198 protein-coding genes and 2 tRNA genes (1 of these 200 cut by a window edge) are annotated in these 230,686 nt (G+C 45.0%); 100 read left to right on the forward strand and 100 right to left on the reverse strand.

The window, feature by feature from the left end; genetic code table 11:
• The 8 genes from VL525_RS12915 to VL525_RS12950 all read right to left on the reverse strand — a co-directional run.
• Nucleotides 1-363: zinc ribbon domain-containing protein (locus VL525_RS12915; protein ID WP_414684762.1), on the reverse strand; the 363-nt coding region annotated here is incomplete at its 3' end.
• Complete coding sequence (locus VL525_RS12920) at nt 363-1,460, reverse strand: Nif3-like dinuclear metal center hexameric protein (protein WP_325387191.1); 1,098 nt, start codon at nt 1,458-1,460, stop codon at nt 363-365. The genes VL525_RS12915 and VL525_RS12920, both read right to left, overlap by 1 nt.
• 32 nt (nt 1,461-1,492) lie before the next feature.
• Complete coding sequence (locus VL525_RS12925) at nt 1,493-2,920, reverse strand: alpha-L-fucosidase (RefSeq protein WP_325387193.1); 1,428 nt, start codon at nt 2,918-2,920, stop codon at nt 1,493-1,495.
• Between the two features lie 32 nt (nt 2,921-2,952).
• The gene (locus tag VL525_RS12930) at nt 2,953-3,906 is read right to left on the reverse strand and encodes a nitrilase family protein (protein ID WP_325387195.1); all 954 of its coding nucleotides are present in this window, start codon (nt 3,904-3,906) and stop codon (nt 2,953-2,955) included.
• Between the two features lie 86 nt (nt 3,907-3,992).
• Entirely contained in the window at nt 3,993-4,796 is an 804-nt protein-coding gene (locus VL525_RS12935) for a helix-turn-helix domain-containing protein (protein WP_325387197.1), read from the reverse strand.
• A 155-nt stretch (nt 4,797-4,951) separates the two neighbouring features.
• Complete coding sequence (locus VL525_RS12940; protein ID WP_325387199.1) at nt 4,952-5,317, reverse strand: TM2 domain-containing protein; 366 nt, start codon at nt 5,315-5,317, stop codon at nt 4,952-4,954.
• Nucleotides 5,318-5,432: 115 nt separating this feature from the next.
• Entirely contained in the window at nt 5,433-5,738 is a 306-nt protein-coding gene (locus tag VL525_RS12945; protein ID WP_325387201.1) for a DUF2752 domain-containing protein, read from the reverse strand.
• Nucleotides 5,731-6,141 (reverse strand): DUF4199 domain-containing protein, encoded by a 411-nt coding sequence (locus VL525_RS12950; RefSeq protein WP_325387203.1) that lies wholly within the window; start codon nt 6,139-6,141, stop codon nt 5,731-5,733. The genes VL525_RS12945 and VL525_RS12950 overlap by 8 nt, the downstream gene beginning before the upstream one ends.
• Before the next feature lie 217 nt (nt 6,142-6,358).
• Here VL525_RS12950 and mfd point away from each other — a divergent pair, with 217 nt between their 5' ends.
• Entirely contained in the window at nt 6,359-9,712 is a 3,354-nt protein-coding gene (mfd, locus tag VL525_RS12955) for a transcription-repair coupling factor (RefSeq protein WP_325387205.1), read from the forward strand.
• 99 nt (nt 9,713-9,811) lie between these two features.
• On the opposite strand, the gene VL525_RS12960 is transcribed toward mfd, so the two are convergent.
• From VL525_RS12960 to VL525_RS12970, 3 genes are all read right to left on the reverse strand, one after another.
• Nucleotides 9,812-12,058 (reverse strand): hypothetical protein, encoded by a 2,247-nt coding sequence (locus tag VL525_RS12960; protein ID WP_325387207.1) that lies wholly within the window; start codon nt 12,056-12,058, stop codon nt 9,812-9,814.
• Nucleotides 12,059-12,452: 394 nt separating this feature from the next.
• Nucleotides 12,453-13,589 (reverse strand): glycerate kinase, encoded by a 1,137-nt coding sequence (locus VL525_RS12965; RefSeq protein WP_325387209.1) that lies wholly within the window; start codon nt 13,587-13,589, stop codon nt 12,453-12,455.
• Nucleotide 13,590: 1 nt separating this feature from the next.
• Nucleotides 13,591-14,952, reverse strand: coding sequence for a GntP family permease (locus VL525_RS12970; protein WP_325387211.1), 1,362 nt, complete (start codon nt 14,950-14,952; stop codon nt 13,591-13,593).
• Between the two features lie 122 nt (nt 14,953-15,074).
• Between VL525_RS12970 and VL525_RS12975 the strand changes: the two genes are divergently transcribed.
• Nucleotides 15,075-16,169, forward strand: a complete 1,095-nt coding sequence (locus tag VL525_RS12975) for a transglutaminase domain-containing protein (RefSeq protein ID WP_325387213.1) — start codon at nt 15,075-15,077, stop codon at nt 16,167-16,169.
• Nucleotides 16,170-16,244: 75 nt separating this feature from the next.
• Here VL525_RS12975 and hpt read toward each other — a convergent pair whose 3' ends face one another.
• The gene (gene hpt / locus VL525_RS12980) at nt 16,245-16,784 is read right to left on the reverse strand and encodes a hypoxanthine phosphoribosyltransferase (RefSeq protein ID WP_325387215.1); all 540 of its coding nucleotides are present in this window, start codon (nt 16,782-16,784) and stop codon (nt 16,245-16,247) included.
• A 161-nt stretch (nt 16,785-16,945) separates the two neighbouring features.
• On the opposite strand from hpt, the gene VL525_RS12985 reads away from it, so the two are divergent.
• From VL525_RS12985 to def, 3 genes are all read left to right on the forward strand, one after another.
• Nucleotides 16,946-17,884 carry a sugar phosphate isomerase/epimerase family protein gene (locus VL525_RS12985; RefSeq protein ID WP_325387217.1) on the forward strand — a complete coding sequence of 313 codons (939 nt, stop codon included), beginning with the start codon at nt 16,946-16,948 and terminating at the stop codon, nt 17,882-17,884.
• Between the two features lie 74 nt (nt 17,885-17,958).
• Entirely contained in the window at nt 17,959-19,185 is a 1,227-nt protein-coding gene (locus VL525_RS12990) for a pitrilysin family protein (protein WP_325387639.1), read from the forward strand.
• 17 nt (nt 19,186-19,202) lie between these two features.
• Nucleotides 19,203-19,775, forward strand: coding sequence for a peptide deformylase (gene def, locus VL525_RS12995; RefSeq protein WP_325387219.1), 573 nt, complete (start codon nt 19,203-19,205; stop codon nt 19,773-19,775).
• A gap of 51 nt (nt 19,776-19,826) precedes the next feature.
• Here def and VL525_RS13000 read toward each other — a convergent pair whose 3' ends face one another.
• The 3 genes from VL525_RS13000 to VL525_RS13010 form a co-directional block, all read right to left on the reverse strand.
• Entirely contained in the window at nt 19,827-20,465 is a 639-nt protein-coding gene (locus VL525_RS13000; protein WP_325387221.1) for a hypothetical protein, read from the reverse strand.
• A gap of 113 nt (nt 20,466-20,578) precedes the next feature.
• The gene (locus VL525_RS13005; protein ID WP_325387223.1) at nt 20,579-20,857 is read right to left on the reverse strand and encodes a NifU family protein; all 279 of its coding nucleotides are present in this window, start codon (nt 20,855-20,857) and stop codon (nt 20,579-20,581) included.
• Between the two features lie 26 nt (nt 20,858-20,883).
• Nucleotides 20,884-21,969 (reverse strand): Mrp/NBP35 family ATP-binding protein, encoded by a 1,086-nt coding sequence (locus VL525_RS13010; protein WP_325387225.1) that lies wholly within the window; start codon nt 21,967-21,969, stop codon nt 20,884-20,886.
• A 194-nt stretch (nt 21,970-22,163) separates the two neighbouring features.
• Here VL525_RS13010 and VL525_RS13015 point away from each other — a divergent pair, with 194 nt between their 5' ends.
• Nucleotides 22,164-24,332 carry a transglycosylase domain-containing protein gene (locus tag VL525_RS13015; protein WP_325387228.1) on the forward strand — a complete coding sequence of 723 codons (2,169 nt, stop codon included), beginning with the start codon at nt 22,164-22,166 and terminating at the stop codon, nt 24,330-24,332.
• 100 nt (nt 24,333-24,432) lie between these two features.
• On the opposite strand, the gene VL525_RS13020 is transcribed toward VL525_RS13015, so the two are convergent.
• Together VL525_RS13020 and pulA are read right to left on the reverse strand one after the other, a co-directional pair.
• Nucleotides 24,433-25,437 carry a LacI family DNA-binding transcriptional regulator gene (locus VL525_RS13020; protein WP_325387230.1) on the reverse strand — a complete coding sequence of 335 codons (1,005 nt, stop codon included), beginning with the start codon at nt 25,435-25,437 and terminating at the stop codon, nt 24,433-24,435.
• 74 nt (nt 25,438-25,511) lie between these two features.
• Entirely contained in the window at nt 25,512-27,509 is a 1,998-nt protein-coding gene (gene pulA / locus VL525_RS13025; protein WP_325387232.1) for a type I pullulanase, read from the reverse strand.
• Nucleotides 27,510-27,625: 116 nt separating this feature from the next.
• Between pulA and VL525_RS13030 the strand changes: the two genes are divergently transcribed.
• From VL525_RS13030 to VL525_RS13040, 3 genes are read left to right on the forward strand one after another with little or no spacing between them, the layout of a single operon-like run.
• Nucleotides 27,626-28,969, forward strand: coding sequence for a zinc dependent phospholipase C family protein (locus VL525_RS13030; protein ID WP_325387235.1), 1,344 nt, complete (start codon nt 27,626-27,628; stop codon nt 28,967-28,969).
• Nucleotides 28,970-29,019: 50 nt separating this feature from the next.
• On the forward strand, nt 29,020-30,045 hold the full coding sequence (locus VL525_RS13035) for a glycoside hydrolase family 113 (protein WP_325387237.1): 1,026 nt from the start codon (nt 29,020-29,022) through the stop codon (nt 30,043-30,045).
• Between the two features lie 21 nt (nt 30,046-30,066).
• Complete coding sequence (locus VL525_RS13040; protein WP_325387239.1) at nt 30,067-30,954, forward strand: hypothetical protein; 888 nt, start codon at nt 30,067-30,069, stop codon at nt 30,952-30,954.
• Between the two features lie 3 nt (nt 30,955-30,957).
• On the opposite strand, the gene VL525_RS13045 is transcribed toward VL525_RS13040, so the two are convergent.
• The 3 genes from VL525_RS13045 to VL525_RS13055 all read right to left on the reverse strand — a co-directional run bounded on the left by VL525_RS13045 (nt 30,958) and on the right by VL525_RS13055 (nt 35,324).
• Nucleotides 30,958-32,391: a CotH kinase family protein gene (locus tag VL525_RS13045; protein ID WP_325387241.1), complete on the reverse strand. Its 1,434-nt coding sequence runs from the start codon at nt 32,389-32,391 to the stop codon at nt 30,958-30,960.
• A gap of 211 nt (nt 32,392-32,602) precedes the next feature.
• The gene (locus tag VL525_RS13050; protein WP_325387243.1) at nt 32,603-34,351 is read right to left on the reverse strand and encodes an ATP-binding response regulator; all 1,749 of its coding nucleotides are present in this window, start codon (nt 34,349-34,351) and stop codon (nt 32,603-32,605) included.
• 160 nt (nt 34,352-34,511) lie between these two features.
• Nucleotides 34,512-35,324: a class I SAM-dependent methyltransferase gene (locus VL525_RS13055; protein ID WP_325387245.1), complete on the reverse strand. Its 813-nt coding sequence runs from the start codon at nt 35,322-35,324 to the stop codon at nt 34,512-34,514.
• Nucleotides 35,325-35,931: 607 nt separating this feature from the next.
• On the opposite strand from VL525_RS13055, the gene VL525_RS13060 reads away from it, so the two are divergent.
• The 3 genes from VL525_RS13060 (at nt 35,932) to VL525_RS13070 (ending at nt 37,140) form a co-directional block, all read left to right on the forward strand.
• Entirely contained in the window at nt 35,932-36,390 is a 459-nt protein-coding gene (locus tag VL525_RS13060) for a hypothetical protein (RefSeq protein WP_325387248.1), read from the forward strand.
• Between the two features lie 3 nt (nt 36,391-36,393).
• Nucleotides 36,394-36,633, forward strand: coding sequence for a hypothetical protein (locus tag VL525_RS13065; protein WP_325387250.1), 240 nt, complete (start codon nt 36,394-36,396; stop codon nt 36,631-36,633).
• A gap of 96 nt (nt 36,634-36,729) precedes the next feature.
• Nucleotides 36,730-37,140 carry a hypothetical protein gene (locus VL525_RS13070; RefSeq protein WP_325387252.1) on the forward strand — a complete coding sequence of 137 codons (411 nt, stop codon included), beginning with the start codon at nt 36,730-36,732 and terminating at the stop codon, nt 37,138-37,140.
• A gap of 6 nt (nt 37,141-37,146) precedes the next feature.
• On the opposite strand, the gene VL525_RS13075 is transcribed toward VL525_RS13070, so the two are convergent.
• Together VL525_RS13075 and VL525_RS13080 are read right to left on the reverse strand one after the other, a co-directional pair.
• Nucleotides 37,147-37,854, reverse strand: coding sequence for a DNA alkylation repair protein (locus VL525_RS13075; RefSeq protein ID WP_325387254.1), 708 nt, complete (start codon nt 37,852-37,854; stop codon nt 37,147-37,149).
• A gap of 53 nt (nt 37,855-37,907) precedes the next feature.
• A complete protein-coding gene (locus tag VL525_RS13080) occupies nt 37,908-38,618 on the reverse strand; it encodes a Crp/Fnr family transcriptional regulator (protein WP_325387256.1) in 711 nt (236 codons plus the stop codon).
• A 95-nt stretch (nt 38,619-38,713) separates the two neighbouring features.
• On the opposite strand from VL525_RS13080, the gene VL525_RS13085 reads away from it, so the two are divergent.
• The gene (locus tag VL525_RS13085) at nt 38,714-39,379 is read left to right on the forward strand and encodes a class I SAM-dependent methyltransferase (RefSeq protein WP_325387258.1); all 666 of its coding nucleotides are present in this window, start codon (nt 38,714-38,716) and stop codon (nt 39,377-39,379) included.
• 7 nt (nt 39,380-39,386) lie between these two features.
• Entirely contained in the window at nt 39,387-41,045 is a 1,659-nt protein-coding gene (locus tag VL525_RS13090) for a SulP family inorganic anion transporter (RefSeq protein ID WP_325387261.1), read from the forward strand.
• A gap of 70 nt (nt 41,046-41,115) precedes the next feature.
• On the opposite strand, the gene VL525_RS13095 is transcribed toward VL525_RS13090, so the two are convergent.
• From VL525_RS13095 to VL525_RS13115, 5 genes are all read right to left on the reverse strand, one after another.
• Nucleotides 41,116-41,547, reverse strand: coding sequence for a thioredoxin family protein (locus tag VL525_RS13095; protein ID WP_325387263.1), 432 nt, complete (start codon nt 41,545-41,547; stop codon nt 41,116-41,118).
• Nucleotides 41,548-41,577: 30 nt separating this feature from the next.
• Complete coding sequence (locus tag VL525_RS13100) at nt 41,578-42,870, reverse strand: DUF3570 domain-containing protein (protein WP_325387267.1); 1,293 nt, start codon at nt 42,868-42,870, stop codon at nt 41,578-41,580.
• A 28-nt stretch (nt 42,871-42,898) separates the two neighbouring features.
• A complete protein-coding gene (locus VL525_RS13105; RefSeq protein ID WP_325387271.1) occupies nt 42,899-43,120 on the reverse strand; it encodes a DUF4266 domain-containing protein in 222 nt (73 codons plus the stop codon).
• Nucleotides 43,121-43,132: 12 nt separating this feature from the next.
• Entirely contained in the window at nt 43,133-44,065 is a 933-nt protein-coding gene (locus tag VL525_RS13110) for an FAD:protein FMN transferase (RefSeq protein ID WP_325387274.1), read from the reverse strand.
• A gap of 474 nt (nt 44,066-44,539) precedes the next feature.
• Nucleotides 44,540-44,613 (reverse strand) — tRNA-Pro (locus VL525_RS13115).
• Nucleotides 44,614-44,986: 373 nt separating this feature from the next.
• Between VL525_RS13115 and VL525_RS13120 the strand changes: the two genes are divergently transcribed.
• On the forward strand, nt 44,987-45,361 hold the full coding sequence (locus VL525_RS13120) for a hypothetical protein (RefSeq protein WP_325387277.1): 375 nt from the start codon (nt 44,987-44,989) through the stop codon (nt 45,359-45,361).
• A gap of 2 nt (nt 45,362-45,363) precedes the next feature.
• Here VL525_RS13120 and VL525_RS13125 read toward each other — a convergent pair whose 3' ends face one another.
• Together VL525_RS13125 and VL525_RS13130 are read right to left on the reverse strand one after the other, a co-directional pair.
• Entirely contained in the window at nt 45,364-46,623 is a 1,260-nt protein-coding gene (locus tag VL525_RS13125) for an MFS transporter (RefSeq protein WP_325387279.1), read from the reverse strand.
• A gap of 40 nt (nt 46,624-46,663) precedes the next feature.
• Nucleotides 46,664-47,101 carry a MarR family winged helix-turn-helix transcriptional regulator gene (locus VL525_RS13130; protein ID WP_325387282.1) on the reverse strand — a complete coding sequence of 146 codons (438 nt, stop codon included), beginning with the start codon at nt 47,099-47,101 and terminating at the stop codon, nt 46,664-46,666.
• Nucleotides 47,102-47,245: 144 nt separating this feature from the next.
• On the opposite strand from VL525_RS13130, the gene VL525_RS13135 reads away from it, so the two are divergent.
• The 4 genes from VL525_RS13135 (at nt 47,246) to VL525_RS13150 (ending at nt 52,017) form a co-directional block, all read left to right on the forward strand.
• Complete coding sequence (locus VL525_RS13135) at nt 47,246-50,572, forward strand: DUF4175 family protein (protein WP_325387284.1); 3,327 nt, start codon at nt 47,246-47,248, stop codon at nt 50,570-50,572.
• A gap of 1 nt (nt 50,573) precedes the next feature.
• The gene (locus VL525_RS13140) at nt 50,574-50,996 is read left to right on the forward strand and encodes an ATP-binding protein (RefSeq protein ID WP_147030255.1); all 423 of its coding nucleotides are present in this window, start codon (nt 50,574-50,576) and stop codon (nt 50,994-50,996) included.
• Nucleotides 50,996-51,424, forward strand: a complete 429-nt coding sequence (gene ybeY / locus VL525_RS13145; protein ID WP_325387288.1) for an rRNA maturation RNase YbeY — start codon at nt 50,996-50,998, stop codon at nt 51,422-51,424. Before VL525_RS13140 ends, ybeY begins: the two co-directional genes overlap by 1 nt.
• An 83-nt stretch (nt 51,425-51,507) precedes the next feature.
• Nucleotides 51,508-52,017: a glutathione peroxidase gene (locus VL525_RS13150; protein ID WP_325387290.1), complete on the forward strand. Its 510-nt coding sequence runs from the start codon at nt 51,508-51,510 to the stop codon at nt 52,015-52,017.
• A 67-nt stretch (nt 52,018-52,084) separates the two neighbouring features.
• Here VL525_RS13150 and VL525_RS13155 read toward each other — a convergent pair whose 3' ends face one another.
• The 4 genes from VL525_RS13155 to VL525_RS13170 all read right to left on the reverse strand — a co-directional run bounded on the left by VL525_RS13155 (nt 52,085) and on the right by VL525_RS13170 (nt 55,242).
• Nucleotides 52,085-52,879, reverse strand: a complete 795-nt coding sequence (locus VL525_RS13155; RefSeq protein ID WP_325387292.1) for an MlaD family protein — start codon at nt 52,877-52,879, stop codon at nt 52,085-52,087.
• A gap of 9 nt (nt 52,880-52,888) precedes the next feature.
• On the reverse strand, nt 52,889-53,668 hold the full coding sequence (locus VL525_RS13160; RefSeq protein ID WP_325387294.1) for an ABC transporter ATP-binding protein: 780 nt from the start codon (nt 53,666-53,668) through the stop codon (nt 52,889-52,891).
• 1 nt (nt 53,669) lies between these two features.
• Complete coding sequence (locus VL525_RS13165; protein WP_325387296.1) at nt 53,670-54,446, reverse strand: ABC transporter permease; 777 nt, start codon at nt 54,444-54,446, stop codon at nt 53,670-53,672.
• 85 nt (nt 54,447-54,531) lie between these two features.
• On the reverse strand, nt 54,532-55,242 hold the full coding sequence (locus VL525_RS13170) for a pirin family protein (protein WP_325387298.1): 711 nt from the start codon (nt 55,240-55,242) through the stop codon (nt 54,532-54,534).
• A gap of 100 nt (nt 55,243-55,342) precedes the next feature.
• Between VL525_RS13170 and VL525_RS13175 the strand changes: the two genes are divergently transcribed.
• From VL525_RS13175 to VL525_RS13195, 5 genes are all read left to right on the forward strand, one after another.
• Nucleotides 55,343-55,999: an NAD(P)H-binding protein gene (locus VL525_RS13175; protein ID WP_325387300.1), complete on the forward strand. Its 657-nt coding sequence runs from the start codon at nt 55,343-55,345 to the stop codon at nt 55,997-55,999.
• Nucleotides 55,996-57,867 (forward strand): ABC-F family ATP-binding cassette domain-containing protein, encoded by a 1,872-nt coding sequence (locus VL525_RS13180; protein ID WP_325387302.1) that lies wholly within the window; start codon nt 55,996-55,998, stop codon nt 57,865-57,867. The genes VL525_RS13175 and VL525_RS13180 overlap by 4 nt, the downstream gene beginning before the upstream one ends.
• A gap of 2 nt (nt 57,868-57,869) precedes the next feature.
• Nucleotides 57,870-58,118, forward strand: a complete 249-nt coding sequence (locus VL525_RS13185; protein ID WP_325387304.1) for a CBU_0592 family membrane protein — start codon at nt 57,870-57,872, stop codon at nt 58,116-58,118.
• A gap of 38 nt (nt 58,119-58,156) precedes the next feature.
• The gene (gene mnmG, locus VL525_RS13190) at nt 58,157-60,019 is read left to right on the forward strand and encodes a tRNA uridine-5-carboxymethylaminomethyl(34) synthesis enzyme MnmG (RefSeq protein ID WP_325387306.1); all 1,863 of its coding nucleotides are present in this window, start codon (nt 58,157-58,159) and stop codon (nt 60,017-60,019) included.
• A gap of 111 nt (nt 60,020-60,130) precedes the next feature.
• On the forward strand, nt 60,131-61,774 hold the full coding sequence (locus VL525_RS13195; protein ID WP_325387308.1) for an Ig-like domain-containing protein: 1,644 nt from the start codon (nt 60,131-60,133) through the stop codon (nt 61,772-61,774).
• On the opposite strand, the gene VL525_RS13200 is transcribed toward VL525_RS13195, so the two are convergent.
• The gene (locus VL525_RS13200; RefSeq protein ID WP_325387310.1) at nt 61,761-62,276 is read right to left on the reverse strand and encodes a gamma carbonic anhydrase family protein; all 516 of its coding nucleotides are present in this window, start codon (nt 62,274-62,276) and stop codon (nt 61,761-61,763) included. The genes VL525_RS13195 and VL525_RS13200 overlap by 14 nt on opposite strands.
• Nucleotides 62,277-62,342: 66 nt before the next feature.
• Here VL525_RS13200 and VL525_RS13205 point away from each other — a divergent pair.
• Nucleotides 62,343-62,415, forward strand: a tRNA-Gly gene (locus VL525_RS13205).
• Between the two features lie 5 nt (nt 62,416-62,420).
• Here VL525_RS13205 and VL525_RS13210 read toward each other — a convergent pair.
• Complete coding sequence (locus VL525_RS13210; protein ID WP_325387312.1) at nt 62,421-62,924, reverse strand: hypothetical protein; 504 nt, start codon at nt 62,922-62,924, stop codon at nt 62,421-62,423.
• Nucleotides 62,925-62,929: 5 nt separating this feature from the next.
• A complete protein-coding gene (gene nadB / locus VL525_RS13215) occupies nt 62,930-64,522 on the reverse strand; it encodes an L-aspartate oxidase (RefSeq protein WP_325387314.1) in 1,593 nt (530 codons plus the stop codon).
• A 408-nt stretch (nt 64,523-64,930) separates the two neighbouring features.
• On the opposite strand from nadB, the gene nadA reads away from it, so the two are divergent.
• A complete protein-coding gene (nadA, locus tag VL525_RS13220; protein WP_325387316.1) occupies nt 64,931-65,923 on the forward strand; it encodes a quinolinate synthase NadA in 993 nt (330 codons plus the stop codon).
• Between the two features lie 41 nt (nt 65,924-65,964).
• Here the strand turns inward: nadA and VL525_RS13225 are convergent, their stop codons facing one another.
• Nucleotides 65,965-67,386 (reverse strand): DNA/RNA non-specific endonuclease, encoded by a 1,422-nt coding sequence (locus tag VL525_RS13225; protein ID WP_325387318.1) that lies wholly within the window; start codon nt 67,384-67,386, stop codon nt 65,965-65,967.
• Nucleotides 67,387-67,583: 197 nt separating this feature from the next.
• Between VL525_RS13225 and thiL the strand changes: the two genes are divergently transcribed.
• Both thiL and VL525_RS13235 read left to right on the forward strand, forming a co-directional pair.
• The gene (thiL, locus tag VL525_RS13230) at nt 67,584-68,630 is read left to right on the forward strand and encodes a thiamine-phosphate kinase (protein ID WP_325387320.1); all 1,047 of its coding nucleotides are present in this window, start codon (nt 67,584-67,586) and stop codon (nt 68,628-68,630) included.
• A gap of 28 nt (nt 68,631-68,658) precedes the next feature.
• Nucleotides 68,659-69,513 (forward strand): hypothetical protein, encoded by an 855-nt coding sequence (locus VL525_RS13235; RefSeq protein ID WP_325387322.1) that lies wholly within the window; start codon nt 68,659-68,661, stop codon nt 69,511-69,513.
• 6 nt (nt 69,514-69,519) lie between these two features.
• On the opposite strand, the gene rmuC is transcribed toward VL525_RS13235, so the two are convergent.
• From rmuC to VL525_RS13255, 4 genes are all read right to left on the reverse strand, one after another.
• The gene (gene rmuC, locus VL525_RS13240) at nt 69,520-70,896 is read right to left on the reverse strand and encodes a DNA recombination protein RmuC (RefSeq protein ID WP_325387324.1); all 1,377 of its coding nucleotides are present in this window, start codon (nt 70,894-70,896) and stop codon (nt 69,520-69,522) included.
• A 112-nt stretch (nt 70,897-71,008) separates the two neighbouring features.
• Nucleotides 71,009-71,506 carry a gliding motility lipoprotein GldH gene (locus VL525_RS13245; protein WP_325387326.1) on the reverse strand — a complete coding sequence of 166 codons (498 nt, stop codon included), beginning with the start codon at nt 71,504-71,506 and terminating at the stop codon, nt 71,009-71,011.
• On the reverse strand, nt 71,475-72,806 hold the full coding sequence (locus VL525_RS13250) for a regulatory iron-sulfur-containing complex subunit RicT (protein WP_325387328.1): 1,332 nt from the start codon (nt 72,804-72,806) through the stop codon (nt 71,475-71,477). The genes VL525_RS13245 and VL525_RS13250 overlap by 32 nt, the downstream gene beginning before the upstream one ends.
• Before the next feature lie 3 nt (nt 72,807-72,809).
• Nucleotides 72,810-73,955, reverse strand: a complete 1,146-nt coding sequence (locus VL525_RS13255; RefSeq protein ID WP_325387330.1) for a hypothetical protein — start codon at nt 73,953-73,955, stop codon at nt 72,810-72,812.
• 121 nt (nt 73,956-74,076) lie between these two features.
• Between VL525_RS13255 and ruvX the strand changes: the two genes are divergently transcribed.
• The 5 genes from ruvX to VL525_RS13280 all read left to right on the forward strand — a co-directional run bounded on the left by ruvX (nt 74,077) and on the right by VL525_RS13280 (nt 77,442).
• A complete protein-coding gene (gene ruvX / locus VL525_RS13260; protein WP_325387333.1) occupies nt 74,077-74,487 on the forward strand; it encodes a Holliday junction resolvase RuvX in 411 nt (136 codons plus the stop codon).
• Nucleotides 74,488-74,510: 23 nt separating this feature from the next.
• Entirely contained in the window at nt 74,511-75,149 is a 639-nt protein-coding gene (locus VL525_RS13265) for an O-methyltransferase (protein WP_325387335.1), read from the forward strand.
• Nucleotides 75,150-75,152: 3 nt separating this feature from the next.
• Nucleotides 75,153-75,680, forward strand: coding sequence for a glucosaminidase domain-containing protein (locus VL525_RS13270; protein WP_325387339.1), 528 nt, complete (start codon nt 75,153-75,155; stop codon nt 75,678-75,680).
• A 62-nt stretch (nt 75,681-75,742) separates the two neighbouring features.
• On the forward strand, nt 75,743-76,609 hold the full coding sequence (locus VL525_RS13275) for a glucosaminidase domain-containing protein (protein ID WP_325387341.1): 867 nt from the start codon (nt 75,743-75,745) through the stop codon (nt 76,607-76,609).
• 23 nt (nt 76,610-76,632) lie between these two features.
• Complete coding sequence (locus tag VL525_RS13280; RefSeq protein ID WP_325387343.1) at nt 76,633-77,442, forward strand: hypothetical protein; 810 nt, start codon at nt 76,633-76,635, stop codon at nt 77,440-77,442.
• Here VL525_RS13280 and VL525_RS13285 read toward each other — a convergent pair.
• Entirely contained in the window at nt 77,420-79,630 is a 2,211-nt protein-coding gene (locus VL525_RS13285) for a carbohydrate binding family 9 domain-containing protein (protein ID WP_325387345.1), read from the reverse strand. The genes VL525_RS13280 and VL525_RS13285 overlap by 23 nt on opposite strands.
• 115 nt (nt 79,631-79,745) lie before the next feature.
• On the opposite strand from VL525_RS13285, the gene VL525_RS13290 reads away from it, so the two are divergent.
• From VL525_RS13290 to VL525_RS13310, 5 genes are all read left to right on the forward strand, one after another.
• Nucleotides 79,746-80,750 carry a DUF3078 domain-containing protein gene (locus VL525_RS13290; protein ID WP_325387347.1) on the forward strand — a complete coding sequence of 335 codons (1,005 nt, stop codon included), beginning with the start codon at nt 79,746-79,748 and terminating at the stop codon, nt 80,748-80,750.
• Nucleotides 80,751-80,897: 147 nt separating this feature from the next.
• Nucleotides 80,898-82,223, forward strand: coding sequence for a signal recognition particle protein (gene ffh / locus VL525_RS13295; protein ID WP_325387349.1), 1,326 nt, complete (start codon nt 80,898-80,900; stop codon nt 82,221-82,223).
• Between the two features lie 84 nt (nt 82,224-82,307).
• A complete protein-coding gene (locus VL525_RS13300; RefSeq protein WP_325387352.1) occupies nt 82,308-83,894 on the forward strand; it encodes a M1 family metallopeptidase in 1,587 nt (528 codons plus the stop codon).
• A gap of 181 nt (nt 83,895-84,075) precedes the next feature.
• Complete coding sequence (locus VL525_RS13305) at nt 84,076-84,459, forward strand: hypothetical protein (RefSeq protein ID WP_325387354.1); 384 nt, start codon at nt 84,076-84,078, stop codon at nt 84,457-84,459.
• A gap of 59 nt (nt 84,460-84,518) precedes the next feature.
• On the forward strand, nt 84,519-86,057 hold the full coding sequence (locus VL525_RS13310; RefSeq protein ID WP_325387356.1) for a YifB family Mg chelatase-like AAA ATPase: 1,539 nt from the start codon (nt 84,519-84,521) through the stop codon (nt 86,055-86,057).
• Nucleotides 86,058-86,267: 210 nt separating this feature from the next.
• Here the strand turns inward: VL525_RS13310 and VL525_RS13315 are convergent, their stop codons facing one another.
• Nucleotides 86,268-88,169 carry a PAS domain-containing sensor histidine kinase gene (locus VL525_RS13315; protein WP_325387358.1) on the reverse strand — a complete coding sequence of 634 codons (1,902 nt, stop codon included), beginning with the start codon at nt 88,167-88,169 and terminating at the stop codon, nt 86,268-86,270.
• Between the two features lie 245 nt (nt 88,170-88,414).
• On the opposite strand from VL525_RS13315, the gene VL525_RS13320 reads away from it, so the two are divergent.
• Nucleotides 88,415-88,792 carry a response regulator gene (locus VL525_RS13320; RefSeq protein WP_325387360.1) on the forward strand — a complete coding sequence of 126 codons (378 nt, stop codon included), beginning with the start codon at nt 88,415-88,417 and terminating at the stop codon, nt 88,790-88,792.
• Nucleotides 88,793-88,846: 54 nt separating this feature from the next.
• On the opposite strand, the gene VL525_RS13325 is transcribed toward VL525_RS13320, so the two are convergent.
• Together VL525_RS13325 and VL525_RS13330 are read right to left on the reverse strand one after the other, a co-directional pair.
• Nucleotides 88,847-91,765 (reverse strand): outer membrane beta-barrel protein, encoded by a 2,919-nt coding sequence (locus VL525_RS13325; protein ID WP_325387362.1) that lies wholly within the window; start codon nt 91,763-91,765, stop codon nt 88,847-88,849.
• Nucleotides 91,766-91,930: 165 nt separating this feature from the next.
• Nucleotides 91,931-92,851, reverse strand: a complete 921-nt coding sequence (locus tag VL525_RS13330) for a hypothetical protein (protein ID WP_325387364.1) — start codon at nt 92,849-92,851, stop codon at nt 91,931-91,933.
• Nucleotides 92,852-93,070: 219 nt separating this feature from the next.
• Between VL525_RS13330 and VL525_RS13335 the strand changes: the two genes are divergently transcribed.
• Nucleotides 93,071-93,334, forward strand: a complete 264-nt coding sequence (locus VL525_RS13335) for a hypothetical protein (protein WP_325387366.1) — start codon at nt 93,071-93,073, stop codon at nt 93,332-93,334.
• A 68-nt stretch (nt 93,335-93,402) separates the two neighbouring features.
• Here the strand turns inward: VL525_RS13335 and VL525_RS13340 are convergent, their stop codons facing one another.
• The gene (locus VL525_RS13340; protein WP_325387368.1) at nt 93,403-94,653 is read right to left on the reverse strand and encodes an aspartyl protease family protein; all 1,251 of its coding nucleotides are present in this window, start codon (nt 94,651-94,653) and stop codon (nt 93,403-93,405) included.
• Between the two features lie 85 nt (nt 94,654-94,738).
• Here VL525_RS13340 and VL525_RS13345 point away from each other — a divergent pair, with 85 nt between their 5' ends.
• Nucleotides 94,739-96,034: a D-alanyl-D-alanine carboxypeptidase/D-alanyl-D-alanine-endopeptidase gene (locus tag VL525_RS13345; RefSeq protein WP_325387370.1), complete on the forward strand. Its 1,296-nt coding sequence runs from the start codon at nt 94,739-94,741 to the stop codon at nt 96,032-96,034.
• Here the strand turns inward: VL525_RS13345 and VL525_RS13350 are convergent, their stop codons facing one another.
• From VL525_RS13350 to VL525_RS13370, 5 genes are all read right to left on the reverse strand, one after another.
• Nucleotides 96,035-97,030: a YihY/virulence factor BrkB family protein gene (locus tag VL525_RS13350; RefSeq protein WP_325387373.1), complete on the reverse strand. Its 996-nt coding sequence runs from the start codon at nt 97,028-97,030 to the stop codon at nt 96,035-96,037.
• 317 nt (nt 97,031-97,347) lie between these two features.
• Nucleotides 97,348-98,898 (reverse strand): DHA2 family efflux MFS transporter permease subunit, encoded by a 1,551-nt coding sequence (locus VL525_RS13355; RefSeq protein ID WP_325387376.1) that lies wholly within the window; start codon nt 98,896-98,898, stop codon nt 97,348-97,350.
• 5 nt (nt 98,899-98,903) lie between these two features.
• The gene (locus VL525_RS13360) at nt 98,904-99,956 is read right to left on the reverse strand and encodes an HlyD family secretion protein (RefSeq protein WP_325387378.1); all 1,053 of its coding nucleotides are present in this window, start codon (nt 99,954-99,956) and stop codon (nt 98,904-98,906) included.
• A gap of 13 nt (nt 99,957-99,969) precedes the next feature.
• Nucleotides 99,970-101,292, reverse strand: coding sequence for a TolC family protein (locus tag VL525_RS13365; protein WP_325387380.1), 1,323 nt, complete (start codon nt 101,290-101,292; stop codon nt 99,970-99,972).
• A 28-nt stretch (nt 101,293-101,320) separates the two neighbouring features.
• Complete coding sequence (locus VL525_RS13370; protein ID WP_325387384.1) at nt 101,321-101,971, reverse strand: TetR/AcrR family transcriptional regulator; 651 nt, start codon at nt 101,969-101,971, stop codon at nt 101,321-101,323.
• A 198-nt stretch (nt 101,972-102,169) separates the two neighbouring features.
• Here VL525_RS13370 and VL525_RS13375 point away from each other — a divergent pair, with 198 nt between their 5' ends.
• The 3 genes from VL525_RS13375 to VL525_RS13385 all read left to right on the forward strand — a co-directional run bounded on the left by VL525_RS13375 (nt 102,170) and on the right by VL525_RS13385 (nt 106,817).
• Complete coding sequence (locus VL525_RS13375) at nt 102,170-104,635, forward strand: PIG-L family deacetylase (protein WP_325387386.1); 2,466 nt, start codon at nt 102,170-102,172, stop codon at nt 104,633-104,635.
• An 84-nt stretch (nt 104,636-104,719) separates the two neighbouring features.
• Entirely contained in the window at nt 104,720-104,914 is a 195-nt protein-coding gene (locus VL525_RS13380; RefSeq protein ID WP_325387388.1) for a hypothetical protein, read from the forward strand.
• Between the two features lie 193 nt (nt 104,915-105,107).
• Complete coding sequence (locus VL525_RS13385; RefSeq protein WP_325387391.1) at nt 105,108-106,817, forward strand: sodium:solute symporter; 1,710 nt, start codon at nt 105,108-105,110, stop codon at nt 106,815-106,817.
• A gap of 5 nt (nt 106,818-106,822) precedes the next feature.
• On the opposite strand, the gene VL525_RS13390 is transcribed toward VL525_RS13385, so the two are convergent.
• Together VL525_RS13390 and VL525_RS13395 are read right to left on the reverse strand one after the other, a co-directional pair.
• The gene (locus VL525_RS13390; RefSeq protein WP_325387393.1) at nt 106,823-108,133 is read right to left on the reverse strand and encodes an MGH1-like glycoside hydrolase domain-containing protein; all 1,311 of its coding nucleotides are present in this window, start codon (nt 108,131-108,133) and stop codon (nt 106,823-106,825) included.
• Between the two features lies 1 nt (nt 108,134).
• The gene (locus tag VL525_RS13395) at nt 108,135-108,980 is read right to left on the reverse strand and encodes a DUF2911 domain-containing protein (RefSeq protein WP_325387395.1); all 846 of its coding nucleotides are present in this window, start codon (nt 108,978-108,980) and stop codon (nt 108,135-108,137) included.
• Between the two features lie 88 nt (nt 108,981-109,068).
• On the opposite strand from VL525_RS13395, the gene VL525_RS13400 reads away from it, so the two are divergent.
• Nucleotides 109,069-109,452, forward strand: a complete 384-nt coding sequence (locus VL525_RS13400) for an HYC_CC_PP family protein (RefSeq protein ID WP_325387397.1) — start codon at nt 109,069-109,071, stop codon at nt 109,450-109,452.
• Between the two features lie 83 nt (nt 109,453-109,535).
• Nucleotides 109,536-110,897 (forward strand): hypothetical protein, encoded by a 1,362-nt coding sequence (locus VL525_RS13405; RefSeq protein WP_325387400.1) that lies wholly within the window; start codon nt 109,536-109,538, stop codon nt 110,895-110,897.
• Between the two features lie 105 nt (nt 110,898-111,002).
• On the opposite strand, the gene VL525_RS13410 is transcribed toward VL525_RS13405, so the two are convergent.
• Nucleotides 111,003-112,568, reverse strand: coding sequence for a trypsin-like peptidase domain-containing protein (locus tag VL525_RS13410; protein WP_325387402.1), 1,566 nt, complete (start codon nt 112,566-112,568; stop codon nt 111,003-111,005).
• A 200-nt stretch (nt 112,569-112,768) separates the two neighbouring features.
• Between VL525_RS13410 and dapF the strand changes: the two genes are divergently transcribed.
• The 3 genes from dapF (at nt 112,769) to VL525_RS13425 (ending at nt 117,164) form a co-directional block, all read left to right on the forward strand.
• A complete protein-coding gene (gene dapF, locus VL525_RS13415) occupies nt 112,769-113,554 on the forward strand; it encodes a diaminopimelate epimerase (protein WP_325387404.1) in 786 nt (261 codons plus the stop codon).
• Nucleotides 113,555-113,629: 75 nt separating this feature from the next.
• Nucleotides 113,630-114,148 carry an O-acetyl-ADP-ribose deacetylase gene (locus VL525_RS13420; protein ID WP_325387406.1) on the forward strand — a complete coding sequence of 173 codons (519 nt, stop codon included), beginning with the start codon at nt 113,630-113,632 and terminating at the stop codon, nt 114,146-114,148.
• A 121-nt stretch (nt 114,149-114,269) separates the two neighbouring features.
• Complete coding sequence (locus VL525_RS13425) at nt 114,270-117,164, forward strand: DEAD/DEAH box helicase (protein WP_325387408.1); 2,895 nt, start codon at nt 114,270-114,272, stop codon at nt 117,162-117,164.
• A gap of 21 nt (nt 117,165-117,185) precedes the next feature.
• On the opposite strand, the gene VL525_RS13430 is transcribed toward VL525_RS13425, so the two are convergent.
• A complete protein-coding gene (locus VL525_RS13430; RefSeq protein WP_325387410.1) occupies nt 117,186-117,842 on the reverse strand; it encodes a hypothetical protein in 657 nt (218 codons plus the stop codon).
• 126 nt (nt 117,843-117,968) lie between these two features.
• Here VL525_RS13430 and VL525_RS13435 point away from each other — a divergent pair, with 126 nt between their 5' ends.
• The 7 genes from VL525_RS13435 to VL525_RS13465 all read left to right on the forward strand — a co-directional run bounded on the left by VL525_RS13435 (nt 117,969) and on the right by VL525_RS13465 (nt 125,617).
• Complete coding sequence (locus tag VL525_RS13435) at nt 117,969-118,814, forward strand: dienelactone hydrolase family protein (RefSeq protein WP_325387412.1); 846 nt, start codon at nt 117,969-117,971, stop codon at nt 118,812-118,814.
• A gap of 227 nt (nt 118,815-119,041) precedes the next feature.
• Complete coding sequence (locus VL525_RS13440) at nt 119,042-120,013, forward strand: hypothetical protein (protein ID WP_325387414.1); 972 nt, start codon at nt 119,042-119,044, stop codon at nt 120,011-120,013.
• Nucleotides 119,997-121,127, forward strand: a complete 1,131-nt coding sequence (locus tag VL525_RS13445) for a glycosyltransferase family 2 protein (RefSeq protein WP_325387416.1) — start codon at nt 119,997-119,999, stop codon at nt 121,125-121,127. The genes VL525_RS13440 and VL525_RS13445 overlap by 17 nt, the downstream gene beginning before the upstream one ends.
• Before the next feature lie 88 nt (nt 121,128-121,215).
• Nucleotides 121,216-122,427, forward strand: coding sequence for an ABC transporter permease (locus tag VL525_RS13450; protein ID WP_325387418.1), 1,212 nt, complete (start codon nt 121,216-121,218; stop codon nt 122,425-122,427).
• An 18-nt stretch (nt 122,428-122,445) separates the two neighbouring features.
• Nucleotides 122,446-123,705 carry a PP2C family protein-serine/threonine phosphatase gene (locus VL525_RS13455; protein WP_325387420.1) on the forward strand — a complete coding sequence of 420 codons (1,260 nt, stop codon included), beginning with the start codon at nt 122,446-122,448 and terminating at the stop codon, nt 123,703-123,705.
• Nucleotides 123,706-123,765: 60 nt separating this feature from the next.
• Complete coding sequence (locus VL525_RS13460; RefSeq protein ID WP_325387422.1) at nt 123,766-124,362, forward strand: ribonuclease HII; 597 nt, start codon at nt 123,766-123,768, stop codon at nt 124,360-124,362.
• Between the two features lie 58 nt (nt 124,363-124,420).
• Entirely contained in the window at nt 124,421-125,617 is a 1,197-nt protein-coding gene (locus VL525_RS13465) for a glycosyltransferase family 4 protein (protein WP_325387424.1), read from the forward strand.
• A 239-nt stretch (nt 125,618-125,856) separates the two neighbouring features.
• On the opposite strand, the gene VL525_RS13470 is transcribed toward VL525_RS13465, so the two are convergent.
• The gene (locus tag VL525_RS13470; RefSeq protein WP_325387426.1) at nt 125,857-126,051 is read right to left on the reverse strand and encodes a hypothetical protein; all 195 of its coding nucleotides are present in this window, start codon (nt 126,049-126,051) and stop codon (nt 125,857-125,859) included.
• A gap of 184 nt (nt 126,052-126,235) precedes the next feature.
• Here VL525_RS13470 and VL525_RS13475 point away from each other — a divergent pair, with 184 nt between their 5' ends.
• The 3 genes from VL525_RS13475 to VL525_RS13485 all read left to right on the forward strand — a co-directional run bounded on the left by VL525_RS13475 (nt 126,236) and on the right by VL525_RS13485 (nt 129,123).
• Nucleotides 126,236-127,159 (forward strand): glycoside hydrolase family 16 protein, encoded by a 924-nt coding sequence (locus VL525_RS13475; RefSeq protein ID WP_325387428.1) that lies wholly within the window; start codon nt 126,236-126,238, stop codon nt 127,157-127,159.
• Nucleotides 127,160-127,260: 101 nt separating this feature from the next.
• A complete protein-coding gene (gene gcvT / locus VL525_RS13480; protein WP_325387430.1) occupies nt 127,261-128,340 on the forward strand; it encodes a glycine cleavage system aminomethyltransferase GcvT in 1,080 nt (359 codons plus the stop codon).
• Between the two features lie 66 nt (nt 128,341-128,406).
• Nucleotides 128,407-129,123, forward strand: a complete 717-nt coding sequence (locus tag VL525_RS13485; RefSeq protein ID WP_325387432.1) for a 2-phosphosulfolactate phosphatase — start codon at nt 128,407-128,409, stop codon at nt 129,121-129,123.
• Here VL525_RS13485 and VL525_RS13490 read toward each other — a convergent pair whose 3' ends face one another.
• Nucleotides 129,124-129,450, reverse strand: a complete 327-nt coding sequence (locus tag VL525_RS13490) for a nucleotide pyrophosphohydrolase (RefSeq protein WP_325387434.1) — start codon at nt 129,448-129,450, stop codon at nt 129,124-129,126.
• 4 nt (nt 129,451-129,454) lie between these two features.
• The gene (dtd, locus tag VL525_RS13495; protein ID WP_325387435.1) at nt 129,455-129,913 is read right to left on the reverse strand and encodes a D-aminoacyl-tRNA deacylase; all 459 of its coding nucleotides are present in this window, start codon (nt 129,911-129,913) and stop codon (nt 129,455-129,457) included.
• Nucleotides 129,914-130,049: 136 nt separating this feature from the next.
• Between dtd and VL525_RS13500 the strand changes: the two genes are divergently transcribed.
• Complete coding sequence (locus tag VL525_RS13500; RefSeq protein WP_325387437.1) at nt 130,050-131,099, forward strand: hypothetical protein; 1,050 nt, start codon at nt 130,050-130,052, stop codon at nt 131,097-131,099.
• 3 nt (nt 131,100-131,102) lie between these two features.
• On the opposite strand, the gene rsgA is transcribed toward VL525_RS13500, so the two are convergent.
• Entirely contained in the window at nt 131,103-132,023 is a 921-nt protein-coding gene (gene rsgA, locus VL525_RS13505) for a ribosome small subunit-dependent GTPase A (RefSeq protein WP_325387439.1), read from the reverse strand.
• 311 nt (nt 132,024-132,334) lie between these two features.
• Between rsgA and thrA the strand changes: the two genes are divergently transcribed.
• The 5 genes from thrA to VL525_RS13530 all read left to right on the forward strand — a co-directional run bounded on the left by thrA (nt 132,335) and on the right by VL525_RS13530 (nt 139,708).
• Nucleotides 132,335-134,785 carry a bifunctional aspartate kinase/homoserine dehydrogenase I gene (gene thrA / locus VL525_RS13510; RefSeq protein ID WP_325387441.1) on the forward strand — a complete coding sequence of 817 codons (2,451 nt, stop codon included), beginning with the start codon at nt 132,335-132,337 and terminating at the stop codon, nt 134,783-134,785.
• A 77-nt stretch (nt 134,786-134,862) separates the two neighbouring features.
• Nucleotides 134,863-135,798, forward strand: a complete 936-nt coding sequence (locus VL525_RS13515; RefSeq protein WP_325387443.1) for a homoserine kinase — start codon at nt 134,863-134,865, stop codon at nt 135,796-135,798.
• A gap of 126 nt (nt 135,799-135,924) precedes the next feature.
• Entirely contained in the window at nt 135,925-137,235 is a 1,311-nt protein-coding gene (gene thrC, locus VL525_RS13520) for a threonine synthase (RefSeq protein ID WP_325387445.1), read from the forward strand.
• 125 nt (nt 137,236-137,360) lie between these two features.
• On the forward strand, nt 137,361-139,094 hold the full coding sequence (locus VL525_RS13525) for a S41 family peptidase (protein WP_325387448.1): 1,734 nt from the start codon (nt 137,361-137,363) through the stop codon (nt 139,092-139,094).
• A gap of 113 nt (nt 139,095-139,207) precedes the next feature.
• Nucleotides 139,208-139,708 (forward strand): hypothetical protein, encoded by a 501-nt coding sequence (locus VL525_RS13530; RefSeq protein WP_325387450.1) that lies wholly within the window; start codon nt 139,208-139,210, stop codon nt 139,706-139,708.
• Nucleotides 139,709-139,750: 42 nt separating this feature from the next.
• Here the strand turns inward: VL525_RS13530 and VL525_RS13535 are convergent, their stop codons facing one another.
• The 8 genes from VL525_RS13535 to VL525_RS13570 form a co-directional block, all read right to left on the reverse strand.
• Nucleotides 139,751-140,524: a GDSL-type esterase/lipase family protein gene (locus VL525_RS13535; RefSeq protein WP_325387452.1), complete on the reverse strand. Its 774-nt coding sequence runs from the start codon at nt 140,522-140,524 to the stop codon at nt 139,751-139,753.
• 3 nt (nt 140,525-140,527) lie between these two features.
• Complete coding sequence (locus VL525_RS13540) at nt 140,528-142,642, reverse strand: prolyl oligopeptidase family serine peptidase (RefSeq protein WP_325387454.1); 2,115 nt, start codon at nt 142,640-142,642, stop codon at nt 140,528-140,530.
• Nucleotides 142,643-142,712: 70 nt separating this feature from the next.
• Nucleotides 142,713-144,329 (reverse strand): ATP-dependent DNA ligase, encoded by a 1,617-nt coding sequence (locus VL525_RS13545; protein WP_325387458.1) that lies wholly within the window; start codon nt 144,327-144,329, stop codon nt 142,713-142,715.
• Nucleotides 144,326-145,414, reverse strand: a complete 1,089-nt coding sequence (locus VL525_RS13550) for a ligase-associated DNA damage response exonuclease (protein WP_325387460.1) — start codon at nt 145,412-145,414, stop codon at nt 144,326-144,328. The genes VL525_RS13545 and VL525_RS13550 overlap by 4 nt, the downstream gene beginning before the upstream one ends.
• Before the next feature lie 87 nt (nt 145,415-145,501).
• A complete protein-coding gene (locus tag VL525_RS13555; RefSeq protein ID WP_325387462.1) occupies nt 145,502-147,652 on the reverse strand; it encodes a carboxy terminal-processing peptidase in 2,151 nt (716 codons plus the stop codon).
• 173 nt (nt 147,653-147,825) lie between these two features.
• Nucleotides 147,826-148,443: a hypothetical protein gene (locus VL525_RS13560; protein ID WP_325387464.1), complete on the reverse strand. Its 618-nt coding sequence runs from the start codon at nt 148,441-148,443 to the stop codon at nt 147,826-147,828.
• Nucleotides 148,444-148,641: 198 nt separating this feature from the next.
• Nucleotides 148,642-149,484: an isoaspartyl peptidase/L-asparaginase gene (locus VL525_RS13565; RefSeq protein ID WP_325387466.1), complete on the reverse strand. Its 843-nt coding sequence runs from the start codon at nt 149,482-149,484 to the stop codon at nt 148,642-148,644.
• A gap of 102 nt (nt 149,485-149,586) precedes the next feature.
• Nucleotides 149,587-150,495: a cyanophycinase gene (locus VL525_RS13570; protein WP_325387468.1), complete on the reverse strand. Its 909-nt coding sequence runs from the start codon at nt 150,493-150,495 to the stop codon at nt 149,587-149,589.
• A 200-nt stretch (nt 150,496-150,695) separates the two neighbouring features.
• Between VL525_RS13570 and cphA the strand changes: the two genes are divergently transcribed.
• Nucleotides 150,696-153,323 (forward strand): cyanophycin synthetase, encoded by a 2,628-nt coding sequence (gene cphA / locus VL525_RS13575; RefSeq protein ID WP_325387470.1) that lies wholly within the window; start codon nt 150,696-150,698, stop codon nt 153,321-153,323.
• Nucleotides 153,324-153,449: 126 nt separating this feature from the next.
• On the opposite strand, the gene VL525_RS13580 is transcribed toward cphA, so the two are convergent.
• Complete coding sequence (locus tag VL525_RS13580) at nt 153,450-154,094, reverse strand: DNA-3-methyladenine glycosylase 2 family protein (protein WP_325387472.1); 645 nt, start codon at nt 154,092-154,094, stop codon at nt 153,450-153,452.
• Nucleotides 154,095-154,160: 66 nt separating this feature from the next.
• On the opposite strand from VL525_RS13580, the gene VL525_RS13585 reads away from it, so the two are divergent.
• Together VL525_RS13585 and VL525_RS13590 are read left to right on the forward strand one after the other, a co-directional pair.
• Entirely contained in the window at nt 154,161-155,441 is a 1,281-nt protein-coding gene (locus VL525_RS13585) for a replication-associated recombination protein A (protein ID WP_325387474.1), read from the forward strand.
• A gap of 105 nt (nt 155,442-155,546) precedes the next feature.
• The gene (locus VL525_RS13590) at nt 155,547-156,041 is read left to right on the forward strand and encodes a GNAT family N-acetyltransferase (RefSeq protein WP_325387476.1); all 495 of its coding nucleotides are present in this window, start codon (nt 155,547-155,549) and stop codon (nt 156,039-156,041) included.
• A 17-nt stretch (nt 156,042-156,058) separates the two neighbouring features.
• Here the strand turns inward: VL525_RS13590 and VL525_RS13595 are convergent, their stop codons facing one another.
• The 4 genes from VL525_RS13595 to VL525_RS13610 all read right to left on the reverse strand — a co-directional run bounded on the left by VL525_RS13595 (nt 156,059) and on the right by VL525_RS13610 (nt 161,029).
• Entirely contained in the window at nt 156,059-156,502 is a 444-nt protein-coding gene (locus VL525_RS13595) for a hypothetical protein (protein WP_325387478.1), read from the reverse strand.
• A gap of 95 nt (nt 156,503-156,597) precedes the next feature.
• Nucleotides 156,598-157,899: a M20/M25/M40 family metallo-hydrolase gene (locus tag VL525_RS13600; RefSeq protein WP_325387481.1), complete on the reverse strand. Its 1,302-nt coding sequence runs from the start codon at nt 157,897-157,899 to the stop codon at nt 156,598-156,600.
• The gene (locus tag VL525_RS13605; RefSeq protein WP_325387482.1) at nt 157,899-159,773 is read right to left on the reverse strand and encodes a M61 family metallopeptidase; all 1,875 of its coding nucleotides are present in this window, start codon (nt 159,771-159,773) and stop codon (nt 157,899-157,901) included. Before VL525_RS13605 ends, VL525_RS13600 begins: the two co-directional genes overlap by 1 nt.
• A 137-nt stretch (nt 159,774-159,910) precedes the next feature.
• Nucleotides 159,911-161,029 (reverse strand): DUF4407 domain-containing protein, encoded by a 1,119-nt coding sequence (locus VL525_RS13610; RefSeq protein ID WP_325387483.1) that lies wholly within the window; start codon nt 161,027-161,029, stop codon nt 159,911-159,913.
• Nucleotides 161,030-161,327: 298 nt separating this feature from the next.
• Between VL525_RS13610 and VL525_RS13615 the strand changes: the two genes are divergently transcribed.
• The 4 genes from VL525_RS13615 to VL525_RS13630 are packed head-to-tail and all read left to right on the forward strand — an operon-like array spanning nt 161,328 to nt 163,115.
• The gene (locus VL525_RS13615) at nt 161,328-161,645 is read left to right on the forward strand and encodes a rhodanese-like domain-containing protein (protein WP_325387484.1); all 318 of its coding nucleotides are present in this window, start codon (nt 161,328-161,330) and stop codon (nt 161,643-161,645) included.
• Between the two features lie 3 nt (nt 161,646-161,648).
• Nucleotides 161,649-161,837: a DUF6358 family protein gene (locus VL525_RS13620; RefSeq protein ID WP_325387486.1), complete on the forward strand. Its 189-nt coding sequence runs from the start codon at nt 161,649-161,651 to the stop codon at nt 161,835-161,837.
• A gap of 10 nt (nt 161,838-161,847) precedes the next feature.
• A complete protein-coding gene (locus VL525_RS13625; RefSeq protein WP_325387488.1) occupies nt 161,848-162,753 on the forward strand; it encodes a prohibitin family protein in 906 nt (301 codons plus the stop codon).
• 38 nt (nt 162,754-162,791) lie between these two features.
• A complete protein-coding gene (locus VL525_RS13630) occupies nt 162,792-163,115 on the forward strand; it encodes a hypothetical protein (protein ID WP_325387490.1) in 324 nt (107 codons plus the stop codon).
• A 17-nt stretch (nt 163,116-163,132) separates the two neighbouring features.
• On the opposite strand, the gene VL525_RS13635 is transcribed toward VL525_RS13630, so the two are convergent.
• Entirely contained in the window at nt 163,133-164,140 is a 1,008-nt protein-coding gene (locus VL525_RS13635) for a dipeptide epimerase (protein ID WP_325387492.1), read from the reverse strand.
• Nucleotides 164,141-164,291: 151 nt separating this feature from the next.
• On the opposite strand from VL525_RS13635, the gene pafA reads away from it, so the two are divergent.
• From pafA to tsaA, 5 genes are all read left to right on the forward strand, one after another.
• Nucleotides 164,292-165,998, forward strand: coding sequence for an alkaline phosphatase PafA (gene pafA / locus VL525_RS13640; RefSeq protein WP_325387494.1), 1,707 nt, complete (start codon nt 164,292-164,294; stop codon nt 165,996-165,998).
• A 141-nt stretch (nt 165,999-166,139) separates the two neighbouring features.
• Nucleotides 166,140-166,763: a thiamine phosphate synthase gene (locus tag VL525_RS13645; protein WP_325387496.1), complete on the forward strand. Its 624-nt coding sequence runs from the start codon at nt 166,140-166,142 to the stop codon at nt 166,761-166,763.
• Nucleotides 166,764-166,851: 88 nt separating this feature from the next.
• Nucleotides 166,852-167,421, forward strand: a complete 570-nt coding sequence (locus VL525_RS13650) for a thiamine diphosphokinase (protein ID WP_325387498.1) — start codon at nt 166,852-166,854, stop codon at nt 167,419-167,421.
• Between the two features lie 271 nt (nt 167,422-167,692).
• The gene (locus VL525_RS13655) at nt 167,693-168,847 is read left to right on the forward strand and encodes a DUF6515 family protein (RefSeq protein WP_325387500.1); all 1,155 of its coding nucleotides are present in this window, start codon (nt 167,693-167,695) and stop codon (nt 168,845-168,847) included.
• Between the two features lie 116 nt (nt 168,848-168,963).
• Nucleotides 168,964-169,374, forward strand: coding sequence for a tRNA (N6-threonylcarbamoyladenosine(37)-N6)-methyltransferase TrmO (tsaA, locus tag VL525_RS13660; protein ID WP_325387502.1), 411 nt, complete (start codon nt 168,964-168,966; stop codon nt 169,372-169,374).
• A 224-nt stretch (nt 169,375-169,598) separates the two neighbouring features.
• Here tsaA and VL525_RS13665 read toward each other — a convergent pair whose 3' ends face one another.
• The gene (locus tag VL525_RS13665) at nt 169,599-170,435 is read right to left on the reverse strand and encodes a DUF1080 domain-containing protein (protein ID WP_325387504.1); all 837 of its coding nucleotides are present in this window, start codon (nt 170,433-170,435) and stop codon (nt 169,599-169,601) included.
• Nucleotides 170,436-170,618: 183 nt separating this feature from the next.
• On the opposite strand from VL525_RS13665, the gene VL525_RS13670 reads away from it, so the two are divergent.
• Both VL525_RS13670 and VL525_RS13675 read left to right on the forward strand, forming a co-directional pair.
• Nucleotides 170,619-171,437 carry an SDR family NAD(P)-dependent oxidoreductase gene (locus tag VL525_RS13670; protein WP_325387506.1) on the forward strand — a complete coding sequence of 273 codons (819 nt, stop codon included), beginning with the start codon at nt 170,619-170,621 and terminating at the stop codon, nt 171,435-171,437.
• A 79-nt stretch (nt 171,438-171,516) separates the two neighbouring features.
• Nucleotides 171,517-172,407, forward strand: coding sequence for an AraC family transcriptional regulator (locus VL525_RS13675; RefSeq protein ID WP_325387508.1), 891 nt, complete (start codon nt 171,517-171,519; stop codon nt 172,405-172,407).
• A 393-nt stretch (nt 172,408-172,800) separates the two neighbouring features.
• Here VL525_RS13675 and VL525_RS13680 read toward each other — a convergent pair whose 3' ends face one another.
• Nucleotides 172,801-173,424, reverse strand: a complete 624-nt coding sequence (locus tag VL525_RS13680) for a response regulator transcription factor (protein ID WP_325387510.1) — start codon at nt 173,422-173,424, stop codon at nt 172,801-172,803.
• Nucleotides 173,425-173,577: 153 nt separating this feature from the next.
• Nucleotides 173,578-174,417, reverse strand: a complete 840-nt coding sequence (locus VL525_RS13685; RefSeq protein WP_325387512.1) for a universal stress protein — start codon at nt 174,415-174,417, stop codon at nt 173,578-173,580.
• 232 nt (nt 174,418-174,649) lie between these two features.
• Between VL525_RS13685 and VL525_RS13690 the strand changes: the two genes are divergently transcribed.
• Complete coding sequence (locus VL525_RS13690) at nt 174,650-175,333, forward strand: GNAT family N-acetyltransferase (protein ID WP_325387514.1); 684 nt, start codon at nt 174,650-174,652, stop codon at nt 175,331-175,333.
• A gap of 21 nt (nt 175,334-175,354) precedes the next feature.
• On the opposite strand, the gene VL525_RS13695 is transcribed toward VL525_RS13690, so the two are convergent.
• Together VL525_RS13695 and xth are read right to left on the reverse strand one after the other, a co-directional pair.
• Nucleotides 175,355-175,999, reverse strand: coding sequence for a hypothetical protein (locus tag VL525_RS13695; protein ID WP_325387517.1), 645 nt, complete (start codon nt 175,997-175,999; stop codon nt 175,355-175,357).
• A gap of 119 nt (nt 176,000-176,118) precedes the next feature.
• Complete coding sequence (gene xth, locus VL525_RS13700) at nt 176,119-176,892, reverse strand: exodeoxyribonuclease III (protein WP_325387519.1); 774 nt, start codon at nt 176,890-176,892, stop codon at nt 176,119-176,121.
• A 100-nt stretch (nt 176,893-176,992) separates the two neighbouring features.
• Here xth and VL525_RS13705 point away from each other — a divergent pair, with 100 nt between their 5' ends.
• The 3 genes from VL525_RS13705 (at nt 176,993) to VL525_RS13715 (ending at nt 180,471) form a co-directional block, all read left to right on the forward strand.
• On the forward strand, nt 176,993-178,780 hold the full coding sequence (locus tag VL525_RS13705) for a glycoside hydrolase family 2 protein (protein WP_325387521.1): 1,788 nt from the start codon (nt 176,993-176,995) through the stop codon (nt 178,778-178,780).
• A 267-nt stretch (nt 178,781-179,047) separates the two neighbouring features.
• Nucleotides 179,048-179,647, forward strand: a complete 600-nt coding sequence (locus VL525_RS13710) for a hypothetical protein (protein WP_325387523.1) — start codon at nt 179,048-179,050, stop codon at nt 179,645-179,647.
• A 197-nt stretch (nt 179,648-179,844) separates the two neighbouring features.
• Nucleotides 179,845-180,471, forward strand: coding sequence for a hypothetical protein (locus tag VL525_RS13715; RefSeq protein WP_325387525.1), 627 nt, complete (start codon nt 179,845-179,847; stop codon nt 180,469-180,471).
• Nucleotides 180,472-180,491: 20 nt separating this feature from the next.
• Here VL525_RS13715 and VL525_RS13720 read toward each other — a convergent pair whose 3' ends face one another.
• Complete coding sequence (locus VL525_RS13720; RefSeq protein WP_325387527.1) at nt 180,492-181,016, reverse strand: DinB family protein; 525 nt, start codon at nt 181,014-181,016, stop codon at nt 180,492-180,494.
• A gap of 191 nt (nt 181,017-181,207) precedes the next feature.
• On the opposite strand from VL525_RS13720, the gene VL525_RS13725 reads away from it, so the two are divergent.
• From VL525_RS13725 to VL525_RS13735, 3 genes are all read left to right on the forward strand, one after another.
• Entirely contained in the window at nt 181,208-182,833 is a 1,626-nt protein-coding gene (locus tag VL525_RS13725) for a DUF5597 domain-containing protein (protein WP_325387529.1), read from the forward strand.
• Between the two features lie 197 nt (nt 182,834-183,030).
• Nucleotides 183,031-183,588: a right-handed parallel beta-helix repeat-containing protein gene (locus tag VL525_RS13730; protein WP_325387531.1), complete on the forward strand. Its 558-nt coding sequence runs from the start codon at nt 183,031-183,033 to the stop codon at nt 183,586-183,588.
• A gap of 195 nt (nt 183,589-183,783) precedes the next feature.
• Nucleotides 183,784-185,097, forward strand: a complete 1,314-nt coding sequence (locus VL525_RS13735; protein ID WP_325387533.1) for a BamA/TamA family outer membrane protein — start codon at nt 183,784-183,786, stop codon at nt 185,095-185,097.
• Nucleotides 185,098-185,110: 13 nt separating this feature from the next.
• On the opposite strand, the gene VL525_RS13740 is transcribed toward VL525_RS13735, so the two are convergent.
• Nucleotides 185,111-186,373, reverse strand: coding sequence for a PQQ-dependent sugar dehydrogenase (locus VL525_RS13740; RefSeq protein ID WP_325387535.1), 1,263 nt, complete (start codon nt 186,371-186,373; stop codon nt 185,111-185,113).
• A gap of 197 nt (nt 186,374-186,570) precedes the next feature.
• On the opposite strand from VL525_RS13740, the gene VL525_RS13745 reads away from it, so the two are divergent.
• The gene (locus tag VL525_RS13745) at nt 186,571-186,987 is read left to right on the forward strand and encodes a TIGR03067 domain-containing protein (protein WP_325387537.1); all 417 of its coding nucleotides are present in this window, start codon (nt 186,571-186,573) and stop codon (nt 186,985-186,987) included.
• A gap of 2 nt (nt 186,988-186,989) precedes the next feature.
• On the opposite strand, the gene VL525_RS13750 is transcribed toward VL525_RS13745, so the two are convergent.
• Nucleotides 186,990-187,433: a DUF1569 domain-containing protein gene (locus VL525_RS13750; RefSeq protein WP_325387540.1), complete on the reverse strand. Its 444-nt coding sequence runs from the start codon at nt 187,431-187,433 to the stop codon at nt 186,990-186,992.
• 158 nt (nt 187,434-187,591) lie between these two features.
• Here VL525_RS13750 and VL525_RS13755 point away from each other — a divergent pair, with 158 nt between their 5' ends.
• On the forward strand, nt 187,592-189,097 hold the full coding sequence (locus VL525_RS13755) for a lipase maturation factor family protein (RefSeq protein WP_325387544.1): 1,506 nt from the start codon (nt 187,592-187,594) through the stop codon (nt 189,095-189,097).
• A gap of 260 nt (nt 189,098-189,357) precedes the next feature.
• On the opposite strand, the gene VL525_RS13760 is transcribed toward VL525_RS13755, so the two are convergent.
• The gene (locus tag VL525_RS13760; protein WP_325387547.1) at nt 189,358-190,479 is read right to left on the reverse strand and encodes a YncE family protein; all 1,122 of its coding nucleotides are present in this window, start codon (nt 190,477-190,479) and stop codon (nt 189,358-189,360) included.
• A gap of 345 nt (nt 190,480-190,824) precedes the next feature.
• Between VL525_RS13760 and VL525_RS13765 the strand changes: the two genes are divergently transcribed.
• Nucleotides 190,825-191,433: a GIN domain-containing protein gene (locus tag VL525_RS13765; RefSeq protein ID WP_325387549.1), complete on the forward strand. Its 609-nt coding sequence runs from the start codon at nt 190,825-190,827 to the stop codon at nt 191,431-191,433.
• 326 nt (nt 191,434-191,759) lie between these two features.
• Here the strand turns inward: VL525_RS13765 and VL525_RS13770 are convergent, their stop codons facing one another.
• From VL525_RS13770 to VL525_RS13780, 3 genes are all read right to left on the reverse strand, one after another.
• Nucleotides 191,760-192,209 carry a pyridoxamine 5'-phosphate oxidase family protein gene (locus VL525_RS13770; RefSeq protein WP_325387551.1) on the reverse strand — a complete coding sequence of 150 codons (450 nt, stop codon included), beginning with the start codon at nt 192,207-192,209 and terminating at the stop codon, nt 191,760-191,762.
• Nucleotides 192,210-192,372: 163 nt separating this feature from the next.
• Nucleotides 192,373-192,747 carry a hypothetical protein gene (locus tag VL525_RS13775; RefSeq protein ID WP_325387553.1) on the reverse strand — a complete coding sequence of 125 codons (375 nt, stop codon included), beginning with the start codon at nt 192,745-192,747 and terminating at the stop codon, nt 192,373-192,375.
• Between the two features lie 50 nt (nt 192,748-192,797).
• Entirely contained in the window at nt 192,798-194,744 is a 1,947-nt protein-coding gene (locus VL525_RS13780) for a glycoside hydrolase family 3 protein (RefSeq protein WP_325387555.1), read from the reverse strand.
• A 157-nt stretch (nt 194,745-194,901) separates the two neighbouring features.
• Here VL525_RS13780 and VL525_RS13785 point away from each other — a divergent pair, with 157 nt between their 5' ends.
• Nucleotides 194,902-195,678, forward strand: a complete 777-nt coding sequence (locus VL525_RS13785; RefSeq protein WP_325387557.1) for an NUDIX hydrolase — start codon at nt 194,902-194,904, stop codon at nt 195,676-195,678.
• 22 nt (nt 195,679-195,700) lie between these two features.
• Here the strand turns inward: VL525_RS13785 and VL525_RS13790 are convergent, their stop codons facing one another.
• A complete protein-coding gene (locus tag VL525_RS13790; protein ID WP_325387559.1) occupies nt 195,701-196,069 on the reverse strand; it encodes a response regulator in 369 nt (122 codons plus the stop codon).
• Nucleotides 196,070-196,444: 375 nt separating this feature from the next.
• Between VL525_RS13790 and VL525_RS13795 the strand changes: the two genes are divergently transcribed.
• Complete coding sequence (locus VL525_RS13795) at nt 196,445-198,400, forward strand: sensor histidine kinase (RefSeq protein WP_325387561.1); 1,956 nt, start codon at nt 196,445-196,447, stop codon at nt 198,398-198,400.
• Between the two features lie 8 nt (nt 198,401-198,408).
• On the opposite strand, the gene VL525_RS13800 is transcribed toward VL525_RS13795, so the two are convergent.
• Nucleotides 198,409-199,053, reverse strand: a complete 645-nt coding sequence (locus VL525_RS13800; protein WP_325387563.1) for an START domain-containing protein — start codon at nt 199,051-199,053, stop codon at nt 198,409-198,411.
• Between the two features lie 206 nt (nt 199,054-199,259).
• On the opposite strand from VL525_RS13800, the gene VL525_RS13805 reads away from it, so the two are divergent.
• The 4 genes from VL525_RS13805 to VL525_RS13820 are packed head-to-tail and all read left to right on the forward strand — an operon-like array spanning nt 199,260 to nt 203,640.
• Nucleotides 199,260-200,387 (forward strand): histidine decarboxylase, encoded by a 1,128-nt coding sequence (locus VL525_RS13805; protein WP_325387565.1) that lies wholly within the window; start codon nt 199,260-199,262, stop codon nt 200,385-200,387.
• A 60-nt stretch (nt 200,388-200,447) separates the two neighbouring features.
• A complete protein-coding gene (locus VL525_RS13810; protein WP_325387567.1) occupies nt 200,448-201,908 on the forward strand; it encodes a sodium:solute symporter in 1,461 nt (486 codons plus the stop codon).
• Nucleotides 201,898-202,380 (forward strand): N-acetyltransferase, encoded by a 483-nt coding sequence (locus VL525_RS13815; RefSeq protein WP_325387569.1) that lies wholly within the window; start codon nt 201,898-201,900, stop codon nt 202,378-202,380. Before VL525_RS13810 ends, VL525_RS13815 begins: the two co-directional genes overlap by 11 nt.
• Nucleotides 202,381-202,383: 3 nt before the next feature.
• Complete coding sequence (locus tag VL525_RS13820) at nt 202,384-203,640, forward strand: serine hydrolase domain-containing protein (protein ID WP_325387571.1); 1,257 nt, start codon at nt 202,384-202,386, stop codon at nt 203,638-203,640.
• Nucleotides 203,641-203,650: 10 nt separating this feature from the next.
• On the opposite strand, the gene VL525_RS13825 is transcribed toward VL525_RS13820, so the two are convergent.
• Entirely contained in the window at nt 203,651-204,916 is a 1,266-nt protein-coding gene (locus VL525_RS13825) for an NAD(P)/FAD-dependent oxidoreductase (protein WP_325387573.1), read from the reverse strand.
• Between the two features lie 187 nt (nt 204,917-205,103).
• On the opposite strand from VL525_RS13825, the gene VL525_RS13830 reads away from it, so the two are divergent.
• A complete protein-coding gene (locus VL525_RS13830; protein ID WP_325387575.1) occupies nt 205,104-205,874 on the forward strand; it encodes a M90 family metallopeptidase in 771 nt (256 codons plus the stop codon).
• A 21-nt stretch (nt 205,875-205,895) separates the two neighbouring features.
• Here the strand turns inward: VL525_RS13830 and VL525_RS13835 are convergent, their stop codons facing one another.
• Both VL525_RS13835 and VL525_RS13840 read right to left on the reverse strand, forming a co-directional pair.
• Nucleotides 205,896-207,218 (reverse strand): DUF389 domain-containing protein, encoded by a 1,323-nt coding sequence (locus tag VL525_RS13835; RefSeq protein ID WP_325387577.1) that lies wholly within the window; start codon nt 207,216-207,218, stop codon nt 205,896-205,898.
• Between the two features lie 107 nt (nt 207,219-207,325).
• Complete coding sequence (locus VL525_RS13840; protein ID WP_325387579.1) at nt 207,326-208,618, reverse strand: MFS transporter; 1,293 nt, start codon at nt 208,616-208,618, stop codon at nt 207,326-207,328.
• 166 nt (nt 208,619-208,784) lie between these two features.
• On the opposite strand from VL525_RS13840, the gene VL525_RS13845 reads away from it, so the two are divergent.
• Complete coding sequence (locus VL525_RS13845) at nt 208,785-209,906, forward strand: acyltransferase (RefSeq protein WP_325387581.1); 1,122 nt, start codon at nt 208,785-208,787, stop codon at nt 209,904-209,906.
• A 29-nt stretch (nt 209,907-209,935) separates the two neighbouring features.
• On the opposite strand, the gene VL525_RS13850 is transcribed toward VL525_RS13845, so the two are convergent.
• The 9 genes from VL525_RS13850 to VL525_RS13885 form a co-directional block, all read right to left on the reverse strand.
• Nucleotides 209,936-211,648, reverse strand: coding sequence for a HAMP domain-containing sensor histidine kinase (locus tag VL525_RS13850; protein ID WP_325387583.1), 1,713 nt, complete (start codon nt 211,646-211,648; stop codon nt 209,936-209,938).
• Complete coding sequence (locus tag VL525_RS13855; protein ID WP_325387585.1) at nt 211,645-212,775, reverse strand: sensor protein KdpD; 1,131 nt, start codon at nt 212,773-212,775, stop codon at nt 211,645-211,647. The genes VL525_RS13850 and VL525_RS13855 overlap by 4 nt, the downstream gene beginning before the upstream one ends.
• A gap of 136 nt (nt 212,776-212,911) precedes the next feature.
• Nucleotides 212,912-213,973 carry a porin gene (locus VL525_RS13860; RefSeq protein ID WP_325387587.1) on the reverse strand — a complete coding sequence of 354 codons (1,062 nt, stop codon included), beginning with the start codon at nt 213,971-213,973 and terminating at the stop codon, nt 212,912-212,914.
• A gap of 19 nt (nt 213,974-213,992) precedes the next feature.
• Nucleotides 213,993-214,562 carry a K(+)-transporting ATPase subunit C gene (locus tag VL525_RS13865; protein ID WP_325387589.1) on the reverse strand — a complete coding sequence of 190 codons (570 nt, stop codon included), beginning with the start codon at nt 214,560-214,562 and terminating at the stop codon, nt 213,993-213,995.
• Between the two features lie 19 nt (nt 214,563-214,581).
• Nucleotides 214,582-216,612: a potassium-transporting ATPase subunit KdpB gene (gene kdpB, locus VL525_RS13870; protein WP_325387592.1), complete on the reverse strand. Its 2,031-nt coding sequence runs from the start codon at nt 216,610-216,612 to the stop codon at nt 214,582-214,584.
• Nucleotides 216,613-216,666: 54 nt separating this feature from the next.
• Nucleotides 216,667-218,367, reverse strand: a complete 1,701-nt coding sequence (gene kdpA, locus VL525_RS13875; RefSeq protein ID WP_325387594.1) for a potassium-transporting ATPase subunit KdpA — start codon at nt 218,365-218,367, stop codon at nt 216,667-216,669.
• Between the two features lie 12 nt (nt 218,368-218,379).
• Nucleotides 218,380-218,457 carry a K(+)-transporting ATPase subunit F gene (gene kdpF, locus VL525_RS22835; protein ID WP_374726384.1) on the reverse strand — a complete coding sequence of 26 codons (78 nt, stop codon included), beginning with the start codon at nt 218,455-218,457 and terminating at the stop codon, nt 218,380-218,382.
• 265 nt (nt 218,458-218,722) lie between these two features.
• Nucleotides 218,723-220,069, reverse strand: a complete 1,347-nt coding sequence (locus VL525_RS13880) for a sigma-54 dependent transcriptional regulator (protein ID WP_325387597.1) — start codon at nt 220,067-220,069, stop codon at nt 218,723-218,725.
• A gap of 207 nt (nt 220,070-220,276) precedes the next feature.
• Entirely contained in the window at nt 220,277-223,933 is a 3,657-nt protein-coding gene (locus VL525_RS13885) for an ABC transporter permease (protein WP_325387600.1), read from the reverse strand.
• Between the two features lie 745 nt (nt 223,934-224,678).
• On the opposite strand from VL525_RS13885, the gene VL525_RS13890 reads away from it, so the two are divergent.
• The 3 genes from VL525_RS13890 to VL525_RS13900 all read left to right on the forward strand — a co-directional run bounded on the left by VL525_RS13890 (nt 224,679) and on the right by VL525_RS13900 (nt 230,585).
• The gene (locus VL525_RS13890; protein ID WP_325387603.1) at nt 224,679-225,944 is read left to right on the forward strand and encodes a hypothetical protein; all 1,266 of its coding nucleotides are present in this window, start codon (nt 224,679-224,681) and stop codon (nt 225,942-225,944) included.
• A 676-nt stretch (nt 225,945-226,620) separates the two neighbouring features.
• Complete coding sequence (locus VL525_RS13895; RefSeq protein ID WP_325387606.1) at nt 226,621-227,424, forward strand: hypothetical protein; 804 nt, start codon at nt 226,621-226,623, stop codon at nt 227,422-227,424.
• Nucleotides 227,421-230,585 (forward strand): DEAD/DEAH box helicase, encoded by a 3,165-nt coding sequence (locus VL525_RS13900; RefSeq protein ID WP_325387608.1) that lies wholly within the window; start codon nt 227,421-227,423, stop codon nt 230,583-230,585. Before VL525_RS13895 ends, VL525_RS13900 begins: the two co-directional genes overlap by 4 nt.
• Nucleotides 230,586-230,609: 24 nt before the next feature.
• On the opposite strand, the gene VL525_RS13905 is transcribed toward VL525_RS13900, so the two are convergent.
• Nucleotides 230,610-230,686 carry the 3' end of an RNA-directed DNA polymerase gene (locus VL525_RS13905; protein ID WP_325387610.1) on the reverse strand. 1,549 nt of this gene lie beyond the right edge of the window, so only the last 77 of its 1,626 coding nucleotides appear in the window; its start codon lies off the right edge, out of view; the stop codon is at nt 230,610-230,612.

The following is a 230,686-nucleotide window of genomic DNA, read 5'->3' on the forward strand; positions in this document are numbered from 1 at the left end:
CTCGAAACCGAACTCGCGGATTTTCTTTTCGCTTACCTGTATGTCAAGGCCCTGTATTTCAATCTCTTTCGAAATCGCGTCATACTCGCGGTTGTTTTTAACCTCGTTAAGCTGACCTTCGTATTTTTTTATGTTTGCCTGCGCTTCTTTGATGATGTTTTTGCGGGTTACAATATCATCTTCCAAATCATCCAGTTCATTCTTTATTTTCTGGATGCGGGTTTCAAGGCCTTCAACATCGTCCTCCAGGTCGGCAACTTCCATCGGAAGTTCACCTCTTACCTGGCGAATCTTATCAATCTTGGTGTGAATGGTTTGTAGTTCGTATAAAGCCTTCAGCTTCTGTTCTACGGTTTGTTCCATTAAATAAAATATTTGACGGGGTTTGTATTAATCTCTGTTAAACGGACGGCAAAGTTAGCAAATTTTTTCTGAATAATATCATACAATAATTGAACCGTAAATTGCTCACTCTCAAAATGTCCGATATCGGCTATAACCAGCTTTCCCTCGGCGTCAAAAAACTCGTGATACTTATAATCAGCGGTCACAAAAAAGTCGGCCCCTGCCGATATGGCATGCTTTAGCAGGAAGCTTCCGGCGCCACCACACACCGCAACGCGCTTCACAGGTTTGCCGGTTAACGCCGTATGCCTGATGACCTTTGCATCCATACTTTGCTTGATAACGAACAGGAACTCCTCGCCGCTCATTTCTTCCTCCAGCTCGCCTATCATGCCCGAACCGACCTGCTGATGCTGGTTGGTTAAATTATAGAGATCGTAAGCTACCTCTTCGTAAGGGTGCGCCAGGAACAGCGCCATTAGCAGCTTGCTTTCCATAGCAGCGGGATAAACGGTTTCTATTCTTATTTCATTTTCATAGTGCCTTTTACCGGGTTCACCAACATAAGGGTTGGTATCCTCGCCGCCTTTAAACGTTCCCGTACCTTCAGCATTAAAGCTGCATTCGCTGTAATCGCCAATATTACCCGCCCCTGCATGGAAGAGCGCATTCCTAACCTGTTCGGCTTTTGCCTCAGGTACGTAAGTCACCAGCTTTTTCAGCAAACCGCTTTTGGGCGACAGGATGCGGCAGTTTTTAAGCTCCAGCATCTCGCATATCCTGGCATTCACCCCGTCTGTCACATTATCCAGGTTGGTGTGAATAGCGTAAATAGCAATGTTGTTTTTGATCGCCTTTTCAACCACCCGTTCTACATAAGTTTTACCGTTGAACCGCTTCAATCCCCGGAAAACAATAGGATGGTGCGAAATGATAACCTCGCATTGTTTTTCAATAGCTTCGTCAACAACGGCCTCGGTACAATCCAGCGATAACAACGCCTGGTGCACTTCTTTATCCGGGTGACCAACAATGAGGCCCGAGTTATCGTAATCCTCCTGGTAATTCAACGGGGCCAGGCTTTCAAGGTAGGCCGTCAGCAGCGATAGTTTCATAATGCTAAATTACTAATATCAGCATTCGCTTTTCAATAGCTTATTTTAAATGCCGCCGCATATTGCAGCCCGCTGTTGCTTTGAAGCGATTGCGGTATCGTCACCGAAATATCGCCGCCTTCCTGTTTCCACTTCAGCTTATGTTTGACACCAAGCAGGCTCACACTCTTCACTTTTTTATCATTCCCGGTAGCAATTTTAACAACAGGCTCTAACGCTACATCATTATTTTTTGCAAGTAAAAAGGCATATTCGTTACTTCCGCCATTGGTTTGCGTAAAGAATATATCACCTGCGGAATATGGTGCAACGGCCTTAGACGAATAGATTCCTTCGCCGTTGATCTTTATCCATTTGCCAATATCGGCCAGGCGCTTGTATGCCTCGGGGTCCCAATCACCATCCGGGCCGGGACCAATATTCATCAGCAAGTTTCCGCCACGCGATACGATCTTGATGAGCAATTGAACTATCTGCTGCGACGATTTATAATGGTCACCAGGCACATAGCTCCATGAGTTACCCATCGTCATACAAGTTTCCCAGGGATGACTTAGCGGTTCTGCAGGCACCTGCTGCTCAGGTGTTGTATAATTTTCATAAGGACCTGCTACAGTGCGGTCGACAACGATCAGGCCGGGTTGTTTTGCTCTTGCCATAGCCGCTATCTTTGGCATATCAATATCCTGGTCGTATTTAATGCCTTGTTGCCATTCTACACTTTTGTCCACTGTTTTCAGCGGCCTAACCCAACCGCCGTCCAGCCACAGGATGTCCATTTTGCCGTAGCCGGTCATCAATTCCTGTATTTGGTTGTAGGTGTAATCTTTAAACTGCTGCCACCTTGCAGGGTATTTAGCCGGATCATAATTCACGTTCCTGTCCTTCGGCGGAAAATACGGCCACCAGTAGTAAGGGCTATGCCAGTCGGGCTTGGAAAAATAGGCCCCGGTCATAAAATTCTCTTTACGGAAAGCATTAAATATCTCCAGCGCAACGTTGCTTTTCGGGTTGGCCGAGAACGGTGTTTTTGCCGAGGTTACTTTATAATCCGTCTCTTTGGTATCGAACATGCAAAAACCGTCATGATGCTTAGTGGTAAACACAACATATTTCATACCGGCATCCTTAGCCGCCTTTACCCATTTATCAGGGTCGAAATGAGTTGGGTTGAAGGTAGTTTGCAGGTTCTCATATGCCTTTACATAAGTATTGTAATCAGCGCTGTACGGTCCCCGGCGCTGCGTCCATCCTTCGTCTTCAGGGCAAATGCTCCAGCTTTCAACCACACCCCATTCACTATAGGGGCCCCAATGCATAAACAGGCCGAATTTCAGGTCCTGCCATTGCGCCAGCTTGTGCTGAACAGCAGTGTCGGTCGGGGCCACATAGCCATCCTTTTGTGCATCGGCGATATTAAAAAACAGGATGATCAGCAAAAAAGTGAATACGTTTCTCATGAGAACGAATCTATGCAAACATTTACAAAATATTACTTCTTCTCTTTCAGCCACACTACTTTTTGTTCCGACTTATGTGACTTAGCGATAATTTCCCCATATAGTTCCGGCTTTCTCGCTTTAATGTACCGGTAGCCGCCGGCCTGGGTCAGTTTTTCGGGGGTGACTGTAGCGATCACGATCTCATCGTCAAAACTGCGGCATTCGGCTATAATATCGCCAAACGGATCAATGATCATTGAACATCCGGCCTTCAATTGATCGGCATCCATCCCGATAGGGTTCGAGAACACGGCGTATATGGCATTATCATAAGCACGGGCCGGCAGCCATTTCATCAACCAGGCCCGGGCCTTTAATCCGTCAAATTCCTGGCGTAAACTCGTTGGGTCAGCTTCGCGGTTTTCCCACAACTTGGGGTCAACAAATCCGGCTCCCGGCCGTGTCGAGGGTGTACACATGGTTACATGGGGCATGAAAACGATATCGGCTCCAAGCAATTTTACTGCCCTTACATTTTCGATGACGTTATTATCATAGCACGTCAGGATACTGCACTTCCAGCCACGCAGCTCGAAGATGGTATATTCACTACCTGGGTTGATATGATCATTTATAAACGGATGGAGTTTGCGGTGTTTTGCTACCAGGCCATTCTTATCTACGCAAACCTGTGGCTTGTATATCTTTCCGTCCGTATCTATTTCAAATAGTCCGGCTAAGATGATAATATCATACTTCCGCGCAATTTCAATGAGTCTTTGTACGCTCGGTCCGTTTGGTACATACTCCGCCTCATCCAGCATTTGCTGTTCCGAAAGCGGCATCGCATAGGTATAGCCGGTAATGGAACATTCGTGAAAAGCTATTACATCCGCCCCCTGTGCGGCAGCTTTGGATGCCAGTTTTTCAATCACAGAAAGGTTGTAGGCTTTGTCGCCACCTTTATTTTCGAACTGGGCAGTCGCTATTTTTAGATTTTTCATTTTCGTTTTTCTTTCAAAAGTAGCAGCGAGGGAAATGCCCGGATTGTACATTTCCGACAAAACTGTATAAAGATAGGGATCGGAACTTATTTAACGATTACCAGGTTTACCGCCAGGGCATCGGCTGCAGAAAGGTATTGCGTGGGCGTTAAGCCGGTGAACTGCTTAAAATTATGGATGAGGTGGGGCTGATCATAATAGCCTGACTCGAGGCTGGCCATAGTAAGCGATTCTTCTTTATTTGCAGAACGGATAAACGACAGAAAATGATGCAGGCGGACGATTTGCAGGTATTTGAGGGGCGAGGTTCCGATCACCTTATGAAAACTGCGCTCCAGTTGCCGCTCGGATTGGCCCGTCATGCCTTTCAGTTCACTTACGGTCAACTGACCCCTGGCCTGGATAATGGTTTTGATAACCGCTCCAAGCTGATTTGTTGTTTTTTGATTGTTTTTAAGCAAAGCAGAAAAACAGTTTTCGATAGCCGATATTGACCCGGTGTAGGATGTTGCCGATCGCAAAGCGTCTGTTAACGAAGAAATGCGAAGACCGAATATTAACCAGGCATCAATGATCTGAGCCTTGGTTTCGTCGGCAGGTATGCCCGACAGGCTGAAAAACCCGTATGGCTGAAAAACAATGATCAGCATTTCAGTGCCCGCGTCGCAGGTAATATCCTGGTAACGACCTAATTGACCATAAACAAAGGCGTCAGGTAAAATCCCGCCGCTGGTGCTGTCTTTCTTTTGAATTCTAAGCTGTCCGCGAAGCGTAAAGACCATCCCGGTGTTACCGTCAGAAAATATCCGCAGGGCCCGGCTGTAATTACTTTTTAAAAACAGGTAATGTTTGATACAAAAAGACCACGCTTGCGACGGAGGAAGCTGCATTGCTTTACAATTACACAAATATAGCACTAATCGACTTTATAGTGCCGTCCTAACCGACTATCTGATGCTGCCGCCATTAGAAATAATAATACCTGGCACTAACAGGACTTGCCTATTAATACCAGACATTTGATAACCCCGGTTTGGGTTAATCTTTAATTTGTCATTTTGGCCATCTGGAAGCTTTCGTAAACCATTTTCTGGTTGTATTCCAGCGTAAGCGATTTATTATTTACCAGGTCTACTATCGTTCCGATCAGGCAAAAGCCGCCTGTCATTAAATAAAGGATGCCCATTACCACCTGGCCCAGCACAAAACGCTGTACACCCGCAATGGCAAAAAAGCCGATGATAGTGAAGATCAATATATCCTGGGAGTTTTTTCTTTTGCCGGTATAAGACATATAGAAAAACTTTTGCTGGTTTTCGGTCAATTGCGACAAAGCCTGCTGTATATATCCCAATTCCTCGGGTGTAACGCCGGGGAGAGCCATGTAGGGATTATTTTGATACATATCCATGATGATTAGTTTTAAAGTTGATGTAAAACTAAGATAGAATTAAATTCCTGCCAATACAAAACTGGCAAGACCTATTTTAGGTTCGGTGAGCAACGGGAATATGACGGTAAAAATTCTAAAAGGCTGACAATGCGTTCTTATTGAAAACCTTTAACCGGACCAGCTGATAAATGCGATATAGAATTATACCGAGCGCTGGTATCCCAAGCCAGTGCGCGTGCCACGAATTGGCTATGTTACCATGAAACAGCCACGAAATAGAATGTCCTAAACCGCAGCCGGGGCACCAGGTAAAGCCCACCGCTTTAAAGGGGCACAAGCTGAAATGCGCCGGCCCTGCCGGATCAGCAAATGCGAGCGCCGCTATTGCCGCTATCCAGAATATTAATTCAAAATACCTGTGGAAAAGCTTTTTAATCAACTTTTTTGCTTTTGGTCATCACCAGCAACGATACAGCCAGCGACGATAACACCCCAATAAGCAGTGCAGCGAAAATACGACCTGAGAAGTCCTTCCAGTTAACATCTCCGAAATCAATATAATTGATATAGATGATACCGATGAAAACCACAAAAATACCTGACACGATCAATATTTTAAAACTGTGTACCAGCCCCTCAAGGAAGTTCATTTGTCCGCCCAATTCTTTATAGCAATATACTTTTACGCCATAGTATAACCCGATTATAGGTATTAGCACAGAAACAAATTCGATAGGATTTACAGTGTCGTTGCTAAAACTCAGGCCCATAGCGCGCATAATAAAAAGCCAGACACCACTCAATAGTCCAATAATTACTCCGGGTACGATCGCATTTTTCATAATTAATTGCTTTAGATATCTGCCGCAGCTGGTAAAACAAACGGCGATGATTTTAGGTGACTAAACGGTTGTATAAATATACGTGATTATTTAAAGTAAATTACAATACACATAAAAGTGAATTTCGGGGCGCTTTGTTTTTAACAACTACCTGTCTTTGTCGCTAAAGGTTGCCGGATAACTGGCAAAGAACCTTTTTTGTTATATTTGCCGCGGTTTGAATATCCGTGATATCTTAGAGCGTTATAAGGCTGATGAACGGGTAACCGCTTTAGCGCAGGCGCTGAATGCCGGTAAAGATCCCAGGGTTCAGTTACGTGGTTTGGTCGGGTCGGGCGATGCCGCGGTGGCGGTAGCTTTGTATTTTTTGCAGCACCAGCACATGATATTCGTTCTTCCCGACAGGGAAGAAGCCTCTTATTTCCAGGCCGATCTGGAAAACCTGACAGGCAAAGAAGTGCTGATATTCCCTTCATCCTACCGTAAAGCTTTTGAATTTACCCAGCCCGACAGCAGCAATGTATTGGCCCGCGCCGAGGTTTTGAACGAGCTGAACCACTCTTCCGAATTTGGTAAACTGATCGTTACTTATCCGGAGGCTTTGGCCGAAAAGGTGATCGATCGCGCTTCGCTTGAAAAAAATACGCTTGAAATTTCCGTCAATAATAAGCTGAGTATCGACTTTATCAACGAGTTCCTGGTTGATTATGACTTTGAACGTGTTGAATTTGTGTACGAACCCGGGCAGTTTTCTATCCGGGGCGGCATAGTCGATATTTTCTCTTTTTCCCATGATCTGCCCTACCGTGTAGAGTTTTTTGGCGATCTGATTGAATCCATCCGGACATTCGAGATAGAAAGCCAGCTTTCGGTAGAACAGGTAAAAAGCATTACGATAGTCCCTAACGTCCAATCGAAATTCCTGACGGAGAATAATATCTCTTTATTGGAATATGTCGAACCCGGTACCCAGCTTTGGATTAAGGATGTCCAGTTTACGCTGGATATCATCAAAAGCGGTTACAAAAAGGCTGTTGAGTTATGGAAAGCCTTATCGGCCGATGAAAAGCAAAAAAACCCCGATTGGATAGACCCTAAATTCGGCTTTACCGAGGAGAAGCTGATCGCCGACCAGCTGCACGATTTCCCGGTGGTCGAATTCGGTAAGCAGTTTTTTTACCAGAACAGCAAAAGCGTCGATTTTGATATGCGGCCGCAGCCATCGTTCAATAAGGACTTTACGCTGCTGATCCATAATTTCAAAAACAACGAAGCCGATAAGATCGAAAACTTTATTGTTACCGATTCTGCACGCCAGGTGGAACGCCTTTACGCTATACTGGACGACCTGGACAAAACCGTAAAGTTTACGCCGATCAGCATAGCGCTGCGCGAAGGCTTTGTCGACCGTGAGCAAAAGATCGCCTGCTACACAGATCACCAGATATTTGATCGCTACTACAAATACAAACTTCGCAAAGGCTACCAGCGTTCGCAGGCTATTACCCTGAAAGAGCTACGGGAACTTAAACCCGGCGATTATGTCACTCACATAGACCATGGCATTGGCAAATATGCCGGGCTGGAAAAAGTGGAAGTGAACGGCAAAATGCAGGAGATGATTCGCCTGATCTATGCGGACAACGACCTGCTGTATGTGAACATTAACTCGCTTAACCGCATATCCAAGTACAGCGGTAAAGAGGGCACTGTTCCCAGAATGAACAAACTCGGAACTGATACCTGGGAACGCCTCAAGAAAACCACAAAAAAAAAAGTTAAGGACATAGCCCGCGACCTGATCAAGCTTTACGCGCTGCGAAAGGCTAAGGAGGGTAATGCTTTCAGTCCGGATAGTTATTTACAAACCGAACTGGAAGCTTCCTTTATTTACGAGGACACCCCCGACCAGGAAAAAGCTACTGCTGACTTTAAACGTGATATGGAATCGCCGCACCCAATGGACCGCCTCATTTGCGGTGACGTGGGCTTTGGTAAAACCGAAGTTGCTGTACGGGCTGCCTTTAAAGCGGTAGCCGATAGCAAGCAGGTAGCTATTTTAGTGCCGACAACCATTTTGGCGGCGCAGCATTATAAAACATTTTCTGATCGCCTCAAAGGATTCCCCTGCAATATTGATTATGTGAACCGGTTTAAATCGAGCAAGCAGATCAAGGATACGCTGGAAAAATTGAAGGACGGCAAAGTTGATATCATCATCGGCACACACCGCCTGGTAAGCAAAGATGTCAAGTTTAAAGATCTCGGCCTGATGATCATTGACGAGGAGCAGAAATTTGGTGTAACTACCAAGGAGAAGCTCAAAGCCATGCGCGCCAATGTGGATACACTGACGCTCACAGCTACGCCTATCCCGCGTACATTGCACTTTTCGCTGATGGGCGCCCGCGACCTTTCCATCATATCAACCCCGCCGCCTAACCGCCAGCCGGTAGTTACAGAGTTGCATGTGTTTAACGACACGCTGATCAAAGAGTCCATCGAGCACGAGATCGACCGCAATGGCCAGGTGTTCTTTATCCATAACCGCGTTGCCGACCTGATGCAGCTTGGTGCGCTTATTCATAAACTGGTACCGAAAGCGCGTGTCGGTATTGCCCACGGGCAACTGGAGGGTGACGATTTGGAGGATGTGATGCTCAAATTCGTGAATAACGAATACGACGTGCTGGTAGCCACTACCATTATCGAAGCCGGTTTGGATATACCCAACGCCAATACCATCATTATCAATCATGCCCACATGTTCGGCCTTAGCGACCTGCACCAGATGCGCGGCCGCGTGGGACGCAGCAATAAAAAGGCTTACTGTTACCTGCTTAGTCCGCCATTATCAACCCTCACTTCAGAGGCCCGCAAGCGCCTGAGTGCCATCGAGGAATTCTCCGACCTGGGTAGCGGTTTCAACGTTGCCATGCGCGATTTGGATATTCGCGGCAGCGGTAATTTGCTGGGCGCCGAACAAAGCGGCTTTATAGCCGAGATCGGTTTTGAAATGTACCACAAGATACTGGACGAAGCCATACAGGAGCTGAAGGACGATGAATTCAAAGGCTTGTTCAAGGACGACAAACCACGCCCTTATATTTCCTTCACCCAGATAGATACCGATATGGAACTGCTTATCCCTGATGAGTATGTAACCAATATCGGCGAACGCTATAATTTGTATACCGAGCTCTCCAAACTGGAGAACGAAACCGAGCTGCAAGCTTTCGAGCAGCAGCTTCACGACCGCTTCGGGCCGATACCTCCACAAGTACGGGACATGCTGAACACCATGCGCCTGCAATGGCTGGGCAGGGCTATCGGGTTTGAAAAGATATCCCTGAAAAAGAACGTACTGCGTGGATATTTTATCGCCAGCCAGCAGTCGCCTTATTTCGAAACAGCCATGTTCAGGCAGGTGCTGTCATTTGTTCAATCTAACCCACGCCGAACCAATTTGAAAGAGGTTAAAAGCACCTTGCGCATCAGTATCGAAAATGTTAACTCCATTGATGATGCAGTGGAGCTTTTAAGCGACATTGCCGAACCGGTTGGGGTATAAATTATCACGGGGTTATTAATATCAGCCGGTTAAAAAATTCCGCATATAAAAAATCTCCGCCCCTATGGTCACACAGGAACGGAGGTTGAAATTTAAATTTCAAGAATTAGGAGCAATAGCTATTGCCGCTACATAATTGGCATCAAAGCCAAGCAGGGTGGTATTGCCATTGGTTTGCGTGCCTGTAACATATAAGTTTTCCGAGAACGCGGCCATAGTACAGGTGCCCAGCATATCCCTCACCGGGATGGATTTATGATACTGGTCCATGTGCGACACCGGATGCACCGGGTTAGGTGGAAGCGGTGGTGCCGGCACGGGTATATCCACCAGGCTGATATCGTAGACATTATCACCTGTTGTCACCATCGCAGGCGGTATAACATTATTCGCGTTTGCCGATGCACCGGATGAGCCTGCAAACGCAAGCGCACCACTGTTGCCCTTGTAAACGCTGAAGCTGTAAACGGCGAAATTATGCGGGTGCCCTGCCTCGAAGAACAGGTCGACGTTATCGTTGTTCTTATCATCATAATAACCTGTACCGCATTCCGTATCTGTGCTATTCCCGTCAACCAGGGCGTCAGCAATTCCACCGTAGCAATAGTCATTGTCAACCCGCATCAGGAACTTGAACCCAATAGTTTTGCCGGCGATATTTTTGATCACGTAATTTTCGGCAAGGCCATCCGCATCTATCGTAGTCAGGCCCGGCGGAACCGGGGCTGGGTCGGTTCCCAAGCGGTCAACTTTAAATGGATTGGCATTAAGCGGCACCACGTTGCCGTTGTTATCCAGTAGCTCCAGGGTAAATTCATACAGGCCGGGGTTCCAGGCGTTCGTATTAATATTCACTGATGCTGTGTCTGCATTCCAGAACGCGCCAGCCACGCCCGAATCTACGGCCGCATCCAGGTGTGGCACCTTGTACATTACCCTATTGGATGAATCAAGGAATGGCCCCAGCGTAACACTGCCCGGCAGGTTTTCCCAGTCGGTAGGCGTTACCTGTATCCAGTGATTGTAGCTTTTGGCCAGATCGCCGCCTATAATGTGCCTCGTATCCGGTACATTAGTAAGGTAGGCATCCTTACGCTGCTGGTAACTCCACCGGTAGTAGGTAACCCCCATAGCATTCAGGCCATCGCCAAACTGCACGACAAATGGGAAGCTTTTTGCAAACGGGCTGATATTGCCATACCCGCCATAAGCGGTTAACCCAACGGCGTTGGCCAGGTGGCCACTTGGCGTTGCGGATTGCTGAATATGCCTGATACTTGTTCCGTAGTTTACATTTTCTATCCATACGTGATCGTCATCAATGCTGTCGCCGTGGCAGGTACAAGGCAAAATATCCGGGTTGGTTACCGAAATATTGATATCTGTTCCGCAGGCATAGTTCCAGTAAGTATTGCACGATATCCAAGGCCGGTAAACCGTTACCCAACAGCCGTTGATCAAAACTTCAACCCATACATATACATTGGGGTGGTTGTTGAGGAAATAGAGCATGTTGTAGTCAAAGCGGCCATTGCAGTCGGTAGTAACCGTTGCAATTTCTTCGCATTCGTAAAACCATGGCCAAAACCACGGCCACCAGCACAGATAAGGGTGATAGAGGCCGAAATTATTTACGATAGAAGCGCGGAACGACTCAAGGGAACCTGTCAGCACCGAATTCTGTACATGAGACGGGAGCTCCGGCCGGGTCGGCAGTTCAGCTGCCAGTGCCCGCGCCTGTGCCAGGGGTGCAGCAGCAGTTGCAAGCCTGCCCAGGTTAATGGTGCGTTCGGGGCCCGGGTCGGGAATAGGGATTGGCAGTTTGATGACCGCTTGCAGCCTGTGCCGCAAATCGTTCAAAACGGCATCCGGTATGCGGTTAATAATAAACCAGATACGTTCCACATCGCAAATGTGGACCTTGGCGTCGCAGATCGGCAATACCTCGGGTACTCCGTTCACATTGAACGTTTTGGTAACGATGCCCGTAATGTTGCACCAGCCAAACGGCAGTGGGAACGGAAAAGGGGGGAAGAAGGGTATCTGGGAAATATTATTGGGCGGCAGCCTGAACGATGGTTGCCAGGCGCCCATATTGATCAGCTTCTTTTCGGTGATCGTTATATCTTTCACGTCCGCCGGCAGTTCGGGCGCTATGTACACTTTGGCGTTTGCCTTAATATTCTGCGAACTTGTTTTCAGCTTAACCTCGCCGCCTTTCAGCGATACGGATTCAATCACTGCTCCCTCGGTGTCAACAAGGTAAAGTCTTAAATTTTCAGCTGTTTTTTCCGAACCCCTGGGTACTCTGATAATTACGGGGCTCTTGTCTTCTCTCTTGGCCATAACAAATTGATTTAATTTTTCGCCTACTCTGTTAACCCTTTTCGGCAACCTGGTCGCTTACTCTTTTTAAAGGATTTTCTGCTTTTTCCTTTAGTACTAAAAGTGACAGGTTTATCATGATGTAAAATTTCGGATATAAATCAGCTTTATGGGAGTGGCTTTTACGCGTATTGCTGCGTAATATTACGGGACAGTATTGGGTGTATTAACGTGCTCAATTTCAGTAGATTGATAGATGTTTAGCCATCTAATTGCTGCAATTTAAATCCACTATAGGAGCAGAAAAAAGAGCACCGACCCGGCCGGCTTCCGGCAATAAGAATTGTTCAGGCGGCTTTCCATGGAATAGGAAAAACTGATCAAGATTAGATGATTTGAAGCATGGACTTAAGATTTATTTGACTTTTGCAGCAATCGAGACTCCGACCGATCTTGCAGTCTTTATAAGGTTTGCCTGCGTATTTTTCATTGCTGCCGCGATGTCGGCGCCATCTTCATTGATGCATATCAACTCGTCAAAATATCTCCTCAATTCAGCATCCTCTGCATCTGGTATTTTACCAGCCAGCCCTATCACGGGTATATTTATGGCTTTCGCCTTTACCGCCACACCATAAGGCCCTTTGCCCTGCAGCGTCTGCCGGTCGATACTACCTTCACCGGTAATTAACAGGTCGCTATGCTTTAAAGCTTCATCAAATCCTGTCAGCTCTAAAAAATACTCAATGCCGTTCACCAGCTTTGCGTTGAGCCAGGTATGCAAGCCGGCTGTTGCACCGCCCGCCGCGCCGCCATGTTTTATAGCAGTCATGTCGATCCCGGTTTGTGTTTTCGAAATTGCGGCAAAATTCGCCAGGAAGGTATCCAGTAATTTTACGTCCCTTGCCGATGCCCCTTTCTGTGGACCAAATACCGCAGCCGCTCCCTGTGGCCCCAACAGTTTATTATCCACGTCGCATAAAATCACTACCTCGCAATTAAACACCCGTTTATCAAGATTTGAAACATCGATTTGAGCCATCTTCGACAACTCCTTTGGAATAGCTTTTAATTCATTTCCTACTGCATCCAAAAACCGGATGCCCAGCGCACCCAATATTCCGCAGCCGCCATCCACGGTAGCCGAGCCGCCCATAGCGATAATTATTCTTTTCACACCTTTATCCATGGCCGCCTTGATCAGCTTTCCGGTACCGTATGATGATGCCACCATCGGGTTAAGTTCTTCCTTCTTCAATAACCTTAACCCCGAAGCGTCGGCCATCTCTATCACCGCGGTCTTTCCGTTATCAATCAGTCCAAAACCGGAATCTACTTTCCGGCCAAGCGGGTCGTTTACAACTTGTTTTATCGTTTCGCCCTTGCACCTTTCAGTGATAAGGCTACCCGTCCCGTCGCCGCCATCCGCTATCGGGAAGCATTCGGTGGTGCAATTCAGCCGGCTTTGATTTAATCCTTCCTTAATGGCCAAAGCCACCTGAAAGGCATCAAGGCTATTCTTGAAAGCGTTCGGTGCTATAAGGATATGCATTTTACAATATCTTGGACAACAAATAAACCACCGCCAGGGTAGTCAGTCCCATCAACAAGCTCGCAACGGAATATACCCGCAACATGGTTTTCATTCCTAAACCCGAAAATCTGGCGATCACCCAAAAGTAGGCGTCATTAGCATGCGATATCATCATCGAACCTGCACCCATAGCCAATACACAAAGCAGTCGCCCGGTTTCCGTGTCCAAACCCAAAGCGGGTAATAGCGGCAGCACCAGCGATGATGCCGTGATAATAGCGACAGTAGATGAGCCTTGTGCCGTTTTCAAAACCGAGGTAAGCAGGAACGGGAAGAAGATGCCCATACTGCCCAGCGCCACCGACTGCCCAAAATGTTCGCCTATCTTCGTCGCAGCCAGTATAGCGCCAAACGCTCCGCCCATGCCAATGATCATCAATATACCTCCCGCTTTTTCGACTGAATTATGCAGTAAGGTGTTAAGTTCAGCCTTTGTCCATCGTCGTTTGCAATTAAACGCCAGCAGCACGCCCACCAGCAGGGCTATCGACGGATCGCCCAAAGCATTCACCACACTTAACCATCCGCTTGTTTTATCGCCCGTTGTCAAAAACGACTTCAGGGCTATGAGTATGATCGGCACAAAAACCGGCAGGCACGCTTTCATCAAGGACGGCGATATACCCGCGCCGGCTGTATCATCCATTTCATCATCTGAAACCTCAACTGATCCTTTTCCGGCGTATCCGGCCCACAAATTACCGACCACCATAGCAGGCAAGGCCACTAAAGCTCCAACCAATATGAGCCGCCCGAAATCAATCCCGATCGCAGTCGCCGCAGCCGAAGCTCCCGGGTGAGGCGGCACCAGGCAGTGGATGGCATACAGCCCCGTAGCCAACGAAACCGACATGGTGGCCACCGAAATGCCGGTCCGTTTAGCCATCGATTTGTTCAGCCCGCTCAATACAATATAACCCGAATCACAAAATATAGGCAGCCCGACTACAAAGCCGGTAATGCTCATGGCCAACGGCGCCAGGCGGTTACCGAGCAACTTTAACAGCGCCGATGCCATTACCGTAGTGCTTCCGGTATATTCCAGCAATACACCAAGTGTCGTACCCAGTGCTATAATTAATCCCAGTGACTTCATGACGTTGCCAAAGCCGGTCTTCATAACATCCACCGTCTGCGTAAGCGGGAATTCAATACCAGTACCTACCAGCAGGCAGGCCGCAAGCAAAGCAAAAAATGCCGGAACCCTGAATCTGGTCGTTAGCAAGACAATAACTGCTACACCGGCAGCCAGCAGGAAAAGCAAATAGGGCAACGAATGGGTCATCAGGTTGGCGGCGCAAGCCGTTTTGGTCAGATGCAAAATACGAAACGCTAATTAAAATTTCCGGCTTCGACCTAAAATGATGCAAACATCCTGATTGCATTACGCTTAACTTTTTTATATATTTATATAACCAATGTACCCCCCTAACCCTGGTTACGATGAGAAGCAAGGCACTCATACTGATCCTTTTCGCTGTTATTCAAACCTCTTTTGTATACGCATACCCTATCACGGATACGACCGATAAAAAACTGTATGACCGCGCCCGTAAAACCCCGGCTGACATCTCTGTCGATCTTGAAAAACTGGTAGATTACCTTAAACAGCCTGCTTCCAGTCAGCGCGAAATCGTGAAGGCTTTTTCTTACTGGATCATGCTGAATATCAGTTACGATATTTCCGGGTTTTTGCAGGACGTTTACAACACCGATGGCATAAATGGTACGCTCCGGACAAAAAAAGGCGTTTGCCAGGATTATTCTGAGCTTTTTAAGGCCATGTGCGATGTGGCTGGTATCAAATGTTATGTTATTAAGGGTTATGCCAAGGCTTTCAATTACCGGCCGGGCGAAGCTTTTAGCAAAGCCAACCATGCCTGGAACATTGTATGGCTCGATAGCCAGTATCATTTGATGGACCTTACCTGGAGCAGCGGCTACATACGCTACGAGACTGACGGCTGGCACTACTATATGCAGCCCGATACTTCACAGGTATTCGTTTCGCCTGAGGCTTTTGTCGAAAAACATTTGCCTTCCGATCCGCAATGGCAGTTACTTACGCATCCCATTCCGATGAATGCCTTTACACGCACCGACAGCTACAGCGCAATGCTGCACGATACCCTTAAATACTATAATTATGCCGATAGTATCGCCCGGTTTGAAAAACTTGATAAGGATGCGCAGGAACTGAAAGAAGCTGACAACGCCTATAGCTTTTACCCTGCATTAGGCGATTACGCTTACCACTATTACAATCTTGCGGTCACCTGCTCCAATGCCGCCATCGACCAGTACAACGCTGCGGTTACTTCTTACAATAAATCGATAGAAGATTCCGGCGCACCTGTTGCCTCCGGCGATTATAATAAAACCGTCGTATCTACTGCTCTCACTAACTACCAGAAAGCCATTAAGCTATTGAGCCGGATAAGCAGTTATTCCGACAACCAGATAAGCCCATCTGCCCTGCTTGGCAAATGTATGATGGGCCTCGAAGCAACCACCGAGTTAATGAAAACGTTGAGGTGAATCCTGGTTGATCAAGTTGGATCGCGTTAATTGGTTGATTTGGTTAGCGATTGGAGAATAAAAACCCCAGGATACTTAATTAACCTTCCGATAGATCCCCATCAAACCGCGTCCCTGTTCCTTATAATCCAGTCCGTAGCCCACCACAAATTCATTTTTGATCTCGAAACCTACATATTTCAGTTCTTCGATTGATATTTCTATTGCCTCGGGTTTAAGCAGAAGGGTACAGACAGTAATGGAAGCCGGTTCGCGCACTTTTAGTTTGTCGATTAAGTAATTCAGCGTGTTGCCGGTATCAACAATATCCTCCACCAGAATAATATCACGGCCCTTTACATCGATGGTCAGGTCGAAATCATCTCGTATCTGGCGGGTACTTTTTGTGCCCCCAAAATAAGAGGCCAGTTTGGTAAACGTTACCTCAACCGGGATCTCGAGATTCTTCACTATATCCGCCACAAACAAAAAACTGCCGGTCAAAATCCCTGCCACTACCGGGTTCCGCCCCTTAAAGTCTGCGCTGATCTCATGGGCCAGTTCTTTTATGCGGGTTTCCAACTGCCCGTACGGGATCAGCAATTCAAAATTTAGGTCGGCAACTGCGGTTTTCATCCGGTAAATGTATATATTCTGAACAATTAACAATATTAGAACTACATTAAAACGATAAATTTCAGTTGTGGTCGAATACCTCTCACTGCGCCTGGCGAGACGCCTCCGCCGGCAAACAGGCAGAAGTAGTAAAATCGCAGGCTTTTCTTACATTTAACATCATGTCCAAACCTACCATTGATCGCCGCACGGCTTTACAGTTTATTGGTCTGGCAGCAGGGGCCTCCGTTGTGCCTGCCGCCAATGCTTCATCTTTTACAACTAATCCGGCGCCGTTCATCTTTAGTTTAAATATGTCCAGCATCAGGGGGCAACATTTAGGCTTTTTGAAGGAACTGGAAATAGCGTCAAAAGCTGGTTTCCGCCACGTCGAAATATGGATAGACAGCCTACGCGAATATTTGGACCAGGGCGGAAACCTGAAGGAGGCAAAAGATCGTCTCGAAATACTTGGCCTTACGGTTGAAAATTGCATCGCTTTTGCCGAATGGGCGGTGGACGATGATACCAGACGGCAAAAGGGTTTGGAACAGATGAAAAAGGAAATGGACATGGTGGCGCATCTTGGTTGCAAGCGCATGGCAGCCACCGGCAAGGGCTTGCCCCAAAACCCGTCAACCAGCCTGGATGCGATTGCCGAACGTTACCACACAGTTTTGGATCTGGGCGACAAAACAGGCCTGATACCCATACTCGAACTGTGGGGCTTCCAGAAAAAGCTGGACAAGGTGAGCGAGGTAACGTATATCGCGATGGAAAGCGGGCGCAAAAAGGCCAATATATTATTAGATATCTTTCACCTGTACCGCGGGCAAACACCGCTGGATACACTATCACTGCTTAACCCCACGCACGTGGATATTCTGCATATGAACGATTATCCGGCAACCCTCGGCGCTAACGTCATCACTGATGCCGACCGTATCTACCCCGGCGATGGCGTAGCGCCTATCAAACGTATCCTCAAAATTCTGAAACGACACGACCGGCCGTTGATCCTTTCTGCTGAATTGTTTAATGCCACCTATTACAAACAGGATGCTTTGATGGTGGCGAAGACTTGCCTGGAGAAGATGAAGAAGGTGGTGGTAGATGTGTGAACAGCACAACCACACTTCCGGACTTCCCGGCCCCGGACTTTCGGACTTAAAATGTATCTTTGCTCCTCATGATAATTGACTACCAGGTCCATACCTTAGCCAACGGTATCAGGATTTTACATAAACCGTTCCCGTCTGCCATTACCCACTGCTGTTTTGTGGTGAACGCCGGCTCGCGCGATGAGCCGGAAGGCAAAGAGGGCCTGGCGCATTTTATCGAGCATCTTTTATTTAAGGAGACCGGGCGGCGCAGTACTAACCAGATTCTTAACCGGCTGGAACTCGTCGGTGCCGACCTGAATGCTTATACCACAAAGGAGTACACCTGCGTACACGCCTCGCTGTTAAGGCAGCACCTGGAGCGCACGGTCGACCTTTTTGAGGACATCCTGTTCCATTCCACCTTTCCACAAGAGGAACTGGAAAAGGAGCGTGGGGTGATCCTCGACGAGATAGCTTCCTACCTCGACCAGCCGGAAGAGGCCATACAGGATGACTTTGAAGAATTGCTTTTTAAGGATCATTCGCTTGGTAAAAACATATTGGGTACACCCGGATCGGTGAATGCGCTGAACCAGGCTGACATTCGCCGGTTTATGGCAGATAACTACAACACGTCCGAGATGGTTTTCGCTGTCATAGGCGATCACGACTTTAGAAAACTGGTGAAGCTTTGCGAAAAATATTTTGGTGCCATTCCTGCAAACCATAACCAAAAACATCGCGAAAGTCCGCGCGCGCATAAAGGCGAAAAGGTAAATTTTGCACGTCCCATAAGCCAAACCCATTGCATCATCGGCAATCGTGCCTATCCTGCGGCACATCATCATAAAACAGGTTTGCTGTTACTAAATAACCTTCTCGGCGGCATAGGCATGAGCAACCGCCTGAACCTGGAGATCCGTGAAAAATACGGCATTGCTTACACTATTGAATCAAATTATACACCGCTGTCCGACACCGGCATTTTCTCCATCTATTTCGGCACTGATGCCGAAAAGGCGGCAAAAGCGGATAAGCTGGTCCATAAAGAATTAAAAAAGCTGCGCGATCAAAAGCTCGGCACGCTGCAGTTACACCAGGCGAAACAAAAGTTCATCGGACAAATTGCATTGGCCGAAGAGAACCGTATCGGTCTCATTATTTCTATGGCCAAAAGCCTGCTCGACTTTGGTTACGTGGACACGCTCGAGCAAATATTCACCAAAATAGAGGTCGTTACATCGGACCAGGTGCTGGAAATAAGCAACGAAATTTTTGATAATAGGCTGACCACACTGGTCTTTGAGCCTAAGCAATAAAGCTGTATTTTTGCATAATGAAGATGCCCATCATTGCCTATGGCGACCCGGTATTAAGAAAAAAAGCGACTGCCATTGAGCCAGCCGAATATCCGCATATTCAGGGCCTGGTAAATGACATGTTTGAGACCATGTATGGAGCGCGAGGCGTTGGCCTGGCTGCCCCCCAGGTGGGTTTGTCCATGCGTCTTTTTATTGTAGATGCTACACCATTTGGCGACGATGAGCCGGAACTGAATGATTTCAAAAAGGCTTTCATTAATGCCCAAATATTGGAAGAAACCGGCGAGGAATGGGGTTTCAATGAGGGCTGTCTTAGTATTCCGGATATCCGCGAGGACGTATACCGTAAACCTGTTATCCGTATATCCTATTACGACGAAAACTGGAAGCACCACGAAGAAACCTTTAAAGGTATGGCTGCCCGTATCATCCAGCATGAATACGATCATATCGAAGGCAAGCTTTTTACCGACAAATTAAGCCCTTTGCGCAAACGCCTCATCGAGAAGAAGCTCAACGATATTTCGAGAGGTATGGTTGATGTGGATTACAAAATGAAATTCCCTGCCGCTAAAAAAGGACGTTGATTTGAGTATGAAGTTTTAAGTCCAGAGTTTAGACTTCCGACTCAAGGCTACTTAATTGCCGCTGTTCTGCCGGCTCTTATCGCCGGCTGCTATCTGGTTGATAAGCGTACCCCAGGCTATCGGGCTCAACAGCGGGTTCACGGTCGAATGCGAATTCACGATATTATTATGTTCCTGCTGGGCATAACCGGCCTGCATTTCGCCACCATCACGTGGAAGCGTATTTCCTGAGGCTGCTATGGTAATATGTGATATGTTCTTGCGCGCTATTTCAAGGTCGTCATCGGCCAGCTTCATATTCAGGAAATCCTTCTTAAACTCATCGGTAGTTGCCCAGGGGAATACCCTAAATGTAGGCAAATTCACTATTTGAGGCTTGATATTTACCTGCGTGGTATAACTTTTAGCAGGTAAATTGGCAGGGATGACCACTGTGGTAGCTGCAAAGCCTATACTGGTAAAAACAAGGGTATCCTGCTCATGAGCGACAAACGAAAAATAGCCGTTGTAGCTGGATACGAATGTTTGATTGTTAAAAGATTTATTGGTGATAGTTACGTAAGGCACTATCGACCTGGCACTATCGGCATTATGCACAACACCACTAAACTGCACCAAAGGCTTTTCCTTCTGCTGGGCCACGGCGCCTACAGAAACTAACAGGAACAATATGCCGATAAGGTACTTCATTTACAGTCGATCTTTTTTTTATTTATACCTGTCTGCCTTGAAATGGTTTCAATTTACCTAACAAAAATAATTTATTGCCGCAAATAGCCACGTAATTTAACAATACTTAACAATTATCGCAAATTTGCCGGGAGCACTGCATTTGGGTCGTCGATGTCGGTCAGGTTTATTGCTTCGACGCCTGTTATTTCCGGAACAGCCTTTTTTATGGCTTCTTCAATACCCGCCTTCAGCGTCATGATGCTCATCGGGCAATTACCACAAGCACCCAGATATTTTAATTTCACCACATTTTCGGGGGTTATTTCCTCCACCGAAACATTCCCGCCATCAGTCTCCAAATACGGTCTGATCGTATCCAGGGCTGCCTCTACCTGCTCTATTAAACTCATTTTTACTAATTTATAGAGTAAAATTACTAATTATTCACTAATTTCTTATTATTTGCTTCTGCATTGGCAATAGCCACCTGCTGAGCCACGCGCTTGGCCATATCCAAAAAAGCCTTACTCATCGGGTTGGCTTCATCAAGTATCACCGGCATGCCAGCGTCACCGGATTCGCTGATGCTCTTCACCAGTGGTATCTCACCTAAAAAGGGCACGTCCAATTGCGAAGCGAGCTTTTGCCCACCGCCCTGTCCGAAAATATAATACCGGTTATCTGGCAATTCAGCAGGCGTAAAATAGCTCATATTCTCTACTATACCCAGCAGCGGCACATTAATTGCACTCATCATAAACATACCAATGCCTTTTTTCGCGTCCGCCAAGGCGACATTTTGCGGTGTGGTTACAATAACCGCCCCTGTAACCGGGAAAGTTTGTGACACAGTGATGTGAATATCCCCTGTGCCCGGCGGCAGGTCTACTACCAGGTAATCCAGCTCGCCCCAGTCGGCATCGTTAAATAATTGTTTTACCGCGGTCGAAACCATAGGTCCGCGCCATGGCACAGGCTGGTTGGGGTCGGTAAAAAATCCTATCGACAACAATTTTATGCCATATTTCTCTATTGGCTCAATGCGCGTCTTGCCTTCCAGCTGGCTGGCTTTCGGCCGGGCGCCTTCCAGTCCGAACATGATCGGCAGTGATGGCCCGTAAATATCCGCGTCAATCAGGCCAACTTTAGCACCGGTGTGCGCCAGGCCCAAAGCCAGGTTCACCGCTACTGTGGATTTACCCACACCACCTTTCCCCGATGCCACCGCGATGATATTTTTCACTCCCGGAACACCTGTATTCTTTTGGGTGGTAACACGCGAGGTCATGTTGATGCTTACCTCTACCTCCTTGCTGATAAAATAGCTGATGGCATTGCGGCAGGCATTTTCGATCATCGCTTTCAACGGGCAGGCCGGTGTGGTCAGGATAACGGAAAAGCTTAGTTTATTGCCGTCAATCCTGATGTCCTGGATCATGTTAAGCGTCACCAGGTCCTTCTTCAGGTCTGGCTCTTCCACATTTCCCAGCGCTTGCAATACTTGTTCGGTGGTTATTGTCATGGTAGCTACAAAAGTACTAAATCGATGGGGACTGAAGTGTCAGCGTAATGATAAAATGAATATACCGCCCGATAGTGCTTTTTTGACCATATCTATTTTATATTAGGATTAAGTATTATCTGCCGATAAACATTTTACCCACCCCCGCGTTTGTATCGGATAAGATTTAATTTAGCTTTGGATAAAATTACCTGATGAAACGCCCTCTGCCAAAATATATCCGGGTTACCGGCATCATACTTATTGTTCTGATCGTTCTCTTCTCCGTTGGCGGCTATATTGCCTACTCCAAGCGCGAAGCCATCCTGCGAAAAGAGATCGCCAGCGCACAGGCCAAAGCAAAAAAAGATTATAACCTCGACGTTAAGATCGGTTCAGCGCGTTTCACGGGACTCGCCACAGTTTCTTTCTCGGATATTACCATTGTGCCTGATCAGCGCGACAGCTTGCTTAGTATCAAAAGATTCGACGTCAGTGTAAGGCTGATGCCATTGATATTTGGCAAGGTAAAGCTATCGGATGTGGTGCTGGATGATGGGCACCTAAACCTAACCAGCATTAAGGGTGTTAAAAATTTTGACTTCCTGTTCCGCAAGAAAAGAGATACAACCGTTAAAACGAAGATCGATCTGTCCGTTGTTGCTAACAACCTGATGAACCAGGTACTGTATAAGATCCCAGATAACCTCGACCTGAAAGACTTTCTTATTACCTTTAAAGATGACAGCGCCGCTGTAAAAATGCTTGCCCAAACAGCGCAGATCAAAAACGGCAAATTGAGTTCCACCATTAAAGTTGACGATACCGCAACCTGGCATTTCGCCGGCAAAATGCACCCATCTGATAAGGACATTGATATAAGCCTTTACGCCGATGGCAAAAAGGTTGAGCTTCCGGTTATCGAAAAACGGTTTCATCTTAAGGTCAATTTTGACACTGTTACTACCCGCCTGCAAAAGGTTGAGAATACCGACGGCATTACAAAAATATATGGTTACTGGGCCGTTAGGAATTTAGTAGTGAATCACAAAGCTCTGTCGTCAAGCGACATCGTGGTGCCGGATGGTTCGATAGATGCCAATTTATTCATCGGGAAAAATTATATTTCGCTGGACAGCACTTCGCTCATCCATCTTAAAAAGATCACCATCAAGCCCTATTTAAAATACCAGCTTAACCCGGTTAAGATATTTACGGCAAAAATAAATACCGATTGGCTCAATGCTCAGGATGTGTTCGATGCTTCACCCGGAGGCCTGTTTGAATCGCTGGAAGGTATCGAAGTAGTGGGGAAATTAAAATATCATCTTCACCTGTTCCTCGACACCTCCAACCCCGACCAGGTGCAATTTGAATCGGCGTTGGATAAACAGGGTTTCCATATTACAAAATACGGCAAAACCGATTTGAGCAAGTTGAACAGAGTATTTACGTATGTTCCGTACGAAAAAGGAAAGCCTATGCCGGCCCGGGTTATAGGGCTACAAAACCCTGATTTTACGCCATTGAGCCAAATATCGCCGAATGTACGCTACGCTTGTATGACTTCTGAGGACCCGTCATTTTACACCAACAAAGGGTTTGTAATAGAATCAATAAGGCGTTCTATCGCTACCGACTTTAAGAAAAAGAAGTTCACCCGCGGCGGCAGTACTATTTCGATGCAGCTGATCAAAAACACCTTTTTAAGCCGGGAGAAAACTCTTGCAAGGAAGATAGAAGAGATATTGATCGTCTGGCTTATTGAGAACGATAACATTATGAGTAAGGACCGCATGTTGGAGGTTTATTTTAATGTGGCAGAATGGGGCCGGAACGTTTATGGTATCGGCGAGGCGTCGCGCTATTATTTTGGTAAATCTCCTTCGGAGTTAACCCTGGGTGAAGGCATTTATTTGGCCAGTATATTGCCGCACCCCAAAACAGGTTTATATTCGTTTCTGCCCGATGGCAGCTTGAGGCCAAGCCTGCAGGGTTATTATAACCTGATAGGCAAACTAATGGCGAGCCACGGATGGACAGCAGCGGACAGCACGGGTTATGGGTACGCCGATGTGCGTTTAAAAGAAAGCCTTCGGCAGGAAATTGCGCCTGTACCTACCGCAGTTGCCGATAGCCTGATGCAGCAAAGCAACGATGACGACGATACCCCGATCGCCCTTGGTTTACAGGAACAACCCCAGCCCGAGAAAAAGCCAAATTTCTTTCAGCGTCTATTCGGGAAAAAGGACACAACCAAAAAGGATGAATTGGAAGTAGATACCGCCGGCAAAACCAAAAAACAGATCAGGCAGGAAAAGCGTGCCCTGAAAAAATTAGAACGGGAGCGCCGCAAAGAACTTCATGACAAGGGACTGATGTAGTGCTTAGGTAGTGTATGCATTAATAGCTAAATGGTGAGGGTTAAGCTGAAGCCATACCCATCAAAAAAATCATGATAAATTGGGGTAACTGTACGCCGCTTTATGCCCCAGAGGACTTCCGGACAAAAAGTTTCGACTTCATTACATGTGTTTTCTTAAAAACATGTTGCCCCTTCTTATCAAGCTCATCGAATAGAAGAGTCGCGGCCTTGATGCCCATTTCATAAGCAGGTTGTGTAACAGTTGAAAGGCCTAGCAACGGAGCGATCTGCAGGCTCGAAAAACTGACTACTTTCAGGTCTTTCGGTATCGATATATTCATATCGTGGCATACGTAATAGGTGGCAACCGCCAAACGTTCAACTGAGCTGAAAATGCCATCAGGCTTTAGGTCTTCCAATGCGTTTTTGATGATCGAATAATTGATCTTCTCGTCCTGGCTGCAGTCTATCACCAACTCATCGTTAAACGCTATCCCATGTTTTTCCAGTGCGTCCACATACCCCTGCATACGCACTTTACCGATAGATATGCTTTTGTTTACTACCAGGTAGGCTATTCGTTTACAACCGGTACTTATCAGGTGTTCTGTGGCTTCAAAACTGCTTTCGTAGTCGTTTGTGGTAACTTTAGACACATCGATATCTTCGTAAACACGGTCGAAAAATACCACAGGAATGTTCTTTTTAGCGAGGGTTTTAAGGTAATTGTGATCATTGGCCTCGCCCGATACCGACATGATGATACCATCGACTTTCCCGTTATTCAGATAGTTCACAAAGGACACTTCTTTTTCAAACACATCATCGGTGCGGTACAATAATATGTAAAAACCCTTTTTGCGGGCAACCTCTTCAATTCCATTTATGGCCTGGGCAAAAAAGTCGTTAGCTATTTCGGGTACTATAACAGCCAGGGTCCGGGTTTTCTTATCCCGCAGGTTAGCCGCATAATGGTTTGGAAGGAAGTTATGTTCTTTAGCAAAAGCGAGTATCCGCTCCCGGGTATCCTTGTTAATATCAGTGCTTCCGCTAAAGGCCCTGGAAATGGTGGACGTGGACAAATTAAGTTTCTTGGCCAGCACCTTTATATTGATGTTATCCATTATTGCAGCTAAATTACTCTCTCCAAATGTAACAAAAGTATGTATTGAACCTAATTAATTTAGGCTCAATCTGTTTACAGTTCATAAAGTAAGCAGGCGCTTGTCGCCGGGACTGTTACCTGCCCGCCGCCAATCGCCTTCATGCTCTTCTCGTTTATGGTTTTTCCGTCTATAACAAGCCGCCAGCGACCTTCGGGTATGTTGATCTGCCTGTCTGATAAGCTACCGTTAAATATTACTAAAATATTTTTCCAGGTATCCCCGTTTGCATTGTCGCTGATTTGATAAGCGATCATATTCCGATCTCCTGTTTCCATAAATTTCAGGTGTTCCCTTATCATTTTTGCCAATGGCATCCTGAAAGCCGGGTGATGTTTTCTGAGAGCTATCAGCGCCTTATAATAATTGAACACATCCTTGTATTTCGATTTCCTGCCCCAATCAAGTTCATTAATATCGTCGGGGCTGTTGTAGGAGTTGGCTATGCCCTTCTTGGTCCGCAGCATTTCGGCGCCTGCATGCATAAACGCAATTCCTTGCGATGTAAAAACGATAGTATTGGCAAGTTTGTCCATCTTGATCAGGTCAGCCTCCGAAGCATCCGGGTTGGATATTTTTAGCCGGTCCCAAAGCGTATTGTCATCATGGCACGATACATAATTGATGGTTTGATACGGCTCGGCCGCCCAAGGCGCCTTAGAATAATTAACTTTGCTGTAATCTACCTGCGGGTGCTGTACCGACCCCACTATGCCAAACTTTACACTTTCGGCGGCATCCAGCGCACCGCTGACAAAACCTTTTGATTTTACGTCACTCCAGCCACCTTTGATGCCGTCACGAATATCATCGCTGAAAACGGCTATCTTATCCAGTTTATAAGCATTTTTTTTAACCGCGCGAAGGTCTTCCGGCAAAGGGCTGTTGCCCGCCGTCCAGCCTTCACCATAAATAAATATGGTAGGGTCTATTTTATGCAGCGCCCCGCTGATATCATTCATCGTTTCAATATCGTGCACGCCCATCAGGTCGAAACGAAAACCATCTAAATGATACTCCGTCGCCCAGTAAACTACCGATTCGACCATGTATTTGCGCATCATTGCCTTTTCGGACGCAGTCTCGTTACCGCAAGCCGTTGCATTGGAATAGGCGCCCTTTTCAGTATGCCGGTAAAAATAGCCCGGCACAAACTGGTTAAAATTCGATGCTGTATCGCTGGTATGGTTATAAACCACGTCCAGTATCACACGAAGGCCGTTGGCATGTAATGTTTGCACCATCTTTTTGAACTCGCGTATGCGTACGTTCCCGTCGTAAGCATCTGTCGAATAGCTCCCCTCCGGAACATTGTAATTCAGCGGGTCATAACCCCAATTATACCGGTTTGCTTCGGGCTTAGTCTCATCCACCGAATTATAGTCGAACGAAGGCAGCAAGTGTATGTGTGTTACCCCAAGCGACTTGATATGATCCAGCCCGGTTTGCAGCCCATCAGGCGATTTGGTTTTCGTTTCGGCCAATCCCAAAAACTTGCCCTTGTGCTGTATGCCCGAATTAGGATCCATCGACAGGTCCCGCACATGCAGTTCATAGATCATAATATCGGTAAAGTTTTTTTGCTCCGGCTTTTTGTCCAGCGCCCAGCCTTTGGGATTGGTCGATGCCAGGTCTGCAACCATGCCGCGTTGTCCGTTCACGCCGATAGCTTTGGCATAAATATCCGGGCGTTCTTTTAGCCAACGGCCATGTATATTGGCCTGGAAGGTGTAATACTGATTCTTCAGATTTTCTTTTACCGTAGTTTCCCAAATCCCGTCTTTAGCTTTGCCCAAATTTATGGTCCGTAAAGGTTTGCCTCCATCGCCCGCGGCATACAACCTTAATTTCACAGCCGCAGCGGTTGGCGCCCATAACTTAAAAACTGTTTGCTCCGCCGACCAGCTTACGCCTAGATCGTTCCCGTTATAAATCGGATAATCATCGGTCAATGTGGTTCGGGCCTGGGATTTAGATGAGGTCGGCAAAACAGTAATCATAAAAAACGCAAATATTACCTGCGGGTATTTCATAGCTAAATAATTTTATCACGTTTTAAATGTAATCAATTGTAAAATGTTATCGATATTCAAAACAATTTTGGGATTTACACATTTATACATTCCAGTCCGCCTGTAAACTAAATTTAATGAAGTTCTCAAAATCCCGCAAGTACCTAATACTTGTTATCTTCATTAGTGTCCTGTTCCCCGCTACCTCAAAAGCGTATTCGGTTTTTGCGCATTTGGCAATTATTGATGCGAGTTGGAAACCGGCTTTGGTGCCATTGATTAAAGAAAAGTATCCAAACGCGACCGAAGAGGATCTTCGCGTTGCCCATTCTTATGCGTATGGGGGAAGCCTCATGCCCGATCTTGGGTACTTCCCTTTCGGCAGTGTATATTTTACCAATCTTGCGCACTATGTCCGCACCGGCGATTTTATAACAAATCTTATCAGTCAATCTAAAAATATCGACGAATATGCCTTTGCTCTGGGGGCGCTTTCTCACTATTTAACTGACGAATATGGGCATTCGCTTGCCACCAATGTCGCCGAACCCATCGTTTATCCAACCATAGGAAAAAAGTTTGGTAAACTTGTTACATACGAGCAGGCTCCTATTTATCATAGCCGTATGGAGTTTGGCTTTGACGTTCTGCAAATGGCACGCGGCAATTATGCTTCGCAGGAATATCACGATTTTATTGGCTTTAACGTTTCCAAGCCTTTACTACAACGTGCGTTTCTAATTACTTACGGACTGGATATTGACGATGTATTCAACGGGAAACTGGATTTAACCATAGCAACGTTTCGATGGTCCGTGCGAAGTTTATTACCTGGTCTGACACGCACTGCCTGGTCTATAAAAAAAGACGAAATTATGAAAGCAAACCCTGCTATGAACAGCCGGAAGTTTCATGCAAGAATAAAAAGGAAAGAATATTTCCACGATTATGGACGCGAGCGTGAGCGGCCCAATCTACGGACAAGGATCACTGCTTTTATAATCAAAATACTACCCAAAGTTGGTCCTTTGAAAGCCCTGAAGTTTACAACACCGGGGCCCCAAGGAGAAAAGTTATTTATAAAAAGCTTTGATACCGTATTGGTCTGTTATCGGCATGACTTGCAAAAGCTACAGCAGAACGAAGGGCTTGACCTGCAGGATATAAATTTCGACACGGGGATGCCAACTAAGCCCGGGGAGTATGCTATAGCCGATCAAACTTATAGCGAAATACTCATTCAACTACAGGACAAGAAATTCCAAAAGCTAACCATTCCATTGCGCGAAAATATACTTTCGTACTATAACAAGCCCGATACGACGACCAAGTCAAACGAACATAAAGAGTACAAGATAGACTGGCAGAAAACTTATCTCGCTCTTCAGCAAATAAAAACCGCTAAAACAATGCCCGTTGATAGTTTAAAATTTCCGGCTGATACATCCGGCGCGAAAATTGTAGCAGGTACTGTTAAATAATATTTAAAACTCTTCAGAGTTTTATAGGATTAAGGAGGTAGGGGATTTTTATGCTACGTGGGATAAATTATGATATAGGTACTTTTTACAGGAAAGACGAACTAAGCCGGCCCGATTTTGATGAATCAGTTATAAAAAAAGAATTAGAGATCATCAAAAATGAACTGTATTGCGATGCTGTTAAGATCACCGGACACGACACTTACCGGCTATCAAAGGCGTCCGAATTTGCCCTGCAATTGGGGCTACAGGTTTGGCTGACACCTTCTCATATCGATGCAACGCCAGCCGATGCGGCACAACACCTGGTAGAATGTGCCATTGCGGCCGAAAACCTCCGGCTTATATATGGCAATATCATTTTCGTGAGTGGATTTGAATATTCTATATTTCTTAAAGGTTTTATGAAGGGTGAAAGTATTTATGAAAGGCTGGAAAAAATGTTCAGCCCTGTGGGGCTCGTATTTAACCTTTTGGGTTTGAGAGCGGGCATCTACCGTAAATTAAACATTTACCTGAGAGAAACTACGCAGCAGATCAGAACGTATTTTAAAGGCCAGGTAACCTACGCGTCGGGTACGTGGGAAAAGATCAATTGGGACTTGTTCGATCTTATCGGGCTCGATCATTACCGCGCCGCTTATAACCGGGCTTTCTACAATAAACAATTAGAGGCTTACTATAAATTCAACAAACCCGTCGTAGTGATGGAATTTGGCTGCTGTGCCTATATGGGTGCCGAAGATAAGGGTCCGATGGGGTGGGCGGTAACCGAAATGGTGGGTGAAAGGCGTATTGTAAAGGATGGCGTGGTACGGGACGAAAGCGTACAAGCCAATTACATTACTCAAACGCTTGATCAGCTTAAGCAGGAAAATGTTCATGCAGCTTTTGTTTTCACTTTTATTAACCCTATGTATAAGCATGATACAAACCCGCGGTTTGATCTCGACCTGGCAAGTTTTGGCATAGTAAAGCCTGTTGATGAACCCGAAGAAGGTTATAAGAGCTTAAAATGGCAACCGAAGGAGGCTTTTGATAGTCTCGCATTGTACTACCGGCAAATGAAACCGTAATTTCGTTGGTATATTTATCGCATGAAATCTTTCGCTTGTTACCTGCTTACTTTTGTTTTTATCTTAACCTGCACCAATATCTTTGCCCAGCAAAATAAAGATGCCGTTATTTTTCATATTACGTCCGCGCATACCTCTTTTCCGGATACCGGCCGGGCAAGCGGTCATTTGTATGACAAGGTGCTTTATACTGCTGCCGAACACTACAATGACAGCACAATACTTATCATTACACCTAAAAACCTTGACGCTAAAAAGTCGGTGGACCTGGTGTTCTGGTTTCATGGCTGGCACAACAATGTTGACACCGCTGCAATACATTACCGGTTGATCCGTCAATTCCTTGCTTCTGGCTTAAATGCAGTACTGGTTTTGGCCGAGACCGCTAAAAATTCACCCGATAGCTACGGTGGAAAACTGGAATATAACGGGATGTTTAAATTGCTCGTTACTGATGTTATGACAGGTTTATGGTCGAAGCACCTGATCGGGAAAACTACACTTCCGGGACATATTTTGCTGGCCGGCCACAGTGGCGCTTACCGGGTTATGGCGCGCATCATTCAAAATGGGCAAATGTCAATTGACGAGGCCATTTTGTTCGACGCTCTTTACGCAGAAACGGACAAATATATAACATGGATAAAGGCAGATGACGCGCACCGTTTCATCAATATTTATACGGATCACGGCGGCACAGACGGCGAGACAAAAGACATGATGAAATTGCTCGATACCGCGAAGCTTGCTTACATCAGTACAGAGGAAAGCCTGGTGACGCCAAAAATGCTGCAGCAAAACAGGCTGGTTTTTATTCACAGCCTTCACGAGCATGACAAGATCATTACCGATCCGGATAATTTTCTTCTGTTCCTGCTGAACGAACCTTTCTTGAAGAGAACCCGTTAGTTTTTACCAGGTACTTATCTGTTGGTCCATCCAGCTTATCCGTTGCGAAAGCCAGTCGCGCGTGTATTTTACCTCATTCAGATATGATCCGGTAACGACGGGATTTGGCCATACATAAATATGCAGAATATCCCAGCGCTGAAAATTATAGCCTTGCGAAAGATCAAGTTGTTTAGCTGTCTGATCGATGAAAGTCAATATGCCGGGCAACTTTTGCCCTTTCAAGTCATTCCACTTCGCTTTAACCTTCGCCTTAAATGCAGGGTCCTGGAAAAGCCTTTGAAACCATGGCGAATTCATGATCCACCACCCGGTAGGATACTGGCAATCGCTGTAGTCGGTATTGCCGGCAGCAAGGTCGAAATCCCAGAGTGGCCCCATGCCTAATTTCCCGTTCCGGTCCTTGTAATAATAAATGCTGCTGTAATCCTTGGCGTCATTGTCTTTCATGATCTCTTTTACCAAATACCAGTCTATAAACGAATCTACATTGATGTACTTAGCATAACCTTCGACAGGGTCGGCAAAATTTGCTGCAAAAATTGCATCTTCTGTATTCTGAATATACTGTTTGATATAGTTAAACTGATCGGTGGTGGTGGCGTCTGGCGTGTTCAGGTTAATGGGCAAACCATGTGTTGTGTAAAAGTAATTTACCTCGCTCAGCCGTTGGTCGACTTCAAGCAGATAGCCACCTGTAACCGCATCTCCGGTATTATCTGTAGATTTTATGTCTGTGATGTTTATCCGGTTTGGGTCGACCTCCACTTGTTGCGTCATATAATAATTGCCTATGTATTCTCCATTCATTACCACCTCCACAAACCGGCCCGAAGGGGTGAAATCCGCCCCGAATTGCTTGCCCATTTCAAAGGCTATTGCATTCCGCATCAGGGTTTTATCGGCATAGTTGGCAAGCAACACCCAATTTTTTGCAGCGGGGAAACCCAGCATCCCGGTTTTCTTGTTGAATTTCAGCCGGTAAGGCTTTTTCGGCATATCCCAAGTAGAATTGCCCCGGCCTTTTATTTGCAGATCGATACTGGTCACGTCCTGTGAATACGGCGAATCGTTCACATCGACAACAAGGTTTCCGGTAACATAGTTATCTTTCGAAACAACGGGGGAAGCAGTCGTAACGTAAAAAATAGGCAGGCCCGAATAACGGGTGACATTAACCGTATAATTTTTTGTAGTCCCGTTAGCCCTGGTTAACGTGTAGGTTACGGGCTTTTTAAAATCATTTACCGTAACCCCGCTTTCTTGTACCACACCATTTACTTTAAGCGTACTGCCATCGGCGATAATAAAGGTTGGCGTCAGTATTTTGGTTGTGTCCTGCAGCGAGGAAAGCACACCGTTCAGCGTATCGCCCTGCAATTTACAAATGACGTATTCGTGTATTTTTCCCTGGTTATTTACCTGTTCAAAGGTCATATAAATATCAACCGGCGGTTCTGTTGTATCAGCTGGCTTCTTGTCCTTTTTACAGCCTGCGATAGCTAAGAATACAACAAAAAGTATTAAAAGTGCCTTGAGTACATTACTACAGGCGGAGAGCAAAAAAGACTTGATAAATAAGTTCACTTTCAAATATTGGTTAGCAAAAAGACAACTAATATAATAGTTATTTGGCTATTGTAAAGTGTCAAATTACCGAAACATGAGATTGGGGCAAATGCCTGCGTATATCAGAAAGCAGTTGCTGAGGCTGAAAGGGCTTTAACATCACATCGGAGAAGCCGGTCGACACAAGGTCTTTCATCATGTTCTGATCAACCAGCGAGGCAGTAAAAGCGATGACCGGGATATGGGGATAAATTCTCTTTATCTGAAAAATGGCTTCAAAACCACTCATTACCGGCATTTCCAAATCCATAAGGATCAGGTCGAAAGAACTGTCTTTCCCGAGTTCATCCAGAGCTTCCTGACCATTGTATGCAGGCACTACTTCTGCTTTGTAGCCGGTAAGTATTTTTTTTGCCACCATCATATTCAGCTGGTTATCTTCGGCCAGCAGTACACGAACACCCTCGAGGTTATTTTCGTCAATTGCCTTTTCTTGCAGAAATTTCTTTCCCGTCCCGGCAAGGTCGAATTTTACATCAAAACTAAACTTACTGCCTTTTCCCTCGGTACTTACAACCTTTAATTCGCTATCCATCAATTGCAGCAAACGTGCACAGATAGTGAGGCCCAGGCCGGTTCCCGTTACTTTTTTGGTGTCCTCGTGATATATCTGGCCAAAACTTTCAAAAATCTTTTTCTGGTCGCTGCGTGCTATGCCCAGGCCGGTATCGGCAACGGTAAAACTTGCCTCTATTCCCTTGTTCGTTTTATTTTTTAAAACTGCGGCCAGCGTTACGTGTCCCGCATCGGTGAATTTCAGGGCATTCGATAACAAATTATTAAATATCTGTATCAGGCGTACATCATCTGCCATTACCGACACCTCCAGCCGAGGGTCAATCTCCGTAACCAGCTTCAGCCCTTTTTCCTGGAAAAGCGCATTAAATGGCATTCCAACATTATTCAATAATTGGCGCAGGTTCAACTCACTGGGATGTATCTCCAGTTTATTGGCTTCAATTTTATTAAAATCGAGGATATTATTTACCTGATGAAGCATGTGGTCCGAGCAATATTTTAGTATCTGGAAATATTCTTCCTGTCGTTCCGGGTCTTTTTCCTGCTTTAGCAAATTCACAACGCCGATAATTCCATTCAATGGCGTACGCAACTCGTGCCCCATAGTGGCTAAAAACCGCGTGCGCGCCTCAATTACCCTGTTGCTCTGATCGACCAGTTCATTGATATATTTCTTTTCGAAGAAAAGGTATGCTACCGCGAAAACGATGGTTGAAGCAATGGCTGTTATCCTGTTCACAAACGATATCCTGCGAACCTGGAATGCCGTTATCTCTTCAAACGGGTGGACATTCCGGCCAATGGCAACACAAATAATAAATGAGAGTACGATAATTGAAATGTAAGTTACCGACTCCCGGTATTGTGTTTGCTTAAGATCGACGATGATGGGCACAGCAACTAGTATAGGGAAAAAATAAAGATAATCCTCCGTTTGCAACCCCTCAACGAAGGTATTCGCTATCAGCAGACCACAAACTATCGAGATCACAAAAATGGTGAGATTGCCAATATGCCCGTTATATTTCATCAACATCACCAGCAGTATAGCGAAGCAAAATGACGCCACCACAATTGATGAGGCGTATAACCCGAGGTACGAACTGTAAACTGAAAGACCTACGCCCGCTAATAGTGCGGCTATACCAAGCTGATAGGTCCTCTTCGAAACATCTTTGATGTCAAAAAGAGGGTTAGGATGCCTGTCTTCTTCCTTAAGGCGGTGATATTTATCGGTAATCGTTCTCATTACCGGAAAAAAAGACGTGCGGCGCTCATGCTTAATCACTTAAACTCAACCTTTAAACGATAGAAAAGTTTTAAAAGTTCAGGTATGCTCAAGGCGCAAATAAACGAATTGAGTTATTATTTTTAATACGCGGGCAGCAAAATTATATTGCAGGCCAAATTTACTTTGTTCCGGTGGTTAGAAAGGCCGAAAGCTTCATCTGCACTTCGCCTTCACCGAAATGCCTGGCAAATTCAGCTTCTGTCTTTTTAGCGAGCGGTGCCAGCAGCGCCGGGTCTTTGGCTGCTATTTCTCCGCCAAGTCTGTGCTTAACAAAAAAAGATTCTACCAGATTTGATACGGTAGATCTACCTGAATTAAGTGCGACATTTTCCGCTTTGACGTCTCTGAAACCTGCACCTGTTAAAAATCCCCGCAGTTGATCCGGATCGTACATCGAAAAAGGTGTGAAAAAACGCACGGTATCTTCCCCGTCAAAATTCGGTACTATCATATCATTTATTAAAATTTTGAATAAGGGTATGTTCAATGTATCATCCCAGGTGAAATACATAAACTTGCCTCCTGGCTTAAGCACCCGGTATACCTCAGCAAATCCCCTGGGCTTATCCGGCAGGAACATCATACCAAACTGGCACACCACAAGGTCGAACGTATTATCCGGGAACGACAGATCCTGTGCATCTTCCACCCTGAAGTCGATGTCGTTGTTATTCAATTCGCGTTTGGCAATAGCCAGCATATCCACACTCAAATCGGATGCTACAAGTTTGGCGTAAGGCGCCAAAGCCTTTCGGATATGGCGTGTTACCCTGCCTGTGCCGCAAGCTATTTCCAGCGCCGAACTTACATTGCCAGCGTCGATCCGGGAAGCTAAATAGCGCCCGTAGGGCTCAAAAATTATCGGTCCCATGTAATAGTCATAATTTTCGGCGTCCTGGCCGGTAAATTTGAAAGCCCTGTTGATCTCCATATTCAGGTGGGTTTACATGGTAAAGATAAATTCCGGTCGAACACATCGGAACGTTGCGTCATATTTTAATAGATTTGTGTTAAATGTTTGACAATCCATTAACAGAGAGTTAAAAAAATGACGAAAAAGTTCTTTTTTAAATTTGTTTTTCCGATTTTTATAGTCATACATCGATGACAGCCCGGGATAAAAAATCACTTTTAAGAAGCTGGTGTGTGCTCCTGCTTGTGGGAGTATACTTTTCAGTAGCTACTACACATTTGTTTTTTGTTCCGAACCTTCATGCGCGCGCGCACCACCACAACCCAAATTCTATATTTAAAAGAAAATCTGAAAATTATGCCGCAGTAGGTTTAACGGATAAATACACCATCAACAATAAAAAGTCATTTAAAGAAATCAAAAAGGTTTGCAAGAGTTCTTTTGCACCACCGGTATTTAAAAAGTACAAACTGCGCCTGTATTCTCTAGTCAATCCATACGTCATCCGGCACCTGCCCGATCAGCGGTATTGCTATCTATCCAATTGCATAATCAGAGTTTGATGGTCGTTCATTCCGCTTGGAAAAGCGTACAGTAATGAAAAATATCATCAAAAAAACCAATTATGCACTCTTTACAATTGTTGTCGCAGAATCTGCGGCGTATAAGTAAATTATATTCAAGGCTTTTGTCCTGCGAGATACCGGTATTTGAATCAGATGCCTGCTTCGCGGCTATTCTTATCCTTTCGGCCCAAAAAGCACCGATAACACAGAATAAGCTGGCTGAACTGCTCAAAGTAGATAAATCCCGGATAGTTCACCTACTGCTAACTCTCAATAAAGCACAGCTTGTCGATATCGCCATAAACCCCGACGACAGGAGACAACACTACGTTTCGCTGTCAGCCTCCGGCAGAGAAATGGCGCCCCTTATCTTACAGAAAGTGATGCATATCGATCAACTTTCTAAAAATGGGATCTCCACCCACGACCTTTCCTTGTTTTACGAAGTAACTCAAAAGATCGAGCAAAATCTCGCGGCTTGTATCAATAAAAAAATCTGTCGAAAGTTTAACCCCTAATGTATGACCCTGCAAAATTCAACGTTAAAAGAAACAACAATTATCGCCCTGCTTCAGGATATAAAGGAAAAAAATTTTTTAGGCGCCCCTGCCGAAAATATTGATATAGCGGCGGCGATTACATTTGTTACCGATAAGGAACTGGTAACAAGGACCGAATATGGTAATTTCGAACTGTCAAATAAAGGCCTCGACCTGCTGTTCGGTGTGATAACCTGGGAAAGTCTCTACAGCAATAATTAAACGGCTTTTATTGGTATATTTGTTTATCATGTGGATGGCTTTTTGTTCCTGGAAGGCCATCCTTCATTTTAAATTTTTAATAAATTTTTTGCCCGTTTGAAAAAACACTTGTTTGTTTTAGGACTGATTTTGATCTTTTTTAACGCAAGATCACTCGCGGGACCTTACATTAAAATCTCCGACACCACGTTAAAAACCCTTCCGGATGGTTATTACTATGGCAATGTGGATTATTTCAATTATGCCAGTTCGCTGAGCGCCACTTACAGCGATCAGAAATTAAAAGTAAGGGAGGGCATTGTGAGAGTAATATACCTCGGCGACGGTGGCGTTATTCACGACGGCATCAACAATGAAGGTTATTTGTATACCGGCGGCAAACTGAAAGTGAGTAAAAATAAACGTACCGGCAAGCTGGAATACACCGCACAGGTTTCCATCTCTAACGGCGCCAATATCTACTCCTATAAGATCACCATTACGAAGGAAGCGGCCGACGATCAGTAAATTTACTTAGCACTTAACCGTCTTTTTCTTTTTACCCAAATTACCCTTATCCCTGGCTTTTTGTATGTAAGTTATTGCATCGGGTACTTTGCATGCTGTATCGCCTTTGTCAACTATTACATCGCCGATTCGTTTTGCTGCCGCGACAGCATCTACCGTCAAAGGCAATACATAGATGCCCACACACATCACAAAGCCATTCATGGCTGACCGTACCCGATTAAGCGAGGTATGAATAGTTTTTTCAACCCTGTTCAAAAGTGCTTTTATCCCTGCTATGTCAAGCTCACTATCCGGTTTCAGCGCCATCAGGTTACTTAAGGTCGACCAGCCGGCTACCGCAATATGTTCGATATTCGAGTCTATCCATTCCAAACCCAGTTCATAACCATATTTTCCTTCGGCTGCAACCCACGGAACAGTATATTCATTTACATTATTGGATAAGGCTTTTTCTATCCAATGCTTCATATCCGCTTTGGTCATTTGAGCATCATCGGCTATCAGTCCGGCAAGGTATTGGGCATCAGCATTACCCGTATCAAACAGGTCCTTAGCTAATTGGTAATCACGCTTAACGCGTTTTTGTATGGTTTTCAAAAATTCTACTTTCACCCCGAAAAAGGGTTCCCTAACACCGTGCTTAATCAGTATTTTCTTGATGCCGTCATTGCCGTTCGCCTGCAATTCGGCCATAATCTCGCTGACGGTCATAATGGTTCCCCGTAATTGTTCACTAAAAATAATGAGAAAAACTGTAAATTATTTTAATGATAATTAGACTTTTTGATAAGGGAGGTTATATCACTGATATGAATTTTTCTCCCGGTCGTTTGCAATATTCCCTCGGCTTTAAAATCCTTCAGCAACCTAATAACATTTTCTTCGGCAATACCGGCCATATTGGCCAGGTCAGCCCGGGATATATCCAAAGCAGGTTCCTGTCCGCTAATGGCGTTCATATCCTTATATTTTTCACGCAGTACGATCAATGCAATAGCCAGACGTTCGGTTGCCGTTCGCTGCGCAAATACTGATATGCTATTGGCCATCACGGTAAATTCGTGACTCAATGCTTTTAGCAGGCGGTGTGCAAAGGGGGCTGAGCGCTGGAGTATTTCAACAAAATCTTCTTTAGGGATAAAACATAATAAGCTTGTCTCCAGGGCGGCGGCCGAATCCGGGTACCGCTCTTCGGCCAGCACTGCATGATAGCCAATCAATTCTCCCTGGTTAGCCACATAAATAATTTGCTCCCTGCCACCTTTATCGGTTTTGTATTTTTTTACTTTGCCGCTTTTTATAATAAAAATACCGGAAGGAACAGCCCCTTCCCTGAATATAATATCCCCTTTATTGCAGAGCTGTTCGCTTTGATGCATAGTCAGGTCGAGGTGGTCAGCTTCGGAAAGCACACTTAGCACAGACTGTGTAGTAAAGTTCCATCTATCAATCGGGAATCTTCCTGATAAGCTCATTTACAAAAGTACACATTTATAAAACCTGATAAATATCAGCTTTCGGGCTGATGTATTACCATAACGTTATTTCTATTCTGCCCCTAATTTTGAAAATGGTTAACTCTCATCCATTCTCCCATTTTCCCCCTGAGCCGGACGAGGATCATGCACGAGAGAAATCGTTCAGGATTATCAACAAAGACAACGCCGCATTTTTTAAAAATGATGCGGCTTTTGACTGGATGTATCCCGAACACCTGCAACTATTGTCACTTAAACAATGGACTCGCTTGGCAGTGGCCCGAAAAGCCGCCAGGTTTCTTGCGCGGCCCGGTGCCCGGGTATTGGATATAGGCAGTGGCATCGGCAAATTCTGCCTCGCTGCAGCACATCTTTATCCCGGAACAAATTTTTTCGGCGTTGAGCAAAGGGGCGAACTGGTGCACTTTGCCGAAGAGGCCGGAAAGTACCTGCAATTGAGTAATGTCCATTTTACGCAGGCTAACATCACCCAGATCAATTTTCGTGAGTTTGATCATTTTTATTTTTATAATTCATTTTATGAAAACCTTGATCCCGATAGTTGTATAGACGATACTATTGCAACTTCAAGCAGTCTGTATTTTTATTATACGCTCTACCTTCTTCAGGCCTTCGACGATCTGCCTGCGGGCACCCGGCTGGTTACATTCCATACGCTTGGAGAAGAAATACCTTCGTCCTATAGATTAGTAAAGACCTCGTGGGATATGTTATTAAAAATGTGGATCAAACAATAGAAAGACCATGACCCTGTTCAGACCCAAGATAATCGATACTCTCAGGAATTACTCCAGGCAACAGTTTTATAAAGATGCTATTGCCGGTGTTATCGTTGGTATCGTGGCTATTCCATTGGCAATTGCTTTTGCAATAGCATCGGGGGTTACGCCCGAAAAGGGGTTTTTTACAGCTATCGTTGCGGGTTTTATTATCTCGGTGCTCGGGGGCAGCCGCGTTCAGATAGGCGGCCCCACCGGGGCCTTTATTGTGGTAGTATATGGCATAGTGCAGCAATTTGGGATAAGCGGTCTCATTATAGCCACTTTTATGGCGGGCCTGCTTCTTATTGTTATGGGGTTTGCGCGTTTAGGCAGCGCTATCAAGTTTATCCCATACCCTTTAATTGTCGGTTTTACTTCTGGTATTGCAGTCATTATCTTTTCCTCACAGGTAAAAGATCTGTTCGGGTTAAAAATGGGCAGTGTACCGGCCGATTTTATCAGCAAATGGATCGCATACGGTCATCATTTTTCAACAGTAAACCTATATGCGATAGGCATCGGTATTTTTACCTGCATTACCATACTATTATGGCCACGGGTGACCGGGAAAGTGCCAGGTTCGCTCATCGCCATTTTAATTACTACGTTGGCTGTAAGCCTGTTCCACCTTCCTGTCGAAACCATCGGCAGCCGCTTTGGCTCTATCCCTTCCACTTTGCCGCGGCCTGTATTACCGGGGATAAGCCTTGCCACGATACAACACCTTATTCGACCCGCATTTACTATAGCCTTGCTCGGTAGTATTGAGTCGCTGCTGTCTGCCGTCGTGGCAGATAGTATGATCGGGGGCAACCACCGTTCAAATACCGAATTGATAGCCCAGGGAATCGCAAATATCTGTTCATCTGTTTTCGGCGGCATTCCCGCCACCGGTGCCATTGCCCGCACAGCAACCAATATTAAAAACGGCGCCCGTACACCAGTAGCCGGAATAATACACGCGCTTACTTTATTGTTTATCATGATGTTCTTTGGGAAATGGGCCGCACTTATCCCAATGCCGGCGCTTGCCGGAATATTAATGGTAGTAGCATGGAACATGAGCGAGGTTGACAGCTTCGGGTATGTGCTTAAGGGGCCCAAAAGCGATATAACCATTTTATTGACCACGTTTACCTTAACAATATTTATTGACCTGACCGTGGCTATCGAGATCGGTATGATCCTGGCTGCCTTTCTTTTCCTGCGTAAAATGGTGCAGTCGACATCGGTACTGCAAGCTGGCGATCAGAATGATGACATGCCTGAACAGGACGCTTCCTATAATTTGCCCCTGCAAGTTGCGGTTTTCGAGATCAACGGTCCACTGTTTTTTGGTGCCGCCTGGAAATTTAAGGAAGCAATAAGGCTAACCGAAAAAAACAAACCCTTCTTAATTATCCGGATGCGAAATGTACCTATTATCGATAGTACAGGTATTCGCGTATTAACCGACATTAACGAAGAAATGTCAAAAAAGGGCGGCAAGCTAATACTCGCCGAAGTAAATTATCAGCAAGTTATCAATGAGTTACAAAAAACACGACTACTTTTCAAAATAGGGAAAGCTAACGTGACCACCACGTTCGACCAGGCCATGACAAGGGCCGACACACTCATTCGGCAATTAAAAACGGAATAAGGTTAACAAGGGCACATAAAAAAGCCACCTTTAATAGGTGGCCCGTACTTCTATAAAAACAGGTGATTCGCTACTGATCCGATTGGATACCGCTGATATCCGATACAAATTGGTCGGGCGTTTCGTTTGGAAAACCATCCCACGTTCTAAGCACCTTCCCGTGCTCATCAACCAGTAATGTGTATGGGAATTTCCCGTCGCTATTGTACTTGTCTGCCAAAGCCTCGTTACGCTTTACCTGGTCCTTTGGAAGCTGGTTTTTCTTTTGCCTGGGGAAATCAGCGCGTACCAGCACCAGGTGGTTCGATGCATAATTTACAAACGTTGCCGACTCAAGTATTTCCGACCGCAACCGGATACATGGGCCGCACCAATCCGACCCTGAAAAATTGATCAGGATCAATTTATGTTCGCGGTTCGCTTCTGTTTTGGCAGCATCAAAATCGCCTATCCAGTTTGCCCCTGGCAAAAACATCATAAAAAATATGGTTAACACTTTCATATCGTTTTCTTTTTATTGTAGAACCATTATTTATTTAAAACTGAGACTTAATGACACTACATCTGATACCAGGTTGGTATTCTGCGAGTAATGCCCGTAACGCAACTCAAGGTCGTGCAGGTTTTGCCACCCGAAGACGCCTTTAGGTGGGGCAACCCTGAGACCAACCCCGAAAAAGTTGCTAGTAAACCTGGCGTATTCGTAGTTGCTGGTATAGTACTCATCTGTTTGATCGTGAACCCCGTACGGTGCAAAATATTTTGCCGCCGATTGGTTGTAATACCTGTAAAACGGTGATACCGATAAAAATGGCGTGATCTTGACCGGCACTTCGGCATAAGCCGTGTTCGATCGTATTCCCCAGCTGTCCAGGTAGTACCGGTAGTAAGTTCGGACAATGATGTTATCACCAACAAAATAATTCAGCCTAAAACCAACCGGTAACTTAAACCTCGTCGACGGCAGCCTTTCAATAGTATCTTTTCCGGTATTAAAATAAACCCGGTGAAAAGGAAGGCTGAGGTACCCGTTTTGAGTCACTCCATCGACCAGGAACATGATCTGCATTCTTGAATTGATGATTTGCGAATAGCTGAGGGATGCCGTGAACGTATTCCTCGGGCTCGTGGGTATTTTTGGTCTATCGCCGTGGCCGCCACTGGTGCTTGCGTTGGTCACTATCACGTCTTCGGTAGTTGTCGACGTGGGTATAAACTCCGAAGGATATATTAACGTCACATGGTCAAAATATGCCTGTATCTTCGCGCCAAACTCGCCCATTCTGTCCGTAGTCTTTTGCGAAAAATGCAGATCGGCCCCTAACGATTTATAATTGTATTCGCCCGAATAATAAGCGCCTAAACCGAAGCTGCTGCCTTTCTTTATGTTCTCCTTTGTCCAGTCAATTGATGGGTAAACCCGGCTTCCGCCCTGTTTGGATGCGCCACTAAGGTTTACATAGGCTGACGAGGCTGACGTGTGGTGATCGATGCCGAGGCCAAGCGTTATTGAATTTGTTAATACTTTCGGGTCGCCCCAAAGTAATTTCAAATCGATGCCGTTCGATATGTCCGTGACATGTTCTGTACCGATACCTCCTGTAACTGCGGAGTGGTTCCCATTTTGCAGATAATAACTTGATACGAGGTTGACCTCGTCCACGTGCAACGCCTGCGGATTATAAGCGCTTCCCGAAGGCTGTTCCACCGGTGTATATAAACTTGGCGCCTTGGTCCTGCTTAACGTGTCCTGTATGGTTTGGGCATGAACGTTCAGCCGGCATACCAATGCAAATCCTAAAACGGATAAATATACTTTCCTCATGATCTTTTACTTTTTTCTGTGAGGAATATTAATTGCACCCGCATCCGCCGCCTGTTTTACCAGCATTGGCTCCTGAAGCCGCCTCGCGGTACGATTGAAAGTTTAATTCGTTTTTTTCAACCTTCCGGTTGCTCAATGCCATTTCCGAATCATTGATCCTGTTCTTTTGGTATTCTTTCAAATGAACGCAGGATGATGCGCTTATTACAATTAAAAGGCATCCCGTTAGTCTTGCTATTTTAGTTATCATATTTAAGGGGTATTATTTCACATTAATGTTCTTCGACGTATACATTCGGTCATTATCATCAATAATCACCGCTTCTATATCCTTTATCTGGTTTATCAGATGCAAACCCGTTTCTATTCCCATTATCATCACCGGTGTCGCCATAGCATCCGCTATTTCGGCGTTAGTTGTAATAATAGTTACACTCTTTATACCCGTGACAGGGAGGCCCGTGCGCGGGTTAATGGTATGCGAATATTTCTTGCCGCCTATCATCACAAACTTTTCGTAATTGCCCGATGTTGCTACCGCAAGGCCAGTAATGGACATATATGAAAAAACACCTTCCGGTAAGTCGGGGTTGGCTATCCCTACTGTCCATTGTTTGCCATTTGGCTGAAGACCCCAGGCCGTCAGGTCGCCGGAAGCATTCACAACTCCACTTTCTACACCCTGTTCACGCATTATTTGTTTGGCCCTTTCCGCTGCATAACCTTTGCCTATTCCCCCAAAACCAATCCGCATTTCCTTTTCACGCAAAAAAACGGTGCTTTTTTCTGCATCCAATATCACATTGCGATAGTTGATCAGCCTTACCATATTTTTCGCTGTTTCCCTGTCCGGGAGGGCGGTCATATTCTGGTCGAAGTTCCAGAGCCGTTTATCTATGGAACCATATGTAATATCGAACGCACCCTGGGTTATTTCCGAAATTCGTATCGAGCGCCGGATAAGATCGAATGTTTCGCCGCTCACCTTAACGGGCATAATACCCGCATTATTGTTAACCTGGTTTGTTTCACTGTCATCGCTGAAAGTGGTCAGCAACCGTTCTATCCTTTGTATCTCGGCGATGCCTGCGTCAATTTTTTTGTTGGCCCACCCCTCATTATCCGATACCACCGTTAACTCGAAACGGTTGCCCATCAATTTGCATGTTCTTTTAAATGCAGCGTTTCTGGCCATATATTCTTAGTAGGTAAATGGACAAATCCTTACAGCCGTCCATCCAGTAACAGCAATATTACGTTCAGATTCTGTAGTTTAAATGAAAAATACTTTTTTGAGTGTTAAAACATTTAATTTAACATTAATTAACAATTGATGGCATTTGCCGACAGCCCCTTTCGAGCGAAAAAGCCCCCGGCTTTTGGTAGAAGGCTTTCGATGATTTCCGCTAAATTTATACCTGGGTCGGAAATACAGTGACCGCGAAACGGCATTGTATTGCGCCAAAGTAGTGCAGATCGATATCGAACGTACCTTTCAATAGCCTTTCATAGTATTTGAGGGTTTATGGGAACATCCAGGCATGAAAATCACGTCAATTCAGGAATACATCGAACGTAATGCTGCAGGGTAACCGTGCCGACAGGGCTTAATTAATAAATAAGGAAAAAAAAGCCTTATGAAAAAATTCATAAGGCCTCCGACAATAAGTCGGGATGAGAAGATTCGAACTTCCGACCTCCAGCACCCCATGCTGGCGCGATACCGGGCTACGCTACATCCCGAAAACAGGGGTTACAAATATACTTTTTACCTGTGAAATTTATAACTGGCTAAAATCTTTTTATTCATCCGAATATTTTGGCGGGAGTAAATTAATTTATTATTAAGCATTATTTTATCTGCATTGTAAGTAACTGAAAACAAACAATATAATTTTTTAAATAAATAAAACTCTTTTATAATTTAATAGTTAAATACTTATTAACAAAAGAGCATAACCATTTGTATGTTAAGTATATTTAGATCAGATTTGCATTATAGTTAGTGGGATATAATATTCTGATAGCTAACTGTTATAAATACTTTATTTAAAGTACTTTGATTTCATGGGCGGTTGATTGAGACATTAACCACAAACAAATTAACTACAGTCACATGAAAAAGATTTTCATCATAGCGCTGTTATTTTTAGCATTCAGGGCATCGGCCCAAAATATCATCCCCGGGCAGGAGGCGTCAAAATATGTAGGGCAAAAGGTGTCGGCTTACGGATATGTATATAAGATTGAGCGGGAACCTAAGTCGAAAACCTGGGTCATTACCTTTGGCAGCAAGTACCTTTCAAAGGGCGTTGTTCTAAAATTGAGTGATGAATCCAAATTACAACCGGCCAGTACATTTCAGGATGTGAACGGTCATTTCATCTCAGTAACCGGCAAAGTGGTAAAAGAAAAAGGTAAAGTATTTATCAATGGCGACGATCCGGCTACCATGGTATCAGTCAAACAGCAATCGCTGGCGGTCAACTGATACTAAGCTATTTGCATGTTCTGTTCTTCCGCAACGTCAATATCCTGTTGTTTCCTTAATTTTTCCCTGCGCAAAAATCTGAAATGCAATACGCCTATTAATAAAGCTATAATGCCCTCTGCCAACATTGTATCAGGCGTCCCGATCCATTTTGATACCGACCCGATCAGCAACCCGCCCAGCGGCTGCATCCCAAAAAAGGCCATCGCATAATAGCTGATCACACGGCCGCGCATGTGGGGTTCTACAGTAGTTTGAATTAGTGTATTGCTTACCGTTATCTGCGACATCATGCCAAATCCGGCTACTGTTGCAAACACCAGCGCCAGCGGGTAATTTCCTTCATGTGAGAAAAGGATAAGCCCGGCTCCAAATACAAGCGTATTAATAGCCAGTATTTTCTTCAGGTTGCTCCCTGCCTTAAGCGACGCAAGGAATATAGCCCCGCCAAAGGCACCTAACCCAATCACGCTGTCAAGAACGCCAAAAGTAGATGCCGTCCCTTTAAAAATATCTTTGGCATATACCGGCAGCAATGTACTGTAAGGCAAAACAAATAGGCTGATAAGGCCAAGCATCAGGATAATGAATGCAATTGATGGGGTCTTTTTAAGGTATTCGAATCCATCCTTTAATTCTCCGATGACATTTTTGGCATGAACGGTGCCCATATATTTTGGTAACCGCATCATTAATAAAGAGCCTATCACCGCCAGGAAACTCAAAGCATTCAGCAGGAAGCAAGTACCATCACCCATGGTTTCTAAAACAAACCCGGCGATCGCCGGGCCGATGAGCCGCGACAAATTGACCATTGATGAGTTGAGTGCCAATGCATTGGGCAGATCCTTTTTGTCGTCTATCATTTCAAATACCAGCGCTTGCCTTGCCGGCACATCGAAAGCATTAATGATACCGAGCAGAACACTCAAAGCCAGTATTTCCCAAACTGCGTAGTGTCCCAGCAGAATGAGTACCGCCAGTATGGTTGCCTGCACCATCGATGCTATCTGCGTACCCAAAAGTACTTTGAAACGGTCGTACCTGTCGGACACCACCCCACCCATCAGCGAAAATAAAAATGACGGGAACTGGCTTGCAAAAAGCGTGAGCCCAAGCATAAATGTTGAGTGAGTAAGCGAATAGATGACCCAGCTTACCGCTGTTTTTTGCATCCATGTGCCTATCAGCGAAACGGATTGCCCGGTTATGTAAAGCCGGTAATTACGGCTTTTAAAAGCGTTGAAGGTTGTTATTTTCATTGAGTAAATTTCACACCGAACGGTCTGCAAACCGTTCTATTTAATCCATATCCACTAATTTTTTAAGAGGCCCCAACGCCCGGTGCAACCACTCCTGTTCTTCATCTGTACAGCTTTCCTTTATCGCTTTGGCAAGCCACTCGTCGCGTTCGTTACGCATTTGGGTAAGCATTTTTTCACCTTCAGATGTCAGTGAAATCAGTACTTTACGCTTGTCTGTTTCTGACCCCTTACGGCTGACGTATCCAAGCTCAAACAAATGACCCAATATTTGCGACATGCTTTGGTTGGTAATTTTCTCCATCGATGCCAGTTCGCTTGGGAGCAGTTGCTTATATTCCTGCAGCAGCGCCATACTTGAGCGCTCCGTCAACGAAAGTTGTTGGCCGGTTACCGATTCTTTACGTAATTTCTTTACCAACCGGGTAAGTAAATTGCGCAGGGAGGTAGCAAGCTGGGGTTCCTGGTTTGAAGCCATATTAAAAATTAGTTAGTTAAACTAATAAGTTTACCTTACAAAGGTACGACCATTCCTGTCTTTTAAGGCTATATAATTCTCATTTAAATGTTATAATTTTGATCATCCTTATCCGTTTAATGACGGATTGGGTACCTGATAACTATGCGGACACCGGAAAACTACGAGTTGTTGATAGGGAAGATTAATACTTTCATCCGCAAGTATTACCTCAACAATTTATTACGGGGCCTGATATTCCTGGGTGCGGGTCTGTTTTCGGCTTATGTCATTATAACCGTAAGTGAATATTACGGTGACTTTAACACCACTTTCCGGACATTCCTTTTCTATTTCTTTATCATGCTTAATCTGGGTTTGATCGCGTGGCTGATCATCCCGTCGTTAATGGCATGGCTCAGATTGGGCAAAACTATTACGCACGACCAGGCCGCCGAGATCATCGGAAAACATTTTACAGATGTTAGCGACAGGCTGCTGAATACCCTTCAACTTAAAAAACTTGCTGATAACAGCCCAGAAAGCCAGGCCTTGATCGAAGCCAGTATCGATCAGAAAATAGAAACACTTAAACCGGTACGTTTTCCATCAGCCGTCAATATCCGCGAGAATACAAAATATTTAAAATGGATCATCTTTCCCGTCGCAACTATTTGTGTCATCGCCCTGGCGGCACCATCAATACTCACGGAAAGCACAAAAAAACTGATACGCCATAACGAATACTTCGAACCGGTAGCGCCTTTCAAGTTTGTATTGCTTAATAATTCTCTTTCTGCGATACAGGGACAGGACCTGAAAATTGATCTGAAAATTGACGGCGATAAACTGCCTGCCGATGTCTATATTGAAACGGGCAGTAACACATTTAAGCTTGACAAGGAAAATATCACCCGGTTTCACTACCAGTTTAGCAACCTTCAAAAAAACACCTCGTTCCGGTTCATCGGGAATGGGTTTCAGTCAAAAGCCTACGAAGTAAAGGTGAGCTTAAAGCCATCGCTGCTTCATTTCGATGTGGCTTTTACTTACCCCTCATATCTTCATAAGAAAAACGAGACCATCTCTAATGCCGGCGATCTTACTGTCCCGGCCGGAACCGTTGTAAAATGGCAATTGCACACGCAAAATGCCGATGGGATTCTCTTTAGTATCAACGAAAAAACCATGGCGGCGAATCCCGGGGGCGCAGATGTTTTTGAACATACCGAACGGATTTTAAAGAATTCCATATACAAATTGAACCCCGTTAGCAATGCTGTAGCCCGCGGCGATTCTGCAACTTACCGTATCAATGCCATACCGGATGAGCTGCCCGCGATCACCGTCAACGAAAAAAATGACTCGGTAAGCAGCAAGGCTATATATTTTAATGGTAAGATACAGGATGATCATGGATTTAGTTCGCTCACTTTTAATTATAGGGTAGGCATCCCGGGAAATAAGAGTGGAGAAAAGATGATATCAAAACCAGTAAAAGCGGATCTGGACCAATCTCAATCCGATTTTTTTTATTACTGGAACCTAAAGGAATTTGGAGCCAAACCCGGCGACCATATTTCGTACTATTTTGAAGTTGCTGATAACGATGGCGTTAAAGGGCCAAAAAAAGTACGCTCCCCGGAGCGAACATTGAACGTTCCTGATCAGAAGCAAGTTAACGATCAGCTTGACAAAGGCACACAAGTAGTAAAGGAAAAAATGGAGTCTGCTATCAAACTTGCCGGCCAGATAGAGCATGATTCACAAAAGCTCAATCAAATGCTGCTGAATAAGAATACGCTCTCTTTTGATGAGAAAAAACAAATAGACGATTTGCTGGAAAAAAAGAAAGAGCTGGATGACCTTGTGAAAGACATACAGGCCGAAAACAAAAAAAATGCTTATGAGCGTAAGGAAAATCAGCAACAAACCAAAGAGCTTGAAGAAAAGCAAAAACAGATAGAGAACCTGTTCAACAATGTACTCGATCAGAAAACACGCGACCTGCTTCAAAAACTGCAGGAGTTAATGAACGAAGAGCAAAAAGACGGAACCCGAGATCAGCTTTCTAAAATGCAAATGGACAATAAATCTCTGCGGAAAGAGCTTGACCGTATATTGGAATTGTACAAAAAACTGGAATTTGACCAAAAATTAGACCAGAGCGTTAATCAACTAAATCAGCTTGCGGAAAAGCAGCAAAAATTAGCGGACCAGGCAAAACAGAGCGACGCCAGTCAGCAGGAATTGCAGCAGCAACAGGAAAAACTGAAGCAGGATTTCCAGGATGTAAAGAAATCATTGGACGATCTGCAAAAACAGGATGAGGCTTCGGGAAAGAAAAATGAGTTTGAAAATCCAAAAGATGACGAGCAAAAAATCGACCAGCAAATGCAGCAGAGTTCTGAAAGTTTACAGAAGAACGACAAACAGAGCGCATCGCAACACCAGCAGGAAGCTTCTAAACAAATGCAGCAGTTAGCCAGTAAATTGCAGCAAAAAAATGAAGAACAGGAGGATAGTCAGAACAATGTTGACGCTCAGCAATTACGCGAATTATTGAAAAATCTCGTTAACAGCTCATTCGACCAGGAAAAGGTGATGGAGACATTAAAAAACACATCTCCTTCCGATCCAAATTATAGTATATTAGCACAAAAACAAAAAGATATAAAAGATAATTTAAAAACAGCAGAAGATAGTTTATATTCGTTGAGCAAAAGGGTTCCGCAAATACAATCAACTGTCAACCAGGAGATAGCGGGCATCAATGAACATATTGATAAGGCGCTGGATAATTTGAGCGATCGCCGTACACCGGAGGCCGGTCGAAACCAGCAATATGCCATGACATCGATGAATAACCTGGCGCTGATGCTGAACGAGGCACTGGAGCAGTTGCAGAACTCGATGAAAAACTCCAAAGGCGGTGGTGGAAAATCGAAACAGCCCTCGTTGTCGCAGCTTAACAAAATGCAGCAGCAATTGAACCAGAATATGCAAAAGATGCGCGATCAATTGCAAAAACAGGGTAATATGTCGCAAAGTCAGCGAAGCGGCATGAGCCAGCAGTTAGCGAGAATGGCCCGCGAGCAGCAAATAATAAGAGAGGCGCTTGATAAGATCAATCAGGAAGAGAATAAAGATGGTACAGGTCGTTTAGGCAATTTGGACAAAATTTCAAAAGAAATGGAACAAACTGAAAACGATATCGTAAACAGGAGAATAACTGATGATCTGCTAAAGAGGCAACAACAGATCCAAACCAGGCTACTTGAAGCTGAGAAAGCTGAACGGCAACAAGAGCAGGACCAGCAGCGCGAAAGCAATGCCGGAAAAGATCTGCCTCCGGGATACATAAAAGCGTTACAGGATTATCAGAAACTTAATGAAAAACAAACCGAACAAGTTAAGACTGTATCTCCGGCACTTAATTTGTATTATAAACAAAAAATAAAATCTTACTTTGATCAACTTAATGCCCATTAGTATGCAAGAAGCGAACGTTCAGACCAGTGAACTTTATACTTTACAGCTTCCGTCAAAACCGGAGAGCATAACGTTGCTGGAAAACCTTATTGAGCAAATTGCTGACAAGCATAACGTTAGTGAAGATACGTTCGCTAATATGATGACTTGTCTTAACGAGATCGCTATAAATGCTATTGTACACGGCAACAAACTGGACGAAAGCAAAAAAGTGATCGTCAACGCCGAAGTAGATCCGAAACGCGTGATATGGACGATCACCGACGAAGGACCAGGCTTTGACTACGAGCATTTACCCGACCCTACCGCCGTTGAAAATCTTGAAAACTTGACAGGCAGGGGCGTTTTTATCGTAAAACAGCTCGCCGACCAGTGCGTATTCAACTCGACCGGAAATGAAGTGGAACTTCATTTTAAAATATAATGCCCTCTGTAAATTTTTTTGAAGAAGACATCCGTTTCGATCTAAAAAACAAACTCAAGGTAAAGCAGTGGGTTAAGGCCACTATAGCTGCCGAAGGTTATAAATTACAGGAGCTTAATTATATTTTCTGCTCAGATAGCTATTTGCTGACTATCAATCAGCAATACCTGGATCACGATACTTACACAGATATTATCACGTTTGACAATTCGGAAAAGCCCGGAATGATCGAAGGTGATATTTTTATTTCTATTGATCGCATACGCGAGAACGCAGAACAATTTGCCACCGGCGAAGCAAATGAACTCCATCGCGTAATTATTCACGGCGCACTTCACCTCCTTGGTTATACCGACAAAACGGCAGTTGCCAAAAAAACCATGACCGGCAAGGAAGACCAATATTTGGGTATGAGAAATTTTACATAAGTACGACGTGCGGCGTTTGATAAAAACCAGAATATTAGCCCTAACTTTACGTCATATCACGCTGAAACCAAATTTCTTAGATCATGAAAATATTAGCATTCGTATTTGCTTTGTTATTTGTCGCGCCATCTTCCGTCTACGATTTTAAATTGAAGAACATTGATGGCGAATCGTTCTCCCTGGCTAAATACAAAGGCAAAAAAGTATTGATCGTAAACACAGCATCCAAATGCGGCTTTACTCCACAATATGCCGAGTTGCAAAAGCTGGCCGATCAATACAAAGACAAAGTGGTAGTAGTAGGCTTTCCTGCGAATAATTTTGGGCAGCAGGAGCCTGGTACAGCTGTCGAGATCAAATCGTTCTGCCAGAAAAACTATGGCGTTACTTTCCCGCTTAGCCAAAAGATAAGTGTTAAAGGCGATGATATCGACCCATTATTTAAATATCTGACAGAGGCCCCAAATCCTGATTTTACAGGCGAGATCAAGTGGAATTTTGAGAAGTTCCTGATAGATGAAAATGGCAAGCTGGTACACCGTTTTCGTTCACAGGTTACCCCGCTTTCGCCTGAATTGACAAAATATCTCTAACACCGGGACAAGATTAGTTATAAGAAGACCAGCTGGAATTCAGCTGGTCTTCTGTTTTTTACAAGAATTAATTTCCTGCCTTTTTAATCGAGTCCTGCTGAGCGGCCTTTGCTCTTTTTATCGAGTCCTTTTTAACTTTTTTGATCGAATCCTGCCGGGCCTTTTCCTGTTTCTTTTTCTTATCCTTAAAAAATCCCCGTAGCAAGAAGTTATGCTGGGCAGCCTTCAGGTCCTCATTCAACGTACCCGAAGTTTTATGAACTGTCGCAATAGTGCTTTGAGCCTGCTTTATAGTGCCTTCAAGGTTCTTGGCCATTTTATCATTATTCAGCAGCCTGCCGATGCTTCCCTTGCCATTATCAACTTTGTCTACAATACTGGCAAGACTCGCGATCAGGTTGCCTGCATCATCGGCAATCCCGGTTACTTTTTTTATGATCTTATCTACATCAACCGGATTAATGGCCGCCAATTCGTCACCATTTTTTACCATGTCATTTGTTTCGGCTCCACCGGGTGATATAACAACCAATTTATCACCCATCAGCCCATCGCTGCCAATACTTAGTTTCGCGTCTTTTTTAATAAATTTCCTTACACTCTCATTAAGCGATAACATCACTTTTACAGTTGTATCATTTACAATTCCGATATCTTCAACCACGCCAACATTGATACCGGCAAAACGTGCATTATTACCAACCTGCAAGCCGCTTACGTTCTTAAACATGCCATGAACATGGAAGGTACTCGAAAATAATCCTCTCTTATTCCCGATAAGGAATATGGCAGCTACCAGCACTGCAATGCCAGCCAGTGCAAATACTCCTATCTTTATTTTTTGTCCCGAAGTGGTTCTCATAACTTATTTTTAAAAAAATGACCTGATAAACTCGTCCTTTGATTTTCTCAATTCATCAAACGAACCTTCAGCTATATATTCACCTTCATTCATGATTACTACCCGGTCGGCAGTTATGCTTGCGCATTCCATATCGTGGGTGATGATGATAGAAGTAGTTTTATATTTCTTTTGCATGTCAAGTATTAAATGACTGATCTCACGCGAGGTGATAGGGTCGAGCCCCGTAGTTGGCTCGTCATAAAGCATGATCTCGGGCTGAACAATCAGTGTTCGCGCCAATCCCGCGCGCTTGCGCATTCCTCCCGAAAGATCCGAGGGCATCTTGTCTATTGCGTCTGCAAGGCCCACACTTTCCAGCACTTCTTCAACTTTCTGGTCTATTTCAGCGCGGTCTCTCAACCTTAATACTCTCGTTAATGGAAACTCCATATTCTCACGCACAGTCATTGAATCGTATAGGGCCGCGCCCTGGAAAAGAAAACCGATCTTAGTTCTCAGCTCTTTTAATTCCTTTTCATTCATTTCGGATACATCCTCGCCAAAAACAGTGAGCGTACCTTCATCCTGTACCAACTTTCCGACAATACATTGGATGGTGACAGACTTGCCCTCGCCCGATTTACCCAAAACCACTACATTTTCGCCGCGCTTAACATCAAGGTTGATATTTTTCAGTACTTCATGGTCGCCGAACGATTTCTTAAGGCCTTCAATATGGATAACTACCTCGCCCTTCTTGCTGGTTGGCTCTGTTTTAGGATCGATGTTTTTTTTGACTTGTGCCATATCAATGATAAATAAGGATGTTACTTATCTGAACCACAATAGCGTCTACAACGAATATCCAAAGTGATGAAGCTACCACAGCCGAATTAGCAGATAAGCCTACGCTTTCGGTGCCTTTGTTGGAGTTGTAGCCTTTGTAACACCCGATAAACCCGATGATAAAACCGAAGAATATGGTTTTGATAAAGGCAGGGAGGAGATCGGAAAAGTCTATTGAAGCAATGCACTTATTAAAATAGAGCTGCAGGCTTACATGCCCTGAGATATTAATTGCCAGGAAGCCGCCTGTAAGGCCAAGCACGTCGCCGAGCAACGTTAACAGCGGCACCATCAGGGTGGTGGCTAATATACGGGTAACCACCAGGTATTGCATGGGGTTGGCACCGGATATATCCATGGCGTCTATCTGTTCTGTCACCTTCATACTACCCAATTCAGCACCTATGCCTGATGCTATTTTACCGGCGCAGATGATAGCTGTGATTACCGGACCTATCTCGCGTATAATAGAAACTGCCAATGTACGGGGCAGCATACTTTCGGCTCCAAAATCAACAAGGGTTGGCCTTAGCTGTAACGCTAAAACCAACCCCATTATAAACGCGGTAGTACCTACCAGCGTGAACGATTTGTAACCTATTTCGTAGCATTGCCGAACAAACTCCGACCATTCAAAGCCGCCCCTGAACATATTCCTGAAGAACCCTTTCAGGAATATCACCTGTTCGCCGCTATCTTCGAGCCATTTCTTCCACGTCGGTAATGCCTGGTCTGCCATTGGTTATGATATAATGCCTGTTATAAACAATTAAAAATCAAATTGTTTTAAGCCCAATAACATTGCACCGGCAAGCAGCGTGTTTTTATCTCATCGGAACTTCTATGATTAGCAGGCGGGACTGCGATTTGGTTTCAATGGTAAAGGAACTTGTATCATAAACACCAATTGCGTCCCTTTTGTTTAAAACACTACCGTCAACATCCGATTCGCCCTCAACTTGCAATACATAAGCGCCGTTCCCGGGAACCTTAATATCATATTGTACCTTCTTACCTGCTTCAAAATCACCGAATGAAATAGCTGCATCCTGGTTAATAAATAGCGTATCGGCATCCTTATCGCCTGATACTACGGTAGTCAATTCGTTAAGTTTCATGGCATCGGTAAAACTCTTCTGGTCGTACCTTGGCTTGATATCCCTGTTCTTGGGAAATATCCAGGTTTGAAACAATTTAGCCTCTTCCGTCTTTGAAGGGTTATACTCCGAGTGCATAATGCCGGTCCCCGCCGACATCACCTGGACCTCTCCAGCTTTTATCTGGCCCACATTACCCATGCTGTCCTTATGTTCCAGCGTTCCGGAAAGCATTACGGTGATAATTTCCATGTTATCGTGTGGGTGCATACCAAAACCCATCCCTCCCGCAACAGTATCGTCGTTTAAGACCCTCAGCATACCAAAATGCACCTTTTCAGGGTTGTACCATGGACCAAAGCTGAATGAAAAATCAGATTGCAACCATCCTAAGTCGCTGTGTCCCCGCTCGTTGGCAGGGTAAAATATCTTAGTCATTTTAAGATCTCCTTGTTTATGTGAGTAATTATATGTTTAAACACACAATTCTCATTCCATTATTTCATTATGCTTATTTTTGTCCAAAATTAGAATAAACATGCCAAATAAAGTGGTTATAGTTGGAGCAAGCGGACTAATTGGCAGTTATTTATTAGACATACTACTGGAACGACTTGAGTATGATGAAGCACTGGCACTTGTTCGTAAGGAATTGCCAATACAACATAGGAAATTAGTCCAATTGGTGGTGGATTTTGATCGGCTGGAAGACTATTCATCATCTATCAACGGCCAAGCGGTATTCTCGTGCTTAGGAACTACGCGAAGCAAAGTTCCGGACCTGGAAGCTTATCGAAAAATTGATCATGACTACCCTTTGCGGTTGGCAGAGATAGCTAAACGGAACAATATAAAGCAATTTCATTTAGTATCTTCAATCGGCGCAAATCCCGGGTCAGGCAATTTTTATACCAGACTGAAAGGTGAAATCGAAGAAGACATTAAGCGAGTTGGCCTGAAATGTCTACAAATTTATCAGCCTTGCGTGCTTACCGGCAACCGGAAGGAATCAAGGCCGATGGAACGTTTTATCATTGGGGTGATGAAACTGGTAGATCCGCTATTACTTGGCAGTCTGAAAAAATACAGGAGCATTCCAGCACAAACGGTCGCACAAGCCATGTTTAATGAATCATTAAAGAAGGAAGAAGGTATATTTGTGCACCCTTCTGACGAAATAAAATTATTAGCGTGAGTACTTATATATCTGCCGAAAGCCTTGGTCATTCATTTCACGACCATTGGCTATTTAAAAATATTACTGTTGGTATAAACCGCGGACAGCGAGTTGCGCTGGTTGGTATCAATGGTGCGGGGAAATCTACTTTCTTAAAATTATTAGCCGGTCAATTTTTACCTGCTGAAGGTAAAGTGGTTCAGGCGCGCGATCTCCGGCTCGGTTACCTGGAACAAGATCCTTCTTTTGAAAAAGGTCATACCATAAGCGATTATATTTTTCATTCGGACAACAAGCAACAGCAATTGATCCGTAAATATGAGGAATTGCTTGAAAATGAACCTGATAACGCCAAAGCCATTGATAAGATAACCGAAGAGATAAGTAATAGCGACGCCTGGGATTATGAATACAAAATCAAAACTATTTTAGGGAGATTGGATATTCATCACCTTAATCAAAGTATCAGCACCCTTTCGGGCGGGCAGAAAAAGCGACTTGCCTTAGCCCGGCTATTGATAGAGGAGCCTGATGTTTACCTGCTGGATGAGCCGACCAACCATTTGGACATTGATACGATAGAGTGGCTGGAAAAATTGATGACTGAAGGCAATAAAACTTTATTGATGGTAACCCACGACCGTTATTTCCTGGATAATGTATGTAACGAGATATTAGAGATAGATAACGGCAAGGTATTCCCCTATCATGGTAATTATGGCTATTACCTGGAAAAGAAGGCTGAAAGGGACGCTACACTGGATGCGCAGTTTCAAAAGAACTCTAACCTGCTTCGTAAAGAGCTGGAATGGATGCGCAGGCAGCCACAGGCCCGCGGCACGAAATCAAAAGGGCGCATAAACGCTTTTTACGAGCTGGAAGAAAAGACTAAAAATAACGGTCCGAAAGAAAAGGTTGAATTAAGCGTGAAAACATCCCGGCAGGGTAATAAAATAATGGAGCTGCACCATCTGAATAAAGGTTTTAACGGGACTACTTTTATTAGCGACTTTAATTATGTTTTCAAAAAGGGCGACCGGATAGGCCTTGCGGGCAAGAACGGCAGCGGTAAATCGACCTTGTTAAACCTGATCAATGGTATAATTATTCCCGACAAGGGCGAGGTTGAAAAAGGTGAAACAACGGTAATGGGCTACTTCCATCAATCGGGCATAGTATTCAAAGAAGATGACCGGGTAATAGATGTGGTAAAAAATGTGGCAGAGTTTATTACTATGGCCGATGGCAAAACCATTTCAGCCTCTGCCCTGCTTACGTTGTTCCTGTTCCCGCCCAAAAAACAATACGGCTTTATTGCTAACCTAAGCGGTGGCGAAAAGAAACGCTTGCAATTACTGCAGATATTAATGAAGAATCCCAACTTCCTGATATTGGATGAGCCAACCAATGACCTTGATATTGATACCTTAAATGTATTGGAGGAGTTTTTAATAAACTATACAGGCGTATTGATGCTTGTTTCGCACGACCGTTACTTGTTAGATAAGCTAACCGATCAGCTTTTTATTATGGAAGGAAACGGTTCGGTACGGATTTTTAATGGCAATTATTCGTCTTATCGTTACGAACAGGAACAGGAAAAACAGCAAGCCAAAAGCAACCAGGCAGCAGCTAAGCAAGAGCCCAGGCCTGCGCAACCCAAGAAAAGCAAGCTGGCTTTTAAAGAACAACTGGAGTTGCAAACCCTGGATAAAGAAATAGCACAGATTGAGAACGAAATAAAAAAGTTGACCGAGCAGTTAAACTCCGGGCTTGCGGATCATAATCAATTAAGCGACCTGGCAAGGCAAATCGAGGAGTTGACAAATAGCCTGGATGAAAAAAGCCGTCGATGGATGGAGTTAACAGAACTCAACGAATTATAAGCATGAAAACATCAGATATTATAGCCTCCATAGGCGTTATCATTTTATTGATCGCGTTTTTTCTTAATCTGAATAAGAAGCTTTCGGCAGATAGCAAGGCCTATATCCTGATGAACTTTTTAGGCGCTGGCATCTGCTGCTACGCATCTTATATAGTACGGTTCTACCCTTTTGTTATACTAGAAGGCATTTGGAGCATTGTAGCGCTGATATCATTATTTAAAGTTTCACGTGGAACATCACGCGATTGATTTAACTTTGTACGTTCCACGTGGAACATGGAGGAAGAATGTTTAAGAAATATGATGTTATAGTTGTTGGTGCGGGACACGCCGGATGCGAGGCAGCTGCGGCTGCCGCTAACCTGGGTTCATCTGTTTTGCTTATAACTATGAATATGGGTACTATCGCCCAGATGAGCTGCAATCCTGCCATGGGCGGAGTGGCCAAGGGTCAGATTGTACGTGAGATTGACGCTATGGGCGGCTATTCGGGTATTATTTCGGATAAAACAACTATCCAGTTTCGCATGCTGAACCTGTCGAAAGGCCCTGCTATGTGGAGCCCGCGCGCGCAGAATGACCGGATGCGCTTTGCCGAAGAATGGCGCCTGGCTTTGGAACAAACGCCGAATGTCGATTTCTGGCAGGATATGGTTAGCTCTATTATAGTAAAGGGCAATGCTGTAAACGGGGTACGGACATCGCTGGGCATTGAGATAGAATGCGACGCCGTAGTACTTACGAATGGAACTTTCCTCAATGGATTAATTCATATTGGTGAAAAACGTTTCGGTGGGGGTCGTACGGCTGAGAAAGCCGCCACTGGCCTGACCGAACAATTGGTTGAATTAGGCTTTGAAGCTGGTCGTATGAAGACGGGCACGCCGCCAAGGGTAGATGGCCGCAGCCTTAATTATAGTGTAATGGAAGAGCAATGGGGCGATGAAAATCCTGGCCGTTTTTCCTTTACAGATGTGGAACGCCCGACGGAAAAACGCTGTTGCTGGATAACTTATACCAACCCTAAAGTACACGAAACATTAAAAGAAGGTTTTGAAAAATCACCCATGTTTACCGGGCGTATCAAGGGTCTTGGTCCGCGTTACTGCCCTTCTATTGAAGATAAGATCAATCGCTTCGCCGAGCGTGAGCGTCACCAGATATTTGTCGAGCCTGAGGGCTTCAATACCGTTGAGATATATGTAAACGGCTTTTCTACTTCACTTCCGGAAGACGTTCAATATCGTGCCTTAATTCAAATACCCGGCTTCGAAAATGCAAAAATATTCAGACCCGGGTATGCAATCGAATATGATTACTTTCCACCCACCCAGCTTAACCTAACGTTGGAAACCAAACTCGTGAACAACTTATTCTTCGCCGGGCAGATCAATGGAACCACCGGTTACGAGGAAGCTGCGTCGCAAGGGTTTATTGCAGGCATAAATGCCCATCAAAAAGTCCATGACAAACACGAGCTTATTATGAAGCGCTCGGAATCATACATCGGTGTACTTATAGACGACCTGGTAACGAAAGGAACAGAGGAACCTTACCGCATGTTCACCTCAAGGGCTGAACACCGCTTACTGCTTCGACAGGACAACGCGGACATCAGGCTGACTCCAATTGGTTATGATTTGGGTCTGATCAACGACGAGCGGATGGATAAGGTAACCAGGAAAATTCAGGACTCGGACAAGATCGTCGCCTTTACCAAACAGGTATCGGTAGAAGCTGCTTCTGTTAATTCATTACTTGAAGGACTCGGCACCACCTCACTTTCTCAAAATATAAAGATGTTTAATTTGATCAGCCGCCCCCAGGTTTCACTAGCTGATCTTAGAAAGGCTGACACTTCCCTCGATGCACTCCTGAAAAACTTTGACCAGGAAACTATTGAGCAGGCTGAAATAAAAATCAAATACGAGAGTTATTTTGAGAAGGAAATGGATATCGTAGAAAAGATGCGGAAAATGGAAGACAAGGAGATCAACCCTGAGTTCAATTATCAGTCACTGGTGTCTTTGTCAAAAGAAGCCCGCGAAAAACTGATGAAGATAAAACCAAGGACCTTAGGACAGGCTTCGCGGATTTCGGGCGTTTCGCCATCCGATATCTCTGTTTTGATGGTGCACATTTCACGATAAATCACAATAATCTGATTATCAATAAATTATAAATTTTGTTTTAAACGCATTATTTTTAATTCCGAATGATAATCTTCATAAAAAGATAAAAATCATTTATAGCGGCTAAAAATGGGGTTAAATAAAAAGTCATATTTTTCTACACAAAATCTCGCGTTTCTCGTCGTCCTTTTGCTGATTTTTGGCTGCGCCAGCATCCAGAAGCCGGCGGGCGGACCAAAAGACCGTACGCCGCCGAAATTGCTCAAGGCAACACCGCCAAATATGACCAGGAATTTTAAGGAGAAACAAATACGTCTCGACTTCGACGAATATTTCAATCTTAAGAATCCATTCCAGGAAATTATCATAAGCCCTACGCAGGAAAAGCCCCCAACGTTTAAGGTCAGCAAAAAATCGATCGTTGTCGACTTTAAAGATACGCTTGAAAAAAACACCACTTATGTTATCAACTTTGGAAAGGCCATTGCTGACGTAAATGAAAATAACGTCCTCGAGAATTTCACTTACGTTTTTTCCACCGGTCCCCATATCGACTCGCTAAGTATTTCGGGTGACGTGAAAAACTCACTAACCGGCGAAAAAGTAAAGGACGCAACAGTAATGCTTTTCCCGGTTAAACAAGACACGCTTTTCGGCAAAAAGAAACCTTCGATTTTCGCTACAACCGACACTTCCGGAAATTTCTCGCTCAATAACCTTCATGCCGAAGACTACCATATTTATGCTTTGAAAGAAGATAATCCAAACAAAGTATATGACAATGAAAAAGAGCTTGTCGGTTTTCTGAAGGCCTCTATCCATTTAAATAAAGATACATCAAACATCCATCTCAGCTTATTTAAACAGGACCCCGAAAAGCTGAGAGTTGTCGACCGTCGTTTTGACCTTGATGGCAAGCTTTTTTTTACATTTAACAAGCCTGTCGAAAACCCGTCGGTCAAAGTTATTGACCCCGCCGCGCTTAATAGCCAAAAGATCGTAGACATCAACCCTACCCGTGACACTATAGGCATTTACATGCGTTCGATGGATTTTGATTCGATCAAGGTCGCGATGATCCAAAACAACAAACCTTTTGACACTGTTACTCTGCGTAAGGCCCGCAAAGAAAGTTACGAGCGGATCATTAAGTTGCAATATAACATCAGTCCGGACAGGAAGCTCCAGCCTAACACCGACCTAGTAGTTACCTCCAGTACCCCCTTACAGAACTTTGACCAGTCACTGATTGCCTTAAGTGAGGACTCTGTCAGGATCTCCAATCTCAAAATAACGCGCGATACCGCCAACACGCATAAATTATTTATCAAATACCCCTGGAAGCAAAACAGCCAGTATCAGCTGGTGTTTAACGATGACGCTTTAACCGATATTTACGGTGATAAAAGCAAAAAACTTGCAACGCTATTCCAGCCCGATAAAACCGAAAATTATGGGCAGCTGGCTGTTAAAGTAAGCATACCAGATACATCAAAGGCTTATGTGGTTGAATTGTTGAATTCGGAAAAGAAGGTGGTACACTCCGATCCTGTTACCAACAAAACTACCCTCAATTATAAAAACTACCGCATTGGTAAATATTATATCCGGGTTGTATATGACACCAACAAAAACGGGAAATGGGACAGCGGCAACGTGAAACAAAGGCAATACCCCGAAAACATCTGGCAGTACAGCAAGGAAATTGTGCTCCGTTCGAACTGGGATGCCGAAGAAACACTGGATATACCCAAAGAGCCTATTGTTCCTTAAACCAGCTGGAATACATAATGTAATTATGTGGCAATTGCCTCAGCATATCCTTTTGCTCCTGGCTTAATGGCTTTACCTTTCTTGCAGGTGTGCCTGCATAAAGGTAGCCGGATTCGCAAATGGTGTTCTCCAGCACTACAGAGCCAGCCCCGATGATCACGAACTCTTCCACAACGGCATGGTCCATCACAATAGCCCCCATGCCTATTAATACATGATCTTTCAGGGTGCAGCCATGCACCAATGCATTATGGCCGATAGAAACGTTACTGCCAATCCCGGTGGCAGCTTTAAGGTAAGTGCAATGGATCACAGCCCCATCTTGTACATTGGTGTTGTCGCCAATGCGGATATAGTTCACATCGCCACGGATAACTGCATTGAACCAAACCGAGCAGTTGTTACCTATTGCTACGTCACCCACAATAGTTGCATTTTCAGCAATAAAACAGTCGTCGCCCCAAACCGGGCTTTTATCCTTTACAGGCAGTATAACGGGCATATTTGAATTATTGAATTATCAGTTTACTGTATTATTGATTGAATTTATTATGTTTGGCCTACAAAAGCGGAAATAGCTCAGTTGGTAGAGCATCAGTTTCCCAAACTGAAGGCCGCGGGTTCGAATCCCGTTTTCCGCTCCTATTTACACCCACCACCCGATCTCAAATTTTATCTTTGGCCGCTCCTTGTTATAAAGATTAAGAGCGACTTTTACCGCTTTTATGCGCCATTCCAGCGCTATTTCGCCAGGTTCCATGTCCTCATCTTGCCTGGATTTGCCTAAAATGGCATCCAAATGGTCTCGAATTGTTTTAAATTGACCTTCAGCATCCATTTCTTCACTTAAAAATTCGACGGACTCTAAGGATTTCGTATCTCCATGTTGCTTATGATTCCAGCAAACTGTTTTTAAAGGCAATTTTAAACCATTTAATATAGTTCGCTCTCCCCACTGATAAATAGTACGGTCAGCCCTGAATTCCTTCTTAACATATAACTTATCTGCCTCAATATCAACGCCCCACTTCAGAAAAATACCTTCCTCTTCAAATAAAATACCATCGGCCAGGGCATTTGCACCATTTGACGGCACTGTTACTACTCCCGGATCTTCCTTTTTCCTTTTAAAAATTGATAATAGTCCCATAAATATTAAAACACTGTATCATGCTCCGGCTCTGCATGTACTTTATAATCAGTCGTGTAATGTAATCCCCTACTCTCCTTCCTGAGCATGGCCGATTTTACCACAATATAAGATACCTGCAGCAAATTGCGCAGCTCGCATAGTTTTACCGACAGTTTAGTTCTTTTGTAAAACTCTTCTGTTTCCTCATACAATAAATGCAGCCTGCGCATCGCCCGGTCGAGCCTGAAATCAGAACGCACTATACCTACATAATCGCTCATCACTTTTTGCATCTCGCGAACGTTATGTGTAACCAGGATATCCTCGTTGGACAACTGCACACCCTGTTCGTTCCAATCGGGTATATTCTCCGGGATAATATTTTTCTCAAAGTTTTTAACGGCATCTTCATAAATGCGGTGGGCAAATACCAAAGCTTCAAGTAACGAATTGGACGCCAACCGATTAGCGCCGTGCAGGCCTGTTGAAGAGCATTCGCCGCAGGCATAGAGCCTGGTAATGGACGATCGTCCTGAATGATCCACCAGAATACCGCCGCACATATAATGACAGGCCGGTGCCACCGGTATCATATCTTTGGTCATATCGATACCTATCTCCAGGCATTTGGCGTAGATGTTAGGGAAATGTGCAAGAATATCCTTTTTGGCCCGGTGTCTTATATCCAGGTATACATAATCTTCGCCCGATCTCTTAATTTCGTTATCTATTGCCCTGGCCACAATATCCCTGGGTGCTAATGATTTACGCTCGTCGTACTCCTGCATAAATTCTTCGCCATTGGTACGTTTTAATATCCCCCCAAACCCGCGAACTGCCTCAGATATAAGGAATGAAGGATATTCTCCGGGATTATATAAAGCTGTAGGATGGAACTGGATAAATTCCATATTTCTCACCTTGCCTTTCGCCCGGTAAACCATAGCTACTCCGTCACCGGTTGCAATGGTAGGATTGGTGGTTATGGAATAAATATGCCCGGCTCCCCCTGATGCCATTACGGTCACATTCGATAATATCTTTTCCACGTGTCCATTCACCGTATTAAGCACGTAAACGCCATAGCAATTAATATCAGGTGTCGACTTATCTACAAATTGCCCTAAATGGTGCTGGGTTATCAAGTCAACAGCGAAGTAGTGTGTTAATATGGTAATGTTCGGATTCAGATGTATCTGATCGAGCAGTGCTCTTTCTATTTCCCAGCCTGTAATATCCTTATAATGCAACACCCTGAACTCGGAGTGACCGCCTTCTTTTGCCAGGTCGTATATGCCCTCGTTTGTCTTGTCAAAATTGGTTCCATAGTCAATAATTTCGCGAATACGCGCGGGACCTTCTTTTATCACAATCTCCACCGTTTTCTTATCGCACAGGTCATCGCCCGCTACCAGGGTGTCTTCTATATGTTTCTCAAACGAATCTTCTTTTTTATCAACAACTACTGCAACCCCGCCCTGGGCATACTTAGTGTTCGACTCATCTTCATTCGATTTTGTAACTATCAGTACCTTACCGTGCTTTGCCGCTTTGAGCGCGAAACTTAACCCGGCTATCCCCGACCCTATTACCAGGAAATCACAAGTTCTAGTCATTTTTCAAGTATATGTGTGTAAAAGTACGGCTTATGTTAGAAAGAGCTTTAAAAGGTGTTAATTTTGTGTAAGTAAAAAATCAATAAATAATAAAACGGTTGAAAACTTACTTTCAGATGGATTTACCCACTATTTTATGAGCGATTTTTGCGTCCGTTTTCGGGCATAATTAACATTTTTAACACGCTGAAACTATTAACAAATAAGGTTTTAAAAGTATTTTTATATAATTACATAAGTCTTTAAATCAATAAAATAGAATTTAAAAATCTATTAAAATTTGTTGAAAAGATTTTATAAACAACTTTTGACCGGGTTTGTATCACTAATTTTAAACAGAGTTAACACACCAATAACAATAGTTCTTTTTTATATATATAAAGTATTGTTATTAATTGAATTGTTGAAATGAATACCTTAGATGAACTCAATGTAAAAGGTTTTGTGGACGAATACATCGACCCGACACTTGATCTTTTTGAAGAGATTGAACGATTAAAAAAGGAAAAGAATGCGGTTATTTTGGCTCATTATTACCAGGAACCCGATATACAGGATATTGCTGATTATATTGGCGACAGCCTGGGTTTATCGCAACAAGCAGCTAAAACTGATGCCGATGTTATTGTATTTGCCGGGGTCCATTTTATGGCCGAAACAGCTAAAATATTATCGCCGCAAAAAAAAGTCCTTTTACCCGACTTAAAAGCTGGCTGCTCGTTAGCCGACAGTTGTCCGCCACATTTGTTCAGAAAATTTAAGGAGAATTATCCCGATCACCTGGTTATTACTTATGTGAACTGCACGGCGGAATTGAAGGCATTGAGCGATATCGTTTGTACATCCAGCAATGCAGTGCAAATTGTGGAGAGCCTGCCTAAAGATCAAAAGATCATTTTCGGGCCGGATAAAAATCTAGGCGCGTATGTTGCAAAAAAAACCGGCAGGGATTTGGTGCTATGGAACGGAGCCTGCATGGTTCACGAGATATTTTCAAGAGAAAAAATAACCAAATTAAAGGAGCGTTATCCGAACGCCAAATTATTAGCACACCCTGAATGCGAGGATGTGATTCTTAAATTGGCTGATTATATTGGTTCGACAACCGGGTTATTGAAATATGCTACTAAAAGTCCCGAAAGGGAGTTTATTGTAGCCACTGAGTCGGGTATCATTCACCAGATGCAAAAGGATAACCCTGATAAAATATTCATCCCGGCGCCGCCAAATAATAGTTGCGCCTGCAACGATTGCCCCCACATGAAAAGGAATACACTGGAAAAACTTTACCTGTGTATAAAAAATGAAATGCCGGAAGTTACAGTTCCGGAGCATATTATTGAAAGAGCAGTAAAACCTATCGAAAGGATGCTGGATATATCGGCCAGGTTAGGCTTATAAAAGTGTACACCGATCCTTATACCCGGGATCGGTGTAAAAAATTAATTTCCAGGATCTTTTTTAACCTCAATAACATCCTGCACACCTTGCGGCAATGCTGATAATAAATTGTAGCCTGTTGCAGTTTCTATATCCCGTACAGTAACTATATATTTTGTCCAGTCGGAATTTATGGAGTTGATATTGGGAGTATTTACTGCGATAACCCTGGTGCTGCTGGTGATGCGGTTGATATCATTATTACCGGCAGGCAGTATAACAGCTACTTTCCAGATATTAGCCGGAACGGTTACATGTCCGCTGTTGATGGTTGTGGCGCTGCCGTTAGCACCCGTTCCTCCTGTGCCGTAACTTCCCATTATAATATAAACCTCGTTTCCCGAAACCACTTGTTCCCGCAAATAATTTTCCAGGTTTGCCCAAGTCTGTTGGTTATTCTGGGGAGCCTGCGGCACCATATTGGTCATTAAAAATGTCGCCGAATTAGCACCGGTCGAACTTGTCCTGTCGGCCGAAGGACAATTATGCCCCCTGTCAAAACCCGAACCGGAATAACTATTACTTTGTACTTCGTACCAACCCGTCGGCAAGCCATTAAAGCCGGCAAAATTATCGAGCCTGCCAGTGGCCTGGGTTATATTAGTTGCATCCAAATGCCAGCTAACCCAATTAGGCGTGCCACGCGTGCTGCTGTACGATTCTGTATAATACTTTTGGTCCAGCAAGTAATTATCTATAAAAACGATACTGCTTTGGGCATCTGAGGGGTTTCCGAGCAGCAGGTCGCTATTATCGCCGGTTGTGGGTGGCGCATCCGGACCAGCAGTTATACCACGGTCGTTAGTAGGTTGCGTTGTTCCTGTAGTATCGGAACCACCTGTATCAGGAGGGCCCACGGTAATGCCGGGGTCGCCGGCGCCTTTAAAAATTATATCATCAATATTTATCCTTGTTGTCCCGCTTTTTTGTATTCTGAAACGGACTTTAGCTGAAGTAGTAACCTGGAAAGAGTCAACGGCCAGGGTGGTCGAAGTTTCGTTAATATCGGTTCCCAACTGGGTGAATGTTGATCCTCCGTCCGTTGACATCAGTAATTGCCAGGTCGAATTGGCGTCCGAGCCATATTTTGCGTGTTTAATGCTGATCTGTTTCAGAGAGTCAATGTCAAAATCCATGGTCAAACTGCCATCGCGCACCCGTACCGATTTATTCCCGTCTTTAGCATCGCCAGCAAGGTTACCCAACAAAGCGTCGTTAAAATCCCATTCACCCGTTGTAAGATTAACTTTGGCGTCAGCATAGGCTGTTTTAGTGCCTGTTTCAAAATCTTCGGTAATGGTATACTTAGCCGGTTGTTTGGGGGTGTCCGGCTGTTTAGGTGGGCTAGTTGGATTATCATTTTTTTTACAACCTGCAATAATAAACAGTAGGCATACGGAAAAGAGGAATATTCTTTGTTTCATGGGCATATTAATTTTTGGCTAAATTGACCATTGCTCATTAACCGCATGTTAATTTTTTAAACTATATCATAATTGTTACGAATATATTTAAGAACGGCAAGTGAATTAGCTTTTCGTATTTTTGTATCCGGATTATGACGGTGGCCGGTTAAAAAAATCGGCGCAATCAAACAGAAATCGGTATAATCATAATTACTATGTTCGAAAACAGCGAAAAAACCAATATAGAATCATTAGGCGAATTTGGGTTGATAGACCACCTGACCAAACAGATAGACTTAAAACAAAAAAGTTCGGTAAAGGGCGTTGGAGATGATGCCGCTGTGATAGATTTTGCCGGGAAAAAAGCTTTGGTGTCTACCGATATGCTGTTGGAAGGTATCCATTTTGACCTGGCCTATACACCGCTTAAACATTTAGGTTATAAGGCCATACAAGTAAACCTGAGCGATATTTATGCTATGAACGGTATTGCTACACAAGTGACCGTTTCGTTGGGTATATCCAGCAAATTTCCGCTTGAAGCCGTTGAAGAATTATACGAAGGTATTTACCTGGCCTGTGAAAAATATAAAGTGGACCTGGTAGGCGGCGATACCACATCGTCAAAACAGGGGTTGGTTATAAGTGTGACTGCGCTGGGCCATGCGGACGAAAAGAATATTGTTTACAGAAATGGCGCTGAGGAAGGCGACCTGATATGTGTTTCGGGCGACCTGGGTGGGGCATATACAGGGCTTCAGTTACTGGAACGCGAGAAGATGGTTTATCTTGAAAACCCCAACATCCAACCCGACCTGGAAGGTAAAGATTATATAGTCGAGCGTCAATTAAAGCCTGAGGCGCGCATGGATATAGTGGAATTATTGAGAGACATTAATGTAAAGCCAACCGCTATGATAGACGTCTCGGATGGCCTGGCTTCTGAAGTACTGCACATCTGCAGCCAGAGTAATAAGGGCTGTAATCTGTACGAGGAAAAGATACCTATCGACCCGATGACTTATGAAACGGCACGCGAGTTTAACCTCGACCCTACAGTTTGCGCATTGAGCGGCGGCGAGGACTACGAATTGCTGTTCACTATAAAGCAAGCTGATTACGACAAGATGAAAAATCTTGCTGATATAAGTTTTATCGGGTATATTACAGAAGCATCCGCGGGGCGCAACCTGGTTACAAAAAGCGGCACGGTTCATGAACTGAAAGCACAGGGATGGAACGCGTTTAAAATAAGTAAGTAAAAGATAACCTTATTATAATCTTAAAACCATGAAAAAGATATGCTTGCTGGCATTTCTGTCTGTGCCTTTTATTCAGCTGAAGGCTCAGGATGCCGTTGTTTTTAAATTACGATACCTGCCAAATCATGTTTATAACATGTCGGTTATGATGGGTATGAAAATAAGTGCAAATGTCAGCGGTGATCAGAGCTTTATTGATAAGTTAAATTCTGAAGGTATTACACAGCCTGTTAAGGCCAACTTTCAGATAGGCATGACCGACAAGATGGCAACAGGACCCGCAGGTACTGATAAAATGATGCCATTAACAGCAGATTTTCGTTTGGACTCGATATTCGCGGATATTGGCGGAAAACAGCCGCCAATACCTCCAAATATTGCGGGAAAAAATATAAAAATGTTTGGCCGGGCCAGCCAGGAGAATTTATCAGTTTTGATCGATTCAGTGGCGGGGAAGAAGACCAGTGATTCGAGCCAAATGAAAATGAGGCAAATGATGGGCCTGGTTCAAAAACAAATAAAATTCCCAGAAAAGGCGCTGAAGCCGGGTGATTCATTTACCCAAAGTACACCGATGAATATTCCTATCACCAGGGATAACAGCATAAAAATTGATGCCGCGATAACCTATAAATTAGTTAGTATTTCGGATGGAAAAGCTTATTTCGACCTGATACCCAACCTGGATATCAATTTAAATTTACCTAAAGCGACGGTAAATATAACAGGCAGCGGTTCTGGTAAGTTGGTTTACAGCATCAAGGATGATTTTCCTTTATCCAGGGATGTTAATTTTAAAATGGTTGTAAAAGTAACTTCGGAAAAAGTGAATGTTGACGGAACTGCCGATATCGTCATGTCGTCGCACACCGAGATCAACTGATTAAAACTATTCTTCTTCAATAAACTTCTGGTCGATCTGTTTGGTCGCTTTGGCGCCAAGCTTGCGCAGTACCTCCACCCGACCCACCAGGTTGCCGCTACCGGTTGACAGCTTGCCGAACGCTTCGTTGTAAGCGTCTCTCGAGCGATCAAGATTGTCGCCAATTTTTTTAAGATCGGCTATAAAGCCGACAAATTTATCATATAGAGCACCGGCTTTGGTGGCAATATCGATAGCATTTTTTGTTTGTTGTTCCTGCTTCCATATCGACGCAACGGTCTTCAACGTGGCTAATAGCGTTGATGGGGTAACCATCACAACCTTTTTGTTCCAGGCAAACTCAAACAGCTCCAGATCGCGCTGGATAGCGATCACAAATGAGGATTCGATAGGTACAAACAACAACACAAAATCAGGCGAATTGATCCCATACAGATCCTGGTAGTTTTTCCCGCCCAGGCCGTTAATGTGACCCTTAATGGACAGGATGTGCTGTTTGACATAACTTTCCCGTTCTTCTTCGGTATCACAGTTCACCAGCCTCTCGTACGCCAAAAGCGACACCTTTGAGTCGATAACAATATGTTTATTATCGGGCAGGTTGATGATCACATCGGGTTGAAAACGGTTACCGTCCTCGTCAACAAGATTGAGTCCCTTACCTTGCTTGGTATAGCTTTCGCCTTCGATAAGGCCAGATGCTTCCAGTATACGATCGAGTATTACCTCGCCCCAGTTTCCCTGTTTTTTGGTATCGGCTTTTAATGCCTTGGTCAGGTTGTTGGCTTCCTCGCTGATCTGTTTATTTAGCTCCATCAGTTTCGTTATCTCGCCCTTAAGCACATTGCGCTCGTCCGACTCGGCTTTATAAACCTTCTCCACTTTTTCCTCAAAAAGTTTTATGTTTTCTTTCAAGGGATTAAGCAAAACATCAAGATTATTTTTGTTGGTCTCAGCAAATTTTTGGGACTTTTCTTCCAGCAACTTATTGGCAATGTTTTCAAATTCGCGTTGAAAATTCTGCCTGATCTGTTCAACTTCTGCTTTTTGCTCCTGGATCTTTTCCTGCTGGGCTTTATAATAGGAACGGGCACTTTCAAGCGATTGGTTGGCCTGGTCAAGTTTAGATCTTTCAGTTGTTAATTCATTTATAAGCCGGTCCTTTTCCTCTTTCATCAAACTGATGATGCTTTCCTTTTCAGAAACAAGCCCATTAACGCGGCCTTGCTGGGTTGCTACATCCACTTTTAACTGGTCGTTCTCTGTTTTTAATTTTATCAGCTCATCTTCCGATATACCCTCAACCCCCCTGGGCTTTTTCAGGAAAAAGAAAACAGCAATAAGCAGTATAATAATGGAAACGATCAGGAAAGCCACACTCATTTTGATAAAAATATTAGCAAAACGAAGGTATGAAATTTAGCAGATTGATGGTAAAAATTTTGACCCGGTCGGCGTTTTTTCTTTCGGAAAGCGGTTTTACAGACAGCCAGTATTATTTGCCTGCTTTTTCAACACGCAATCCTATATCGCTAACCTCGTGCAAGGGGTTGTCGCGCATATTTTGTTCTATCTCGAAATGATAAGTACCCTTTGCCGGAAATTTGAAGTTAGTAATAACAGGTACCTGGTAACTATAAAGATTCCCGGAGCCTGTACCTAACCACCGGCCGTCAGGTTCGGCCAGTTTAAGTTCAAAACGGGTAAGTGAGTTTAATCCAGGCCCGGTCCGTTTTAAAAGGATGAAAATATTTGAATAACGGTAATCGCCGGTAACTCGCAGGTTAATCAGGATATTGTAGGGAATGGAAGGGTCGTCGATCTTCACATCATTTTTTATCCTGTTGGCATATGACCAGTTGCGGTTTTCTATAGATGTATTCCGATCGGTAATTGCATTAGGGTCGGTACAGCCCGTTATTAATAATGCGATTATTACAGGCAGCGCCAGTAAAAACTTTTTACGAGCCGCTTTCATTACCTTTATTATCATTACGGTTTTGCTTGTTTTTATTGGGCCTGAACCTTCGTTTATTCCGGTTGTTGCCTCCGCTTTGTACGGCTTGCCCTTCGGCTTGCTCGTTGGGCTGACGAACTTGTACTTGTTTGGGTTGCTGTTCCCTTACAGTATTGCCTTGCGGCTGTTGCTGTGGTTTGTTCCCTTGGTTTTTGTTGCGGTTTTTGTTTTTCTTTTTGTTGCGGTTGCGCTCATCCAAACGGGTAAGGCTGTCCTGGCCGACAACATTCTCATAATCCAATACTTTAACAGGTTTAGCTTCCTGCTCTTTTATCTCGCCCAGGTCTGGCGGAAAAACGCCGTCCCTGTTTTGTTGTTGTATTTCTTTTACACGATCAATTTCCAGGGGTATCCAGCTATCCTCCATCGGGTAACTGAACCACATTAGTTTTTTAAATATGTCTGTTTTCTGCAGGCGGGCATCGCCCTTTTCGGTCTTCAGCACATTCACATTATCAGGTATGCCTTTTAGGGCATCCATATAGGTATCCAATTCGTAGTTGAGGCAACATTTCAGCTTGCCGCATTGTCCCGCCAGTTTTAGCGTGTTCAACGATAGGTTTTGATACCTTGCGGCCGATGTAGATACCGTTTTAAAATCGGTGAGCCAGGTGGAGCAGCACAACTCGCGGCCGCAGGAGCCGATGCCGCCAAGGCGGCTTGCCTCCTGGCGCATGCCTATTTGCCGCATCTCAATGCGTATCCTGAACGCCTCTGCCATACGTTTGATCAGTTCGCGAAAATCTACGCGACCTTCAGCGGTATAATAAAAAGTAGCTTTGGTTTTATCGCCCTGGTAATCCACGTCGCTTATCTTCATCGACAGGCCCAATTCAAGTGCAAGCTTGCGCGAACGGTGCATGGTTTCCCATTCCAGGTCTTTAGCGGCTTTCCACTTTTCTACATCAGTAGTGGTGGCTTTGCGATATATCTTTTTAGTAACGTCTTCTTCCTTAACGCGGTGCTTTTGCATCTGCATGCGCACCAGCTCGCCGGTCACCGAAACGTGACCGATATCATAGCCGCCTGTAGCAGTTTCAACAGCCACCAGTTCGCCAGCCTCCAGATAAATGTTATCGTTATTTACGAAAAAGTCCTTTCTTGAACCTTTGAATTTGACCTCTATAATAGCGAAAGGCTTATAGTTTGATGGCATATCCATGTCGGAAAGCCAGTCGTAAACATCTAATTTGCTGCAACCGTTAGTAAGGCACGAACCGTTACTTTTGCAGCCAGCGGGGGCACAACCACCCGTTGAGCAACTTCCACATCCCATAATTTAGTTCGGTATATAATGAGTCCCCTGGGGGAGCGTTTTAAAATTTAAAACCTTAACAATTTGTAAAGATACATCTAAAAATAGAATTTTCGGATTGGCATTTCTTTCCACGTGATAATGAGCCTTTTCCAGCTCTGTGCTTATGGCCTCGGCCATAGCGGTGTTCATTACATTGGTCATTTTTTGCGCAGTGTCCAACTCCTGCGGGGGTAAATGTACCAGGTTTCCCGCGTCTGCCATTAACAGGCAGCATTCACGGATGAAACTAATACCGTAGCGTAAAAAATTCTTTTGATTTTCCCTGCCAAGCTTGGCCGCCTGGTCCACAAAAGCCATTATTTCAGGTCCTTTATTCCCATAGCATAACCTTAACCATTGTACAAAAAGGGTATGGAAGCTTTTGCCGGTTTGCTTCAGCATCGATAGTGCTTCCGTCATATTTCCATTGCTCAGGTAAGCTATTTCGGATGCAGCGAGTTCGGTTTGGTGATGGTTTTCCATCAGGTCGCGTTTAATATCGTCGTAGGCCAAAGGCGGAATTTTTACCAATTGCGTACGCGAAAGAATGGTATTCAATATCTGGTCCTGGTTTTGAGCCACCAGTAAAAAAAGCGTATTGGGTTGCGGTTCTTCAATGATCTTCAGCAGCGAATTACCCTCCTTTTCCAGGTATTCGGGCAACCAAAGTATAAGCACCTTGTAAGCCGACTCGAACGGTTTAAAACTTAGTTTTTTAATGATTTGGTGACACTCGGCGATATTGATGTTGGCCTGTTTGTTTTCGGCATCCAGGTAACCTCGCCAAAGGTCGAGGCTTAGGTACGGATTTGCTAAAAAAGCTTCCCGCCATTGTTCAATGAAAGATAACGCCGTGTCGTTTTTGTCTTTGGCGAAAAAAGGATAAGAAAAATGCAGGTCGGGGTGTACCAGCTTTTCATACTTGCGGCACGATGAACAAACACCACAGGAATCGTAGGGTTGCTTATCCTCACATGAAAGGTATTGCGCGTAGGCAACAGCAATCGCCAAACTTCCAGACCCTTCCGGTCCAAGCAACAATTGTGCATGGCTCACGCGGTTGTCCTTTACCGTGCCGATCAATCTTTGCTTTACAGCCTCCTGCCCTATTATGTGTTTAAACTGCATTTGGTGCAAATTAGGAATTAGATACGAGATTTGAGAAGTGTGATGTGTGACTTTGGTACAACTATGACAAACCCTGCAAATTAATCTGCACATTTGCACATCAGCTTATCTGCGCATTCACATGAGAGTAATGGCCTTTGATTACGGTACCAAACGCATTGGCATAGCGGTGACCGACCCGATGCAGATCATCGCGACAGGCCTTGATACGATCCACCCCAAGGATATAATCGATTATCTAAAACGATACCTGCAAACCGAGACCGTTGAACGATTTGTTGTCGGCGAACCAAAGCAAATGGATAATACGCCTTCGCAATCAGCTATCCACGTCAAAGGATTTGTGAACCTGCTAAAGAAAAACTTTCCAGATATCCCCGTAGAAATGCTGGATGAACGCTTCACATCTAAAATGGCATCAGCTGCTATAGCCCAAAGCGGCATGGGTAAAAAGGCAAGGCAGAATAAGGAGCTGGTGGATACCATCTCGGCGACCATTTTATTACAGTCGTGGATGCAAAATTTCCGTTAAATTAATTTTCTTACCTTTGCCGCATGGAGATTCTACCCCATGACCTTCAACTCTACCTCGAAGATCATTGCGACCCGGAGCCCGCGGAGCTGCAAAAGATCAACCGGTATACCTACCTGAAGGTGCTTCGTCCGCACATGCTATCCGGCCATTACCAGGGCCGGCTACTGAGTATGCTCAGTAAAATGACGCAGCCGCGCCGCATACTGGAGATAGGAACTTTTACCGGTTATGCCACCATTTGCCTTGCGGAGGGTTTGACAGAAGACGGGCTTATTCACACCATTGAGATAGACAGGGAGTTTGAGGAAATGCTTAATCAACATTTCAAATCAACAAATGTGGATAAAAAGATAATCCAGCATTTCGGCCCCGCAGCGCAGATTATCGTAGAAATAAAGGAAGACAGCTTCGATATGGTTTTTATCGATGCGGATAAAAAGAATAATTTACACTACTTTAATTTAGTATTTGACAAGGTAAGGCCAGGCGGGCTAATTATAATTGATAATGTTTTGTGGAAAGGAAAAGTGTATGGCGGAGAAACAGACGCTGACACGAAAACGATCCAGGAACTTAATGATCACATCGCCAAAGACACCAGGGTGGAAAAACTGATACTCCCGGTACGCGACGGCATCATGATCATTCGAAAAAAGTAGATTATGAAGAAAACAATTCTGGTACTAACACTTTTAACACTCTCGCTTGCGGCTTCGGCCCAAACTACCTCTACATCCTACATCGAAAAATTCAAAGACAACGCCATCCGCATTATGCACCAGAGCGGTATTCCGGCCAGTATAGTGCTTGCAGTGGCCATGCATGAATCGGGCAGTGGCACCAGTTTACTGGCGCAGCAGTTTAACAACCAGTTTGGTGTTAAAGGAAGCGGAATGAACATCCTTTACACGCAAAAAAAGAAAAAGCGTACGCCCTACAAAAAGTATGAATCAGTAATGGATTCGTTCCAGGATTTTGCCCGCATCATGACCGAACGCAAGCAGTTCAGCCACCTGAACCAGGAGCTTAAGCATTACGATTATGTTGGTTGGGCGAAAGGTATCCAGCGCAGCGGTTATGCAGCAAGCCGGAAATGGGCTTCCCAGGTTTTGGGCCTGATAAAAAAATATCAGCTCAATCTGCTGGACGAAAACCCTGCGGACCAGCCACAATTAGCTGCAACACCATAAATTGGCTAATAAATCTTAAGTTTGGGGTGGAATAATCTGTTCCATTTTTAGGTTTATTGAGCATGCAAAAAATCTTTTACCCTTCCATTTTATTTATCGCAGGTGTTTTTCTGAGTTCCTGCTCCGTCCATAAAGACCTTATCAGCAACCGGGAGGCACGCCGGAATAACCAACAGGTACAAAAGGACAACAGCGAAGCTATTGCCAGTTACAGGTCGATGACGTCGCTTGAATATATTGATCGTTATAAAACCGTCGCCATACAGGAAATGAACCTTTACGGAATACCGGCAAGTATTACGCTGGCGCAGGGACTATTTGAGTCGGGTAGCGGCAACAGCGAACTGGCCCGGGTTGCCAATAACCATTTCGGCATTAAATGCAACAGCCAATGGCAAGGGAAAACCTATTATAAGGACGACGATAATCACAATGACTGCTTCAGGGTATATAACAACGCCGAGGATTCGTACCGCGATCATTCTGAATTCCTGAAAAGGCCGCGATATGCTAATTTATTCAAACTGGACAAGAACGATTATGCAGGCTGGGCAAACGGGCTGAAAGCGGCAGGCTATGCCACCAATCCTAATTATCCGCAACTACTGATCAATGTTATACAGAAATACAACCTGGACCAGTATGATCTCCCGGAAACACCTGTGCAGAAAGAGCAGCGCGAGGATCGTGTGTTGCCGCAGATCGAGGCGAACGCAATAGCAGCACTAAAGGATACGGTAGCTAAAATGACGATCACTGATACCCCTGTTGATTCGAACACGCAAAATAAAACATATACCGTTGCACAAGGCGATACACTATACTCCATTTCACGACGTTTTGGACTAACTGTCGACCAGCTTAAATCGTTAAACAACCTGCCGGGTAATAATATTAAGATCGGGCAAAAACTGGTGGTAGGGAAGTAGTGGGATAATTGATAAATAGACGAATGCAGGCCGGCAAGAGATATAAATTTTTTCGAAAAAAGCTTTGGCTGATCTTACCAGTACTGGTAGTACAAATTTTTACAGCGCTTGCACAGGAAAAACAACTGGAAGGCATTGTGTTCGACAAGGATACGAAGGAGCGTCTCGCCCGGATTGCCATATTGAACCTGCGCACAGGGGCACTGTGGTACAACGACCTCAAAGGCGCTTTCAAAATAGACGCGGGTATCGGGGATAAGCTTGTATTTACCAAAGAAGATTTTTTGCCCGATACTGTATTGGTGAAAAATTTTGAGAGCATGGTGATCTACATGCAGCGGACAGCTATTATGCTGAAAGAGGTAACCATCCGCGATTCGCTGCACACGCCTTTGCAGCGCCTGCTGGCTACCAAAAGAGAATATAATAAGGCTTATGGTTCCAGCGCTTTCAGCAATCCGTTCAGCACAGCACCGGGTGGCGGCGCGGGCCTCAATCTTGATGCATTATACAATTCGTTAAGTAAAAGCGGGCAAAATGCCCAGCATTTGCAGGAGTTGATACAAGGAGACTATGAACAAAATGTGATCGATTACCGCTTCAGCCGTTCCTTTGTAGGAAACATAACGAAGCTGAATGGAGAAGAACTCACGGAGTTTATGCACCGTTACAGGCCAAGCTATTTCACGGTTACAAATGATACCGAATACGAATTTATAGTTTATATCCGGACGAGTTTGAGAAGGTTCCTGAAATTAAGAAAATCCCAAGACCGGCCATCGCATCAAACAAGTTCGGAGCTGGACGCGCCTAAAACTGTTTCAGAAGACTGACCTTCCCTATCAGGTGATCTTCGGCCGTATTCGGGATAAGCAGGTTGTTGTAGGCTGAACCGTGATTATAAATGATGTAAATGTAGGAAAGTGGTTCAAACTCCCACGATAGCCTGACGTTGTAAGTTTTCTCGGAATTAAGCGAATTTTTTTGGAACAGCCCGCTTAGCTGTACCCGTGGATTTAATGCCAGCCGGCTTTGCAGGATGTACAGATCAACTACTTTTGAAACCGCCGGTGTTCCCACGTCTTTAAAACGGTTCCTGTTGTATTCGCCGGTGAGGGATATATACGGTATAGGCGAAAACTGAAGTTTCCAGTCGCCGGAATTCAGCCTTCCGTTATAGTAAGGCCCCCATTGGTAATTAACCACCAGGTTCAATATCTTGGACGGATCGGTACTGGCGTATATCCATTGCCGGGTGAACGAATAATTTCCTGCCGGAATGTTAACTCCAAGTGGCTGGAACGGCTCTGTGAGATGAAAAATACTGGGTGTAAAATTATAGCCGAAGAACGCGCCGTTTTGAAAGTTGAGCCAAATGGGCCAAACGGGGAGATCAAATTCGGTAAACCTGCCTGTTGATTCCTGTAAATAAAGTTCAGGTAATATGCCGGGTTCGAAGGCACGCAGGATGCTTTTAAATGGCAACAAGTTGCCCCTATAGTACCAGTTGACACCCGGCGTGGTGCCGATAACATCCTTGCGCGAAACAAAGCCCATTTCCGGGTCGAAAGTTTTGGTAACGATTGATTCTGTCCACCAGAATTTATAATGATTGGTGGAATGATAAAACTGTGCTATGCCAGCAAAGCCCTGCTGCTGTGTGTTGGTTGAGATGGAGTGCGTAAAAATTGTATTTAATGAATTTTCGTCGCCCAGCCGGAAAAAGCCGTCAACCGTGCTTTCAATATTGGTATGGTCGGGTTGGTTTTTTATGGTGAATAAAGCGCCGACGCGATTTTGGCTGCCAAAATTTTCAGATACCCGCCCAACAAAAAAATTTGTACCGGGCGAATCGTTATAACTGCCCTGCCGCATGGCAATTGCGCCGTAATTCAGTTTATCCGACCGGTAAACATAGCGCCCGCCGCCGGTAATTGGTATAGGGTTGCCGTTGTCGTCCAAACCTATCGACCTGCTGAAGAAAGGCTGCAGGTTCATTGAACCACCGGAACCATCGGGGGACATTTGGACATTGAAACTGAATAAGGAGGCGTTCTCCAGGAAAAACTGCCTTTTTTCGGGGAAAAAGACCGAAAACTGTGTAACGTTATTTACCTGGATATCGGCATCAGCCTGGGCAAAATCAGTATTAGCCGTTAAATCTAATACCGAATTAGGGCTTATGGCCCATTTAAGATCGCCACCAGCCTTATAGTGCGTTTTTGCAGGCAGCGCATCCGGCCCGCTGTAGTGATCATAAGAAGAAAGAAAATACGGGTCGACCCTGATGTTGGTGGTTGGTGGCGGTGGCCTCAAATTGGTAAGGACACCGGCATAATCCATCCGCGTTGAAGTGAAAACACGCGGCACGGGCGAAAAAGCCGAAAGCTCGTTTGTTAGCCGGCGGTTGCGGGCCACGTTAAACCCCCAGCTTTGAATGGTGTCTGAAGATTTTGGATAACGCAGCGTTTTCCAGGGAATGGCTATTTCGGCAACCCATCCGGAATCTCCCCTTGTTGTTCGTACATTCCAAAGTCCGTTCCAGTCAACATCATATAATAGATCGTCGAATGCAAGATAATCACGCTGCACGCCATAAGCGTTTGTAGCAAAGGCCATGGCATTGCGCTTATCATTAAAACAATCGAAAGATAAATTGATGAGATCATGTTTTAACAGGTCGAAATCGCGCATAAAATCGGTGGCGCGTATGGCCTTTTTGCCAAGCGGGTCGTGAGCGATGACTCCGACATAAAGATTTTGACGGTTGTAAAGAACTTTTATTTCCGTTAAAAAATTGCTGGGTTTTCCTTGGGCAGGTTCCATCTGGGTGAATGGCGAAGATGATTTTGCCAACTGCCATTCGGGTTCGTCAAGTATGCCGTCGACATGGATGGAGTTGTCAATTTTTACCGCTTCTATTTTTCTTTTTACCGAATCTGGTTTAAAAAAATCGGCGTCCTGTGCTACTAATCGTGATGAAACAAAAACAAGTAAAACAAGAAGTATTTTTTTTGGCATTCTAATCAATATGGTTTTATAAGTGGCACAGGGGACAATAAACATACATATTATCTTGTTATAGAAAAGGATTTTCCTTTAAAAACCAGCTGGTTTTGCTTTAATTTGCATCACTATGTTAAAGACAGGTCTTGGGCTATTGCTATTTACATTTATTTTCTCGTCTGCCCTCGCACAAAAAACTGATACCTTAAAAGCCGACACCAACCTGCTCAACAAATACCGCCTTGAGCCGGCTCGCAACTCACTTCCTAACCACGTAAGGCCGGTCCAGGTAACTGAACAATTAATACCTGTCGAACTGCTCGACTACAAGGTTAGTTACTGGCATAAAAGCGTTGTATGGGGGCTCAACTTTAATCAATCAGCATTTACCGGTAACTGGAGCGCCGGCGGAATAAGCTCGGTAGCACTCGGTACAAATTTCGATTTTAAAGCAGATTACAATAAAACGCCGCTCGACTATACAACTGAGACCAACCTGATATACGGTATTGCGGCAAACAAGGGACAAGGATCGCGCAAAACAAATGACCGTATATTTTTAGACAATAAGCTGGCAACACGAATATCGAAACAGTGGTATTTTTTCGGCTCGCTAAGTTTTGAATCTCAATTTACCGCCGGCTATACTTATACTGATGCTGCCGGGAACCCGGTAACAAAGGGGCTTACCATTTCAAATTTTATGGCGCCCGGTTACCTCACCGAATCCATCGGTTTTGAGTACAAACCCAATAAATATTATGATATACGTTTGGGTACCGGTACGGCGAAACAAACCTTCGTAACCGATACCACTATTTATCACAATTTACCCGAGAACTATGGCGTGAAGCCCGGTCACACCTTCTACAACCAGCTGGCTTTCCAGGGTGTAGCAACAGTGGATAAAGACCTGATGAAAAACCTGCATTTGAACGCCCGTTATGCCATTTTTATCCCCTATGTGCAGCCATTTGCCTATACCACGCACCGTGTTGATGCTACCCTGACAGCAAAAGTTAACAAGCTGATAAACGTTAGCATGAACGCCACGCTGCTTTATGATAAAAACACGTCGCATGATCCGCAGGCGACCGAAGGGATATCAATGGGCGTGGCTTACACCTTCCCATGATCTGCAGCAATTGCTGTTAACATCAGCCCTGACATTGGGCGAGGCGGATTGCAGGGGCCATGCGAATATGATCTTAATACGAAAAAGTACTTCGGGCAAATCACTTCAAAATCTTAACTTTGCACCCTTATTTGACTTGTAATAACAATGTTTGAAAATCTTTCGGATAAACTCGACAGGGCGTTCAAGGTCCTGAAAGGACAGGGGACCATAACAGAAATAAACGTGGCGGAAACCATGAAGGAGATCCGCAAGGCCCTTCTTGATGCCGACGTTAACTATAAAACAGCCAAAACTTTTACCGACGATGTAAAGCAAAAGGCGTTGGGAGAAAACGTGCTTACGGCTATTTCGCCCGGCCAGTTGCTCACCAAGATCATGAATGACGAGCTTGCAGCCCTGATGGGCGGCAGCACCGCCGAACTGAATTTTCCGGCTACGCCAACCGTTATCCTGATAGCAGGTTTGAACGGTGCCGGTAAAACTACTTTCAGCGGTAAGCTGGCAAACTTCCTGAAAACCCAAAAGAACAAAAAACCGTTGCTTGTAGCCGGCGACGTTTACCGCCCGGCGGCTATTGAGCAGCTTAAGGTTTTGGGCGATCAGATCGGTATCCCGGTTTATGCTAACCTGGAATCGAAAGATCCTATTGCTATCGCCAGGGAGGGCGTTGCGCTTGCTAAACAGCAGGGTAATAATGTGGTGATAGTAGATACGGCTGGCCGTTTGTCGGTAGATGAGGCCATGATGGTGGAGATAGAGCAGGTGAAAGCGGCAGTAAATCCGCATGAGATATTGTTCGTGGTGGATTCCATGACCGGCCAGGATGCAGTTAACACCGCAAAGGTGTTTAACGACAGGCTTGATTTTACTGGCGTAGTGCTGACCAAGCTGGACGGTGATACCCGTGGCGGTGCAGCGTTGTCGATCAAGTCGGTCGTGGATAAGCCGATCAAATTTATTGGTACGGGTGAGAAGATGGAAGCGCTGGACGTGTTCCACCCTGACCGTATGGCATCGCGCATTTTGGGCATGGGCGACGTGATATCGCTGGTTGAACGTGCGCAGCAGCAATTTGACGAAAAGGAAGCCGCCGAACTGCAAAAGAAGATACGCAAGAATAAGTTCGACTTTAACGATTTCTATAGCCAGATACAGCAGATCAAGAAAATGGGTAACATGAAGGACCTGATGGGCATGATACCCGGCGTAGGCAAAATGATGAAGAATGTTGAGGTTGATGACAATGCCTTCAAAAATATCGAGGCCATTATCCAGTCGATGACGCCGTTTGAAAAGGAAAACCCGGATTCCATCAATCAAAGCCGTCGTAACCGTATCGCAAAAGGCTCGGGAACTGATATGCAGGAAGTGAACCGCTTGCTGAAACAATTTGAAGATATGCGCAAGGTGATGAAGCAGATGAGCAACCCTGCCGCAATGGCTAATATGATGCGCCGGATGCCGAAATAGAAATATGCGAAACTAACTTAACAGCGGCTGTAGCCGCTTTTTTGTTGCCTAAATATTTTACCTTTAGGCACTCAATATTTCCTTATGCACAAATCATTTTTATACCCCTTGTACGTTTCCCTGCTAATCTCCTTATCTGCCAAAGCGCAGGTGCCGGGTGCGATTATCGACGTACAGCACTATGGTTATGCTATCCAGGTGAATGATCAAAACGATACGATTGTTGCCAAGGCGGATGTCACTGTCAGATTTTTACAGGAGGCAGGGTCTTTCAGCCTAGACCTGGCCAGGCCGGATAAAAGCGGCAAGGGGATGACGGTGACCAGCGTAATGGAAAAGAAAAACCAGATGGAATTTAAGCAGGGCGACCAGGCCCTAACCATTACAGCCCAGGGAAGGGAAGGCAGTAAACATACTTATACTATTACGTACCGGGGCGTACCTGCTGATGGGTTGATCATTGGCAAAAACAAGTTTGGGCACCGGGGTTTCTTTGGGGATAACTGGCCCAATCGTGCACATAATTGGATGCCTTGTGTGGATGATCCGGCCGATAAAGCAACGGTCGATTTCGTCATAACGGCACCTGCACATTACCAGGTTGTTGCAAACGGAGCAAAAGTAAGTGAAGTAAACCAGCCCGGCGGCCTGAAAGTTACGCACTGGAAGGAATCGGAGCCACTATCGACAAAAATTATGGTGATCGGTATTGCTGATTTTGCTATAGATCATGTGACTGATGTGGGTAAAATACCCGTTTATAGCTATGTGTACCCCGAGAATAAGGATGTCGGTTTTGCAGGGTACGCTTACGCAAAAGAGATATTGCCTTTTTATATACAAAAATTTGGCCCCTATGCCTTTGAAAAATTAGCCAATGTACAATCCAAAACCCGCTTTGGCGGCTTAGAAAACGCCGGCTGTATTTTTTATTATGAGAATTCTGTAGGCGACAGATCGCTGGAAGAGTTAATGGCACACGAAATTGCACACCAGTGGTTTGGCGATGCGGCGACGGAAAAAAGCTTTGCCCATCTATGGCTAAGCGAGGGCTTTGCTACCTATATGACCAATGTGTACCTGGAGAACAAATACGGTGAAGATATTTTAAAGCAGCGTCTTATTGCTGATAGGGCCGATGTATTTGCGTTTGAAAAAACCCGGTTTACACCAGTTGTTGACACAGCAGTAAAGGACGATTTTATGCAGTTGCTGAACCCCAATAGCTACAAAAAAGGAGGATGGGTGCTGCACATGCTGAGGCGGAAACTTGGAGAAGAGAAATTCTGGAAAGGTATACGCGAATACTATGAAAAGTATAACGGTGGCAATGCTAATACGGATGATTTTCAGGCGGTGATGCAAAAGGCCGGGGAACAGCCGCTTGAACAATTTTTTAAGCAATGGCTATACACCCCAGGGCACCTGCAATTATCAGCTAAGTGGGCATACGACCCGGCTGAAAAGATGGTGACTATCGAGGTAGGGCAGGTGCAAAACAATCTTTACGAGTTTACACTCGAATGCCGGATCGGAGACGAAATACGCCAGATCGAAATAAAAAATAAATTAACTACTGTACAATTACTTGTAACCGCGACCCCATCGGCTGTGATTTTTGACCCCAATGTTAATTTGTTGGCTGAAATAAAGGTTGAAAAAGGCAACTGACACCATTATTGTATATTATTCTTTTTTTAGAATGGTTTATCATATTATATTTGGCAAATAAATTTTTTGCAGAATAATATACTTTTTAAGCTGGTGGTGCGTTTTATAATAAACAAACCAAACCACTATGGAGCTTAACCCCAAAAGCTTCGTAGCGATAAACCTCTAAACACGTATCGCTATGTTAAAATCCTGTCAGTCCATTTATGTATCGCTTTACAGGTGGACATTCAAAAACTTCGGCCAGGGTGATCAGCCCCGCTTCAAATCCATGTTTAACGTAAGCTTTTTGCTTATCATCGCCCTTACGTTCCTGTTGTTAACCATCCAGTTGATGCTTCGTTCGCAATTGATGGAGATTACGCCAGCGACAGAGACAACACTCCTGTTTGGCGCAACCTTCTTTTTGCTGATCAATCATTTTATGTTTTTAAACAACAAATGGTTCAAGGGCATTAACGCCCGTATGCGTTTGCTTAGCAGGCACAACCCTAACAGATGGTCGGTTGTGGTGTTGGTGAACGTGATACTGATATGCGGATTTTTGATCTGTACCATCGGCTAACATCATTAGCAATACTTCCGAAAATTATATAACTTAACGCCGTATTAAACTTTGTCACGGTGTTGGTTAAAACTTTTGGCAGTGCAGTATTTGGCATACAGGCTATCACAATAACGGTGGAGGTAAATATTGCCGCCGGTACAAAATATTTTATTGTCGGTTTGCCTGATAACGCCGTTAAGGAAAGCTACTTCCGTATCGAGTCGGCACTGAAGAATACGGGCTACCGTATGCCGCGTCAACAGGTTGTGGTTAACATGGCTCCTGCTGATATCAAAAAGGAAGGTTCTGCCTACGATCTTACTATTGCTACCGCTGTACTGGCCGCATCGGGCCAGGTTGAGGCGAATGACATGGACAGATACATTATTATGGGTGAATTATCGCTGGACGGAACCCTGCAACCTATTAAAGGCGCCTTACCCATTGCTATACAGGCCCGAAAGGATGGTTTCAAGGGCTTTATTCTGCCCAAACAAAACGCACGCGAAGCAGCCATAGTAAACGACCTGGAAGTTTATGGTGTTGAAAGCATTACCGAAGTAGCCCGTTTTTTTAACGGCGAAACGCAACTTAAACAGGAAATTGTAAACACACGCGAGGAGTTCCTGAACAGCCTTTGCAATTACGACAGCGATTTCAGCGAGGTAAAGGGACAGGAGAACATTAAACGCGCCCTGGAAATTGCGGCCGCTGGCGGGCATAATGTGATATTGATCGGTCCGCCGGGAGCTGGAAAGACCATGCTGGCACGACGGCTGCCATCCATCCTTCCGCCATTAACATTGTATGAGTCGCTTGAGACCACCAAGATCCATTCGGTAGCGGGCAAACTCTCGGTTACGGATGCTTTGGTTACCGTGCGCCCGTTCCGGTCGCCGCACCATACCATCAGTGATGTAGCTTTGGTAGGCGGCGGCAGCAACCCGCAACCGGGCGAAATATCCATGGCGCACAACGGTGTGCTTTTTTTGGATGAACTGCCCGAATTCAAGCGGTCTGTACTCGAAGTAATGCGTCAGCCGCTGGAAGAGCGCCGCATTACGGTTTCCCGGGCCAAATTCTCGGTGGATTACCCGGCAAATGTGATGCTGATAGCAAGTATGAACCCATGTCCCTGCGGCTATTATAACCACCCCGAGAAGGAATGCACCTGCCCGCCGGGCACTGTACAGAAATATTTGAGCAAAATATCCGGGCCGCTGCTCGACCGTATTGACCTGCATGTGGAGGTAACGCCGGTTAATTTCTCAGAACTTTCATCGGAACGGCTGGCGGAGAAAAGTGAGGATATCCGTGACAGGGTGATCAAAGCGCGCGAAATACAAACGGAACGTTTTGGCAACAAACCAGAACTGCATGCCAATGCACAAATGAGCCCGCAGATGGTGCGGGATATTTGCAAGATCAATACAGCCGGGCAAACGCTGCTTAAAAAGGCAATGGAAAAACTGGGATTGAGTGCGCGGGCCTATGACCGTATTTTGAAAGTATCACGTACTATAGCCGACCTTTCCGGCAGCGAAGAGATCAAACTGGAGCATTTAGCGGAGGCAATACATTTCAGGAGTTTGGATAGGGAAGGCTGGGCGGGGTGATTAGGGAAGGGGCAGAGTATCGACGCGTATTGGTCCTCAATTGCAAACTAAAGACAATATAAAAAATCAACACGTCAAAGAACGATGCAGCTGTTTTCACAAACGGCTTTCTGATCAGCATAAAAAGCAAGAGGCTACCTGAAGGGAATAAACAAATTTAAGACATAATCTTTGTTAATGTGGTGACAGGGTTTCGTCACTACATAGTTTTTAAGCCGGTAGTTGAATAATAAACTCGCACCCTTCACCAGGTTTGCTTTTAACCCGGATGGTGCCTCCCAGGGCTTCAACCTGGGTTTTCACCATAAAAAGTCCCATGCCTTTTCCTTCTACGGTGTTATCAAAGCGTTTATAAAGACCAAATAGCTGCAAGCCGTATTTTTCGAGATCGATCCCCTTGCCGTTATCTTTAAAACGGAGCTCGATCTTATTTTTCAACCGGTGGCTTTTGACGGTTATTATTGGAGCGATGCCAGGCTTATGATATTTGATACTGTTGGATGCCAGGTTGTAAAATATGCTGTACAGGTAACGTCGAATACTGAATATCGATTCAGCCTCGTCAAAAAGGCATCGAAATTGAACATGCTCATTTACGATGACATTGTAAATACTGGTCCTGATGGTATCCATCAGTTCGCGGAAACAGATCACTTCCTTTTTTTCGTTTACCAGCTCACGGGCCTGCAAAACCTGGTTTAGATCTTTTATTACCGTGTCCATGTTTTTTATAGCATGTGATACTTTGTCAACCACTTCTTTTCTTGCGGCCGCGTCCTGTTCATTTTCTTTCAGCATATCGGCAAGCGCAATAATATTGGCTACCGGCGCCCTTAAATTGTGTGAAATTATATAAGTGAATTGTTCAAGGTCCTTATTATGCTGTATAAGGTCTGCAGTTATCCGCTCGCGCTCTAGTGTAGCTTGCTTTGCTTCTGTAATGTCCTTGTTGGCCAGTATAAATCCCCAGTTTTTGCCATATTCGTCTTTAACATTCAGCCAGCGCACGTCGTTCCATTGTACCGATCCGCCTTCCCGGGTATAATTTAATTCATAGTTTGCGGTTTCCCCCCGGCTTACTCTTTCCAGTATTTCTGAAATAAAAGGCCATCTATCATCAGAAAAATATGCTTTTACAGACTCGTTTATAACCAGGGGCTTCCTGTTTTGCGCCGTCGAATATTTCTGAGCGAGCGCATTAAACGACATAATGACAAGGTCGGTATTGAATAATACGTAAGCCGTGTCGGTGTTATCAAAAATCGTTCGCAGGTTGGCTTCCGACTTTTTTAGCGCTTGTTCATCTGCTTTTCGCTGGGTAATGTCGGTAACCATTGCCAGGGCGCCCTTGTACTTACCGTTTTCGTCAAATATAGGATTGGCCGAAATGTTAGCCCAGACATCGCGGCCATCTTTGGTTTGGTATCGTACATCGAGGTTTTCTTTCGAGCCCTTTCTTCGGCGTTCCATGCAGGCTATAGCATATTCCCGCCCCTCATCATCCATAAAATCGTAAAGCCCCTTCCCCATCATTTCTTCCGGCTGATAACCTAAAATATCGGCCATTTTTTTATTCACGAAATTGGTCCGTTCATTTTCATCAATGGTCCAGATTCCTTCCTGGGCGGTTTCCACTATTTGCCGGTAGCGGCTTTCGCTTTGCCGGTGTTTTTCTTCTGCATCCCGGCGTGGCGTAATATCCCTCGTTACGCCGTCGATCCGGATCAATCTGCCGGTATCATCGAGCATGGGCACAACCTTATTCTCGACCCAGCAGATGCTTTTATCTTTGCGTATGATGCGATACTCATTACTTACCTTTTCACCGCGCCTGAGTATCGGGTCTTCACTATCAATAATATGCCGGTCGTCGGGATGAACAAGACCGAACCAAAACAACGGATCGGCAAGAAAATCAGCTTGTTTATATCCAAATAGCTTTTCGCAGGCATTGGATATCTGCATTACCCTCATATCAACCATATCAACTGTGAAGAAAACCTCGTCGAGGGCATTAAAGAAGGAGATCATTTCAGGATATATGCTGCCCTTAAAAGCCTGGGGTGCTGTGGCTGCATCGTAATTATCGTTGTCTGTCGTCCTATTAGCCACCGCTTGAACAGTTATTATTATTAAAAATAATTAATACACTTTGCAGAATGCAGAAGATTTATAAAGTTTATAAATAACAGTCAGCGAGAGTAAGCCGGTGACAAATAACAACGATCTGTAAAACGTTATGATTAAGTTCTTTACAACGTTATTCAGGTTTTATAAATATACGTGTTTGATTTATTTAAAAAAAATGAAACATTTGCAGTTAATACGTGTATAAACTACATCTAGGCCCTTCCTTAATGAACAACAGAACCAATAAGAAAGTCATCATTTTTGATGACGACGAGGATATACTATCGATATGTACCTACGTATTGGAAGAACGCGGATGGGAAGTCCATACGTTTACCAATTGTAATGCGGTTACCCAAAAAGTGGCTCAAATAGGGCCGGATGTTATCTTGATGGATAATCGGATACCTGATGCAGGCGGTATCGAGGCCACCCAAAAATTAAAAAGTAACGATTCTTTAAAAAATATACCGGTAATTTATTTTTCGGCAGATAGTGATATTCAGTCGCTGGCCGCCCATGCGGGGGCTGAAGCCTTCCTGGCCAAACCGTTCGACTTATATGATATGGAGAAAGTCATCGACAGGACGATAAAAGGTCAATAACACAAAAGCCTTTCTTACTTCAGGGAAGACTTTTATATCAGGTTTAAAATAACTTTAATCGGTACCCGGCCCCCCGCCGTTGCCCCTGCGTCCGCCGCCGTTTCTAAACCCTCTTTCAAAATTTTGAGTTGGAGCCTTGCCCGCAAATTTTTGGAGTCGCAGGGTAAATGTTGCCAGGTAGTAACGGGACAGCCTGTTTACATGTGATTCGGTAAATGAGCTGGCAGTTGTTGATGATGAAAAACCTGTATTTTGATTGAAAAGGTCGAACGCAGCAAGGCGTATGGTTGCCTGGTTATGTTTCAGGAACCGCCGTTCGAGATACAGGTTGACGATATTCGGGTTGGTGACTTTTACTGCTGAGCTGTAACCATAATTGATAGCCTTCGCGTAGTCATAACTAAAGGTCCAGTCTTTCAGGATATATTGTTTACCATTTAAGCCAATGTTCCATGTACGTATGTTGCCGGTGCCATTGGTGATAGAATTATCAACAGAATTATTGGTGCGATTGATGGCGTAACTGGTGAGTGCCTGCATATCCATTACGTCTGTAATATCTATCCGTATACGTGCTTGCGGGGTAAATTGCAGGTTTTTAGCTACGTTTTTTACGGTGGTAGAATCAAAGGTTGCCGGCGCAATATCGGTTAGGTAACCAACATTGTTGCTATAACCTACATTAGCGCCCAAATACAGTGTGAATTTCCTGTTATCCCAGGGCTTTCCATACAAAACCGTAGCATTGATGGTGTAGTAGCCATCGGCGTTCAAATACCTTGTAAGGAAGGTGTTCGAAAGCCTCGGATCGGGCGTATAGTTACCGGGATAAGTAATGGTGTTGGTTACTACCTGGTTATTGATCTGCTGGAAGGAAAGGTTGCTAAAAAATATATCGCCGGTAGCAAAACTAAACTTGTTATATCTTATCGAAAAGTTGTTGGTAAACTGGGGCTTCAGGTTGGGGTTGCCTGCAACCGGGTATGTTGCGTTGGACAGGTCGAGTGTTGGCTGTAACTGGGTAAAATTTGGCTGACTTGACGACCCGTTGTAATTGACTGTAAACATTTGTCCGCGCGAGAAATTGTAAACATATCTTGCGGTAGGTATAAAGTTGAACGTACTAACGTGGGTGGATGCTCCTGTTAATGGGGAATAGCCATCAAGTACCGATGGCAAAGCAGCCACGCCGATAGTGAAGTTATATTTCTTTTCGACCTTTCTAAAGTTGAGGCCGACACGATTGGTCGTAAATGTATAGTTATAGTTGGTACTAAGTGCGCTGTCGGGCAACAACGGTAGTGTTGGATCATTCAACTCCGTCGTATCGGTTTCCCTGGTGTTTATAGTTGATGAATGATTGAAGTTATAACTTAATTCAAGATAGGTAGTTTTCCCAAGAGGCTCAATATAGGACAGCGTAGTGCCTATGGTGTTGGTGCGGCTATGAACATTTATGAGCTGATAGGTTGGTACGTTCGGCACCCCGCTTATATAATCATAAGTGGGGTTTTGAAACTGATCGTTATGAGATGAACTGAAATTAATGTTGACGCTTAGATTACGCCGATGCCCGAGCCTGCGGTTATATAACGCATTAATGCCAAAGTTTGGCGATGTGGAATTACCACTGGATATGGAATTATATGCCGTGGTATCACTTCTTATGATGTTTACATTTTCATTATCGGTTGTATTGGTTTTAGCATAGGAAAAGGTAGGGGTTATTTTTAAATAATTTACCGTATCGGGTTTATACTCCATATTCCAGGTAAGCCGGTGATTGATATTCTGGTCCACTTCATTGGCAACCTGGTTTGTATTACTTGGATTTGCCTGCGAAAAATTTTGCTGAAGATTGGTGCTGGTTGTTGAAGTGGTGTTGTCGGCGAAGCTATAGCTGCCGTAAACGGATAAATGTTTCCCCCATTGGTCGCGGAAATTTGCACCGATAGAATGGGCGTCAGTGATCCCGTTTCGGGTAGTAATAAGGCTGCCGCTGGCGCCACCTCCCCGGCCGGCGTTGCCCCTGCCGCCGCCGCCACCGAAACCGCCGCCGCCCCCGGGGGAGCCAAACGAAAAGGTATTGACATTGGTGTTATTAATGCTTCCTAACAGCGCTATTTGCTGGTCGCCATTGAAACGAAAGGAATTTAATGTGCCCAGGTACCGGTTCTGATCAGGTATGCCCTGGCTGGCAGGCAGCGCATCTTCCCCGTCGCCACCGGTTGCTTGCAGGGAGTAGCCGTAGTTCCTGTCCTTACGGATAGTGATATTCATGATCTTATCAGGTTCGCCTGTTTTAATACCGGTTAGGTTCGCCTGGTCGCCATAATCATCAATTATCTGGATGTTTTCAACTATATCGGCGGGCAGGTTTTTAGTGGCGCTTTGCACATCGCCACCCATAAAATCCTTGCCGTTTATACGCACTTTGGTTATTTGCTTGCCTTGAGATGAGACATTGCCGTTTACGTCAACATCTACACCGGGTAGTTTTTTAACCAGGTCTTCCACAGGGGCATTGTCGCGCACTTTGTAGGCGCTGGCCTTGTATTCAACGGTGTCTTCTTTTAAAACTATCGGGTTAACCCCCACTATTGTGACCCCCGCAAGCGTATGAGAATCTGATTTCAGAATAATCGGATCAAGTACTGCCGGTTTGGTGTCATTGTCAAGTGCATAATGTCTTACCAGGGCTTGATACCCAAGGGAAGATAGTGTAAGCGTGAACTTTGTGCCGTTAACTGATGCAAAAACAAATTTTCCATTTCCGTCGACAACGGTCACTGTGCTGTCACCCTTATCTGATATCAGCTTTACAGTGGCTCCGGGTATGCCAAGCCTGGTGGAGTCGATAACAGTTCCATTTACCTCACGCCCGTTTTGCGCATAAGATGAGGCTGAGGTTAAAAAGATAAGAACAAGAATAGGCAAAAACGGCTTCGATATTTTATTAAAGTCGAAATTCATAAGGGTACTAAATTTTCCATTACAAAGTTTCAACATAAAAGCATCAGTTAATTAATAATCATAGCATTGTTACACGGCAGAAAAGCCAAATCATAGCATTGTTACAAAAAATAAAAGCCCTTCGGTATACCGAAGGGCTTAGCCTATAATTGTGTTAAGGTTTTATTAGTTTTTTAAATTCAGTGCTGACGCTACCTGGCTGTAGTTCTTAAAGTTAAGATGCGGGTGAGCTACGTTCAGCTGAGTAAGTGAGGTGCCTGGTATAACCACGATCTTGAAATCAAGATTAACCTGTGATGGACTCGCTTTAACGGTGATCTTACCCACAGCAATAGAAAGTATGCTGATCTGTGTACCTGCGTCGGAATAAGGAAGCGGATACCATATACCTGTTGTTCCGTTCGGCCTGAAGTACACCAATACTGTGCCCTGGTCAAGTACCGATTGATCGATAGCAGGCACGGCAATATCGGTACCTGTCACGATTACAGAAATGTTGCTTTTCAGGTAGGTATTAACCTGTGCATTACCATCGGCACCTGTTGCGCCGGTAGCACCCTGTGCCCCTGTTGCACCAGTAGCTCCGTTGGCACCTGTCGCGCCGGTAGCACCAGTAGCTCCGTTGGCACCCGTTGCGCCTGTAGCTCCGGTTGCACCGTTAGCACCTGTTGCACCAGTAGCTCCGTTGGCACCTGTTGCGCCGGTAGCTCCAGTAGCACCGTTAGCGCCTGTTGCGCCGGTAGCACCAGTTGCACCATTAGCGCCTGTTGCGCCGGTAGCTCCAGTTGCACCATTGGCGCCTGTTGAACCGGTAGCACCATTGGTGCCATTAGTTCCATTGGTTCCGTCGGTACCTGTAGCGCCGGTGGCACCTGTTGCACCTGTCGGACCAGTTGGGCCGCCTGCCGGACCTTGTGGGCCCTGCGCTCCCTGCGGACCGGTGGCACCGGTAGCGCCGGTGTTACCAGTTGCACCCGTTGCCCCTGTAGAACCTACAGGGCCGGGTGTTTTGTCTTTTTTACAACCGTTAATACTTATCAGGCATGCTAAAAGTATCAGCGGTAGTATGTGTCTAATTTGTCTCATATAGGGTACGTTAAATAAATTAATTACGCTTTCTACGTGAAGAAATTGAATAGGTTACAGTTGCATATTGGGAAATATATTTTCTTACTATTTTATTTCAATATGCGGGTTGCTTCAAATAAATGGTGTTAACCTTTGTTTATAAAATGATTATCGGCGGTAAAAACAATGGGGTAATATTTTCGTTACCTTTAATAAATCACTACCCTCATGAAAAATATGGCTAATTCGTTACACGGGCGTATCCATAATTGGATCGAAGCCATTGGCTTCAGGCTTAATTCGTCGCAAACCACACGTAACAGGAGCATCACCGTAAAGCACTACTTTTTTGAGACCTTTAATTTCTTTGAAAGGTGGGACAAAAAACATCCTGAAAGGTCGAAATTTGTGTGTTTTGATGCCTATGGGGAGAAAATCAATGTCAACTCGCTGCTCGATCTGCAAGCTGCTTTTTTTGAGAATATCAGCCAGCTTAAATAAGTTGCCGGCTAAAAAAGTCATTTGCTTATTAGGTAAACAGAAATGGTCGGCCCTGATGTGATGATGGCTTAAATCCTCCGTTTCAGGGTAAGTATCACCCTATCATATTTGTGGTCGTGGAACACTTCGATCAGCAGACTGCGCTCGTCTTTTGACTTGAAAAGATTGTCTATTTCCTCCAGCGACATTTCCGCCACGGGCTTAAAATTTATCGCCGTAATTTCATCGTCCTTAACTAACCCGACTTCATCTGCAGAAGAACCCGGCTCGACCCTGCTTACGATGATGTGTTTAAAATCGTCTCCGCCGGCATAATATTCTATGCCGCTCATGTCATGTTCAAACGGATTGCGAAAGGTGGAGTTGGGTTTAAGGTACATTGCATTATCAGGGTAGTCAAATATTACGTTAAAACGCTTAAGCAAACCAATGCCCAGGTTGCCATCCCTGGATACGGACATGTATTTTAAGGTAGTTGAATCATAATCGTTAGGAAAGGACGTGATGACCTTTTTTATTTTATACTTTCCGATATCGATCTCATCTATCCGGCTCAGAAAGCCGAAAATTGGCCCCGCCAGGCCAACACCTAAATTTGCTGCGATGAATTTTTGGGGCAGGCCGTGTTTTTTTATCATGTTTTCGAGTGAAACCGGGTGCCCTGCCCCAAGGTCGATAATCAGTTTACACTGTTGCATTAAGCCATTTGGCAAAAGGACAACTGCCTGCATGTAAGGTTTGCGCGCTTCAACAGTGATAGGTATTTTCTCGCCCCGGCGGAAAAGCCGAACATCCTTTGGGCGGTAAACAGTAAGCGTACTGTCAACGAAATTCATTTTTACTGCCAGGTTATTAAAAAACTCATATCCCAGCAACCCGTGTATTGGGATGCCTACGAAGCCCGACAGGTTAAAATGTTCGGTCCTTAGCATGGTGGCCGCTACATCATAGCTGGTTAAATCGGGTATATCTATTTTTAGCGGAGGGGTTACGTAGGCCTCAAAATCGTCACCCTCGCCCAAGCCGGCTATTCTTATCGTTCGCTTACTTTGCAGATTTATAGAGTCCACCATTTTGGGGTCGGTTATCACCATCATCCCAACACCTGTATCTAATATAAAATTAAATGGCCCCTTGTCATTTATCCTGAGCTTGATAACAACCAGGTTCCTGATGAGCCTGAAATGTATAGTGGAAGACTTGACGCCGTTATTCAGATCAAAATATTGGGCCTTTGCTGGCAGACCGGTAAAGCATATCAATGTTATCAACGCTAAAGCAGGCAGGATACAGGCCCTATGATGTATTTTGAATAACAATTTGCTTATAATTGGATAATATAAATTTATAACAAAAACTTTAGTTATAGAAATAATGGGGTTTAAGACAGCGAGAATAGTGTTAATGGCATGTTTTTCTATAGCCGTTTGTTCATGTGCTTACAAGGGCACTATCAGGAAGCGAAAAATTGAAAAGCTGTTTACCCGATCAGCGATAAGTAACGATCATTTTACCGGGTTTGCCCTGTACGATATGGATGTGAAAAAAATGGTGTTTGAACTAAATTCTGACAAGTATTTTACGCCCGCGTCCAACACCAAGCTTTTTACATTTTACACTTGCCTGCGCATGCTTGGCGATTCTATCCCCGCATTTAGATATTCGCAGGGGAGTGACTCACTGATATTTTGGGGGACCGGTGATCCATCCTTTCTTCAAACGGGGCTTAAAGCCACAAACGGGTACTATTTTCTTAAGAAAACTGAGAAAAAACTCTTCTTCTCATCAGGTTTTTACCAAAATGATTTCTATGGCTCAGGATGGGCCTGGGACGACTATAACGATTATTACCAGGCAGAAATAACTGAATTCCCGATAGAAGATAATGTTGCGGTATTGTCGTCGGATAAAGCTGGCAGGTTGCAGATAAGCCCCGCCGGCTTAAGCATGTACCTTAAATGCGACAGTAGCTATAAACCTTCATCATTCCGGGTACGACGCGATTTTTTGAGTAACACATTCGTATACCCTGCTATGCCGGTACCTGTTGATTTTCACCAGGAGATACCGTGGAAAACAAGTACTGATCTGACGGTTTCGTTACTACAGGATACTTTGAAAAAGCCGGTATATGAAGTACACATGCCAATGCCGGATAGTGCAAAAACGATTTACGATGCCAATGCTGACACGGTTTACAGGCACATGCTGCAACCAAGTGATAACTTTATTGCCGAACAGTTGTTGCTGGTTTGCTCGTCGGTGAAATTTAATATGCTCAACGCCGATTCTGTCATCCGATATTCAAAAGAACATTATCTTAACGACCTGCCCGATGTACCGCAATGGGTTGATGGGTCCGGCTTGTCGAGATTCAATTTATTTACCCCAAGAAGTATAGTTGTCCTGCTGTGTAAAATATCCGGCCAGATGAAGAACGATAGTTTGCTGCACAGCCTGATGCCGGCTGGCGGAGTGGCAGGTACGATAAGGAAGGCTTATCAAACAGACAACGGCGTGCCATTTGTTTGGGCCAAAACAGGTTCATTATCAAACAACCATAACCAAAGCGGCTACCTGGTAACCCGAAAGGGAAAGCGCCTCGCTTTTTCTTTTATGAACAATAATTTTACCCGCCCGAGCCGTGAGATACGCGACGAGATGGTCCGCGTCATGACCTACATCCATGAAAACTATTGATCAGGATTTTTTATTACCCGGCGCCGGTGGCTTTTGAAGGTTGCCCTGCAGGTTGGGGTTTTGCGGTGGCAATTCGTCTACCTCTAACTCTACTTCGGTTTGCTCAATATGCACGGCATATTCGGCGGGTTCTATACTGCTACCGATAGCCTCAGCATAAACCTGCGTAAATTCGGCGCCTATGTACAATATGGCAGATGTGTAGTAGATCCAAACCAGGATAATAATAAGAGAGCCTGCGGCGCCGTATGCCGAACCTTGTGCTGTATATTTCAAATACAGGCCTATAAGATACTGACCAAGCATAAAAAGCAGCGCGGTAAATATTGCTCCCGAACGTACATCGCGCCATTTGATCTTTGCGTCGGGCAGGAATTTGAAGATGATACCAAATAATACGGCTATCACAACTAAGGTGATCACGAGATTGATCAGGTCGAAAAGCGTGACGGTAATTGCGGGTAAAAAATGGGTTAAACGTTCGCTTAACGCATTAATGGCGATATTGATGATCAGGGATACCAGTAGCAAAAACCCAAGGCTTATGATCAATGAAAAAGACAGGAAACGATTTTTTAGAAATTTGAGCCAGCCCTTTTTGGGTTTTGCTTTTAGGCGCCAGATAATATTCAACGAGTCTTGTATTTCAACGAACATACTGCTGGCGCCTAATAAAAGAATAACAATGCCTGCAACAAGCGCAACCCCGGTCTTGCCGGAAAGGGCAAGATGCTTTACAATTTCCTGCAACTGAAGGGCAGCGTCCTTTCCCATAAAGTGCTGTATCTGGGCGTAAACGGTGTCATTAAAATTGTAATGGCCGAGTACAAGGCTGGTAATGGAAATAACCAGTATGATAAGCGGGGCAATAGAAAAAACAGTGTAGTATGCGAGCGACGCGCTTAACTTAAGCCCGTTATCATTAATAAAACCCATAAAAGTGGCAACGATCACTTTCCATAGGTGTTTAAAATAAACCTTACTTAATACTTTCATTTCAAGCTAATAAAGTGTTTTTTGTCGCTTTTGTTTCAAAAAACGCTAAGCCACTAAATATAATTATTTGATTTAAAGTATGTTAAAAAAAAGGAATGTTTGGATTGTTGCTTTGATTGATGGAATAGCAATATTTTCACCTAAAAATTTGGGAATATCATCTAAAATAACCTAATTTTAGGGTTTAAGAGAAACAACTTCGGGGGTACAAACTTTTTAGCGAGGAATGCGCTTTCGGAGATGATAAAACTAACTTTTAATTGTTAAATTTTTTTTTGGGGAAAGCCGTCCTGTGTAAACAGAACGGCTTTATTCTTTTAATGTGCATCGACCGGCATTTTGGCGGCGCTCTTTTTAAACGGCTGCAGGTAAAGCAGCGGTATGGAGAAAAGCATTACCAACCCCGATATTAAGTAAGCATCGTCGTAAGTAAGCAGTAACGATTGCCTGATAACAGCGCCTTCAATGGCCCGGTAAGCCATTTCCGTTGCGTCGATAGCCGATTTTCCTTTGGCCATAAAACCAGCCTCAAGCATATGCATCCGCTGAATGAAAGCATTGTTGTAAGGATTGATATTCGACAATAAATTGCTTCGGTGACCCGCCTGGCGTATGTGAATAAGCGTTGTAAGCGCGGCAATGCCAAAAGAGCCGCCTAACTGACGCATCATATTATTTAAGCCGGTTCCCTGGCCAACTTCCGGACCCTTAAGGTCGGCAATGGCTAAAACAGTCAGCGGTACAAATAATAATGCCATACCCACGCCCCTGATAAGTAAGGGCACTAAAACGTTAACTTCGCCGGTTTCGAGTGTTGACTTGCTCAGCATGTAAGTGAAAACGAAGAACAGGAACATGCCTATAGTAGCCATAAACTGTGCCGGTACGCCCTTATTAAGCATCTTGCCAATAAAAGGCATCATCACAATGGTACATAAGCCACCCGGGAACAAAAGCTCCCCGGTTTGTTGTGCTGTAAAACCTAGCAGGTTCTGACAAAATACAGGGAAAACAAACACGGAGCCATAAAGCCCGAAACCCAATATAAAAGAGGTGAACATACCAACGGCAAAACTCCGGTGCCGCATAATACCAAAATTCACTATCGGGTGATCGGTGCTCAATTCGCGCCAGATGAACAAAAAGGTGCCTAAAACTGCAGCAATGGTTAATACAAGTATATACGGCTTGGCGAACCAATCTTCAGACTCCCCCTTTTCCAATATAGTTTGTAAGCTGCCTACAGCAATAGCCAACAGTGCGATGCCCCACCAATCTATCGGTTTTCCTTTGGCATCTTTCGGCGTTTCCCGAACAAAGGTCAAAGCAAAGAACGCCGCAATGGCGCCTACCGGAATATTTACATAAAATATCCATTTCCAGGTTGTATGGTCGGTAATGTAACCGCCTATGGTTGGCCCTACAGTTGGGCCCACCACAGCGCCCAGGCCAAATAAAGCGGTCGCCGTGCCTATTTGTTCGCGCGGCCAGGTGTCAAGCAAAATAGCCTGGCCGGTTGATATTAAACCACCACCGGCAAACCCCTGGAGAATACGGAACGCAACCAGTTCGTTTAGAGAGGTTGAATTACCACACAGGAACGATGCTATTGTAAAAACTACAATGGAAGCTATAAAATAATTCTTCCGGCCGAAATAGGCTCCCAACCATCCCGACATAGGCAGTATAATTACGTTTGCTACCGCATAACCAGTCACTACCCAGGCCACATCCTCGAGGGTTGCGCCCAGATTGCCCTGGATTTTTGGCAGCGCGACATTTACTATCGTTGTATCGATCAACTCAAGCAAAGCGGCCGTTATTACCGTAATGGTAATGATCCACTTTCTAAAACCCTTTTCAGCCATTATAGTTAGTCTTTATAGATAATAGAAACGTTCACGCTCATTCCCGGGCGCAGCATGGTCAAAGTGTCCTTGCTCGCATTGATCTTTATCTTTACGGGTATGCGCTGAACTACCTTCACGAAGTTGCCGGTAGCGTTGTCAGGTGGCAGCAGCGAAAATTTAGCACCGGTTGCACCAGAAAAATTGTACACTTTTCCGTGCAGCTTCATATCCGGATAAGCGTCCACTTCAATATCAACTTTCTGGCCATTCTTCATGTTGGTTAGCTGGGTTTCTTTAAAGTTGGCGGTAATGTACACGCTGTTGTCGTTCACAATAGAGAACAGTGTTTGGCCTGGCTGCACCAATTGACCTATTTGTATGTTCTTTTTGGAGGCGATGCCGCTTGCAGGCGCTGTTATTGTAGTGTAAGAAAGCTGTAGTTTGGCGTAATCCACGTCGGCCTGGCGCTGGTTTACACCAACATTGGTTACTTTCAACTGGCTTTGGGTAGTTCCAACCTGTTCGAGGGCAGCTTTATACTGGTCCTGTGCAGCACGGTAAGTAGCTTCAGCCACATCGCGGTCCGATTTTACCTGGTCAAATTGCTGTTGGGTTACCGATCCGTCCTTCACCAGGTTGGCGTAACGCGCATAGTCTTTGTTCGCTTTCTCAAGCTTTGCAGCTGCTGATGCCACCTGGGCGCGGGCACTTGATGAATTGGCAGCCGTGGCGCTTATCTGCGATTGGCCAACGTTGACGCCGGCACTTGCGGTTTGTTTGGCGGATAGTGCCTGTTCCACGCGTACCTTATAATCGCGGTCATCCAGTTTTACCAATACCTGGCCCTTTTCAACATGACCGTTCTCTTCAAAAAATATGCTGTCCACATAGCCGCCTACGCGGGCCACTACCGGGCTTATATCGCCGTCTATCTGGGCGTCATCGGTATCAATGTGTTTGCTGTAATATATGTATTCCTTTATCCCGAATATGATACCGCCTATCAGTATAATGCCTAATATGATAGGTAATACCCTGTTCGGTTTTTTTGCTGGGGTTTCTTGTTCTTGTGCCATTTTGTGTCGTAAATTATTTGCTAAGTTTTCCGGTTGATTTTAATAATGTGTAATACGCAAGGCCCGCGTCCGCTTTGGCCAGTTCCAGGTTTATTTGTGCCTGGTACAGTAACGTTTCGGCATCAACACGGTCCGTTGCCGATGCGATATTGCTTTTGTATTTCGATTCTAATATTTTATCGTTTTCGCCTGCCTGGTCTATAGACGTTTGCAGCAGTTTTATTTTATCGAGTGAACGGGTATAATTCTGATAGCTCCTGTTCACATCGTTGCGGATGTTATCGGCGGTGATACCCTGGTTTATCACTACTTCATCGCTTTGAATCTTTGCTTCGGCAACTTTATTTTTATTGGTCCAAAGGGAAGAGAAGTTCCACGAAAGCGTTAATCCTAAAGTTACCGGCGTTATATAGCTGCCTGATTTAGGAATGGGATTGGCGTTGATATCAACATAATAACCGCTAAAGGAAGCTGCGAGCGTAGGAAGCTGGTTAGCTTTTATGCTTTTAATATTCGTTTCGGCGACTTTCGACCTTAGTTGCAGTTGCCTTACTTCCTGGCGGTTTGCCATGGCCGAATCGATATATCCGCTCAATGCGCCAACCTGGTGATCTGTCTCATTTATCTGGTCGATATTGATGATGGTGCTTTCGGGCAGGCCCAGCATAATGTTCAGGTCATAATTGATCACCCTGCGGTTGCTTTCGAGATCGATCTGTGTCGATTGGATGTTGGCGCGCTGCAGTTGGAAACGCAATACGTCGTTCTTGGTAACTAGGCCCTGGTCAAAAAACCGCTGCGACTGGTGTATCTGCTGGTCTATCGAGGTCAGGTTTTGCTGAACCACTTTCAGGCTCTGTAATACCTTGTAAAGGTTGTAATAGGAGTTGATCACATCGTAAGTGATCTCGTCCTTATCCTTGTCCGCATCGAGGCGCGCCACCTGGGTAAGCAATTCGGTGGATTGCTGGGCGTATTTGTATTTACCTCCTGCGAAGATAGCCTCGTTCAGGGACACCGTACCGAGGTAAGCATTCGCATCCTTTGGCAGGTTGAAAGCGTTATCGGGCCCAAGCTGTAAATGGTTGGCCGGTATTTCGGCACGGCTATAGCCAAAGCTTGCCTTACCTGTTGGTAAAACCTGGTCCTTAGCCTGGTTATACTGAGAAATAGCCTCGTCGATCTTTGATTGCGACAATTTCAATACCTTGCTGTTTTGAATGCCAAGTTTTATGGCTTCGTCAAGAGTTAGGGTTTTGTCCTGCGCAACGGCCGGCAGGGCCACCATTCCTGCCAGTATAGCCGCTATGGCCAGGCGAATGGCGTAGTCGATCATTGTTTTGAATGATCGCGTGTTAAGGGATTTATTTATGTGAGTTGTCATGTTCGTTCAACAAGTAGGATTTCAATAGTGTCTTTAAGTAAATCTCGATACGTGGCCTCAGCTTTTCTTCGATCACCTTTTCTTTCTGGATATCATAGCCAAGCACTTTTGATGTAAGTGCAGGCGAGTTAACGATGAAGTTTTTTGTGCCGTAAACAGTGGCGATCACCATATCTATATCAATGTCTTTTTTGAACTCGCCTTTGGTGATGCCTTCGTTTAATATTTTCCGTACCTCATCCACGTTTTTCATTAATATATCGGTGATCTGGTCGGAAAGATCGCTTTTGCGTTGCCTTGCCAATTCCTGGTACAGCAGCTTCTGGAAACAGTTGTTAGTGACAACCCGCTGCGTGTACAGTTCAATATATTTTTCAAATTTGTTCCATGCGCTGATGCTGTCGTCGCTGCCGATATTTTTCAGCAAGTCCTGGAACGAAATGATCTTGCGATTGAATACCGCCAGAAATAAACCTTCTTTGGAACCGAAGTAATAGTTCAGCATCGCCATATTTACGCCTGCCTCGCCCGATATGGTACGGGTAGACGCCCCATCAAATCCAAGCTCTGAAAATACCCTTTCAGCTACGTCGAGGATGTGATCCTTCTTATCTATCTTATCTTTATCCATTGCTTTAATGGCGACAAAATTAATCAATCGATTGATTATGTCAATAACCCATTTGTTATATTAATGTAATCATTTGATTATCACCTGCCGTAATTCAATCAAATGATTGGTTTTCAGTATAATTACCGATGTAACAGTTTTGTTTGAGATTTGAAGTACTAAAATCATCTGCCTATCTTTCGGCCTATTTTACTGACTATGAAGCGTATCCTGCTGCTTGTTATAAGCATATTTACCGTTGTTAAAGCATTCGCCCAAACCAATCCGCCTGCGGATATGGTTAGTATGGAGCAAAACCTGAAAAAGCTGGATGTATTGGGAAGTGTGTTGTATGTTGCAGCGCACCCTGACGACGAAAACACAAGATTGCTGGCCTACCTTGCACAGGAAAAACATTACCGCACAGGCTATTTATCCATGACGCGCGGCGATGGCGGCCAAAACCTGATCGGAAACGAGCAGGGCGAATTACTAGGCCTGGTGCGCACGCAGGAGCTGCTTGCCGCACGAAAAGTAGATGGCGCCGAGCAATTTTTTACGCGCGCGATAGACTTCGGCTTTTCGAAAGGGCCACAGGAAACGCTTGATTTCTGGAACAAGGAAAAAGTTTTGGGCGATGTGGTTTGGGTGATACGTAAATTCAGGCCGGATGTTATCATCTGCCGTTTCCCGACGACGGGCGAGGGCGGTCATGGCAACCATACCGCTTCTGCCATCCTGGCGCAGGAAGCCTTTGCAGCAGCAGCCGACCCCGCCCGCTACCCCGAGCAATTGAAATATGTGCAGGTGTGGCAGGCAAAACGATTGATGTGGAACACTTTTAATTTTGGCAATACCAATACGACATCGCCTGACCAGTTCAAGATCAATGTAGGGGTATATAACCCTTTGCTGGGCAAAGGTTATGGCGAACTGGCTGCCGAGAGCCGGTCGAACCATAAGACACAGGGCTTTGGGTCGGCCAGGCAGCGTGGCGATGCTTTTGAATATTTCAAAACTATTTTGGGCGATGCGCCGAAAGATGACCTGATGGACGGTGTGAATACCACCTGGAGCCGGGTTAAAGGCAGTGACGAGATAGGAAAAGCAATTGAGGCTATACAAAGGAGCTTTGACCCTGATCATCCGGATAAGTCGGTTGCATCTTTAGTAAAAATGTATGGGCTGGTAGAAAAGATAAACGACCCATACTGGCAAGATCAAAAGAAAAAAGAATTAAACGAGTTAATAGCGGCTTGTGCAGGACTTTGGTTTGAGAGTTACGCCACCAGCCAGGCTTACGCTTTGGGCGACAGCATTGATGTGCGTTCGCAAGTGTTGTGCCGTTACAATAGCCTATTAAAAATAAACACTGTTGACGGGACCCAATTTGAGAATGGGGGCAAATTAATTCCGGCGAATGAAGTGCAAACTTTTACCAGCAAAGTGCTGGCTTCGAAGATAACGCAGCCTTACTGGCTGCGCCAAACACATGGTGTTGGTTCATATACCATTACCGACGACCAGATGGTAGGGAGCCCGGAAAATCCCGACCTACCAGCCATTAGATATACTTTTACAATTGAAGGAAAAGTTTTTGATCTCGATAGGCAACTGGTCTATAAATATGTTGATCCCGCAAAAGGCGAAATATATCAGCCGGTTGAAATTACGCCCCCGGTAACTGCCAATATCGGGAACAGGGTATATATTTTCAATTCTCAACAGCCACAAACGGTGGAGCTGAAAATGAAAAGCTTTAAAAATGCGGCCGCGGGAACGATAAAACTAACCGCCCCGGTAGGCTGGAAAATAAGCCCGGAAAGTGTCAATTTCAGCAATAAAAACAAGGGCGACGAATGGGAGCAGAATTTTACAATAATCCCATCGGCAAGCAAATCACAAACAGGTGTGCTTGAGGCTGAAGTAAGCACAGGTAACGATGGAAAAGTTTTTAACAATAGTATCCTGTCTATAAACTACAGCCATATTCCTAATATTACCCTGTTCCCTCCTGCGCAGGCCAAACTACTACAGCTCGACCTTAAGATTACCGGCAAAAAGATAGGCTACATTAACGGCGCCGGCGATTTGGTGCCAGATGCTTTGAAGCAGGTGGGTTATGATGTACACGAGCTTGGCGAGAACGAAATATTGAACGGCGACCTGTCGGTTTATGATGCTATAGTAGTTGGTGTGCGCGCCTATAATGTGGATAAGCGCCTGGCTATTGATCAGCCTAAGCTATTGGATTATGTAAAGAATGGCGGAAACCTGCTGGTGCAGTATAATAATAGCAGCGGCTTAGTGACCAAAGAGATAGGCCCTTATCCGTTCAAGGTAGTAAATGAGCGCGTTACTGATGAGAATGCCAAAATAACGATACTTGACCCTAACAACGCCGTTTTAAATTATCCTAACAAGATCAACCAGTCGGATTTTGACGGATGGATACAGGAGCGAGGTTTGTATTTCACTAAGGATGCCGACCCGCAATATCAGAAGGTTTTGCAAATGGCAGATCCGGGTGAAGGACCTAAGGACGGTGCGCTGATAACCACGCAATACGGCAAAGGGCGTTTTATTTACACCTCGCTTGCATTTTTCAGGCAATTGCCGGCTGGTGTGCCGGGAGCATATAGATTGTTTATCAATATGCTGAGTAAACCGAAGACAAATCCATAACACACGAGGAAATAATTTTAAAGAATAACCTCTTGCTACACATAGCAGAAACAATTACTTTTGCACAGTTGTAATAAAAATATCATGGCACATCATCAATCGGCAGAGAAAGAAAAAAATATCGATTCATTGTATTACGTGGTTGCATTAGCTTGCGGCTTATTTTTAGGGCTTGTGATTGATAACGGAATTGGATGGATCATCACATGCGGAATTATATTCCTGTTATTTGCTGGTCTGTTCCTGCAGGTATTTGTACGCGGCCGTGAACAACGCTGATCCGGATCTTCCCTCCTTTATAAAAAACTGGAACCAGTTTTACGGTATTGTTATCGTATGGCTGGTTTTTTTGATTTTGGTATTTTGGCTCATCACTGTGTCATTTAAATAGGCATTGTTCCAAATTTCCTTTAAATTGCCAAAAAACTGTTGATATTCACCGCAGTCATTTCAACCTTTTTGCCTGAATTATATGAGTTTAACCGACTGGATAGTACTGGGGGTTACGATATTGGGTATCGTGATTTACGGTATTTGGAAAAGCGGTAAAAATCAAAACATCGACCAGTACCTGATGGGCAGCCGGTCGATGCCGTGGTACACGGTTGGATTGTCGGTAATGGCTACGCAAGCCAGCGCCATCACCTTTTTATCGGCACCGGGCCAGGCATATTCAGACGGGATGCGTTTTGTGCAGTTCTATTTCGGGCTGCCGCTGGCCATGATCGTGCTTTGTATCACCTTCGTCCCTATTTTCAGTAAGCTAAAGGTTTACACCGCTTATGAGTTCCTCGAACAACGCTTCGACCTAAAAACCCGTGCGCTTACAGCTTTCCTTTTTCTCGTCCAGCGGGGGTTGTCAACAGGCATAACTATTTATGCGCCGTCCATTATTCTGTCAACCATATTGAATATCAATACGGTTTACACCACGCTTTTTATAGGCGGACTGGTAATATTTTACACTGTTTACGGCGGCACGAAGGCTGTATCTTATACGCAATTGCTGCAAATGAGCATTATATTTTTAGGGATGTTCGCTGCAGGGGCGCTGGTGGTTAGCTTGTTACCGCATGGCGTGGGCTTTACAAAAGCGTTGCGCCTGGCAGGCAAACTTGGCAGGATGAATGTCATCGACTGGAAATTTGACCTCAATAACCGGTATACTGTTTGGAGCGGGATAATTGGCGGATTCTTTTTGCAGCTATCCTATTTCGGTACCGACCAAAGCCAGGTGGGCCGTTATTTGACAGGCAGCTCAGTAGGCCAAAGCAGGCTGGGTTTGATCATGAACGGCCTCATTAAAATACCTATGCAATTTTTGATATTGCTGATAGGCGTGCTGGTTTTTGCGTTTTATCAGTTTCACCAGCCCCCCATGTTTTTTAATCAATATGAGGTAAAACAAGTTAAGGCCAGCAGATACGGCGCCGAATATATCGGCCTGGAAAAACAGTATTCGGTCGCTTTTGAACAAAAAAAAGCTTCTGCTGAGAATTTTTCAACTGCTTCCGGGAATAAAGATGAAGCTAAAATAAGCGTGGCGGGTGCAGCCCTGAAAGAAGCCGATGCGCAACAAAAGGTTATAAGAAATAAGGCGATAGCCCTGATAAAAAAGAACAATGGCAAGGCCGATACAGATACCAACTATGTGTTCCTCAACTTTGTGACGCACTTTTTACCGCGGGGACTTATTGGTTTGCTCATCGCCATCGTTTTCCTGGCATCAATGGGGTCTACTGCCAGCGCACTTAATTCGCTTGCATCGACAACGGTGGTTGATATTTATAAACGTATCATCAATCCAAACGCTTCCGATAAAGCTTACCTGGATGCTTCGCGGTTGGCGACTATTTTCTGGGGGCTGGTTTGTATCGGGATGGCCTTATATGCAGGCAAAATGGGGAACTTGCTTGAGGCAGTGAACCAATTGGGTTCCTACATTTATGGGACGATACTCGGAGTTTTTGTTGTCGCTTTTTACCTGAAAAAAATTCGCGGATCGTCGGTGTTCATAGCCGCTGTCATTTCGGAGGGTATCATCATTGTGCTGGGTCTTACCAACGCGATTGCCTACTTGTGGTTGAATGCCATAGGCTGTTTCCTGGTGATCATTCTTGCAGGATCGATCAACTTGATAACATCGCCCAAAACCCAGGCTTCGGGAAACGCTTCTGAATAAGCAGGCTAACCTTTTTTAATAAATTCGTGATAAATGCTGATCGGTACAACAGCTGTCCATCCGCAGAAATTTGGCTTGGCAGGCACGCCAGTTGTTAAGGCATCAGGTGCGTAATCCTCCCAAAAGGTTTTGGTTTTGATATATACCTGGGCCACACACCAATAGTATTTTTTTGCAAACTCGGCCGCCAATAGATCTTTCCCGGCACGCTGTAAACCTTTTATGATCATGTAATTGGTTGGCGTCCATACAGCGCCAAGCCAGTATTCGCCTTTAGAGGAGTACCCCTCTTGGTCGGCCGCCAAACTTGGCACCGGGAATTTCCGCCAGAATTTTTTTGGATCGGTTAGGGTTTTCACCAATTTGTCTACCCTTTCATTAGGTACCACGCCGGCTATCAAAGTCCAAAATCCGCCAATGTGCATTCGCCTGATCTGTTTGCCGTAGCCGAGATCGTAATAATAACCATCCTCTTCGTTCCAGCAATGTTTATTTATCGCTTCTTTAGTTTCGGTATGAAACTTTTGATAGCCGGCGATGTCACTTTTCTGACCGGTTATGCCTGCTATTTCGACCAGGTTATAGGCGAAGAGCGCCATTTGGGCAGTCATATCAACCGAGCGACCCTGTTTGTTCCAAACGGAACTTAAGCTACCGATATAAGGGTCAGCTACTGCGCTGGTTTTTATTTTTAAGCCTTTACCATCGTCTTTCCATCCTTCAGGATAGCGCGGGATATTATCCATACCAGAGCCTAAGGCGTCGCTTATGAACAAATGGTCATCCATGCGATAGCTTTTCACCAGGAATTCAAAAAATTTCCTAAGGTGAGGATAAACTTTTTTCAGCCTTTTTGCATCCTTAAATTGGCTGTAAAGCTCCATTTCGGCGAAGGCAAACAGGGGAGGATTGATGCTTACCGGGTGCTCCCTGGGCCACATGGCTTTCCCCTCGCGGGTATATTCACGACAGATAAATCCGTCAGGCTCCTGCAAATTATAAAAATTGTCCAGCGCGTTTGCTGCAGGCAATTTGTCGGGATGATATTTGGCATAACAGGCCATAAAACAGGTATCCCACAAAAATATGTGCCCGTTGAAAGCTGCATCCAGGTACGGCTTTTTGAAAACCGGGTCATTAGGGCCGCCTCGTATATTCTTCCTGGCTATCCTTAGCGCTGCCTGGTACATTTCATCCTGCAGCTTAACCGGCACATCCCACTTATTGGCAATAAACGCAGCCCTGGCTGCTGCAGGTAACAGCGCATAGCCCGATGCTAAAGCAACTTGTGTAAGGAAGCCGCGGCGACTTTTCATCCTACTTTGAAGCCTGGTCGGCGACACCCTGGTTCAGGCGCATGTATTCGGGATCATTATCCGCTTTTGCCAGTTTCACACCCTCCTGGGCTGTTTTCAATGCTCCTGCTTTGTCGCCCATTTTTAGTTGGATGCGTGCTTTCCAAACCTTATAAAAAGCCGATTGCGGATGTTCTTTTTCGGCAGTGCTTATCCATTCCAGCGCCTTGGTCAGGTCTTTGTTGTTTTCGTAATAATACAAAGCTGCGTCAAAATACGGCTTCTTATCGTTGTTCATTACATCGTCGATATTGGCCATGATCTTCGAGTCGACCTCCGTGGTGATAGGAAAAGAGAAAGAAATATTTTCCCAGCGCATTTCCAGGTCACACTTTGTCCGGTCGACATTGTTAAACTGGAAGGTCAGCGTTTCAAGCGGGTCGGCATATTTCATCGTTTTTACCTTAAAACGCAGAATATCGTCCGTTTGCTTATAAGTATAGGCACCCCATTGATTCGCGGTTTTGTTCAGGATGACCGTCCATTCATTTGGGTCGGGAATAGAGAACAGGCCGTACTCACCTGCGGGAATTTTGGTGCCATTGATGATCACGTCGTCACTAAATTTGATAATAGTGGCTGCATTGGCACCGGTGCGCCATACAACGCCATACGGTTCCATTCCACCGAATATCTTCCGTCCTTTTACATTCGGGCGCGAATAGGTAAGGGTAATTTTCCCCAATCCAAGGTCCTGTTCAATAGTTTGGGTCGAACTTAATTGCGGGGTTTTTAGCGCTTGCGCATGACTGCTTAACGACGCACATGCCAACAGCATGGCGGTCAAATAAATATATATTTTCTTCATAATCGGTTTTACTGCCCCTAATTTATCATTATATCATCATCAAATAAAATAACGTTAGTAATAGCAATGTAAACAAGTAACTTTGAATATGCTAAAGAGGCAGGCTGCGATAGTATTAATGATGTTGTATTTAATTACAACGTCGGGCTTTGCTTTAAACCTGCATTACTGTTTTAATCAGCTAACTTCATTTGGTATCGACTCCCCGTCGAAAGGCTGTATAAAGGAGCGGCAAACAAAAAACATGAAATGCTGCAAGGATAAACGCCTTGTGGTAAAGGTAAAGGATGCACACGAAAGCGGTTCAATATCGATCATTGAGAACATAACCTCGTTTATTTTACCTAAAATTCAATTTGCCGATATTCCCCCCGGTGTCCCCGATGCTGCTTTTTCATCATTTGTTGATCGCGGCCCACCTCCGTTTCCGGATGTTACTATTTATCTGCGGAACCGCAATTTCAGGATCTGACCATTAGAAAATCTCAATATATAACTTCTGAACCGCCATAAAAGGTTTAGGAAATTGTTGTATTTTCTAATTTTTTGATCAGTATGAAATCGTTTAAAATATTTATAATTCTTATATTAATTGTTAGCGTCGCCAGTGCGCAAAAGGACACATCCATGAAAGGCATGGATATGGGCGGTATGAAAATGGATTCATCGCGCGCGATGATGATGAACAGCCAGTATTCGCTCGACCTGCCGATGAACCGTGACGGTTCGGGTACATCATGGGTACCTGATGAGAGCCCAATGTATGGCTATATGTTCCACGGGAAGAAATGGATGACCATGATACACGGCGACATTTTTATCCGCTATAATAACCAGGATGTCTTCAAATCAGGCAGTCGGGGCGGCAGCAAGTTTGACGCGCCGAGCATGATCATGCTGATGACGCAGCGGCCTGTTGGTAAAAACGGCCTGTTCTCCATCAATACCATGTTTTCGTTTGATCCGTTTCTTGTCGGGCCGGGAGGTTACCCGTTGCTGTTCCAGACGGGCGAATCCTATAAAGGTAACAAGCTGGTGGACCGGCAGCACCCGCATGATCTGTTTGCACAGATCAGCCCGAATTATACCCAACGTATAGCCAAAGACGCCGATCTCTCGGTGTCAATAGGTTACCCAGGCGAGCCGGCATTGGGCCCGCCGGTATTTATGCACCGGTTGTCGGGTATGAACGACCCGGATGCGCCATTGACACATCATTATTCTGATGCCACGCATATTACATTCGGCGTTGCCACTGTAGGGTTCCGTTATAAAGATGTAAAGCTGGAGGGTTCGGCATTTACCGGGCGCGAACCGGACGAGTTCCGTTACAATTTTGATAAACCAAGGTTCGATTCTTATTCTTTCAGGCTATCCTACAATCCCTCATCTGCATGGGCATTGCAGGTATCTAACGGCTGGCTGCACAGCCCCGAGGACCTTGAACCACTGCAAAATGTAGATAGGTTCACGGCCTCGGCTATCTATACCAAAACGCTTAATTACGACAGTTATATAGCAACTACCCTGATTTACGGACAAAACCATTTTTCGGATAACGGAAAGACACTGCCCTCGGTACTGCTGGAAAGCAGTTGGCAAATGCACAAAACTGCCGTTTACGGAAGATATGAATATGTAAAAAAAGATGCAGAGGAGTTAGACCTGGCGGGCACTTACCCGGCTAACCCAAACTTTACCATTAATGCGCTTACGCTGGGTATAAACCATTTGCTGGCCACTTTTGGCCAAACTAACCTGGCAGGCGGCATACAGGGCACGGTAGATATTTCACCCACACAGGTCAGGAACCTTTATGGTACCGCGCCGGTTGCCGTCGAAGTTTACCTGCGCATCAGCCCGTCTATTATGATGATGGGTCATCATAAGGATAAAATGGCCGGGATGGACATGTGATAAAGCGTCCACTTTTCAGCGTGTTGCATTTTTAAATATAATGCTGCCAAAACAAAAAAACCCGGCTTACGACCGGGTTTTTCTATTTTTAAAAACTATTGATCCTTATTGATCGTCGCCCGGATCGCCTTGCTGGAACATATTGTTAAAGCTTCCGCCATCAGGATAATAACCACTGATAAGCAGGGTGCCTTTCTTCGAATTAGCCAGCGCTTTGCTAATATCGTCAGAAGTGTTCACTGGTTGTTTGTTGATACTGGTTATGATAGAACCAACGGGTATTTGAGTATCGTCGAACAATAACCCGGGACGAACCTGGGTAACAACCACGCCCGAGTTAACATGATATTTAGCTTTTTGATCGGCAGTAAGCGGTTTAAAGCTCGCACCGAGTTTGTTATACATTTCTTCGGCCGATTTATTCATTACCGTACGGTTGGCCAGGTTACCTGCATCGGCTTTCAATGTAACGGATACATTTCTTTCGCTGCCGTCGTGCAATACAGTAAGGTCTATTTTGTCGCCCGGCTGTAAGCGCGCAACCGGCTCCTGCAGGTCAGATGATTCATAAACTTTCTTGCCATTTACTTTGGTAATAATATCGCCATGCTGTAAACCAGCCTGCGCCGCGCCGCTGTTACTGGCTACATCGTCAATATATAAACCAACGTTTTTATCTATATGCAACGCATTGGCAGCATCCTCGTCAAGCTCTTTAAAGCTTACGCCAAGATACCCGCGCTTAACAGCACCGTATTTCTCAATATCACCCAAAACCTTTTTAGCCAGGTTTATCGGGATAGCAAAACCATAGCCTTCATACGAACCTGTTTGAGAAGCAATAGCCGAGTTGATGCCGATCAGTTCGCCGTTTGCGTTCACTAAAGCGCCGCCGCTGTTGCCCGGATTGATGGCAGCATCTGTCTGTATAAATGATTCGATACCGGTATTTAACTGCTTGCCACCCTGGCGTTGTGTGCGCATACGGCCAAACGGTGTCATCTGATCCTGCTCACGGTTTTCGCTACCGATGATGCCTATGCCACGGCCCTTAGCACTCACAATACCTGCGGTAACAGTTGATGTCAGCCTGAAGGGATTGCCTACCGCCAATACCCATTCGCCAACTTTAACCGCGTCGGAGTTACCGAATTTGACGATAGGCAGGTTATCGGCGCTGATCTTGATCAGGGCAAGGTCGGTGTTTGGGTCGGTACCAACCACTTTAGCTGTAAAATGGCGGTGGTCGTTGGTCACTACTTCAACCTTCGAAGCCTTCTCAACCACGTGGTTATTGGTTACGATATAGCCATCGGGCGAAATGATCACACCCGAGCCTGATGCCATTTGCGGCCCCTGTGGAACTGCGCGCTGCCCAAACATATCACCGAATAATTGCTGCATCTGGTCCTGCCCGGCATTATCCTGGCTGGCGTAGGTGGTGCGTATATAAACTACGGCAGGCGTTACTTCGGCTGCTGCAACGGTAAGGTCAACCTCCCCGGCCGATGATAAATTTGCCGGTGGTAAAGGGTTGTTTGCAAAATAAACTTTTTGCTTGTCTTCAAGACTCATATTGCTCGAGTATTTTTGCTCGATCACCTTGTATGTGCCCAATGCCAGGGCGCCGCCAAGGAAAGCGGTTAGTACTGTTAAACCAAACTTTTTCATTGTATTATTCACCTTTCTTTTATTATGTTTAATTCACTGATAAGATATAGTGATCAAATTTAATACCATATAGACGTTATAATCAATGGTAAGTTATGCGTAATTGTGTTAAATTTTGTTAAATAAAATGACAATACGCTTTAAAATTTGTCGGGGCTTATTGTTTCTTTTGTAAAAACGTCATTTATTTAACAGTTGAAGTGAATATTAAGTTTTATAAGTACCAGGGCGCGGGCAACGATTTTATTTTGGTGGATAACCGCAAAGGGGTGGTCGATCATCAAAATCCTGCGCTGATAGCCCGCTTGTGCGACCGTCGTTTCGGCATCGGCGGCGACGGGATGATGTTTTTGCAGGATAAGCCCGGTTATGATTTCGAGATGGTGTATTATAATGCTGACGGACAGCCCAGCAGCATGTGCGGTAACGGCGGCCGTTGCATTGTGGCGTTTGCCAAATTCCTGGGTATAATTGATAACGAAACAGATTTCTTGGCTGTTGACGGGCCGCATCACGCTAAAATTTCACCATCGGGCGATTGGGTTAGCCTGCAGATGATCGATGTGAACGAGGTCGGCCGCGACGGCGACGCGTATGTGCTAAATACCGGTTCACCGCACTATATCGCTTTGGCAAGCGGGCTTAAAGATAAAGACGTATATCATGAAGGGTATGCCATCCGAAATAATGACACCTATAAGGCAAAAGGCATCAATGTAAATTTTGTGGAACCTGATGGCGATGGCTATTTTGTGCGAACCTTCGAGCGGGGCGTAGAGGACGAAACTTATGCCTGTGGTACCGGGGTTACGGCTGCGGCTATCGCGATGGCTAAACAAAACAACCAAACCGGAACGATCAATACCCCTATCAAAGTTTTAGGCGGTAATCTCAATATCCGCTTCGAAACCGACGGAACGCATTTCAATCATATTTTCCTTGAAGGGCCGGCTAAACTGGTTTTTGAGGGAGAGGTAGACATCTGATTTGTTGATCGGGCTGTTCATCGGCAGAACGATTGTTAGAAAAACCAATAGTTATCACTTTCTGTTAATGCTGAGATGAACAGACGGATCGATCTTTTCAGGGGCGACATCACCAAAATGGAGGTTGATGCCATTGTGAATGCCGCCAATACTTCGCTGTTGGGCGGAGGAGGTGTGGACGGTGCCATACATCGTGCAGGCGGCAGGGCCATTTTAGAGGAATGCATCAAAATAAGGGATAAACAAGGCGGCTGCAAAGTTGGTGAAGCTGTAATAACTACAGCTGGCAATATGCCCGCCAAATATGTCATCCATACCGTTGGCCCCGTTTGGAGCCAAAGCAATAAGGACGTGGATGGATTGCTGGCCAGCGCCTATCAAAATAGCTTGAAACTGGCTGTTGAAAATCAGGTTAAAACGATTGCTTTTCCTAATATCAGCACGGGCATTTACCACTTCCCTAAGTATGAAGCTGCCGGGATTGCTATTAAAACAGTCAGGAGCTTCCTTTTAGAATATCAGCAGCTGGATCAGGTTGTTTTCGTGTGTTTTGATGAGGTGAATTATTCGATTTATGAACAATTATTGTCATAGCAATGTGGTAATTCGTGATGTTAACAATTATTTAATGTCAACCCCTTTTAATTGATAAGAAAACTGTTTAGGTTTGAATTTTTTTATTCGTGTAACTTCTCTTTATTTTTTCAAATAAGGGATGTTACGCGTCGATAGTTCAAAACCATGCCAGATCATTTATGCCGTTTGCCGGCATGAATATTTAGGCTTTGTGCTTGAACCGCATATCGTTCAACTAAACCCCAACGGCGAATTTTCCCTCACCTACCAGCGCCTTTTCTCTAACACAGCCAAAGAATTCAGCGAATTTCTGGACGAAACTGATTTTAAATTGGTTAAGCTGCTTGAAGAGATAGAGCAGGGCCATGTGATAAAAAAATTTTACAAAAAGCCCATCCGTCCCTTCGAGTTTTTCAGCAAGATATTTAACGAACAGCTTTTTGAGACCATCCGTCCCAAAATAGAAAAACGCATGGCCGAGGCCCTGCTGCTTTTGAATAATAAGCAGGTGTATGTGATGAGCAAGGAGGGCTACCCTGCCGAACGCAAGGTGCAGATAGCTGCCGAGCCCGCTTCGGTACTTTTCCATTTCAGGCGCGATGATACCGAGATCAGGTATTTTCCTACCATCAAATACCAGGGTATGCGCATCGAGTTCATGTTCAAAAACGCCGAGATCATTTGCAACCACCCTGCCTGGATGCTGCTGGATGATACCCTGTATTTTTTTGATAAAGAAATAGAAGGTAAAAAGCTGCAGCCTTTCCTGAACAAACGTTACATCGCGATACCGCGTTCGTCGGAATTGCCGTATTTCGAAAAATTTGTGGCGCCGCTCATCGAGAAACACAATGTTTATGCCGAGGGCTTTACCATAAATACCGAAAAATACGAAGCTACCCCGATCTTGAAACCGATATATGTGGAAGGTGGTACATCGCAATTGCAGCTTTGTTTCAGGTATGCCGGTTATATTTTCCCTTATGGTGACGGCAGGCACGTGTCTGTAAGGATGGAACGTAATGGCGACGACTACCTTTTTCACCGTATCAAACGTTCCTTAGCCTGGGAAAAAGGGAAACTTCAATTGCTGGAGGACCAGGGCCTGCAGGTTGTTTCGAGCCTGTTCCAAAACCTGGAAGTAGCCTGCTGCGATGATGAAGCGGACAGGTCGCTATCGGTATTTGAATGGCTTAACCAGTATCATGATCAGCTGACGGCTGCCGGGTTTGAAATTGAACAGCCAGCAGGGCAGAAAAAATATCTTTTCGGCACCAGTAAAATAGATGTAGAGGTGAAGGAAAACAACGACTGGTTCGATATTTATGCGGTGGTGCATTTTGGACCTTACCGGATACCCTTCATCCAATTAAAAAACCATATCCTTAACCATAAAAAGGAATTTACGCTGCCCAACGGCGAAATTGCGGTAATACCCGAAAAATGGTTCTCGCAATATGGCAACCTCCTTCACTTTTCGGAAGGCAGCCAGGATATCAAATTGCGCCGGCACCACATTGGCCTGGTAAATGAATTGGCTGAAGGAGAGCTGGCCGGCGTTACCATGAGCCGGAAACTGCAAAAACTAAGTGAATTTGAAGACGTTGGCGACATCAATATGCCGCATCACTTTAAGGGCAGCCTGCGACCATACCAAAAGGCCGGCTTCAACTGGTTCCACTTTTTGCAGCAGTATCATTTTGGCGGTTGTTTAGCCGATGATATGGGTCTGGGGAAAACTATACAGGCACTTGCACTGCTTCAGAAACACAAAGAGAATATTGAAGCGGCGGACAGCAAAAGCGTTTCGCTTATTATCATGCCCACTTCGCTGATCTATAACTGGCTGAACGAGGCTAAAAAGTTTGCGCCGAAACTTCGTATGATGGTACACACGGGTACTTTCAGGTATAAATCGCCTGAGGTATTTACCAATTACGATGTAGTGATAACCACCTACGGCATCACGCGTATCGATATCGACCTGCTTTCGGGCTACTTTTTTGAATATATTATACTGGACGAGAGTCAGAACATTAAGAACCCATCATCCAAATCGTACCAGGCGGTAAAGCAGCTTAAGTCGCGTTACAAATTGATATTGAGTGGTACGCCGGTAGAGAATTCGGTAAATGACCTTTGGACACAGATGTCGTTCATCAACCCCGGTTTGTTGGGCAGCCAGCAATTTTTCCTGAACGAATTTGTAACACCTATCGAAAAGAAGAAGGACGAGGAAAAGGCGCGCCGGCTGCAGGCGCTGATAAAACCTTTCGTATTGCGCCGCACCAAGGAACAGGTGGCTACCGAATTGCCGCCAAAAACCGAGAACCTGTTTTATTGCAAGATGAGTGATGAACAGGCCAATGTGTACGAAAAGGTAAAATCGGAGTACCGCAACGAACTGTTAAAAAGCCTGGAGGACGGCACCTTTGCCCAGGCGCAAATGCAGGTGCTGCAGGGGCTCATCAAATTGCGGCAAATAGCCAATCACCCATCCATGATAGACGATCAGTATGAGGGCGATTCGGGCAAGTTTGAGAACGTAGTGCATACCCTGGCCAACGTGCTGGAGGGAGGCCACAAGGTTTTGATCTTCTCGCAATTTGTAAAGCAACTGACCATTTACCGCAATCATTTTGATATAGAAGGCATACCCTACGTTTACCTTGATGGCAGCACCCAAAACCGCGGCGATGTGGTAAAGCGTTTCCAGGAAGATGAAAAAACGCGGGTGTTCCTGATCTCGATCAAAGCCGGTGGTGTAGGTTTGAACCTGACCGAGGCCGACTATGTCTTTATCCTCGACCCATGGTGGAATCCGGCTGTTGAGCAGCAGGCTATTGACCGCACCCATCGGATAGGGCAAACGAAAAACGTGTTCATCTATAAATTCATCACTAAGGATTCTGTCGAAGAAAAGATATTGGCGCTGCAGCAACGTAAGCTAAAAGTTGCCCAATCACTTATCACTACCGAAGAAAGTTTTATAAAGTCACTTTCGGCGGAAGACATCAGGGAGATATTGAAATGATGGCGAAAACATACTCAATACTTATAGGATAACCCCGAATTTATACAGCAGCGCCAGAACAAAATCCACAATGGAAATATAAAATATCATCCGGCCATGCCACCTGTCATTTTCTGAATATGCATAAACTTGTTCTCCATCGGGCAGTGTTTTTTTGGATGTGATTAAGAGCCACCCAATTGGTATCCCTATCAACCCGCCACCGATAGCGAAAATATAACAGACAACTAGCTGGCTGGTCGAAAGGGCTTTTACTACCTTTAATTCGGTAATTCTCTCCTCTTTTTTTTCTGTTAGCTGCCGTTCATTTATTGTTATGCCCCGTTCGGTAAGTATTTTCCTGGCTAACACCACATCAAACACGCTCCATTCGTCAGCTTTTGTTATAACTTCCAGCAATTCGTCGTTAGTAAAGCCAAACAAGTAATAATCGTTATCCACTTCATCAACATGCTGTTCTTCATTTTGAACTAAAAGTTGGGTAACTCTCTCAAAGTCTGAGCTTTTTATTTTGACAGCATAATCGACAGGCGCATTGCTCATCACCATGGAGGGGTCAAAGCCTGAACTTTCTTCCTGTAAATAATATTCTATATGATTCTCATCCAGGATCGTTGTAAGTTCTTTGGCCAATGCAGCGTCGTTGAATTTTTGATAGGTGACAAATTCAGGTTCCATAGTAGATTTTGTATGCTCCAATATAGCTAAATTTACTTTGCGGCTACAGTGGGCTAAACAAATTAATCCTAATATTGGTTGTTCAAACACCAATCGAAAATATCACCTTTAAAAATATAGATCATCATGAAAAAGATTTTCCTTTTAATCGTGCTGGCGATATGCAGTATATCTGCATTCAGCCAAAGCAAAATGGCGTGCTGCGCCAAGCCATCGGCCACTAAACAATTTGCCATGCTGGCGTCTGACAAGAAATTTGTGATGTCACATGCTATCCCCAAACCTTATCATTTTCAGAGCAGCATAGGCAAGGCAGTTACCTATAAGACAGCCGATGGTAAAACGGCAAATGCTTTTGAGATAAAGGCTAAAAAGCCAACCGATAACTGGCTGCTGGTTGTGCATGAATGGTGGGGGCTGAACGATTTTGTAAAACATGAGTCGGAAAAGCTTTATAATGACCTGGGCGATGTGAATGTGCTCGACCTTGACCTGTACGACGGTAAAGTAGCCACCACTCGCGAAGACGCCGGCAAGTTTATGCAGGCTGTTAAAGATGACCGCGCCGAAGCTATTATTAAAGGCGCTATAGCTTTTGTCGGGCCAAAAGCGCGCATTGCAACTATTGGCTGGTGCTTTGGCGGCGGATGGAGCCTGCAAACCAGCCTGATGGCCGGCAGCCAGGATGTAGCGTGTGTAATGTACTACGGTATGCCCGAGCAGGATGTAAACAAACTAAAAACGCTGCATGCTGATGTCCTGGGCAATTTTGCTAATAAGGACGGCTGGATAAATCCAAAAGTGGTTGCCAAATTTGCAGAGAATATGAAAGCCGCAGGTAAGAAGCTGGAATTGCACCAATACAATGCCGACCACGGCTTTGCCAATCCCAGTAACCCGATTTACGACAGCGAAGCTACAAAAGATGCCTATGCAAAGACACTGGCGTTTTTAAAACCGAGACTGAAGTAGTTTAAGCCTGTAGTTTATGGTTAACACCTTTTTTGCAATTTCAACATATAGTATTGATAGTGAACGACTTGGATTTTATTGGGCCGAAATTGTGTTAACCATGTTAACCCGCGTAAAAAAAATATGGCATGCTTCTTAGATGCTGCCTGTTTTAAAAGCGATTTCCCGGAATGAACCATGAACTACCAGCCACGAACTTTTCGTAACATTGCAGAAAATTTACCTGGTTGACCGCTTCCGCAAAAAAATTGCTGTCTTATTCGCTAAAAGCCGCTATCCTGATTTTGGCTTTCGTTTTTATTTACCGGCGGATAGATAGCAATGATAATTTAAGACGATTTGAAGCGCTGATCGGCAATATCGACCGTAACCGGGCAATATTTGTTATGTCGTGTGTTTTCCTGTTGATGCTGATCAATTGGATACTCGAGTCGCTTAAATGGAAATACCTCACGCGCGAGTTGGTTACAATAACATCGTGGCAGGCAATTGAAGCTGTTTTTTGCGGGCTTACCTGGGCTGTTTTTACGCCAAACAGGATCGGCGAATATGGCGGCCGGGTAATGTTTTTGCCGAACCGGAAACGGATACATGGCATTTTCGCCATGGCGGTTGGTTCATTCGGGCAAAATGTCATCACCAATGTGCTGGGGCTATCAGCGCTTATGTGGTTCGCCTTTACCTATTTGAACATCAACATCGCTATATCGCTTGCCCTTTCACTTGCCGCTTTGGGCTTTATGGCGCTGCTGCTCGTTTTTTATTTTAACATCGGCTGGCTGGTTACTTTGCTCAACCGAATAAAATTTTTGAAAAAATATCACCGCTTTTTTGACATCATGGCGAGATACCACACCACCGAGTTGCTCAATATTATGTGGTTTTGCCTTACGCGGTTTTTTGTATTTTCCTTCCAATATTTTCTCGTCATTCATTTGCTGATACCTTCGGTGGCGGTTTTCCCAATGATGATGATGGTGTTTATCCTTTTTTTCGTTCAATCAGCATTGCCTTCGCTCGACTTGCTCGACGTAGGTGTGCGCAGTATGACCGCCTCCGCCTTTTTTGCTTACATCACCGACCAAAATATAGCCGTAATGGCAGCAGTTTCCTCAATTTGGTTCATAAACCTGATAGTTCCTGCTATCTTAGGCTCCGTATTCGTTTTAAAACTCAGATTCTTTGACCGCTCTTCTTAGTACTATATCGCTGCTGCTCACCAGCGTATACATTTTCCTGCTGGTTTATTTTATTAAGGGATGGGCCAGCCTAAGGCGCCCGGCTGTATATAGCGGCACTTTTAGCACCAAAGTAACCGTGTTAATTGCGGCGCGAAATGAAGAAGATAATATCCGCCTGACCATCGACGATTTGCTGGCACAGGATTATCCGAAAGAGTTGACAGAGATCATCATCGTCGATGACCACTCTACCGATGCGACAGCAAAGATTATCCGAAGCTATGCGGACAGGGGTGTTAAACTATTGCAGCTGAACGAAGATCAACCCTTGAACTCGTACAAGAAAAAAGCCATCGCAACGGCCATTGCCCAGTCAACCGGCGATTTGATGGTGGCTACGGATGCCGATTGCCGGATGGGGAGTAAATGGCTGTCGTCGGTTGTTTCGTATTATGAAAACAATAACCTGGTGATGATCTCGGCACCGGTATCTTACTTCCAGGAACGCACTTTATTCGAATACCTGCAAACATTGGAATTCGCCTACCTGATAGGCCTGGGGGCATCTTTTATCGGCAACAAAAGGGCATCGACCTGTAATGGAGCCAACCTTGCCTACCGAAAAGATATTTTTAACGAGGTTGGCGGCTTTAAAGGGATCGACGATCTGGCGTCGGGTGATGACGAATTACTACTTCAAAAAGTAGCTGCGCTTTATCCCACGCGCATTGGGTTTTTGAAACAACGCGATGCCATAGTTTATACCCATGCAAAACATACGCTGCGTTCATTCCTGAAACAGCGCAGGCGCTGGGCGTCGAAATCAGTTAAATACAAAGACAAAAGGATTGTTGCACTGGCGGTAAGTATATGGCTGTTCAATGTATCCTTGCTGGTGAACGCCGGACTCAGCTTTTACAACATTTTTTTTCTAAAGCTTTTTTTAACGCAATTTCTGCTGAAATATCTTTTTGAGGTGGCATTCCTGTTGCCTATCACTACCTTTCTGAAACGGCAGGGACTGGTCTTACTACTGTTGGTGCTTATCCCTTTCCATATCGTATACTTTGTATACATTGGTTTGATGGGTACTACCAGGCAGTATGAGTGGAAGGGAAGAATAGTGAAATAGTGTTGATGGAAATGACATTCATTTGTTAATAAGGCTTTGCCATTCCTCATAAAATAAGCGATATTTAGCCAGACTGATCTGAACAAACTTGGCCGAACTAACCCCATCGCAGCGCACCTGGAAGGCATTTAAGCGCAATAAGATAGCTGTTGCCGGGCTTGTTTTTATCCTGCTTTCCATACTTATTGCCATTCTTGGCTACCTGATTATGCCCGACCCGACACCGCAGGCAAATAACATGATCATTCAGCTAAGTATAAAAAAGCCCGGCGCCGAATTTACCATGCTTCGTATCCACAAAAGCGAACCTGTTGATACCGTTAACCTATTTACTAAAATGCTTTACGGCCAGCCGGCGTTTTTTAAGGATGTGCCTATAACTGCTTATCATTTAGTAAAAGACTCTGTTTATGCTGACGAGTATGTTGGTGATGAAGATAAACCCATAACAACTTCCTTTAACCTTTTTGAAGTTGTGACCGGCGGCAAAGCTGTTTATTCAGGCAAACAGGTATCGATAACCAAACCTAACGGTACCACGGTAAACTTTGTTGTAAGTAATGCTTTGTATAAAAGGTTCGGCGATGAGTTCCTGGCAAATCATATTATCAAGAAAAAATACTGGTTCGGTACCGACCTGTATGGACGCGACTTGTTAAGCCGCCTTATCCTTGGTGCGCGCGTTTCGCTGGCAGTCGGAATAGTGTCGGTTATCATCAGCATGTTGCTCGGTATCGTCGTCGGTTCACTGGCGGGCTATTTCGGCGGCTGGGTCGATGCCTCGCTCAGCTGGGTGATGAATATTTTGTGGGCGCTGCCGGCGTTACTGCTGGTTATCGCCATATCTTTTGCATTAGGCAAAGGCTTATGGCAAATCTTTATAGCGGTTGGCATGTCCATGTGGGTCGAAGTAGGCCGGCTGGTGCGCGGGCAGGTATTGAGCCTGAAGCAAACGGAATTTATTGAGGCCGCCCGGTCAATGGGGTTTAACAATGCGCGCATCATCCGCAGACATATCCTTCCCAATATTATAGGCCCAATACTGGTGCTTGCATCCTCCAATTTTGCATCGGCTATATTGTTGGAGGCAGGCTTAAGCTTCCTTGGTTTTGGTGCGCAACCACCTATGCCAACCTGGGGGAGCATGATAAAAGAACATTATGGCTATATCATCATGAACTCGCCTTTTCTGGCTATTTTGCCCGGTTTGGCTATTATGTTTATGGTGTACGCATTTAATCTTGTCACGGTTGGATTGAGAGACGCTTTTGATATTAAATCACAAAGTACACGGATTTAAAAAAATTAATTCATTAATTTGGCTATCTTCTTATCCGAAATGCAAAATATCGAAGAAATTTCAGGTGAAGACGAACTGATCCGGTTGCTGCTAAAAAGGCAGTCCGAATTAAACTCTTTACTTGAAGTAACAAGGGCCATCAACAAAAACATTTCAACACCTGTACTGATCCAGATGCTTGAAGTGATCATGCAGAATTACCTGCAGGTGGGCCGCCTGCGCTTTTTGATAGAGCATGAAGGAACCTTTGTTTGCATATCAAGCTACGGCGGAGATGAAGAAAGCGCCAAATCATTATACCAGGCCTGTAGAAAATTAAGCAAAGCGAGGAGCCTTACTTCGCTGGCAAATCATGACGACAACCTGCTGAAGAAATACGATTATTTTATTCCGTTCCATCAAAAAAGTAAGGCGATAGCTTACGCTCTTATCGGTGATTTTAACACCACCGAGGAAATGCTGAGTAACGACCTGAATTTTATTCAGACACTCATCAACGTTATCGTCGTGGCGCTTGAAAACAAAAGACTGTTCCGCGAAAGAATGGAATCGGAACGCTTTAAGCGCGAAATGGAACTTGCCCAGGAAGTACAGAATATGCTTATCCCCATGCGCCTTCATAAAGAAACAGCAGTTGAGATAGGCGCTAAATATTTTCCGCATCAGAACATAGGCGGCGATTATTTTGATTTTATCAGGGTAAATGAGCATGAATTTTTATGGTGCGTTGCTGATGTTTCGGGCAAGGGTATATCCGCGGCACTGCTGATGGCAAACTTCCAGGCGAGTTTACGGGCCTGGTCCGCTGTAGAAGAGGACCTTACTAATATTGTCGAACGCCTGAACCAGATCGTGTTGAAAAATACCAAGGGCGAACGCTTTATCACCTTGTTTGTGGCCAAATACAACGAAAAAACACGGAAGCTCAATTACATCAATGCCGGGCATAACCCATCTATTCTTTATCACGATGGGGAGGCTGTTCCGTTGAAATTGGGCACCACTATGATTGGTGCTTTCGACGAACTCCCTTTCCTTAACCAGGGTGAAGTAGACGTAGACCCGGGAAGTATGATCTTTAACTACACAGACGGACTGATGGACTATGATATACCTGTAACCAAATCGTGGAATGAAGATAAATTACTGGAATTTGTGATCAACAACGGCGACCTTTCGCCTGATAAGTTTAATCAAACCCTGCTCGACCATCTGAACCTGATCATCAAAGGGAAACCAATTGATGATATTACGCTGCTTACACTTAGGATATTTTAAGTTATTCCACTCTTTTCAACAGTTCTTTTAATCGGTTGAACATTCAACTATTTTTGCTGCATGCTATTGGCGCGATATCAGCAGGAGTATTTGGAAGCGGGTTGTGACGAAGCCGGGCGCGGATGCCTTGCCGGACCGGTGTTTGCAGCAGCGGTTATTTTGCCGCCCAGGTTCAAACACAAACTACTCAACGATTCCAAAAAGCTTTCCGAAGATGTTCGCTATAAACTTCGCGATGAGATTCAAAAAAAGGCGCTGGCTTACGCCATAGCTTCTGTAACAAATGAGGAGATCGATACGATCAATATTCTTAACGCCTCATTTTTAGCCATGCACCGGGCCATAGAACAGCTTTCAATGCAGCCCCAGTTTTTGATCATCGATGGTAACCGGTTCAATAAATATCAAGAGATCCCTCACCAATGCATTGTTGAAGGCGACGGCAAATATCTTAGTATAGCCGCAGCATCGGTTTTGGCCAAAACTTACCGGGATGATTTTATGAAAAAAATTGCCGGCGAGCATCCCGAGTACGACTGGCACAGCAATAAAGGCTACCCTACTATTAAACACCGCCAAACGATACTGAAAATAGGGTTTACGCCATATCACCGTAAAACTTTCCAGGTAACCGAGCCGCAACTGCGTATTTTCTGAAAAGATGTTTTGAATAGGGTTTTATCGTCTTTACATTTGTTAAAACCTGCAAGTCCGCTTGAAGATTCTCATATTAACACACCGTGTCCTGTTCCCTCAAAATGGGGGCTACCCCATTGTGGTATGTAATACCATAAGGGGATTGGTAAACCTGGGGTATGAGATTTCCCTGCTGTCGTTAAAGGATAAAAAACACAGGCACGAAGAGGAAGAGCCGGATGCGTTACTAAGCAAGATCAGCTATCGCTATTACGAAATTGATACCAGCATGTCGCTGGTAGACGGATTTCTTACCACGTTCAACAAAAAAGCGTATAATATCGACCGGTATTACAACCAGAATTTCGAACGGCTGCTCATCAGTGAAGTAAGTGATGGTAATTACGACATCATACAATTTGAAGGATTATTTGTAGCGCCTTATGTTGACGCAGTGCGAAGAAATTGCAGATCGAAACTGATATACCGGGCGCATAACATCGAGCACCAGATATGGGAACGGCTGGCCCAGCAAAAAAGCGACCCTTTCAAAAAGATCTACCTCCGGCTAATGGCACGCCGCATCAAAAAATACGAGATAGAACGAATAAATAAATTCGACGCGATAGCTGTTTTTACTTCGCAGGATAAAAGCACCTTGTTGCTTTACGGCGCTAAAATCCCGGTGGAGGTAGTGCCGGTAGGGGTAGAAATGTCGCATTACAAGCCTGATTTCAGCAGAACGGAATTCCCGAGCTTGTTTTTTCTCGGCTCCCTCGACTGGACGCCGAACCGCGAAGGGATAGAATGGTTTTTGCACGCCTTTCATAACGATATCGCCAACGATGATCTGCGGGTAAAGTTTTATGTAGCTGGCAACGATATTCCCGAGGAGTTTGACGATTATGAAGTTTTGGGGAAGATTTTCATCCAGGGAGAAGTAGATGACGCATTAGAATTTGTGAACAGCAAATCGATCATGATCGTTCCGCTTTTATCCGGAGGTGGTATGCGGGTAAAAATTGTCGAAGGGATGGCGATGCAAAAATGCATCATTTCCACTTCATTAGGGGCTGAAGGTATCAATTACAAGAACGGCGTAAATATCCTGATCGCTAACAACCGGGAGGAATTTTTTAAAGCTATCCGCCGTTGCATTGCCGATGAGGATTATTGTAAGGCAGTTGGTATAAACGCCCGGCGGTTGATAGAGGACCAGCACGATGTGGATAAGGTAACCAACAACCTGGTGAACTTATACAGGACATTAGAATGAGTTAAGCTATACAAAGTCTAAGTGCCCCGTTACGAAGGTTACATTCAGTCCTTTATATCTTTTTTTCAATAGGGGTTCCATTTGCGTTTTTAGCTGAGCCGTAAACTCCGGGCAACAACATAAAACTGTGATAGCGCCTTTTGTTTCTATCACGAGTGCAGGTATATTATATTTCCCGCATAAATGCTTTGACATATATTTTCTAAATGCTTCAGCCGAGTGCATAAAAGGAGGGTTTATTAGTTTTCTATCAACTTGTTTTCGTCTTTTATCGACCTTAATATATCGTATTTTATCCTGGATGCTTCCTGCTTTCCGACAAGAATGATCAGCAACCTTAAGCTGTCTTCTATTGTTTTTTCGGGCAGGTCGGCGGTTGTTTCAAAAGGTTGTTTCAGATACATCGGCAGGGCCATATTTTGCTGTAATTTCATCGCTTAACACCCGACGTTCCGGGTTGTTTTATTTTACTAAATAATTCAGAATTTCTCCAGAATATTTTCTTTTAAATAAATAAACTGCATCCTATAATTAATTGGAAGATAAATATTTTTATACTTAAAACATTTATTCTTTCACAGGGTATTACTATTTAAATATTAATTTATTAAATACTTTATGGCACGCATTAACAAAATAAACCTTATTGCTTCAATGCTGATAGCAGGAACAATGATATATGGCTGTAAAAAGCTTGACGGACCGGCCGACACAGGCTCAACCGGGAAAACCTCCGGCAGTAAATACACCAATCCCGCTACGGCAACAGCAACTTGCGATTACGACTTTAGCGATACCGACCTGACCAATAATGGCTGGGTGAAAACTTTCGACGAAGAATTTGACGGCGATCTTTCAAAGTGGGGCGTTATTAATGGAGGGATGATCAAGGAGCTGCAATTATACTCTCCTTCAAATGCGCAGATTGCGAATGGCGCTTTGCAAATAACAGCTAAAAAGGGAACGGTATCAGGTCCTAAGACTGTTGGTAACGACACTACCCAATCATTTAACTATTCTTCGGGATGGGTAGTAAGTAAATCTACTTTTTCGGCCAGCAATTCAACGCCTAAAATACGCATAGTTGCCAGGATAAAAATGGCTTCAGGGTATGGTTTAAGCTCGCTGTTTTATACTTATGGAAACGGTGCGTGGCCTACCACAGGTGAGATCGATTGCGCTGCCGTACAGGGTGATAATACCAAGGTTTACGCTACCGACTATTCCTACGGGCCTGCGGCAGGTACTAACATTGTTTCAGGCGGGATCTTATATAATCCCACAACTGAAGACCTTTCATCGTGCTACCATGTTTATACAATGGAGTGGACCCAGGACTCACTAAATTCTTATTTAGACGGCAAACTTGTGGAAACCAAAACAAAAGGTGGCCAGATCGCATCACTTTTTGGCAATCTTCAGCATATTTCGCTAAGCCTGCCGATCGGAGGTTTATATTATAGCAACATTAATGAGGCCAATATACAGGGCGGCACTATGTATGTTGATTATGTGAAAGTTTTCACATCGGTTAACAAATAAAATCTATAATTGACTTTATAATCTTAAACAAGTAAAGTTAAAGGCTGAAGATACCGGTTTGCAACCAAGTAAATTATTACTTTTGTCAGCAATTGATAGGTATGAAGAATACAGCTTTAACTCATAAACACACGGAGCTGGGCGCCAAAATGGTGCCCTTTGCCGGTTATAATATGCCCGTGCAATATGCCGGCATCAACGTTGAACACGACACCGTGCGCAAAGGCGTGGGTGTATTTGACGTAAGCCACATGGGCGAATTTATTGTAAAAGGCGACAAGGCCCTTGATCTTATACAGCGCGTTACCAGTAACGATGCGTCAAAACTTTACGATGGTAAAGTACAGTATTCCTGTTTGCCAAATGAGAATGGTGGTATTGTAGACGATCTGCTGGTTTACCGCATTGATGAGAAAACTTATATGCTTGTTGTGAATGCCTCCAATATTGAAAAAGACTGGAATTGGATATCAAAATACAACACTGAGGGTGTTGAAATGAAGGATATTTCAGATCGTACATCGCTGTTAGCCGTACAGGGCCCAAAGGCCGCAGAAGCCTTACAAAGCCTGACAGATATCGACCTGGGAACAATGGAATACTATACCTTCAAAAAAGGAAAATTTGCTGGTGTGGATAATGTGCTGGTATCAGCCACTGGCTACACCGGCGCGGGCGGTTTCGAGATATACGTTGATAACAAAGATGCTGAACTTGTTTGGAATGCGGTTTTTAAAGCAGGTGAACCATTCGGTATTAAACCGATAGGTTTAGGTGCGAGGGATACGCTGCGCCTTGAAATGGGTTTCTGCCTTTATGGAAATGATATTGATGATACCACGTCGCCGCTTGAAGCAGGCCTGGGCTGGGTAACCAAGTTCAGCAAGGAGTTTACCAATTCGGCAGCTTTGCAACAACAAAAGCGGGAAGGTACAAAACAAAAGCTGGTAGGTTTTGAAATGATCGATCGCGGCATACCCCGCCACGATTATGAGATAGTTGATGCAGACGGCCACAACATTGGTAGAGTAACCTCGGGCACGCAATCGCCGTCGCTGCAAAAAGCTATCGGTATGGGCTACGTAAAAAATGAATTTGCCAAAGAAGGTTCCGAAATATTCATCAAAATACGCGACAATAATATAAAGGCACAGGTTGTAAAACCGCCGTTTTATAAATAGTCATTAGGTATTGGCCATTAAACGTTAGTTATGGCCCAATAACAAATGACGAATGACTAATGACTAATGCCAAACAATCTGCACGTCTGCCTCTCGCCTGCTTTAATACCATTGTATGCTGTTGAAGAATACATCGTTGTCATCATCGACATTTTCCGGGCGACTTCTTCTATCTGTTACGGCATTGATAATGGTGCCGAAGCTATTATCCCGGTTTCAGAAGTAGAGGAATGCGCCGCTTACCGGGAAAAGGGGCTCGACTACCTGCTGGCTGCCGAGCGCAACGGCGAAGTAGTGGCAGGCTTTGATTTTGGTAATTCGCCGTTTTCCTATACTAAAGAAAAAGTCGCAGGAAAAACAGTGGTGCTTACCACTACTAATGGTACACATGCTTTACACCTGTCACGTTCGGCAAAAAAGATCGTTATCGGCTCGTTCCTCAACCTTACTGCCTTGTCCGATTGGCTTAAAACCCAAAAAGAAAACATCCTGCTGGTTTGCGCAGGATGGAAAAATAACTTCAACCTGGAAGATACTATTTTTGCCGGCGCAGTTATTGAACAATTAAAGGCACTGGATGTTGTTTTGGACGACCCTGCCATAGCTGCTAACGACTTGTATCAAATCGCCAAAGATGATCTGCCCGGTTACCTTGCTAAAACCTCGCATAGTGAACGCCTTAAAAAGCTGGGTATCGAAAAAGACATCGCCTTTTGCCTTAATGTGGATATTACAACCGCCATTCCTGTTTTGGATGGGGAAAAATTGGTTAAGCTGCCGTAGTTATTTCAACTTCTCGTTATTCTTATGCCTTTCCGCATCGCGGATGCTTTTCTTTTGAAGATTTTTTTCAAATGCTTCGGTCAGATCGATACCTGTTTGATTAGCCAGGCAGATCAGCACAAAAAGCACATCGGCCATTTCATCAGCCAGGCTTACTTTTGTATCTGATTTTTTGAATGACTGCTCGCCATATTGCCTGGCCATAATGCGGGCCACCTCGCCCACCTCTTCCATCAATATAGCGGTGTTGGTTAGCTCGTTAAAATAACGGATGCCGGTGGTTTTTATCCAGTTGTCGACAAGTTCCTGCGCAGCTTTTATCTCCATATGATTAATGATTATCCTTATCCTTTGTGTCCATGATGATGGTTACCGGCCCGTCGTTCAATAAACATATCTTCATATCTGCACCAAATATGCCCGTAGCCACTTTTTTACCGGTGATCTCCTCCAGCGTTTTTATCATTTGCTCGTACATCGGTATGGCTTTGTCGGGCCGGGCGGCGCGGGTAAATCCAGGTCGGTTCCCTTTCTTAGTTGCAGCAAATAAGGTGAATTGCGAAATGAGCAAAATATCGCCATCAACATCAGCCAGTGCTTTGTTCATCAAACCATTCTCATCGCTAAATACCCGCATGGAAGCTATCTTTTGGGCCAGCCATTGCAGGTCTTCGGTAGTGTCGGCATCCTCGATGCCCAATAGCACCAGGAACCCGGCCTTAATGTGTCCAGTGATCTTTTCGTCAACGGTGCAACTGGCCTGGGTAACGCGTTGTAATACTGCTCGCATGCGTGTAGAATCAAGAGGCAAGATAAATTAAAGCGACTAAATTTACTGGTGGATTTTCAATATATTTGGTTAGGTGTTGAATCAACATGAACTGCTAAGGCCTTGACACCTATTAAACCCTATCATTTCGACCCATATGAATTCTAAAAACCTTTTTTGTCTCTCTTTAATTTTATTGCTGGCTATAGCTTCATGTAAAAAAAACGACACTTCCCCCCAAAAGCATGAAAAAAAAGAGGTAGATGTTTATGTAGCGGGATATATAACCGCGGGTGCTAATACGTCTTACGCATGTTATTGGAAAAATAGCGTGCTCAACAAGCTTGACCATGAAACATCAAATTCGCAGGCAAAAGCTATAGCGGTAAACGGAAACGATGTGTATGTGGCCGGTTTCATTGCGGAAAAAAATGATAGGCAAGCAGCTGCGTATTGGAAGAATGGCGTGTTCACCAAATTGCCGGATAATTTATCAGGCTCGGTTGCTAATGCTATCGCGGTGAATGGGAATGATGTGTACGTAGCGGGATACATCAATTCCAACAGTGTCAAAACAGCGGTTTATTGGAAGAATGGCATAGCTGTAAATCTTCCTGATAATTTGATGGGCTCGGCGGTAAATTCCATTGTATTAAACGGAAATGATGTATATATGGCCGGATATATTATCACTGCGGGTAATAAATATAACGTTGCTTACTGGAAAAATGGGATTGCCACAAACCTGGGGGATAAATCACCATATTATTCTGGAGCAACGGCTATGGCAGTGAGCGGCACAGATATATATGTAGCGGGATATATAGGCAATGATGCTTTCTATTGGAAAAATGGTACTGCTGCGAAGCTTACAGAAACTCAATTCGTGGCTTTTAGTGCAAATGCGCTTACAATTAAGGGCAACGATGTATATGTAGCAGGCTGTACCCGAAATGACAATGGTTATCCGATAGCGATTTACTGGAAAAATGGCGCACCCGTTAGAGTCCCAAATAGCATATTGATCTCTGAGGAGATAAATGCCTTATCCATTTCTGAAGCCTATGGTATTGCCGTAAATGATACCGATGTATATGTAACAGGATATAATGTTAGTTACCAGGCGGCTTATTGGAAAAATGGTGTAACAGCCGAACTTGGCTATGGTAACTCGCGCGGTTATGCTATAGTGCTTGTACCGCGTTGATCATTACGCCCTTGTATCATTCCCATGATAAATGCTCAAATAGCTTTCATAGCGCGATAATTCGATCTCGCCGTTTTCAACTGCTTTGATTACAGCGCAGCCCGGTTCATTGATGTGGCGGCAGCTATTAAAACGGCATTGGTTCATTCGCGCGCGCATTTCGGGGAAAAAGTGGCTCAGTTCATTTTTTTCTATATCAATAATACCCAATTCGCGGATGCCAGGAGTATCGATAATATATCCTCCCTGCGGCAATTCGAACATCTCGGCAAAGGTGGTGGTGTGCATGCCTTTATCGTGCCATTCGGATATTTCGGTAGTACGCAATTTCAGGTCGGGAAGCAACACATTGATCAGGCTTGACTTACCCACCCCGGAATGCCCGGAGAACAGAGTTACTTTATCCGTTATCAAAGCAGAAATATGATCGATGTTTGTTCCCTGCAAAGCGGATACTTCATAACATGGGTAACCGATATTCTCGTAAATGCTTTTATAATCAGCCAATATCTCCAAACCCTCATCGCTGAACAGGTCCAGCTTATTAAATATTAACGACGCTGGAATATCATAAGCCTCGGCTGTCACCAAAAAGCGATCTATAAAACCAAGCGAGGTACGCGGCGAGGCCAGGGTAACGATCAAAAACGCCTGGTCGAGATTGGCAGCAATGATCTGCGCCTGCTTTGACAGGTTGATGGACTTGCGGATAATATAGTTTTTGCGCGGATGCAGTTTGGTAATAACACCGGTATCCTGTTCGGGTTCCATCTCAAAATCAACCTGGTCGCCCACGGCAATGGGATTGGTCGTCGTGATGCCTTTGGTACGGAAGATGCCCTTTATCCGGCAGTCGAAGCGCTGCCCGCCGGGTGTTTGCACCTGGTACCAGCTTCCTGTCGATTTAGTTACGAGACCCTCCATTGAGGCAGCAAAGGTAATTAAATTTGGCAGGGCGATGGAATACCATGTAACCTGCTTGCTAACCGGGACGTATTAAAAAGAAAATACTATTTGCATATTAAAAAAATATCTACTTACTTTACAGACATTACAGGAATGATAAAAACCGACTGTAATAAATAAGAGAATGATAATTAACAGCACCATAACAACAACCACCACAACTACAGGGATTATACCTGGAGGAAGATGATTGTATGGTGTAAACAATAGAAAGAAACCAGCAAAGCGCCTTCCTCCGACAGGGGAAGGCGCTTTTATTTAATACGAAAATGAAGATACTAAAATTCGGAGGCACCTCCGTCGGTTCGGCGCAAAGCATCAGCACTGTTATCGATATTTTGAAAAAGGAGCATCGGTCGGGCGAAAACCCGGTAGTGGTTCTTTCAGCAATGAGCGGCGTAACCAACCTGTTATCGGCTATGGCCGAAAAGGCAGCAATTGGTGAAGATTTTACTGCCCAGTTAGCCGAACTGGAAACCCGGCATTTTGAAATGGTGCGAACATTGCTTGCTGTTCAGCACCAGAATCCCGCTTTTACAAGGCTTAAGATCAACTTCAACCACCTGGAAGAACTGCTGCAGGGGGTATCGACCTTACGCGAACTTACCCCCAAAACGCGCGACCTGATATTAAGCTACGGCGAACGCTGTTCGACACTGATGATCAGCAAAATGGCAGCGCAGTATTTTTCCGAATCGTCGTTTGTGGATGCTGCTGAACTGATCAAAACCGATAGCGAATTTGGCAACGCCAAAGTAAATATGGAACTGACGGAATTGCTGATCAGGGGTTTTGTAAAGGAGAATCCAGGTAAGATGCTTTTTGTTACTGGTTTTATTGCCTCGAATGATGCAGGGCAGATAACAACCCTTGGTCGTGGTGGAAGCGATTACACCGCGGCTATTTTCGGCTCGGCTTTAAATGCGGCTGAGATACAAATATGGACTGACGTAAACGGGATGATGACTGCCGACCCGCGCATGGTTAAAAAGGCATTCTCATTGCCTGAACTTACTTATACCGAAGCTATGGAGCTATCCTACTTTGGCGCAAAGGTGATCTATCCGCCGACCATGATACCGGCTTTCATGAAAAAGATCCCCATCGTTATCAAAAACACTTTTGATGTTGATTTTGAAGGAACTGTTATCCAGCACGATTGCCAGCCGTCGAACCTGCCGATAAAGGGAATATCCTCCATTAATGATATCAGTATCATCAATGTGGAAGGCAGCGGCATGGTTGGTAAGTCGGGTTTCAGCGGACGCTTGTTTTCGTTGCTGGCGCGCGAACAGATCAATATTATTCTCATCACCCAATCTTCATCTGAACACAGCATAACCTTCGCGGTTAGCCCCAATGATGCTGAAAAAGCAAAACGTGTCATCGGTCAGGAGTTTGAATTGGAACTTGGTGCTAATAAACTGGACGAGCCGGAAATAGAAAAAGGTTTAGCTATCCTGGCAATAGTGGGCGAAAATATGAAGCAAACCCCTGGCATATCCGGCAAACTGTTCCATGCGCTGGGCCGCAACGGGGTGAATGTAAGGGCCATAGCACAGGGTTCGTCTGAATACAATATCTCAGTTATCATTTCAAAAGCCGATTTGGCTAAGGCCCTTAATGCGGTGCACGACGCCTTCTTTGTGCAGCTAAATAAAACCCTGCATGCTTTCTGTTTGGGAACCGGTAATATAGGCACTACGCTTTTCGACCAGCTAAATCAGCACAGCGGGCATTTGCAACAAAATAACGGTATACAGGTTAAAATAGCCGGCATCAGCAACACCAGGAAAATGCTTTTTAATGCGGACGGCTTGTCCTTAGATAAATGGCAGGATGAATTGCAGGCTTCAACCCAAAAAGCCGATCTGTCCGGTTTTATCAAACAAATGAAGGAAATGAACCTGCCTAACTGCGTATTTATTGACAATACCGCAAGCCCGCAGCCGGTAGAGTTTTATGAAGATATTTTCAAGTCGAACATATCCGTGGTTACCTGTAATAAGATCGGCAATTCGGCCTCTTATGATCAATACAAAACTTTCAGGGACACTGCCCGTCAGCATGGGGTAGACTTTTTTTACGAGACAAATGTAGGCGCAGGATTACCAATTATCCGTACGCTGAAAGATCTGATGAGCAGCGGCGACCGGGTAAAGCGCATCGAGGCGATACTATCGGGTACCATCTCCTTCATTTTTAATCATTTTAAAGGCAATGCTAATTTCCACGACGTGGTTAAGCTGGCGCAGGATAAGGGTTATACCGAACCCGACCCCCGCGATGATCTGAAGGGCACCGATTTTATGCGGAAAATGCTGATACTGGCCCGAGACGCGGGTTACGAGATGGAAGCGAGTGATGTTCACATTGAAAGTATGCTGCCCAAAAGCTGTTTGGAGGCTGAAACCGTTGAAGATTTTTACAAGGCATTGCGGGAAGAAGATGCCTATTTTACCATCATGAAACAACAGGCCGAGGCGGAAGGCAAAGCCTTGCGTTATATCGGCAAGCTGGAGGATGGCAAAGCCTCTATCACTTTGCAATTGGTGGATGAAAATCATCCTTTTTACATGATGTCCGGCAGTGATAATATTATTTCCTTCACTACCGACCGTTACAAGGACCGGCCGCTGGTAGTAAAAGGCCCCGGCGCAGGCGCCGAAGTAACCGCCGCAGGTGTATTTGCTGATTTGATAAATGTTGGAGCGAACTAGGCCCCTCTCTAAATCTCTCCCAAAAGGGAGAGACGTTTAAATTGTTTCTTTAATAGACTCCGGTCTGAAAAATATAAATGGAAAATTCAATAAAAGTATTCGCCCCCGCGACTGTCGCTAACGTGGTATGTGGTTTTGATGTGCTCGGCTTTGCTGTGAACGAACCAGGCGACGAAGTGGTCATGCGCCTAACGGATAAGCCCGGAATAACCATCAGCAAAATAACAGGCGACAATGGCCGCCTGCCGCTCGATCCGGGGAAAAATACGGTAAGCGTTAGTGTGGAACACTACCTGAGACACATTGGCCGGAATGATGTCGGCTTTGATATCGAATTGAACAAAAAAATGCCAATAGGAAGCGGTTTAGGGTCAAGTTCAGCCAGTACCGTGGCGGGTTTGTTTGCTGCTAAAACATTATTGGAAGATGAAACCGATGCCGCACAGCTTTTACCCTTCGCCCGTAAAGGAGAAGAGATGGCCTGCGGGCACGGACATGCGGACAATGTGGCACCGGCGTTGCTGGGGGGATTTATATTGATCCGCAGTTACGATCCGTTGGATGTGATCAAACTACCGCATCCAAAAGGGCTGTATTGTGCTATCGTGTTCCCTGATGTGGATGTACCCACCCGCGAGGCCAGGCAGATCATCCGCAATAAGATACAGATGAAGGATGCCGTAACTCAGTGGGGTAATATCGCCGGACTGGTGAGCGGGTTGTTCATGAATGATATTGACCTGATTGGTCGTAGTATGAAAGATATACTGGTTGAACCTGTACGTTCCATGCTGATACCTGATTTTTACAAGATGCGCGAAATGGCAATGGAATTGGGTGCCGTAAGTTTTGGTATTTCCGGCTCGGGGCCTTCAGTGTTCTCTTTTACCAAAGATGAAGAGACCGCCCGGAAGATCACCCAAAAACTGCAGCAGCATCTAACCTCTATAAAAATTAATTCTAACGCCTATGTATCAACTATCAATGATGCCGGGCCGAGGGTAATAGGTTAAATAAGACTTTGTCATTGCGAGGAGAACGATGAAGCAACCTCATCGCCTGGCTGCCAAAGAGATTGCCGCGCTGCGCTCGCAATGACATATAGAAATAAATTTGAACATCCGAATTCCGAAATCAGCATGAAATTATACAGTACCAATAATACCAACAACCAGGTTTCTTTCAAAGAGGCCGTATTCAATAGTATGCCGCAGGATAAGGGTCTTTATATGCCCGTTTCCATTCCGCGCCTTGATGATAAATTTTTGAATAACCTTGACGGTTATACCCTGCCTGAGATCGCTTTTCATATATCGAAAAATTTATTGCGGGACGATATACCCGAAAATGACCTGAAGAACATCATCGAAGATGCCATCAATTTTTATGCGCCGGTAGTTGAGCTGGAAGAAAACGTATATGTGCTGGAGCTTTTCCATGGCCCTTCGTTAGCGTTTAAGGATTTTGGCGCACGGTTCATGAGCCGCGTGATGAGCTACTTTTTAGAGAAGGGCGAAAAAACTCTGGATGTGTTGGTTGCAACTTCGGGCGATACGGGCGGAGCCGTGGCGCTTGGTTTTTTAGGCGTTTCGGGAACAAGGGTAACCATCCTTTATCCTAAAGGGAAGGTTAGCGGCGTACAGGAACTGCAACTGACCACCCATGGCCAAAACGTTCGTGCAATCGAGATTGACGGCACCTTTGACGACTGCCAGGCACTGGTTAAACAGGCCTTTACAGATGATGAACTGAACAGCGAATTCAGGCTTACATCGGCCAATTCCATCAATATTGCCAGGCTGATACCACAGACCTTCTATTATTTTAATGCTTATGCCCAATTGCTGAAAGAGGGGAAAAGCAAAGTTGTCTTCTCGGTACCGAGCGGCAACTTTGGCAACCTTGGCGCGGGCATCCTGGCCTGGAAAATGGGGCTGCCTGTTGAGCACTTTATCGCTGCCACCAATGCCAACGACACAGTGCCTGAATTTTTAAGATCGGGTTTATATCAACCCAAACCATCGGTACAAACCATCTCGAACGCGATGGACGTGGGCAACCCAAGTAACTGGGTGCGGATACAGGATATGTTCAAAGATGCCCCGGAAAAATTACCGGCCATGATAACCGGTTTCAGTTACGATGACGCCGAAACTTCTGCGGCGATAGAAAAGATATTCAGCAGCTATAAATATATCGTTTGCCCGCATACTGCCATTGCCTGGCAGGCGCTAAAAGACTGGCAGCAGGATCAGCCGACCGGTAAAGCGGTCGGCGTTTTTCTTTCGACCGCTCACCCCTGCAAATTTCCGGACGTATTACCCAAACATATTTCGCAGGAAATCGTAATACCTGAACAGGTAAAAGAGCTGGAAGATAAGGCAAGTACCTTTGCCTCTTTAGGCAAGGACTTCGAAGCGTTTAAAAAATACCTGCTTAATAATAAATAGTGGTTTTTGAGGTTTTAAGTAAACGAATATAATTTTTACGTAATATCGATAAGCTTACCTCTTCAATTTCAAAATCTTATACTATTTTTATTGTCTTTAACCGACTGAAAAAAGTTGCTGCTGTGATGAAAAGAAATTATAAAAAATGGGCCTGGGGCACGGGAGTAGTGGTGCTGGCGACGGGGCTTTTTGGGTTTAACGACGATCTGTTCCAAATTTCTAAAAACCTGGATGTTTTTGCTTCTGCATACAAGGAAGTTAATATTAATTACGTAGATGATATCAATTCGTCAAAGATGATCAAGACCGGCCTTGATGCTATGCTTGATGGCCTTGATCCCTATACCGAATTTGTACCCGAATCAGAAATTGAAGACTACAAGCTTCACTACGTTAGTACCCAATACGGTGGTATTGGTGCCGGGATATTTGCACGCGAGGGCAAAGTTTATATTTCAGATGTTTTTGAAGGTTTCCCTGCTCAAAAAGCAGATATCCGCCCAGGCGACCGCATGATGAAAATAAATGATGTGGATTTGACCGGCAAAAATAACGACGAGGTAAGCTCTCTTTTAAAAGGTGCAAAAGGCGCCACTATCAAACTTACATTGAAAAGAGGCGATGCCGCCGCAGTTGATAAGCAATTGGTGCGCGATGAAATAAAGCAACCAAACGTATCTTATTACGGCATGGTAGATGGTAATATGGGTTATATCAAACTGGATAAGTTTCTCGAAAACTCGGCCGATGAAGTAACACATGCTTTAACCGAGATCAAAAAGAATAATCCCAATGGTATCATACTTGATCTTCGCTCGAATGGCGGTGGTATATTACAGGAGGCCGTGAAGATCGTGAACCTCTTCGTTTCTAAAAACACCGAAGTTGTATCCCAGAAAGGAAAGATAAAGGACAAGAATTTTACTTATAGTACGCAAAACTCCCCGCTTGAACCGAACCTGCCATTGGTAGTTTTGGTTAACGGAAGGTCTGCATCGGCCTCGGAGATCGTAGCCGGTTCGCTGCAGGATCTTGACCGCGCGGTCATTATTGGCCAGCGCAGCTATGGAAAAGGGTTGGTACAGCAAACGTTTAACCTGCCCTATAACAGCCTGGTGAAGATCACCATCGCCAAATACTATATTCCTTCGGGTCGCTGTATCCAGGAGATCGACTATACCCACCGCAAGGCCGATGGCACCGTAGTAAAGGTTGCTGATTCGGCTATACACGAGTTCAAAACCAAAGACGGCCGCTCGGTTTATGATGGAAGCGGGATATATCCGGATGTGTTTATCAAACAGGAGCGTTTTGCCAATATTACACAGTCTATTGTCTCTAAATTATTAGTGTTCGATTACGCCAATCAATATCGTAATAGCCACAATAGCATACCCGATGCAAAATCGTTCCATTTGTCGGATGCCGATTACAACGATTTTGTAAAATATCTTACTAACAAGAATTACAGCTATACCACGATAAGTGAAAAAATGGTCAACAGCCTGAAAGATGAGGCTACAAAGGAAAAACAATTCAGCAATATCCAGGCAGAGTACGATGCGCTAAAAACGAAAATGCAGGAGATCAAGAAAAACGACCTGCAGCAAAATAAAGAAGAAATAAAACAGGTGCTGGAGAACGAGATAGCTTCGCGATACTACTATGAGAAAGGCCGCTATGAGGCTAATTTCAACCACGATAAGGAACTGGCCCAAGCCGTAAAAACCATGCAGGACCGTAACCAGGTTGCTTCGATACTAAAAGGCGACGGCGATTATAAAGTGATAGGCAAGCCACAGTTTGCAATGGTATCAAAAAAGGCCGCGGAAGAAAAGGATAAGGAAGGCGACGATTAACCGGAAATAAAATATTTGAAAATGGGCGCTTAAGGCGTCCTTTTTTGTGATATGAAAAAATATTCTAAACCTTATAGCTAAAATATTGTCTTACCTACCAAACATATATAATTATGAAAAAGCTAATTTTCACGGCAGCCATCCTAATAAGTTGCGTATTTGCGAAACAAGCCGATGCCCAGGTACATCTGAGTGTCGGAATAAATATTGGCAGCCAGCCCGACTGGGGCCCTGTAGGTTATGATCATGCGGATTATTATTACATGCCCGATATTGGTGTGTACTACGATGTCCCTGCCCATCAGTATATCTATCTTAGTAACGGCGCATGGGTAAGGCGTGCTTATTTACCTGTAGCATACCGGAATTACGACCTGTACCATGGCTACAAGGTTGTTATTAACGAACCGCGCCCCTGGAGACGTAATGTCGTTTACAGGGAAAGGTACGCCAACTACCGCGGCCGCCGCGACCAGGTTATCATTCGCGATAGCCGCGAAGAAAAATACCGCGATCACTGGCACGATAACGGCAAGCATCGCGGCCGCGATGGGCATGAAGACCACGGACGCGGTCACGGTGGTGGTGGCGGTCACGGCCATGGGCACCACTAAACAAATTTTACAAAATATAAGAGCCTCCGCACAGGAGGCTTTTTATTTGGAAGCCATTGCTAATTTATAAATGGCATTCGCCCAATACGACCCAAGCGCGACGGCGCCTTTAGCGTTTGGATGGAGGTAGAAAGTTCCGCGATGGCCGCTTTCGGGTATCAGGTCGGTAAGGGCATGCTTTTTGAAATAGCCAAACGCTTTTTTATCGCCTATAAAAACCCTGCCCGGATTTATGCCGGCATAGTATTTAACCAGTTTCTTTAACTGCGGAAAATAACTTTGCAATCGGTCAAGACCTTGCTGTAAATATTGCGCACCGTTATAGGTATTTGGGCTGTACCAGGTAGGATAATGGAGCAGTACCTTGCTTTCCGGAAAGTCTTGAAGAAGCTTGTCGATGATGCTTTTCAAATTGCCGAAATAGTTTTCCGGCGAAACGGGTGCGCCATTAGGCCCGGTTATGGCACTGTCGTTGGTACCCAGCATCACCGAGAATATCAGCAAGCCGGGTTTTTTTGCCAGGTCGTTTGCCGCCAATTCTACATGTTTGAATGTTTCACCCTGCGGCAAAAAATCAACTGTAGTAAAACCGCTCCGCCCCTGGTTGGAGAAATTTACCATCCCCATCCCTTCGCGGCGCCGCAGGTCCATGCTGGCTAAGGCGGGCGGCGCCTGTGTACCCGGATCATCCAGTTGTACTCCCTGCGTTATGCTATCGCCAATGTAGATTATATTAACCTCTTTATTTTGCCCCTGCAAATTCAGGCTGGCCAAAAATAGCAATGCGATTAAAATAATGCTCGTTCTCACGCTCATAACCTATTTCCAATCTAATCCCATATTCTGGAACATGAACGCCCATTTATCTGTTTGCCCGCTGATGATCTGTTCGGTGGATTGTCCCGCGCCATGGCCCGCTTTGGTTTCGATGCGTATCAATACAGGAGCGGGTCCTTTTTGATATTCCTGCAAACGTGCGCCGAATTTAAAAGAATGCGCCGGTACTACACGGTCGTCATGGTCGGCCGTCGTAACCATTGTAGCCGGGTAATTGTCGGGCTTTAAAGCATGGTAAGGTGAGTACTTGTACAGGTACTCAAACATTTCTTTGTTGTCTTCAGCCGTGCCGTAATCATAGGCCCATCCTGCGCCAGCGGTAAACTTATTATAGCGAAGCATGTCCATCACACCAACAGCAGGGAAGGCTACCTTACACAAATCGGGCCGCTGGGTCATTACCGCACCGACTAACAAACCACCGTTCGATCCGCCCGAAATGGCCAAATAATCCTTCGATGTATATTTATTTTTTACCAGGTATTCCGCGGCTGCGATAAAATCATCAAATACGTTTTGCTTGTGCAGTTTGGTACCCGCCCGGTGCCATGTTTCGCCATATTCGCCGCCGCCGCGCAGGTTTGGTACGGCATAAATGCCGCCGTGTTCAAGCAATATAATGTTTGATGTACTGAATGCCGGGGTCAGGCTGATATTGAAACCGCCATAAGCATAAAGCAGCGTAGGATTTTTACCGTTCATCACCAGGCCTTTTTTGTAGGTAATGATCATTGGTATTTTGGTGCCGTCTTTCGACTTATAGAAAACCTGTTTTGATTCGTATAAACCCGGGTCAAACCGCACGCCCGATTTTTTAAATACCGTGGATAGCCCGCTTGCAATATCATATTTAAAAATGGTGGGCGGGCAAACATAGTTGGTAAAGGTGTAATAGGTTTCCTTTTCTTCTTTTTTGGTGCCGAAGCCTGCGGCGGTGCCAATAGCCGGCAACGCTATGGTACGCTCTAATTTGCCATCCATATTATACTGAAGCACCTGCGATGTAGCGTCTTTCAGGTACTCGGCAAATATTTTTCCCCCGCCGGTGGTTACGCTTAATACGTTTTTAGTTGCAGGTATCAGGTCCTTCCAGTTAATAGGTTTAGGGTCCGACGCATCTACAGTAACTACTTTATGGTTGGGCTGATACAGGTTGGTCAGGATGTAAAGCTTGCTGCCAACATTGTCGATAACACTATGATCGTTATCAAAATTATTTACAACATTCACAATATCGCTGCCGGGTTTGCCCAGGTCCTGTATATATAATTCATTACCGGTGGTGCTTTCTGCTGCGGATATCACCAGGAAACGTTCATCTTCCGTCAGGTACGCGCCAATATAACGACGTGGCGTCTGCTCGCCGCCAAATATCAATTTATCCTGGCTTTGAGGTGATCCCATCTGGTGATAGAATAGTTTATGATATTGTGTCATCCCCGATAACTGGCTGCCTTCTTTTGGTTTATCGTAAGTGCTGTAGTAAAAGCCTTCGTTCCCCTTCCATGCGATGCCGGTAAATTTCAGGTCGCGCAGGGTATCGCCAACCTGGGTTTTGTTATCAGTTTTGATGACGATAACCTTGCGCCAGTCCGAACCCCCTTCCGATATCTGGTAGGCGGCCAGGCTGCCGTCTTTAGTGAAATCGATGCCCTGCAGCGAGGTGGTGCCATCAGCAGAGAATTTATTGGGGTCGAGAAATACTTCCGGCACCCCGTCGCCCACCTGCCGCCAAAGAACCGCCTGAGCTTGCAGGCCGTCGTTTTTATAAAAATAAGTGTATTTGCCTTCCTTAAAGGGTGCGCTGTATTTTTCGTAGTTCCACAGCGTTTCCAGCCGCTTTTTTATGGAATCGCGAAATTGGATCTGCCCGAGATAATCGTAGGTTACCTTGTTCTCGTCTTTCACCCATTGTTTGGTATCGGCCGCCCGGTCATCTTCGAGCCACCGGTAAGGATCAGGCACTTCAGTGCCAAAATAGGTATTTACAGTATCAACTTTTTTAGTATTCGGGTAGGGAAGCGTTTTGATGGTCATTTGTGCAAAAGTATAACTGCCCGATAAAACGGTCAGTATAAATAATGTCAGTTTCTTCATGGCAGCAGGGCTAATGAAAAACCAAGGTAGTATTTTGAGGGGAAAGGTGAAAGACGAAAGCTCAAATCGGTTAATCCCCCAGCAGCGCCTTCAAGGTATCAATGGTGTCTGCCTCTTCCTTAGGTTTATCATGCCGCCAGCGCAGGATGCGCGGGAAACGTAAGGCAACACCCGATTTATGCCGGTTTGAACGGTTAATTCCCTCAAACCCGATCTCGAAAACCAGTTCGGGTTTTACCGTGCGCACCGGGCCAAACTTTTCCAGCGTATTACGCTTAATGAAGTAATCGACTTTATTGATCTCAGCATCAGTCAACCCCGAATAAGCTTTGGCAAACGGCACCAGCTTATCTCCGTCCCAAACCGCAAAAGTGTAGTCTGTATACAGATCGGCGCGGCGGCCGTGTCCTTTTTGCGCATAGATCATCACCGCGTCTACCGATAGCGGGTCTATCTTCCATTTCCACCAGTCGCCCCGGCGGCGGCCAACCTGGTAAGTGGCGCTTTTGCGTTTTAGCATAATGCCTTCGGCTATCATTGCTCGGGATTGTTCGCGTTGGGTTGCCAATTTATCCCAACTGTTAAAGTCGACCAATACGGAAAGTCGGAATATGTCGGGATATGGGGTTTCAGCCTGCACCTGTTCCAATATTTCGCGGCGTTCCGATTGGGATTTATAACGAATATCTTCGCTTTTATATTCCAGGCAATCATAAGCAATCACCGCTACCGGACTTTCCTCCAAGATTTTCTTACTCAGATTTTTGCGGCCGATGCGGGTTTGCAGCACATTAAAAGGTAATGGCAAGCCATCGCGGAAGCTTAGTATCTCTCCATCCAGCACAGTTCCATCAGGCAGTGCATTTAAGAAAGGGTGTAATTCGGGAAATTTGTCTGTTGCCAAGTCCTCGCCCCGGCTCCAGATAAATATTTTGCCCGCGCGCTTGATCATTTGGGCGCGGATACCGTCCCATTTCCACTCTGCCTGCCATTGGCCTGCATCGCCCAGCGAACCTTGCAATTCTTCAACCGACCGTTGTTTTTCCGAGGTTTCCTGTATCGGGTAAGCCAAAAAGAACGGATATGGCCGGGATATATCGTCATTGGCATCCTGATCCTGTATTAATTGTTTGAACATATAGGTTTCAGGGCTCCAATTGCCCATGATACGATGCGTCAATGTTGCTGCGTCCAGCCCGGATACTTCTGATAAAGCCTTGATCACGAGGTTTTGTGATACGCCAACACGGAATCCACCCGTCAGTATTTTATTGAACACAAAGCGTTCCTGTGCATTCAGCATAGCCCACGAATCCATCAGCCATATTTTCTTTTCTTCTTCGCCTTTTTCACCCAGGGTATTGATCTCTGCTATCCATTCAGTAAGAGATTTATCACTCCCCTCACTTCCTTCCGGCATCAGTAACGACATGGTCTCGGCCAGGTCGCCTACTACCTGGTAACTTTCTTCGAACAGCCATACAGGAATATTGGATGCTTCCATAGCCCAGGTGCGGATAAGCGTTGAGTTGATCTGCCGCTTGGGTTTACGCCCGGTAAAAAGCGCCAGCATGTGCATTTTATCGGTATCGGGTACGCTGTTAAAGTAATCCCTTAAAACCTTTACCTTTTCATTGGTTTTGTTGGTTTCATCGAGCGAGAGAAAGAGCTGGGCGAAGGCTTTCATTGAGCAGCCCCCTCTAAATCCTCTCCGGTTAGGGAGACTTTTCTTCTTTCATTTAAATCCTCTCCTTCCGGGACAGGTTGGATGAGGGCCTCTTCTTCTTCATTTCCATATAATGTATGCACCTCGTGAGCATCAAAACCTATTTCGTTAAGGTAGCGGGAAAAGGAAGTCGTGTAGCCGTGCGTAAGGTACACCTTCTCACAACCGGTAGCATCTATCGCGGAGATAAGGCCGTCCCAATCGGCGTGATCTGATAGCACGAATCCACGGTCGGCGGCCCGCCGGCGCTTCGCCCCCCGAATGGCCATCCAACCCGAGCAATAGCCGAAACTATATGGACCGAATTTTCGCATCCATGGCGTGCCGACCGATGACGGGGGAGCCAGAACTATGCCTTTCCTTATCTCATCCCGCGGTGTTTCGGGTGTTATTCGAATGGTTGGATTTAGCTTTACACCGTTATTGCGCAATGCCTCGTTGGTATTTTCGATAACCCCGTGGGTGTACACATTACCGTTAAACAGGTCGAGGTTTTGCAGGATGCGCTGCGCCTTGCCTAATGAATATCCCACCAATACGGTGGCTACTCCATTATCCAGGTTTGTTCGCCACCAGGTATTTATATCTTCAAATGTTTTTACCTGTGGCTTCCATTTGTAAACCGGCATACCGAAAGTGCATTCGGATATAAAATGATGGCATTTTACGGGTTCGAAAGGCGTGGAAATGCCGTCGTCCTCCACTTTATAATCGCCCGAAACCACCCAAACTTCTCCCTGGTACTCCACACGTATTTGCGCCGAACCTATTACATGCCCGGCAGGGAACAGGGATATTTCAACACCATTTTTCAGTACCTTTTCGCCATATTCAACGGTTTGCAAATTGATGTCGCCTAAACGATATAACAGTACCTGTTTTGATAAGTGGTGTGCCAGGTAATGCTTATGCCCCCAATAGGCATGATCCGAATGGGCGTGCGTTATCACTGCATCATCAACAGGCTTCCAGGGGTCGATGTAAAATCTTCCCTGGCTGCAATAAATGCCGCTGTCGGTAAACTCGAGCAATGGTTTTTTGGGCATGTGGTTTAATAACCTATAGCGTTGCAAATGGTTTTAAACAAAAATATCCCGGTTTGCGCCGGGATATTTTAACTATGTTTTAACTTTTTATTGCTGGTTGGGTGGTATCAGCGTATTGGTGTATTTGCTGCCGAGGTTGATATAATCGGTTAATATTTGCCCGGCTTCTATTTTCAGGAAGTCAAGGTCTTCGTTACGGGGTTTTGCCTCACCTTTTTTCAATGGCTTCAGGCCAAGTGCTACACGTTTTTCGTTATCGCGGTCAAATGCTTTTTTCTCATCGGCGTCGCGTTGTTTTTTAAGCTCCTGCTCGTTCAGCGAAACGCTTTTCTCGCTGTCGTGCTTTTGAAAATCGGCTATATCTCCCATCAGCAGTTTGTAACTGGCGCTGCCGGCCATACGCTGATCGTGCAGCTGGATCAATTTCGGAGTCACTCCCGAAAAATCACCAACCCGGGTGTAATCGCTTTTGGCAATTACATCAAATGGCAATGCCGAAGGCTCAGTATCCTCGCCATACTTATTCAATGGGATAAGCGAAGGGAACTTAATATCCGGGGTAACACCTTTATGCTGGGTGGAGTTGCCGCTGATACGATAAAACTTTGCGATCGTCAGGTTCAGCTGCCCGTACTTACTTTGGCTGCCCGGAGCTATTGGTTTTTTGTTTGAAGCCGACTGGGAAAGTTTGTCGGCCGCCGATGGTTTAATGATCCTGTCAAGATCGATGGCGTTTTGAACCGTACCCTTTCCGTACGTTTGAGTACCTATGATCAGAGCGCGGCCATAATCCTGCATGGCACCTGCAAATATCTCCGAGGCTGATGCACTGAAACGGTCGACCAAAACTGCCATTGGGCCGCTGTACGAAATAGTAGGGTCCTCATCGTTATCTGCTTCTATCTGGTCGTTAGGGTTACGCACCTGCACAACCGGGCCCGATTTGATGAAAAGGCCGCTCAGATCAACGGCTTCCAGTAAGGAACCGCCGCCGTTTTCGCGCAGGTCGATAACGACACCGTCCACGTTCTCACGTTTAAGGGTATCCAGTATCAGTTTTACATCACGCGTTGTGCTCTTATAATTCGGGTTGCCCGATTTATAGTCGTTATAGTCAATATAAAATGCAGGGATGGAAATAACGCCGATCTTTATTGTTTTGCCGTTCGAATTATAGGTACGGATCTCCTGTTTGGCCGATTGATCCTTTAAAATGATCTTTTCGCGGACCATTTCGACAACCTTAGGTTTGCTGGCAACATTGCTGCCTTTTGGCAATATCTCCAGGCGTACAATGGTGCCTTTGGTACCGCGTATCAGGGCGATGGCATTGTCGATACGCCATCCGATAACGTTCTGAAATTCTCCTGTTTTACCTTGTGCCACGCCAACTATCCGGTCCTCGGGAGATATCTGGTGACTTTTATCGGCAGGGCCGCCCGGCACTATAGTTTTGATCGTTACGTATTCATTCTCTGTTAACAGTGTGGCGCCTATACCCTCCAGCGAGCGTGACATTTCGATATTGAAATTGGCTGCATTTGCCGGGCTGAAATAATTCGTATGCGGATCGACAGCATTTGTAAATGCGTCCATAAAAATCTGGAACACATCCTGGTTGTTCAATTTGTTGGATTGCGACAACAGGTTCTCGTAACGCTTACGCAATGTCTCTTTATTTTTTGCTGCATCGTTACCTGTAAGTTTCAGGTTCAGCAAGTCGTATTTTACACGCTCCGTCCAGGCTTTATCACTTTCGGCCTGAGATGCGAAGAAGTTTGAGCTATCGCGGTCGTAAGTAAAACGGTCGTTGCTGGTGAAATCAAAATTTTTGTCCAGTTGGGCCAGTGAGTATTTTATGCGGTCGTTATACCGTTTCTGATAAACATTGAACATGTAAAATACGTCGTTAAGGTTGCCTTCTTTCAGGTCGTCATCCAATACGGTCTTAAATTTTGAAAAGTCCTGCAGGTCCGATGCTAAAAGGTAATTATGGTTTTCGTCAAGTTCTTTGATATAACGATTATAAACCACTTGCGAAATGGAATCGTTCAGGCTAACCTTTTTATAGTTGTATTCGGTTATCAGGTCGGCAACATAACGGCATACCGTGCTTTGCTGCGCATCCGGTGTCAGATCGTTAGATCCGGCCACCTTTACCATCGGGTGTTGTTTGGGGGATGCCTTGCACGCCAGCGCGGCGCCCAAAAGCAATAAAATATATACTTTCTTAAACATATCTTTTACTTTCTTTAAATCGGGACTGTAGTTTAATACCAACACTTCTTCTAATTATAAGTTTTTTGTTCTAAATAAAAAGAGACAGTGTAAAGCTGTCTCCTTATCAGGATAACAATATTACAAATTATTGTTTGTTAGAATAATTTAGTTGAAGTAAAGTTTAAACAATTTTACAAATCTTTAGCAGCAGCGTCGGGTGCTTCGGCATACCTGTTTGCAATGAAAGCTTTATTCTGACCCAGCAAGGGTATCATTTTACTGATCTCGTCCATTTTATCCTTCATTCCCCTGGCCTGTGCCATATCGTGGGCCTCGTTCAGGTCCGCACGGGCTGATGGCAGGTCGCCGAGGCGTTCCTTCACTACGGCCAGGTCAAGCAGGTTGTCAATGGTCAGCCTGTCGTCGTTTTGCCCGCGCGATAGGTTATTGCTTTGCAGCAGGTACCATTTCGCTTCCGAAAACCGGTGCATTTTGATATATAACTCCGCCAGGTCGTTAAAATTGTAACTGGCCACATTATATATCCGCCAGCTCATATTGTGTTTAACGGTTTTGAGCAATACTTTTTCGCGGGCCTGCATGCTGAACCAGCTTTCCTCATATTGATATGGCTTTACTTCGGTAAGTAAGACTGCCTGGCGTTCGCTAACGTGACACAGGGAACGATCTTTTATTTGCGGTATGGCCCGGAATACAAGGTGTTTTTTCTTTTTGAAGGAGATATGCAGGAATTGTGCCGATGCCGAAAGGCTGAAGACAGAAAATAAAATAATTAATTTATAGCGCATTAAATCTCTCCCTCTGAATAGTTTAAATAATTATTTAGCTCGCTAAAATAACGATAATTCGTTAAATTATAAATTGTTGTATTTATACGGGTTACAACGGTTATTTGTTTAGGTTAGTTTATAGCCGGACTGTAAAAATCTTGCGGGTAAAACGCGGTTTAATTGCTGATAAGGCATTAAATATCAAAAAAAGGGGCTTCAGGAAAACACTTCGATGCCGTTGTCATAAGCTGCCCAAACCATATAAGGATGAGTATCAGCATGATAAACCTCGCCCCTTGCTGATATGCCGATAATACCCGCAAAACCATCAAACGGTTTCATTTCGTTCAGGGTTTTTGCCGTAGCCATTTGCAGGCTCATACCATCGGTCACCCTGGTTACAATTTTGGGAGCTACGGCCCCTGCAACGATGTCCTCGCCCACTCCTGTGCAGGATATACCCGCATGCTCGTTTACATAATTGCCCGCCGCCGTTGCTGAATCGCTTACCCGGCCGGGTATTTCAAAGCCCTTGCCCCCGGTGGAGGTGGCTGCAGCCAGGTCGCCATAAAAATCCAGCGCCACACAGCCGACCGTACCCAGGCGAATAGAATCACTCAGTTTCTTTTCGTATTCGTGCCTTCGCTGGGGTATTTCAGGATCATAGTGCGGGATGCCCTGCTGGCGCGCAAACTCCCGGGCGCCTTTTCCTGCTAAAACCTTATCCGGCCGTCGCAAAAGCTTTTCAGCTACACAAATCGGATTTTTTACATTTTCGATATTGATCACCCCCGAAAACTCCATGGTTTTGCCGTCCATCAGCGAAGCGCTCATCCTTATCTTCCCATCACTTTGTATCTGCGAACCTGTGCCTGCGTTAAACAGTTCGCAGTCTTCAAGCAGGCAAACCGTGTAAACGACGGTTTCAATAGCGTTATGCGTTTCCAGGTACTTATGGCCCAGCTTTACAATTTCCCTTAATGCAGCCTGTTTAGCCTGTTTAACCTCCTGGTTAGTTTTCGATTCGCTAAAAAAGCCACCATGAATGATTAGTTTCATAAGCTTGTTTTGTTAGTCCGAAGTCGGCAAGTCCGCGGAAGTCCGAAAAACCCATCTTCCTCTAATACTTTCGGACTTATGCGGACTTTCGGTCTTTCCGACTTATTTATCCTGACCGCGGATAAAGACCCCTTCTTCAACCTTAACAACTTTTTTGATATAGAGTTTATGCTGGTGCAGATCGTATTTATCATATATCGACATTACGTGCAGTTTCAGGTTCTCGATAGACACCGGTGAACCCAATTCGACATCGTAGATATTGGTTTCGACCAGGTTTTTGCCATCAACCAGTATAATGAGGCCCGAGCCGATAGCTTCCATCATTGTCCCTTCGGTAATAAGCAACCCTGCATCCTCGCCCAGCCCTATGCCTAATATGCCCGGATTGCTGGCCACGGCGTACATCAACCTGCCAATGCGCCCGCGCTGCACAAAATGAGTGTCGATAATGACAGAATCGATAAAGCCAAGCCCGGCAGTTATTTGTACCTCGCCTTTAATTAAGGCCTCATTGCTCTGCCCGCGATAGATCATGTGTGCCGATGCCGCGGCAGCGCCCGCTGATGTGCCTGCAATAATGAAATCCTGGTTTTGATAACGGTTCTTGAGTATCTGCAAAAATTCAGTTCCGCCGAAAATAGAGCTTAACCGCAGCTGGTCGCCGCCGGTAAATACCACTACGTCGGCTTTGCGTATACGGTCGAGATAGGATTTATGCGTGGCGTCTTCGCGGTTTTTAATATGGATGGTGCCAACTTTAGGGACATTCAACTGCCCAAAAGCTTTTACATATTCGGCGCCTACCAGTTCAGGTATCTGCGAAGCGGTTGTTATTACTTCAACTACCGAACCTTCGTGGTGGGCCGATTCGGTAATTATGCGCTTGAGTATGCCCCGGTCAAAAAATTTGAGATGGTCGGGCTGAATAATATGTTCCTGCGAACTGATGTTGGTGCCCAGGTCGACAGCGCCTCCGATTATCACTAATTTTCCTTTGGGATTTACCATAGCGGGTGTTTTTAGTAAATAAATTAATCCCGGAACGGTTGGCCCGGGGGGTATGGTTGCAAATTAAGCAAAAAGGAATTCAAAGGTATAGACTTAAATTTAAACATGTTGGCAGTTTTTAACCGAAAACTTTTATTACGATACGAAGTTTTATAGCTTTATTGAAAATTGAACCCCTAAAAAATCACCGGAAATATCCTATGAAAATTGAAAATATACAGGTACTGCGCGGACCAAATATCTGGAGCACCAACCGAAAAAAACTGATCCAAATGCGCCTGGACCTGGAGGACATGGAGCATAAACCAACGAATAAGATCGAAGGGTTTTTGGAAAGGATGGAAAAAATGATGCCGACCTTGTATTCGCATCGCTGCTCGCCCGGTGTTCCGGGTGGATTTTTCCAGCGGGTGATAGCCGGTACCTGGATGGGCCATGTGGTAGAACACATCGCTTTGGAGATACAATCGTTGGCCGGGATGGATACGGGTTTCGGCCGTACGCGCGAAACCAAGACAACCGGAGTATACAACGTGGTTTTTACCTATATCGAAGAAAAGGTTGGCATTTATGCGGCAGAAGCCGCTGTACGTATTGTTGAGGCGTTGATAAAAGGCGAAAATTACAACCTGGAATATGATATACAGCAAATGCGCGAGATACGGGAGAATACCCGGCTTGGACCGAGCACCGGTTCTATTGTAGATGAGGCTATCTCGCGTGATATACCATGGATCAGGCTGAACAACCAGTCGCTGGTGCAATTAGGATATGGCAAAAACCAGGTACGTTTCCGCGCTACCATGACGGAAAAGACCAGTTCGATCGCAGTGGATATTGCCAGCAATAAGGACGAAACCAAGCGTATGCTGCTGGAACAGGCCATTCCTGTAGCTAAAGGTATTACCATTTCATCTGCTGATGGCGTTGACGAGGCTATACGTAAGGTAGGGTTCCCACTCGTGTTTAAACCACTGGACGGCAACCACGGGCGCGGTATTTCCATCAATATCAGGACAAAGGAAGATGCTGTTGCCGCCTATGAGCATGCAGCAAAAATATCGAGAAGGGTTATCGTTGAACGTTTTGTAACCGGGTATGATTTCAGGGTACTGGTGATCGATAACAAAATGGTGGCGGCTGCTTTGCGCGATCCTGCGCATGTAATGGGCGACGGCCATTCGACCATACAGCAACTGATCGACCTGGAAAATACCGACCCGCGCCGCGGCTACGGGCACGAGAACGTGTTGACATTGATCAGCGTGGACCGCGATACGCTCGACCTGCTGGATAAAAAAGGCTATACGTTGGAAACGGTCCCTAAAAAAGGCGAAAAGGTTTTTGTTAAATCGACAGCTAACTTAAGCACAGGCGGGACATCGGTAGACGTAACTGACCATGTACACCCTCAAAATATTTTTATCTGTGAGCGAATCTCCAAAATTATCGGGCTGGATATTTGTGGTATCGATATTATGGCCGAAAACCTGACCGAGCCGCTTACCGATACGGGAGGCGTAATACTGGAAGTGAACGCGGCGCCGGGTTTCCGGATGCACATTGCACCAAGCGAGGGTTTGCCGCGCAACGTAGCCGGGCATGTGATAGACATGTTGTATCCGCCGGGAAAATCGGCAAGGATACCAATAATCGCTATTACGGGCACCAACGGAAAAACCACCACTACGCGCCTTATTGCTCATATTGTAAAAAATAACGGATTCAGGGTGGGCTTTACCACTTCGGATGGTATTTATGTACAGAACAATATGATGATGAAGGGTGATACCACCGGACCGGTAAGCGCTGAGTTTATACTAAAGGACCCAACGGTTGAGTTCGCAGTACTGGAAACCGCGCGCGGCGGTATTTTGCGTGCAGGTTTGGGCTTTGGCCAGTGCGACATTGGTATCATCACCAACATTCAAGAGGACCATTTGGGTTTAGCCGATATTAATACATTGGATGACCTGGCAAGGGTAAAAAGCGTTGTAACCAATTCCATCAAAAAAGACGGATGGGCGGTTTTAAATGCAGATAATGACTATTGCGTTAAAATAGGCCGGAAAGCTGAATGCAATGTGGCCTATTTCAGCATGGACGAAAACAACCCGGTTATCAAATCTCATTGCAAAAAAGGCGGTATCGCCTGTATCTGTGAGAACGGGTTTGTAACCATACAAAAAGGCGACTGGAAAATACGTGTTCAGCGAACCATACTGATACCACTGACGTTCGGCGGCACTGTGCCATTCATGATACAAAACGTAATGGCGGCCACACTGGCTACTTTCCTTTGGGGCTTTAAAACCGAGGACATACAAACCTCGCTACAAACGTTTATCCCTTCGGCCGCCCAAACACCGGGCAGGATGAATATTTTCGAGTTCAAAGACTTCCGGTTCATGATCGACTTTGCACATAACCCGGATGGCTTTAAAGGCATCAAGGAATTTTTACGGCATATCGATTCACCGTTGAAGATCGGTATCATAGCCGGTACAGGCGACCGCCGCGACGATGATATCCGCGAAATAGGGAAACTGTCGGCAGAAATGTTCGATTATATCATACTGCGGCAGGAAAAACACCTGCGCGGCCGTACCGAAGAGAATATCCTGAACCTGTTGATAGAAGGGATACATTCTGTTGACCCGGATAAGCAATTTGAAATTGTACCGAAAGAGGTTGAAGCTATCAAATATGCCATGAGCATGGCCAAACCGGGTACATTTATTGTCGCGTTGAGTGATGTTATCGATAACGCTATAGAAACGGTTCAGAACTACCAGGAACAGGAACGGAACGGGTTGTTTAATGTGTAGCGTTTGATGTCGAATTTTTAATTTCGAACTTAAACGGTTTGCTATTTCGACGAGGTACAAGGAGAAATCTTATACGATAGCAAAGTGTATAAGATTCCTCTCTATCGTTCGGAATGATATAGTTTTTTAGTTTTCTTTCTTCGATGCCGGGCGCGGCGCACTCAAATAATAATGCCACAAAAGCATTGCTGCAAGTGTACGATAAGGCGCCCATTGGGCAACTATATCCAGCATTTGTTCGCGGGTAGTTTCAACGGGTAATTGCTTTACGCGTTTCAGGGCGTTAACAGCAGCCAGGTCGCCGATGGGGAAAATATCGGCGCGCTGTAGGGCGAACATGAGGTGTACATCAGCCGTCCAATTGCCTATGCCTTTGAGGGCGGTCAGTTTAACACGGACGTCATTATCCGGCATCGTATGAAATTCCTCTAAGTTCAATTGCCCGCTTAAAAGCGCCTCGGCCAGGTATTTGATGTAGCTGCTTTTTTGCCGGCTTACGTAACAGGCACGCATTTCTTCGTCTGTCAATAACAAAACGCGGGCAGGGGTTATTTCCTGTACCCGTTCCCGCAATTTGTTCAGCGCAGATAAAGCCGACGCCAGCGAAACCTGCTGCTCTAAAATGATATGCACCAGCGATTCAAAAGTATTGGTCCTCGACCAGAACGGCGGATAGCCATAAGTATCAATTATTTGCTGAAGATCAGGATCAGCATTCGCCAATTCGTCACAAATCGACTTATAGTTTGTTGGATTGAATTGTTGGATCATAGATAAATATGACCGAAATTACTAAAATCTTTAGGATTTGAAATTTAAATTCCGAATTTTACCATAATGAATAACCTGCCGCCATTAGCCGAGCGCATGCGCCCCAAAACGCTGGACGATTACGTCGGGCAAAAACACCTCGTAGGGCCGGGCGCGGTATTGCGTAAAGCCATCGAATCAGGATCGCTGCCGTCCATGATATTCTGGGGGCCGCCAGGGGTTGGCAAAACCACGCTGGCCTATATCATTTCACAAACATTGTTCAGGCCGTTCTTCTCATTAAGCGCTATCAACTCGGGGGTGAAAGATGTGCGCGAAGTGATCGAAAAGGCATCCTTGCTAAAGGAACAAGGCGAAACCCTGCCTGTGCTTTTTATCGACGAGATCCACAGGTTTTCCAAATCGCAGCAGGATTCGTTGCTAGGGGCGGTAGAACGGGGCATAGTCACACTCATCGGTGCCACGACCGAGAATCCTTCTTTCGAGGTCATCTCGGCTTTATTGTCGCGATGCCAGGTTTATATTTTGCAATCGCTGGAGGAAGAAGATCTTCTGAGTTTGCTGAATAAAGCCATGAAAGAAGACGTTGTCCTGAAAAGCAAAAAGATCGACATTAAAGAGCACGAAGCTTTATTGAGACTTTCTGGTGGTGATGCCAGAAAACTGCTCAATATTTTTGAGCTGCTGGTAAATGCTTTTGAGGGGAAGAAAATAACCATCACCAACGAAATTGTACTGGAGCATGTTCAGCAAAACATGGCGCTTTATGATAAAGCGGGTGAACAGCATTACGATATTATTTCCGCTTTTATTAAATCCATGCGCGGCAGCGACCCGAACGGAGCGGTTTACTGGCTGGCGCGGATGATCGTTGGCGGCGAGGATCCCTTGTTCATTGCCCGGCGCATGCTGATACTGGCATCGGAAGATATCGGTAACGCTAATCCGAATGCTTTGCTGCTGGCACAATCGTGTTTTGAAGCAGTGAATGTGATCGGTATGCCCGAGTCGCAGTTGATTTTATCGCAAACAGTTATCTATTTGGCAACATCGGCTAAAAGTAATTCGGCTACAACGGCTATTGGCGCGGCTATGGCCCTGGTGCGCGAGACCGGCGACCTGCCTGTGCCGCTGCACCTGCGCAATGCGCCCACCAAACTGATGAAGAACATTGGTTACGGTAAGGACTATAAGTACGCCCATAGCTACCAGGGTAATTTTGTGGATATCGATTTTCTGCCGGATGCCATTAAAGGCACCAAAATTTATGAGCCCGGCAATAATGCCAAAGAGCATGAAACGAAGGAAAAGCTGAAGAAACTTTGGGGCGAACGGTATAAATATTAAGCCCCAAGGGTCCTAAGGGGGAGCCATCAATAACCCCATCGGGATTAAGCGTTTGTAGAAGAACAATGCATTGCGTCTTTACAGGTGTTGTGATATATTTGAACCATGTACACCATCCGCACGGCAACAATAAATGATGTCAAAACAATTCGTGATATAGCCGAAAAAACCTGGTGGCCTACCTACGGGCCATTACTCGATGCCGAACAGATCAGCTTTATGCTGGGTGAGATTTATTCGGTTGAGAAGATCAGTTCGCAATTAGAAAATAATACGCAATCTTATCTTCTTTTGGAAGAGGACGGCAGGCCCGTTGCATTTGCCGGGTACTCGCCGCGGGACGAGGACGCGGAGATATACAAGCTGCACAAGCTATACTGCCTGCCCGAAACGCAGGGGAAAGGTTATGGTAAAATACTGATAGAAGCCGTTGCGCAGAAAACCCTGGACGCGGGAAAGCATACGCTCGACCTTAATGTGAACCGCCATAATAAAGCAAAAACTTTTTATGAAAAGATGGGCTTTGTGGTAGCTTATGAAGAGGATATCCCGATAGGAAAATACTGGATGAATGATTATGTAATGAGGAAGCAATTGTAAGATGCTATTACAAATTGCTATTCTACTGAATTTGTATTGATAATTGAATTCATAGCTCCGCTATATTTTGACCATTTCAAAATCTCTTTGATTTTAACAGGTAATCCTTCAAATTTAAGTGGATTGACAGGCTTGGCTACGAGGTGATAATAAGGATCGGAGAAATTATTCATTTTAGTTTTGTCGTATGCGAATAAGCCCCTTTTAGCCATAATAACAAAGTCGTTAAGATATCTGTCATCAACACCATTAGTGATAAATTTATTCAACTCCGGATTGATTATAATAGGCGATGTTTGTGGCATGCTATCAAAAAACACCGACAGCAATCGTTGATTTTCGGACGATTGCGCTACAGATTTGGGAAGTTTACCGCCTGCCGAAGCGCCAAAACCAATCTCCTCATAGTTGGTAAAAAACCAATCTATATCTAAAGTTTGCTGTTCGATATCAGTAAACATCCTTCAGGTAGTTTTAGTCAATCTTCTACCCTCTGATATCATGCACAGTCGGTAGTGTGATGTCGCGATAGCAATGCCCGCAATAACTGTACATATTATTTTTTCAATTTCTCCACCCGTTTCGGTGTATCTGTTCCGGCCACAATTGTGCGCGAACTAAGCGCTATGGCACGTATGGCAGAGGTAATGTTAGCCACGTCCAGCGAGCCGAACTCATCTTTCACCGTATGATAAAGTTTGTCCACATCTATCTGGTCGGTCGATATGGTATGTGCCGGTACCCCTACCGCCGCCAGTGAGGCATTGTCGCTGCGGTAAAACAGGTTCTGGTCCGGGTATGGGTCCGGGTAAAATTTAAACGCGGTGCCCTCCAGGTTCTTTTGCAGTATGGTGCCGAAATCCGAGCGTTCAAAACCGGTGATGAAGGCAGAATTTTGTCCCCATTTGGACGCTTTGCCTATCATTTCGATATTGAACATGGCGACAACCTTATCGGGGTCGACAGTGGTGGCAAAATATTGTGAGCCAAATTCACCGATCTCTTCTGCAGTGAAAGCCACAAAGATCAGCGTGCGGGCATTGTTATTCAGCTTTTTGTAATAACGCGCCAGGCTGATGACCGCGGTGGTACCCGACGCATCATCGTCGGCGCCGTTGGCTATGCTATCCTGGCCGACAGGCTTTACGATACCCAAATGATCGTAATGGCCCGAGAAAACCACAAACTCATCAGGTTTGGTTTTACCGGGGATAATACCTGCAATATTGAATAAGGGTAGTTCCTTGGTAGTAACCTCGCAATTCACAGCGATGGATTTTATGTCCTCGAAGGTCCCCAAAACAAATACAGCCTTTGTGGCATTCGCCGGTTTATTTTTGAACGATACGCTGCCATTGCTATAAAGCGATTGTATCCTGTCGAAAATATCGCTGAATTTGGGATCGACCAGCACCAACGAGCTTTTACCGCTCCTGCGAATGCCCATAAATACTGTACGCAAGTCCTTATCAGGTGTTACCTTAACTATTTCGGCGTCGGTTAAATTGGTCCAGTTGTAAGATACATCTCCGCTCGCCGCAATGTTTTTAGGGTCGATAGCGGCACCGTTGATGCTTACCTCCGCCTTGCTAACCGCGGTTTTTACCATGGTAAAGTTTTGCCGATAGCGGGTATTGCCCGCCATAGGAACCAGCCCGATATTTTTATACTCTGCTTCAATAAATTGTGCCGCTTTTTCAATGCCGGGTGTGAACGTGCCCCTGCCCTGCATGTCATCGGCTGATAGGGTTTTGATGATGCGCTCCACATCATCCTGTTTGATCATTTTGTCTACATCCTGCGCAAAAACGGACGCGCAGGTCGCTAAAAAAGCGACGGATAATATTAGTTTCTTCATTATGGTTTTACTTTGGTTGAAAGCCAGTTATTGCGGAAATCAGTTTGTTCTTTGGTTATGTTCTTTCCCGCTTTTTCAAATGTAACAACTTCCAGCGCAGGATTTTCTTCAAGGGTGACGGTTGTTTCATGGTCACCGGTGCGGTTCCTGTAATTTACCGCGATCTTATCGCCGATCTTCTTCCCGGCAACAATATCGTTAAATGCCTGTGCATCTTTCACATCTTTGCCATCGGCCTTCAAAATAATATCGCCCACGTCAAGCCCGGCTTTATAAATAGGCGTCCCCTCGATACTTACCGATACGGCAAGGCCTTCATCGCCCGTGGTACGCGCTTCGCCCGAGCGGCCGCGGTTACGGCCATAGCTTAACGGTCCGGCCCATGCCTTACCAGGCTGTGCTTTTTGAAGCAGTAAACCGGCTTTGGCCATTAATGCTTCGTAATTATTTTTCTCGACACCATAAATGTATTTGTTAAAGAAATCAGCAGCGAATTTGGGGTTGTTGGTCACTTTGGCCAGGTCGCTCTGCAAGTCGGCAATTACGTAGGGCTTCATCACCTTGCCACGGTTTAGCCAAACGGTGCGCATAAAATCATCCAGCGTGGTATTAAACTCGCTGCGGAGGCGAAGATCCAATGCCAACGCAATTGCACCACCGTAAGTATAATAACTGGTGAACATATTGGCCTGGTTGTTTGGGTCGATAGAAACACCTGCGTCTGCAAAGACCGAGTAACGGCTCATTTGCGTGGCCGGGTATTTGGCCGCGCCGGGCGTATTCAGTATTTGGTTGATCAAACCAGACAAGGTGTGCGTGTACTCATCAACGGTACGGAAACCCGCACGTTCGAGCACCAATTCGCCATAATATTGTGTAAAGCCCTCGGCAAACCAAAGCTCGCTGCTCATATCGGCATGTTCAAAGTTAAAAGGCTCCAGCGATTTTGGACGGATGCGCTTTACGTTCCAGCTATGGAAATACTCGTGCGAGAAAGTGCCAAGCAGCCGGCTTTCATAGCCTTCCACTTTAGCAACAGGCTGAACGATACAGGTAGAGTTGCGGTGTTCCATACCATCGCCCGAATTGGTTGGGTAAACATCATCCAGGAAAGTATATTCGCCATAATCATAGGTGGGCAGTTCGCCAAAAATGGCTTTTTCCTCTAATACCATACGCTGCACCTGTTTCGCAAAATTGTCGATAACGGTTTGGCTGTCGTCCGAATGTATGGAAAGATTTATCTTCTCATTTTTGCCATTATTGTTCACCTCCCAGCTGCTAACCTTATAAGCAGATAGCTCGGTAGGGCTATCCATCATATATTGCATATTTGGCGCCGAATAAACATTATCGCCCTCGTGCTTTAATTGTGTAGCCACTTTCCAGCCATATTTATCAAGGTCGTTAAATTCAAACCTTAGCGGCCTTTTATCCTGGCCCACAACCCACATAAAAGTAGCAGGCATGTTCAGGTGGGCATGACTTGGGTCGATGCCCGTATAGGTCCCGTCCGTCCAGTTTCCAAAAAGGGTGTAACTTATTTTCACAGTCGCGCCATGATCGCCCAATTCGTACAGGTCGCCTTCAACCTGTTTTAGCTCGATTGGGCTGCCATCTACATTCTCCGCTTTTACGTTATAAACGTTCTTGCCAAATTCATGCGTTGCATATCTTCCTGCCGAAGAACGGCTCATCCGCACCCGTATAACGCCCGACGGCGCCTGTGGCACGGTGATCACAATTTCGGCCTCGTGATGAGCGGCATTTGGGAACGAAATGGAATAAAAAATAGCCTTCTGCGGTTTATCAACCTGTGCAAATGAGCAAGCCGCAAATAGCAAGGCGGTCGCCAATAAATAAAACTTCTTCATGATACTGAATTATGCCCAATGGGTACGGGTTGAAATTACTATTAAATCAGTAAAAGAAAACACGATGAGGACACGATTTAGGAATTTTAAGAATAACAATTATAATCGTTACAATACATTGATCCCTAAATCGTGCTCTAATCGTAGCTATGATGATCGAAATCATAGTCCGACTGCGCGGTTATGACCTTTTTTTGCCGTTCGATGTCAGTTTCCAGGTGATGATCGTAAATACTGTCAGTCACTTTCATATCCCGCTCCTTGTCCTTTTCGGCATAGTAGATATTCGCCTCAGAGACTTTATTGACGGCCACATCATAGGGGCCTTTAGGCGACATCAGCTTAACGAATACCGGCAAACACTCGAACAGGATGAACAGGTAACCGATGAAGGATATAGCAAGATAGGTATCCAGGTCGCGGGTGCCGTTTTCGTTATAAGTCAATTGCCCCAGTGCCCAGTTACGGTCGGAGAAACCAGCAACATTCGACAAGCTGTCCAGCTCGGTCGAATTGAACAGCCGCATATTGCTTAAGCCTTCAAAGTCCTTGCGGCGGGTAAGAAAGTCATCCATTTGGGTCATGTCGCCGGTTACCGTTTTCAGGCGGTCCTCCTTTTCCTGTAAAACCTGCTGCTTTTGTTTAGCATACTGGCCATAGCCCACTATGCCCGATGTCTGGTTGGTTTTGTCACCAAAAACTTCCTCGTTCAGTTGCGTACGCGACCGTTTTATGTCACTCTCCAGCGAATCCTTTTCCTTTTTAAGATCTTTGTTTTTGTCAAGCTCCATTGCATACTTGTCGTTGTACGTTTTTTGCAATGTATCTATGCGCCTGTGCTGGCCCTTTAAGTAAGCGGTCTTTAACTTCTGGCGGATCTCCTTATCGAATATTTTCAATTCCAACGGCCTCGATATAACGATGCCTATCATGATGGCAAGCAAAATACGCGGCGAAGCCTGTATGATCTGTTGCTTTGTCGTACCTTCTTTGTCAATGCTCGATACAATGTAACGGTCCATATTAAAAATAGCCAGGCCCCATAACATCCCAAAAAGGATGGCAAAGCCAACAGCAAACGGGCTGCCGTTAAATACAAAATACATGGCATAACCACCTGACAGCGAGGCAAAAAGTGCCGTGAAAAATATGGTAGCCCCTATACCGACATATTTATTATGCTCGACAGGATATTTTCGTAATGTACCTATATGCGCCCCGGAACAAAACCAGAAAAAGCGGGTGATTTTTTTCATCTGTTGATTTTAAATTGCTGTATTACATGAATAAATGATCTTTCATGCGATCATAAGGAGATGTAAATTTTATGCAAACATATATAAAACGCTGATAGCTACTGTTTGTTACAACGCAATTGTTGAAATACTTTAAGCATGCAACAATTTTATTCAGGGTTTGATTTGAATTTTTGTACCGATGGGGGTATGGTCGCCATTTAAACAGGCCGGACATATCATTTGCAGGTCATTCCCCTTCCTGATCATAATTTGTTTTGTAATAAAAAGCTACATTTGATTGAAATTTAACAAAGCAATGAAAGAAATAAGCGTACAGGAACTTAAAGAAATGATGGATAATCACAACGATTTTCAATTGATCGATGTTCGTGAGGATTTTGAATATGAAATGTCGAACCTTGGCGGTAACCTGATACCGCTGGGCGGAATACTTATTGAGGCCGACCAGGTAGCAAAAGATAAGCCGGTAGTGGTAATGTGCCGCAGCGGCCGGCGCAGCGCGGCAGCCATTATGCAACTGGAGCAGCAGTTCGGTTTTACCAACCTGGCAAACCTGCAAGGCGGCATACTGGCCTGGGCCGAAGATATTGATCCTTCCATGCAAGTATATTAAGCCATGGCAAAAAAACTCGCACTTAACGTTTTGTATAACATTGGCATTTTTATTTGCCTGGTGCTGGTATATACCGGTTTCGAAAAAAAGCATTACGAATATATAGCCGGCGCAGTTTTTATCGGTGCGGTACTGGTTGTACTAAAAATACGCCTTATGAAGGAAGTGCGTAACATGCAAAACAAACCTTAAATCAAAAATAATGGTTATCGCAATTTTAGGGATCATTGTGCTCGTGGTGGGCATAGTGCTCAAACGTTCACCCGAACCGGCAAATCGCTTCGGTCGCCTTGTACAGATCATCGGTTTCGCTGTTGTTATCCTGGGGCTGGCAACCTCTATGTTCAAACAGATAGGCGCGGGTGAAGTAGGCGTGCAAACCCTGTTTGGCAAGGTGCAAAGCCGCGTTCTTCAAAGCGGCCTCAATATCGTAAACCCGCTGGTTGAGGTGACCACTTTCGATACTAAAACCCAGAATTACACCATGAGCGGTGTAAACGATGAGGGCACAAAATCTGGCGACGATGCCATCAGGGTACTTTCGTCTGACGGTTTGGAAGTAACTATCGATCTTTCGGTCCTTTATAAGGTTAATCCCGAGAAAACCCCGTTCATCCTGCAAAATATCGGCCCGAACTATGAAGATAAAATAGTGCGCCCGGTTTCGAGAACGGCTATACGAGATAACGCTGTTAATTACCAGGCAGTGGATCTTTATTCCACAAAAAGGCAGGAATTTCAGCAAAAGATAAATCAAACCATCGAACGAAGTTTTGAAAGAAACGGGTTGCAGCTGCAGCAGATACTTGTCCGTAATATTACTTTGCCGGCCTCGGTAAAAGCAAGTATCGAATCAAAGATCAACGCCGAACAGGATGCGCAGAAAATGCAGTTCGTGTTACAAAAGGAAAAACAGGAAGCCGACCGGAAACGTGTAGAGGCGCAGGGTATTGCAGATTATCAGAAGATCATATCAACCCAGTTATCAGATAAGCAACTGATCTATGAAAGCATCAAGGCACAAAAGGAGATCGCGCTATCGCCCAATGCCAAGGTGATCATTATCGGCGGCGGCAAGGGGAATCCAATTATGCTGAGCGATAAATAAAGCAGGGCATAATTCCACCGCCGAACCAGCATTGAACTATGGAAGGAAAAAAGATAGAATTTTGGAAGGCAAACAACCCCGTTAGTCTTTTCATCTATTATATAGCCGGGTTTCTTATTCTGGTAGCAGCGCATCATATTTACCCAACCCAAGGGACACAGATTGGGCTTGATATACCCGCCTTTTTTGTTTGTTTTATTTTATGCCTGTTCCTGTTTATCAAAACACTTTTGCGGGTATCGAAACTGAAACGGCCGCTCACCAAACCAATGGTTGTTAACGTATTCCTGTCTTATGTTGTCAATTTTACCGGCGCAGCGCTTCTTGTGTTCCTTTTTATGTCGCCGTCAAATTCATGGTAGTTATTACGAAAGAAAAATCATCGTAACCCCAACCCGGCCTCATTACTCAACACCCATTTGCCATCCCTAAATTCCGGAATTTGAAAGGGGTTATTGCTGACAAGGAAAGGCCCGTCAATATCGGCCCAGTCGCATTGCGGGGCAAGGGCCGCGGCGGCAAGCGTGGCACAACTGGTTTCGCTCATACAGCCGATCAGCACTTTTAAACCTAACTCTTTCGCTCTTTCGATCATCTTATGCGCCTCGTACATCCCGGCCGATTTCATTAGCTTGATATTGATGCCATTATAAATCCCATTCGCTTTATCTACATCGCCTAAACGCTGAACGGCTTCATCGCCGATGATGGGTATAGGGCTGCGGTCGCTTAGCCAGGCATTACTGCCCGGGTCGGTTTTGGTGAATGGCTGTTCTATCAACATTACGCCCTGTTGCTGCAGCCAATGGCACATGTCAAGGCTTTGCTGTCTATCTGTCCAGCCCTGGTTGGCGTCAACATACAGGGGCAGGCTGGTAACCGAACGGATCGTGTTGATCAGCTCTTTGTCGCTATCCCGGCCAAGTTTTACCTTGATAACGCGGCAATCTCCGGCTTCCTTCACTTTTTGTATCAAAACTTCGGGGGTATCGATGCCTACGGTGTAGCTGGTTACAGGCATCAATGCCGGGTCGCTTCCCAATAATTGCCAGCAGGGCTTGCCCTGTATTTTGCCATCGAGATCATGTAAAGCGATGTCAATTGCAGCCTTGACGGCCGGGTTGCCCGAAGCAATGCTATCGAGATAGTTAATGATGGCCTCAAAATCGAATGGGTATTTAAATTGGGAAACATCAACTTTATTTAAAAACTCAGCGGCTGTTTGATGACTCTCGCCCATGTAGGGTACCATGGATGCCTCGCCATAACCGGTATGCCCTTCGTGCCTTATCTCCAGCAGTATTAAGGGGGTGGAAGTGCGTGAGAATTTGGCAATGGTAAAAGGATGTTTTAACTCAAGTTCGAAGGGCCGGTATGATAATTCCATGTTAAGCCCAAAGCTAAAGTTTTCCGGCTAATTATGTATTTTGAGTACCAAAAGCAATAAAGGCGCTTTACTTTAAATTGGCGTAACGTAAATATCACATTGATTTTTGGTAGCATTGCTGATATTTGCGCTACTCAAAAATAACTTCGGGATGAAGATCAAATACCTTTTTATACTCTCGTTCGCTTTTATAGCCTTTAACTCAACAGCTCAAACAAAAAAGAAGAAGGCCCCGGCAGCAACCAGCGCCGTTATGCCTGCTGCTTCTGCCACAAAAACACTTCCCCGCCCTAAATTGGTGGTAGGCATTGTTGTCGACCAGATGCGGTGGGATTACTTATACCGGTTTTACGACCGCTACCAGTCTAACGGGTTTAAGCGTTTGCTGAACGATGGCTTTAGCTGCGATAATACTTTGATAGATTACATACCCACATTTACGGCGCCGGGCCATACCTGCGCCTACACCGGGTCGGTGCCTGCTATTCATGGTATTGCCGGGAATGATTTTATCATACAGGCGACAGGAAGATCGGTCTATTGTACCGAAGATACTACGGTGAAGACCGTTGGCAGCACTTCTGCTGCAGGGAAAATGTCGCCGAGAAACCTGCTGACCACCACTGTTACCGACGAGTTGAGGCTGGCCACCAATTTCCGCTCGAAAGTGATCGGTATCGCTTTAAAGGACAGGGGCGGTATATTGCCTGCGGGGCACACCGCAAACGCAGCTTATTGGTTCGACGACAAAAGCGGCAACTGGATAACCAGCACTTACTACATGAACGACCTGCCACAATGGGTAAAAGATTTTAACTACCAAAAACTGCCGGAGACTTATCTGAAGCTTGACTGGAACACGCTGTATCCTATTGATACTTATGTGCAAACGTTACCCGATAATAGCAAGTACGAGGGGAAATTCAGCGGCGCTGATAGCCCCACGTTCCCGGTAAAAACTTCGTCTATCTATAAAAAGACAGGTTTGGGCCTGATCCGTTCGACGCCATACGGCAATACACTCACGCTTGATATGGCCGTAGCGGCCATTAACGGCGAACAGCTTGGGCAGCACGATGTGACCGATTTTTTGGCCGTGAGCTTTTCATCGACCGATTATGTAGGTCACCAGTTCGGGCCTAATTCGGTAGAGATCGAAGACGTTTACCTGAGGCTCGACAGGGATTTTGCCTCGTTGTTTACCTTTCTTGATGCTAAGGTGGGTAAAGGAAACTACTCCGTGTTTTTAACCGCTGACCATGGCGCGGCGCATAACACCGCTTTTTTGAACGACCATGGCATACCGGCAAATGTTTGGGAAGACGCCGCCGTAAAGGATAGCCTGAACAAGGTACTGTTAAAAAAATATAAGATTGAAAAACTTGTCCTTAGCCTGGCCAATTACCAGGTCAATTTCAACTACAAGGACATGAATTATGCTAAACTGGATGAAGACGCCGTTAAAAAAGATTGCATAGCGTATCTGGAAAAGTCGCCGGGGGTAGCTTATGCTATCGATATGAAAAATGTCAAAACGGCTAACATACCTGATGAGCTGCGTACCCGCATCATAAACGGTTATAGCCCTGTACATAGCGGTGCCATTCAGATCATTCTGGAGCCGGGTTGGTTTACAGGGCATAGCGGAAGTGAAGCAGGGCCTACCGGAACAACACACGGCACCTGGAACCCATACGACGCACATATTCCGCTGGTGTTTATGGGCTGGGGCATACAGCATGGCCACCTGAACCGCGAAACGCACATGACAGATATTGCGGCAACTGTTGCTGCGTTATTGCACATACAGGCGCCAAACGGATGTATTGGTACGCCGATACAAGAGGTGCTGAAATAGTCATTATTTAATAAAATTTCATTTCGACGAGTAACGAGGAGAAATCTTAAACGCCATGGGTAGTAGCGGACAGGACGTATAAGATTTCGATCCGCTATCCAGCGGATCGAAATGACATACTTGAAATATATCTACTACAACATGAAGAAATACATCTCCAAATTCCATTACCTGACGCAGGACCTGCCTAATCGAAGCCACGCCGACCAGGCGCACATTGCCTGCGGCGCAGGGGCAAATTGGATACAATACCGGTGCCTGACTAAGACAGACGATGAGCTGATAGCGGAAATAAATGAAATAGCCGCCATTTGCGACGACTGGGGTGTGACGTTAATATTGGCCAATCATTACCACCTGCTTGATCGTGTGGATGCACAGGGGGTACATATCGAGGATTTTGATGCCGACCTGGCGGCTGTCAGGAAACATATCGGCGATGATAAAACTCTTGGTACATCGGCCACTAATATCGAAAGCCTGCTGCGTGTGCAAGCGACCGGCGTAGTCGACTACTGCGGTTACGGCCCTTTTGCCCATACGGATACCAAACCAAATAACAAGCCATTATTGGGTTTCCAGGGCTACCGGGAATTGCAAAAGCACCCTGTTGAGATGCCGGTTATTGCCGTAGGCGGAGTGCAGCTTATTGATGTTGATCCGCTATTGGAAACAGGCGTATATGGTATTGCAGTATCGGCAGCCGTCAACCTGGCTCCAAACCCTGCAACTGCATTGCGTGAGTTTTATAAGAAGATATATTGATTTCCAACCGGTTAATTATTAATACCAAACTATTTACTTAATTTTCGGTTGCTAATCACTGGTTAACTAATCTCTGATCACTAACCCAATGTCTTCGCACCACATTGTACGCGAAAAACAGGAGCCCGCCCTGCTGGTGCTGGGCCTTAATAACTTTTTGCCCGAATTACTGGGGCAATTGCTGGAATGGAGCCCCACGGTTATAGCAACTCAATATACCGCACCGTTGCTGCACGAAAACGGCATCAAAATAGATTGGATCATCGCGGCAAAAAGCTATAAACCTATGCAGCGGGATGTTAAAGTAATGCCCGCCGGAACTGATACCCTGGCCGAAGCTGCACTTAAATACCTTGTTACCAATGGCTATCCCGCTGTTAATATCATTACAGACGATCTTCAACTAAAAGATTACCTGTTTTTTACTGATAAAATAAACCTGGTTATATTCCACAATAACTGCAAAATATACCCGGTAAACTCCGGGTTCAGCAAATGGAAGCCCGCGGGCGAATTTATTGAAGTACTCACCCACCCGCATGAACTGCATGTAAATGGCCTCGAACCGATAGGTAATCATCGGTTTAAAACCACGCATGATGGTTTTTTCAGTCTCAAATTCGGCCACGCGACGCTCTTTATTGCCGAACAGTTATAAGCACAAAAACAGCCTTTTACGTCAGTATTCCCGGTTAAACCATTAGCACTAATTAGGGGTCTATTTGTTGTATGCGGCCGAATGGTTATATTTACATTTGCAAAAAGACACTTTTAAGATCAATTATTCGTAAACCTGTCAGTATCACGTAAATTAGCCGGCCACATAATTGATAAAATAATTTAATGTTGTATTAAACCGTTTAGTTGTTTTTTAGTCTAATAATATACGATGGTGTTAAAAGCACTATAACCTTATAAAAATATTCAGCATGAAAAGTCAATATAAATATTTATCAGCCATTGCGCTAAGCGGCTTATTGGGCCTGTTCTTAGCCTTGCCCGCATCCGCACAGCGGGGTGCCGGCGGCGGTGGCTCCCATTCTTCCCCGTCCTCATCGGGCGGTGGTGGTGGCGGTGGTGGGTCGCACTCCGCGCCGTCAAGCAGCGGCAGTAGCTTCCGCCCGTCTACCAGCAGCACAGGTAACAGCGGCGGTTCATACCGTCCATCCGTTGGAACAGCGAATAGTTACAGGCCTTCAGGCAGTAATTCAAGCGGGTATCGCCCTTCTGTAAACAACGGAGGATATCGCCCGTCTGTAAGCAGCCCGACAGCAAACAGGTATAACCCGTCTATTAGTAATCCCCGTGTGGCTATTGCGCCTCAGCGTGTTAACAGCCAGGGTATCAGGCCGGCTAACCGTATCGGTGTAACTTCGGCAGGCGCCGGCTCTATAGGTTACCGTGGTTATGTAGCTCCGGGTACAGGCAGCGTTGTAGGCACCCGCGGTTATGTGGGCCAGGGGGGCAGATCGGCAGTGGGCGCTGGTGGCCGTGGAATTTATTCTTCAGGTTACTGGGGTACACACCATTATTATCATTATTACCACGGATATTATGGCACCTATTATGCACCCCGTTTGGGCTTTAGTATAGGGTTTTTACCTTACGGATATTATTCGTTCTACTACGATGACTATCCTTACTACTACAGCAATGGTTTGTTTTACAGCTATGACAATAACGAGTACACGGTTGTTGAACCTCCCGTTGGCGCAGAAGTAAACGAATTGCCATCAAACGCGCAGTCTATCGTGATCAATGGCGAGCAATACTACGAAGCAAATGGCGTTTATTACGAGCCGATAACCAAGGACGACGGTACTGTTAGTTACCAGGTTGCCGGTAAGGACGGCGAATTGAATACCAACGACCAGGTTGACGGTGCAGATGCTCAGCAGCAGTTGCCACAGGTGGGTGATATTGTAGAAACCCTGCCACCGGACTGCAAAACGATCAAGATCAACGGTGAGAAATTTTATGTTTCGCCGGACGGATATTACTACCAGGAAACGCTGGATGCAAACAAGCACAAAGTGTACAAAATTGTCGGCACGCCCTCGGACGAACCGGACGACCAGCAATAAGTTGCATCATTTCATAGAAAATTAAAAAAGGGCGTCTTTACATCAGGTAAAGACGCCTTTCTTTTTTATGATGAGAAAATGATACGCCGCTTGCCTGCTCCTTTTATTTTTACTTTATGGAATCAACTATAAAATTCATCGGCAAGATCCATTCCCCGTTAAAAAGCCTGGACGATTGCCCGCGACAGGAGGACGAAGGCGCGCCCGCCGCTACTATTGAGATATTCGCTGAGTATTTAGAGGGCATACAAAACATTGCGCCCGGTACCGATCTACTGCTGCTTACGTGGCTGGATAAGGCCGACAGGACTGTACTGAAATTACGGCCCCGCAACGATCCCAATGCCCCGCTAACCGGCGTATTTTCCACCCGTTCGCCTGACAGGCCAAACCCTATCGGTATTCACACAGTAAAAGTAGTATCGGTATCAGCGGATGGCACGATAGAAATTTGTGGTATCGAGGTACTCGACCAGACACCTGTTGTAGATATTAAACACATCTGGAAGTATAAAGTATCGGAATAATATAGATTAAAAGAACGGGCTTAGTATCATTTGCCAGGTAAAGCCTTCCAAAGATTAAAAAGCAGGCAAAAAGGTGTTCACGAAAATGTTAAAAACGGGGCACTTTTTGGTGTATTCGGTTTTTGCATGAACTGATTATCAGCAATTTAAACGATATGTCTGTTTGGCAAGCAGCGGTTGGGTGAACACTTAGTGTACCGTTACCGGGAACAAAAAAATTGTAACTAAAGCGCCGGCAGTTTATTAATAGATTGTATCCTGATCTGCCTGTAGAACAATTCGGCCCCTTCGGATTGTAATTGTATTTTGCCCTTGGTAAGTGGCAGTTCCTGCCCACTGTCCATCTGCCGGTTATGGTACAGTACCATCATCAGCTTACCATTAACAAAATGCATGCTGGTATCGCCATGACAGTACAGGTCGAGTGTGTTCCACTGCCCTGATGGCTTTTCGGCATCTCCCTGTTTAATACAATGCCTGCCTTGTGCGCTTTGCTGGCTGAAGGTGTACATCGCGCCAAGTTTGTCATAAATGTATTCAGTTTCCGATTTCTTTACTGCCGGGATATCGGCCATACCGCCTGCGCAACCCCAATAGTCGCCTGTGTTGCCTTCTTCCACCTGGAACTCCTGCGCACGCATCCAGGCGCCATAGTCGGCCCCGTATTTACCAACTGAGTGATAAAGCAGGCCGCTATCCTTCTTCTTTCCCTTCTTTTGTCCCCAGCTAAGCGCACCCCATTTAAACTGCAGCTGCAAATGATAGTTCTCATACTCCTTATGGCTGATGATGGCCCCCCAGCCTTCGCCGGAAATACGGATCACATTTTCGCCATCTTCTTTCACTACGCTGAAAACCTGCTTTGGGTCATTATTTAAACCTACAGGCTGGTTGGTAAGGGGTTTGCCCGCATCATCCAGTGGCGGCCCCAGGTAAGTATCCCACCCACTAAGGTCTTTTCCGTTGAAAAGTGTTTTCCATTGATCTTTTTTAACGGTAGTGGTAAACGCCAGCGCGATGGCGCAAAACAATACGGCGAAAGCCAATCCTGTTTTTTTCATAACAGATGATTTTAACATATAACTAAGATAGGACTTATCCGGAACTCCTGTGTGTAACAATGCTATTCAGCACCTTTTACCTGTAGTTTAACGCTTGTTCCGCAAAATGTATCAGTAGTTGCCGCTTTTGTATAAATGCCGCGGATTACCCCATTATACCTTTGTCTTATAATTTAAACGACAATGAAAAAGACAATATTCATCACAGGCGCTTCGCGCGGATTTGGTAAGATTTGGGCCGAAGCATTTTTAAAACAAGGTTACCGGGTAGCTGCAACAGCAAGGGATATCAATTCACTAACCGACCTCGTAAGTAAATATGGCGAAGCTGTACTCCCCATACAACTGGACGTGAATGACAGGGCAGCTGACTTTGCAGCAGTGAAGAAAGCCGCAGAACATTTCGGAAGTATCGATGTGCTGATCAACAATGCAGGATACGGGCTGTTCGGTACCATTGAGGAAACCAGCGAGAAGGAAGCAAGGGCGCAGATAGAGACCAACGTATTCGGTTTGCTATGGATAACCCAGGCCGTATTGCCGATAATGCGCAAACAGGGACATGGGCATATCATACAGGTATCAAGTGTGTTGGGATTGACTACACTGCCGGTGTTAGGTATTTATAACGCTTCAAAATTTGCGGTCGAAGGCCTGACAGAAACTTTGGCTGCTGAAGTAAAGGATTTTGGCATCAAACTCAGCCTGGTTGAGCCAAATGGTTTTGCTACGGATTGGGCTGGGGCCTCGGCATTTCAAACACAACAGATGGAAGAATATGCACCCGTACGTGCAGCTTTCCAGGCGGGCATTACAGATGACGCCTTCGGTATTCCTGAAGCTACTGTTGACGCTATATTGAAATTGGTTGACAGTGCCAATCCGCCTTCAAGGTTGTTCCTGGGTAAAGTTGCGCTGCCCTGGGTGAAACAAGCTTATACAGACCGGCTGGCAACCTGGGAGGAATGGAACGATGTTGCTGTTGCTGCCCACGGTAAATAATTTGGGTGACAATTATTATTGAAATCAAATGACTGAATCTACGCCCGCAGCGGCGTAGATTTATCCTTATTTACCAACTATGAAACATTATAAAAGTTTAAGCGAAATGAGCCGCGACAACGGTTTCGCACCGCCCGAAAACCCTTTGCTTGGCCTGGTGCGCTGTAACAATAATTGCGCACTTGGCAACAGGGCATTCACAACAGATTTTTATATGATCGGGTTCAAGAAGATAAAGTCGGGCGAGTTTTTGTATGGCCGGACCCGTTACGATCATGATGCCGGGTCTATGTCGTTCGTAAAACCGAGGCAGGTTATCGAATTCAAAAACCTGGAGTTGGAAGAAGACGGGTTTCTTATCTTTTTTCACGAAGATTTTTTGAACGGACACCCGTTATTTGACGGCATAAAAAAGTACAGCTTTTTCGATTACGACGTGAACGAGGCGCTGCACCTGTCGCCGGCGGAAGAAAAAACCATTTGGGAGCTTTACGACAAAATAAAAATCGAATATTATAATAACCAGGACGAGTACAGCCGCGAAATAGAGCTTGGCCACATCGATTCGATCCTGAGATATGCCCAACGTTTTTACAAACGCCAGTTCATAAACCGGCACGAAGCAATTGGCGCCACAGTATCCCGGTTCAACCATGTGCTGCTGGCTTATGCCGAGAAGAATTTGCTGCAGGAAAAAGGATTGCCGTCTGTTAAGTATATGGCCGGTGAACTTAATCTTTCACCACATTATTTGAGCGACCTGTTAAAACAGGAAACCGGAAAGACAGCGATCGAACTCATCCATATTTATCTCGTATCCGAGGCGAAAAATCTTCTTAAGGGCTCTGATAATAACATCGCCGAAACAGCCTATGCGCTCGGATTTGAGAACCTGCCTTACTTCTCCCGTTTGTTTAAAAAACAAGTGGGCGTAAGCCCAAACCAGTTTAAAAAGCAGTTAATGAATTAATTAACCAAGTCCGGTATTAGGGGCATCCCGTGTTCAATATACCTCATTTTAGGTACTAACCAGGCGTATCTGCCCTGCGTAAAAGAACCCATAAAATGATTCAATATGTTTAATATTCCCCGGGCCGATGTTTTGAGATGGAGTGAGAGAAAAAAGCATTCCCGGGGAATTTCCTTAAGATCCCTAATTACTAATATATACCCCGGTGCCGTGTTTGGTGCTGATGGAAGTGTGAAAAAGAACACGCCCGGGGTTTTTTCCTTACGATCCCTAATTACGAATATATATCCCGGTGCCGCGTTCAGTGCAGACAGGCAAGTGAAGAGAAACACGGCCCGGGAATTTTCTTTTGTTCCATGCCGCGTTACCCGTCGCATACGCTAAGTGCATTTCCTACGATTTCATCAGGTACGCTATCAATTCGGCTTTAGAATTAATATTCAGCTTTTTGTAAATGTGTTTCAAATGCTGGTTCACCGTGAAGAAAGCAATGTTCATGGTTGCCGCTATCATTTTGTTCGACATTCCGGTTATCACCAGGTTGCAAAGGTCCAGTTCCCTTTTGGTAAGGCCGTGGTCCCGGCCTGGCGTGGATTGCTGTGTTTTCAGTTCGATTAAATAATTGACGATCGCCGGCGAGAGCGGTGTTCCGCCCTGGTATGTTTTCTCCAGGGCATCTTTAATAAATTCCATACTGCTCGATTTTAGCAGGAATCCCTGCGCACCGTTTTTCAGCGCTGTTTGTGCAGTTTCAGGATCATCCATCCCGGAGAGCACAACGATGCGGGCATACGGAAATAACTGTTTTATTTTGTGGATGAACTGCAAGCTGTTGCCAGAGGGCAGACCGAGGTCGAGCAGGATAATATCAGGTGATGACAGGTTTTTGCCCTGGTAAAGGTTTTTCCAATCGGGCAGTGAGAATACGATCTCGAAACCATCACACTTGGCGAAGAATTTTTCATAAATGTCCCTCAGGTATAAACTGTCTTCAATTATTCCGAGTTTGATGAGCATAGGTAAGGGTGTTTTTCAATATTTCGCAGGCGGGGAAGGCCAAGTTAGAAAAAAACGAAATAGGATAAAAGAGTGAAAACACCCAATTTTCGACACAAAAAGTGCCGGCTAATTCACCTCTGTAAATATGCCAGCGGGAAACATCGGCAGATATTATTTATAATGGGCGATGAATAAAGGCATTTCAACCTCTTTCATCAAAATGTCCGCCATGCTTGTTTTAAACCATCGCGACACCGAGCCCCGTTTGTATGCACCCAAAACTATCAGGGTATTTTGTGGTATTTGCTTCAGATAATTTACAATTTCCTGCTCGGGGTTGCCTTTTAGCAAAGTGTACGTAGCGCCGGGGTAATGGCAGTCGATAAATTCCTTTATCAGCGGTCCTTCCGGCAGTTCTTCTTTATTTCCAGGATCACTAACGGATATAATTTCCGTTTCGATGTTTCTCATCCATGGCATCATATAGTTAAACATTTTTATCGCAAATACCGAGGAGGGTTTACCATCGTATAATAACACGACCTTTTCTGTCTCCTTATATTCGCCCGGAACAACCATTACCGGGCATTGTGTGCCTTCCAGCAGATCAGCGACGAACCGGGTAGGACGTGCCTCCGCCAGGTTGCTGAATGTCTCTGCCTTACTGATCAATGCCAAATCGCTGTAAACGCTTTCTTTAACTATCTCGTTGACGGCAAAATTCTCATCCCGGTGTATAGCGTAGTTAAGCCTTGCGTTTTTGCAGGCATCTTCAAAATGTTGTACGTATTTACGACGGATTTCGTTATCCTCCGCAAGCAGGTGCTTCAATTTAACCGGCGATATTCCATGACTACCGATCATATCGCCCATATGGAAACTATGGTAGTGGAACGGCTCCAGGAACACCCCTGAAAGCAAAGCTTTACTGGCTTCAGCTAATTGAATAGCATATTGCAATGTTCCTTCCGAGAACCTTAACCCGTCAAATACGGCGCTTATTTTTTTCATAACCGTGCGTTTTTAATTTCAACTTCATTTTTTAATATAAGCCAGATACTTGGTCATAATAAATTTCCGGCAATAAAACCTGATTTGTGGTGATGGGCGTCAATGCAATAAATGACTATCGTCATCAAATCGCTCTGTAACCGGAGTATTTTGTGTATCCCTATTGTCAAATGACATACAGCTATAATGTTTTATTACGATTAAGTATCGCTTTTTTTAAGTTTGACCCGTGATGAAACACATTTTAGATAATCCGGCCTGGAACGCTATGGCATCGGCTAACATGCATTTGACGGGCGGTAATGATTCGGCACGGTATTTTGATAAGGAGGTTTCGCCTTTTGCCGCATTAAAGGAGAATTCCCCGGAAAATTTCCGGCTGCTCTATGATCTGCTGCCGCACGATACCATCCTGTTTGTTACTCCTGTGGAAATGGAATTCCCTTGCCAATGGAAGGCTGTTGCTTACGTCCACGGCTTGCAAATGGTGCATGACGGTTCAACGATACCCGGTGATATTGTGATGGATATTGTTCCTTTAACCAGCGCCTATGTTCCCCAGATGCTGGAACTTACCAAACTGACCAATCCCGGGCCGTTTGTAGCGCGAACCATCGATTTTGGCCATTATCATGGTATATTTGAGGGCGAGAAGCTGGTTGCCATGACCGGGCAACGACTTAACCCACCAGGTTATGCCGAAATAAGCGCCGTTTGCACCCACCCCGATCATACCGGGAAAGGCTATGCCCGGCAGTTAATGATGCAACAAATGCAGCGCATCCGTGAGGTGGGTGAGACACCGTTTTTACATGTCCGTTATGATAATCACCGCGCTATAAAAGTTTATGAGAGCCTGGGTTTTGCAACGCGAAGGGAAGTGCATTTTTATGTGCTGAAGAAAGTCGCGGAATAATAATGGCCGGCAATCAAGAAATTAGTTAATCACTACCAGCCCGTTTAAAAATGTTTCCAGATCTTTCCTGGCACCAGGATAAAGGGCTTCTGTTGTAAAGCTTAGTAGTTGAGTCGTTCCTCTTTTATTTGAATAATAATACCCTATATATTTAAACTTGATACCTTGTATGGTTCCTGACATTTCCATGCAAAGTATCTTTTTGTTGTTGACCATCCTATATTCCTCTGATGTAATTTTCGCGTCCACCGCTGCTTTCTGCGCATTGATGAGCGCAATATTTCGCATACTTTCCAACTCAACCGGGGTCTTTTCGGTCTCAAGCATAGCCATGCCGTTTCCCGATTTCAAGGTAAATCGATATTCAGGATTCACCTCGTTATCTCGGTGTGTGGCAAAGGTCCATTTATTGGGGTCAAGGTATATGCCCATATTCACTGTGGTGCTTTTTACAAGAAAAGAAGCCCCCGGCGATTTTGAAAACTTTAGTGAGTTAATAGGTATTGAATCGGAACGATCACTATTGTTAACCAAACTATCCGAATATTTCCATGTGCCATTGTCATATAAAATAACTTGCTTACCGGTTTCAGTTAACGCGCTAATTTGTGCTTCTGAAAAATTAAAACTTATCAAAAGCAAAAAGAGCAAAAAGAGTTTATTCATGATATTTTGTGTGAAGGTTTGTGATATGGGTCAAAGCATTACTAATATAATGATTATTTTTTTTGAATAATAAAAAAACTGCTTAAATTAAAAAGGACCTTGCCGTTTAAGCATTCCGATTAATCGCCCAACTCCATCCATACCGGCGCATGGTCGCTGGTCTTTTCCCAGCCACGCACATGGCGGTCAACACCGGCGGCTTTTAAGCGGCTCTCCAGTTGAGGGTTAAGCAGGAAGTGATCGATACGCAAACCGGCATCTCTCCCAAACGCATTCCTGAAAAAATCGTAATAGGTATATATGCGCTCGTTGGGATGCAGCTTTCGTAGGGCGTCTGTCCATCCCTGTTTAAGCAGGGTTTGAAAAGCTTCCCTGGTCTCGGGCCTGAAGAGCGCGTCGTTTACCCAGTTCTCAGGTTTGTAAACATCCTGTTCGGTTGGTATCACGTTGTAATCCCCGGTTAATACTACCGGCATCCCCGACGACAGTAGTTCTGCAGCATGGGTTATCAGCCGGTCCATCCAGCTAAGTTTATAATCAAATTTTGGCCCCGGGGCAGGGTTACCATTTGGCAGATACAGGCAGCCAACGACGATTCCATCCACTTCCGCCTCAATATACCGGCTATGCTCGTCAACGGGATCACCGGGCAGCACCCGGCGCCGTTCGGAGAGATTGCCCCCGCGCGATAAAATTGCCACGCCATTCCAGGCTTTTTGTCCATGCCAAATTGCGCTATAACCGGCATCATTAATAGCTTGTTCAGGAAAATTTTCCTGTACGGCTTTCAATTCCTGCAGGCAAACTACGTCTGGTTTTGTTTCATCGAGCCAGCGCAATAAAACCGGCAACCGGGCATTTACACTGTTCACGTTGTAGGTGGCTATTTTCATAGGAATTAACTTTTAGAACTACTAAATTAGAAATAAATGATCATAACCATAAGTCACGTACATCGATGTTTTCTTAAATTACCGTTAATTTAACCAAACTATGAGATACAGGTATTTCCTTTTCGCACTCCTATTGCTGTCGTTTTTTGTAACCCATGCCCAAACCGCCATGATAAATGCCTATGGCCGGAATGCCACATTGCTGAACGGCAAATGGGAAACCATTATTGATCCGTTTGACGTGGGGATCGGTTGGCGGGCTATTTATAAAGACGCCACTCCTAAAGGGAAAACCGATTTTATCGAATATTCTTTCGGCTCGGACAATACGCTGAATGTTCCTGGCGATTTTAATTCGCAATTGCCCGAACTTACCTATTTTGAAAGCTCGGTGTGGTATAAAAAGACCTTTGATTGTCCCACCGCGAAAAATGAACGGTTCTTTATTCATTTCGGCGCGGTTAATTATATCGCCGATGTATACTTCAACGGCAAAAAACTGGGGCATCACGAGGGTGGGTTTACCCCTTTCCAGTTCGAGGTAACTAACCTTGTCAAAGAAAAAGGCAACTCACTCATCGTTCGGGCAAACAGCGCGCGTGTTAAAAATGGTATCCCCGGTTCGCTGTTCGATTGGTTCAACTACGGCGGTATCACCCGCGATGTACAGCTTATAAAAACCAGGCAGGTGTTTGTTGAAGACTACAAAATTCAGCTCGACCCGCAAGACGATGGAAGGATAAAGGGTTATGTAAAGCTTGATACTGCCCTCGCAGGAAAAGTGATCACCTTGAGTATTCCTGAATTGAGGGTGAATAAAAAACTTGTGACGGATGAAAAAGGCAATGCCGTTATCGATCTGAAAAAAGACATCCGGCTATGGACGCCTGAAGAGCCTAAGCTGTATCATGTCAGCCTTGGTGTTGAAGGCGATACCGTGAGCGACCGGATCGGTTTCCGAAGCATCAGGGTGGATGGAACAAAAATACTACTGAATGGAAAGCCTGTATTTTTGCGGGGAGTAAATATCCACGAGGAGATACCGCAACGCAGGGCCAGGGCATGGTCGGAGTCGGACGCCAAAATGCTGATCGACTGGGCAAAGGAGCTTGGCTGTAACTTTGTTAGGCTGGTGCATTACCCGCATAACGAATACACCATTAAATATGCTGAAGAGAAAGGAATAATGGTATGGGAGGAAGTGCCGGTTTACCAGGGCATCGACTTTGCCGATACAACGGTAGAAGGCAAGGCTGAATTGATGCTGAAAGAGGTTATCAAACGGGATAAGAACCGCTGCAATGTTATTTTGTGGAGCATCGCCAATGAAACCAGCCCATCCAAAGAGCGGGACCAAACCCTGGTAACGCTGGCTAAAGAAGTTAAAGGCCTGGATCCCGGACGCCTTGTTACCGCTGCGTTTAACAATGTGAACAGGCAAGGCGATAAAATGATATTGAAAGATACCGTAATGAAATATGTAGATGTAATAGGCGTGAACGAATACATGGGCTGGTACACCGACTGGCCGGGCGAACCTGAAAAAATGCAATGGGTGTCAGATTTTAACAAGCCAATGATCATATCCGAATTTGGAGGCGAGTCGGTTTACGGCAACAAAGCCGATACTGCCGTAAAAGCCAGCGCCTGGAGTGGGGAATACGTCGCCAACATTTACCGGAGCCAAATAAAAATGTTTGGTAACATACCGTTTTTACAAGGGGTATGCCCCTGGGTGCTGGTCGATTTCCGCTCGCCTTACCGCATGCAATCCACCTATCAGAAAGGCTGGAACCGCAAAGGCCTGTTATCCGACAAGGGCGAAAAGAAAAAAGCATGGTATATTATGAAAGCATATTATGACGGTTTGAAGGACGTATCGCATTAAGCGATCATAATCACTCAAAAAGACCTAAAATGGAACTGTTACCAGCCGTACCTGTAAAAAGGCCGACTATGTGGTTGGCTTTTTTTATGCCGAAATGCCCCGGCATGGGGAAAAATTAACTTTTAACCGTGTTTATATGTTGTTCATTTACAGGAAATTATGCAAATGGCACTAAAATTGTCTTAAACGCTGCGATAACGACTATTGTGATGATGGATTAAAATATAAAGCATGAAATAAAAAACCATTCACAAATTACCCGGACCAATGCGACCATCCATCCTACTGTTAGTAGCCGTAATTTCTTTTGTAGCCTGCCAGAAAGCTGCAAAGGTTTCCCCGCAAAAAATAACATCCCCGGTAACGGCACCCACTTCAAACCCAGTGACTACTGAAATACCCGATACGCTGGTAACCAATGCCGGTGTGAAAATACAAATAGCCAAAGACAGCATTAATACAGACGAAACAATGCTCCTTTTTGACAAAAGTGCAAATCCAGGCTACGACCCAATTGAAGATGCGCGCTATTTTGCCGGCGGCGGTAAAGTAAGCATTGCAAGCATTTGCGCCGATGGCACTGAAATGGCTATAAGCCGCTTGCCATATACCCCCGGCAAGATCATCCCATTGTTTGTAAGCGCAAAAACTGAGGGTAAATACCTGTTGAAGATAAGTTATGAAAAAAGCTTCCCCGCTGACAAAAAGGTTTGGCTTCGCGATACCTATTTAAAAGATAGCCTTGACTTGCGCACGGGCAATTATACATTCGATCTAACCAGGGCCGACACAAACACATTCGGCACCAACCGTTTTCAGTTGCTCATCAAAACGAACAACGGTCAGCAATCAATTAATCTTCATTAAGGAATAATTTTTTTGCTGACCGGGATAGTTTTCCCCAAAATAACTCACCCGCTCACAGTAATTCAGGGAGAGAAATCCCCGCCCGATATGGGGTACGTAATTTAAAAGACATTTTATAAGTATCTAATTATCAGATATTTGTTGTTTTGTGGCACTATAATTGCCTCATGGTATATAAAAACAACAACTATCTGATCATGAAAACAATATTTCTACCTTTAATATTAATTTGCACCCTATGTGCCTGTCAAAAAGAAACGGTTACGCCGGCAAGTGCGCCTGACAAGACGAAAGTAACTTCGACATCATCGTCGACAACGACGTCAACAACAACATCGGTTCCCACACAAAACATATCAAAATCAGGCACTCTTATTACTGCCGCTAATGATACCATTCCTGAAATGGCCGGTTTTAAATTGAAGCTTGTTAAAGACAACACAAATTACGATGAGGTTTTATTCATGTTCAAAAAAGAATCATCGGCGAACTATGACGCCATGGAGGACGGTAAATATTTGGCCGGCAACGGGCAGGTGAGCCTGGCAAGTATATCTGGCGATGGAACAGACCTGGCTACTAATAGTTTACCCTATTCTCCCGGAATGCACGTTGATTTGGACGCCAACGCAAAATCTGATGGTGCATACAAGTTCGACTTAAGTTTTCAGATCAAGATACCATCTGACGTACATATCTGGCTAAAAGACAATTTGCTTAAAGATAGTGTAGATATGCGCATCAGCGATTATAGCTTTAATATATCCAGGGCTGACGCTACCACATTTGGCAGCAAAAGATTTGAGTTGATCATCCAAAGATAACAGTACCTCCGCATACAAGCTTACCTGCCGCCCCTGCTGTCAGATGTAAAACTTTTGTCATCGGCAGTAGGGCCATAAATAGAGGGTATCGCAATGTCATTCAGCCGCATATAAACAGTGAGTTGCCCCCGGTGGTGTACCATGTGGTTGATCGTTGATTCGACCTGTTCCTTCTTGGTAGAACTGAATAATACCTGCCCGTTAGCCTTTAAATAAAAATCATCATCAAGCCCGCCTTCCTGCACGCCCAGTAAGGCCTTTTTTGCTCCCGCTACATTTTGTTTAAAATGATCGGTCAGATCGTTTGTACTTTTTGGTTTATAGTGCTGAAAAGTAGCAAAATCAATTTCAGAATATTTAATGATATGGGTTATCCAGAGCGGTATCTCGGCCACTAACAGGGCCAGGTAGCCAAATTCCATCGATTTTTCGTGAGGCTTCCAGCCTGATAATTCGAGCGGGATGCGTTCGAGACATTTTAAGGTTGAAGGAGCCTCAGCTTCAAGCTCTTTTGCAAATTCGGCAGCAAACAGGGTGTCGTTCATGGCGCTGATATTTAGTTTTTTGAAGAAAACAGGCTCGTAGGTGTTTGGTTTGTTAAATTTAGCAAATGGGGCATGTAAATTTAAATTCCCGGGTTTGTGAACGGAAAGGTTTACATTAATGCTATATTTTTAAACATTAAGATGCGAACCGGATTTTTCGCCAGTCTATTTTTATCGATTATTTATTTCTTATGAAGTATTCTTTCTTACGCCTGTTATTATTCGCAATTATCCCGATAGCCTGGTTTACGCCGGTAGCTGTGTTGGGTCAAACTGATGTACCAATTCCGAAGATCATCAGCAAGAACGGACGTCACGCACTTTTGGTGGATGGGAAACCGTTCTTGATTCTCGGTGGACAGGCCCACAATTCAAGCGCATGGCCGGGCATGATGCCGCAATTATGGAAAGCCGTTACCGAGATGCATGCCAATACACTGGAAGTGCCTGTTTATTGGGAGCAGATCGAGCCGGAACCCGGGCATTTCGATTTCTCAATGATAGACACCCTATTGTCGCAGGCGCGCAGCTATGATGTGCGGCTGGTATTGCTATGGTTTGCAACGTGGAAAAATGGGAGCAATCATTATATGCCCGGCTGGATGAAACTTGATGCGGCAAAATACCCCAATATCACGGGCAAAAATGGGCAGCCGAAAGATTCGCCATCGCCCCATGCGAAATCAACATTGGAGGCCGATATCAATGCTTTTACTTCTGTAATGCAATACCTAAAGCAGGCCGATAAGCCACACACAGTTATCATGGTACAAGTTGAAAATGAAGCAGGGACCTGGGACAGTGTGCGCGATTATTCACCCGTCGCTCAAAAGCTATTTGAAGGTGAAGTTCCGGCTGAACTGTTAAAACCGGCGGTATTGAAAGCGTTGAATGCTCCTGTAGTATCGGGCGGCAGCTGGCAAAAGGTATTTGGCGACAGGGCCGACGAATATTTTCATGCATGGTCGGTTGCTAGCTTCATCGGACAGGTTGCAGCTGCCGGCAAAGCTGTGTACCCTTTGCCAATGTATACGAATGCGGCTTTACGCGACCCGCTTACTAATCCTCCCGCCACCAACTATGAAAGCGGCGGCCCGACAGATAATGTGATCCCGATTTGGAAGGTTGCCGCGCCGGCTTTGGACCTTGTTGCTCCGGACATTTACCTTTCTGGCAGTGAAAGAGTACTAAAAGTTATTGAATTGTATGACCGTGCAGACAACCCGCTTTTTGTGCCCGAGGCAGCCCTGGTCGCCGAAAATGCAAAATATCTTTATGAAGTGATCGCGCAGGGAGGCGTAGGTTTTTCACCATTTGGGATAGATGGTAACCGCCAAAGGTATTCGGCTACGGAAACAGCCGATCGCCTTGCGCCCTATGCGCAGGAATACGCCATGGCTGGGCCGATGATGCGCGAACTGGCACAATGGGCCTTTGACAGGAAGGTCAAAGCGGTAGTCGAACGCGAGGATCACGCTAAACAGACTGTCGATTTAGGCGCCTGGCAGGCCCTGATATCTTTTGGCACTGCCAGCGCAGGCGACATGAAACCAAATTCGAAACCAACGGGCAAAGCAATGATTATTCAATTGGACAATAACAAGTTTGTTGTTACTGGCACGCAGTGCCACATGACCTTCCAGCCTTTGGGTAAAAATTCAGGTAAAGCCTGGCAATATCTAAGGGTAGAAGAGGGGAATTATGCTAACGGCACCTTCAGGCCTTTGCGGATACTTAACGGCGATGAGACGGATTGGGGCGGCCCGAGTTTTGGCGAAGAGCCCTCTGTATTGCAAATAACGCTGGTGACAAGATAAGCCAGTTTCTTGTTGTAACCATCACATTCTGAATAAGCAAAGCCCCGGATCGAAAGATCCGGGGCTTTGCGCTTATATAAAATATTGATGTGTAGCGCAAATTACTACAATGCTTTCATAGCCATCCTTACAGAATACCCCTGTCGCCGCCGCGTATAAGAGGTATCATTTAATAAAACACCTAATAGATATTCAAAATGGCAAAGAACGTAGCAGGATTCGCAGGGAAAGGTATTGCCCTAACTTTAGCATTAGCAGGAACACTTTTTATTACTTCATGTAAAAAAGACGCTTTCATAAAACCAGTAGGAAGCATGTCATCCACACCAAATGCGGAATCAGCATCAATAAAAAGCAAACCGGCTAAAACAAGTTATGAATTGGCCCAGCCCGTTTCTTTAAATGGCGCCCACGATATAACCATTAGCGGCGATATGATAACCGGTGGCGCTCTTTCTTGCATAGACCTGAACAACTGTTATAATATCCATATAACACGGTGTAAACTGATTAACTCGGAGAAATTCGCTGTTAACTTGTCGCAATGCTCCAATATCGTTATCGATAGCTGTTATGTCGAAAATGTCAAAACAGGTGTGTATGCCTTCAATAGCAGGGGTATACAAGTAAAAAATAACAAAATGAAGGATGTAGCCGGCGAGCAGCCAGGTGTTATGACGGCCTTTGAAAATTTAAGCGCTGATATCAAGGACGCGGCAAGCAATAGCGCGGTCGATAATGAATTGATGCAGTGATAAGCCAGCTGATATAACCATCGCAAACGGCTATCCACCCTTAATTAAAACCCTTGCCTTTTTGAGCCAGAGTTTGGTGTTGATATATTGATATCACCCTCCTTGCTCTAAATCCGGTATATAAAACATTTTCGCCGATCTGCTGGTTTAAACCTACTCGACGCTGCTATTTGGCTTTGTGGTTTATATCTGGTTATGAAAAAAGTATTTTGGTTTAAGATTATCCTATTGCTGATGCTAAGTGGTGTTGATGCCATTGCTTTTGGTCAGGTGTCCTCCCGGGCAGATTCGTTGCAGGCCGACTCGTTGCGCAAGCTCAGGAAGCAGCAAATAGCAGATAATATAAATAAGCAATTCGATTTTGGCGACCTGGTCCGGGTAATTCTTCATCCCAATAAAAAACCGGATACGCTTCACAAGGGCTTAGGAATAACTGTTGTGCCTAATGTTGCCGCAAACCCAACAATTGGCGGGCAACTTGGTATCAAGGCTGTTGCCGGAAAAAAACTGGGCACCGATCCGAATACGCTGCTTTCCACCGGTGCAACCTCTGCTTCAATTACAACCAAGGGAATCATATATTTCTATCTCAATCATAACATATTTACGCCGGGAAATAAATGGAATTACCAGGGCAATTTCGTGATTGCCAAAACGGTATCACCCGATCATGGTTTGGGCATAGGGCGCACTCAGGCCTCAGGCAACCCGGCACAGAACGTTTTAGCAGATCCAACGCATAAAGGTTACGCCATTCATTCGATATATTTCAATATTCGCGAAAAAGTTTATAAAGAGGTAGCCAAACACCTTTTGCTTGGCGCTGGCATGTCATTTGAGATCAGGCGTAATATTCAGAATAAGGATTCAACAGGTTTTTCTACCCCATCGGGCGTGTATAACAACGAACACGGCTTTCCGCAGGATCATTATTCGGCAAATGGCTTCCTTTTTAATGTGCAGTATATCACGCGCGATAATCCAAACCGCGCTTATAAAGGGATTTATTTCGATGCCGGTATCCGGGCTAATCAAACCTGGATAGGAAGCACAAAAAATGCTTTGCAGCTTACCACCGATTTTCGTAAATATTTCAGCCTGTCTCAATCAAGCCCCGAATTTGTTATCGCTTTTTGGAACTGGGGATCGTATTTACTTAGCGGGAGTATACCTTACTTAGAGTTACCCGGTACCGGACGCGACGGAACTTTCCGCAGCGGCAGGGGGTATACTTCGCAATATTTTAAGGGGACTAAGTTTAACGATACAGAGCTCGAACTGCGGTTTCCGATATTAAGCAATAAATTCATCAGCGGTGTTGTCTTCGGCAATATGCAAACCGGTAATGACGAACAGGGCACCCGGCTATTCCAGGTATTTCAGCCGGGAGGGGGAGCGGGTTTACGTGTGCTTTTTAATAAAGCTACCCGTACCAACCTGGCGCTCGATTATGCCTGGGGTAAATTTGGCAGCAGGGGGTTCTTTCTTAACCTAAACGAGGCGTTTTAAATACATCTAATTATCATTTGTTTGCCTGATAGGTGATCTTAAAAATAGCACCCTTTAAATCATCTGAAATATATAATGCCCCGTCCGGACCCTGTGCCAGGCCCATAGGTCGATACCGAAGCGTAGCACCATTTGGTTTAGCCAGATCGAAACCGGCAAAGTTATCCGCAAATATTTCCCATTCACCTGAAGGCTTACCATCTTTAAAAGGTACGAACGCTACCAAATACCCTTTTTTCAATTGAGATGATTGCCCGTGAAAAACAATAAATGCGCCATTCCGGTATTTTTCAGGGAACATTTTCCCGGTGTAAAACAACAGGTCGTTTGGTCCCAAATGTGCCGGAAAAGCAACTACCGGATCGATGTATTTACCTTCAACAGATTTTTTACCGTCTCCGCCATATTCGGGAGCAAGCATTTTTTTCTTTTGAAACTGATCGTAATAGATAAAAGGCCATCCCGCGTCGGCCCCTTTATGTAGTTCATACATCGTCTCGGCCGGCAGCTCTGCACTTTGCTTAGGAGTATAGTACTGCGCAAATTTGTCATCGAACGAACCCCTGCCATGCTGCATCACAAACAATGAGTTTGAGTTGCTGTTCCAATCAATACCCACAACGTTTTTCAATCCGCGGGCATAATGTACCGCGTCAGCATAGCTTTGATCGGTTTTGTTTGTTTTGAATTCCCAAACGCCGCCTACCGAATCCAAAAGCGGGCAGCCCGGTATTCCTTTACCTGAATCTTTCTGACGACAGGTTTCATTGTACGACCCTACGGTTACAAAAAGATCGCCTTTACCATCTATTGCTATCGATTTGGAGTTGTCGCGCCCTTTATCTACAAGCCCCTTTACGATCACTTCAGGTTTGCCGGTATCGGTCACCATACCTTTTGCATCAAGTTTGTATTTGAAAACCCCGGTATTAGAAGATGAATAAAGTTCGTCATTTTTGATCAATATGCCTGTGCCCGGGTACCCGGCAAAACCAACCTTTTTATCAATACTGCCATTATGGTCGGTATCGGACAGGAAGTAGATACCCTTACCATCCCTTAGCGAATTTAATTTCACATAGATATCTCCCTGGCTTGTTACAGCAAGATGCCTCAACGCACCCAGAGAATCAGCTACAATGGTCGCCGAAAAGCCGTCGGGTAGCTTCAGATCGGCTTTTGGTGATGAACTGGTCTTACTTTCATTAGTTTTAGGATTACTACAGCTTACCAAAGCCGAAACGGCACCGATGCAAAAAATAGAAAGTTTATTCATGGTCAGGATAGGGGTTATCGATGCAAGCAAAGCTATTAAAAATGCGCAGTTTACACAGTTTAATAAACGTTACACCATGTAAAAGTTCGGCTACAGAAATTTCTGATCTTTACGGTTGCACACAAAAGTTAAGTCGCCATTTTATCTATTACCGGCAAATCATTATTTTTATTACACATTCTCCAAATCACCCTGTTATGAGGACTGTCGTTTTTATTATCCTTTTGATATTTGGCTATGGTGGGTTGAAACATGACGCCATCCCATCCAATAAACTTGATGGCACATGGCTGCCGGTTAATGAGGAATTTGATGGTAAAACGCTGCCCGGATCAACTTTCGACAAACAAAAACTGGTGATCAGCGATAGCACCTATACTTTCACGGCGGAGAGTGTCGACAAGGGAACAGTAAAATACAACGATGATAAAATGGATATTTACGGAAAGGAAGGCGTAAATGCCGGGAAGCACTTTACTGCCCTTTATAAATTTGAGAATGATCTCCTCACCATTTGTTATAACCTGAAAGGCGACCGCTATCCCGAAGCGTTTGACACAAAAGGCAAACCGCTGTATTTTCTTTGCGTGTTTAAAAGGGAAGGTTTTAAATAATGTTAACTGTTGAATTGCCGCAGGTGATGGTCGATATGCTTGTAGGCAAGCTGCCCCACTTGCTCTTTTGTCATCTTCCCGAAAAATGGATGCACGAAGGCATTATTTGAAAAATGTTCATACCTATTAAGCAGGTTTATCCATTTTGTTCTTTCAGACCGGTAATCACCATTCTCGCTAACCGCAAAACCGGGAACCGTGGGGCTGTTCCGGCGCACCGGCTTATCATCTTTCAGCATATTCTTCAATGCCATTTTTCCAAATAAACGACCCATGAACATCTGTTTATATTGTTTTTCTCCAAATATCATCTCATCCCATAACGTACAATGCTTCATCATTTGATAAACATTCATTTTGCCCCATTGTGCAGTACTTTTTTCATTGAGCGTATTGATGCGGCTGATCAGTTCGTCCCTGGTTTCTTTGTCGAATATCGTTTTCATATTTTAAAGGCTGCCTTGTAATCAAAGCTATATTATTCAATAAGATAAATATACCCCGCTTTATGACAATTTACCGGGTCAAATGCGGCAAAGAATTTACCGGGTCGGTACCAAACGTTTTTTGTTAAATTTGTTATAAGTCATAAAAGGGTACTGTAATGTCATTTGCCGCGCCAACCTACTGGCTTACCCGTTTTGTCATTCTTCGCCTGCTGGGTGTGGTGTATGCGGTGGCTTTCCTGGTTGCTGTTAACCAGGTAATTCCACTGATAGGCTCCAACGGCTTGCTTCCCCTGGGCAATTACCTCAAACAGGTTGCAGATGCGCTTGGCTCTACCGGCGCCGGGTTTGTGCGCCTTCCCTCCGTATTTTGGTTATGGCACTCCGATGCTGCACTGCTAACCGTAGCATGGCTGGGATTTGCGCTTTCTCTTGTGGTAGTAATGGGCTACGCCAACGCCCCCGTTCTGGGGGTACTTTGGTTCCTTTACATGTCTATTGTTCACGCCGGGCAGGATTGGTACGGCTACGGCTGGGAAATACAATTGACGGAAACCGGTTTCCTTGCTATCTTCCTTTGTCCGTTGCTGGATATGCGCCCCTTCCCGCGGCGTGCACCGCCTTTTATGATCATCGTGCTGTTCCGCTGGCTTATCTTTCGCATTATGCTGGGGTCAGGGCTTATCAAGTTCAGGGGCGATAAAATATGGCGCGATGGTACTGCACTTTATTATCATTTCGAAACACAGCCGATTCCCGGTCCCCTAAGCCGGTGGTTTCATTTTATGCCGCGTATCCTGCTCAAAATGGGCGTGTGGTTCAATTGGCTGGCCGAACTGGTTGCACCGTTTTTTATATTCTGGCCGAGGGTAGCGCGGCACATAGCCGGGATAATTATCGTATTGCTGCAGTTGGTGCTTATCTTAAGCGGTAATTTGTCGTTTTTAAACTGGCTTACCATTATTCCCGCGCTGGCCTGTTTCGACGATAGTTTTTGGGCGCGGATACTTCCCGGTCGGCTGGTCCGACAGGCAGAAGCTGCCGCCGTAAACGCCATAGAATCCAAACCAATGCTAATTACTTCGTGGGTGTTGGCTGTTGTTATCGGGCTTCTGAGCATTCAGCCGGTGGCTAACCTTTTGTCGCCGGGGCAGGTGATGAACACCTCTTTCGATCCGCTCGACCTTGTCAATACCTACGGCGCATTCGGCAGCGTGGGGAAGGAACGCCTGAACGTGGTTTTTGAAGGGACCACAGATGACACCACCAATAACAAGGCCCATTGGAAACCATACATCTATAAATACCTGCCTGTATTGCCTGATAAAATACCGCCGCAAATAGCCCCCTATCAGCCGCACCTCGACTGGCAGATGTGGTTTGCCTCTATGTCAACGTCCGATCAATACCCCTGGACGTACAACCTTGCCTGGAAACTGCTGCATAATGATCCCGTTGCCATTAGTTTATTCGCCTGCAACCCCTTTCCCGGTAAACCGCCACGCTATATACGGGCTGTGCTGTACCGCTACAAATTTGCCAAACCAAGCAACCCGCAGGGCCTGTACTGGGAACGGCAGGAATTAGGTGATTGGCTGCCGGTTCTCTCCGCGAACGATCCGCAACTGATCAAATACATTCGCTACCAGGGGTGGATAAAGTGAATACACTAAGTGTTCACGCCACCGCCGCTTGCCAAACACAAGCAAGACTCAATATGCTGATTATGAGTGCTTAAAAAATTCATCAGTACCAAAAAGTGCCCCATTTTTGATGTTTTCGTGAACATGTTTTTGGATCTATTTTTGCGATTTTCTTCCACTTTGTTCTTTCCGTGAGCCATCGGCCCGGCATATCCTGTAACGCCGGGCTTCAACCGGCGTTGGTAAGGGTTCACATTTACTCCATTGAGACCCGGCGCTTGTTACGGCCTCACCGCCCAGGCTAAGCCGTCAGCCCCGTTTATAGCAATATGCCCGCTTACGGTCAAGGTTTTCAGATCGACAACAGCAACATAATTATCGCCCGTGCAGCCAATAAAAGCGCGCGATCCGTCATCATCCACCAAAATACCTGCTGCGCCGTGCCCTGTACTTAAGCGTTTGATTTCCTTACGCGTTGTTGCATCGTAGATAAAAAGGTCGCCGGTACGCAGGCTCGAGACCAGTACGTGCTTGCCATCCGGCGTGAAAGCGAGGCGGTTAGCGCCCTGCACTTTGGCATCAATACTGGCCGTCACTGTTTTCGAAGCAAGGTCTATCACGGTAATTATCCCATCTTCTGCGCCTGCTGTCCACAGTTCCTTCCCATTGGGCGAAACATCAAATCCCTCTGAACCCTTACCTACCGCGACGATAGTTTGTACCCAGTCCCGGCGTGCCGGCGGCGGTCCGCCAGGACCATTGTTACCTTGCGGCGGAGGCCCGCCCGCAGCGCTATTCGGTGGCGGCCCGTTTTGAAAAGCACGTGGCTTCATCAGGCTATCAGTCAAAATACTTACCGTTGCGGATGACACGTTGGTGGTGTAAACTTTTTTCCCATCGCCGGTTACATAGATCATGTGCGTACGGTCCTGCCCCGTTCCCATGCACCAATCGAATTTGCCCGTCGCGGGGTCATAGCGCACTACGGTTTTAGACCCCTCGGCGGTAAACCATAGCTTACCGTCAGCAAACGTTATCCCATGCGGGCCCATAAAGGGTTTGGTATCAATGGTGGGTAAGGCTTTTTGGCCGATAAGGTCGATCACACTTAATTCGTGCAGGCTGCCGCCGCCATAAATAGTAACGTAGGCGGTCTTCCCGTCTGCTGATGCAATAACCTCGTGCGGATCACTGCCTACGGGTACCCGCGCCAATATCTTCAGCGACGCAGGATCGATAATAGCCAGCGTATGGTCGCCTTTCGAAAGCGCCAGCAACGCGCGCTTGGGCGTAGGTTGTGCTGCGCAGGGGCCTACGGCTAACAAAGTTGCCATACCTATAATAGCGACAACAAGGCTGAAACGGGCCGCTTTAAAAGTGGAGTTGACGATGATTATATTCATGTTATGCAGAATTAAAGAAATAAGTATTTATAGTTCAATTGGACGTAACTTACAGCGCAGGCCGGGTGCGCGGTCTTTCGCTAAAACAAATCTAACCAATCTTTCGTCACAGCACCCCATGCATCGACCACAGCCGAAATTACACCGACCAGCAATCGTTTTTAGTCGATTTGTTCATTCAAAACAGGCTATAAATCAAATAATTACCATTTATTGGTTGTGAAACCGCGTTGGTCTATACCCATGGCATGGTGGTCTATTTCGTTTTGCCGGGCACGGGATAAGCCGTTGCTTTGGACATTGAAAACAACAAACTATTATTAACAACTCAAAAATATTACGACAATGAAAAAGACAATCTTAACCGCCGCGATCGCCCTCACATCAGTATTTGGCATCGGCCTTTCAGCGAATGCAGCAACAGGCAGCAAAGCAGAGATCAGCACCACGCTAACCCAAGTTAGCAACATCAGTCAAATAGATGTGCGTGGCAATGTTCAGCTTTACCTTACCACCGGCAACCACGATAAGGTAACAGTGTACAATAACTACTATGCCGATAACGCCCTGGTACAACAGAAAAACGGTGTATTGCGCATAACTTCGTATGCAGCTGATAAATTGGTGGTTTGGGTTACGGTTAACGATCTTTCCAAACTGTCGGCTTTTGATGGCGCACAGGTTAAGTCGTTCGGAAAGTTCTCGGCGCTCGACCTGGCCATCGACCTGCACAACAACGCTTTTGCACGGCTGGATATGGACGCCTACAACAGCGCGGTCACGTTAACCGGCCATGCGGGTGCAGATCTTAGCGGTTCGGCACAAAGCAGTACGTTGCGGTACGATCGCTCGTCGTATCTTAATACCAGCGGATTTACTGCTCAAACTACAAGCCTGGAAATATTGCCGCCGCCGTTCAGGCATTTCCATCACGATGATTTTGCGTCGCTCTGATCCCCGTTTACCCCTAAGTAACCAATATTCGGACCGAAGCAAAAACTCTGGTCCGTTTTTTTGTTTGGGCGTGCCCCTCGTGCCTCGGGTCAGGCTTTTCGTTACAAGTCCTCACCGCCTGCCGGCGGTTGCGGGCTTTTCAGTTCAATCCTTCACGCAAGTTGGTCACCCAAAAAGCAACGTCATGCCGAATTTATTTCGGCATCTCTCTTGCTAAGCTACTACGTTGATATTTACCTGTCCCGTGGGATCCCGAAACAAGTCCGGGATGACAGGGTGGTGGGTTTCCAGTCACAAATGGGCGGATCAAAGCAGGGAGTACCTCCTCACTTTTCAAACCTGCCCGTTTTACTGATAGGCACTATCCTAAAAATAACCAACTCGACGCGGGTGGCAATATCATCTTCTTTTTCAGCAATACCGTGTGATGGGTGATCTTTAGGATTGTCGGCAAATGGCATAATGCGGTGGATGAGCCCTTGCATGGCCCTTTCTTTTTCTTCCATATCGGTTAACTCTTCAAACTTTCCCAGCACTATTACGCTTTGCCAACTAAAAACGCTTTTAATATCATCAACCAGGAAGCATACTTTGGGGTTTTTCCGCATGATCGCTATCTTCTTCCCGATAGCAGAATGGCAGAAGATATGGGTGCCGTTGTAGAAATAATTGATCGGGACGATATACGGGACACCGTCGGCCTGGCAAGCTATCCTGCCGATAACCTGTTGCTTTAACAGGGTTTCAATTTGTAGTTCGCTCAATTCGCCTAACATCTTCTGAGAATTTAATTTTAATATTTCGTGCCTTTTAACGTAAAGATGCGCGTTTTTAAAGGCAGGTAAAATGACATAAGTCATGTTAGAATGTGAAGACGGGCACACTATTACAAAGCCCCGGCCTTTCGGACCGGGGCTTTGATCCTAAACGGGGTGCCGCTTAGGGTTTGATCCGGTCGGCAACGGCATCGAACATACCCATCAAGCTGCCCGTAGCGTGGTCGTCGTCTTTTTTGTTGAGTACCAGGTTCACATCGTAACCCTGCGCTGTAAAATAAAGCGTTACTTTATCGTTTTCCTGCTCAATATTGGTCAGCGGCGTTTCAGTATTGGATGTTGTGTCGATCATCACACCCTTCAAATGCCCTACCGAATCGGCAATGTTAAATTTTAAACGCGCATCGCCCTGCGGCAGGCCTTTTAACAAGACGCTCCACTTCCCGACAAAATAATTAGGGGGCGCCTGGGCATTTACTTTTACCGCCATGGTTACCAGCGCAAGCGCGATGAGGTTACAGAATAGTACTTTTTTCATGTTTGAATTTTGTTTGGGTTTCTGAATTGGATTTATTGTTCAAGATCAGTTTAATAGCTTAGCCCGGCCCCGAATTTGTACAGCGGGTCCTTCGAATCGTAAGGCATATCTTCCTTTTGGTTGCGCACAGCTTCCATTGACGATGGCAGCTCGATAGGCAAATGGCCCTGCGGCTTGTATTTACCAAATACAACTTCCAGCAATGCCGCGTCGCTCGACCCGAAACTGGCGAACAGCGCTTTGGCATTTGCGCTTATCTCCGGTATTACTGCCGGGCGATCGATATAAACGTCCACCACGGTAGGCACGGTTTTTTCCAGATCGAGAATATCCTGCAATTGTTTGCCCTTAAAATCAAGGTCGCCCCAATGGAACATCTGCGCAATAAAATTGCCCTTGGCTTCGGGGATGGGATAATTTGGAGTTTGCAGCCTGATAATAGCAATGTCGGCTTCTTTCGGATCGGTTACCACGGTGCCGTATTGAGCTGCAAGCTTTGCGTCGATATTTTTAACATAGATCTTCAGCTTGTTTGGTGCCAGGGGCAGGGTATGGGCATCGTTCTTTAGCAGGGTTAACGAGCGGCGCATAGCGTCCTGCCCAGCAGCCATAAAATCGGCGCTGCCTACTATTTCAGCCGCCTTTTTTTCATCTACAAAAGGGTTGTCGAACAGGCCGAGCTGAAACTTCAGGCGCAGCAAACGTACTATCGATTCATCGATACGCTTTTCGCTCACTTTGCCTTCCTTCACCAGTTTTACAATTACATCGGGCAGGTTTTCGCCGCCAAACTGGTCAACACCGGCGTCGATGATCCTTTGTACGCGTTCTCCAGTATTCAGATTTTCCACACCCCAGGCCCTTGCCGGGAAATTTACCGGGCCTATCTTCGAATCTGTCACCAGCCCCCAGTCGGTACAAACCACGCCGTCGTAATGATATTTTTTACGGAGCAGTTCAGTTATGATGGCCTTATTGTAGGAGAAGCCTACCTCGGGTATGTCTTTTTGTCCCATCGGCACGCCGTAATAAGGCATTATAGCGGCGGTACCCGCCTTGAAAGCAGCTTCGAAGGGGATAAGATGATATTTAAAATTGTTGCCGGGGTAAACTTCGCCTTTCTGAAAATTGAAATGCGGGTCGAGGCCATCCTTTTGCGGACCGCCGCCCGGAAAGTGCTTGGTCATCATGGCGACGCTGTTCGGTCCGAGCTTTTCGCCCTGGTAACCTTTAATGTAAGCGGTGGCCATACGTGACGAAAGTGCGGCGTCTTCGCCAAAGGTACCGGCTATGCGCGGCCAGCGTGGCTCTGTCGCCAGGTCGACCTGCGGATGTAAACCCTGCCTGATACCCGTTGCCAGGTACTCCTGCCGCGAAATGTCTGCAAATTTTTCAGTCAGCTTTTCATCGCCGGCAGCCGCCAGCCCCAGCGGGTCGGGCCACATGGAAAATGTTTTAGCCGACATGGCGAAAATACCTGCGCCGCCCTGGTTGCGTGGGTCGGATGCTATGGTAAGCGGTATGCCCAAACGGGTTTTTTCCTGGTACTGCTGTATGCGGTTGTACCACATGGCCAGGGTATCGGGCGCGGGGACAGCAAACAGGTTGAAATGGGTAATATGGTGCTTGTCTATCTCGTTAACCCCTACCGGTGATAAACTTGCCAATAGCCCCGAGGCCGGCTTGTCTTCAATAGTACCATCGGCGTTTACGCGTATCGGCGAATAAAACATCATACCTGCTTTTTCTTCCAGGGTCATTTGTTTTAAAAGGTCCTGCACACGTTTTTCAATTGGCTGTTTCGGATCCTCGTAAACATCCATCTTGCCGTTCTTGTTCAGGTCGCGGTAAGCGGCGTCACCCTGCATTCTGACCAGGCTGGATTTTGCGTTGACTTCAGGAGGCAGGGTGTTACCGCTGTGGCTTTTAGTAAAGGCAAGCGCCGCCATCAAGGCGCCTGCACCTGCCGCAGAAAAAAGTAAGGTGTTGATCTTCATACGAAAAATGGTTTGGTTAATTGGCTGTTCACATCAAATGAGCCGCACCAATATAGATATGAGCCACCCATTTGTTAAAAACTAATAAATGAAGGTATGTAATTTTATTTATACATTTATTAAAATTTAATAAATAATTTTTTCCTTAGCCGCAGAAATGGAAACCTTACAGGAAATACAGGATTTTTTTCACAATGGCTATGTAGACTATCGGCCTAACCTGACGGTGGATTGCGCTATTTTTGGTTATCACGGCGGCGAATTGCAATTGCTTTTGGTAAAAAATAAGGTATTTACCAAATGGTGCCTGCCGGGGGGCTATGTACGGAAAGACGAGAACCTTGACAGGGCGGCGGCAAGGCTAACAGCCGAACGGGCCGGCCTCGAAAATCTTTTCCTGAAACAATTCAAAACGTTTGGCGAACCGGGGAGAAACAGCCCACGTTCAGTTGATGGGGATAAACTTTTTGAACTTACCGGGATCAAGATCAGCGAAGAAAGCTGGCTTACCGGCGAAACGGCATCGGTGGGGTTTTATTCGATAACAGACATTGTGAATGCCAGCCCCAGGGCCGATTTCCTGTCGAGCGAATGCCGTTGGTTTTCGATAGATAATTTACCGCCTTTGGGTTTCGACCACGACGAAATGGTACGCGAGGCACTTTTTACCATGCGGATGCACCTTTATCATTTTCCCATCGGGAAAAATCTTTTACCTCCTAAATTTACGCTGAAGGAGATCAGGCAATTTTACGAAGTAATGTCGGGCAAGCAACTGAATGCTTCCAACTTCCCCAACAAACTGATATCGCTTGGATTGATTGTTAAGCTTGACGAAAAAAGGAATATCGGTGCACATCGTTCGCCCACCTATTACAAATTTGATGACGAGGTATACGAAGGCGCACTGAGCGAGGGGCTGGTATTAGCTTAAAATAATAACAGTAATTTAATGCCTATGCCACCGCACGAGTATACTTGTTCACTTTTTCGATTATATGATCGAGATCAAAAGGTTTCCTTATGAAATCATCTGCGCCGTATATTTCCGTTGCCTGTTCAATGTCATGACTTGCTGAAACGAAAATTACCGGGATGTGCTTCAGATCGTCCTGCTGCTTTATATACCGGCACATGTCTTTCCCATTTTCGCCATCCAGTTTTATGTCCAGCATCACCAGGTCGGCTTCGTTATTGTGCAGTTTGTCCCTCACACGCCCGGTGTCGCCAAGGCTGATGACATTTAGCCCGTGCTCCTCCATGATCATGCTGATCATCTCGCCGATAATAGGGTCATCTTCAACTATTAATACTGTGCTTTTCATACGGTCAAAATGGGTTTATCTTTTCTATTCAATTATTGCACCAATTGTTCCATTAATGGCCCCGGATTGCTTTTGATTTGTTTTGACCTGTTTCTCTAAATCTATGCACGAAAATTCCAGCTGCCCGTGCTAAAAAAGCAAACAGTACTGGAGTTTTTTTAAGACAGTACGCAGGGTCCTGCAAGTTGGCGAGCCTGGCCAAAGAAAGTGAAAAGGAACTATTCAATGACAGGCCCCAGGAGGCATTCGTTGCTTTAAAAGAAATTTTTAATTAACTGATTATCTGTATATTGTTATGATAATTAAAATAATTTCCATTTTATTGTAACCCGCGGAATGCTGACGCCGTAAATACACGCGGGGATTTGGGGTATCATGCAGAAAAAAACAGCGTTTTTCGCACCTGAGAACAACCGGGTCAAGGTTGATAAATGGGAAAACATACCACTGTGGTGTGCAGGCACTGTTGTTTCTATTGCCATACTCGCACTCATAGGCTGGTGTTTTGATATAAGCGCGTTCAAAGCCTTCATGTCTGACGGCATTAATATGACGGTTAACACCGCTCATTTGTTGATCCTCGGGGGGCTGTCTCTTGCTTTGTTGCATTCGGGCCAGGTAAAAGCCGCACGTGTACTGCTTACAGTGAGCTTGCTGTTTGCGCTGGTTATCATTTATGAACATATTTCCGGGATCAACCTGCACATCGACAGGTTTCCGGATGCCGTCTACCCGGGCAAGCAAAAGATTGAAAATTCAGGCCGTACTCCCTTGCTCATGGCTTTATACACCGTGCTCAGTTCAACGGCATTGCTTTTGAGTTCGGCAAAGCGATACTATACGGCACAGTTTATCAGTACCACGCTGGTTGTATTGATCTATATTTCCCTGCTGGGTATCCTGTTCCATTTTTTTGGTTTCAATTTCTCGTCGGGCGTAGCGGGTCCGGCATTTCATACAGCAGCTTCATTACTGCTGCTTGCGGTCGGCACGATACTTTTAGAACCCGACGAAGGCTGGATAAAATTGTTGTACCGGCGTATCGCGCGAAAGAACCTGCTGATCTACTTACTGGGTTATATTCTTGCCGCAGCCCCGCTTTTTGCGGCAATGTACCTGTTTGTGATGAAAAACAGCACCATTGCGCCGGCTTCGGATATGCTGGTGCTGTTCCTGCTTACCATTATCCTGAGCGTGCCCGTTGTTTATTTCCTCATTCAATTGTTTAACCGGCTGGATGAGGAGGTTCGCGGCGCGCACGAACAATTGAGGATCGCGGTACATGCTTCAGGCTCCGGCGTGTGGGATATCGACCTGCACATGGGTACCCTTAATTACTCCGACCAGTTTGCACATTTACTCGGCGCTACCGACAAGCCGCTGTTAAATGCCAAAGCGCTATGGTACCGTCTTCACAGGGATGATGTGGATATGGCCCTGGCAGCCTTTGAGAAAGCAGTACGATCGGGCCGGTTAGATTTTAAAGCAAGGATACTCGCGGAAAATGGCCGGGTGCGCTGGCTCCAGTTTTATGGTGAGACCCAGCGCGACAAGAATGGCACACCCGTAAGGCTTTTGGGTACTGTTATGGATATTACCGCTCAAAAAGAACTGGAACAACAAAAGGACGAATTCATCAGCATTGCCAGCCACGAATTGAAAACGCCTTTGACCTCGTTGAAATCCTATGTTCAGCTTGCGCATATCAAAGCAAGGCCGCTGGAAGATCAAACCGTCTCGGGCATGCTGGAAAAGGCCGAAACCCAGGTAAATAAAATGACGCGAATGATAGGCGATTTTTTAAACGCCGCCCAGTCTGAAGCCGGGAAAATGGTTTTAAATAAAGAAGAATTTCTACTGGACGAACTGATACGCGAAGTTATAGCAGACCTTTCTGTAAATAATCGTAAGCAGCCGATCAGTTTAAATGATGCTTTACCTGTAAAGATAAATGCCGACCGTGAAAAAATAGCGCAGGTATTAGCCAATTTGATAGGTAATGCGGTTAAATACTCTATTGGCGAAAAACCAGTAACGCTGCACTGCCGCAGGGAGCACGGCAGGGTACTGGTACGGATAGACGACCATGGCATAGGTATCAGCGACGAAGATAAAGTGCATTTATTTGACAGGTTTTACCGCTCGGGAAATCCGAATACTCGCACTGTTTCAGGTTTTGGCATAGGGCTTTACGTTTCGGCAGAAATTGTAAAACTGCACGGGGGAACCATTGGCGTGGATAGCGAGATAGGTAAGGGTTCCAGCTTCTGGTTCGATTTGCCTGCAACAACTACCGTCAGCAACCCCGTTGAGCAACTAACGGTGAAATGACAGCTTTTTCAATTCCGGATGTAATCCAGCTTTATTTTTTTGTAAGCGGGCTTTTGCAAATGGATCTTTAATTTTTTAAAGCTTTGCGATGGCCCGGTGGTAGCGAACATATTGGTTAACCAGGCGGGTATGCTGCCACCCGGATCGGCATGAAGTGTATAAACCACTTTTACCCTGTCTTTTCCATCCGGCGACAGCACCCACCTGCCTGTAGAATTGGTGACACGCACCACTTTATCTTTTTTGGGTACCATATCCCCAACACAAGGGGCATCAATGGTTACCACCCTGGTCGCGGTATCCTGCGATACCATAAGGTGAGCAATAAAATCTCGGTCGCTTATTGGCCAGGGCATCACTACCATTGAATAATAATATATTTCAGATGGCGATACCTGTTTTACAATATAATTAGACGAAGTGTGGTATAACCATTCTTCACTTGTTTTAACATCCATTAAAACAGCTACCAGCTGCGATAAGGTTGCATCCAGTTCACATTCTACTTTTATGGCTTTGATCTTTGAATTCGCGACATCCCGGGTATATATTCTTATGCCGTCGTTATTATCTTTAAGGTTCCAGCCCTCATTGGTTTGCCCAAAAGCAAAATTTCCAAGCAATAAAAACAATAGGACAATACTTTTATACATCACTTCAAAGCTAAAACTTAATACCGCATCAAATTTCGGTATAATGTAAACTTTGCAATGTCGATGTCCGATGGGGCTAACAGGTGACGAATGTCATTTATATTCATGACAACACTCCTTAGTTTTCGGTAAAAGAGCGGATAATTTTACAAGATAAAGTTCTGTTTTGGATCATCGATTCTTCCACCATAACGGAAATGCCACAAATGACAAATAACATCAGCCGGGTATTAAAAGATTTACTGGACGAGATCAGTTCAAAGTCGGCCATGACGATGGGTTACCCCGTATCAAAAGATTTTGATTATAGTGAGCTGTTCCCTTTTCTAAAATATCCAATGAACAATGTGGGCGACCCTTTTATCCCCTCAACTTATACCGTGGGGTCGCGGGAACTGGAAAAAGAGGTGATCGCTTTCTTTTCACGCCTTTTCAGGGCTGAGGAGGATAATTGGTGGGGATACGTAACGAATGGTGGCTCCGAGGGCAACCTTTACGGCTTGTACCTGGCCCGTGAGCTGTATCCAAAGGCCATAGTTTATTATTCGGAAGCTACCCATTATAGTGTGCAGAAAAATTTGCACCTGCTCAACATGCCAAATATCGCCATCAGGTCGCAGGCCAGCGGGGAAATAGATTACGATGACCTCGAAAAAACGATCAGCATAAACAGGCAGATGCCGGTGATCATTTTGGCCAATATTGGAACAACTATGACCGAGGCGCGGGATGATGTCGGGAAAATGAAAGCCATATTTAAAGATCTCGCAATCCAGCATCATTATATCCATGTCGACGGGGCGCTCGCCGGAAGCTATGCGGCTTTTATTGAACCCAGACCCGCTTTCGATTTTGCCGACGGCGCCGATAGCATTGCCATCAGCGGGCATAAATTCTTCGGGTCGCCTATCCCGTGCGGTATGGTCATCGCCAAAAAAAATCACCGCGACCGCATAGCGAGATCCATTGATTATATCGGTTCGCTCGATACAACCATATCGGGCTCACGAAACGGGCTCACGCCTTTATTCCTCTGGTATACCATCAGTAAATTAGGTACCGAAGGCTTAAGGCAGCGCACAAAGGATTGCCTGGATGTTGCTGATTATGCCGAAGCAATGTTAAAACCAGTAGAACCGTTGGTGTGGCGGAATCCATCTGCGCTAACTGTTAATTTACCTAAGCCCGACGTTGAGCTTGTAAAAAAATGGCAATTGGCGTCCGGGAAGGAATGGGCCCATATCATTTGTATGCCTGGTATGTCTAAAGATCAAATAGACGCATTCATAGCCGACCTGGAATTAAATAAGGCCAGGCTTAGTGTGTCGGCTTAATAAGTGTGATTGCTGATTTTTACTACCTTTAGCCAGCAGCCTTTACAATAAACCGCTTGCATGAGTGCTTCATTGATCCTTTTTATTATCCTGGCCTACTTTAGCCTGCTGATGCTTATCGCGCGGTTAACATCAAGGCATAATAAGGCCAATAGCTTTTTTGATGGCGATCGGTCCTCCCCCTGGTTCCTGGTGGCTTTTGGGATGATAGGTTCCGGCATATCGGCTGTTTCGCTGGTCTCCATTCCTGGTAATGTCGGTAACAATAACCTGTACTATTTCCAGTTTATCCTGGGCACTATTGTAGGCTACATTTTTATTGCTTTCGTACTCACGCCCATTTATTATAAACTTAAACTGGTATCAATTTATACCTATCTCAATATCCGTTTTGGCAACGTCACTTATAAAACCGGCTCCCTGTTCTTTTTGGTTTCGCAGTCCTTTGGGGCTGCTTTACGCTTGCTTTTGTCCGTTAAAATTTTGCAATATGCTTTTTTTGATGGACTACACATTCCCTATTACCTTACTATCATTATTGTATTGGTTCTCATTTGGCTATACACTAATAAATCTGGCATCAAAACCATAGTTTGGACGGATGCCCTGCAGTCGCTCTTTTTAATCACCGTGATGATAGTTTCAATCATTACCATTAAAAATTCGCTGGGCCTGTCATTTACAGGGATGGTTGGCGCTATCGCCCATCATCCCTACACAAAATTATTTGATTGGGATACCCATTCAGGGTCGAATTTTTTTAAGCAGTTTATTTCGGGAGTTTTGATCACTGTAGCGCTGGTCGGTCTTGACCAGAGCATGATGCAAAAAACATTGACCATTAATAATGTCAGCGGAGCCAAAAGAAATGTATTGACTTTCAGCTTTTTCATAGCAGCCGCCCAAACATTGTTCTTGGGTTTGGGAGTTTTACTTTACCTGTTTGCCGAACGGCACGGTATACATCTTAGCGCAAAAAATGGGCAGTTTACTGATACTGATGGATTGTATCCCTTTCTTACGTTGAACTATTTTGGAAAAATTGGGGCGATAGCATTTTTTATAGGCGTTGTGGCATCGACCTTTGCCAGTATAGATGCATGTATTGCTGCGCTAACAACCGCGTTTAGCTACGATTTTATGAACATCGAAACGAAATCGCCTGCCGGTAAAAAGAAAATAAAGAATATGGTGCTGTTCGGGGTTAACGTGGCTATGTTTATTATTGTGATGGCTTTCTGGAGTAGCGAGGGTGCTATTATCAATACGATCTTCAAAATAGCGGGATATACTTATGGGCCTATTTTGGGGTTATATCTGACGGGTCTTTTTTCGGATATCCGGCTAAAAGAAAAATGGGTTCCCCTGGCTTGTGTTGGCGCGGCGGCTGTAACCTGGGTTTTGAATTTATTATTCATGGCTCAGTTTCAGTTTGACCTTGGGTTTATGAACATCCTGGTAAATGCTTTGCTTACCATTTTATTTTTGATAGTTATAAAAAAGAAAACCAATGTCGCCTGATAATATGCAGCTAACATCGGTTCCGGATGACTTTGCCACGTGCGCAAGCATGATGGCGGCAGCCGATCCGTGGCTGAAATTGGGTTTAGATTACAACCAGTGCCTAAAGGCATTCGACGGCCCGTTTAAGGAAGTATTTGTATTAAAAAGTGAGGCTGGAATAATGGGGTTTGTCATCATGCAAACGCAGGGGACGTTTAAAGGATATATACAAACTATTTGCATTGGCGCAGCGTACAGGGGGCTTGGATACGGAACCAAAATTCTTGAATTTTGCGAGGACCGCATTTCGAAGTATTCGCCAAATATTTTTATTTGCGTCAGTTCGTTCAATAAAGACGCAATAAGGCTTTATACCAAATTTGGATTTGAATTGGTTGGCGAACTGAAGGATTTTGTCAGAAAGGGGTTTACTGAACTTTTAATGCGGAAGACTGTTGGGCCAATTGTTGATTATAAAACCGGGTTATAGATCATGCTAAAAATTAAAACAATTTTCTTTTTCATCATTTTCACGGGCTCAGCCTGTGTTTCAAATTTTGCTGACGCCCAAATGGCCGGTAATGCCAGGACGATGCTTATTCATCAGATCGACAGCATTATCCAAAGCCAGGTAAATGATAATAAGATCCCAGGGGCGGTCATCGAAGTTAAAAAGGGTGACGACATGATTTATAAGCAAGCTTACGGTTATGCCCAAAAGCTCGACTATGAACTTCGGCCCCTGGCGCACCCGGAGCAAATGACCACAGAGCATCTTTTTGACATTGCATCGCTCACCAAAATGGTTGGCACAACAACCTCGATGATGTTATTGGTAGACAGGGGGTTGGTACATATTGACGACCCGGTGGGTAAGTATGTAAAAGCATTCGGTACGCCGGATAAAGCTGCTATCACTATTCGCAACCTGCTGACTCACACCGCCGGGATTTACGAATGGTACCCAATGTACTATAGGGCTCATAACAAGCAGGAGACATTTAAGCTGATAGGTGAGCTGCCGCTTGCGTTCCCGGTTGGTGAGGGGCGCCATTACAGCGACCTCGGCTTTACTGTGCTCGGCGAGATCATTGAAAAAGTATCAGGGTTGCCGCTCGACCAGTTTGAGGAGCAGAATATTTTTATCCCGCTGGGTATGCGGCACACCATGTTTAACCCGCTCAAGAAAAATCAGCACTATAAAATAGCCGCAACTTCGCCCGGTAACCCTTACGAAAAAAGAATGGTTTATGACCCGGCCCTCGGTTTCCAGTTTAAAGAAATTAAGCACGACCAGTGGAACGGCTGGCGACATTACGTGGTAAAGGGAGAGGTAAGCGACGGCAATGCCTGGTATGCAGAAAAGGGCGTAGCCGGGGCAGCGGGATTGTTCTCGACAATTGACGACCTGCAAAAACTGGTGGATATGCTGATGAACAAAGGGCTGGTTGATGGTAGGCAATTCATCGCCGAAAACACTATCAGCACCTTTTTGACCAAAGACAAGTTTAAGAACGGCCTGGGATGGATGATGGACCCCGAAAACTCTTTTATGAAGGATGCGCCCGAAGGCAGCTTTGGCCATACCGGTTTCACCGGTACCAGCATAGCGGTGGTGCCGTCACAAAAAGTATCGGTTATATTACTCATCAACCGCGAGCAAATGGGACTTATTGACGGCAAGCAGTATTACAATGTAAACCCCATCCGCGCCCAGGTGTTTAAAGCTGTGATGAAGTATGGCGAATAAGGTCGATTTGCTAAATAACGGTATTGTCTCCAACCAATTCGCTTACAGGTAAACCCCAATGCGGTATTTTTCCGCCCAGGGTGTAGTACATTTGTTTGAAACCCATTTTCAACGCGTGCGGTGTTATGCCCATTTCTAAATGGCTCTCTGTACCTCCCCACCATTCGTTTGTGCGCATGTAAAATCCCTTTATTCCACCCATATCGCCCATACATAGTATCTCAAATTCCACCGGTTTCACCTCCCCTTTAAATGCCCCCAACTCCCGGCCCAGCGTATCGGCTAATACCTCAGCCTCCATATGCCCTAACGAACCTATTTTAGGCACCGTTATTGAAGCAGCATCGCCCACGGCAAATATGTTAGGGTAATCGGGATTGCGCATATACAGATCGGTCACTACAAAACCCTGGTCGTCTGTAAAAGGTAAGTTTTTCAGAAACGAATGTGCCTGCCAGTCGGGAAAAAGTATAGCAACTTCAGCCTCCTGTGTTGTACCATCAATAAATTCGATCCCATCGTCATAAACCCTTTTTATCCCCAGCGTATTTGCCTTGTAATTATAGCCCATACCTTGCATCATTGGCAATAATTGATTCAAAATGGTTTCGCCGGCATCTTCAGCGATCACCTTTGCCGGTGTCGATAGGAAAATGGTAGATGCATTCCCCTTTTTGTTTTTTTCGAGCCAGTGAGCTATGGAAAATGATAGCTCAACCGGTGGCCCTTCGCAGGCTGTAAGAGCCACCGGCAAACCGGCGGGTAATTTATCGCTTTTGCCCTGGTGAAAAATGTCCGAGGTGATCACAATTGGTCCGCCTTTGTAATCCTTATGCAAATAGTTTCTTAATCGATTACCAAGGAAAACATCTGTCACGCTATGACCGTACTCATTGAAACCATCTATCCTATCATAAGCCAGCCGGTTGCCCAATGCAACTACAAGGTAATCGTAACTGATCTCGCGGACAGGGTGGCCCGGGCGCTCGTTTGGCTGATAAATCACTGTATTGGTTTCGGGATCGACAGTAATAACTTCTGCCTGTATAAATTCACTTCCGTCATGCTCCAAAAACGACATAAACTTGAATTGCAGGTCTAAAGCCGGATTGACATTCGCTAATACCTGGAGTGGAATATTTGGCACAAAAGTAAGCAGCGATTTACGGTCGATGATAGTGATCGACGCCTTGTCTTTAACCCTGGCATGAATATATCTTGCAGTTGTAAGTCCGGCAAAGTTGCAGCCGAGAATTAAAATATGCGGTTTCGACATGATATTTTAAGTTTAGAGATAAATGTTCACTAATATTGGTTTCCCATATTTATTGGGAATAAGTACAGATTTTTAACTGGTGTTTTCAACGGCAATTTATTGCGAACCGCGCAAAGAAGTTGTGATATCGGGCACTTCGATAATTGATGATGATCACTTACAGCGCTACGGTTAAGATGTAATAGATATGTATATTTTATTTGCTTTGCTGCTGACAATTCTGATCACATTTTTTCTTCTCCGTAAAGCGAAGGATGAAACAATGCCTGATGAAACGAATACTGAAACTTATCGCTCGTTACTTAATGATCGTATCGATTATTACCAAAAGCTGAATGAACAGGAGAAGCAAAGATTTGAAAAGCTTGTTGTGGATTTTTTACAGCATGTAAATGTTGAAGGAGTTGGAACTGCGATAACCGATGCTGACAGGGTGCTGATAGCATCGGGCGCAATAATCCCCGTCTTTGGTTTTGGAGATTGGAAATATAAAAATCTCACCAATGTGATCTTATATCCCGACACCTTTGACAACGATTTTAGGTTTGAAGGCGAAAATCGGAATATATTGGGGATGGTTGGTTCGGGGTACATGAATGGGCAAATGCTGCTGTCGCGCGCAGCGCTCGAAAAAGGTTTTTCCGGCTCTTCAGGAAAGGCGAATACCGCAATTCATGAATTCGTTCATCTGCTTGATAAATCGGACGGTGCAACCGATGGCATTGTTGAAAATTTAATGACACATGAATATGTGATACCGTGGCTTAAAATGATGCACAAAGAAATGCATCGTATCCAAACCGGAAAATCTGATATTAATCCTTATGCACTAACCAGCGAAGCGGAATTTTTGGCGGTTGCAGCAGAGTACTTCTTTGAAAAACCCGGACAGCTTAAGCATAAACATCCTGAAATTTATGAACAATTCAGTGAGTTGTTCAGGCAAGACCCAGCCTGATAATCAGCCGCAGCTATTTTATTACTGAACAACCAGTTTAAGCGAGGCGGATTGATACCTTGTCCTGAGCCATTCCTGTAACTTTTCTTCGTCGGCTTTACGGATACGGTTTTTAAAGGCTGCGATCGCTATTTTAAGTGTGTCGCGCCGGGTCGTGTCGGCGTTTTGAATTAAAGTTTGATTTACCCCGAAAGACTTTATTCCCGGATACAAAATTTTTAATTCTTTAAATACAGCCGAGTCGATCTTAATAGTTGTCGCCATTAGTTCTTTTATAGTATCAGGCTTTGGTATTTTATTAAAAACGTCTTCGAGAATGCTGGCCCTGATCTGTGAAAGGTCTACCTGGTGCCGGGCATCCAAACCCTGCCGTACAATTAAACGCACACCGTCCAAATGATATTGCTTCAGGTTCGCTTTCAACGAATCAATAGTTTTTGTATTCAACTGGTTACCTATCAAAAGTACCTCAATAAACTTTTCTTTGCCTTTGTAGCTATATATTTTTGATACAACCTGAGTGTTTGGATAAACAAACTGTTCGTCGACAAATTTCTGTGCGCTGGTTTCAAAAAAGCTCTTCTGAACAATGCGGTACGCCATGAAAATGCTCGGTATAATAGTTATCACTACGATGATGATGATATAGGTAGTGGCCTTTTTTTTATTCTCCGTATCATCAAACTGGTGGCGTTTCATTTTTAAATACCTTGATACCAGGTAAGTGGCTATGGCAATAAATACGCTATTGATAAAATAAAGATAAATGGCGCCAAAAAAATACAGCCAGTTATTGGTTGCCAGGCCAAACCCTGCAGTACATAAAGGCGGCATTAAAGCGGTGGCTATCGCAACGCCGGGTATGACATTACTTTTTTCGGTTCGCGAAGCGGCTACCATGCCTGCACCCCCACCAAAAAAAGCAATAAAAACATCCCATATCGAGGGGGATGTTCTTGCCAGTAATTCCGATTTGGCATCGTGAAGGGGGCTTATCAAAAAATATAGGGTAGAAGCAAGTATACCGATAACCGTTGCAATCAGCAGGTTTTTGGCCCCTTTTTTAACTAATGGAAGTTCGTTAATACCCACGCCCAATCCTATTCCCATTACAGGGCCCATAATCGGCGAGATCAGCATGGCGCCAATTATTACTGCGGTAGAATTGACATTCAATCCAATGCTGGCGATAAAGATGGCGAAGATCAGCGCCCACAAATTAACGCCGGTAAACTCGGTGTTGTTCCGTATATTATCAACAATGACCGATTCATCCGCCTTGCCCTTTTGAAGGTTAAAGTGAATGCCTAAAAACCGTTTTATAACCAAAAATAGATGCCTCATATTAAAACTAACTTACGAAACAATCCGGAAGCAAAAAGGATTGCAGGTTTGCTTTTATGTTTCGGGGCTGTTTGTTAACGATAACTTTTTACCTTTTGCCGGAGAAGCTAAGACTGTATAAAGTCGTTGTTTTTCATTAACCCCCGTGCGGCCAGCAATGCCAGGAAAGTTATGGCTGCCGCCAGTGATAAATAGTAACCCACATAGCTGACACCATAGTCTGTTGCCAGTTTGGTGGCCAACGCGGGGGTGAGCGACGCCCCTAAGATGCCCGCAAGGGTAAAGCACAGCGAGGACCCTGTATAACGCACCGATGCCGGGAAAATACCGGCAAGAGCGGTACCAATAGGCCCATAGGTAAGTCCCATCAAAAACATACCCAAAACAAGGAACCCAACGGTGACCGGCCAGTTACCCGTGCCGAATAACGAAGAAAAGAACAGGCCGAACAGGAATATAGCGGCAGTTGCCAGTAGTAGGATTAGGCCGCGCCCGTACCTATCGGCAAGAAACGATGATATCGGGATACCAAGCCCGAACGCCAGCACAGAGGCCATTTGCGCGATAAGGAAACCGGTACGCGTATAATGCAGGGCCGATGTTCCCCAGCTTAGCGTAAACACCGTCATCAGGTAAAATAACAGGAACATGGTCATAGTGGCCAGGGTACCCAGAATTATGGTTCGTGTATGCTTCTTAAAAACATCAGCAACCGGTAGTTTTACACGGGTGTTTTTTTCAATGATTTTTACAAAATCGGGAGTTTCAGAAATTTTTAAGCGGACGTATAATCCGACACCAACCAGCAGGGAACTGGCAATAAAAGGAATCCGCCAGCCGAAACTTAAAAAATCATGATCGTTCATCGTTTTGCTGAGCAAAAGGAATGTGGCGCTCGAAAGCAAAAAGCCCAGGGGTGCGCCCAGTTGTGGGAACATGCCATACCACGCTTTTTTTCCCGATGGTGCGTTTTCCGTTGCGAGCAATACAGCGCCGCCCCATTCGCCGCCAAGGCCAAGGCCCTGCCCAAACCGGAACAGGGATAACAGAATGGGGGCCGCTATGCCTATCGAATTATAGCCCGGCAACAGCCCTATCGCCACGGTGGAGGGACCCATCGTCATTAACGCGGCTACCAATGTAGCTTTGCGGCCTTTCCGGTCGCCGAAATGCCCGAACAACGCAGCACCAAGCGGGCGGGCAAAAAATGCCAGGGCGAACGTGCCCAGCGACTCTAGTGTGGCCGAAGCAGGATTGCCAGCCGGGAAAAACAATTTAGGGAACACAAGCACTGCCGCGGTGGCGTAGATGTAAAAATCAAAATATTCGATCATCGTGCCGATAAGACTGGCTATAAGTATGCGCCCGACCGGGGTTTTTACGGTATTGGTTTGATGCATCCGGTTTATAATAAAGCAGCTTCAAACATAACCTATTCCGTTGAGAAATCTATTTTTTTAACCCATCACGCAATTGGGGCGCTCATGGTATAGCTTATTGTGTTTTTTTGACACATCAGGAAAATCAATAAAGTTTATCATTATATTGGCTGAGTAAACCCTTTTTATGCATCACAATTCATTGGCTACCAAGCCGCATTACCCCATCCTGGACGGCCTGCGCGGCGTGGCTTCCGTACTGGTTATCATTTTTCACGTATTTGAAACTTTTACCGGCGGCAACCGCTTTATACAGATCATCAATCACGGTTACCTTGCGGTCGATTTCTTTTTTCTATTATCGGGCTTTGTTGTTGCCTACGCGTATGACGACCGCTGGGGTAAATTAACCCAATGGGGTTTTTACAAACGCAGGCTCATACGTCTGCAGCCCATGGTGGTAATGGGGTCGGTTATCGGCGCGGCGCTGTTTTACTTCCAGGTTAGCCCGGCTTTTCCTAACATTGCCGGAACACCGGTATGGCAGATGTTGCTGTTAATGGTTGTGGGTGCCACGCTGATACCCGTTCCTATTTCGATGGATATACGCGGATGGCAGGAAATGCACCCGCTGGACGGACCGGCCTGGTCGTTGTTTTTTGAATATATTGCTAATATCCTTTATGCTGTTATCGTGCGCCGCTTTTCTAAACCGGTGCTTTCGGTTTTCGTATCGCTGGCGGCAATGATGATGATCGGCTACCTGCTTTTCGGCCCGCAGGGCGACCTGATCGGCGGATGGTCGTTAAATGGCCCCGGGCTTTTTGTGGGCTTTACCAGGGTGCTTTACCCCTTTTTTGCAGGTGTTCTGCTTTCGCGCGTTGGTAAGCTTATCCATTTAAAAAATGCCTTTTGGTGGTGCAGCCTGCTCATCGTAATTGTGTTGAGCATACCCCGTATAGGCGACGAGCATTCGCTTTGGATGAACGGTATTTATGATGCAGCCTGTGTGATCCTGATGTTCCCGCTGATCGTTTCCATAGGGGCCGGCGGGATATTACATACAAAGAAATCGGAGAGAATATGCAAGTTCCTGGGCGATATCTCCTACCCGTTATACATTACACATTACCCGCTTATCTATATTTACACGGCCTGGGTGGTAAATAATAAAATACCGCTGAGAACTAAAGGAATGCTTGTGGGCTTCGGTTTAGTTGTCGTGAGCATTGCTTTGGCCTATGCATGTCTTAAGCTGTATGATGAACCGGTAAGGCGGTGGCTAACCAAAAAATTTGGTAATGCCTGATCGATAGACCGGGATATTTTTGGGAGTTACTATTCAGCTTTCTTCAATGTAAAATAAAACCGGCTGCCCTCGCCCAGGTCGCTTTCGACACCGATCTTGCCCGATTGCGCTTCTATAAAATCCTTGGCTATTGCCAGGCCGAGCCCTGTTCCGGTTTGTTCAGCCTTTGAGCCGGGTACTTTAAAGTACCTCTCAAATATCCGCGACAGGTACTGGTGTTCTATACCCTGTCCATGGTCGGTAACGGAGAATTCTACATCACCGTTCTTTACCTTTTTTACCACCAGGTCGACAACCGACTTTTCGTGGCTATATTTAATGGCATTCGATAGCAGATTGATAAGCACCCAGGTTGTTTTATCCAGGTCGGCCCGAACTTCAGGCAGGCTGTCGTCACATTGTACGCTGATGCTAACCTGCTTTTGTTCGCCTGTAAACTTTACTGCCTTAACTGCATAATCCACTATATTTTTGGGATGTGCATTGCCAAAGTTCAGGTGCAGCTTTCCGGTTTCAACCTGCGACAGATCCAGCAATTCGCCCGTGATCTGGAGTAAGCGCCGCGTATCATCGTCAATGTTTTCAAGCAATTGCTTTTGTTCGGAATTTACGGCGCCTATGCGTTCATCCTCCAGTAATTTAAGGCTCATTTTGATGGACGATATCGGCGTCTTTAATTCGTGCGAAACGGTGGCGATAAAATTTGTTTTAGCCTCATCAAGCTGCTGGTATTCGGTAATGTTCTTCAAAATGATCACCTTGCCGATCACTTTATTCCTGGTATCTACCGATAACATCTCTTTCGAATAGTAGCTTTCCCGGTTATCGGCATATATCTTCATCTTGTTCTGGTCCGTTACCAGTAAGTTGCGGAGCAGGTCATTCTCAAGCGCCACATCCGGCGCATAGCGGCCTATCAGGTTTAATTCGGATATCCCGATCAGCGTACAGGCAACCCTGTTAACAAATATGATGAACGATTTTTCATCCAGCCCGATAATGGCATCGTGCATCGAGTTGATGATGGTCTCGATACGCTTTTTTTCGAACATAATGCTGGCCAGGTTGCTGTTCTCATATTCGTTTAACTGGTAGGTCATCGTGTTGAACGCCTGCGCCAGCTCACCAAATTCGTCGTTCGATTTGAATTCGAGGCGCTGGTGATAATTTTTACGGGATATTTCCTTGATCCTCGCAGTCAGTTCAAGGATAGGGTTGGCGATATAGCCCGGATAATTGATAATAAAACTGAAAGCTACCAGGAACAGGAACGAACCGATAAGCGCCACTAATATAGTTGCGCTACGGGCTGTTTCCTTTGCAACCGCGTTCTTATGTTCTATAGCAGTCATGTTGAGTTGCATGACACCAAATAGTAACTGCCGTAATTGGACCCGCAGTACCGACTGTTTCCTTGCATCGTTGCCTGCCTGTTTAAGCTGCTGGTATTTGGAGCTAAGGGAATCCGTCAACTGTTGCTCTCCGGGTTCAGTGATATTGCGCTGCTGGCTGGCAAGGTTTGTTTCGATGATCTTTATTTGTTGTTTGTCAAGCCCCGACTCATTCTGATCCAAAGCATTGCCGATGTTGCGCGCATATTTCAAGGTAATGTAGTTATCCTTTAAAATAACGCTTGCGTCTGCAGATAGCCGGCTCAGGTAGTAAATCGACGATCCACAGCAAATAACCGCCAGCAGAAAAAGAAAGCCGAAGCCGGCGCGGAGTTTATTTTTTATGGTCATGATAGTATTACTAAATCTATATCCGTTTTCGACATTTTATTAAGCAGTTGGGTAAATACCGCCGTTTTCATTACCAGCTGGTAAAATTTGAACCGGGGTTTGCCTATGCAAATGGTTGTAATGTCGTATTTATCAGCCGTTTCCCAAATTGTTTTGGCAATATTATCGCTTTTTATTTTCAGTACTTCGGCGCCCATCTGCGTGGCGTTTTTCATGTTATTGATCAGGTGCCGCTGCGATGCCAGGTTGATCTTATCGGCGCTTTCGTGCGAGGTCTGAACATACAATACAAACCATTTAGAACGATAGTACGACGCCAGGCGTGCCGTTTTACGTACAATTATCTTAGCCGAAGCATCATTGGTGCTTATACACGCCAGGAACAGCTCGGGGCGCAGCTTAATGTTTTTTGGTATTTCCGTGTCTATCTTTCGCTCCAGCTGATGCGCTACTTCTTTAAGGGCCAGTTCGCGCAATTGCAAAATCCGTTCGGCCTGGAAAAAATTGCTCAGCGCCGTTTGTATTTTCTTTTCGTCGTATATCTTTCCTTCTTTCAGCCTTTCTATCAATTCGTCGGCCGTCAGGTCGATGTTTACTACCTCATCGGCCATTTGCAGCACCTTGTCGGGTATGCGTTCGTTGATGGTGGCACCGGTGATGCGTTCCACCTCTTCGTTGATGCTTTCCAGGTGCTGGATATTCACGGCACTGATTACGTTTATACCCGCGTTCAATATATCCATCACATCCTGCCAGCGTTTTTCGTTTTTACTGCCTTCAATATTGGAATGCGCCAGCTCGTCAACAATCACAACCTCGGGTCTCAGGCTGATAATGGCCTTCAGGTCCATTTCTTCCAGTTCCTTCCCTTTATAAAACAATTTTCGCCTTGGTATTACGGGTAATCCCTCAAGCAGCGCCTCGGTTTCTTTACGCTTGTGCGTTTCTATATAACCTATCTTAACATCAATGCCATTCCGCATTAATGCCTGGGCCTCCATCAGCATACGGTAGCTTTTGCCCACTCCGGCGCTCATGCCAATGTAGATCTTGAACTTCCCCCGTCTTGATCTTTTGATGAGTTCGAGGAAATGCTGTACCGACTCTTTATTGTTTTCTTCTTTCATAATTGGTTGGCCTGTCCCCGGGCCGTTATCTCATTTAACTTTTAAAAAGAGGTGCATGCACCTTCTTTGCGCATGGATATCAATCAAACCAAACAATAATTATAAATATACCTCATGCTTATCTTTTATATCATTATTAAAACGCGTAAACAGCCGCAATCAGGAACTGTGCCGCGTGATTGGTTGAAATACCGTCGCTGTCAACAAATGTTGCCGGGAATACATTATTCTTATTATCAAACCTGATCTCGGGGATCAAAGTGATATTACCCGCCTTGATGTTTGAGGTGAAAGTGATATCAGTTACATTTCCCCCGTCGTTTTTCAGCTTGAAATACTCGCCTCTTACACCAAGGCTAACCATTTTGGATGCAGCTATTTGCGGGTATAACGCAAGTCCGCTAAAGCCGCCGCCGTTGTTTGGCGCCGAGAAGGTTGCGGCATTCAATCCCAGTTTAAATGCATCCGTTATTTGATATGCCGTCGTCAGATCGAATTCTGTTCCCGAATAGGAGCCTGTTAGTATATTCATATAAGCGGTCCAGCCTTTCACCGGCATAATCATCAGTTGTGCACCAAAAGTTGATACATCGCCCGATGTGGTTGTATTACCCTGGGTCGCGTATGATGAATAAGCGTTCCAATAGTTATTGAATATCCCCGCCATCAAGCTTACTTTATTCGAAAAGGTGTAGGTAGCTTTAAAACCGGCATTTTGGAAGGGGCCATAAGTGAACAGGTATGATGTGGAGTAATTAAAATTGCTGACCGGCGAAACTACCTCATAGCCCACAAAAGTGGCCATATAACCTGCCGATAAGTTGAATTTTTCCGTCATATCATAGGACACATACAGGTTTTGTATATGGAAAGAATTATTGACATTAAGGAAGTTACCGTCGCCATTCGGGGTAGATTGATATTGTCCCCTTGGCCCAAATGCGAGTTCGCCCACAAATGATGCCTTGCCGGCTTTTTTCTTCAGACCCAGGTCGAGCATACCGATAGATACCGAATTATGATCACTGGCGAAACTTGTCGGTATATTGGAATGACCCGAGAAATCGGCTTTCCAGTAAGTATCCACCGATCCGAATATAACCAGCGGGGCATCCGGAGTAGTTTTGATAGTATCCTGGGCATTTGAAGACAATGCCAACCCTGTTAAAAGACAAATCGTTATCAGTATTTTATTCATTTTAGTAGGTATTAAGGTATTATTTTTTCAGTTCGTCTAATGCGATGTTCAGCTTTAACACATTCACTTTTGCCGGGCCGAATAATCCCAGCAACGGTTTTTCAGTGTGCGTGTCAACCAGGGCCAACACTTGCTGTTCTGAAAGACCACGGGCTTTGGCAACCCGGGCTGCCTGTATTTTAGCGCCTGCCGGCGAAAGATCGGGATCTAAACCGCTACCCGATGCAGTAACCAGCTCGGCCGGGATATCTTCTTTTTTAACTGTTGGATTGTGTTTCAAAAAAGTATCGATACGGCCCTGTACGTCTTTGTTCAGATAGTCGGGATTAGAAGGTCCTTTGTTCGAGCCTCCCGAACCGGCCGCGTTGTAATCCACCGCTGATGGGCGCGACCAGAAGTACTGATCCTTTGTAAATTTCTGGCCCACATTATCAAAGCCAACCACGCGGCCTTTATAGCTCAGGGTTTCTCCATCACCCCCTCCGGCCGCTAACTTTCCGATACCAGCAATTATGAGTGGGTACAGTACTGAAAATATGATTAACAGGATAAGGGTCAATTTTATGGATGTTAACAGGTACGCTTTCATTTTAATGAGATTTGAGTTGTTAAATAAATAATGCCACCACAAGGTCGATCAGTTTAATACCAATAAATGGCACCAACACACCGCCTAAACCATAGATCAGCAGGTTGCGGCGCAGCAATGCGCTTGCTCCGATAGGTTTGTATTCAACACCACGCAATGCCAATGGTATCAGCAACGGGATGATGATGGCGTTAAAGATCACTGCCGACAGTATAGCCGATTGCGGGCTATGCAGGCCCATGATATTGAGTGCAGCCAGCGATGGTATCGAAACCATGAACAAAGCCGGAACAATGGCAAAGTATTTTGCCACATCATTCGCGATGGAAAAGGTGGTTAATGTGCCGCGAGTCATCAGCAATTGCTTGCCTATCTCAACAATTTCTATCAGTTTGGTCGGGTCATTATCCAGGTCGACCATGTTGCCGGCTTCTTTTGCCGCCTGGGTGCCACTGTTCATGGCTACGCCCACATCGGCCTGGGCCAGTGCCGGAGCGTCGTTTGTACCGTCGCCCATCATGGCTACCAGCTTGCCACCCTGCTGTTCAGCCTTGATATAATTCATTTTATCTTCGGGTTTTGCTTCCGCGATAAAATCATCCACACCGGCTTTTTCAGCAATAAATTTGGCGGTCAGCGGGTTATCACCGGTAACCATTACAGTTTTTACACCCATCTTGCGCAGGCGTTCAAAACGTTCGTAGATGCCGGTTTTGATGATATCCTGCAGTTCTATTACGCCCAGCACTTTTTCGTTTTGCGATACCACGAGCGGTGTGCCACCATTGGACGAGATGGTTTTCACGCGTTCCTCTGTTTCAGCAGGAAAGAGGTTCCCGGCTTTGATCACCATGTTACGGATGGAGTCGAATGCTCCCTTACGGATACGTACACCATCAGGAGTATCCAAGCCGCTTGAACGGGTCTCGGCAGTGAATTTAATGAATACAGCCTTGTCCGGCGCCTTGAAAGTTAATTTACCGGGACCTTGCTCTGCAAGTTCCACTATCGATTTTCCTTCAGGTGTTTCGTCAGCCAGCGAACTCAATACACAGGCTTTGGTGAATTCAGTCTCGCTAACGCCGTTCGCAGGCCAGAAGTTGGTGGCTTTACGGTTACCTATGGTTATTGTCCCGGTCTTGTCTAACAATAGGGTATCCAGGTCGCCTGCGGTTTCAACAGCTTTGCCCGATTTGGTGATCACATTGGCGCGCAAGGCCCTATCCATTCCCGCAATACCGATGGCCGATAGCAGGCCACCGATAGTTGTCGGGATCAAACACACAAAAAGTGAGATAAATGCAGCTATGGTTATAGGGGTATTGGCGTAATCGGCGAATGGTTTTAAGGTTACACATACAATAACGAAAACCAATGTAAATCCAGCCAAAAGGATAGTTAGAGCGATCTCGTTAGGCGTTTTCTGCCTTGACGCGCCTTCCACCAGGGCAATCATCTTATCCAGGAAACTTTCGCCGGGTTGCGTGGTAACGATCACTTTGATCCGGTCGGACAATACTTTCGTTCCGCCCGTAACAGACGACTTATCGCCGCCGGCCTCGCGGATAACCGGCGCCGATTCGCCGGTAATGGCCGATTCGTCAATCGTAGCTATGCCTTCAATGATCTCACCGTCGGTAGGTATAGTGTCGCCTGCTTCGCAAAAGAACATGTCGCCTTTTCTTAACGCGGATGACATCACCCTTTTTTCAACACCGTCCACCAACACCCGCGCAGGTGTTTCTTCGCGGGTTTTACGGAGGCTTTCCGCCTGAGCCTTGCCCCTTGCTTCGGCAATCGCTTCAGCGAAGTTGGCGAACAGCACGGTCAACAGCAATATCAGGAAAATAGTAAAATTGTAACCAAAGCTGCCCTGGGCTGAGTTTGTAACTGAAAAAATTGTAACGATGAGCATCACCACGGTGCCGATCTCGACGGTGAACATTACCGGGTTGCGTACCAATATGCGTGGGTCCAGTTTGACAATGGCTTGCTTTAGCGCATCCTTTACCTGGTCGCCCTGGAATAATGTATTTTGAGTTGATTTCATTTTCTTAATATTTCTTTTTAGTCCCCTCTCCAATTGGAAAGGAGGGGTTAGGGCTTATCTTAATGAAAGGTGTTCGGCTATCGGGCCCAAAGCCAGGGCAGGGAAAAATGACAGCGCAGCAACGATAACGATTACCGCAAATACCATTACGCCAAATGTGCCTGTATCTGTTTTAAGCGTTCCGACGCTTTCAGGAATATACTTTTTGTTGGCTAAGAGGCCGGCTATAGCAACAGGGCCAATGATCGGCAAGTATCTGCCCAGGATCATCACTATGCCGCATGCCGTGTTCCAAAACGGCGTGTTGTCGCCCAGGCCTTCAAAACCGCTGCCGTTATTAGCAGATGATGAAGTGAACTCGTATAGCATTTCGCTGAAACCATGAAACCCCGGATTATTGAGCCAGGCTGCGTAGGCCGTCGGATTATGTGCATATAAATGACTGGCAATGGCAGTGCCGGCTAAAATGAGGAGCGGGTGCAACAAGGCGATGATCAACGCGATTTTCATTTCTTTCGCTTCAATCTTTTTGCCTAAGAATTCGGGCGTTCGTCCCACCATCAGGCCGCTAATGAAAACGGCGATGATGATGAATATATAAAAGTTCAGAAAACCAACCCCAACACCGCCATAAAAGCAATTGATCATCATACCCAGCAAAGCAAACATGCCGGTAAGCGGGGTCATGCTATCATGCATGGCGTTCACAGAGCCATTGCTGGTGACTGTTGTATTGATTGCCCAATACGCAGAGGCAGCAGGGCCAAAACGGACTTCCTTACCTTCCATGCTGCCCGTGTTTTGCATCACTCCCATTTTTTCAATGGCATGGTTGCCGCTCATCTCGTAGTAAATAGATGGGATAACTAAACTGAGAAATCCCACTGTCATTACTCCATATATTACCCAGGCCAATTTTCTTCTTTTTAAGACATATCCAAGTGCAAAGACCATTGCGATGGGAATGAGAAAAATACTAACGGTCTCAACAATATTGGTCAGGTAATTGGGATTTTCCAAAGGATGCGCCGAATTGGGCCCGAAGAATCCGCCGCCGTTTGTTCCCAATTGTTTAATGGCTACAAATGCAGCTACCGGGCCGCGGCTTATATGTGCAGTATCGCCCTGTAAAGTCAGGACGGTATCTTTACCCCGGAAGGTCATTGGCGAGCCATTAAAAAGCAGAATCAGCGCTACCACACAGGCTAAAGGCAATAAGATACGGGTACTACTGCGTACAAAAAAATTATAAAAGTTTCCCAGTTTATCCGTCGTTCTTTCTTTCATGGCCATAAATACTGCCGCGCAAATAGCAATACCCGTTGCGGCACTTATAAATTGCCATAACATTAAGACCAGCTGGCCCAAATATGAAAGCCCTGTTTCTCCGGAGTAGTGTTGCAAATTGGTATTGGTAACAAAGCTCACCGTTGTATTAAAAGCCAGGTCGGCGCTCATTGAAGGATTGCCATCCGGATTAAGGGGCAGCCAACTCATGTCCATTAACACAAACATGCAAATGAACATCCAAAGCAGATTGATAGCAAGCAATGCGGATAGGTGCTGTTTCCAGTTCATTCCTTTTGAAGGGTCAATGCCGCTCAGTTTAAAAATAATTTTATCGAATGGGTCAAATAATTTATCCAGCCATGTTTTCTCATTGCTGAAAACTTTACCAATGTAGCGCCCGAGCGGTATGGCCAAAACCATTACCAGTGCATACATTAAAACGACGCCAAATAATTCAGTGTTCATAGTTTTTAGTGATTAAAATTTTTCCGGTTTTAAAAGCACATAAACCATATAAATAAATACGGCCACGGCTACGATGAATAGTGCGATCATTTGCTTTAGATTTTTTCGAAGTAATTGACTGATTTAAAGAATAGCCAGAAGAAGATGATGAAGGCCAGCACGTAAAGCGCTGTTTGAAGAATATCCATATCCTTGTTTGTTTTTCGGGATGATTGCCAAAATAGTGCCCGGGGAACGACAGTGTTAAAGAAACATGGAATAGATGAAGTGAAGAGGGTTTTGCGATCTGCCGGATAAGAGATCCCTGGCCGGGAGGCCTATCATTTTGATAGGGATATTATCAAAATGAGAAAGTTTACGCGAGTCCGTATTCCTTAAGCTTACGGTACAAGGTGGCTACACCTATATTTAAAAGCCTGGCAGCTTCAATACGGTTACCCTGTGTATGGTTCAATACACGTTGTATGTGTAGTTTTTCCACCGATGAAAGGTCAAATGCAGAAAGCATATTTGAGCGGGAAAGCTGCGTGTGCAGTATATCGTTTGGGAGAAGCGTCTCATCAAGTTCCTGTCCTTCACACAATATCACAGCGCGTTCTATCACATTTTTTAGCTCCCTGATATTGCCGGGCCAGCTGTAGGCCTCAAGTTTTTCGGTAAATCCGCGTGATATGCCTGTAACCTGCTTTTTCACTTTTGAGGCAAAATATTGAACAAAAAAGCCGGCCAGCAGCGGAATGTCATTTTTACGTTCGCGCAAGGCAGGCAATACGATCTGGAATACCGACAGCCGATAAAAAAGGTCGGACCTAAAATGATTACTTTCAACCTCAGCCTGCAGGTCGCGGTTGGTGGCGGCCAGTATGCGTACGTTAACCTGGGTAGGTTTAGTGTCGCCCACTTTTAAAAACTGTTGCGACTCCAATACACGTAATAATTTCGCCTGCAATTCCAGGTCAAGCTCGCCCATTTCATCCAGAAAAATGGTGCCTCCGTTTGCTTCCTCAAAAAGGCCCTTTTTGTCTTTTGCCGCCCCTGTAAAAGCGCCTGCCTTGTGCCCAAAAAGTTCGCTTTCCAGCAACTCTTTAGTAAACGCGCTGCAATTTACCGCGACAAACGGTTTGCCTTTACGGCTACTGGCCTGGTGAATAGCTTCGGCAAATACCTCTTTTCCGGTACCAGTTTCGCCAAGCAGCAAAACGGTAGTGTCCGTAAGCGCTACCTTTTGGGCCAGGGATATCACTTCCTTTATCGCTGCGGAATTACCTATTATACGGTCAAAACCAAATTTGTCATTCAGCTTATTCTCCAGCTCCTGTACACGCTGTTGCAAAAGGGCCTTGTCCATTGCCTTGCTGACCAGGGGAATGATCTTTTCATTGTCGTCGCCTTTAGTGATGTAATCAAAGGCGCCCAACTTTATCGCTTTAACACCATCGTTTATGGTGCCGAAAGCCGTTAATACAATGACTTCGGTGGCAGGCCATGTGTTTTTGATCTGGCTGGTCAGTTCGATACCATTGATGTCGGGCAGTTTTACGTCGCTTAATACAACGTTCGCCGGTTCCTGCTGCAATTTTTTCAGGCCATCTTTTCCCGTCGGCGCTGTAAATACCTCATAACCTTCCAATTGAAGAATACGGGCTAGCAGGCCGCGCAGCCGCTCCTCGTCGTCAATGATCAACAGTTTGCCTTTTTGCATACTGACAGCAAAAATGATGAAAATTTATCCTGTTGCAGTAAATTTCTACCACTTTGATAATAATAGCCTTAGCCATTGAACGAACTTTTGTGGCAAAGATCTTTACAAGTGTAAAAATGCGTTCCGTATCTCACCCCGGAACGCACCACATAAGTGTTCAACTAAATCCCAGGTCTCACATTTAACAGACCTAAGCTCTTTGTAAGATCATTCATTCCGCAAACTTTTTACCGGGTTAGCTAATGCCGCCTTAACCGCCTGGAAGCTTATTGTTGTCAATGCAATAATTATTGCAGCAAGTCCGCCCGCAGCAAATAGCCACCAGCTAATGTTAATGCGATAGACGTAATCCTGCAGCCATTGATGCATGTAATACCAGGCAATGGGGGTTGCTATCGCAAAAGCTATAGCGATAAGGATGATAAACTCTTTTGAGAACAGGTAAACGATATTAGCCGCACTGGCGCCAAGTACTTTCCGGATACCTACTTCTTTTATTCGCTGTACTGCTATGAACGAGGCCAGGCCATAAAGGCCCAGGCAGCTGAGGAATATAGCAATGGCGGCAAAAATTTTATATAAAGAGGCTAATTGGGTTTCCTGCTTGTAAAAGCTTGCTATTTTTTCGTCCAGGAATTTGTATTCAAAAACATAATCGGGATAAGTTTGGTCAAATATCTTTTTAACCGATTGCATGGTTGATGAGATGTGTGTGGTTGCCAGTTTTATGGCAAGCTGGTTATACATAGCTTTGTCCTGTGTGATGATCAGCGGTGCAACGCTGTTACGGAAAGACCGGTCGTTAAAATCCTTCAATACACCAACTACCGGGCATTTTATCTGGTCGTTCCAGATGCTTATCTCCTTGCCTATAATATCTTCCGGTTTCGTTAATCCCAAACTTTTTACCAGCGTTTCGTTCACTAAAAATTCGGTTGTCATATCAGATTGCCGCAAGTTTCTCCCGGCTACAAGCGGCAGCTTATAAGTAGGCACATATTCTTCGTCGGCAAATTTGGTGATGGCTTTAAAATCGGTTTCTTTAGCGGCATGATCAAATCTTAGGGCGCTCCAGGTGTCATTGCCATTTTCAACCGGGGTGTTGGTATTCAGGCTTACGGTTTGCACGCCATTGCCCGACAATAACTGCCGCTTTAAATAATCCATTTTGCCCATCAGCGTAGTATCTACGCGGAAGGGAACATTCACCACAGCATCTTTATCAAAACCCAGGGGCTGATCCATAAAATAATCCATTTGCCTGACGATGATAAGTGTGCCGATGATGAGCACCTGTGCAATGACGAACTGAAACACGACCAGTCCGCGCCGTAACGAAATACCGCCTGAATTTGAGGCGAGCTTGCTCTTTAAGGCATTAATAGGGTTGAAACGGGATAAAACAATGGATGGATAAAAACCGGCCAGTGCTGTTACAACAACAGTAACGGCAAGCAGGAATAGAATAATTGCAGGATCGGTAAACAGGTTGAACGAAAGCGAAAGTTCCAAAAGCTTACCCACCGCATTTAATGCGAGCATGGTGATACCCGCAGCAAGTATTACCGCCATCGCCACGATCAAAAAAGTCTCGACAATGAACTGCACCTGTAATTGAGACCGGTTACTTCCCAAAACCTTTCTAACGCCAACTTCTTTTGCCCGGTTAACAGCTTGCGCAGTGGAAAGGTTGATAAAGTTTACGCATGCAATTAACAGGATAAATGCTGCGATGAGCCACAATACGTTAAGCAACTGGCGACTGACGGTTCTATTGCTGTAATTACCTGCCTGAGCGTCGTAATGCACCGCGCTTAATGGCTGTATGACATGACTGTCCTTGTTCGTAGCCGACTCCACTTTGCGTGAATATGCGCTTAGTTGCTGATTAAAATTTTCGGCGGATGAATTAGGTGGCAGCAAAATATAGCAACCATAGCCTGATACCGTTGTATTCCAATCGTGCGAGCTTGCCAGGTAATCGCCGGTAAATCCTGTCCCGTAAGCCACGATAACTTTGAGCTGAAAATCGGTATTTGCAGGTATATCAGCCAGGATACCTGAAACTGTCAGTACATCCGTACCATGTTCGAACATATAGCCGCCTACCTGCATTTTAATAGTTTTACCCATTGCCGTTTTCCAGTTACCGAAATATTTTTCGGCTACCGCTTTAGTAAGGAACACGTTACCGGGATTTTTTAACGAGGCATACGAACCCTCAATCAGTGGAAAATCAAATATTTTGAAGAATGACGGCCCGGCAAAAAATACGCCGTGCTGCTCTTTAAATACTTTTTCCGTGTTCCCATTGTTACCAACTATCTGCAGCTGGTCGTTGTGACTGGCAAAAATTGGGGCTACCTGTTCTATTTGGGGGAAGGAAGTTTTTAGCCCTACGGGCCATGGGAACGGCAGGTCTTTCCCAAAAGAAATATCGGCCGACTCGGCACTGTGATATTCTGTCAGTACCCGGTAAATGCGGTCTTTTTTTGTCTGAAAATTCTCAAAGCTGGTTTGATATTGTATAATGATAAAGATCACCAAACAAACGGCGATGCCAACGGCCAGGCCGGTAATATTAATAGCAGCATAACCTTTATTGCGAACCAGGTTGCGTTGGGCTATTTTCAAATAATTTTTAAACATAAAGTTGCGGTTTAATTTCTCCCGAAACCACTTTGGGGTGGTTTCATGGTACGAAATTACCGGCGTAGATTGGGACTGGCTGCCCAAATTATAAGTTGATTGCTCTTTTTTGTACTCGGCTGGGCTTTTTCCGGCGACTTGTTTGAAAATGCGATTGAACGAGCTTTGAGAATTGAAGCCCGACTCATACGCTATGCCCAGCAGGGTGATATGATCGTAAGCCGGGTCCTGCATTTTCCGGATGGCGTCCTGAACCCGGTATTCATTAATAAAATCATTAAAGCTTTTTTTGAGAACAGTGTTAAGTATCCTCGACACTTCATGGGCACTCAGGTCAAGCTTTTCAGCCAGTGAACCCAAGCTTAATTCAGGGTCATGGTAATAGCAGTTTTCTTTAACGGTTTTTTTTAGCCAGATAGCCTTTTGCTTCAGGTTTGCCGGAAGTAAGGGTTTTAAAACTGGTATTGTAGCTGTAATTACTCCGGGTTCTTGCCTTAAAAACGCCCTAGCCGCTATCCATATTAATGATGGCATTAAAAGAAGATATAAGAGATAATATAGGTGTACCGGCAATTGGTAATTGTACAAGAAATAATCTGCGGCCAGGCAGGGTAACCACAACAACCATAATATCCCGAAGACAGTCAGCAAGCGATGCAGCCATCGTAACTCATGCCTGTGGCGGTCGCCGTCATTAAATTTTTGTTGCTGATAAAAACCTTCGATCAGCATGCGGCAACGGTATAAGTAAACAACTACCGAACCGAATGCCATTAGCAGTAATACCAGGTTCACGCGCTGAAAAACAAGTGTGTCATAGGTTGGCGCGCCTGTTTTTACACTTTCTGCTATTTCAAAGGCAAAGGCACTTAGCTCAAGTAATAACGGGCTGAAATGCCACAGGTCACTACGCCGGAAAGGAAATTGCGGACGGGTTATTTTGCGCACATAAAAGAAGATCAGCGGACCCAATGCCAGCGAGAATTGCAGCGGTAGCCGGCTCCAGAAAGAAGCGTAAATATTTAGTCCGGTGTCAATTACGATGATCCGGGCTATCCACAAAACAGCAACAGCCAATGCTGCGGCCAAAAAGCGGTTTGCGGGCCTGTTTGCTTTCTTGCTGAACCATAACAGCAGGATAAAAGTGAAGCCAATAAACAGCATTCCGAAGAATGCTGCGTCATACAGGGCAATATGGAGTGTGTAGGGTTTCAAATAGAAGGTTTAATGCAATCGCTATTCCAAATTTATAACTTATTGATGTACAAAAAATTGTATATAGATCAAATCGACGTTGTAACGAAACCGAACGGCCGGCGTACGGTTTTGGATCGCGCGCAGCATTTCCTGGCGGAACGAAATTTGACATCTCTGTAAATAAGAAAAGCCCCCGGTTTTTAGTCGGAGGCGCTCAGTAGCCCGTAGGGGAAGCTTTTCGAACCCCTTTTTACAGGATTTAAGGTTGTTGGCTGCATCCTAATATATTGTAAATAACTTATTTTCAATCAATTAAAGGCAGAATAGAAATTAACTACGCGCGAATCTAGTTAACATAATATTCATAATAACCCAAACGCGTAATTCTTTATATTTGTCAAGGATCGAGCGAGTGGCAACTATGGCCGCCGTACTTTTCTTTTCTTCAAGTGCCTTAAAGAAAAGTACCAAAAGAAAAGGTCTACATATCCCAAATGTTCGTCTGTAATTAGAGTCGGCGATTATCTAATTGTTAATAATTTGGATTTTGGTTCGAGTCCTGCCCAGGCGACTTTTTAAGAAGTCAAAAGCCCCAGGTCGAAAGTCTTTAGGCTTTTTTCGTTTGAACAGTTTTATAAATTCTTGGTACGGTGAAAACGCCGACCATGCACTAAAAGTTAAATGCCTCAAGTTATAAATTGTTGAATAGAAAATTTCGTTTTTAGAAATTTCCATATCTTTAATTGATTTAATGCTAAACCTTATGGACAATGAAAAAGCATCTTCCACTGGCGGCCAAGATTCGGTCAGAAAAGTCTGGGGAATGGAACCAAAAGACTTCATAGATTCTATTGTTAAGTTAAGCGGTTTTATTACAATTCTTTTGGCAATAATTGGTTTTGCATACAATGCAAAGAAAGATAGTGACACTGCTGCTATAAGTAATGCTCAATTTAAAGAAACAGATTCACTTCAACGGGAGAATATGTCCGTTCAAAAGACAAATTTAGCCCGCCAAAAGTCAAAGGATTCATTAGACCATTTAAGAGACATAAAGTTAGATTCAGCATCGGCAGCTAATATTAGAAAAGCCGATTCAATTACCGCTTCCAACACCCGGCATGCCGATAGCTTATCTTTTTTAAGAATGGCCACGCAATTTCATGAAAGCATAGACGCGATAAATGCAGAAAAGCAAGCGGCATTGTATAAAGAACAGTCTTCAAATTACATAGAACTATGTATTAGAACAATTAATGAAACATCAGTCATTTCTCTTAATAATGTCAATAGCAAAGAGTACAATTTCGCTGTAGCAAATCTCAATGGAAATTTATTATCCCAACACAAGCTGTTAAGTAATAGTAATATAGTTAAGCAATTAGAAAAAGTCGATTCTGTTTTAAATGGGTATTACAGAAGATATTTCATAATTGGCGCACTGGACAGTATAGGACAATTTGCAAATAATTTAAATAATTTTTTAAATAAACAAACCTCAATACCGTATAGCGCACGCTCTTTCAAAAAGGACAAGGACGTTCAGGAGGTTTTTTTAAAATATATAAATCCTCAAATAGATACACTGAAATTTTATAGTAATGCAATAAATTCCTTTTACAAAAAAATAGACGCTGCCATTTCAACCGACGAAGTCGATCGTTCCTTGATTTTTCGAAGTACAGAAATAATAACAAAAAAAATGAATTCTTTCATTGCGAACGTTACCGAACTATACAACAGCGGCCCTAGTGTCAGAAAGCCAGGAGGAGGTTACTGGTCAAACAATATATCCAATAAAGAAGCATTTTATAGAAGTTATCAACTTTTTTTAAATGGAATAAATGTGCAAGCCGACTTACACGAAATTGTCGAGATGAAAAGAATTTATCTACGTGATCTCCGCACACAAAATTTAATGTCATTAAAAATATTACATTCAGAGATTGACCTATTAATTTCCATGCTTTCGAATTCGACAAAAGAAAGACTTCAGCAGATATATGTACCAGATAAACAATCAAGATAAGACTCATTGGAGTAATGGCAAAATATTATAATAGCGTCGGGTCGTAATACTATTTGCAATCCACGTGTTTATATTTTTATAGCTCAAACTTACGTTACACGAGTGCGGCTACCTCTTTTAAATCATATAAAAGGTCCGAAATTTGTCACGTTTCCTCTACCGAAAAAGCCTCGAGTGAAAACTCGGGTCTTATATTTCCCTAATAGCGTCGGACTCATATCCGCTGGTTACCGGACCTAGTTCGAGTCCTGCTCCCGCTTGGACTTGAGGTGAGCCCCAACAGGACTAAACTCGAACCGCTTGGCAGAGGGCATGAAGCTTTTATCGACAATTTAAAGGGTTCAATTCCAGCGTGGGGAACCTAAAAATCAATGACTAACCCAACATGATGACACTCCATTGTTAATTATTGCAAGAAACCTTTTTGCTTTATTTTACCTTTGCAAACAAATTGAAAAAATTATAAAATTGCTAATAACTTTAGTAATTTTGAATTATGTAAGAGACAAGGGGTTATTTCAATTTAATCTGGAAAATATGCGATATAGTATTACATTTGACTTAACCTTGCCTTTATATATGCCAAAAATACCTCTTAGTTTTTTGATGATCGTCGTATACGGGTCTCTCAGGCCAGTTATGGCAATTCCTTGCCGATGTTATCAAAACGATTGTCATGAACTTTAAATATCAGCATATCGAATCGCAGTTGCGTGGCTATGATGGTGTTATCATAGAAGAAGATGCTTGCAAAAATTATTTAGCCGGCGCCGTTAAGGGCAACCTAACAGATTTGGAACAACGTGAGTCCCTTTTAGAAGCTTTAGAAAGCCTAAAGACTGACACAGGCTTCGATTCTGAAGGTCTATTGGTTGATATACAAGCGCTAGAAAATCCTGAAGTGGATGTCCCAGAATGGCGTATAGGTGAGGCAATGGCTGAAGCTTTCCTGGAACAAGATATGCAATGCCGTTTTCATTGGAATGAATTGCGGGATGCCCGAAATCCAAAAGGCAATAAAACAGGCGCTGATCTGGTTGGGTTCATTGAAATGGATGGACAGGTGCTATTCCTTTTCGGTGAAGTTAAAACATCCTCAGAAACGGCAAATCGCCCTCCGCAGGTGATGACTAATTCTACGGGAATAGAATCACAGTTGAAGGATTTGTACAACGATAGGGCAAAAAGGTTGATTTTGATCAGCTATTTGCAAAGTAAAGCGGTATTGTACCCGGCTGGCCATGCATTTAAAGAAGATTTCAAACAAGCATTAAACATTTATTTTAACGCCGCTGGCGACGCCCCATATAAATTAATTGGAATTTTAGTGAGGGACGTTGAACCTGATGAAAATGACGTCTCGGAGAGCTATCATAAATTAAAGGCACTTATTCCCGCTCCATTAGCGTTACGGTTAATGGCGTTGTACATGCCTATTGCAAAAGAAAAGTGGCTTGATATTGTTACTGAAAAACAATGAGTATAATTAATAAATATCGATTCCTTGAACAGGCATACCCAGATATGCTTAATGGAATTGGTATGCTCATTCAAAAAAATAAGCTTTCCCATTTATTTGAGAAAATTAATATCACAGACGCTGATTCCACAGCTTTAAACCTTGCCAAAGAACTCTGTGAAATAAAAATTATTGAAAACTGGGAGGAACAACATACAGAATCCTTTAAGGCATTTTGTGCCACTTATTTTGATATTGCGAGTTTATTACCAGTAGATTTCGGTGCTGAATATTTTATTTATGAACAAATAAAAATTATCACATTCGGCTATATAGGTGAACACTGGCATTTTGTAAGGCAATATTTAAAAGCCCAGGAAGCGGTTTTAGGCAATATTGATTATGAGGATACCTGGAATAAACGTTTGCTAACGAAGTGCTATTTTGCGCTGGTCGGTCTGGTAAATAAGTCGAATTGGAATGATATAGATCATTCAATTTCCTTGATCAATCAACTTCGCGAGGAGCAAGCAGATTTTGAAAAAACTTTTCTGGGCCAGGTTGATGAAGATGTCAGGCCATACGGCGCCTCGGAACTAGTCGCCTTATACCATTTGGCTAAAAGTATTGAGATTTTAGGCAAGTACCTAATAGAAGGGCGACCGGCGGACCCGGAGATTTCTATACACTACCATTTAGGAAGGTCAAAGGAATTTTGCCAGAATACAGGGAATCTGTCACTCGATTTGTTGCTCAGATTCTTTGAAGCTCTTGCCGTAAAAATGATCCGGAATACAATCTGGTACACTACACGGGGGATAAACAATTGGGTCACTCAATTCAACAATTTTATCAGCCGCCAGGACAAGGGGGTTTTTGAATTACTTTACCCGCAAAGAGAATCAATTATAGACGGCGAATTACTTAACCCGGCTCACCGTGCGATCATTGTTAATCTGCCAACATCGAGCGGGAAAACAATGATTGCTGAATACAAGATTTTACAAGCTTTAAATCAATTCCGGCAAACCGGAGGCTGGGTGGCATATGTCGTGCCAACAAAAGCCTTGGTCAATCAAATCTATGTTCAACTTAATAGAGATCTGGGCAGTATAGGACTTAAGGTTGAAAAAGCCAGCGGAGCGATTGAATTGGATGGGTTCGAACAATACCTTGTTCAGGAAAATGGCAACGAAACGAATTTTGATGTATTGATCACTACTTATGAGAAGCTGAGTCTATTGGTTAGGCAAGGATTGGGCACGACTGCGGAACGGCCGTTAATCCTAACCGTAGTTGACGAGGCGCATAATATTGAAGAAGAAAAGCGGGGACTAACCTTAGAACTAATGCTTACCACGATAAAAAACGATTGTGAGTTGGCTAATTTCTTGTTGATGACCCCAGACATATCCAATTCATCAGAAGTTGCGACCTGGCTGGCGGGTGATCGTGGAAAAGAGATCAGACTGGAATTGGATTGGTGGCAGCCAAATGAACGTGTTGTTGGCGCCATTGAAGCTGTCGGAAGGAATCGCACTTATGATATAGTCCTGCGAACACTCCATACGGACAAGGCAACCTATGAAATAGGTGAAGTTATTCCGCTTATCAGCTGTGAGAATGCAGCACTAACCAAGTCGCAGGTATGCGGATCTAAAATAAAACTTGCCTCCTGCTTGTCTGGAGCAATTTTGGATATCAATTCACCAATTATAGTCTTAGCCGGCGATGTAGGTGAGACTTACACCATAGCTGAACATCTTTACGAATCGGCCGATGCAGATTTTGCAGCTGACGACGACATAGATTTATTGATCAAACTTGTAAGAAGTGAGTTGGGCAATGACTTTCCCCTCGCGAAATATTTATCACGCAGAATTGCAGTTCACAGCTCCGCCCTGCCCGACGAAATCAAATTCCTTATCGAGGATCTGATGGCAAAGGAAAAGCTCCAGGCTTTGGTATCTACTACCACTATTGCCCAAGGAATAAATTTCCCTGTGGCAGCAGTCATCATGGGAGCCTATAATTATCCATTTTTAGGCGATATGCCGGTTCGCGATTTTTGGAACTTAGCAGGCCGGGTTGGTCGTGCAGGACAAAAAAGCATGGGTTGGGTCGGTATGGCCGTGAAGAATGATGCCGATCTTCAACACGTAACCGAATATGTAATGAAAGCTTCAGAAGGGTTGCGTTCTCAATTGATTAAGGCCATTGACAATGCACTGCGTCATGCTGACCAAGATTTTGGCCGGTGGTTATATGTAGATGAAAGATGGTCAGCTGTTTTGCAATACATTTCACATTTGCGCACGCAAACCGAACAACAAGAGATTTTTCTTTCCCAGTTAGAACAAAAGCTACAAAGCACCTTAGGCTATCGTCAGTTGCCGCCGGATAAGCGCACTTTTCTTCGTGAGCGTATAAGGACGTATGCCGGAACATTAACAATGTCTGACGCAAAACGCGCTGATGAAACAGGCTTTTCAACTGTGTCTGTGCGCCAAATGATCGCAAGGCTGCGTACAACGAACTTATCTCAGAACGATTGGCGGAAAGATCAATTATTTTCGGAACAGAACCAGAGTATGCAAAGGTTGATCGGCGTAATGCTGGAAACCTACGAGATCAGAAAATCGATTGATGAACTGAGTTCGGGCGGTGTACCAATGGATCGATCAACCATAGCGAGATTAGTAATAGACTGGGTTAATGGGAAAGATATTATAGCCATAGCCACCAAATTTTATCCAAACGATGACCCCCAAAAAGCTATTCAGAAAGCAACAAAGGCCTTGTATAAAGTTATTGCCAATGCTGCCACATGGGGATTGGCTGCCCTTCAAAAAATGCCAACAAGTGGGGTCAATTGGGAGAACCTATCAGATTTAGAGAAAAAGAAAATGGCAAACATCCCGGCTTATTTGCATTATGGGGTTAATACAGATGAAGGTGTTTTGATGAGGAAGAATAACGTACCCAGAACTATTGCGAATAAACTTGGCGAACTATTTAATGCTGCCGTTGAAGGCGAGATATTTACCCAGCCGTCATCGAAGGTGTCCGAATGGCTTACGAATCAAAGCCTCGAAGTATGGAATCAGGTAATCCCCGCCAACTCGACGCTTAGTGGTGAAGAGTATAAGAAAGTGTGGGCAAAGTTGAATGGCGCAATGTAATTGTCCATAGGTTTGAACTTAAAATCAGACGTCTTCTATATCGTCGTCATCATCATCCCGGTTTTCATGGCTTTCTAACTCTTTTGCTAATGATGATTTCG

Origin of the sequence: Mucilaginibacter sp. (assembly GCF_035492695.1) — a bacterium.
Taxonomy (GTDB): Bacteria; Bacteroidota; Bacteroidia; order Sphingobacteriales; family Sphingobacteriaceae; genus Mucilaginibacter.

Bases quoted from the DNA above. Each gene is read 5' to 3' on its own strand.
- VL525_RS12920 (WP_325387191.1), bottom strand. From the start codon at position 1,460: ATGAAACTATCGCTGCTGACGGCCTACCTTGAAAGCCTGGCCCCGTTG.
- VL525_RS12925 (WP_325387193.1), bottom strand. From the start codon at position 2,920: ATGAGAAACGTATTCACTTTTTTGCTGATCATCCTGTTTTTTAATATC.
- VL525_RS12930 (WP_325387195.1), bottom strand. From the start codon at position 3,906: ATGAAAAATCTAAAAATAGCGACTGCCCAGTTCGAAAATAAAGGTGGC.
- VL525_RS12935 (WP_325387197.1), bottom strand. From the start codon at position 4,796: ATGCAGCTTCCTCCGTCGCAAGCGTGGTCTTTTTGTATCAAACATTAC.
- VL525_RS12940 (WP_325387199.1), bottom strand. From the start codon at position 5,317: ATGGATATGTATCAAAATAATCCCTACATGGCTCTCCCCGGCGTTACA.
- VL525_RS12950 (WP_325387203.1), bottom strand. From the start codon at position 6,141: ATGAAAAATGCGATCGTACCCGGAGTAATTATTGGACTATTGAGTGGT.
- VL525_RS12960 (WP_325387207.1), bottom strand. From the start codon at position 12,058: ATGGCCAAGAGAGAAGACAAGAGCCCCGTAATTATCAGAGTACCCAGG.
- VL525_RS12965 (WP_325387209.1), bottom strand. From the start codon at position 13,589: ATGCATATCCTTATAGCACCGAACGCTTTCAAGAATAGCCTTGATGCC.
- VL525_RS12975 (WP_325387213.1), top strand. From the start codon at position 15,075: ATGAGAAGCAAGGCACTCATACTGATCCTTTTCGCTGTTATTCAAACC.
- hpt (WP_325387215.1), bottom strand. From the start codon at position 16,784: ATGAAAACCGCAGTTGCCGACCTAAATTTTGAATTGCTGATCCCGTAC.
- VL525_RS12985 (WP_325387217.1), top strand. From the start codon at position 16,946: ATGTCCAAACCTACCATTGATCGCCGCACGGCTTTACAGTTTATTGGT.
- def (WP_325387219.1), top strand. From the start codon at position 19,203: ATGAAGATGCCCATCATTGCCTATGGCGACCCGGTATTAAGAAAAAAA.
- VL525_RS13000 (WP_325387221.1), bottom strand. From the start codon at position 20,465: ATGAAGTACCTTATCGGCATATTGTTCCTGTTAGTTTCTGTAGGCGCC.
- VL525_RS13005 (WP_325387223.1), bottom strand. From the start codon at position 20,857: ATGAGTTTAATAGAGCAGGTAGAGGCAGCCCTGGATACGATCAGACCG.
- VL525_RS13010 (WP_325387225.1), bottom strand. From the start codon at position 21,969: ATGACAATAACCACCGAACAAGTATTGCAAGCGCTGGGAAATGTGGAA.
- VL525_RS13015 (WP_325387228.1), top strand. From the start codon at position 22,164: ATGAAACGCCCTCTGCCAAAATATATCCGGGTTACCGGCATCATACTT.
- VL525_RS13020 (WP_325387230.1), bottom strand. From the start codon at position 25,437: ATGGATAACATCAATATAAAGGTGCTGGCCAAGAAACTTAATTTGTCC.
- pulA (WP_325387232.1), bottom strand. From the start codon at position 27,509: ATGAAATACCCGCAGGTAATATTTGCGTTTTTTATGATTACTGTTTTG.
- VL525_RS13030 (WP_325387235.1), top strand. From the start codon at position 27,626: ATGAAGTTCTCAAAATCCCGCAAGTACCTAATACTTGTTATCTTCATT.
- VL525_RS13035 (WP_325387237.1), top strand. From the start codon at position 29,020: ATGCTACGTGGGATAAATTATGATATAGGTACTTTTTACAGGAAAGAC.
- VL525_RS13040 (WP_325387239.1), top strand. From the start codon at position 30,067: ATGAAATCTTTCGCTTGTTACCTGCTTACTTTTGTTTTTATCTTAACC.
- VL525_RS13045 (WP_325387241.1), bottom strand. From the start codon at position 32,391: ATGACCTTTGAACAGGTAAATAACCAGGGAAAAATACACGAATACGTC.
- VL525_RS13050 (WP_325387243.1), bottom strand. From the start codon at position 34,351: ATGAGAACGATTACCGATAAATATCACCGCCTTAAGGAAGAAGACAGG.
- VL525_RS13055 (WP_325387245.1), bottom strand. From the start codon at position 35,324: ATGGAGATCAACAGGGCTTTCAAATTTACCGGCCAGGACGCCGAAAAT.
- VL525_RS13060 (WP_325387248.1), top strand. From the start codon at position 35,932: ATGCACTCTTTACAATTGTTGTCGCAGAATCTGCGGCGTATAAGTAAA.
- VL525_RS13065 (WP_325387250.1), top strand. From the start codon at position 36,394: ATGACCCTGCAAAATTCAACGTTAAAAGAAACAACAATTATCGCCCTG.
- VL525_RS13075 (WP_325387254.1), bottom strand. From the start codon at position 37,854: ATGACCGTCAGCGAGATTATGGCCGAATTGCAGGCGAACGGCAATGAC.
- VL525_RS13080 (WP_325387256.1), bottom strand. From the start codon at position 38,618: ATGAGCTTATCAGGAAGATTCCCGATTGATAGATGGAACTTTACTACA.
- VL525_RS13085 (WP_325387258.1), top strand. From the start codon at position 38,714: ATGGTTAACTCTCATCCATTCTCCCATTTTCCCCCTGAGCCGGACGAG.
- VL525_RS13090 (WP_325387261.1), top strand. From the start codon at position 39,387: ATGACCCTGTTCAGACCCAAGATAATCGATACTCTCAGGAATTACTCC.
- VL525_RS13095 (WP_325387263.1), bottom strand. From the start codon at position 41,547: ATGAAAGTGTTAACCATATTTTTTATGATGTTTTTGCCAGGGGCAAAC.
- VL525_RS13100 (WP_325387267.1), bottom strand. From the start codon at position 42,870: ATGAGGAAAGTATATTTATCCGTTTTAGGATTTGCATTGGTATGCCGG.
- VL525_RS13105 (WP_325387271.1), bottom strand. From the start codon at position 43,120: ATGATAACTAAAATAGCAAGACTAACGGGATGCCTTTTAATTGTAATA.
- VL525_RS13110 (WP_325387274.1), bottom strand. From the start codon at position 44,065: ATGGCCAGAAACGCTGCATTTAAAAGAACATGCAAATTGATGGGCAAC.
- VL525_RS13120 (WP_325387277.1), top strand. From the start codon at position 44,987: ATGAAAAAGATTTTCATCATAGCGCTGTTATTTTTAGCATTCAGGGCA.
- VL525_RS13125 (WP_325387279.1), bottom strand. From the start codon at position 46,623: ATGAAAATAACAACCTTCAACGCTTTTAAAAGCCGTAATTACCGGCTT.
- VL525_RS13130 (WP_325387282.1), bottom strand. From the start codon at position 47,101: ATGGCTTCAAACCAGGAACCCCAGCTTGCTACCTCCCTGCGCAATTTA.
- VL525_RS13135 (WP_325387284.1), top strand. From the start codon at position 47,246: ATGCGGACACCGGAAAACTACGAGTTGTTGATAGGGAAGATTAATACT.
- VL525_RS13140 (WP_147030255.1), top strand. From the start codon at position 50,574: ATGCAAGAAGCGAACGTTCAGACCAGTGAACTTTATACTTTACAGCTT.
- ybeY (WP_325387288.1), top strand. From the start codon at position 50,996: ATGCCCTCTGTAAATTTTTTTGAAGAAGACATCCGTTTCGATCTAAAA.
- VL525_RS13150 (WP_325387290.1), top strand. From the start codon at position 51,508: ATGAAAATATTAGCATTCGTATTTGCTTTGTTATTTGTCGCGCCATCT.
- VL525_RS13155 (WP_325387292.1), bottom strand. From the start codon at position 52,879: ATGAGAACCACTTCGGGACAAAAAATAAAGATAGGAGTATTTGCACTG.
- VL525_RS13160 (WP_325387294.1), bottom strand. From the start codon at position 53,668: ATGGCACAAGTCAAAAAAAACATCGATCCTAAAACAGAGCCAACCAGC.
- VL525_RS13165 (WP_325387296.1), bottom strand. From the start codon at position 54,446: ATGGCAGACCAGGCATTACCGACGTGGAAGAAATGGCTCGAAGATAGC.
- VL525_RS13170 (WP_325387298.1), bottom strand. From the start codon at position 55,242: ATGACTAAGATATTTTACCCTGCCAACGAGCGGGGACACAGCGACTTA.
- VL525_RS13175 (WP_325387300.1), top strand. From the start codon at position 55,343: ATGCCAAATAAAGTGGTTATAGTTGGAGCAAGCGGACTAATTGGCAGT.
- VL525_RS13185 (WP_325387304.1), top strand. From the start codon at position 57,870: ATGAAAACATCAGATATTATAGCCTCCATAGGCGTTATCATTTTATTG.
- mnmG (WP_325387306.1), top strand. From the start codon at position 58,157: ATGTTTAAGAAATATGATGTTATAGTTGTTGGTGCGGGACACGCCGGA.
- VL525_RS13195 (WP_325387308.1), top strand. From the start codon at position 60,131: ATGGGGTTAAATAAAAAGTCATATTTTTCTACACAAAATCTCGCGTTT.
- VL525_RS13200 (WP_325387310.1), bottom strand. From the start codon at position 62,276: ATGCCCGTTATACTGCCTGTAAAGGATAAAAGCCCGGTTTGGGGCGAC.
- VL525_RS13210 (WP_325387312.1), bottom strand. From the start codon at position 62,924: ATGGGACTATTATCAATTTTTAAAAGGAAAAAGGAAGATCCGGGAGTA.
- nadB (WP_325387314.1), bottom strand. From the start codon at position 64,522: ATGACTAGAACTTGTGATTTCCTGGTAATAGGGTCGGGGATAGCCGGG.
- nadA (WP_325387316.1), top strand. From the start codon at position 64,931: ATGAATACCTTAGATGAACTCAATGTAAAAGGTTTTGTGGACGAATAC.
- VL525_RS13225 (WP_325387318.1), bottom strand. From the start codon at position 67,386: ATGAAACAAAGAATATTCCTCTTTTCCGTATGCCTACTGTTTATTATT.
- thiL (WP_325387320.1), top strand. From the start codon at position 67,584: ATGTTCGAAAACAGCGAAAAAACCAATATAGAATCATTAGGCGAATTT.
- VL525_RS13235 (WP_325387322.1), top strand. From the start codon at position 68,659: ATGAAAAAGATATGCTTGCTGGCATTTCTGTCTGTGCCTTTTATTCAG.
- rmuC (WP_325387324.1), bottom strand. From the start codon at position 70,896: ATGAGTGTGGCTTTCCTGATCGTTTCCATTATTATACTGCTTATTGCT.
- VL525_RS13245 (WP_325387326.1), bottom strand. From the start codon at position 71,506: ATGATAATAAAGGTAATGAAAGCGGCTCGTAAAAAGTTTTTACTGGCG.
- VL525_RS13250 (WP_325387328.1), bottom strand. From the start codon at position 72,806: ATGGGATGTGGAAGTTGCTCAACGGGTGGTTGTGCCCCCGCTGGCTGC.
- VL525_RS13255 (WP_325387330.1), bottom strand. From the start codon at position 73,955: ATGCAGTTTAAACACATAATAGGGCAGGAGGCTGTAAAGCAAAGATTG.
- ruvX (WP_325387333.1), top strand. From the start codon at position 74,077: ATGAGAGTAATGGCCTTTGATTACGGTACCAAACGCATTGGCATAGCG.
- VL525_RS13265 (WP_325387335.1), top strand. From the start codon at position 74,511: ATGGAGATTCTACCCCATGACCTTCAACTCTACCTCGAAGATCATTGC.
- VL525_RS13270 (WP_325387339.1), top strand. From the start codon at position 75,153: ATGAAGAAAACAATTCTGGTACTAACACTTTTAACACTCTCGCTTGCG.
- VL525_RS13275 (WP_325387341.1), top strand. From the start codon at position 75,743: ATGCAAAAAATCTTTTACCCTTCCATTTTATTTATCGCAGGTGTTTTT.
- VL525_RS13280 (WP_325387343.1), top strand. From the start codon at position 76,633: ATGCAGGCCGGCAAGAGATATAAATTTTTTCGAAAAAAGCTTTGGCTG.
- VL525_RS13285 (WP_325387345.1), bottom strand. From the start codon at position 79,630: ATGCCAAAAAAAATACTTCTTGTTTTACTTGTTTTTGTTTCATCACGA.
- VL525_RS13290 (WP_325387347.1), top strand. From the start codon at position 79,746: ATGTTAAAGACAGGTCTTGGGCTATTGCTATTTACATTTATTTTCTCG.
- ffh (WP_325387349.1), top strand. From the start codon at position 80,898: ATGTTTGAAAATCTTTCGGATAAACTCGACAGGGCGTTCAAGGTCCTG.
- VL525_RS13300 (WP_325387352.1), top strand. From the start codon at position 82,308: ATGCACAAATCATTTTTATACCCCTTGTACGTTTCCCTGCTAATCTCC.
- VL525_RS13305 (WP_325387354.1), top strand. From the start codon at position 84,076: ATGTTAAAATCCTGTCAGTCCATTTATGTATCGCTTTACAGGTGGACA.
- VL525_RS13320 (WP_325387360.1), top strand. From the start codon at position 88,415: ATGAACAACAGAACCAATAAGAAAGTCATCATTTTTGATGACGACGAG.
- VL525_RS13325 (WP_325387362.1), bottom strand. From the start codon at position 91,765: ATGAATTTCGACTTTAATAAAATATCGAAGCCGTTTTTGCCTATTCTT.
- VL525_RS13330 (WP_325387364.1), bottom strand. From the start codon at position 92,851: ATGAGACAAATTAGACACATACTACCGCTGATACTTTTAGCATGCCTG.
- VL525_RS13335 (WP_325387366.1), top strand. From the start codon at position 93,071: ATGGCTAATTCGTTACACGGGCGTATCCATAATTGGATCGAAGCCATT.
- VL525_RS13345 (WP_325387370.1), top strand. From the start codon at position 94,739: ATGGCATGTTTTTCTATAGCCGTTTGTTCATGTGCTTACAAGGGCACT.
- VL525_RS13350 (WP_325387373.1), bottom strand. From the start codon at position 97,030: ATGAAAGTATTAAGTAAGGTTTATTTTAAACACCTATGGAAAGTGATC.
- VL525_RS13355 (WP_325387376.1), bottom strand. From the start codon at position 98,898: ATGGCTGAAAAGGGTTTTAGAAAGTGGATCATTACCATTACGGTAATA.
- VL525_RS13360 (WP_325387378.1), bottom strand. From the start codon at position 99,956: ATGGCACAAGAACAAGAAACCCCAGCAAAAAAACCGAACAGGGTATTA.
- VL525_RS13365 (WP_325387380.1), bottom strand. From the start codon at position 101,292: ATGATCGACTACGCCATTCGCCTGGCCATAGCGGCTATACTGGCAGGA.
- VL525_RS13370 (WP_325387384.1), bottom strand. From the start codon at position 101,971: ATGGATAAAGATAAGATAGATAAGAAGGATCACATCCTCGACGTAGCT.
- VL525_RS13375 (WP_325387386.1), top strand. From the start codon at position 102,170: ATGAAGCGTATCCTGCTGCTTGTTATAAGCATATTTACCGTTGTTAAA.
- VL525_RS13380 (WP_325387388.1), top strand. From the start codon at position 104,720: ATGGCACATCATCAATCGGCAGAGAAAGAAAAAAATATCGATTCATTG.
- VL525_RS13385 (WP_325387391.1), top strand. From the start codon at position 105,108: ATGAGTTTAACCGACTGGATAGTACTGGGGGTTACGATATTGGGTATC.
- VL525_RS13390 (WP_325387393.1), bottom strand. From the start codon at position 108,133: ATGAAAAGTCGCCGCGGCTTCCTTACACAAGTTGCTTTAGCATCGGGC.
- VL525_RS13395 (WP_325387395.1), bottom strand. From the start codon at position 108,980: ATGAAGAAAATATATATTTATTTGACCGCCATGCTGTTGGCATGTGCG.
- VL525_RS13400 (WP_325387397.1), top strand. From the start codon at position 109,069: ATGCTAAAGAGGCAGGCTGCGATAGTATTAATGATGTTGTATTTAATT.
- VL525_RS13405 (WP_325387400.1), top strand. From the start codon at position 109,536: ATGAAATCGTTTAAAATATTTATAATTCTTATATTAATTGTTAGCGTC.
- VL525_RS13410 (WP_325387402.1), bottom strand. From the start codon at position 112,568: ATGAAAAAGTTTGGTTTAACAGTACTAACCGCTTTCCTTGGCGGCGCC.
- VL525_RS13420 (WP_325387406.1), top strand. From the start codon at position 113,630: ATGAACAGACGGATCGATCTTTTCAGGGGCGACATCACCAAAATGGAG.
- VL525_RS13425 (WP_325387408.1), top strand. From the start codon at position 114,270: ATGTTACGCGTCGATAGTTCAAAACCATGCCAGATCATTTATGCCGTT.
- VL525_RS13430 (WP_325387410.1), bottom strand. From the start codon at position 117,842: ATGGAACCTGAATTTGTCACCTATCAAAAATTCAACGACGCTGCATTG.
- VL525_RS13435 (WP_325387412.1), top strand. From the start codon at position 117,969: ATGAAAAAGATTTTCCTTTTAATCGTGCTGGCGATATGCAGTATATCT.
- VL525_RS13460 (WP_325387422.1), top strand. From the start codon at position 123,766: ATGCTATTGGCGCGATATCAGCAGGAGTATTTGGAAGCGGGTTGTGAC.
- VL525_RS13470 (WP_325387426.1), bottom strand. From the start codon at position 126,051: ATGAAATTACAGCAAAATATGGCCCTGCCGATGTATCTGAAACAACCT.
- VL525_RS13475 (WP_325387428.1), top strand. From the start codon at position 126,236: ATGGCACGCATTAACAAAATAAACCTTATTGCTTCAATGCTGATAGCA.
- gcvT (WP_325387430.1), top strand. From the start codon at position 127,261: ATGAAGAATACAGCTTTAACTCATAAACACACGGAGCTGGGCGCCAAA.
- VL525_RS13485 (WP_325387432.1), top strand. From the start codon at position 128,407: ATGCCAAACAATCTGCACGTCTGCCTCTCGCCTGCTTTAATACCATTG.
- VL525_RS13490 (WP_325387434.1), bottom strand. From the start codon at position 129,450: ATGGAGATAAAAGCTGCGCAGGAACTTGTCGACAACTGGATAAAAACC.
- dtd (WP_325387435.1), bottom strand. From the start codon at position 129,913: ATGCGAGCAGTATTACAACGCGTTACCCAGGCCAGTTGCACCGTTGAC.
- VL525_RS13500 (WP_325387437.1), top strand. From the start codon at position 130,050: ATGAATTCTAAAAACCTTTTTTGTCTCTCTTTAATTTTATTGCTGGCT.
- rsgA (WP_325387439.1), bottom strand. From the start codon at position 132,023: ATGGAGGGTCTCGTAACTAAATCGACAGGAAGCTGGTACCAGGTGCAA.
- thrA (WP_325387441.1), top strand. From the start codon at position 132,335: ATGAAGATACTAAAATTCGGAGGCACCTCCGTCGGTTCGGCGCAAAGC.
- VL525_RS13515 (WP_325387443.1), top strand. From the start codon at position 134,863: ATGGAAAATTCAATAAAAGTATTCGCCCCCGCGACTGTCGCTAACGTG.
- thrC (WP_325387445.1), top strand. From the start codon at position 135,925: ATGAAATTATACAGTACCAATAATACCAACAACCAGGTTTCTTTCAAA.
- VL525_RS13525 (WP_325387448.1), top strand. From the start codon at position 137,361: ATGAAAAGAAATTATAAAAAATGGGCCTGGGGCACGGGAGTAGTGGTG.
- VL525_RS13530 (WP_325387450.1), top strand. From the start codon at position 139,208: ATGAAAAAGCTAATTTTCACGGCAGCCATCCTAATAAGTTGCGTATTT.
- VL525_RS13535 (WP_325387452.1), bottom strand. From the start codon at position 140,524: ATGAGCGTGAGAACGAGCATTATTTTAATCGCATTGCTATTTTTGGCC.
- VL525_RS13540 (WP_325387454.1), bottom strand. From the start codon at position 142,642: ATGAAGAAACTGACATTATTTATACTGACCGTTTTATCGGGCAGTTAT.
- VL525_RS13545 (WP_325387458.1), bottom strand. From the start codon at position 144,329: ATGAAAGCCTTCGCCCAGCTCTTTCTCTCGCTCGATGAAACCAACAAA.
- VL525_RS13550 (WP_325387460.1), bottom strand. From the start codon at position 145,414: ATGCCCAAAAAACCATTGCTCGAGTTTACCGACAGCGGCATTTATTGC.
- VL525_RS13555 (WP_325387462.1), bottom strand. From the start codon at position 147,652: ATGTTTAAGAAAGTATATATTTTATTGCTTTTGGGCGCCGCGCTGGCG.
- VL525_RS13560 (WP_325387464.1), bottom strand. From the start codon at position 148,443: ATGCGCTATAAATTAATTATTTTATTTTCTGTCTTCAGCCTTTCGGCA.
- VL525_RS13565 (WP_325387466.1), bottom strand. From the start codon at position 149,484: ATGAAACTAATCATTCATGGTGGCTTTTTTAGCGAATCGAAAACTAAC.
- VL525_RS13570 (WP_325387468.1), bottom strand. From the start codon at position 150,495: ATGGTAAATCCCAAAGGAAAATTAGTGATAATCGGAGGCGCTGTCGAC.
- cphA (WP_325387470.1), top strand. From the start codon at position 150,696: ATGAAAATTGAAAATATACAGGTACTGCGCGGACCAAATATCTGGAGC.
- VL525_RS13580 (WP_325387472.1), bottom strand. From the start codon at position 154,094: ATGATCCAACAATTCAATCCAACAAACTATAAGTCGATTTGTGACGAA.
- VL525_RS13585 (WP_325387474.1), top strand. From the start codon at position 154,161: ATGAATAACCTGCCGCCATTAGCCGAGCGCATGCGCCCCAAAACGCTG.
- VL525_RS13590 (WP_325387476.1), top strand. From the start codon at position 155,547: ATGTACACCATCCGCACGGCAACAATAAATGATGTCAAAACAATTCGT.
- VL525_RS13595 (WP_325387478.1), bottom strand. From the start codon at position 156,502: ATGTTTACTGATATCGAACAGCAAACTTTAGATATAGATTGGTTTTTT.
- VL525_RS13600 (WP_325387481.1), bottom strand. From the start codon at position 157,899: ATGAAGAAACTAATATTATCCGTCGCTTTTTTAGCGACCTGCGCGTCC.
- VL525_RS13605 (WP_325387482.1), bottom strand. From the start codon at position 159,773: ATGAAGAAGTTTTATTTATTGGCGACCGCCTTGCTATTTGCGGCTTGC.
- VL525_RS13610 (WP_325387483.1), bottom strand. From the start codon at position 161,029: ATGAAAAAAATCACCCGCTTTTTCTGGTTTTGTTCCGGGGCGCATATA.
- VL525_RS13615 (WP_325387484.1), top strand. From the start codon at position 161,328: ATGAAAGAAATAAGCGTACAGGAACTTAAAGAAATGATGGATAATCAC.
- VL525_RS13620 (WP_325387486.1), top strand. From the start codon at position 161,649: ATGGCAAAAAAACTCGCACTTAACGTTTTGTATAACATTGGCATTTTT.
- VL525_RS13625 (WP_325387488.1), top strand. From the start codon at position 161,848: ATGGTTATCGCAATTTTAGGGATCATTGTGCTCGTGGTGGGCATAGTG.
- VL525_RS13630 (WP_325387490.1), top strand. From the start codon at position 162,792: ATGGAAGGAAAAAAGATAGAATTTTGGAAGGCAAACAACCCCGTTAGT.
- VL525_RS13635 (WP_325387492.1), bottom strand. From the start codon at position 164,140: ATGGAATTATCATACCGGCCCTTCGAACTTGAGTTAAAACATCCTTTT.
- pafA (WP_325387494.1), top strand. From the start codon at position 164,292: ATGAAGATCAAATACCTTTTTATACTCTCGTTCGCTTTTATAGCCTTT.
- VL525_RS13645 (WP_325387496.1), top strand. From the start codon at position 166,140: ATGAAGAAATACATCTCCAAATTCCATTACCTGACGCAGGACCTGCCT.
- VL525_RS13650 (WP_325387498.1), top strand. From the start codon at position 166,852: ATGTCTTCGCACCACATTGTACGCGAAAAACAGGAGCCCGCCCTGCTG.
- VL525_RS13655 (WP_325387500.1), top strand. From the start codon at position 167,693: ATGAAAAGTCAATATAAATATTTATCAGCCATTGCGCTAAGCGGCTTA.
- tsaA (WP_325387502.1), top strand. From the start codon at position 168,964: ATGGAATCAACTATAAAATTCATCGGCAAGATCCATTCCCCGTTAAAA.
- VL525_RS13665 (WP_325387504.1), bottom strand. From the start codon at position 170,435: ATGAAAAAAACAGGATTGGCTTTCGCCGTATTGTTTTGCGCCATCGCG.
- VL525_RS13670 (WP_325387506.1), top strand. From the start codon at position 170,619: ATGAAAAAGACAATATTCATCACAGGCGCTTCGCGCGGATTTGGTAAG.
- VL525_RS13675 (WP_325387508.1), top strand. From the start codon at position 171,517: ATGAAACATTATAAAAGTTTAAGCGAAATGAGCCGCGACAACGGTTTC.
- VL525_RS13680 (WP_325387510.1), bottom strand. From the start codon at position 173,424: ATGCTCATCAAACTCGGAATAATTGAAGACAGTTTATACCTGAGGGAC.
- VL525_RS13685 (WP_325387512.1), bottom strand. From the start codon at position 174,417: ATGAAAAAAATAAGCGCCGTATTTGACGGGTTAAGGTTCTCGGAAGGA.
- VL525_RS13690 (WP_325387514.1), top strand. From the start codon at position 174,650: ATGAAACACATTTTAGATAATCCGGCCTGGAACGCTATGGCATCGGCT.
- VL525_RS13695 (WP_325387517.1), bottom strand. From the start codon at position 175,999: ATGAATAAACTCTTTTTGCTCTTTTTGCTTTTGATAAGTTTTAATTTT.
- xth (WP_325387519.1), bottom strand. From the start codon at position 176,892: ATGAAAATAGCCACCTACAACGTGAACAGTGTAAATGCCCGGTTGCCG.
- VL525_RS13705 (WP_325387521.1), top strand. From the start codon at position 176,993: ATGAGATACAGGTATTTCCTTTTCGCACTCCTATTGCTGTCGTTTTTT.
- VL525_RS13710 (WP_325387523.1), top strand. From the start codon at position 179,048: ATGCGACCATCCATCCTACTGTTAGTAGCCGTAATTTCTTTTGTAGCC.
- VL525_RS13715 (WP_325387525.1), top strand. From the start codon at position 179,845: ATGAAAACAATATTTCTACCTTTAATATTAATTTGCACCCTATGTGCC.
- VL525_RS13720 (WP_325387527.1), bottom strand. From the start codon at position 181,016: ATGAACGACACCCTGTTTGCTGCCGAATTTGCAAAAGAGCTTGAAGCT.
- VL525_RS13725 (WP_325387529.1), top strand. From the start codon at position 181,208: ATGAAGTATTCTTTCTTACGCCTGTTATTATTCGCAATTATCCCGATA.
- VL525_RS13730 (WP_325387531.1), top strand. From the start codon at position 183,031: ATGGCAAAGAACGTAGCAGGATTCGCAGGGAAAGGTATTGCCCTAACT.
- VL525_RS13735 (WP_325387533.1), top strand. From the start codon at position 183,784: ATGAAAAAAGTATTTTGGTTTAAGATTATCCTATTGCTGATGCTAAGT.
- VL525_RS13740 (WP_325387535.1), bottom strand. From the start codon at position 186,373: ATGAATAAACTTTCTATTTTTTGCATCGGTGCCGTTTCGGCTTTGGTA.
- VL525_RS13745 (WP_325387537.1), top strand. From the start codon at position 186,571: ATGAGGACTGTCGTTTTTATTATCCTTTTGATATTTGGCTATGGTGGG.
- VL525_RS13750 (WP_325387540.1), bottom strand. From the start codon at position 187,433: ATGAAAACGATATTCGACAAAGAAACCAGGGACGAACTGATCAGCCGC.
- VL525_RS13755 (WP_325387544.1), top strand. From the start codon at position 187,592: ATGTCATTTGCCGCGCCAACCTACTGGCTTACCCGTTTTGTCATTCTT.
- VL525_RS13760 (WP_325387547.1), bottom strand. From the start codon at position 190,479: ATGAATATAATCATCGTCAACTCCACTTTTAAAGCGGCCCGTTTCAGC.
- VL525_RS13765 (WP_325387549.1), top strand. From the start codon at position 190,825: ATGAAAAAGACAATCTTAACCGCCGCGATCGCCCTCACATCAGTATTT.
- VL525_RS13770 (WP_325387551.1), bottom strand. From the start codon at position 192,209: ATGTTAGGCGAATTGAGCGAACTACAAATTGAAACCCTGTTAAAGCAA.
- VL525_RS13775 (WP_325387553.1), bottom strand. From the start codon at position 192,747: ATGAAAAAAGTACTATTCTGTAACCTCATCGCGCTTGCGCTGGTAACC.
- VL525_RS13780 (WP_325387555.1), bottom strand. From the start codon at position 194,744: ATGAAGATCAACACCTTACTTTTTTCTGCGGCAGGTGCAGGCGCCTTG.
- VL525_RS13785 (WP_325387557.1), top strand. From the start codon at position 194,902: ATGGAAACCTTACAGGAAATACAGGATTTTTTTCACAATGGCTATGTA.
- VL525_RS13790 (WP_325387559.1), bottom strand. From the start codon at position 196,069: ATGAAAAGCACAGTATTAATAGTTGAAGATGACCCTATTATCGGCGAG.
- VL525_RS13795 (WP_325387561.1), top strand. From the start codon at position 196,445: ATGCAGAAAAAAACAGCGTTTTTCGCACCTGAGAACAACCGGGTCAAG.
- VL525_RS13800 (WP_325387563.1), bottom strand. From the start codon at position 199,053: ATGTATAAAAGTATTGTCCTATTGTTTTTATTGCTTGGAAATTTTGCT.
- VL525_RS13805 (WP_325387565.1), top strand. From the start codon at position 199,260: ATGACAAATAACATCAGCCGGGTATTAAAAGATTTACTGGACGAGATC.
- VL525_RS13810 (WP_325387567.1), top strand. From the start codon at position 200,448: ATGAGTGCTTCATTGATCCTTTTTATTATCCTGGCCTACTTTAGCCTG.
- VL525_RS13815 (WP_325387569.1), top strand. From the start codon at position 201,898: ATGTCGCCTGATAATATGCAGCTAACATCGGTTCCGGATGACTTTGCC.
- VL525_RS13820 (WP_325387571.1), top strand. From the start codon at position 202,384: ATGCTAAAAATTAAAACAATTTTCTTTTTCATCATTTTCACGGGCTCA.
- VL525_RS13825 (WP_325387573.1), bottom strand. From the start codon at position 204,916: ATGTCGAAACCGCATATTTTAATTCTCGGCTGCAACTTTGCCGGACTT.
- VL525_RS13830 (WP_325387575.1), top strand. From the start codon at position 205,104: ATGTATATTTTATTTGCTTTGCTGCTGACAATTCTGATCACATTTTTT.
- VL525_RS13835 (WP_325387577.1), bottom strand. From the start codon at position 207,218: ATGAGGCATCTATTTTTGGTTATAAAACGGTTTTTAGGCATTCACTTT.
- VL525_RS13840 (WP_325387579.1), bottom strand. From the start codon at position 208,618: ATGCATCAAACCAATACCGTAAAAACCCCGGTCGGGCGCATACTTATA.
- VL525_RS13845 (WP_325387581.1), top strand. From the start codon at position 208,785: ATGCATCACAATTCATTGGCTACCAAGCCGCATTACCCCATCCTGGAC.
- VL525_RS13850 (WP_325387583.1), bottom strand. From the start codon at position 211,648: ATGACCATAAAAAATAAACTCCGCGCCGGCTTCGGCTTTCTTTTTCTG.
- VL525_RS13855 (WP_325387585.1), bottom strand. From the start codon at position 212,775: ATGAAAGAAGAAAACAATAAAGAGTCGGTACAGCATTTCCTCGAACTC.
- VL525_RS13860 (WP_325387587.1), bottom strand. From the start codon at position 213,973: ATGAATAAAATACTGATAACGATTTGTCTTTTAACAGGGTTGGCATTG.
- VL525_RS13865 (WP_325387589.1), bottom strand. From the start codon at position 214,562: ATGAAAGCGTACCTGTTAACATCCATAAAATTGACCCTTATCCTGTTA.
- kdpB (WP_325387592.1), bottom strand. From the start codon at position 216,612: ATGAAATCAACTCAAAATACATTATTCCAGGGCGACCAGGTAAAGGAT.
- kdpA (WP_325387594.1), bottom strand. From the start codon at position 218,367: ATGAACACTGAATTATTTGGCGTCGTTTTAATGTATGCACTGGTAATG.
- kdpF (WP_374726384.1), bottom strand. From the start codon at position 218,457: ATGATCGCACTATTCATCGTAGCCGTGGCCGTATTTATTTATATGGTT.
- VL525_RS13880 (WP_325387597.1), bottom strand. From the start codon at position 220,069: ATGCAAAAAGGCAAACTGTTGATCATTGACGACGAGGAGCGGCTGCGC.
- VL525_RS13890 (WP_325387603.1), top strand. From the start codon at position 224,679: ATGGACAATGAAAAAGCATCTTCCACTGGCGGCCAAGATTCGGTCAGA.
- VL525_RS13895 (WP_325387606.1), top strand. From the start codon at position 226,621: ATGAACTTTAAATATCAGCATATCGAATCGCAGTTGCGTGGCTATGAT.
- VL525_RS13900 (WP_325387608.1), top strand. From the start codon at position 227,421: ATGAGTATAATTAATAAATATCGATTCCTTGAACAGGCATACCCAGAT.